General features: G+C 34.9%; 196 protein-coding genes, 1 tRNA gene and 6 pseudogenes (2 of these 203 only partly in view). 51 read left to right on the top strand and 152 right to left on the bottom strand.

Annotation, left to right across the window (positions count from 1 at the left end):
* A protein-coding gene (locus NSS71_RS01275; protein ID WP_047941420.1) for a carbohydrate ABC transporter permease crosses the window boundary here: on the bottom strand, positions 1–277 show its 5' end (the start). 617 nt of this gene lie to the left of the window's left edge; the window shows 277 of its 894 coding nt (coding positions 1–277); the start codon lies at positions 275–277; its stop codon lies off the left edge, out of view.
* Positions 278–352: 75 nt separating this feature from the next.
* Positions 353–1,633 carry a sugar ABC transporter substrate-binding protein gene (locus tag NSS71_RS01270; RefSeq protein ID WP_328283155.1) on the bottom strand — a complete coding sequence of 427 codons (1,281 nt, stop codon included), beginning with the start codon at positions 1,631–1,633 and terminating at the stop codon, positions 353–355.
* Between the two features lie 211 nt (positions 1,634–1,844).
* Here NSS71_RS01270 and NSS71_RS01265 point away from each other — a divergent pair, with 211 nt between their 5' ends.
* The 3 genes from NSS71_RS01265 (at position 1,845) to NSS71_RS01255 (ending at position 5,931) form a co-directional block, all read left to right on the top strand.
* Positions 1,845–3,683 (top strand): sensor histidine kinase, encoded by a 1,839-nt coding sequence (locus NSS71_RS01265; protein ID WP_061800265.1) that lies wholly within the window; start codon positions 1,845–1,847, stop codon positions 3,681–3,683.
* Position 3,684: 1 nt separating this feature from the next.
* Positions 3,685–5,274: a response regulator gene (locus NSS71_RS01260; RefSeq protein WP_341151233.1), complete on the top strand. Its 1,590-nt coding sequence runs from the start codon at positions 3,685–3,687 to the stop codon at positions 5,272–5,274.
* Positions 5,275–5,388: 114 nt separating this feature from the next.
* Positions 5,389–5,931: a flavodoxin family protein gene (locus NSS71_RS01255; protein ID WP_341151232.1), complete on the top strand. Its 543-nt coding sequence runs from the start codon at positions 5,389–5,391 to the stop codon at positions 5,929–5,931.
* Positions 5,932–6,035: 104 nt separating this feature from the next.
* Here NSS71_RS01255 and NSS71_RS01250 read toward each other — a convergent pair whose 3' ends face one another.
* Both NSS71_RS01250 and NSS71_RS01245 read right to left on the bottom strand, forming a co-directional pair.
* Positions 6,036–6,503 carry a hypothetical protein gene (locus NSS71_RS01250; RefSeq protein ID WP_047941416.1) on the bottom strand — a complete coding sequence of 156 codons (468 nt, stop codon included), beginning with the start codon at positions 6,501–6,503 and terminating at the stop codon, positions 6,036–6,038.
* Position 6,504: 1 nt separating this feature from the next.
* A pseudogene (locus tag NSS71_RS01245) lies at positions 6,505–7,294 on the bottom strand (hypothetical protein).
* 189 nt (positions 7,295–7,483) lie between these two features.
* Between NSS71_RS01245 and NSS71_RS01240 the strand changes: the two are divergent.
* Positions 7,484–8,188: pseudogene (locus NSS71_RS01240) on the top strand (HAD family hydrolase); the annotation flags it as partial.
* A 215-nt stretch (positions 8,189–8,403) separates the two neighbouring features.
* Here NSS71_RS01240 and NSS71_RS01235 read toward each other — a convergent pair.
* The 4 genes from NSS71_RS01235 to NSS71_RS01220 all read right to left on the bottom strand — a co-directional run bounded on the left by NSS71_RS01235 (position 8,404) and on the right by NSS71_RS01220 (position 10,614).
* Positions 8,404–8,703: a hypothetical protein gene (locus NSS71_RS01235; protein ID WP_341151231.1), complete on the bottom strand. Its 300-nt coding sequence runs from the start codon at positions 8,701–8,703 to the stop codon at positions 8,404–8,406.
* A 93-nt stretch (positions 8,704–8,796) separates the two neighbouring features.
* On the bottom strand, positions 8,797–9,699 hold the full coding sequence (locus NSS71_RS01230; protein ID WP_047941413.1) for an ABC transporter ATP-binding protein: 903 nt from the start codon (positions 9,697–9,699) through the stop codon (positions 8,797–8,799).
* On the bottom strand, positions 9,699–10,388 hold the full coding sequence (locus NSS71_RS01225; protein ID WP_047941412.1) for an ABC transporter permease: 690 nt from the start codon (positions 10,386–10,388) through the stop codon (positions 9,699–9,701). Before NSS71_RS01225 ends, NSS71_RS01230 begins: the two co-directional genes overlap by 1 nt.
* A gap of 55 nt (positions 10,389–10,443) precedes the next feature.
* On the bottom strand, positions 10,444–10,614 hold the full coding sequence (locus NSS71_RS01220) for a hypothetical protein (RefSeq protein WP_156485452.1): 171 nt from the start codon (positions 10,612–10,614) through the stop codon (positions 10,444–10,446).
* A 149-nt stretch (positions 10,615–10,763) separates the two neighbouring features.
* Here NSS71_RS01220 and NSS71_RS01215 point away from each other — a divergent pair, with 149 nt between their 5' ends.
* Together NSS71_RS01215 and NSS71_RS01210 are read left to right on the top strand one after the other, a co-directional pair.
* Positions 10,764–11,465: a response regulator transcription factor gene (locus NSS71_RS01215; protein WP_061800271.1), complete on the top strand. Its 702-nt coding sequence runs from the start codon at positions 10,764–10,766 to the stop codon at positions 11,463–11,465.
* 1 nt (position 11,466) lies between these two features.
* Entirely contained in the window at positions 11,467–13,188 is a 1,722-nt protein-coding gene (locus tag NSS71_RS01210; protein ID WP_341151230.1) for a sensor histidine kinase, read from the top strand.
* Positions 13,189–13,565: 377 nt separating this feature from the next.
* Here the strand turns inward: NSS71_RS01210 and NSS71_RS01205 are convergent, their stop codons facing one another.
* The 3 genes and pseudogenes from NSS71_RS01205 to NSS71_RS01195 all read right to left on the bottom strand — a co-directional run bounded on the left by NSS71_RS01205 (position 13,566) and on the right by NSS71_RS01195 (position 14,914).
* On the bottom strand, positions 13,566–13,979 hold the full coding sequence (locus NSS71_RS01205; RefSeq protein ID WP_061800274.1) for a DUF6678 family protein: 414 nt from the start codon (positions 13,977–13,979) through the stop codon (positions 13,566–13,568).
* A 16-nt stretch (positions 13,980–13,995) separates the two neighbouring features.
* Positions 13,996–14,518 (bottom strand): annotated as a pseudogene (locus tag NSS71_RS01200) (IS1595 family transposase); the annotation flags it as partial.
* Positions 14,519–14,707: 189 nt separating this feature from the next.
* On the bottom strand, positions 14,708–14,914 hold the full coding sequence (locus tag NSS71_RS01195) for a hypothetical protein (protein WP_047941409.1): 207 nt from the start codon (positions 14,912–14,914) through the stop codon (positions 14,708–14,710).
* A 177-nt stretch (positions 14,915–15,091) separates the two neighbouring features.
* Between NSS71_RS01195 and NSS71_RS01190 the strand changes: the two genes are divergently transcribed.
* Both NSS71_RS01190 and NSS71_RS01185 read left to right on the top strand, forming a co-directional pair.
* Positions 15,092–15,766: a response regulator transcription factor gene (locus NSS71_RS01190; protein WP_047941408.1), complete on the top strand. Its 675-nt coding sequence runs from the start codon at positions 15,092–15,094 to the stop codon at positions 15,764–15,766.
* Positions 15,763–16,794, top strand: a complete 1,032-nt coding sequence (locus tag NSS71_RS01185; protein ID WP_095257875.1) for a HAMP domain-containing sensor histidine kinase — start codon at positions 15,763–15,765, stop codon at positions 16,792–16,794. The genes NSS71_RS01190 and NSS71_RS01185 overlap by 4 nt, the downstream gene beginning before the upstream one ends.
* A 54-nt stretch (positions 16,795–16,848) precedes the next feature.
* Here NSS71_RS01185 and NSS71_RS25630 read toward each other — a convergent pair.
* From NSS71_RS25630 to NSS71_RS01175, 3 genes and pseudogenes are all read right to left on the bottom strand, one after another.
* Positions 16,849–17,103 (bottom strand): annotated as a pseudogene (locus NSS71_RS25630) (SF0329 family protein); the annotation flags it as partial.
* Positions 17,104–17,256: 153 nt separating this feature from the next.
* Positions 17,257–18,360: a 5-methyltetrahydropteroyltriglutamate--homocysteine S-methyltransferase gene (locus tag NSS71_RS01180; RefSeq protein ID WP_061800280.1), complete on the bottom strand. Its 1,104-nt coding sequence runs from the start codon at positions 18,358–18,360 to the stop codon at positions 17,257–17,259.
* 308 nt (positions 18,361–18,668) lie between these two features.
* Positions 18,669–19,496 carry a manganese catalase family protein gene (locus tag NSS71_RS01175; RefSeq protein ID WP_341151229.1) on the bottom strand — a complete coding sequence of 276 codons (828 nt, stop codon included), beginning with the start codon at positions 19,494–19,496 and terminating at the stop codon, positions 18,669–18,671.
* Between the two features lie 298 nt (positions 19,497–19,794).
* On the opposite strand from NSS71_RS01175, the gene NSS71_RS01170 reads away from it, so the two are divergent.
* Complete coding sequence (locus tag NSS71_RS01170; protein ID WP_341151228.1) at positions 19,795–20,145, top strand: DUF485 domain-containing protein; 351 nt, start codon at positions 19,795–19,797, stop codon at positions 20,143–20,145.
* Positions 20,142–21,668, top strand: a complete 1,527-nt coding sequence (locus tag NSS71_RS01165; protein ID WP_047941403.1) for a solute symporter family protein — start codon at positions 20,142–20,144, stop codon at positions 21,666–21,668. The genes NSS71_RS01170 and NSS71_RS01165 overlap by 4 nt, the downstream gene beginning before the upstream one ends.
* A 121-nt stretch (positions 21,669–21,789) precedes the next feature.
* On the opposite strand, the gene NSS71_RS01160 is transcribed toward NSS71_RS01165, so the two are convergent.
* Both NSS71_RS01160 and NSS71_RS01155 read right to left on the bottom strand, forming a co-directional pair.
* On the bottom strand, positions 21,790–22,521 hold the full coding sequence (locus NSS71_RS01160) for a polysaccharide deacetylase family protein (protein WP_341151227.1): 732 nt from the start codon (positions 22,519–22,521) through the stop codon (positions 21,790–21,792).
* A 71-nt stretch (positions 22,522–22,592) separates the two neighbouring features.
* A complete protein-coding gene (locus NSS71_RS01155) occupies positions 22,593–23,183 on the bottom strand; it encodes a spore coat protein (protein ID WP_095320305.1) in 591 nt (196 codons plus the stop codon).
* Positions 23,184–23,448: 265 nt separating this feature from the next.
* Between NSS71_RS01155 and NSS71_RS01150 the strand changes: the two genes are divergently transcribed.
* Together NSS71_RS01150 and NSS71_RS01145 are read left to right on the top strand one after the other, a co-directional pair.
* Complete coding sequence (locus tag NSS71_RS01150; protein WP_095257878.1) at positions 23,449–23,643, top strand: hypothetical protein; 195 nt, start codon at positions 23,449–23,451, stop codon at positions 23,641–23,643.
* 37 nt (positions 23,644–23,680) lie between these two features.
* Entirely contained in the window at positions 23,681–24,034 is a 354-nt protein-coding gene (locus tag NSS71_RS01145; protein ID WP_172865439.1) for a hypothetical protein, read from the top strand.
* Between the two features lie 53 nt (positions 24,035–24,087).
* On the opposite strand, the gene NSS71_RS01140 is transcribed toward NSS71_RS01145, so the two are convergent.
* From NSS71_RS01140 to NSS71_RS01100, 9 genes and pseudogenes are all read right to left on the bottom strand, one after another.
* Positions 24,088–24,384, bottom strand: a complete 297-nt coding sequence (locus tag NSS71_RS01140; RefSeq protein WP_047941401.1) for a rhodanese-like domain-containing protein — start codon at positions 24,382–24,384, stop codon at positions 24,088–24,090.
* Between the two features lie 31 nt (positions 24,385–24,415).
* On the bottom strand, positions 24,416–24,889 hold the full coding sequence (locus NSS71_RS01135; RefSeq protein WP_341151226.1) for a DsrE/DsrF/DrsH-like family protein: 474 nt from the start codon (positions 24,887–24,889) through the stop codon (positions 24,416–24,418).
* 95 nt (positions 24,890–24,984) lie between these two features.
* Entirely contained in the window at positions 24,985–25,245 is a 261-nt protein-coding gene (locus tag NSS71_RS01130; protein WP_047941399.1) for a metal-sensitive transcriptional regulator, read from the bottom strand.
* Positions 25,246–25,390: 145 nt separating this feature from the next.
* Positions 25,391–27,331: an FAD-dependent oxidoreductase gene (locus NSS71_RS01125; protein WP_341151225.1), complete on the bottom strand. Its 1,941-nt coding sequence runs from the start codon at positions 27,329–27,331 to the stop codon at positions 25,391–25,393.
* 294 nt (positions 27,332–27,625) lie between these two features.
* Positions 27,626–28,642 carry a threonine aldolase family protein gene (locus NSS71_RS01120; RefSeq protein ID WP_061800301.1) on the bottom strand — a complete coding sequence of 339 codons (1,017 nt, stop codon included), beginning with the start codon at positions 28,640–28,642 and terminating at the stop codon, positions 27,626–27,628.
* Positions 28,643–28,898: 256 nt separating this feature from the next.
* Positions 28,899–29,479: pseudogene (gene safA / locus NSS71_RS01115) on the bottom strand (SafA/ExsA family spore coat assembly protein).
* A gap of 155 nt (positions 29,480–29,634) precedes the next feature.
* The gene (locus tag NSS71_RS01110; protein WP_341151224.1) at positions 29,635–33,048 is read right to left on the bottom strand and encodes a pullulanase; all 3,414 of its coding nucleotides are present in this window, start codon (positions 33,046–33,048) and stop codon (positions 29,635–29,637) included.
* Positions 33,049–33,551: 503 nt separating this feature from the next.
* The gene (locus NSS71_RS01105; protein ID WP_341151223.1) at positions 33,552–34,700 is read right to left on the bottom strand and encodes a PstS family phosphate ABC transporter substrate-binding protein; all 1,149 of its coding nucleotides are present in this window, start codon (positions 34,698–34,700) and stop codon (positions 33,552–33,554) included.
* Positions 34,701–34,879: 179 nt separating this feature from the next.
* Positions 34,880–35,731 (bottom strand): TetR/AcrR family transcriptional regulator, encoded by an 852-nt coding sequence (locus tag NSS71_RS01100; protein ID WP_341151222.1) that lies wholly within the window; start codon positions 35,729–35,731, stop codon positions 34,880–34,882.
* Between the two features lie 96 nt (positions 35,732–35,827).
* Between NSS71_RS01100 and NSS71_RS01095 the strand changes: the two genes are divergently transcribed.
* Together NSS71_RS01095 and NSS71_RS01090 are read left to right on the top strand one after the other, a co-directional pair.
* A complete protein-coding gene (locus NSS71_RS01095; protein WP_095257887.1) occupies positions 35,828–38,911 on the top strand; it encodes an efflux RND transporter permease subunit in 3,084 nt (1,027 codons plus the stop codon).
* Positions 38,912–39,406: 495 nt separating this feature from the next.
* Positions 39,407–40,237: a dimethylarginine dimethylaminohydrolase family protein gene (locus tag NSS71_RS01090; protein WP_341151221.1), complete on the top strand. Its 831-nt coding sequence runs from the start codon at positions 39,407–39,409 to the stop codon at positions 40,235–40,237.
* A 56-nt stretch (positions 40,238–40,293) separates the two neighbouring features.
* Here the strand turns inward: NSS71_RS01090 and NSS71_RS01085 are convergent, their stop codons facing one another.
* Positions 40,294–41,061: a sugar phosphate isomerase/epimerase family protein gene (locus NSS71_RS01085; RefSeq protein ID WP_341151220.1), complete on the bottom strand. Its 768-nt coding sequence runs from the start codon at positions 41,059–41,061 to the stop codon at positions 40,294–40,296.
* Between the two features lie 175 nt (positions 41,062–41,236).
* Between NSS71_RS01085 and NSS71_RS01080 the strand changes: the two genes are divergently transcribed.
* Positions 41,237–42,034, top strand: a complete 798-nt coding sequence (locus NSS71_RS01080; protein ID WP_047941391.1) for a nucleotidyltransferase domain-containing protein — start codon at positions 41,237–41,239, stop codon at positions 42,032–42,034.
* 146 nt (positions 42,035–42,180) lie between these two features.
* Here the strand turns inward: NSS71_RS01080 and NSS71_RS01075 are convergent, their stop codons facing one another.
* The 3 genes from NSS71_RS01075 to NSS71_RS01065 all read right to left on the bottom strand — a co-directional run bounded on the left by NSS71_RS01075 (position 42,181) and on the right by NSS71_RS01065 (position 45,742).
* Entirely contained in the window at positions 42,181–43,071 is an 891-nt protein-coding gene (locus NSS71_RS01075; protein WP_251686648.1) for a cation diffusion facilitator family transporter, read from the bottom strand.
* Between the two features lie 644 nt (positions 43,072–43,715).
* The gene (locus tag NSS71_RS01070; protein ID WP_341151219.1) at positions 43,716–44,651 is read right to left on the bottom strand and encodes a glycosyltransferase family 2 protein; all 936 of its coding nucleotides are present in this window, start codon (positions 44,649–44,651) and stop codon (positions 43,716–43,718) included.
* Positions 44,633–45,742: a polysaccharide pyruvyl transferase family protein gene (locus tag NSS71_RS01065; RefSeq protein ID WP_341151218.1), complete on the bottom strand. Its 1,110-nt coding sequence runs from the start codon at positions 45,740–45,742 to the stop codon at positions 44,633–44,635. The genes NSS71_RS01070 and NSS71_RS01065 overlap by 19 nt, the downstream gene beginning before the upstream one ends.
* A gap of 150 nt (positions 45,743–45,892) precedes the next feature.
* Between NSS71_RS01065 and NSS71_RS01060 the strand changes: the two genes are divergently transcribed.
* Together NSS71_RS01060 and NSS71_RS01055 are read left to right on the top strand one after the other, a co-directional pair.
* Entirely contained in the window at positions 45,893–46,855 is a 963-nt protein-coding gene (locus NSS71_RS01060; protein ID WP_341151217.1) for a glycosyltransferase, read from the top strand.
* Positions 46,852–47,943, top strand: coding sequence for a polysaccharide pyruvyl transferase family protein (locus NSS71_RS01055; protein ID WP_341151216.1), 1,092 nt, complete (start codon positions 46,852–46,854; stop codon positions 47,941–47,943). Before NSS71_RS01060 ends, NSS71_RS01055 begins: the two co-directional genes overlap by 4 nt.
* Positions 47,944–48,108: 165 nt before the next feature.
* Here NSS71_RS01055 and rfbG read toward each other — a convergent pair whose 3' ends face one another.
* The 6 genes from rfbG to treC all read right to left on the bottom strand — a co-directional run bounded on the left by rfbG (position 48,109) and on the right by treC (position 56,551).
* Positions 48,109–49,179, bottom strand: a complete 1,071-nt coding sequence (rfbG, locus tag NSS71_RS01050; RefSeq protein ID WP_341151215.1) for a CDP-glucose 4,6-dehydratase — start codon at positions 49,177–49,179, stop codon at positions 48,109–48,111.
* Positions 49,180–49,199: 20 nt separating this feature from the next.
* Positions 49,200–50,144: an NAD-dependent epimerase/dehydratase family protein gene (locus NSS71_RS01045; RefSeq protein ID WP_341151214.1), complete on the bottom strand. Its 945-nt coding sequence runs from the start codon at positions 50,142–50,144 to the stop codon at positions 49,200–49,202.
* A gap of 12 nt (positions 50,145–50,156) precedes the next feature.
* Complete coding sequence (locus tag NSS71_RS01040) at positions 50,157–53,147, bottom strand: hypothetical protein (protein ID WP_341151213.1); 2,991 nt, start codon at positions 53,145–53,147, stop codon at positions 50,157–50,159.
* Between the two features lie 24 nt (positions 53,148–53,171).
* Complete coding sequence (locus tag NSS71_RS01035; protein ID WP_047942366.1) at positions 53,172–53,918, bottom strand: sugar phosphate nucleotidyltransferase; 747 nt, start codon at positions 53,916–53,918, stop codon at positions 53,172–53,174.
* 365 nt (positions 53,919–54,283) lie between these two features.
* Positions 54,284–54,757 (bottom strand): PTS sugar transporter subunit IIA, encoded by a 474-nt coding sequence (locus NSS71_RS01030; protein ID WP_341151212.1) that lies wholly within the window; start codon positions 54,755–54,757, stop codon positions 54,284–54,286.
* Between the two features lie 111 nt (positions 54,758–54,868).
* A complete protein-coding gene (treC, locus tag NSS71_RS01025; protein WP_341151211.1) occupies positions 54,869–56,551 on the bottom strand; it encodes an alpha,alpha-phosphotrehalase in 1,683 nt (560 codons plus the stop codon).
* Between the two features lie 696 nt (positions 56,552–57,247).
* On the opposite strand from treC, the gene NSS71_RS01020 reads away from it, so the two are divergent.
* Complete coding sequence (locus NSS71_RS01020; RefSeq protein WP_412973366.1) at positions 57,248–58,099, top strand: STAS domain-containing protein; 852 nt, start codon at positions 57,248–57,250, stop codon at positions 58,097–58,099.
* Positions 58,100–58,151: 52 nt separating this feature from the next.
* On the opposite strand, the gene NSS71_RS01015 is transcribed toward NSS71_RS01020, so the two are convergent.
* The 20 genes from NSS71_RS01015 to NSS71_RS00920 all read right to left on the bottom strand — a co-directional run bounded on the left by NSS71_RS01015 (position 58,152) and on the right by NSS71_RS00920 (position 84,827).
* On the bottom strand, positions 58,152–59,426 hold the full coding sequence (locus tag NSS71_RS01015; protein ID WP_095258884.1) for an MFS transporter: 1,275 nt from the start codon (positions 59,424–59,426) through the stop codon (positions 58,152–58,154).
* Positions 59,427–59,441: 15 nt separating this feature from the next.
* On the bottom strand, positions 59,442–59,765 hold the full coding sequence (gene rhaM, locus NSS71_RS01010) for an L-rhamnose mutarotase (protein ID WP_341151210.1): 324 nt from the start codon (positions 59,763–59,765) through the stop codon (positions 59,442–59,444).
* 268 nt (positions 59,766–60,033) lie between these two features.
* Positions 60,034–61,668, bottom strand: a complete 1,635-nt coding sequence (locus NSS71_RS01005; protein ID WP_341151209.1) for a helix-turn-helix domain-containing protein — start codon at positions 61,666–61,668, stop codon at positions 60,034–60,036.
* Entirely contained in the window at positions 61,655–63,493 is a 1,839-nt protein-coding gene (locus NSS71_RS01000) for a cache domain-containing sensor histidine kinase (protein ID WP_341151208.1), read from the bottom strand. The genes NSS71_RS01005 and NSS71_RS01000 overlap by 14 nt, the downstream gene beginning before the upstream one ends.
* On the bottom strand, positions 63,483–64,526 hold the full coding sequence (locus NSS71_RS00995; protein ID WP_341151207.1) for an autoinducer 2 ABC transporter substrate-binding protein: 1,044 nt from the start codon (positions 64,524–64,526) through the stop codon (positions 63,483–63,485). Before NSS71_RS00995 ends, NSS71_RS01000 begins: the two co-directional genes overlap by 11 nt.
* A 377-nt stretch (positions 64,527–64,903) precedes the next feature.
* Positions 64,904–66,055 (bottom strand): iron-containing alcohol dehydrogenase, encoded by a 1,152-nt coding sequence (locus tag NSS71_RS00990; RefSeq protein ID WP_095321688.1) that lies wholly within the window; start codon positions 66,053–66,055, stop codon positions 64,904–64,906.
* Between the two features lie 75 nt (positions 66,056–66,130).
* Complete coding sequence (rhaD, locus tag NSS71_RS00985; protein ID WP_341151206.1) at positions 66,131–66,967, bottom strand: rhamnulose-1-phosphate aldolase; 837 nt, start codon at positions 66,965–66,967, stop codon at positions 66,131–66,133.
* A gap of 251 nt (positions 66,968–67,218) precedes the next feature.
* Positions 67,219–67,983 (bottom strand): DeoR/GlpR family DNA-binding transcription regulator, encoded by a 765-nt coding sequence (locus tag NSS71_RS00980; RefSeq protein WP_047942371.1) that lies wholly within the window; start codon positions 67,981–67,983, stop codon positions 67,219–67,221.
* A 145-nt stretch (positions 67,984–68,128) separates the two neighbouring features.
* The gene (gene mmsB, locus NSS71_RS00975) at positions 68,129–69,241 is read right to left on the bottom strand and encodes a multiple monosaccharide ABC transporter permease (RefSeq protein WP_235850120.1); all 1,113 of its coding nucleotides are present in this window, start codon (positions 69,239–69,241) and stop codon (positions 68,129–68,131) included.
* An 88-nt stretch (positions 69,242–69,329) separates the two neighbouring features.
* Positions 69,330–70,865 carry a multiple monosaccharide ABC transporter ATP-binding protein gene (mmsA, locus tag NSS71_RS00970; RefSeq protein WP_341151205.1) on the bottom strand — a complete coding sequence of 512 codons (1,536 nt, stop codon included), beginning with the start codon at positions 70,863–70,865 and terminating at the stop codon, positions 69,330–69,332.
* Positions 70,866–70,894: 29 nt separating this feature from the next.
* Positions 70,895–71,944 carry a multiple monosaccharide ABC transporter substrate-binding protein gene (gene chvE / locus NSS71_RS00965; RefSeq protein ID WP_235850119.1) on the bottom strand — a complete coding sequence of 350 codons (1,050 nt, stop codon included), beginning with the start codon at positions 71,942–71,944 and terminating at the stop codon, positions 70,895–70,897.
* A gap of 330 nt (positions 71,945–72,274) precedes the next feature.
* On the bottom strand, positions 72,275–73,501 hold the full coding sequence (locus NSS71_RS00960; protein WP_047942375.1) for a response regulator transcription factor: 1,227 nt from the start codon (positions 73,499–73,501) through the stop codon (positions 72,275–72,277).
* A 6-nt stretch (positions 73,502–73,507) separates the two neighbouring features.
* Positions 73,508–75,310: a cache domain-containing sensor histidine kinase gene (locus NSS71_RS00955; protein ID WP_061797330.1), complete on the bottom strand. Its 1,803-nt coding sequence runs from the start codon at positions 75,308–75,310 to the stop codon at positions 73,508–73,510.
* A 19-nt stretch (positions 75,311–75,329) separates the two neighbouring features.
* Positions 75,330–76,331, bottom strand: coding sequence for a substrate-binding domain-containing protein (locus tag NSS71_RS00950; protein WP_061797334.1), 1,002 nt, complete (start codon positions 76,329–76,331; stop codon positions 75,330–75,332).
* A gap of 147 nt (positions 76,332–76,478) precedes the next feature.
* The gene (rhaA, locus tag NSS71_RS00945) at positions 76,479–77,732 is read right to left on the bottom strand and encodes an L-rhamnose isomerase (protein WP_341151204.1); all 1,254 of its coding nucleotides are present in this window, start codon (positions 77,730–77,732) and stop codon (positions 76,479–76,481) included.
* Between the two features lie 15 nt (positions 77,733–77,747).
* Complete coding sequence (gene rhaB, locus NSS71_RS00940) at positions 77,748–79,166, bottom strand: rhamnulokinase (RefSeq protein WP_341151203.1); 1,419 nt, start codon at positions 79,164–79,166, stop codon at positions 77,748–77,750.
* A 170-nt stretch (positions 79,167–79,336) separates the two neighbouring features.
* The gene (locus tag NSS71_RS00935) at positions 79,337–80,302 is read right to left on the bottom strand and encodes an AraC family transcriptional regulator (protein ID WP_061797339.1); all 966 of its coding nucleotides are present in this window, start codon (positions 80,300–80,302) and stop codon (positions 79,337–79,339) included.
* A gap of 255 nt (positions 80,303–80,557) precedes the next feature.
* Positions 80,558–81,160 (bottom strand): NDxxF motif lipoprotein, encoded by a 603-nt coding sequence (locus NSS71_RS00930; protein ID WP_341151202.1) that lies wholly within the window; start codon positions 81,158–81,160, stop codon positions 80,558–80,560.
* Between the two features lie 374 nt (positions 81,161–81,534).
* Positions 81,535–83,604 (bottom strand): bifunctional aldolase/short-chain dehydrogenase, encoded by a 2,070-nt coding sequence (locus NSS71_RS00925; RefSeq protein WP_341151201.1) that lies wholly within the window; start codon positions 83,602–83,604, stop codon positions 81,535–81,537.
* A gap of 617 nt (positions 83,605–84,221) precedes the next feature.
* Entirely contained in the window at positions 84,222–84,827 is a 606-nt protein-coding gene (locus NSS71_RS00920; RefSeq protein ID WP_341151200.1) for a thioredoxin fold domain-containing protein, read from the bottom strand.
* 214 nt (positions 84,828–85,041) lie between these two features.
* Here NSS71_RS00920 and pepT point away from each other — a divergent pair, with 214 nt between their 5' ends.
* The 3 genes from pepT to rpe all read left to right on the top strand — a co-directional run bounded on the left by pepT (position 85,042) and on the right by rpe (position 87,710).
* Entirely contained in the window at positions 85,042–86,274 is a 1,233-nt protein-coding gene (pepT, locus tag NSS71_RS00915; RefSeq protein WP_341151199.1) for a peptidase T, read from the top strand.
* Positions 86,275–86,452: 178 nt separating this feature from the next.
* Positions 86,453–86,875, top strand: a complete 423-nt coding sequence (locus tag NSS71_RS00910; RefSeq protein WP_047942385.1) for a hypothetical protein — start codon at positions 86,453–86,455, stop codon at positions 86,873–86,875.
* A gap of 190 nt (positions 86,876–87,065) precedes the next feature.
* Positions 87,066–87,710 carry a ribulose-phosphate 3-epimerase gene (gene rpe, locus NSS71_RS00905; RefSeq protein WP_341151198.1) on the top strand — a complete coding sequence of 215 codons (645 nt, stop codon included), beginning with the start codon at positions 87,066–87,068 and terminating at the stop codon, positions 87,708–87,710.
* 37 nt (positions 87,711–87,747) lie between these two features.
* Here the strand turns inward: rpe and NSS71_RS00900 are convergent, their stop codons facing one another.
* Both NSS71_RS00900 and NSS71_RS00895 read right to left on the bottom strand, forming a co-directional pair.
* Positions 87,748–88,191, bottom strand: a complete 444-nt coding sequence (locus tag NSS71_RS00900) for a hypothetical protein (protein ID WP_047942388.1) — start codon at positions 88,189–88,191, stop codon at positions 87,748–87,750.
* Positions 88,188–88,976, bottom strand: a complete 789-nt coding sequence (locus NSS71_RS00895) for a hypothetical protein (RefSeq protein ID WP_341151197.1) — start codon at positions 88,974–88,976, stop codon at positions 88,188–88,190. Before NSS71_RS00895 ends, NSS71_RS00900 begins: the two co-directional genes overlap by 4 nt.
* Positions 88,977–89,240: 264 nt before the next feature.
* Between NSS71_RS00895 and NSS71_RS00890 the strand changes: the two genes are divergently transcribed.
* The gene (locus NSS71_RS00890; RefSeq protein ID WP_061797367.1) at positions 89,241–90,734 is read left to right on the top strand and encodes a peptide MFS transporter; all 1,494 of its coding nucleotides are present in this window, start codon (positions 89,241–89,243) and stop codon (positions 90,732–90,734) included.
* Between the two features lie 95 nt (positions 90,735–90,829).
* On the opposite strand, the gene NSS71_RS00885 is transcribed toward NSS71_RS00890, so the two are convergent.
* From NSS71_RS00885 to NSS71_RS00850, 8 genes are all read right to left on the bottom strand, one after another.
* Complete coding sequence (locus NSS71_RS00885) at positions 90,830–91,321, bottom strand: RNA polymerase sigma factor (protein WP_095258868.1); 492 nt, start codon at positions 91,319–91,321, stop codon at positions 90,830–90,832.
* A gap of 378 nt (positions 91,322–91,699) precedes the next feature.
* The gene (locus NSS71_RS00880; protein WP_095258867.1) at positions 91,700–92,464 is read right to left on the bottom strand and encodes a LamB/YcsF family protein; all 765 of its coding nucleotides are present in this window, start codon (positions 92,462–92,464) and stop codon (positions 91,700–91,702) included.
* A 202-nt stretch (positions 92,465–92,666) separates the two neighbouring features.
* On the bottom strand, positions 92,667–94,877 hold the full coding sequence (locus NSS71_RS00875; RefSeq protein WP_341151196.1) for an MMPL family transporter: 2,211 nt from the start codon (positions 94,875–94,877) through the stop codon (positions 92,667–92,669).
* 119 nt (positions 94,878–94,996) lie between these two features.
* Positions 94,997–95,638, bottom strand: coding sequence for a response regulator transcription factor (locus NSS71_RS00870; RefSeq protein ID WP_186440737.1), 642 nt, complete (start codon positions 95,636–95,638; stop codon positions 94,997–94,999).
* Between the two features lie 22 nt (positions 95,639–95,660).
* A complete protein-coding gene (locus NSS71_RS00865; RefSeq protein ID WP_341151194.1) occupies positions 95,661–96,851 on the bottom strand; it encodes a sensor histidine kinase in 1,191 nt (396 codons plus the stop codon).
* A gap of 183 nt (positions 96,852–97,034) precedes the next feature.
* A complete protein-coding gene (locus NSS71_RS00860) occupies positions 97,035–98,027 on the bottom strand; it encodes an alpha/beta hydrolase (RefSeq protein WP_341151193.1) in 993 nt (330 codons plus the stop codon).
* Between the two features lie 110 nt (positions 98,028–98,137).
* Positions 98,138–99,571, bottom strand: coding sequence for an MFS transporter (locus NSS71_RS00855; protein WP_341151192.1), 1,434 nt, complete (start codon positions 99,569–99,571; stop codon positions 98,138–98,140).
* A gap of 234 nt (positions 99,572–99,805) precedes the next feature.
* Positions 99,806–102,553, bottom strand: a complete 2,748-nt coding sequence (locus NSS71_RS00850; protein WP_341151191.1) for a family 78 glycoside hydrolase catalytic domain — start codon at positions 102,551–102,553, stop codon at positions 99,806–99,808.
* A gap of 186 nt (positions 102,554–102,739) precedes the next feature.
* Here NSS71_RS00850 and NSS71_RS00845 point away from each other — a divergent pair, with 186 nt between their 5' ends.
* The gene (locus NSS71_RS00845) at positions 102,740–103,990 is read left to right on the top strand and encodes a helix-turn-helix domain-containing protein (protein ID WP_341151190.1); all 1,251 of its coding nucleotides are present in this window, start codon (positions 102,740–102,742) and stop codon (positions 103,988–103,990) included.
* A gap of 87 nt (positions 103,991–104,077) precedes the next feature.
* Here the strand turns inward: NSS71_RS00845 and NSS71_RS00840 are convergent, their stop codons facing one another.
* From NSS71_RS00840 to NSS71_RS00825, 4 genes are all read right to left on the bottom strand, one after another.
* Entirely contained in the window at positions 104,078–106,336 is a 2,259-nt protein-coding gene (locus tag NSS71_RS00840) for a glycoside hydrolase family 3 C-terminal domain-containing protein (protein WP_341151189.1), read from the bottom strand.
* A gap of 189 nt (positions 106,337–106,525) precedes the next feature.
* Complete coding sequence (locus NSS71_RS00835; RefSeq protein WP_341151188.1) at positions 106,526–109,105, bottom strand: alpha-L-rhamnosidase; 2,580 nt, start codon at positions 109,103–109,105, stop codon at positions 106,526–106,528.
* 289 nt (positions 109,106–109,394) lie between these two features.
* The gene (locus tag NSS71_RS00830; RefSeq protein ID WP_172866576.1) at positions 109,395–110,915 is read right to left on the bottom strand and encodes an NAD-dependent epimerase/dehydratase family protein; all 1,521 of its coding nucleotides are present in this window, start codon (positions 110,913–110,915) and stop codon (positions 109,395–109,397) included.
* Positions 110,916–110,971: 56 nt separating this feature from the next.
* Entirely contained in the window at positions 110,972–113,425 is a 2,454-nt protein-coding gene (locus tag NSS71_RS00825) for a glycoside hydrolase family 3 C-terminal domain-containing protein (protein ID WP_341151187.1), read from the bottom strand.
* Positions 113,426–113,621: 196 nt separating this feature from the next.
* Here NSS71_RS00825 and NSS71_RS00820 point away from each other — a divergent pair, with 196 nt between their 5' ends.
* Positions 113,622–114,815 carry a helix-turn-helix domain-containing protein gene (locus NSS71_RS00820; protein ID WP_172865657.1) on the top strand — a complete coding sequence of 398 codons (1,194 nt, stop codon included), beginning with the start codon at positions 113,622–113,624 and terminating at the stop codon, positions 114,813–114,815.
* Between the two features lie 561 nt (positions 114,816–115,376).
* Here the strand turns inward: NSS71_RS00820 and NSS71_RS00815 are convergent.
* From NSS71_RS00815 to NSS71_RS00800, 4 genes are all read right to left on the bottom strand, one after another.
* A complete protein-coding gene (locus NSS71_RS00815; protein WP_061797382.1) occupies positions 115,377–116,096 on the bottom strand; it encodes a GntR family transcriptional regulator in 720 nt (239 codons plus the stop codon).
* Positions 116,093–116,845 (bottom strand): glucosamine-6-phosphate deaminase, encoded by a 753-nt coding sequence (gene nagB / locus NSS71_RS00810; protein WP_047942393.1) that lies wholly within the window; start codon positions 116,843–116,845, stop codon positions 116,093–116,095. The genes NSS71_RS00815 and nagB overlap by 4 nt, the downstream gene beginning before the upstream one ends.
* The gene (gene nagA, locus NSS71_RS00805; protein ID WP_047942394.1) at positions 116,842–118,050 is read right to left on the bottom strand and encodes an N-acetylglucosamine-6-phosphate deacetylase; all 1,209 of its coding nucleotides are present in this window, start codon (positions 118,048–118,050) and stop codon (positions 116,842–116,844) included. The genes nagB and nagA overlap by 4 nt, the downstream gene beginning before the upstream one ends.
* Positions 118,051–118,332: 282 nt before the next feature.
* Positions 118,333–119,313, bottom strand: coding sequence for a LacI family DNA-binding transcriptional regulator (locus NSS71_RS00800; RefSeq protein WP_047942395.1), 981 nt, complete (start codon positions 119,311–119,313; stop codon positions 118,333–118,335).
* A 273-nt stretch (positions 119,314–119,586) separates the two neighbouring features.
* Between NSS71_RS00800 and NSS71_RS00795 the strand changes: the two genes are divergently transcribed.
* Entirely contained in the window at positions 119,587–121,134 is a 1,548-nt protein-coding gene (locus NSS71_RS00795; RefSeq protein ID WP_341132272.1) for a glycosyltransferase family 2 protein, read from the top strand.
* A 129-nt stretch (positions 121,135–121,263) separates the two neighbouring features.
* On the opposite strand, the gene galT is transcribed toward NSS71_RS00795, so the two are convergent.
* Genes galT through NSS71_RS00780 form a run of 3 tightly spaced genes read right to left on the bottom strand, consistent with a single transcriptional unit; the run spans position 121,264 to position 125,008 of the window.
* Entirely contained in the window at positions 121,264–122,781 is a 1,518-nt protein-coding gene (gene galT / locus NSS71_RS00790) for a UDP-glucose--hexose-1-phosphate uridylyltransferase (RefSeq protein WP_341151186.1), read from the bottom strand.
* Positions 122,782–122,816: 35 nt separating this feature from the next.
* Entirely contained in the window at positions 122,817–123,806 is a 990-nt protein-coding gene (galE, locus tag NSS71_RS00785; protein ID WP_341151185.1) for a UDP-glucose 4-epimerase GalE, read from the bottom strand.
* A gap of 29 nt (positions 123,807–123,835) precedes the next feature.
* Complete coding sequence (locus tag NSS71_RS00780) at positions 123,836–125,008, bottom strand: galactokinase (RefSeq protein WP_095258860.1); 1,173 nt, start codon at positions 125,006–125,008, stop codon at positions 123,836–123,838.
* Between the two features lie 248 nt (positions 125,009–125,256).
* Here NSS71_RS00780 and NSS71_RS00775 point away from each other — a divergent pair, with 248 nt between their 5' ends.
* On the top strand, positions 125,257–126,126 hold the full coding sequence (locus tag NSS71_RS00775; protein ID WP_095258859.1) for an AraC family transcriptional regulator: 870 nt from the start codon (positions 125,257–125,259) through the stop codon (positions 126,124–126,126).
* 3 nt (positions 126,127–126,129) lie between these two features.
* Here the strand turns inward: NSS71_RS00775 and NSS71_RS00770 are convergent, their stop codons facing one another.
* Positions 126,130–126,378 (bottom strand): hypothetical protein, encoded by a 249-nt coding sequence (locus NSS71_RS00770; protein WP_341151184.1) that lies wholly within the window; start codon positions 126,376–126,378, stop codon positions 126,130–126,132.
* 273 nt (positions 126,379–126,651) lie between these two features.
* Here NSS71_RS00770 and gntK point away from each other — a divergent pair, with 273 nt between their 5' ends.
* Positions 126,652–128,196: a gluconokinase gene (gene gntK / locus NSS71_RS00765; RefSeq protein ID WP_341151183.1), complete on the top strand. Its 1,545-nt coding sequence runs from the start codon at positions 126,652–126,654 to the stop codon at positions 128,194–128,196.
* Positions 128,197–128,426: 230 nt separating this feature from the next.
* Here the strand turns inward: gntK and NSS71_RS25625 are convergent, their stop codons facing one another.
* Both NSS71_RS25625 and gnd read right to left on the bottom strand, forming a co-directional pair.
* On the bottom strand, positions 128,427–128,723 hold the full coding sequence (locus NSS71_RS25625) for a TIGR04104 family putative zinc finger protein (protein WP_445668923.1): 297 nt from the start codon (positions 128,721–128,723) through the stop codon (positions 128,427–128,429).
* Between the two features lie 122 nt (positions 128,724–128,845).
* On the bottom strand, positions 128,846–129,742 hold the full coding sequence (gene gnd, locus NSS71_RS00760) for a phosphogluconate dehydrogenase (NAD(+)-dependent, decarboxylating) (protein ID WP_341151182.1): 897 nt from the start codon (positions 129,740–129,742) through the stop codon (positions 128,846–128,848).
* Positions 129,743–129,921: 179 nt separating this feature from the next.
* Here gnd and NSS71_RS00755 point away from each other — a divergent pair, with 179 nt between their 5' ends.
* Positions 129,922–130,767, top strand: a complete 846-nt coding sequence (locus tag NSS71_RS00755) for a MurR/RpiR family transcriptional regulator (RefSeq protein ID WP_047942406.1) — start codon at positions 129,922–129,924, stop codon at positions 130,765–130,767.
* A 101-nt stretch (positions 130,768–130,868) separates the two neighbouring features.
* On the opposite strand, the gene NSS71_RS00750 is transcribed toward NSS71_RS00755, so the two are convergent.
* From NSS71_RS00750 to NSS71_RS00735, 4 genes are all read right to left on the bottom strand, one after another.
* A complete protein-coding gene (locus NSS71_RS00750) occupies positions 130,869–131,918 on the bottom strand; it encodes a C45 family autoproteolytic acyltransferase/hydolase (RefSeq protein ID WP_144544531.1) in 1,050 nt (349 codons plus the stop codon).
* A gap of 664 nt (positions 131,919–132,582) precedes the next feature.
* Positions 132,583–135,054, bottom strand: coding sequence for an FtsX-like permease family protein (locus NSS71_RS00745; RefSeq protein WP_341151181.1), 2,472 nt, complete (start codon positions 135,052–135,054; stop codon positions 132,583–132,585).
* Entirely contained in the window at positions 135,051–135,809 is a 759-nt protein-coding gene (locus tag NSS71_RS00740; protein ID WP_235844450.1) for an ABC transporter ATP-binding protein, read from the bottom strand. The genes NSS71_RS00745 and NSS71_RS00740 overlap by 4 nt, the downstream gene beginning before the upstream one ends.
* 393 nt (positions 135,810–136,202) lie before the next feature.
* Positions 136,203–137,534, bottom strand: coding sequence for a GntT/GntP/DsdX family permease (locus tag NSS71_RS00735; RefSeq protein ID WP_061797417.1), 1,332 nt, complete (start codon positions 137,532–137,534; stop codon positions 136,203–136,205).
* Positions 137,535–137,799: 265 nt separating this feature from the next.
* Here NSS71_RS00735 and NSS71_RS00730 point away from each other — a divergent pair, with 265 nt between their 5' ends.
* Together NSS71_RS00730 and NSS71_RS00725 are read left to right on the top strand one after the other, a co-directional pair.
* Positions 137,800–139,218 carry a polysaccharide deacetylase family protein gene (locus NSS71_RS00730; RefSeq protein WP_061797419.1) on the top strand — a complete coding sequence of 473 codons (1,419 nt, stop codon included), beginning with the start codon at positions 137,800–137,802 and terminating at the stop codon, positions 139,216–139,218.
* A gap of 144 nt (positions 139,219–139,362) precedes the next feature.
* Positions 139,363–139,584, top strand: coding sequence for a hypothetical protein (locus NSS71_RS00725; protein WP_047942409.1), 222 nt, complete (start codon positions 139,363–139,365; stop codon positions 139,582–139,584).
* A gap of 374 nt (positions 139,585–139,958) precedes the next feature.
* On the opposite strand, the gene NSS71_RS00720 is transcribed toward NSS71_RS00725, so the two are convergent.
* Together NSS71_RS00720 and ssuE are read right to left on the bottom strand one after the other, a co-directional pair.
* A tRNA-Val gene (locus NSS71_RS00720) sits at positions 139,959–140,030 on the bottom strand.
* 125 nt (positions 140,031–140,155) lie between these two features.
* The gene (ssuE, locus tag NSS71_RS00715) at positions 140,156–140,683 is read right to left on the bottom strand and encodes an NADPH-dependent FMN reductase (protein ID WP_047942410.1); all 528 of its coding nucleotides are present in this window, start codon (positions 140,681–140,683) and stop codon (positions 140,156–140,158) included.
* A 268-nt stretch (positions 140,684–140,951) separates the two neighbouring features.
* Between ssuE and NSS71_RS00710 the strand changes: the two genes are divergently transcribed.
* Complete coding sequence (locus tag NSS71_RS00710; RefSeq protein WP_047942411.1) at positions 140,952–141,482, top strand: DoxX family protein; 531 nt, start codon at positions 140,952–140,954, stop codon at positions 141,480–141,482.
* 143 nt (positions 141,483–141,625) lie between these two features.
* Here the strand turns inward: NSS71_RS00710 and nrdG are convergent, their stop codons facing one another.
* Both nrdG and NSS71_RS00700 read right to left on the bottom strand, forming a co-directional pair.
* Complete coding sequence (gene nrdG / locus NSS71_RS00705; RefSeq protein ID WP_047942412.1) at positions 141,626–142,114, bottom strand: anaerobic ribonucleoside-triphosphate reductase activating protein; 489 nt, start codon at positions 142,112–142,114, stop codon at positions 141,626–141,628.
* The gene (locus tag NSS71_RS00700) at positions 142,111–143,955 is read right to left on the bottom strand and encodes an anaerobic ribonucleoside triphosphate reductase (RefSeq protein WP_061797421.1); all 1,845 of its coding nucleotides are present in this window, start codon (positions 143,953–143,955) and stop codon (positions 142,111–142,113) included. Before NSS71_RS00700 ends, nrdG begins: the two co-directional genes overlap by 4 nt.
* Positions 143,956–144,164: 209 nt before the next feature.
* Here NSS71_RS00700 and NSS71_RS00695 point away from each other — a divergent pair, with 209 nt between their 5' ends.
* From NSS71_RS00695 to NSS71_RS00680, 4 genes are all read left to right on the top strand, one after another.
* Positions 144,165–144,890 (top strand): alpha/beta hydrolase, encoded by a 726-nt coding sequence (locus NSS71_RS00695; RefSeq protein WP_047942415.1) that lies wholly within the window; start codon positions 144,165–144,167, stop codon positions 144,888–144,890.
* Positions 144,891–145,087: 197 nt separating this feature from the next.
* Positions 145,088–145,597: a YjcG family protein gene (locus tag NSS71_RS00690; RefSeq protein ID WP_047942416.1), complete on the top strand. Its 510-nt coding sequence runs from the start codon at positions 145,088–145,090 to the stop codon at positions 145,595–145,597.
* A 6-nt stretch (positions 145,598–145,603) separates the two neighbouring features.
* The gene (locus NSS71_RS00685) at positions 145,604–146,029 is read left to right on the top strand and encodes a GNAT family N-acetyltransferase (protein ID WP_047942417.1); all 426 of its coding nucleotides are present in this window, start codon (positions 145,604–145,606) and stop codon (positions 146,027–146,029) included.
* Between the two features lie 163 nt (positions 146,030–146,192).
* Complete coding sequence (locus NSS71_RS00680) at positions 146,193–146,876, top strand: YetF domain-containing protein (RefSeq protein WP_047942418.1); 684 nt, start codon at positions 146,193–146,195, stop codon at positions 146,874–146,876.
* A gap of 6 nt (positions 146,877–146,882) precedes the next feature.
* On the opposite strand, the gene NSS71_RS00675 is transcribed toward NSS71_RS00680, so the two are convergent.
* A complete protein-coding gene (locus NSS71_RS00675; RefSeq protein WP_047942419.1) occupies positions 146,883–147,140 on the bottom strand; it encodes a hypothetical protein in 258 nt (85 codons plus the stop codon).
* Positions 147,141–147,301: 161 nt separating this feature from the next.
* Between NSS71_RS00675 and NSS71_RS00670 the strand changes: the two genes are divergently transcribed.
* Complete coding sequence (locus NSS71_RS00670) at positions 147,302–149,632, top strand: UvrD-helicase domain-containing protein (protein WP_061797424.1); 2,331 nt, start codon at positions 147,302–147,304, stop codon at positions 149,630–149,632.
* Positions 149,633–149,741: 109 nt separating this feature from the next.
* Here the strand turns inward: NSS71_RS00670 and NSS71_RS00665 are convergent, their stop codons facing one another.
* From NSS71_RS00665 to NSS71_RS00630, 8 genes and pseudogenes are all read right to left on the bottom strand, one after another.
* Positions 149,742–149,996 carry a stage VI sporulation protein F gene (locus NSS71_RS00665; RefSeq protein WP_047942421.1) on the bottom strand — a complete coding sequence of 85 codons (255 nt, stop codon included), beginning with the start codon at positions 149,994–149,996 and terminating at the stop codon, positions 149,742–149,744.
* Positions 149,997–150,179: 183 nt separating this feature from the next.
* On the bottom strand, positions 150,180–151,442 hold the full coding sequence (gene ltrA, locus NSS71_RS00660) for a group II intron reverse transcriptase/maturase (RefSeq protein WP_061797426.1): 1,263 nt from the start codon (positions 151,440–151,442) through the stop codon (positions 150,180–150,182).
* A 602-nt stretch (positions 151,443–152,044) separates the two neighbouring features.
* Positions 152,045–152,128, bottom strand: a pseudogene (locus NSS71_RS00655) (YjcZ family sporulation protein); the annotation flags it as partial.
* Between the two features lie 219 nt (positions 152,129–152,347).
* Positions 152,348–152,704: a stage V sporulation protein AE gene (gene spoVAE / locus NSS71_RS00650; RefSeq protein WP_095258848.1), complete on the bottom strand. Its 357-nt coding sequence runs from the start codon at positions 152,702–152,704 to the stop codon at positions 152,348–152,350.
* 57 nt (positions 152,705–152,761) lie between these two features.
* A complete protein-coding gene (spoVAD, locus tag NSS71_RS00645; RefSeq protein WP_144545286.1) occupies positions 152,762–153,772 on the bottom strand; it encodes a stage V sporulation protein AD in 1,011 nt (336 codons plus the stop codon).
* Positions 153,772–154,254 carry a stage V sporulation protein AC gene (gene spoVAC / locus NSS71_RS00640; RefSeq protein WP_047942425.1) on the bottom strand — a complete coding sequence of 161 codons (483 nt, stop codon included), beginning with the start codon at positions 154,252–154,254 and terminating at the stop codon, positions 153,772–153,774. The genes spoVAD and spoVAC overlap by 1 nt, the downstream gene beginning before the upstream one ends.
* A 12-nt stretch (positions 154,255–154,266) precedes the next feature.
* Positions 154,267–154,746, bottom strand: a complete 480-nt coding sequence (locus NSS71_RS00635) for a hypothetical protein (protein ID WP_047942426.1) — start codon at positions 154,744–154,746, stop codon at positions 154,267–154,269.
* Between the two features lie 382 nt (positions 154,747–155,128).
* Complete coding sequence (locus NSS71_RS00630) at positions 155,129–155,491, bottom strand: DUF1360 domain-containing protein (RefSeq protein ID WP_309325346.1); 363 nt, start codon at positions 155,489–155,491, stop codon at positions 155,129–155,131.
* Positions 155,492–155,645: 154 nt separating this feature from the next.
* Here NSS71_RS00630 and NSS71_RS00625 point away from each other — a divergent pair, with 154 nt between their 5' ends.
* Positions 155,646–156,134 carry a CotY/CotZ family spore coat protein gene (locus tag NSS71_RS00625; RefSeq protein WP_047942428.1) on the top strand — a complete coding sequence of 163 codons (489 nt, stop codon included), beginning with the start codon at positions 155,646–155,648 and terminating at the stop codon, positions 156,132–156,134.
* A gap of 392 nt (positions 156,135–156,526) precedes the next feature.
* Here the strand turns inward: NSS71_RS00625 and NSS71_RS00620 are convergent, their stop codons facing one another.
* The 4 genes from NSS71_RS00620 to mgtE form a co-directional block, all read right to left on the bottom strand.
* On the bottom strand, positions 156,527–157,033 hold the full coding sequence (locus NSS71_RS00620) for a CotO family spore coat protein (RefSeq protein WP_047942429.1): 507 nt from the start codon (positions 157,031–157,033) through the stop codon (positions 156,527–156,529).
* A gap of 183 nt (positions 157,034–157,216) precedes the next feature.
* Positions 157,217–157,990 carry an enoyl-ACP reductase FabI gene (fabI, locus tag NSS71_RS00615; RefSeq protein WP_047942430.1) on the bottom strand — a complete coding sequence of 258 codons (774 nt, stop codon included), beginning with the start codon at positions 157,988–157,990 and terminating at the stop codon, positions 157,217–157,219.
* 263 nt (positions 157,991–158,253) lie between these two features.
* A complete protein-coding gene (locus NSS71_RS00610; protein ID WP_047942431.1) occupies positions 158,254–160,107 on the bottom strand; it encodes a monovalent cation:proton antiporter family protein in 1,854 nt (617 codons plus the stop codon).
* 20 nt (positions 160,108–160,127) lie between these two features.
* Positions 160,128–161,498, bottom strand: a complete 1,371-nt coding sequence (gene mgtE, locus NSS71_RS00605) for a magnesium transporter (RefSeq protein WP_341151180.1) — start codon at positions 161,496–161,498, stop codon at positions 160,128–160,130.
* Between the two features lie 181 nt (positions 161,499–161,679).
* On the opposite strand from mgtE, the gene prpE reads away from it, so the two are divergent.
* A complete protein-coding gene (gene prpE, locus NSS71_RS00600; protein WP_047942433.1) occupies positions 161,680–162,438 on the top strand; it encodes a bis(5'-nucleosyl)-tetraphosphatase PrpE in 759 nt (252 codons plus the stop codon).
* 40 nt (positions 162,439–162,478) lie between these two features.
* Here prpE and NSS71_RS00595 read toward each other — a convergent pair whose 3' ends face one another.
* From NSS71_RS00595 to NSS71_RS00580, 4 genes are all read right to left on the bottom strand, one after another.
* Entirely contained in the window at positions 162,479–163,363 is an 885-nt protein-coding gene (locus tag NSS71_RS00595) for an RluA family pseudouridine synthase (protein ID WP_061797851.1), read from the bottom strand.
* Positions 163,364–163,408: 45 nt separating this feature from the next.
* On the bottom strand, positions 163,409–164,203 hold the full coding sequence (locus NSS71_RS00590; RefSeq protein ID WP_047942434.1) for an NAD kinase: 795 nt from the start codon (positions 164,201–164,203) through the stop codon (positions 163,409–163,411).
* Positions 164,204–164,281: 78 nt separating this feature from the next.
* Positions 164,282–164,914: a GTP pyrophosphokinase gene (locus tag NSS71_RS00585; RefSeq protein ID WP_047942435.1), complete on the bottom strand. Its 633-nt coding sequence runs from the start codon at positions 164,912–164,914 to the stop codon at positions 164,282–164,284.
* 149 nt (positions 164,915–165,063) lie between these two features.
* Entirely contained in the window at positions 165,064–165,432 is a 369-nt protein-coding gene (locus tag NSS71_RS00580) for a UPF0738 family protein (protein WP_061797435.1), read from the bottom strand.
* Between the two features lie 491 nt (positions 165,433–165,923).
* On the opposite strand from NSS71_RS00580, the gene NSS71_RS00575 reads away from it, so the two are divergent.
* From NSS71_RS00575 to NSS71_RS00560, 4 genes are all read left to right on the top strand, one after another.
* Positions 165,924–166,511 carry a CYTH domain-containing protein gene (locus tag NSS71_RS00575; RefSeq protein WP_047942437.1) on the top strand — a complete coding sequence of 196 codons (588 nt, stop codon included), beginning with the start codon at positions 165,924–165,926 and terminating at the stop codon, positions 166,509–166,511.
* A gap of 159 nt (positions 166,512–166,670) precedes the next feature.
* Positions 166,671–167,297 carry a lytic transglycosylase domain-containing protein gene (locus NSS71_RS00570; RefSeq protein ID WP_047942438.1) on the top strand — a complete coding sequence of 209 codons (627 nt, stop codon included), beginning with the start codon at positions 166,671–166,673 and terminating at the stop codon, positions 167,295–167,297.
* A 106-nt stretch (positions 167,298–167,403) separates the two neighbouring features.
* A complete protein-coding gene (locus NSS71_RS00565; RefSeq protein WP_047942439.1) occupies positions 167,404–167,811 on the top strand; it encodes a globin domain-containing protein in 408 nt (135 codons plus the stop codon).
* Entirely contained in the window at positions 167,811–168,683 is an 873-nt protein-coding gene (locus tag NSS71_RS00560) for a ClpXP adapter SpxH family protein (RefSeq protein ID WP_047942441.1), read from the top strand. Before NSS71_RS00565 ends, NSS71_RS00560 begins: the two co-directional genes overlap by 1 nt.
* A gap of 332 nt (positions 168,684–169,015) precedes the next feature.
* Here NSS71_RS00560 and pepF read toward each other — a convergent pair whose 3' ends face one another.
* From pepF to NSS71_RS00500, 12 genes are all read right to left on the bottom strand, one after another.
* Positions 169,016–170,839, bottom strand: a complete 1,824-nt coding sequence (pepF, locus tag NSS71_RS00555; RefSeq protein WP_047942535.1) for an oligoendopeptidase F — start codon at positions 170,837–170,839, stop codon at positions 169,016–169,018.
* A 179-nt stretch (positions 170,840–171,018) separates the two neighbouring features.
* Positions 171,019–172,188, bottom strand: a complete 1,170-nt coding sequence (locus NSS71_RS00550; protein WP_341151179.1) for a competence protein CoiA — start codon at positions 172,186–172,188, stop codon at positions 171,019–171,021.
* 199 nt (positions 172,189–172,387) lie between these two features.
* Positions 172,388–173,905 (bottom strand): cardiolipin synthase, encoded by a 1,518-nt coding sequence (gene cls / locus NSS71_RS00545; RefSeq protein ID WP_047942536.1) that lies wholly within the window; start codon positions 173,903–173,905, stop codon positions 172,388–172,390.
* A 294-nt stretch (positions 173,906–174,199) separates the two neighbouring features.
* Positions 174,200–174,862, bottom strand: coding sequence for an adaptor protein MecA (mecA, locus tag NSS71_RS00540; protein ID WP_047942445.1), 663 nt, complete (start codon positions 174,860–174,862; stop codon positions 174,200–174,202).
* 518 nt (positions 174,863–175,380) lie between these two features.
* Positions 175,381–175,776: a transcriptional regulator SpxA gene (gene spxA, locus NSS71_RS00535; RefSeq protein ID WP_016204317.1), complete on the bottom strand. Its 396-nt coding sequence runs from the start codon at positions 175,774–175,776 to the stop codon at positions 175,381–175,383.
* Positions 175,777–176,360: 584 nt separating this feature from the next.
* Positions 176,361–176,936 (bottom strand): GNAT family N-acetyltransferase, encoded by a 576-nt coding sequence (locus NSS71_RS00530; RefSeq protein ID WP_061797445.1) that lies wholly within the window; start codon positions 176,934–176,936, stop codon positions 176,361–176,363.
* A gap of 5 nt (positions 176,937–176,941) precedes the next feature.
* A complete protein-coding gene (locus NSS71_RS00525) occupies positions 176,942–178,147 on the bottom strand; it encodes a putative glycoside hydrolase (protein WP_047942447.1) in 1,206 nt (401 codons plus the stop codon).
* 175 nt (positions 178,148–178,322) lie between these two features.
* Positions 178,323–179,249, bottom strand: coding sequence for an ABC transporter ATP-binding protein (locus tag NSS71_RS00520; protein ID WP_047942448.1), 927 nt, complete (start codon positions 179,247–179,249; stop codon positions 178,323–178,325).
* A 1-nt stretch (position 179,250) separates the two neighbouring features.
* Positions 179,251–180,318, bottom strand: coding sequence for an ABC transporter ATP-binding protein (locus tag NSS71_RS00515; RefSeq protein WP_061797449.1), 1,068 nt, complete (start codon positions 180,316–180,318; stop codon positions 179,251–179,253).
* Between the two features lie 12 nt (positions 180,319–180,330).
* Entirely contained in the window at positions 180,331–181,248 is a 918-nt protein-coding gene (locus NSS71_RS00510) for an ABC transporter permease (protein ID WP_047942451.1), read from the bottom strand.
* A 2-nt stretch (positions 181,249–181,250) separates the two neighbouring features.
* Positions 181,251–182,186 (bottom strand): ABC transporter permease, encoded by a 936-nt coding sequence (locus NSS71_RS00505; protein ID WP_047942453.1) that lies wholly within the window; start codon positions 182,184–182,186, stop codon positions 181,251–181,253.
* A 191-nt stretch (positions 182,187–182,377) separates the two neighbouring features.
* Positions 182,378–183,991, bottom strand: coding sequence for a peptide ABC transporter substrate-binding protein (locus NSS71_RS00500; RefSeq protein WP_341151178.1), 1,614 nt, complete (start codon positions 183,989–183,991; stop codon positions 182,378–182,380).
* Positions 183,992–184,663: 672 nt separating this feature from the next.
* Here NSS71_RS00500 and trpS point away from each other — a divergent pair.
* Positions 184,664–185,653, top strand: coding sequence for a tryptophan--tRNA ligase (gene trpS / locus NSS71_RS00495; RefSeq protein WP_341151177.1), 990 nt, complete (start codon positions 184,664–184,666; stop codon positions 185,651–185,653).
* A gap of 515 nt (positions 185,654–186,168) precedes the next feature.
* Here trpS and NSS71_RS00490 read toward each other — a convergent pair.
* The 5 genes from NSS71_RS00490 to NSS71_RS00470 all read right to left on the bottom strand — a co-directional run bounded on the left by NSS71_RS00490 (position 186,169) and on the right by NSS71_RS00470 (position 191,328).
* On the bottom strand, positions 186,169–186,915 hold the full coding sequence (locus tag NSS71_RS00490) for a YjbA family protein (protein WP_047942457.1): 747 nt from the start codon (positions 186,913–186,915) through the stop codon (positions 186,169–186,171).
* A gap of 379 nt (positions 186,916–187,294) precedes the next feature.
* Complete coding sequence (locus NSS71_RS00485) at positions 187,295–188,050, bottom strand: DUF2268 domain-containing protein (protein WP_095258840.1); 756 nt, start codon at positions 188,048–188,050, stop codon at positions 187,295–187,297.
* A 336-nt stretch (positions 188,051–188,386) separates the two neighbouring features.
* The gene (locus NSS71_RS00480) at positions 188,387–188,809 is read right to left on the bottom strand and encodes a Fur family transcriptional regulator (RefSeq protein WP_047942461.1); all 423 of its coding nucleotides are present in this window, start codon (positions 188,807–188,809) and stop codon (positions 188,387–188,389) included.
* A 268-nt stretch (positions 188,810–189,077) separates the two neighbouring features.
* The gene (gene fabF, locus NSS71_RS00475) at positions 189,078–190,319 is read right to left on the bottom strand and encodes a beta-ketoacyl-ACP synthase II (RefSeq protein ID WP_047942462.1); all 1,242 of its coding nucleotides are present in this window, start codon (positions 190,317–190,319) and stop codon (positions 189,078–189,080) included.
* 70 nt (positions 190,320–190,389) lie between these two features.
* A complete protein-coding gene (locus tag NSS71_RS00470) occupies positions 190,390–191,328 on the bottom strand; it encodes a beta-ketoacyl-ACP synthase III (RefSeq protein ID WP_047942464.1) in 939 nt (312 codons plus the stop codon).
* A gap of 390 nt (positions 191,329–191,718) precedes the next feature.
* Here NSS71_RS00470 and NSS71_RS00465 point away from each other — a divergent pair, with 390 nt between their 5' ends.
* Positions 191,719–192,117, top strand: a complete 399-nt coding sequence (locus NSS71_RS00465; RefSeq protein ID WP_053215681.1) for a hypothetical protein — start codon at positions 191,719–191,721, stop codon at positions 192,115–192,117.
* 64 nt (positions 192,118–192,181) lie between these two features.
* Here NSS71_RS00465 and NSS71_RS00460 read toward each other — a convergent pair whose 3' ends face one another.
* The 11 genes from NSS71_RS00460 to NSS71_RS00410 form a co-directional block, all read right to left on the bottom strand.
* Positions 192,182–192,958, bottom strand: a complete 777-nt coding sequence (locus NSS71_RS00460; RefSeq protein WP_047942465.1) for a Cof-type HAD-IIB family hydrolase — start codon at positions 192,956–192,958, stop codon at positions 192,182–192,184.
* A 20-nt stretch (positions 192,959–192,978) separates the two neighbouring features.
* Positions 192,979–193,656 (bottom strand): transaldolase family protein, encoded by a 678-nt coding sequence (locus NSS71_RS00455; protein ID WP_341132259.1) that lies wholly within the window; start codon positions 193,654–193,656, stop codon positions 192,979–192,981.
* A gap of 148 nt (positions 193,657–193,804) precedes the next feature.
* Complete coding sequence (locus NSS71_RS00450; RefSeq protein ID WP_285850738.1) at positions 193,805–194,248, bottom strand: PTS glucitol/sorbitol transporter subunit IIA; 444 nt, start codon at positions 194,246–194,248, stop codon at positions 193,805–193,807.
* Positions 194,229–195,251: a PTS glucitol/sorbitol transporter subunit IIB gene (gene srlE / locus NSS71_RS00445; protein WP_047942467.1), complete on the bottom strand. Its 1,023-nt coding sequence runs from the start codon at positions 195,249–195,251 to the stop codon at positions 194,229–194,231. The genes NSS71_RS00450 and srlE overlap by 20 nt, the downstream gene beginning before the upstream one ends.
* A 16-nt stretch (positions 195,252–195,267) precedes the next feature.
* Positions 195,268–195,819 carry a PTS glucitol/sorbitol transporter subunit IIC gene (gene srlA / locus NSS71_RS00440; RefSeq protein ID WP_047942468.1) on the bottom strand — a complete coding sequence of 184 codons (552 nt, stop codon included), beginning with the start codon at positions 195,817–195,819 and terminating at the stop codon, positions 195,268–195,270.
* 15 nt (positions 195,820–195,834) lie between these two features.
* Entirely contained in the window at positions 195,835–196,284 is a 450-nt protein-coding gene (locus NSS71_RS00435) for a transcriptional regulator GutM (protein ID WP_341151176.1), read from the bottom strand.
* A gap of 11 nt (positions 196,285–196,295) precedes the next feature.
* Positions 196,296–198,230 carry a BglG family transcription antiterminator gene (locus NSS71_RS00430; protein ID WP_341151175.1) on the bottom strand — a complete coding sequence of 645 codons (1,935 nt, stop codon included), beginning with the start codon at positions 198,228–198,230 and terminating at the stop codon, positions 196,296–196,298.
* Positions 198,231–198,349: 119 nt separating this feature from the next.
* Positions 198,350–199,150, bottom strand: coding sequence for an SDR family oxidoreductase (locus NSS71_RS00425; protein WP_061797462.1), 801 nt, complete (start codon positions 199,148–199,150; stop codon positions 198,350–198,352).
* Positions 199,151–199,412: 262 nt separating this feature from the next.
* Positions 199,413–200,423 carry a BMP family ABC transporter substrate-binding protein gene (locus NSS71_RS00420; protein WP_235850576.1) on the bottom strand — a complete coding sequence of 337 codons (1,011 nt, stop codon included), beginning with the start codon at positions 200,421–200,423 and terminating at the stop codon, positions 199,413–199,415.
* A 22-nt stretch (positions 200,424–200,445) separates the two neighbouring features.
* Positions 200,446–201,231 carry a hypothetical protein gene (locus tag NSS71_RS00415; RefSeq protein ID WP_047942473.1) on the bottom strand — a complete coding sequence of 262 codons (786 nt, stop codon included), beginning with the start codon at positions 201,229–201,231 and terminating at the stop codon, positions 200,446–200,448.
* 164 nt (positions 201,232–201,395) lie between these two features.
* A complete protein-coding gene (locus tag NSS71_RS00410) occupies positions 201,396–202,133 on the bottom strand; it encodes a hydrolase (protein WP_047942475.1) in 738 nt (245 codons plus the stop codon).
* Between the two features lie 296 nt (positions 202,134–202,429).
* Between NSS71_RS00410 and NSS71_RS00405 the strand changes: the two genes are divergently transcribed.
* Positions 202,430–202,609 (top strand): YjzD family protein, encoded by a 180-nt coding sequence (locus NSS71_RS00405; RefSeq protein ID WP_341132256.1) that lies wholly within the window; start codon positions 202,430–202,432, stop codon positions 202,607–202,609.
* Between the two features lie 177 nt (positions 202,610–202,786).
* Here the strand turns inward: NSS71_RS00405 and clpB are convergent, their stop codons facing one another.
* From clpB to NSS71_RS00340, 13 genes are all read right to left on the bottom strand, one after another.
* Positions 202,787–205,387, bottom strand: coding sequence for an ATP-dependent chaperone ClpB (gene clpB / locus NSS71_RS00400; protein WP_095320256.1), 2,601 nt, complete (start codon positions 205,385–205,387; stop codon positions 202,787–202,789).
* 216 nt (positions 205,388–205,603) lie between these two features.
* The gene (locus tag NSS71_RS00395; protein ID WP_047942478.1) at positions 205,604–205,783 is read right to left on the bottom strand and encodes a YjzC family protein; all 180 of its coding nucleotides are present in this window, start codon (positions 205,781–205,783) and stop codon (positions 205,604–205,606) included.
* Between the two features lie 244 nt (positions 205,784–206,027).
* On the bottom strand, positions 206,028–206,975 hold the full coding sequence (gene argF / locus NSS71_RS00390) for an ornithine carbamoyltransferase (protein WP_095258834.1): 948 nt from the start codon (positions 206,973–206,975) through the stop codon (positions 206,028–206,030).
* Positions 206,972–210,094 carry a carbamoyl phosphate synthase large subunit gene (locus NSS71_RS00385; RefSeq protein WP_341151174.1) on the bottom strand — a complete coding sequence of 1,041 codons (3,123 nt, stop codon included), beginning with the start codon at positions 210,092–210,094 and terminating at the stop codon, positions 206,972–206,974. The genes argF and NSS71_RS00385 overlap by 4 nt, the downstream gene beginning before the upstream one ends.
* Complete coding sequence (locus NSS71_RS00380; protein WP_144581030.1) at positions 210,087–211,169, bottom strand: carbamoyl phosphate synthase small subunit; 1,083 nt, start codon at positions 211,167–211,169, stop codon at positions 210,087–210,089. The genes NSS71_RS00385 and NSS71_RS00380 overlap by 8 nt, the downstream gene beginning before the upstream one ends.
* Before the next feature lie 78 nt (positions 211,170–211,247).
* Positions 211,248–212,405: an acetylornithine transaminase gene (locus NSS71_RS00375; protein ID WP_095321650.1), complete on the bottom strand. Its 1,158-nt coding sequence runs from the start codon at positions 212,403–212,405 to the stop codon at positions 211,248–211,250.
* Positions 212,402–213,175: an acetylglutamate kinase gene (gene argB, locus NSS71_RS00370; protein ID WP_047942484.1), complete on the bottom strand. Its 774-nt coding sequence runs from the start codon at positions 213,173–213,175 to the stop codon at positions 212,402–212,404. Before argB ends, NSS71_RS00375 begins: the two co-directional genes overlap by 4 nt.
* Before the next feature lie 11 nt (positions 213,176–213,186).
* Positions 213,187–214,413, bottom strand: coding sequence for a bifunctional ornithine acetyltransferase/N-acetylglutamate synthase (argJ, locus tag NSS71_RS00365; RefSeq protein ID WP_445668940.1), 1,227 nt, complete (start codon positions 214,411–214,413; stop codon positions 213,187–213,189).
* A gap of 21 nt (positions 214,414–214,434) precedes the next feature.
* The gene (gene argC / locus NSS71_RS00360) at positions 214,435–215,469 is read right to left on the bottom strand and encodes an N-acetyl-gamma-glutamyl-phosphate reductase (protein ID WP_095321648.1); all 1,035 of its coding nucleotides are present in this window, start codon (positions 215,467–215,469) and stop codon (positions 214,435–214,437) included.
* Positions 215,470–216,017: 548 nt separating this feature from the next.
* Entirely contained in the window at positions 216,018–216,734 is a 717-nt protein-coding gene (locus NSS71_RS00355) for a LutC/YkgG family protein (RefSeq protein ID WP_047942488.1), read from the bottom strand.
* Positions 216,734–218,161, bottom strand: coding sequence for a LutB/LldF family L-lactate oxidation iron-sulfur protein (locus NSS71_RS00350; protein WP_047942489.1), 1,428 nt, complete (start codon positions 218,159–218,161; stop codon positions 216,734–216,736). Before NSS71_RS00350 ends, NSS71_RS00355 begins: the two co-directional genes overlap by 1 nt.
* 18 nt (positions 218,162–218,179) lie before the next feature.
* Positions 218,180–218,899, bottom strand: coding sequence for a heterodisulfide reductase-related iron-sulfur binding cluster (locus NSS71_RS00345; RefSeq protein ID WP_144581034.1), 720 nt, complete (start codon positions 218,897–218,899; stop codon positions 218,180–218,182).
* A gap of 433 nt (positions 218,900–219,332) precedes the next feature.
* Positions 219,333–220,061: a FadR/GntR family transcriptional regulator gene (locus tag NSS71_RS00340; RefSeq protein ID WP_047942493.1), complete on the bottom strand. Its 729-nt coding sequence runs from the start codon at positions 220,059–220,061 to the stop codon at positions 219,333–219,335.
* Positions 220,062–220,315: 254 nt separating this feature from the next.
* On the opposite strand from NSS71_RS00340, the gene NSS71_RS00335 reads away from it, so the two are divergent.
* A complete protein-coding gene (locus NSS71_RS00335) occupies positions 220,316–222,001 on the top strand; it encodes an L-lactate permease (protein WP_095320255.1) in 1,686 nt (561 codons plus the stop codon).
* Positions 222,002–222,055: 54 nt separating this feature from the next.
* Here the strand turns inward: NSS71_RS00335 and NSS71_RS00330 are convergent, their stop codons facing one another.
* The 4 genes from NSS71_RS00330 to NSS71_RS00315 all read right to left on the bottom strand — a co-directional run bounded on the left by NSS71_RS00330 (position 222,056) and on the right by NSS71_RS00315 (position 225,777).
* Positions 222,056–223,321, bottom strand: a complete 1,266-nt coding sequence (locus NSS71_RS00330; RefSeq protein ID WP_095258826.1) for a molybdopterin molybdotransferase MoeA — start codon at positions 223,319–223,321, stop codon at positions 222,056–222,058.
* A gap of 103 nt (positions 223,322–223,424) precedes the next feature.
* Entirely contained in the window at positions 223,425–224,426 is a 1,002-nt protein-coding gene (gene moaA / locus NSS71_RS00325) for a GTP 3',8-cyclase MoaA (RefSeq protein ID WP_095258825.1), read from the bottom strand.
* A gap of 133 nt (positions 224,427–224,559) precedes the next feature.
* A complete protein-coding gene (locus NSS71_RS00320) occupies positions 224,560–224,868 on the bottom strand; it encodes a metal-sulfur cluster assembly factor (protein WP_047942498.1) in 309 nt (102 codons plus the stop codon).
* A 120-nt stretch (positions 224,869–224,988) separates the two neighbouring features.
* Positions 224,989–225,777, bottom strand: a complete 789-nt coding sequence (locus NSS71_RS00315; RefSeq protein WP_047942499.1) for an alpha/beta fold hydrolase — start codon at positions 225,775–225,777, stop codon at positions 224,989–224,991.
* Positions 225,778–226,101: 324 nt separating this feature from the next.
* Between NSS71_RS00315 and NSS71_RS00310 the strand changes: the two genes are divergently transcribed.
* The 3 genes from NSS71_RS00310 (at position 226,102) to NSS71_RS00300 (ending at position 227,394) form a co-directional block, all read left to right on the top strand.
* Positions 226,102–226,920, top strand: coding sequence for a Cof-type HAD-IIB family hydrolase (locus tag NSS71_RS00310; protein WP_047942500.1), 819 nt, complete (start codon positions 226,102–226,104; stop codon positions 226,918–226,920).
* 135 nt (positions 226,921–227,055) lie between these two features.
* The gene (locus tag NSS71_RS00305) at positions 227,056–227,208 is read left to right on the top strand and encodes a hypothetical protein (protein WP_162837581.1); all 153 of its coding nucleotides are present in this window, start codon (positions 227,056–227,058) and stop codon (positions 227,206–227,208) included.
* Positions 227,209–227,394: a DUF3813 domain-containing protein gene (locus NSS71_RS00300; RefSeq protein ID WP_095258823.1), complete on the top strand. Its 186-nt coding sequence runs from the start codon at positions 227,209–227,211 to the stop codon at positions 227,392–227,394.
* 129 nt (positions 227,395–227,523) lie between these two features.
* On the opposite strand, the gene NSS71_RS00295 is transcribed toward NSS71_RS00300, so the two are convergent.
* A complete protein-coding gene (locus tag NSS71_RS00295; protein WP_095258822.1) occupies positions 227,524–227,886 on the bottom strand; it encodes a hypothetical protein in 363 nt (120 codons plus the stop codon).
* A 13-nt stretch (positions 227,887–227,899) separates the two neighbouring features.
* Entirely contained in the window at positions 227,900–228,724 is an 825-nt protein-coding gene (locus NSS71_RS00290) for a YitT family protein (RefSeq protein WP_047942503.1), read from the bottom strand.
* A gap of 207 nt (positions 228,725–228,931) precedes the next feature.
* Between NSS71_RS00290 and NSS71_RS00285 the strand changes: the two genes are divergently transcribed.
* Both NSS71_RS00285 and NSS71_RS00280 read left to right on the top strand, forming a co-directional pair.
* On the top strand, positions 228,932–229,792 hold the full coding sequence (locus tag NSS71_RS00285; RefSeq protein ID WP_047942504.1) for a DegV family protein: 861 nt from the start codon (positions 228,932–228,934) through the stop codon (positions 229,790–229,792).
* Between the two features lie 90 nt (positions 229,793–229,882).
* Positions 229,883–230,014, top strand: coding sequence for a DUF3941 domain-containing protein (locus tag NSS71_RS00280; RefSeq protein ID WP_082138337.1), 132 nt, complete (start codon positions 229,883–229,885; stop codon positions 230,012–230,014).
* A gap of 258 nt (positions 230,015–230,272) precedes the next feature.
* Here NSS71_RS00280 and NSS71_RS00275 read toward each other — a convergent pair whose 3' ends face one another.
* Positions 230,273–230,686 carry the end of a CvfB family protein gene (locus NSS71_RS00275; protein ID WP_047942505.1) on the bottom strand. It continues 468 nt past the right edge of the window, so the window shows 414 of its 882 coding nt (coding positions 469–882); the start codon falls outside the window, past its right edge; it ends in the stop codon at positions 230,273–230,275.

Here is a 230,686-nt window from a genome sequence, read left to right as displayed (position 1 = left end):
CGAAGATCACATGAAAGATCATGGATATGATGGTAAAAATCAATGTAAATTCCAAAGAGGTGATAATCTTATCATCTTTAAAAATAGCAAAAAAGTTTTGAAAACCAATAAATGTTGCAACCCCGCCTTTAAACATATTAATTTCAAACATACTATTAATAAAAGTAACTATGATTGGATAAATAATCGTAAATCCTCTAATAATTAATACCGGTAGTATCAAAATCCAAGCAATAACTAACCTGTTTTGAAAGGATTTATTTAGAAAAGTCTTCATTTGATAGCTCCTTTCCATAAAGAGGATCAAAATTATCTATAAATTTAATCCTCTTTATTTATTTCAAGATTGTACTTACTTGGCCAAACGAGCGATTTCCTTTTGAGCCTGCTCTACCGCTTCATCTAAACTTATTTCATCAGAAATATACTTTTGGAATATCGCTCCAATTCCATTAACAAACTCCATAGCCTGTGGAACTAAAGGTCTACCTCTTAACGTACTATTGCTGATATATTCTTTGACACTCTCTAATCCTTTTGCAGTAAATTTAGGATCATTAATTACATCCAGACGGGCAGGAAGTCTCCCAGACATTTCGCTATATGCTAATTGTCCATCTGGGCTAGCAATATATTGCAGCACTTTTTTTGATGCAGCTTTCTTCTCAGAAGATTTATTTAATACATAATGCCAGGAAGCAATAAAGGCATCGTTTGTCTCAAAAGTTGGCATCGGCTCTATATTCAATTGTTCAGGACTAAATTTCCCAGCTTCTTCAAATGTAGGAATTGCACCTGTATACATAAATAACATTCCATATTTCCCATCAATAAATTTTTGATTCATAGGGTCATAGATATCAGCAAGCTGGGATATCGGGGTCACTTTTTCTTTGTGTGCTAAATCATACATAAACTGCAATGCTTCTTTTGTTTTGGGATTGGTCCAATCAAAATAATCGCCGCCAAAGAGATTAACAAAAGTACCAATTTCATTAAAAACATAACTTTTTTCCCATGAGCCTCCATAACCATATACGCCGTCTTTTGTTACCGCTTTAGCGTATTCAAGAAATTCTTCTTTTGACTTTGGAGCCTCCATACCTGTTTTTTTCAATAATTCATTATTCACCCAAAATGCTAAGATTTCTAAGTAGCTAGGCACGGAAAAGATGCTCCCATTATATGTTGGTATATCCTTTATATATTGCTCAGAAAAATTTTTCACGATTTCAGGAGTCATAACCTCTTTCTCTAAGGGCTCTAAATAGTCTGCTCTTGAAAAAGCTGTAATTAATTCATCATTAACATGCATTAAATCAATTGTATTATCACCTGAAGAAAGAATAGTCGTCATTTTAGCTACCATATCATCAGGGTTAGTAGGTGTAACAATAATATTTAACTTCACTCCAGTTGCCTCTTCTATTTTCTTCTGATAGGCAGACCATCCTGCCTTTGTTGAATCATTTGTCATTAAAGTAATGGTTTCTCCTTCAACCTTACCTTCGCCTCCGGAATCTTGATCAGCATTAGAACTTGTGTTATTTACTCCTACACAGCCAGTTAGGAAAATTGCTGTTACAATCATTATGCATAAAGCTATGCTGTGCCACTTTCTTGATTTTTGCATTCTCTTAACCTCCCTTTTTATAAAGCGCTTTCAAATATGCAAATTCATTATATAAAAGAAAAAAAAACACTTAAATATAAATTCTCATCTAAAAAATATAATATTTGTTGATTGATTATATTTTTTTAAATCTATTGCTTTAATAAACTTTTCTAGATAAACTTATGGATAAAAAGTAAGCGGTTTCTGAATGGAGGAGGAGAAATATTGTATGCGTCTATACTTCTATTTAAAGAAACTTTGTCAAAGATACTTTATTAGTTTTCAAAAGAAGCTTTTATGGAGTTTTCTTCTTACTTCCATTATTCCGTTAATCTCTTTAAGCGTTCTCTCTTATTTCCTGTCTTACAATATTGCAAAAAATAAAATATTTGATTCCATCTCTTATTCAAGTAATCAATTAAATGTAATTCTTTCTAATCGTTTTGAGCAGATGAAAAATGCTTCCAGTTTAATTCAGAATTATTTATATCCTTTAGTAATTCAACCACCACAAAAGTTATCGGACCAATTAGAATCATATAGCTCTGTTAGGAATAATATTATTTACTTAAAAGAAGCTTACTTGTTGGATAATATCACCATTTATATAAAACCACAATTTCTTTTTAGTGATGAAGGAATTACCTTCTTTTCTACAAATGATTTATATAAACGTGGAATAATAAATGACCAGCAACTATCTATTAGTACGAACAAGCTAGAATGGATTCTATCTGAGAATATTAATGAGCCCTTTGTTGTCAATCAGTCTTATCAAAATAAAAGGTATTTAAGTTGTTTTATCACTTACCAAAAGAAGGACACGAAAACAATAGATTATGCCATTTTTCTTGATTTAGATGTAAAGGAAGTAAATCAATTACTTGATGAAAGTACTACTGACTCTTCTATTAATAGCTTTTTAATTGATCAAAACGGGATTATTTTAGCACATAATAATAGCAGGCTTATCGGCCAGCCAATTGAAAAAAAGATATTTAACAAAATAGCAACAATGAATGAACAGCCCTTTAAAATCAAGGATAACCAGTATGTTTTTAAACGTAACGAAATAACTGGCTGGTATATTGTTACAGAAGTTCCAACAAGCTATATTGTTAAAAATACTATAGTCCTTATAAGTATCTTAATTTCTGCGGTCATACTAGTTATTATCATTAGTATTGTCAGCAGTTTATTCATCTCCAAAGAATTAAGTAAAAAAATAAGAACAATAGCTAAAACGATTAAGTCAATCTCTTTAGATAATAATAATCTTATTTCTGTTAAGTTGCCTATAGATAAAAAAAAGGACTTTAAAGATGAATTTGATTCATTGGCAATAACATTTAATAATATGACAGAATCGATAAATACCAATTTTACTGCTATTTTAAATTTCAAAATACAGGAAGAAAAAATGAAATATCAGTTAGAACAATCTAAAATAAACCCTCACTTTCTATATAACATGCTTGATTCTATTAAAACTTGTCAAACCCTTGGTCGAATAGATGATGCAAATAAAATGATATCCCAATTGGCACAGTTCTACCGAATGATTTTAAAGAAAGGCGATGAACTTATCCTAATAAAGGATGAACTAGAAATTGCTCAAGTTTATCTCCAGTTAGAAAAATTAAACAAAAGTATGGAATTTCATTGGATGATAGAGAAAGAGGAAGGAATTGAAAATTTTCTTATTCCAAAATTTGTTCTGCAGCCTATTTTGGAAAATTGTATCCACCATGGAATTAAAAATGTTAACACACCATTATCCATTCAAATTTCTATTACCTATAAAAATGATGCTATTCAATTTACGATCCAAGATAATGGGCGAGGAATTACGGATGAAAAGATAGAAACAATAAATCAGGTTCTAAACAATACTGCATTACGTACAAATCATTTTGGTCTAAGCAACGTAAATTCTCGATTATCTTTATATTCATCCGAAAACCCGACAATACAAATAAGTAGATTACATCCACAGGGTACTCTAGTTTCCTTCACTATCCACCAAATGATATCGGAAGAATTATTTTTTGAAGAATTAGGAGGATAAAATGAAAAAAATTATAATGATTGACGACAACACCGTTTGTTTAGAAGGTATTTTCAAAAACATAAAGTGGGAAGAGATGGGAGCAACCGTTTGTGGGATATATGCTAGTGGGATAGAAGCACTAAAAGAAATAGAAAAAATTCAGCCAGATATAGTTATTTCCGATATTCAAATGCCAGAAATAACTGGAATCGATTTGGCTAAAACCTTATTAACAAAATTTCCTTTTATAAAAATTATATTTATCAGTTCATATGATGACTTTATTTATGCACAGGAAGCAATTAGACTTAATATTTGTGACTATGTCGAAAAGCCAATTGACTATGATTATCTCACTACTGTCATTCAAAAAGTACTCCGGAATATTCAACAAGAAAAAGAAACGATGGAACAGTTAAAACATGGTCAACCAATATTGAAAGAGAAATTCTTTTTAAACCTTATTAATGCTGGTCCAACTTATGCAGAATACATGCTTCAAAATCAAGCTAGTTATCTAAATTTGCAATTTACAAAGAAGCAATACATTTGTGTATATTTAGAGATAAGTAAACATATAGACTGCATGAACAGCCTCGGAGTAGAGCGATATCATCTCAATACTTTTCAACTAATTCATGCTGTAGAAGACTACTTCTCCTCTGAGGATGTCTATACTATAAATCAAGGTGGAAGAATAATTTTTATTGTTGGTCATAAACAATATCCCTATAAATTAAGTACTTTTGTTATGAAAGCTTTCGAGACGATAAAGAAACAGTTTGATTTTTTTACGATTACAATAGGAATTGGTCATGGCGTACAATCTATATGGGAAATTTCAAATTCTTATCGAAATGCAAAAAAAGCAACGGAATATAAATTTATTTTTGGAGACGATAATATATATTCAACAGAAGAAATACATCAAGCTGCTCCTACTCCTCTTTTTCTATCGAGACAAGATGAAGAATTGCTCATTAATTTAATCTCTAAAAAGGACAAACAGGGAATAAAAGAATTTCTAGCTTATATAGAAAAAAACTGGTCTAGTGTATATTATAATAAAAATGGCATTCTCTCATATATTTCATCCATTCTGTCAAAAATTTTGCGTTTTCTCTATGAAGTAGAAATTAAAGATACGGAAATTGTGGAGAAAATAACGCATACCTTTTCTATCTTGGATACATTTAACACGGTAGAAGAAGTTTGTGAAAATCTAGAAAAAATTTGTCTTCTTACTAGCGAGAAAATTCAACAATCTATTCATTCTAAACATAATCAGATCGCTGAACAGATCATACAATTTATTGAGAATCATTATAATGATATGACTCTGAACTTAAATACAATCAGTAACCATATTAATATGAGCCCATCCTATGTTGGATCTATTTTTAAGAAAATTAAAAATACCAGTATATCTAAATATATTACATTTCTAAGAATAAATAAGGCAAAAGAATTCTTATCTTTTACAAGCATACCAATTATGGAGATCAGTGAAAAAGTAGGTTATTCCAATCAATATTATTTTAGTGCATCCTTTAAAAAAGTAACCGGACTAACACCAACTGAATATCGTACTCATTCCACTATTGTTTAAATATTTTTATTCTACTATCAATTTTCTCGATGACACCTATCTGAATATTCATCTTTATTATTCATCCCATCCAATATAAGATTAATATAAATGAACAGGAAAGGGTGTAAATCCATGAAAAAAATTGCTGTTATTGATGGAGGAACTCGTTCAAATGGGAATACAGCACTCCTGACAGAGAAAGTAATCGACGGTGTTCCGGTAGATAATATTCTGCTTAGAGAGTATACTATCCTTCCTATAATGGACATGCGCCACACTTTAGAAGGATTTCAAAAAAGAGAGGATGACTACAATTCAATAGTGGATCGCATACTTCCTCATGATATATTAATCTTCTCTACTCCTATATATTGGTACAGCATGTCTGGTTTAATGAAGAATTTTATTGATCGGTGGTCTCACTCACTTAGAGATTTAAGCTATCCTGATTTCAAAGCGAAGATGGCGACAAAAAAAGCTTATGTCCTGGCTGTTGGTGGAGATAATCCCACTATAAAAGGCATACCTATGATCCAGCAATTTCAACATATTTTTGATTTTATGGGGATTGAGTTTGGAGGATATATTTTAGGTAATGGTAATAAACCTGGGGATATTTTGGAGGATAAAAATGCCATTTTTGCGGCTGCTCAGTTAAATAAGGAATTTTTATAAGGGGTTGGGACATAAATATCTCAATCAAATATAACCCCAAACAATTATACGTAAAAACATTCGTATAATTGTTTGGGGTAACCACCAATAAATGTGATGCTGCTCTACTTTTTTGCTTTTATCTTCGCTACCCCTAAAGCATAATGGCTGAATAAAACATTCTCTATCATCTCTCCTTGCGACTCTTCGCAATCAACAATAACAATTATTTCCGATTGGAATCCCTTCAGTAATCTTCTCTTCTTTTTTACTATAAGTTCTGTAAAAAGACGAATAACAAATCCAAGTAAAAAGCCAGCTGCCGCACCAATTAGGCCCCAGTATATCGGTCCCCATGCAAGCTTAAATCCTATACTTGCAAAAACAACTGATAATGCCGTTGCTAATGCAATACCTATATCAATAAGAGAAGTTCCGTCTGACCGGTGCAAGTCATCAAAAATCTTTCGTTGCTCGGTTCTATTATCAAGTGGAACAACAAATATATTTTCTTTTTTTATCCCCTTTTTTTCTAACGTGCTGAGAGCCATTTCTATAAAAATGGAGTGTTCAAATGTCGAAAATAATTGCATCTTAATTCACCTTTTGTCCTTTTAATACTTGGAAAGACGAAGATTGATATTTTTCCCTAAAATAGGAACGTTGTTCTTTATCATATAACTTATTGTTTTCTACTGTATTTATATAAGAATCAAATATTGCAAACCCATAAATAGATGGAAAAAACAAAAGCCACTCTGGATTAATCACATCTGTCGCTTGTTTGATTTCTCCCAAAAATAAAAGAGACAAAGCTTCCAGACCATGCGATAAATAAAAAAAACACAACTCCCCAAATGATAACAAAAAATGCAGTTATTACTCTATGAATGTATAATTGACCTAAACCAGGCATAAATAGGGACCAAATAATGGCCATAATAGGATTTCTTTTATCAAGATAATTGATTTCCATTATACCAATACTAAAAGAATTAAAGCGATGCTCCTCTCTTTCTACCAGCACAAAGATTTTGTTTAAATCTACCGTCGTTCGATAGCTATCCCAAATAGCGAAAATATAAACTGGGATATAAATGAGTAACCACCTTGTATCCAAGATTTCTTTAGCCTTTTCAATCTCTCCCTGAAATGAATAAATCATCGACAAATTTAAATTGCAGTTTACATTTACTACTACTTCCCAAATAAATAAAACGAATCCCCTCAGGTATTTGGATAAGAGAAGATGACCAAATCCAGGGAAAGCAGCACTCCACCATGCAATGATATAAGGATTTCGCAGGTGAATTTGTGTTGTCCCAAGAGTACTTACATGCGCTCTATATCTTCTTGCTGTATTGTCATTGGTAAAGTTATCCATACTTATATTCACCTTTTCCATATATATATAACTGAGGATAAATAATCACTCCAAGTTATTTTTAACAAAATCATGTAATTCTATCCATCTGCCGATTTTTAAGTACAATAAAACTAGGAGGAAATAAAAAAGATAAGAATCTTTGGGCTATTACGTTTATGTTAAAATGTACATAAATACAAAAATTTTTCAAAAGGGGGAAATGAGTTGTCTCAAGCACTAATATTTGATATGGATGGTACACTCTTTCAAACAGACAAAATTTTAGAACTATCTTTAAATGATACTTTTCATTACTTGCGCTCGATTCATCAATGGGATGGAGACACGCCAATAGATAAATACCGCGAAATTATGGGTGTTCCATTGCCGATTGTGTGGGAAACATTATTGCCTCATCATTCCCTTCGTTTAAGAGAAGAAATAGATGCTTACTTTCTCGAACGATTAGTGACAAATATAAAAAAAGGCAAAGGGGCCTTATATCCAAATGTAAAAGAAGTTTTCTCCTATTTAAAAGAAAATGATTTCTCTATTTATATCGCTAGTAATGGTTTAACAGCATACTTACAAGCGATTGTTGAATATTATCAATTGGATAAATGGGTGACAGAGACATGCAGTATTCAGGATATTGAATCACTGAATAAGTCTGACCTCGTTTGTAGGATTATTAAGAAACATGGAATTACTCGAGCAGCTGTTGTGGGAGACCGCCTATCTGATATAAAAGCTGCAAAAGAAAATGACCTTCTATCTATCGGTTGTAATTTTGATTTTGCTAAAGATGACGAATTGAAGCAAGCAGATATAATTATTGATGACCTTATCGAATTAACTTCTATTCTAGCAGCATCATCTTCATTTCAAATAAAAAATAGTACGATTAAATAATAACTTTCCTATACGGAAGGGAAAAAGTGAATATGCAGGGATAATTTCAGCGCTTCTTGCCATATATTTTCATGGTCATTAACATTAATGCGAACCAAGTTTTGTTTGCTATTTTTAGATTGCCGAAAACTGAAAATGTTGTGATGTAAAACTTAAATCAGCTAAAATGGTTGAAATGTATAAGTCCTTTAGAAATAGACGAGCTCACTTTCTGTCTATTTCTTGGACTGCTTATTTTTATCAACTTCATCCTCATTATTAATATGACCTGTTATAACGTCTATTGAATTATCAAAAAATTTGCTGACTTTCCCTAGTTTCCCATTATCCGTATCTGTATTTTTTGAATTTGGTTTATAATACTTAATAACTACTCCAAATATTGCACTTACAAACACAATCCAACTCCAATATGGCATTAATTCTAACCCTTTTGGTTGCAAATAAAACCAATTTATTCCCAGTACTATATAACTTATAAGTATAAATGCTGATCCAATTATATTTCTGATCATGCTTTAATATCTACCTCCATTTTTTAATCCTTATGCCTACCCGAATAAGAGTTCACTAAGTGCCTAAAGGTCTAAGACCCCTAATTTAAGGGGTCAGTCTAAAAATATCTCTTCTAAAGTCGGTTCCTCAACATTGACTCGGTAAACGTTAGTATTACATGCCGTTAGGGCCCTTGTTATTTCAGAAATTCTATTTTCTTCATCAACTGTAATAGTCAGCGAATCCTCTTTACAGTGAATTTCCGTACCTTTATCTTTAATCCATTGTTGAAACTTTGATAATTCTGAAACAGGGATTGGACTATGTTTAATGTTCACGATAATATTGGAACGGTAAAATGCTCTGAGTTCATCCATTGTTCCGATTTTTACAATCTTGCCTTCTTTCATGATAGCAATTCTTGTACATAATTTCTCGACCTCATCCAAATTATGAGAAGTTAAAAAAATAGTCTTGCCTTCTCCATGCAGTCTTTTAATCAGCTTTTGAATTTGGATTGCTGATTCTGGATCCATTCCCGATGTTGGTTCATCCAAAAATAACAGGTCAGGATCATGGATTATAGCCTGAGCGACACCAAGTTTCTTTTTCATTCCAAAAGAGAACTTTCCTAATTTTTTATTAGCATGATCAGCTAATCCGACTGCATCCAATACCTCTAGACACACACTTTTTTGCGCAGGATTACCAGATAGTGCAGAGAAGAACCGCAAATGCTCCAGTGCTGTAGTGGATTCGTAGAAACTTGAATAATCAGGCAGGACACCAACTTTTCTTTTAAGCACTATGTCATCTATCTTTCCTCCCAACAAAGAAAATGAACCTGAAGTAGGTTTCGCAATCCCTGTCAGCATATTGATAAAGGTTGATTTCCCGGCGCCATTTCTACCAAGAAATCCAAATAATTCCCCTTTCTCAATTGTTAAATCAATTCCGTTAACTACCGTTATTCCGTTATACTTCTTTGATACCTTTACTGCTTTAATAGCTGACATCAGCATTCCCTCCTCTTGAAAAATAAATTAGTAAGATAAATTAAGATGCCTGCAAATACAAGAAGAACTAAGAAACTATAATCATTTAAGTCTAGATAATAAAAAGGTGATATATATTTTAGCCAGCTAATAGCTGGATTAGCACTGAGCGCAAACCAACCTCCTAGTATTGGTAACAATATCCCTCCAAGAATCCCAAGGAACATAGTTACTCCTGGCTTAATGATGAGTACAGACATTAAGAGAACAAATGATATCTGCAATGTAAGTAAGCTCATCGTCTGAGCAAAAACTAAAAGATCTATTTTTTCTGTTGTTAAAGCAATTATTAAGAATGATAAAAACAGGCAGACAAACCAAAACATCCAAATACCCAAAAACTTACCAATTATAATGGAAAACCTAGTTGTTTTAGTAACTAAAAATCGCATGGTTCTCTCATGGATTTCTCTATTTATACTGTCATGAGATAAACTCGCCACAAATAAATGTCCAAAAAACATCACTAAAAACAATAATCCAACTAAATGAACTTCACTAGCCTCTTTCGGTGTCAGTTCCATTGCTGTAGCTAAAATATCAGCAAACTTAGCCGTATAATAGGATGTGACTAAAAATACCAAGATTAACAGAATAGATTTAACCCCTTTGAATAATTGGAGAAATTCTCTTTTCCCTATAGTAAGCATAATATTAAACTCTCTCTTTCCTCAAAATTTATATACAAATTCTCTTAACTACCGCTTAATCTCTAACTCTTTGCTCCCGAAAATGGAGGAGAATTTGACCAATTATTCCAATCATCAGGATGATCGCTAAGCTAGAGTAATTCTGAGCTGCAAATTCATTTCCAATATGTCTTGAAAGCATAATTACGGCAGCTACGGTTGCTATAGCACTAAATACTTTTTTCATTTTACACCTCATTTCTTTAATCTATAAGGATTATATCTATCGTACCTTAACCCATTAAAATCGGAACCTTAATTCTTCCTTAATTTCTAATAATGAGGAAAAAAAATGATATGATATCTTTATATTTGGACATTAGGGAGACGAGTTATATGGAAAAGATAAGATTATTAATAGTGGATGATGAAAAGGCTATCCATCAGATGTTGAAGATTATTTTACAGAAGGAAGGATTTGAGCGAATTGATACTGCAGAAACAGCAGAGGAAGCATTACAACTATGCGCAGTTAATGATTACGGCTTAATTTTTCTAGATGTCATGCTTCCAGATCGAAGTGGTTTTGATATTTGCCCTTTCATTCGAGAAAAGACAAATGCCACCATCTTTTTCTTAACAGCGCGGTCCACTGACCTTGATAAACTTTCGGGGTTTGCATTAGGTGCTGATGATTATATCACCAAACCATTTAATCCATTGGAAGTAGTAGCGAGAGTGAAAGCTCATCTAAGAAGATATACAGCCAATACAGTAAAGGAATCAACTACATATCAATATGGTGACTTATTTGTAAATAGTTCATCTGGAGAAGTCGTGGTAAGAGGAGTTAAAGTTTCCTTGCCTGCACAGGTATATCAGTTACTACTATATTTCTGCAAGCATCCTAATCAACTTTTCAGTAAAGCTCAACTTTATGAAAATGTGTGGGGGGAGAATTTTCTTGGAGAAGATAACACGATTATGGTTCATATACGCAAACTTAGAGAAAAAATTGAAGTAAATCCCAGCCAGCCGCAGTATATCGTGACAGTGAGAGGGCTCGGCTATAAATTATCCGTAGAAGGTTTCAAATAAAATGAATATGACCAAACGATTCATCCTGCAATTCTTTTTTCAGCTTTTGTTTGTTTTCTTTCTCTTATCCATTATTTTTTTATTATTTTGGGCAATAATTGGATTCACTGCCATGAAAAACGCACTAAATACTGACTTGACTCAAGCTGACTCATCTAATATAGAAGATTGGATAACAGTTAAAGATGAGAAGATTTCTATATCTAATGATTTAAAGGATTTAGTCAGGAAACAGAATGGTTGGCTTGCCATCTTATCGGAGAACGGTAATCCCTTAGAAACATATAATCTGCCAGAGGGTAACTCATTCTCCAAAGCCGACTTTTCCCTGCTACTTTCAGAAAGTGAAGATTATCCATACCAATACTCTATGTGGCCAATTCAACAGGATACCGCAATGCCCCTCATAGTCCTTTATGGAAAAGAAGTTGGCAGCAAGTCCATTCTAAATACTATTAAAGTCGGAGTAAACTGGCAGAAAAATCAACTAAATATTCCAGATACTATTAGAAAAACTATTACAGATAAACACGGTTGGGTTCAGCTTGTTAGCAAAGATGGTGTAGTTCAGGACAATTATAAAGCTGTCAATCAAAAGGATAGGTACTCTTTTCAAGAACTATTTCAGCTTACTAATAACGAACAAAAGGATGTATCTGCCTACTTTAATAGAGAGACAGGACAGGTTCTTCTAACAGGTACAGACCAAACAAACAGCTTGCACTCCGATACAGAAATAATGCAAGATACTGGGAACAAAATTCTTTTCCTGTTTTTGCTTGCACTTTTATTGTTAATTACACTTAATATTTGGTTTGGCTATAAATTCGGTGCTCCACTTGTTACCATCATGAAATGGATTGGAGATTTGGGTAAAGAAAATTATGAAGAAGGGCATAATAAGCACTCCATGATGCTTACTAAAAAAGGAAAGCTACAACGGAAATATAAAATATACAAGGAATTGATTACCACTCTTACCCAATTGACAACATCGCTGGAGCAAAATAAACAATTAAGAATAAAGGCCAACAAAGCTCGCGATGAATGGATTAGCGGACTATCCCATGATTTAAAAACTCCGCTTGCCTCTATAGGAGGGTATGCTGAGATGCTACAGTCAGATCAATATTCATGGACCGAAGAAGAAGTTCGGACTTTTTCTAGCACAATCAAGGAAAAGGCGCACTACATGAAACAGCTCCTGGAAGATTTGACTTTAACGTATCAGCTTAGAAGTGAGGGCTTCCCTATCGCCAAGGAAAGAGTAGAAATAAATGAACAAATCAGACGAACTGTCATCCACTATGTGAATGGACCTGCAGGACAGCAATATGAATTTGTATTTCACCCTTACCCCAAGGAGCTGATTGCAGCAGTAGATCCGAAATGGTTCCAACGCATTATGGAAAATTTAATTGAAAATGCAATAAAGTATAATCCACCAAAAACGACTGTCACAATAACGATCGGAAAGCTCGACCATCATTTGCTGATAATTACGATTAGCGATAATGGTGTGGGCATGGATAATGAAACACTAAATAGATTATTCGAACGCTATTACAGAGGAACAAACACAAGCAGCTCAAAGAACGGAACAGGACTCGGTATGACGATAACCAAAAAGCTAATTGAACTCCATGGCGGTTCCATTAAAGTAAGAACAGAGCTCGAGAATGGAACAACGATCAGAATACTCCTCCCGTTACTTGATGACTAAATTTATCTTTATTGAAAAAACGAGAAAGTCCCTTTTTATAAAAAAAATTTTCAAACAAGTATACTGCGTTATCCACTGGTGAGTCTAATCGATTCTGTCCCAAAATCTGATTGGTTTTGGGAGTAGAACTTGAAGTTTAACCAAGCTATAAAACAGTAATAGCAAAAAGGTAGCTACTATAACATTGGCAATTCTCTTATATTTTTTTACGGTATTTGATGGATAAAAAAATTGCGCCCGATTTGTTGAATATGATTATGTTTTTACTAGCTAGTTTTATTTATTAAAAACAAAGGCTCTGTTAAATTTTAATGTAGAAATATGGATAGTAAGTAGGGGGAACCTTTTTTGGCTCCCCTCTCATTTTCATTCAGGGCTTAATAATTGAATGTTTCTGTACTTTTAACATAACCATAAATACAAATTATGCTATCTTCTTTAACAAACGGAATATTTAGCTTTTGTAATAATTCTATGAATTCATCAGTAATATCAAATCTTTCAGGTTCAATAAGTCTACCTCTACTTTTTACATACCTTGGTCTGATTCGCAACCATTCTATGGAATAGAACGGACGTAGCCCCTGTTCCCAATCCCCCCAATACCATACATCTTCTATAAAAGTTTCTGGGTAAGGAGCATCTTCTAATACATACTTAACTTGATAAGGTGGGGTGAACGGCAATGTATCAATTACACATTTCTGCAACTGCTCCCATTTCGTGTTGTTCATAACCGAAGCTAATTGTTTTTTATTTACAACTGTAACAACCTTTTGCTTTTCGTCCATATTCCCCTCCTAAAATCTAAACACTAAACTTTGATAGGCGTAAACTATCATAAGTGTCGGTCATCTCAAATACAAATGATATTAACAGAATTTCTTTAATTTTGTGTTTTGTGCTTTCGTTACTATGGTTATCTACAAACAAAAACCACGCAAGGTAGTGGTCGAGATACTTTGTAGCTACACCTTTAAAACGGTCTATCCATCGTTTGATTTAATTCGATAATGTTCTAATCCTTTTTCTTTTACATAGGTTTTCTAGGTTTTCCAAGCATCAGTAACGAGTACATTATCAGTTGTCAGTTTAGAGACAATCATAATCTCCACTATGATTTTAACGACATGCCCCATACAAGCTACTTTTGAGACAGTTACTTTGGTACGGTCTCTTGCAACAAGAACACAAACTTGTTCGTGGCTAATGCCTCTAAGTTTGGATTTCCAACACGTTTACGAGGTTTGCGTGCCGAAATCCTCCGTTGACCTTTTTGAGAGTATAGGAAATGGTTCTCGTCAACTTCAACAATCCCCTCAATGTTAAACTCCAACTCCTCCGCTTATTTTTCAACATAATTATCTAAAGTGAAATTTAAAGCTTTATCCAAGAATACAGCATGTTTGCGAATAAGAAATATCTTAACTATCTACACAGGAATTTAATCAAACTTTTTTTATAAATGATCGTACCTGATTAAAAGACGACATTTATGTATCTTATCCAGCTATTTGCTTCAGTTTTTTACTATCTCAGCAATATTCATATATTTACTTGTATGAAATCCCCATAAATCAACATTTCCAATAAATTTGTAGTTCTGCTCTATTAATAAGGTTTCCAAGCTCTCTTTTCGCTCATTAAAAGGAAGTTTATATTCATCTATCAATTGTGCTTCTTCTCCTACTATTTCATAATAACTAAATAAAATGGTGTAACCCATTAAAACGATCTCCTCTCTACTACCTATACAAATGTCTACTTAATGATTTTCCGGTTTCTTCTTTATGTTTCTTAGTATACCGTGGTAAAGTAAACTGAATATAAACTTCTCTAAATTAATTTTCAGTTTACATTTTCATAATAAAATAGGGATAACTTAAATTAATGGAGGTATTAGATGTTTAAAATACTCGTGGTAGAAGATGATACAAATACTAGGAAATTAATGTGTGCTGTTTTAAAGCAGCATGGATTTCAGACTTATGCTGCTAAAGATGGGATCGAAGCCCTTCAGATAATGGAAAAAGAGCATGTTGATTTAGCTGTACTCGATTTAATGATGCCCAAAATGAACGGTTATGAATTAACACAGCATTTAAGACAGACATGGGAGAATCTCCCTATTTTAATGGTTACCGCCAAGCAGGAGGCAGCAGATAAACGAAAAGGATTTCTTGTTGGTACGGATGATTATATGACCAAACCTGTAGATGAAGAAGAAATGATTTTACGTATTAAGGCTCTGCTGCGGAGAGCGAAGATTGTAAACGAGCATCGCTTAACGATCGGTAAGACTGTACTAGACTATGATGCCCTTACTGTTTCTCGTGAGAATCACGTTATTACCTTACCACCTAAAGAGTTTTTCTTATTGTTTAAACTATTATCGTATCCAAATATGATTTTCACTCGAATTCAGCTTATGGATGAAATTTGGGGAATGGAGTCTGAAACAGATGATCGTACACTCAATGTCCACATAAATCGATTAAGAGACAAGCTTCGTGATTTTCCAGAGTTTGAAATTTTGACAGTCAGAGGACTTGGTTATAAGGCAGTGAAAAAAGGATGAGAGAATTTTTTACAAAACGTTTAAGCCTTGCCATTACGCTAGTCATGTTTGTTTTTGGTGTCATGATGGCAACAGTCCTAGTTGTTGCTGTTATAACTTTTGCTTTACAGCATTTAGGGATTATTTCAGACAATAGTCAGCTTCCCGTATTCCCGCTCATTGCCTTTTTAGGTTTTTGCATTTTACTTGGGACTTCCCTAACAGCCTTTCTCAGTAAGAAAGCATTAAATCCTATTCGGACGGTAATTGATGCAACCCATAAAGTAGCCAGCGGGGATTTCTCTGTACAAGTTAACATAAAGGGAATAGGCGAATTAGAAGAATTATCTCATAGCTTTAATAAAATGACCCAAGAGCTTTCTGGAATTGAAACATTACGAAGTGATTTTGTTAATAATTTTTCTCATGAATTCAAAACACCTATTGTTTCATTACGCGGTTTCGCAAAATTACTAAAAGAAAATAACTTAACGGAAGAGGAAAGACAAGAATACCTTGATATAATCATTACCGAGTCTGAGCGCTTAGCTGCACTCTCTACAAATGTACTCATCCTATCAAAGTATGAAAATCTCGAGATTATTACCGAAAAAACTCCATTTCGATTAGATGAGCAAATTCGAAAAACGATTGTATTGATGGAACCAAAATGGTCCGCAAAAGATATAGTCATAGATGTCGAGCTTGATGAAGTTACTTTTCACGGAAATGAAGATTTAACTCAGCAAATTTGGCTAAATCTTTTAGATAACGCTATTAAGTTTTCCGAAATAGGCGGAAACATAACAATACATCTTACTAAGTTCAAAGAAGAAATTTGTTTTTCGATTCAAGATAATGGTCCTGGAATGGATGACCAAACAAAAAAACGTCTTTTTGATAAATTTTATCAAGGCGATACCTCTCATTCCCAATCGGGAAATGGTTTAGGATTAGCACTTGTAAAGAGAATCGTCGAACTATGTAACGGGAAAATTTATGTGGAGAGTGAAAAAGGAAAAGGAAGTATTTTTATGGTGAGGCTCTAAGCTTGTTTGAAGATGGCAAAAAGATAACCAAATTAGACAACAGTAGCTAATCCGTTATCTTTTTACCATTTTTTCTACCTGACATCGTATTTGATAAAATTTACTAATTAATGGATGATTCAGTGTCTTTCTATCTATACTACTTAATCTCCTTTTTCCAATCCTCCTATCAAACATAGCAAAAGCTCTAATAAATTCATTCTCAGAATGTAAAGCATGATCTATAGAAAGAGCGCAATAATCAAGAAAGGATTGATAGACATATCCACTATCCATTATATTTGCAGTAAAGAGGCTTTGTTCCGCCTCTTCAGACCATTCTGGCTTTTAACTTACTCCATTGCATCTGCTATTCCTCTCTTTTAAAAACTATCTTAATAACCTTATTATAGTTGCAGCTAAAAATAAAAGAGGCACATTTAATATGAGTATGTGCCTCTTATATCCGACTATAAAACTATTTTATCCCCAAATCTCTTTCGCTACATCTACAATATATTTTAATTTATTCCATTGTTCTTCTTCTGTTAAGATGTTTCCATGATGGGTTGAAGCAAATCCACATTGCGGGCTGATACAAAGCTGTTCAAGAGCAACGTATTTAGAAGCCTCTTCTACACGTGCTTTGATTGCTGCTTTATCTTCTAATTCACCCGTTTTGGAAGTGAATACACCTAAAACTACTTGTGGTCCTCCATTTGGCACAAATTCAAGTGGGTTGAAACCACCAGAACGCTCATCATCGTACTCCAAGAAGAAGCCATCTACTTTTTCCTTCGCAAAGAAGCTAGGGGCAATTTTATCATATGGACCTTCAAACGCCCAAGTAGATTGATAGTTTCCACGGCAAAGATGTGTTGTTACGATTAAATCTTCTGGCTTTCCTTCTAGAACACCATTCACAACGTGTAATGCTAAGTCGATTAATTCTTGTCTTTCTAACTCACTTTTTGCAAATGGCAGCTTTGGAGCACAAAGTCCTGCAATATATACATCATCAAATTGTAGATAACGGCAGCCTGCCTCATAGAATGCTTGAACAGCATCACGATAAGCTTGGATAATATCATTTGCATAATCTTCAATATCCGGATAGATTTCTTCATTACGGATACCGGCATTGAAAAATTGGTTTGGACTTGGAATGGTCATTTTTGCAACGGCACGATCGCCCACAATCTCATAGAATTCCTTAAAATCTTTTAAATGAGGATGATCAGGATTAAATGATACTTTTCCTGTTACTCGCACATCGTAAGCTTCCGTTTCAACCCCATTAAATTTATAACCATGGTCAGGTACATAGCCTTCTACTCCTGTTAAATGCTCCATGAAATCAGTATGCCAGAATCTGCGGCGGAACTCTCCATCTGTAACTGCTTGAAGACCCACCTCAATCTGCTTGTCCACAATACGTTTAATTTCTTCTGTTTCTACTGCACGTAGCTCTTCTGCTGAAATAACTCCATCTGCAAAATTCTTTCTAGCATCATGAATAGATTGAGGACGCAGTAAACTTCCTACGTGATCTGCTCTAAATGGTGCTTTAATAATCGTTTTTGTCATGTGAATCCCTACCTCCGTAAATTTCTTCTCTCTTTTTAATATTAGACTTTTCAGAAAAGTATATATATTATTATGTATAGAAAAATCTCGGTTGCGACTTTCGTCATGCTAGAATCTATAACTTGTTTAAATGTAACATGAAAACAAGTCGATGGAAATACGAAAAATTTAAACTCTTGTGATTATTTAAACTTTTTTAAGTTATTCTACACTATTTCCCACAAGATTACTAGCCAATAAAAAGGAAAAAATAGACACAAACTATTATCGGACTCAATAATTTGTGTCTATTTACTTTATATTTTTTACTATTTAATATTCAAATCATGATGCAATGACTCAGATGGAATAGAATTAAGAGGAACCTGCCCCTTTGGTACTGGCTCTTTCACATACACAAAGTCTCCTGTTCCATCTTGAGCGCTGCCTGTTGCCCATAGACCTTCTGAAGAAGCATCTCCTTCTGATAGATTCCAAAATTCATACGCTTCTGGCTGAGATTCTTTTTCTGCTTCCGGAGGGAAGCTAGCTGGAACAACTACACCATTTTTAGCTTCTAATTCCTCGATTGCTGCTAGCCATTGATATTGATGGTAACGGTCACGAGCTAACATTTTTCTAAATGTGGCTCTAACTCCTTCATCAGTTGTCATATGATACAATCTTGCTACCTGTAAGCGTCCTTGGCTTTCTGCATGTAAATTTGAACGCATATCCGCTAAAAGATTTCCACTTGCGACAATATACGATCCGTTCCATGGTACCCCATTAGAATTAGTTGGCATGCCACCCAATCCACTTACAAGCAGATGTTGTGGATTAATTCCCCCCATAATGGCTGCAACTGCTGGATCTTTCGCTGCTTCAGCCTGATCCTCAGGTGATGCACCATCTAGTAGCTGACTGATTAAAGAGCAAAGCATTTCAACGTGACCAATCTCTTCTGTTCCTATATCCATGAGCATATCCTTATATTTTTCTTCTCCGCGACAATTAAAACCTTGGAAAAGATATTGCATCATTACGGTCATTTCACCGAATTGTCCTCCAAGCACCTCTTGAATTTGACGTGCTAACATTGGATCTGGTCTGTCCACTTTCACTTCAAACTGTAATTCTTTTTGATGACGAAACATGACGCTATCTCCTCCTTGACTTTTCATATTGCTGTTCGCTTAAAATGTACCCCGTCTCAAAACATAATAAACAAAAGAAAAAATTTTAATATAGTAAATACTCCTTTACAACACTATCAAATAACTCCATTTTCTATTATTCTTCTATTCGCATAAGTTTAAGTTATTTTCAACAAAAATAAGCCATTTCGCTCAAATAAAACGCTTACATTTAAGAAAAAAGAACCATTGCGATTCTTCTTTGAAGTTTTTACACTATTGTTATATTGGAAAATATTATTTACAAGGGGGAAAGTGAATGAGTAATTTGGCCAAAGATGCAAAAAAGCAATCTCCGCCTTACGATTTCGTACAAATTGCCAATAGTTCTAAGTTCAAGCAATTAATGTCCCAAAAGAAAAAATTTCTAATTCCTCTCACCGTCTTCTTTTTACTCTTTTATTTTATGTTACCAATTTTGACTTCTTACACAACTATTTTAAACAAGCCTGCTATCGGATCGATTACATGGACGTGGGTGTATGCATTTGCACAGTTTATCATGACTTGGGTGTTATCCATGATTTATGTTCGAAAGGCAATGAAATTTGATGAATTAGCTACTGACATTGTGGAAGAAAACCAGATGGAAGGGGCTAAAAATAAATGAGTCCAATCGCATTAATGTTGTTTGTCATTATCGTCCTCATCACTCTTATCATTACATATTGGGCAGCTAAAAGAACCAATACAACAAGTGAATTTTATACAGCTGGCGGGGGATTAACAGGCTGGCAAAATGGCTTAGCCATTGCAGGGGACTATTTATCAGCCGCCTCCTTCCTCGGAATAGCAGGTGCCATCGCGTTAACTGGGTTTGATGGATTTTTCTATTCGATTGGATACTTAGTTGCTTATTTAGTCGTTCTTTATATTGTTGCAGAACCACTAAGAAATTTAGGAAAGTATACGATTGCTGATATGATAAATGCCCGCTTTGATCAGAAAAAAGTGCGAGGTGCAGCCGCATTAAGTACGATTACCATTGTAATTTTTTATATGATTGCTCAATTAGTTGGAGCTGGCGCCCTTATCCAGCTATTATTGGGAATCGATTATTGGCTTGCAGTTTTAATTGTTGGCATCATGATGACTATTTATGTATTATTTGGCGGTATGACTGCTACAAGCTGGGTTCAAATTATTAAAGCTGTCCTTTTAATGCTTGGAACAGTTGTTATCTCCTTTCTTGTTCTTGCAAAATTCAACTTTAATATCCTTACAATGTTCGACGAAATCAAAACACTTACACCATTAGGAGAAAGTTATATCAATCCTGGCGTGAAGTATACCAACTCTCTCGATACTATTTCTATGATGGCAGCACTCGTTCTAGGAACGGCAGGTCTGCCGCATATACTAATGCGCTTCTTCACAGTAAAAGATGCGAAAACAGCTAGAAGCTCTGTTGTAACAGCAACTTGGGTTATAGGCATTTTTTATATCTTAACCATCTTTTTAGGCTTTGGAGCTGCTGCTTTTGTAGGGGCTGCCGACATTGTGGAAGCAAATGCCGCGGGCAATATGGCAGCACCATTGCTTGCTCACGCTCTTGGCGGTGACTTTTTAATGAGTTTTGTTTCTGCAGTAGCATTTGCGACCATTCTAGCAGTTGTTGCAGGACTTGTATTATCAGGCGCCTCAGCCTTTGCCCATGATATATATGGTCAAATAATAAAAAAAGGAAAGGTTACCGAAAAACAGCAAATGAATGCAGCTCGTTATGCCTCGGTTGCAGTAGCCTTTCTATCCATTATCCTTGCCCTATTTGCTCAAAAAATGAATGTAGCCTTTCTCGTATCCCTTGCATTCTGTGTAGCAGCCAGTGCTAATTTACCAGTTATTATTTTTACAATCTACTGGAAAAGATTTAATACAGCCGGCGCTATATCCGGCGTAGTAACAGGACTACTTACGGCGTTAGTGTTGGTTGCCATCAGCCCGAGTGTACTTAACCCTGAACCTGGTGCTGCTATTTTAACTGGAACTGCTATATTCCCACTAACAAATCCTGCTATCATTTCAATTCCTGCAGGTTTTCTCGGTGCATTTATTGGGACCATCCTCTCCAATAAACGAGATGAAAAGAAATACGCCGAGGTTATTGTGAAAGCAAATACGGGTATGAAGTGATGAAAAAGACACTGACTTTCTGTAACTTAAAAGTTAGAGTAGAGTCAGTTCTTTTCATTTTCCGGGAAATAAAATGACAAAAAGCGCCAAAAGTCGATTACTTCTCAAAGTAATCAACCCTTCACTGTCCCTCGACTATATCAGCAAACTCCTCTAATGTGGTAGAGTACTTAATATACTTACGCGGTAACAGATAGAGTTCATTTTTTATTCCCTTTTCACTATAGAATTCTGGTGTTGTGGTTAGCCCGAAAGAATAATACTTCTTGACTTCCTCCATTGCCTTAGAATCAATATTTCCATAAGGATAAGACAGTGCAATAACTTCCTTTCCTGTAATTGCTTCGATTTTGTCTTTCGATTCTTTTAACTCATGTTTATAGTCTGTTGTTTTCACCAAATCAGGATGTGTTGCTGTATGGGATTGAATTGAAATAAAACCAGAACTAGCTAATTCTTTCAACTCTTGATTAGATAACCTATTGGCATTTCCGATAAAATCTGCTATAACAAACATCGTTGCTGTTGGGGTAAAATCGTCGGTTTTTATCTTTTGAAAAATTTCAAACACTCTTAAATTATTTTTATAACCATCGTCTAACGTAATAAAAATTGGCTTTTTAACTTTATTTATATCTTGCCATCTTTCAAAAGTTAACGGAGTAAAACCATGATCTCGTAAATAAATCATTTGCTTTTCAAAATTTGCTGGAGTCACATATAAATCTTTTGAACCTTGTCCATGAAACTCTTCAATGGAATGGTACACCAAAATCGGAATCTTTGTTTGTGCAATGCCCATAGAAGGTAGAAAAGGAAATAAAAAAAATAACAGCATTACAGTTTTTTTCATCACTCATTCCTCATTTTGACAAAGATTTATAAGGGAAGTTACCTCAAAGATAGAGATAACTCCCCTTTAAATTAATGCATATTGTTATTCATATTCATTTGCTGCTGCATCATTGGAGCTCCTTGTGCAGGTGCAAATCCGTTTAAGATATTTTGCATATCTTGAGCAGCTAGCTGAGGAACTTGATAATAATGATGCTTGTTTTGGTATAAAGATACTTCATAAGCCATTTCCAAACAGTTCGGAATAGAAGCTGCAATAACTCGACGTACAACCGGATTAGTTGTTTCAGCTGCTGCCATTGTTTTCATGGAAGCAGAAGCTTTTAATGCACTAAGCATTGCAACTGCAGCTTGCTGATCACTCATTTCCGTCACATTTTGAATTGGCTTTGCAGGAGGCATCTGGGTCATTCCAAAGATGAAATCATTATTTTCTTTCATCATATATGGTTCAGTTCTCTTTGCAGGAGGTTGTCCAGTTTGAAAACACTCTAATGTTAAATTGTACTCTTCTTGAATAAATTGATATTGTCTGTTTTGAATATCTCGTAATTCTGGATCCTGAATATGGTTTCCTAACAATTTATACAAATTCATTGTATTTATTGCTCCAACTAGTACTTCATGAACATCAAACATTTCATGTCCGCCATGATTCATCGCTTGTGGAACTTGACCTGTTTGTAGATTTTGGTGTACTTGCTGTCCGTTTTGCAACAATATAATCTCCTCCTGTAAATGGATTTTAAACAACAGGATTAGTATGGTGAACGTTCTGGAAACTATACGCTTAAAAATTGTTAATAATCGACAATGATAGAACTATTGCTTTGTTAATTTTTACTAGAGACTAAAGGTTTTAAAAACACTAAACCATGGATTTTTTTCTTTCTTTTTATCCATCCTATCACTAGGAGGTGTCAAGATGCCTAGAAATCAAGTTCAAGTAAATGTTGATCCAAATATGGATGGTCCACGTGAAGGGGTAATTGCGGACGCTGATGGAGATCAGTTAGGAATAAGTAGAGATACAGAAGTTGAAACCACAGCATTTCATGTCAAGCAATTAAAAAAAGATCCTGAATTAACAAAATTTAATCAGACTTTTAAAGATAAATGAAAGTAACACGAAAATTAGCAATTGTATGGAGGAAAAAATGAATAATTATTTGGATACGATGGTCACTAAAGTGAAAGATTCCATTATTCAGGCAGCTGATTCGGTTCGAAAAGGTCTTTTCACCTTAACGGGTGAAACTTCTCTGTCCGTAAATGAACTGGCAAAATATATAAAAGAAAATAAGGAAACAAAAACAGAAAGCAAATATTTATTAGGCAATTATTATTACTTCAGTCATTTACAAGAGAATGGCATTCGTTATTATTTAGAAACAAATGGAGATTTCATCCTACAGTTGGATGCGAGTTCAAAAGACCAGGTATTGATCGCCTATCGTTCATACAAGGACAAGCTTTCTATAAATACTCCCGTGAAATTTCCAAAGATGTGATAAAAAAGGGTAAAAACAGGAAGGAGTTAACTTTCCTGTTTTTACCAATCTTTTCATTCGACTTTTCCTTCCCAGTTTTGCATACCACCAATGACATTTACTACCCTATATCCATATTTATTTAATATTTGAGCAGCCTGATTACTTCTTCCTCCCGATTGACATATAATAAAATATTCTTTTTGTTTATCTAATTCATGCAATCTAAATTCAATAAGACGCAAAGAAATATTTATTGCTTCAGGAATTTTCCCTGTCGCTACTTCCGCTGGTTCCCGAACATCAATAATCGAGACTTTCTCTCCACTCCGTAATTTGCTATTTAATTCCGTTGTTGTTATTTCTTTCATTTCATTTACCCCTTCCCTCGAAAAACTAATTTTAGATAAATAAATTCACATGGCCATCCTCTGCTTCAGCCAAATAGGCAGCAACACCAGCATAATCAATCCCTTTTAACAGCTCTTCTTCTTTTAATCCAAGTAAATCCATTGTCATCGTACATGCGACAAGATTTACCTTCTGTTCCTGCGCCATTGCTATTAATTGCGGAAGTGTCATTGCCTGATGCTGTTTGATAACATGTTTAATCATCTTAGGACCAAATCCTAAAAAGTTCATTTTGGATAAACCCATTCTATCTGCTCCCTTCGGCATCATTTTTCCAAAGAGCTTTTCTAACAATCCCTTATTTACTTGTATATTCTCTTTTTTTCTTAAAGCATTTAATCCCCAAAAAGTATGAAAGATAGTGACTTCATGATCATAAGCAGCTGCACCATTAGCAATTATATAGGCAGCCATCGCTTTATCATATTCACCACTGAATAACACAATCGTCGTTTTCGTTGTCATTTTATCTCCCTCTCCCAATTAACTTTACCCCTATAGGTATATAATCATCTAAAATTATAAGCTCTATAGGTTCTAGAGCTTTTTATCTTTGTTCATTATCTGCTTTTGACTAACAGATTTACTGCTTCCTTAATTACATCATCCATTCTTTCTCCGTTTTCCTGGGCTTCTACCACACAGTCAACTAAGTTAGTGCTCACAATAACACCCATTGTTCGGTCTACTGCTGAACGAACAGCTGATAACTGTGTAATCACTTCCTTACAATCTTTATTCTCCTCCATCATTTTCAGAATTCCTCTTAATTGTCCTTCCATCCGCTTAACTCTATTTTTTAATTGATCATTATATTCCAAAGAAAATACCCCTTCCATTTGCCATATTTTCAGTTAGTCACTATTATCCTACATTATACATGATTTATTGATCATTATTATAGCCTGTCAAACTAGCTGAAGCGAATATATAGCATGCCTAACTAAAGAGCATTCTTTTTTTCTTTTATTTTTTCTTAATCCAAAATTTAATGGTAGAGCCTACTTGTTCCGTCTTTAAAATTTGATGTCCTACTTTTTTTGTCCATGCTGGCAAATCACTTAATACCCCTCTATCTGTCGCTTGCAACTCTAACACTTGCTTGCTCTCTAATTGATCCATCCCTTGTTTTAATTTCACAATTGGCATTGGACAAGTTAATCCGGAAACATCCAGTACTGTATCAATTTGAAAGCTTTCGTCTTCTCTTATTTCTTCATTTGTTTGGCTGCTTCCTTCCGTTCTTTCTGCCATTTCTGTATCCGCAAAAGCTGAAGAATAGGTTTTCCATCCACCATCAACGTTTTTTACATTAAAACCGTTATTTTTTAATATTCTACTAGCTAAATATCCTCTTAAACCAACTTGACAGCTCACATAAATCGGTTGATTTTTTGGTAATTCAGCCATTCTCTCTCTTATTTCACCTAACGACATATTAAGTGACCCTTCTATATATCCAAACTCTCGCTCAACACTTTCTCTTACATCCAGTAAATAGCCACCGTTTTGCACTATCTGATCTACCTCATGCCATTGGATTTGCTCTAATTCTCCATCTACAATATTTACTGCCACATATCCTGCCATATTTACAGGATCCTTGGCAGATGAATATGGCGGTGCATACGATAGTTCTAAATTAGTTAGATCTTCTACGGTTAGATTACCTTTAATTGCAGTTGCAATGACATCAATTCGTTTATCGACACCTCCCCTTCCAATTGCTTGTGCCCCATATATTTGTCCTGATTCTTTATCAAATATCAATTTGAAAGCAATAGAAGAACTTTCAGGATAGTAACCAGCATGTGAATTTGGGTGAATATGAACCACCTCATAAGGAATCCCCCATTTTTGGAGTGTTTTTTCATTATTTCCAGTAGTAGCTACTGTTAAGTCAAACACTTTAACAATTGAAGTACCTAATGTTCCTTCGTACTTCTCTTTTTTTCCCATCATATTATTAGCAGCAATTCTACCTTGGCGATTTGCTGGCCCTGCAAGTGGTATCATTGTTTTCTTTCTATTGATATAGTCACGAACTTCAATAGCATCCCCAACAGCATAAATATCTTGATTAGAAGTTTGTAACAAGTGATTTACAACAATACCACCTTGTTCTCCAATTTCTAGTCCCGCTTGTTTGGCTAACTCATTTTCTGGCCTTACTCCAATAGATAGAATGGTCATATCTGTTTGAACTTCCGTCCCATCTTCCAGTACTATGATATCTCCATTGCCTTTAAATTCTTTTACTCCATTTCCTAAAATAAGCGTTATTCCATTTTGCTTAAGATGTGTTTGAACAGGACCTGCCATTTCCACATCCAGTGGACCTAAAACTTGATGCCCCTTCTCCACAATCATTACCTTTATTCCACGGGCAGCTAGGTTTTCTGCCATTTCTACACCAATAAATCCGCCACCTATAATTACAGCACTTTCTGGTGCGTTTTGATCAACAAAGGCTTTTATGCGATCTGTATCTGGTATATTTCTTAGTGTAAATAGTGATTGATGGTTTTCTATACCTAATATAGGGGGAATAATTGGTCTTGCTCCTGGTGAAAGCAACAGCTTATCATAAGTTTCTTCGTATATCTCTTCTGTTTGTAAATTTTTAATCGTGACTTTTTTATTATTCGAATCAATCGATATTGCTTCACTCTGTACTCTAATATCCAATAAAAACTTTTTTGACATTCCTTCCACTGTCTGTACAAGCAACTTACTTCTGTCTTTAATCGTTTCTCCAATATAATAAGGCAGCCCACAATTAGCAAAAGAAATGTGCTCTCCTTTTTCAATCAAGATAATTTCTACTTCTTCACTTATCCTTCTTAATCGTGCAGCAGCTGTTGCTCCACCTGCCACACCACCAATAATAATTACTTTCTTACTCATAAAAAGCTCCTCCTTTATACCGTACGGGGTATTATTTTCGATAAAAAATATACCCCGTGGGGTTTATATGAATATTATAGAGAGCAAACAAAAATAAGTAAAGAAAAAAATGCTAGGTATTATAAAAGACTATTGTTTTTTCGTATAATAGTTCATTAGTAAATATAGCGGTCTAGCTATAACGCTTTACTGTAACAATACTTAAAATTCTTTTCTACGGAACATTTCCTATGGAATAACGAATAATGGCATACCTAATTATTTCTGGTATGCCATTGATAATTTTATCTATTCTTATTTTAAATCGTTAATAAATTGCTCCACTTCCTCTTCTCTTGTTGCCCAAGAGGTAACAAGCCGAATCGCAGAATGTTCCTTATCAATTTTTTCCCATATGTTGAATTGATAATTCTTCTGTAATTCTATAATCTTATCGTTAGAAACAATCGGAAAAACCTGATTAGTCGAAGATTGGGTTAAAAAACGATAACCTTTCTCGGCTAATGCTGTCGTTAGTCTTTCTGCCAGCTTATTAGCGTGTTCAGCCAATTCGAAGAAAAGAGTATCCTTAAATAACTCATAAAATTGGATTCCTAGCACTCTGCCTTTTGCCAGCATAGCCCCTTTTTGCTTCATATGATAACGAAAATCCTCCTTTAAGGAATCTTTCTTTATCACAAGCGCTTCCCCCATCAATGCTCCATTTTTGGTACCGCCAATATAAAAAGCATCCAGAAGTTGAGGTAAATCACTTAACGTAAGATCATTGTCTTTGGCACAAAGTGCTGACCCTAAACGTGCTCCATCCATATAGAAAAGCAATTGATTCTTCTGACAAAACTCACTTAACTGTTTAAGCTCGCTTTTGGAATAAATCGTTCCAATTTCAGTTGAATTGGATATGTATACGAGTTTTGGCTTTACCATATGTTCATCTGTATGCTCATCAAGTACATGTTGAATTAGACTTGGTGTTAACTTGCCATTTTCCGTATCAACAGTAAGAACTTTATGACCAGTTGCTTCGATAGCTCCTGTTTCATGAACAAAAATATGTCCAGACGCTGCGGCAATTGCTGCTTCATGTGGTCTTAAAAAGGCAGAGATGGCAATTAAATTAGTTTGCGTTCCGCCAACTAAAAGATGAACATCTACCTCCTCACAATTCAGTTTTTCTTTCAATATTTCAACTGCTTTGTGTGTAAAGGAATCTTGCCCATATCCTATTTCTTGCTGCAAATTGGATTCTAGCAATGCTTGTAAAATTCGTGGATGTGCTCCTTCACTATAATCATTATTAAAACTATACATGGACATAGCCTCCTTTTTAAAAATATTTTCTCACAAAAAGATTCGTCTTGTCACTAAATGTTTTGGCAATTGTCCACTTTATCGCGGTTGTCGAATAACTATATGAAAATGGTTGGCAAGGCTTCACTGAGAACTGTGTGGATTTTCAAGAGGAAGCATTAATAGCCAGCTAGCTACCAAAATTAGAAGTATTATCTCATCACAACAAATAAAGGGATTATCACTTAATTTTAAGTAGTAATCCCTTGCTAAAATATTATTTTGATATAAACATTTGCGTCCAATAGTTACCATTTTGGTAATATCCTACACCGATTTGTGTAAAGTTTTCACTTAGTATATTGGCTCTATGACCGCTCGAATTCATCCACGCTTGAACTACTGCTTGTGCGCTTGTTTGGCCTTGGGCAATATTTTCCCCGGCTGCTTTATAACCAATTCCGTAGGCTTTCATCATATCAAATGGCGATCCGTATGTTGGACTTGTAGGACTAAAGTATTTTTTTGAGCCATATCCATCGATTTATCTCTAGCAACTCTTGATAATTCCCAGTTTTCCGTTATAGCAGGAAGTCCCTTTTTTTGACGTTCTATATTGCAAAGTCGGATTACTTCCCGATCTACAGTTTTAATGGAATCAATATTGGGGATAGTCAATTTTTGATTTGGATAAATTAAACTAGGATTTGAAATCTGTGTGTTCGCAGCAATAATCTCTTTTAAGCCAATTTGATATTTCACCGCAATTTTCCACATTGAATCTCCATTTTTAACGGTATATGTATCAGCAAATACCATCGTAGGGAGTGCTATTAAACATAAAAACAAACTAACCATTGCTATTATTTTCTTCATTTTACCACTCCTTCTGAATAATAAGGTGCACACAAAATTTCGTTTTATCCTTCGTCCATTATTTTTTGCTTTCTTTCCCTTTTTTAAATACAAAAAGCAGAAGTTAGCTATACTCCTAACTTCTGCTATCTATTTATTTATTCTGCATCTGCTTTTTTTCTGCGAATGATGATAGAAAGACAAACACCTGCTGCTAAAATAACTATCCCAATCAGTAGATATGTGCCATTATTAGTTGCTGTATTTGGCAAGGAATTTTTTGATTTTCCGTTATTGTCAGCCTTCTCACCGTTATCTCCCTTGTCTCCCTTATTATCATTGGGATTCTTATCTGCATTAACTGGGTCTTCTTTATCTGGTTTTTCTGGAGCTTTAGGATCTGTTGAATCCACTGGTTTTTCTGGATCATTTGGCTCTTTGTCGCCATCATCCGGATTTCCGCCTGTCTCTTTTTCATTTTTTATGACAATAGTAGTAAGTGGCTCAAGTGTTATTTTTTCTGCTGTTAAAGTGAAACCACTTTTCTCTTCAACAGAATCTTTACCTGCTTCATCATTATCCACTACTACTTTAAATTCGGTTAAATCTTCACTTAATGTCAGCTCCCTAGCTTTTGTATCACCATTTATAAATACATAATAGCTGCCTGTATCGTCTGTTGACTCATTTTTATAGGCAATAACAACATCCTCTTCCTGAATCTCTTGTGCAGCAATCATGGTTACATTAGAATCGACTAAACTCTTTTCTCCTAGTCGAAAAGCATTGCTTGATTTTCTTAATTCAATTAATCCTTTTGTATATTCCACCGTTTCATTATTTACTGGATATGCTTCCTTATTGGTGGCTTTGGACCAATCAAACATATTAATGGCATCAGATGAATCATAGGAATCATGAACAAAGTAACCAAACACATTGCCATTTTCATCTGTAAAAGCATCATATTTTTGTTCTGGAATTCCCTCTCCTAGCCATTGCTTGGTTCTTCCATATTCTTGTCCTGCATGTAAAAATGCCGTGCCTTGTGAAGTCAGAATCAATGAGTTTCCAAGGCGAATACGTTTATGAATTTCTAGATCATTTTCTGGAATGGCTGGATCTTTTTTCAAAGCTTTCGCAATAATATCGTAGAGCGGCAGATTATCATGTGCTTCAATATATTGCACCATGTCTCCTGGATTATCTGCTGGCGTATTGGATGGCTGTGCTTTTATATTATTAAATATCGTCTGAATATTACGAGCTCCGCCAGTGATAAAGCGCGGCTCTCCTTCTGAACCATAACCCGATTTTAACTCATTTCTTATTTCATCAGAGAAAACACCGACATCATCGGTTTTATCCATCCAGTCTTGGTCTGCACCTTTTCCTGCCAAAGATGGGTCTGCTAAATGCCCCGAGAACGTCCTCCACCCTTCTCCAATAAATAATGCATTTGGATTGATGGCTGCCGCTTCATCATAAGCTTTTTGAACAGCTTCATAGGTTGCATCCCCCATCATATCCCATCTCATGCCATCGATTTTAAATTCACGAAACCAATATTTCACTGAATCTATCATTAGCTTTTCCGCCATTTTATGATTTGTAGCTAAGTTATTTCCAAATCCCCCCACAAATTTACCATTACTGTCTTGGAAAAAATAATAATCTGGAACAATATCATTTAATAGACTAGCATTGGACATATGTGTATATACAACATCTAGAACCACTCCCATGCCAGCAGCATGAATCGCATTAATTAGCTCCTTTAATTCTTTAATGCGCAGCTCTGGATCTTTTGGATTTTCCGAATAGGCACCATCTGGTGAGAAATAGTTATGAGGATCATACCCCCAATTATATTCATTTCCTGCTGCCGAATACTCTAATTCCCTTTCTCCCATTCTCGTTTCATCTCCCCAATACCAAGCATTAACTGGCAGGAGTTGGACATGTGTAACACCCAAGGATTTTATATAATCCAGTTTATCAATAAATGCTTTATAAGTTCCAAAGCGACCATTTAAATCTGTCTGAATGGTTGGATCAGAAGTAAAGTCACGAATATGAGCTTCCCATATAATTGCATCCTCTCGTTTTTCATAGCCATCAATCTTCACACTAGTTAAGTTAGCGGGATTGGTTTGACTTAAATCAACAATGGCTGCTTTTCCTACTGTATCGCCATCACTGCCAACCTGTCCCTTTGTGTTAACAGTAAAAGCTGCCATCGATTTAGCATAAGGATCTAAAACTTTAGATACTTTTCCATCATTGGTTACTTCATATTGATAATAATATCCTCTTGTATCTTTGATGCCGAGATCATCTGCTTTTGCTTCGACACTCCATACCCCTTGATCCCCTTGTACTAAATCTAAACTGCCAATTTTCCTTGCTGCATCATTTTTATCATAAAAAACGGCGGTTACCTTTGATGCTTTCGGTGCCCATAATTTTAATGTTGCATCCTTATTATGATATGTGGCCCCTAAATCATTGCCCTCATAAAAGTAATTTTCATCTAACATTTTCCATCCAGATTTGGCTGTAACAGATCTTCCTTGATAAGAGATTGTAAAAGGCCCCTTTTCCGCATCATAAACACCTGTTATTTCCACTGTGGTTTCATTAATAATTTTCACTGCACTAAAATCTATTACTTCTTGGTCCTTATCCACAATAGATAATGCTTGCGCTATATCCTCTTTCACAAGTCCTTTTGTACTGGAAAAAGTTAATTGGATGGTTGTGTCAGACAATAGTTCTCCTGAAACTAAATCAGTTGGTGATTCCCAGTATGGTGAAATATAAACTTGATCATCTTCATTTTTAATCCATAAATGATTATACTCTTCCAATAAAGCGAACCCTTTGTCACCACCAATCTTTTCACCATTTTCACGGTTTACAATAAGAAAGCCAATTTTTTTAGCATTCTCTTTCACTTTTATATCAACATAAGCACCATAGCGATCATTTTTTTCTAATGCTACAGCATCAGTCGGCCAATTAACAGTAGGTGATTCTACATCGTCCCATAACCACAACCCTAACTTATCATAGTTTTGGTCATCTCTTTGATAATGAATTCTAACAGTATTTTCAGCCAGTTCTACTGGCTCAAATAGATGAACACTATCTGAACCTTCTTTAATCCATACTTCATTTAATGATGGATTGTTTATCGTAACGGACTTATCTCCGCTCTCTTTCTCTCCATTCGTTCTGTTTACAACAAGAAAGCTAACCTTTCTAGCATCTGCTTTCAAAGGAATATCAATATATGTACCATACTCATCTTGCTTCTTTTCTTCAAACGCTGCAGCACCTTGTGGCCAATTAGCAGTAGGTGATTCTACATCGTCCCACAGCCATAACCCTAGATTCTGATACTTATTTCCCTCATTTTGATAATGAATTCTTAATGTGTTTTCAGGTATATCTTTTCCATCTGTGTTCTCTGCTTTTACGTTCATCTGATTGAACGAGAAGCCTCGTGTCGTGAACACAAGAACAAATATCGTTAGTATAATGAGTGATTTCCTTAACCAGTGATTCATTCCTGTTCCTCCTGTTCTAAATGTTTTAAGCAACTTGAGCCTTTTACTAAACCTAACTAGTTATAAAAAAATAAGCGTTTACTTCTTCTAGTGATGTAAAAGTAAACGCTTTCTTTCTATGTGAGATTATAAATATACTAGATTATGAGTGTCAATATTTCTTTTGATTGTTCACGGTAACAGAATTCCAAACTAGATAGTTACAGGCATTCCGCCCTATAAAATAGACAAAAAAAGGGATTAGAAAAGTTGAGTAGAAAAAATCCATTAATAAAGCGTTTTGGTTTTCATCTTTATGAGGAGTGGATGCGTTTGGCTGATTTTTTCCTACTTTGGCTGATTTCTCCCCTTTTTACAGCTATCTATCAATCTAATTAATTAGTTTTCTCCATTATAAGCAAAAAATAAAGATTCTTTTGTTGCTGTTTACCATATAAACAGGTAACTCGGCCAGTAATAAATACTGCCGGTTATCCAAACAAAGATCTTCCACATATTAGTATCTATTCAACTGCCACATAGCCAGTTTCCGAAACAATCCGTTGGCCTTGCTCTGACACCATCCATTTTAAAAATCCATCAACTTGGGGAGATTTATTATCCTCCAGCGTAATGGCATAAAATTCATTAATGAAAGGGTAGCTTCCATCTTTAATTGTTTCTACTGTAGGAGGTATTCCATCAACAGCAATATTTCTTATTTTTCCATTACGCACCATATCTTCTGAAAAATGCCGGAAAGAGAACCCAATCGCATTTCTTTTATTCTGATAGTCTGCAGTTTCACTTATTATGCCTTCCATTGCATTGACAATATCCTTTGTGGGAGGATCCATTAACGGTTTTCCATCCATAACCCTCAACAATGCAGATTGACTGCCACTTTCTTCTGGTCTTTGAAATGCTCTAATTTTTTCATGTTTTCCACCGACTTCCTTCCAGTTTCTTATTTTCCCAGAATAAATATCCTGTATTTGTTCCACGCTTAGTGTTTCCACTGGATTTTTCGCATGAACAAAAAAGATAAATGCCTCTCTCCCAATTGGTGTAAGCTTTAATTTTACTCCAAGGCTTTCAGCCAATTTATATTGTTTCTCTGAAGGCTTTGGCACAAATATGATGTCTGCTTCACGATTTAATAAGCGATTAAATGCCTCACTTGTTTGACTTGAAACTACCTCACTTTCCTCTAATGGATACATTTTTTGTGGATAGACTGCTTGAACAAACCCTGCGTATACAGGATAAAGAGCGGTAGAGCCGTCTAATCTTGGAAGATCCCCTTCTATTTTAAATGTTGATTCTTCTTTCAACGACACAGCTTTTGTTCCCTCTAAAAATGGCATATATTCTGTTAAATCCGTATCTTGACTACTAACAACCTCTAAATTTTTATCAAAATGTTCATAAATTATATAACCCGCTATCCCGCAGATACTCATGACTAAAATTACTATCCTTGCCCTTTTGACTGCTTTTTTCTTCCCCCATTCAAAGATTAATAGATAAACAGTTACCATATAAAATACAGTAATAATCGGTAAAAACCATAGATAAAATGTACTAGCTGTGAATAAAGTGGTTACCATTGTTGCAATAAATCCAATAAATACGATAAACACCGTCATTATAATTGCTTGTAATACTTTCATTTTTTTCTCCTTTATAATTACAATCTCTCATTTATTCGCCTTAACAAATGATTTATTTCAATTTTAGTGTATATTTTCACTTTAATCAATAATTATTTTATTTGCTACAATTCCTTGATTGCTTTGAAATCCTATAAAAAAAAAGATGAATCCTGTAAAGAACTCATCTTAAAATATATCTATTGTTTATGACTCGGATAAAGCTTAAAATATTGGAATAATAAATAGGATAACCAAATGCAGTCACGATGATGTCGAATGTTTTCAAGCAATCCTTTTAGTAAAACCGGGTTCAATGTTTTCTTTTCCAACTGCTCTACAAGTAAAGAAAGCGATTCTTTCACATAATGATCATCTACTTCTTCCATTTTCCCTTTTATAAGTTGCAGCAAATCCTCTTTTGTCGCACTTTCTTCAATAACGGACTGGTGCAGCAACTGATAGATACTTTCTGTAAAATATGGTGATTCTGTATATGAAGCTATAATGTCTGTTTTCTCTACAAGCGATTTTGCAAGCCTGTGTAAATCAAAATCAATATAGTTATTATGGTTTAATACAATATGCGTATAAGTATTAAGAAACCCTTTAATACTAAATACTAAATCATACTTGATTGCTTGTTTGGATGAATCATATACTTTTCCAATCATATGCTCGATTGTTTTTTCCAGTAAATGATCATAATAAGTAAACTTTCGAATAAATTCATCATTAAACGAAAGCGCTTGCTCTTTAATAAACAATGTCGCAAAACTAGAATTTTCCTTAAATGTATATAATATTTCGTAATAAAAATGATAAAGAATATCATCTACATGATTGACTGCGTAGTCAAGTTTCGCGATGAACTGTTCCATAAAATAATCAACTAAAGCCATAATTAATTCATCCTTTGACTTAAAGGATAAATAGAAGGCCCCTTTAGAAATCCCACAATGTTCCGTTATTTGTTGAACGGAAGTAGCCGCAAATCCTTGTTTTGCAAATAACTCTATCGATTTTTCCATAATCAGCTGTTTTTTTGTCATCTCATTCTCTCCTATGTACTATTGATTGACATATGACTACTTAGTCATTTATTATAAGTAAATGAGTTAGATTAGTCAATAAAGGGAAGGTGTATTATGAAAGGTTTAGTAAATTTTGTGTTAGGTAACAAGCTTGCGGTTTGGTTACTAACCATTATTATTACTGTATCAGGTATCTATTCTGGTACAAGGATGAATATGGAAACCATACCAAATATCTCTATTCCATACTTAACCGTAATGGATGTTTACCCGGGAGCTACTCCGGAGAAGGTGATGGAGGAAGTATCCATGCCGATAGAAAAAGTAGTAGAAAATCTGGAAGATGTTAAAGCTGTCTATTCAAATTCTTATTCGAACATGGCAAATGTTCAATTAGAATATGAATATGGTACGGATATGGATGAAGCAAAACGAGCTTTACAATCCGCTCTGGATAATGTCACCTTACCTGAAGATGCAGAGGAACCTACAATTACAGCAATCAGTATGAATATGATGCCAGTTGTAGCGTTAAGTGTCAGCAGTACAGAAGAAGACATTACCGAATTAACATCAACTGTGGAAGATATCATTCTTCCAAAAATCGAAAAGATTGATGGTGTCGCTTCTGCAACTATCACAGGTCAGCATATTGAAGAAGTCGATTTAACATACGATAAAGAAAAAATGGCGCAATTAGATTTAACGGAAGATACTGTTAAAGATATGATTCAAGCGAGTAACTTAGCAGTTTCTTTAGGACTTTACGAGTTTGAAGAAGGCGAACAAGCAGTTGCAATTGACGGGAAATTTATGACAGAAAAAGAACTAAAGAATATGCTTATTCCTGTCACTCCATCTGAACAAAATCCTGCCCCATTCGTAAAACTTAGCGATATTGCAAAAATTGAAGTAGTTGGGAAAGTGGAATCAGTTTCTCGTACAAATGGTAAAGATGCAATCGCCATCCAAATTGTCAAAGGTCAACAAGCAAACACTGTTGATGTTGTTAACAGTGTAAAAGATTTAATTAAAGATGAGCAAAAAAATATTGATGGCTTAGTAATTGATGTTTCTCTCGACCAGGGAGATCCGATTGAAAAATCTGTGTTTACCATGGTTGAAAAAGCAGTATTTGGTTGTTTAATCGCCGTATTAATTATTTTACTATTCTTACGTGATTTTAAATCAACGATTATCTCGATTATTTCCATTCCAGTATCTATTTTCATGGCATTACTGCTATTAAACTGGATGGATATCACGTTAAATATTATGACGCTAGGTGCTATTACCGTGGCAATCGGGCGGGTAATTGATGACTCCATTGTTGTCGTGGAAAATATTTATCGACGCTTGCACCTGAAAGAAGAAAAATTAACTGGCCGCGCGCTTATTAGAGAAGCAACGATTGAAATGTTCAAACCAATCCTGTCTTCTACTTTAGTAACAGTTGCGGTATTTGCTCCATTAATGTTTGTTGGAGGCATGGTTGGAGAATTATTCCGTCCTTTCGCCTTAACAATGGCGTTCTCTCTTGGCGCATCATTACTTGTTGCCATTACAATCGTTCCAGCACTTTCTCATTTCTTATTTAAGAAAAAATTATATAGTGAGAAAACAGAAAGTAATCATAAAGAAGCTGGTAAATTGGCAACTTGGTATAAAGGTATTCTCGAAAAAGCACTTAATCATAAAATCATCACTTCCCTTATCGCTGTTATTTTATTAGTTGGAAGTGTTGCCCTCACTCCTTTAATCGGCTTTAGCTTCCTAGGAAGTGAAGAAGAAAAAACGATGTATATCACCTACACTCCAGAAACTGGTGAACTAAAGGATGAGACATTAAAGAACGTTACAGAAGTAGAAGAAAAAATGCTTGACCGCAAAGATATCGATATCGTTCAATTATCGATTAATGATACAGCTGATGCACAAAGCGCAATGATGGGCATGGGAGCTGGCGGTGCACTTATGTACCTAATCTTTGATGAAGATATGAAAAACTTCCCTGAAGTTCGTGATGAAATTGAGGAATATATTACAAATCTCGATCAATCTGGCGAATGGAAATCCCAAGACTTCTCATCAACCGGGATGTCAACGAATGAAGTCAGCTATACATTCTATAGTGAAGATTTAGATAAGCTGAATGAATCAGTGAAAAAAGTAGAATCTGTGTTAAAAAAGAATGATGGTTTAGAAGATGTTACTACAACAGCTGAAGATGCTTATGTAGAATATACATTTAAAGTAAATCAGGAAGAATTATTACAATATGGGTTAACAGCTGGTCAGCTCCTTGCGACACTAAGCCCTAACAATTCAAAAGATGTATTAACAACGATTGAAAAAGACGGTGAGGAGCTTGATGTTATTGTCCAACAAGAAAAATCAGCACAGCCGAAATCAATCGACGATATGCTAGACACTGAAATTCCAACTGCTACAGGGCAAACAATGCCACTTTCAGAGCTTGTGGATGTAGAAGAAGGAACTACTCTAAATACGCTTTCTCGTAGTAAAGGTGAATACTATGCAACTGTATCAGGAAAAATCCTTGGTGATGATGTTTCGAAAGTAACAAATGAAGTAGATAAAGAAATCGATAAAATCGACTTACCAAAAGGCGTTACAATGGGAGTTGCGGGTGTAACTGCAGATATGAATGAAACATTCACACAGTTAGGTATTGCTATGATTGCTGCTGTTGCGATCGTGTACTTTATCCTTGTTGTTACATTCCGTGAAGGGGTTGCCCCATTCTCGATTCTATTCAGTTTACCATTCGCTGTTATCGGTTCGTTTGTCGGATTGTACCTATCAGGTCAAACCATTTCTGTTTCGGTAATGATGGGGCTCTTAATGTTAATTGGTATTGTTGTAACGAATGCCATTGTATTAGTAGACCGAATCATTCATATGGAACGAGATGGAATGAATATGCGTGAAGCGATTCTTGAAGCAGGATCAACACGTCTTCGTCCGATTCTAATGACAGCTATTGCAACAATTGGTGCATTAATTCCATTAGCAGTTGGTTCTGGTGGTAGTGGATTAATCTCTAAAGACCTTGGTATTACTGTTATTGGTGGTTTAATCAGTTCTACTTTGTTAACACTTGTTATCGTCCCTATTGTTTATGAAGTTCTTTCCAAACTATTTAAGAAAAATCGTAAAGATATTGACGAAAGCTAATGCTATATGACAAAAGCCAGTGAAGGTTTCTTCACTGGCTTTTGTCTGTCTTCTTTTCCTCTGATTTAGCTATTATAGTGGGATGAATGCTGCTTCTACTGGCTGTTTTTGTAGTTATGGCTTGTATCTCCTTCATGAACGCTACTTCCACTGTTTTTCCTTGCATTTCTGGTTTTCATTTCCCTGATGAACACCACTTCCTTCAGGGTTTCTTGCCAATATGGTTTTCATCCCCTCTATGAACGCCACTTCCACTGTTTTTCCTTGCAATTATGACTTTCATTTCCCTGATGAACACCACTTCCTTCAGGGTTTCTTGCCAATATGGTTTTCATCCCCTCTATGAATGCCATTTCTACCGCTTTTCCTTACAATTGTAGTTTTCATTTCCTTCATGAACATCATCATCCCCAAAAAATGATTGCACAAGTTCTTTCATAAAATAAGCCATTCAGGAAAAACTATTTTCTATACTATAATGGAAAGGGTTTTATCATGAAAATAAATTGTTCCAATGAATATGATCCATTAAAAACAGTAGTCTTAGTTTCTCCTGAATATATGGCTATTAAAGTCCCTATAAATGATATTCAAAAAAAACATGCAAAGAAAAATATTGATAAAAAACTTGCTGTAAAACAGCATGAAATGTTTATAGAAACTCTGCAAAAAAATGGAGTGGAAATAATCCTTCTTCCAGCAGAAGAAAAATACCATGAACAGGTTTTTACAAGAGATATCGGATTCACCTTAGGAAGTCAGATCTTTGTGGCAGAAATGGCACGAGATGCTAGACACGGAGAAGAAAGAGTTTTAATAGATTATTTAAAGAAAAAAGAAATCACTTATACAGATATTAAAGGCAATTTTATTGAAGGCGGTGATGTAATTATTGACGGGAAAACAATTTTTGCAGGCATCAGTCAGCGTACAAATGAAGCAGCTATCCGCCATTTACAGAACTTGATGCCTTCTTATGATGTCATAGCTGTCCCTTTTACGGATACATATCTCCATCTAGATTGTGTCTTTAATATTCTTTCTCCTACAGAGGGATTAATTTTTCCAGGAGAATTTCATAAAGAAAAAGAAAAATTACTGCGAGAACGATATGATTTCATTCACGTAAGCGCTAAAGAGCAAGAAACATTAGGTACAAATGTATTATCCATTGGCAACAAAAAGGTAATTAGTTTACCTATGAATGAAGGGGTTAATAAAGAATTGCAAAAAAGAGGGTATGAAGTTCTCGAGGTTGATTTTTCCGAAATCATTAAATCTGGTGGGTCCTTTCGTTGTTGTTCCATGCCCTTACTTAGAGAATAGGTAAAGGTAAATTTCATCAGTGGGGAAAAATCCCCGCTGATTTATTCTAGTTAAGTTTATATCTTCCGGTCCGTTAACATTTCCTTTAGATTTCGCAAACTAATTTCAATGCTTTCCAATGGAGTTCTTCTAGTTGCATCCTGTTCAATAATCCACCATTGGATATCTGCGTCCTCTCCTTTTTCAAGAATTGCTTGAAAATCAATACTTCCTGTACCTACCTCAGCAAAGAATTGTTCTTCATCTGTTGTCATATCCTTTAAATGAATAAGCTTCATTCTATCTTTATATGTATCAATCCATTTTGCTGGGTCATAGTCTCGCTTCGAAAGCCAGTATACATCCGGTTCTGCAAAAACTAATGTAGGATCTGTATCTTCCATTATCGTGGCTAATGCCGTTCTTCCATCACGCAATGTATCTAATTCAAAATCATGATTATGATAACAAAGAGATATCCCTGCTTTTCGACATTCTGCTCCTGCCATATTCAAGAAAGCAATTAGTGATTGATAATCCGCTTCTGTTCTTTTGTCTGGTAAAAGATAGGGACATACTAAAAATTTACTCCCTAATACTAATTGATCTTGAATAACCTGAGAAAGATCGCTCTCCAAATCAACTAATGGTACATGGCATGCTGCTACTCGTAAATTTAGTTCATCCAATAATTCCTTTAATTCTGCTACAGGAATTCCCCCATATCCAGCAAGCTCTACTCCTTGAAATCCAATATCCGCCACTTTACGGAGGGTTCCGCGAAAATCCTTCTCACACTCATTTCTTAACGTATACATTTGGATGGCAATCGGTATATTCCTCACTTGTACTTCCTCCTCCTTGTTATTCCTTTACCCCAACTACTCCCTAAAGGGATAGTCAGACAAAATAAGCACTCCCTATCATTGTACATGAGAACGTTATCATTTTGCAGATTAATATGGTAAATCGCTGATTTTTTTGGTAAAATGAGCAAAAATCAATTGGAGGTATATGCCTTTGGAAAACCATATCAGAAAAGTGATTGACCAAACGGAAAAGGAATTTAACATAAAGGTGCTTTATGCATGTGAATCCGGAAGTCGGGCATGGGGCTTTCCATCCAAGGATAGTGATTATGATGTTCGGTTTATTTATATTCACCAGCCAAACTGGTACTTATCGATTGATCGCGGCCGAGATGTAATCGAGATTCCAAACCATGATTCATTATCAATCCCTGTTGATCCCTTATTAGATATGAGCGGCTGGGAACTAACTAAAACGCTTAAGCTTTTTCGCAAGTCCAATCCCCCGTTATTAGAATGGTTACGCTCTAATATGGTATATTATCAGCGTTTTTCAACCATCGATAAAATGAAAGAACTAGAAAAAGAAATATTCTCGCCTGCTTCCATTATCTATCATTATTTAAATATGGCAAAAGGAAATTTTCGAGAATACCTACAAGGAGATACAGTTAAAATCAAAAAATATTTTTATGTATTGAGGCCAATTTTAGCAGCAAAGTGGACTCAAATATACCAAACGGTTCCGCCAATGGAATTCGAAACATTAGTACAAGAACTTATCCCTGCTGGTGACCTTCTTACAAGTATTATAACTTTATTAGAAAGAAAAAAATCTGGCGAAGAATTATCACTCGAACCACGAATCAATCTTATTAATACATTCTTAGAAAGTGAGATTTACCAGCTAGAAGCGTACGCAAAAGGGTTGCAAAAAAATTCGGAAGATCCAACCGAACAATTAAATGAACTATTTCGATTTTCATTAAAAGAAGTCTGGAATTATTAAAAGAGGTCATTGAAAAAGCGTTTATGTGAGAACAACACTTTTTCATGACCTTGTTTAGTTATTACCTAGTTCTATTTAAAAAATGATTACTTTTGCATACGAAAGTGGTTAACATGAATAAGCTAAATATAAGGAACAACAGAATGCTAATCCTTAAAATATGGATTCAAATGAATTAGCACTTCATTAATATTATCGTGCTTTGCCATTAATTTCTTTTTTATTTTTCTAGATAAATCATGACCTTCCTTAATGGTTTTATCGTAATCGATTGAGATACGTAAATCGACTAATATATAGTGACCATGTTCTCTAGCACGGAGTCGGTCAATTCGCTTTACTTCAGCAAATGAAGAAATTATGTCATGATATTCTGCTAAAATTGCCAAATCTATATTCCGCTCCAGTAAAATATCAAAAGCTTCACTTACCATTTCCTTCGCAATTTTAAAAATCAAATAAGCAACAATGATCGTTGCAATCTTATCTCCATAAAGAAATAAATGTATATTCAACTTTTCTCCAAGGATAGAGAAAAGAACACCTATTGCTGCTGCAATGGATGCCACAATATCAGCCTTATGATCATAAGCAATTGCTTCAATTGCTTTACTGCTTTGTTCCTTCGCAATCCTCTTACTATATCGATATAATAGCACTTTCGAAATATAAGAAATAACAGCAACCCACATTGCAATCATACTTGGTGTTGTGATGGGATGGAATAACCCAATTATTACTTCATATACCAAGTAGATAGAGACACATAAAAGAATCATACCAACAATACCAGATACAATTATTTCTGCCTTACCATGTCCATATGGGTGTTCCTGATCTGCCGGTTTATTCGCAATTTTAATAACGACTAAAACAAGAACAGAGGCAAACACATCTGCAGCTGAGTGAATCCCATCGGCAAAAACCGCATCACTATTCCCTATCCAACCCACTATTATTTTCCCAATTGTTAAAATAATATTACTAATTACACTAATCCAAGCTACTCGTTTGGCTAGCAATTCTCTCGATCCCAAATCTCATCAACCTCTTTTATTTTCCAAAAATTTCAATACACTTAAAAAGTCAACTTAAACATATTAGCAGAAAAGAAAGCAGTGGGTCTAGAGAAAAAAAGTTGCCTTCTTACAAATTAATCATTTACTTTTCTTTACGAATGTATTCGTTTGTGGGATAAATCAAAGTAAGAAAATAAGTTATATTCTTTATGGATGATTATTTTTGGATAGTTATGTTGCGAGGAATGAAGCTAACATTTAAATTCAAGTTGGTTTAAATACGGTCAATAAACCAAAATATAATATTATATCAGTCAAAGTGAGGAATTTATCAGCCGCTTTGGATTTAATAGCTAATGTGAGACGGATTTCAGCCTCTGCGAGCAGCTTTTCAGCCAAACTATGGAATTTATCAGCCAAAGCGCAGGGAGAATCAGCCAAACTTGAAAAATATCAGCTAAAACTGCAGAGATATCAGCCAAACTAAGATAATTTCAGCCAAAACTGCAGATGTATCAGCCAAACTTGAAAAATATCAGCCAATACTGCAGGGATATCAGCCAAACTAAGATAATTTCAGCCAAACTCCCAATTTTTCAGCAATTACCATAAATAACTACTAGCCCCTGCTTATTTTAGCATGGGGCTTCTCTTTCCTAAGATTACAACTTACGGGCATTTTTTATTATACTTTTTTGGGTAAAACTATATTTATTGCTGATTTTTTTCCAATAGTAGAATAACCAAAGTTTTATTTTTTGCCATTTATATATATTTGCTTTTGTATACTGCAATTCTTGCCAAGCAGAATCTAATTTATTTGCCTCTAGTAATCTTTTACTATAGTCCAATTTTAATTTTGACAAATACAAATCGATATAAGGAAATTCTTCTTTATGAAGCAAATTCTCTAATGAATAAATGATTGGATAGCGATTTAATATGGTCAAATCCATACATACACTGTTTTCTAACCCGCGATAATAAATGGCATAGCTTTCATTGATATAGGCAATCGAATAGTTCATCCCAATTCTTAACCACATATCTTGATCTTCTCCAAGAGGCTCTCCTTCTTTAAATAAACCTATTTTATCAAAAACTTGCTTTCGGACTGCGATTGCAGAAGAAATGATTGGTAAATCCTTTAATGTTTTTTCAACATAGTTTGTAAATATCCCTTCCCACTTTTCAGGCGTTTGATAAATAGATGGGATTATTTTCTTTTTTGTCGGCAGAACGATTTCATAGCTTGTTGCATAAGCACCACATTCAGGATATTTATCTTTTAAATATATAATTTTCTCAAGAAAACCAGGTTTCCACTCATCATCTGCATCAATAAACGTAATTAATTCAGCGGTAGCGGCAAGTATCCCCTTGTTTCTAGCTGCTGAGGCACCTTTGTGTTCCATCTTAAGTACCTTAATCCGATCGTCGGCCCAAGTTTCCGCTCTTTCAACACTGCCATCTGTTGAACCATCATCTACAATAATAATCTCAAAATCTTGAAATGTTTGCGAAAGAATGGACATAATTGTTCGTTCAATATATTGTTCTTTATTATATAGCGGAATAACTACTGAGACAGCGACCATCTTGCACCCTCCCAATTTTTCATCGCTAGTGATTGTGCAGCCTTTATCGATAGTTTTGGATACCTATATTGGCCAGCTATAATTTGTTCAAGAGCATGCCATATACTTTCCTCTTCAAAGGAATGGGATGGAATAATATACTCTTTATCTGCTTGAATTTGCTTGGCCCATCCATCACATTTAGGATGATAAGAAAGAATGATCGTCGGTGTATTTGTAATATAGCCAAATACAGAGCTATGAAGTCTCATCCCAATCAATCCTTTTAAGGAGGCAATGGTTCGAAGAGTGTTTATTGGATCCTTATCATAAGACAGATGCTTAATAGGAATTTTTGTGTGTAATTGGTCGATGACTTCACGGTGAATGTCTTGATCTCCAAAAAGAGGATGGCCATTAAAATCAATAAAGACTAACTCTTCTATTTCCTCCTGGTTAAGTCCATTTAAAACATTGACTATTTTTTTCATTCTCGTCTTTTCAATACTTGTATCTCCACCAATATATCTCTCATAGTGACATAAGGAAATTCCTAAACCTTTTCTAGCATGCAACCCATTAAAATTTTCACCAACAACAAGTGGTAAAAGGACTGCTAAATCAAATGTTAATTCTACCTTTATATCGGAAGAGAAAGAACGAATTAATTCATAGCTTTCTTCATCTCTACAGCCAATATAATTAAATTTTTCGATAAGCTTTTTACATGCACCTTCAGCAGCCGAATCTCTAAATGGTCCAAAGGATACCCCAATTGCAGCTGCTCCTTTCCCTCTATTTAAATCGATTAAATCGCTATCTCTTGTCATTTTATCTGTCGAATGAAAAACAGAGCCGCCGCCAAATAAAATAAAATCACTCTCATAACAATGCCTGTACAAACGAAGTAAGTTTTCATTACGTTCTTGTTCTTCTTGAACAAAAAGTGCTTCCATTTCTGCATTCAATGGCAGAACAGGCTTTTGTATACATGTCCCATAGATTTTATCCCCAGATAGAAATTTCCGGCTTCCCCAAGAGGATACTAGTAACAATGCATCATCTCCGACATTCTGTTCTCCATAATAACCTGAAAGAATAATCTTACTCATCTAAGTGCTCCTCCTACCTCTCATATCTCTTAATAGTATATGGACAATCCATAAAATGGTGACTAGCAGTTAACATTTGGACCATTTGCTATGGTCCGATTTATGGGGGACAAGAATAGTATATATAGTAAACATTAGGGAAAGGACATGATGCTGATGACATTAAAGAAGAAAAAAAAGATACTTTTTATTACAAAAAATTGGGAAAATGGGATAGAAAGAAATACGTATTATTTAACAAAAGAATTAAAAAAATACGTTGATATAAGAACCTGGGAGGAAGACGGTAATATAAGTGAAACATTACAGAAAATGAACTTTCAGCCTGACTTTATCCTAGTAAATGATTTACGACCTACCCGATCACCAAAAGTAACTGGACTAAAGGACTGCAATATTCCGTTCGGGATTATCATGCATGATTTAAAATACCAAATGGATCAAAGAAGAGCATTCATTAAAGAAAATAATGTGAAATATATTTTTACCCATTATAGAGATTCTTTTTTGGAATGGTATCCAGAATTTAAAGATAAAATGATATGGTTTCCCCATTATGTAAATATTGATGTATTTAGTGACTTCAAGCAACCGAAAACAATTGATTATTTAATGATGGGTGCTGTCCATCCTACTATTTATCCATTACGTCAAAAAATTCTTGATCAAATGAAAAGTTTATCAAATTTCACCTATCATGAGCATCCTGGCTATTTACACCAACAGTATGATGAGAAATCGTTCAAAGTAGCGAGCAGCTTTGCACAAGAACTGAACAAAGCAAAGATTTTTTTTACTTGTGATTCCATTTATCATTATCCTGTAATGAAATATTATGAGACTTTAGCTTGTAATACTTTATTACTAGCTTCTTGCACAAAAGAGATTAAAGATTTAGGATTCATTCCTGGTGTTCATTTCATTGAAATCGATGAGGAGAATTTTATGCGAAAGGCACAATATCATTTAAAAAATTATGAAACATTAGGGAAAAAAATTGCTTTAAATGGCTATAAAATGGTAAGAAAAAAACATTCTGTACAAGTTCGAGCGCAGCAGCTCCTTGATCATATTGAAGAGATTCTTGCTAAGGAAGGGGGCAATGAACAATGAGAATATTATATCTTGGTTATTTGGGCGTTAATAACATTGGAGATGAAGTTTGTTATGAAGCATTCGCTCAAGCTTGCAAAAGATGGCTTCACGAAGACTATACTTTATTTTCCTACCCAATTAATTCTTCTAAAACCCTAAAAGAATTATATGGAGAAAAACCATTTGATATCGTTATTCTAGGAGGAGGCTCTTTATTTCAAGGCAATTTCTTTATCGATTTGGCATTAGAGGCAATCGAAATGAAACTTCCTCTATATTGCTATGGAACAGGCATTGATTATATGACGGAAGAAACAGTTGAATCCTTTAAAAGGGGTGAATTTCAGTTATCCTCCACCACCTTCAATAATAAAGAGATTAATAGAGATAAAATAAAAAAAGTGATTGAATACTCCACATTCGCAGGTCTTAGAGGACCACTTACACAGAAGTATATAAAGACTTTAAATCCTTCGCCAACGAGTAATTACCAGATAATTGGTGACTCTGGGATGCTATTTACACCCCAAGAAGACGACTATATAAAAAGTAAATACTTGCAGGATCAGGATAAAAAAATAATTGCGGTCAATTGGGGAACCACCCAAAACATCCTTTTTGGCTACGATGAATATAAACTTAAAAATCAAATTATTAAAGCATGTACCAATCTTTTAAAAAAAGGATATCAAATTGTTATTTTTCCAATGTGGGATTTAGATGTCCCTCACTGCAAGGAACTATATGAGAGCATAAAGAAGAAAGGAAAAGTCACATTCATTCCAGAAGTTTGCACAGCTTCACAAATTTATTCTTTCTTATCGCTTTGCCACTTTTCTCTTAACTTAAAGCTGCATGCAAATGTACTTTCTGCATCAAGCGGTACCCCGTTCTTCCAATTAGCTTATCGCTCAAAGGGTGTAGATTTCGCCGCCTCTGTCCATCAATTACCTTATACGTTACTAACCAATACGGAGAAACTAGCTGAAACGATTGAAAACAAAGAATTTTATTTAACAAGCAATAAGAACCGAAAAAAGCTTAAATTAGCAAAAGAGAGAATTGTCGCAAGACATAAAGACTTTATCTTGTCATTAAAAAAGTAATTTAAAAGGGATGTTCCTTTTCTGCGGAACATCCCTTTTATATATATAAAAAGTGGCGTATAACCGATGATTTACAAAAAATAAAATAGAAGCTCTTTAAACCTCTCCCTTTTATGGAACCATTCTCTAATAAAGGGAAGGAAGGCTTCTATTAATCGGCTGATTTTATTTTTCATAATCATTTATCTGTTTTAAGCATAGCTCGTAAACGTCCACTTTTTGATACAATCTATACCATTCCACTGTATAATAAACAGTCTGATCAATATTCCATTTGGGATGCCAATCTAAATAATACTTTGCTTTATTTATATCTAAACTAAGAAGCTTTGCTTCATGTTCTGCGGAATAAGAAGGTTCTGCTTCCCATGTGCCACCATTCCAGTGTTCCACAATTTTTTCGGCTAGCTGTTGTACGGTTATCACACTATCTGATTCTGGTCCAAAATTCCAGCTTTCCGCATATTGTGTTTTTCCCTCGTATAGATAGGCACCTATTTTTAAATAACCTGAAAGCGGCTCTAATACATGCTGCCACGGACGAACAGAATGAGGAGAGCGTAATTTAATCGCTTGATCAGACATTAAGGAACGAACGCTATCAGGAATAATGCGATTTTCCGACCAATCCCCCCCTCCTATTACATTTCCTGCTCGTACAGAAGCAATTAACTTACCATGCTTAGAATATGACTCAATTGGAAAGAAGGAATGCTGATAAGAAGAGATTAATAGTTCGCAGCATCCTTTACTGGAACTATACGGATCATATCCTCCCATCGGGTCTGTTTCGCGATAGCCCCATACCCATTCTTTATTATCATAACACTTATCACTCGTTACCATTACACCTGCTTTTACAGAAGGTGACTTTCTGATTGCTTCTAACACTTGCATTGTCCCCATTACATTCACTTCATACGTATAGACAGGGTCTCGATAAGATTGCTTTACTAATGGCTGTGCTGCCAAATGAAAGACGATTTCAGGTTGATATTCTTCAAAAACTGCTTGTAGTTTAGCTGCATCACGAATATCTCCCCTAATATCCTTCACTTTATTGTTCAGTTTTGCTAATTTAAATAAACTCTCTTCTCCAATTGGATCTAAAGAATAACCAATTACATTCGCGCCATACTTCATTAACCAAATAGCCAGCCAGGAGCCTTTAAAACCAGTATGACCAGTTATTAGAACCGTTTTATTTTTATAAATTTTTCGCCAATCAGTTGTCATAACTAACACCTCCACTCCCATTAATGAAAATGATAATAACTTTTATACCAGGCAATGGTTTTCTTTATCCCCTCTTCTACGGAAACAGCTGGAGTCCATCCAAGCACTTTTTGAATCTTTGCAATATCAGGGATAGGCGCATTTCTTTCATTCTCTCTTTTGGGAATGGCGCCATATAATGGTACTTGCTTTGTACCTAAATGCAGATAAATCAAATCAACAAAATATCGTAAAGGAAAGGCATTTCCAGAAGCTATATTTAAAATTGTATTATTACTTCCTTCATATGTGGCTGCAAGGATTAAACCGTCAACAATATTGCCGACATAAGTATAATCACGGTATTGATCACATGACGTTAATTTCACCTCGTCACCACGCAGTACTTTATCAATAATATGAGAGAATAATTTATGATTATCTTCTGCTTCCCCGAAAATATTAAATGCCCGTAAGGTGATAATGGGAAGCTTATATTCCTGTGCTAACTGATGGGAAATAATAGTAGATGCTGCTTTTGTACTTCCATAGATATCAACTGGTTCTAATAACATATCTTCATGAATCTTTTCCTTTTTATCTCCATATTCAGAACTACTGCCAAGACAAATAATTTTTTTACAATTGGTATCTTTGGCTGCAAATAAAATATTCATCGTTCCAACAATATTAGTTTCATATGCAAGTAAGTCATTTCTGTTACTTGGGTTTGTTCCATAAGCTGCTAAATGAAAAATATAATCTGGTTTAAATTCATGGATAATTCGACATATGTCTGAGCGATTTTGAATATTTGCCTCATATTTTTTTAAATGAGGCAAATATTCCTGTACTCTCCAAGGATTGGAATGTTCCCGAACAATGACAGCGATAGACGCATTTTCTTTCACAAGCTGTTTAATAAGATGGGATCCAATAAAACCATAAGCACCTGTGACTAACACTTTTTTATTTTTCAACTTCATGTCACCCACCTCTTATAATGAGGCAATGGAATAAGGATTTTTGGCTATATATCCGCTAGGAAGATTAGCAAAGAATTGAGTGTTATTAGATAAGCTGCTCAATATCTCCTTTACTTTCGTTAAATACGGATTATAAATATACATTAAAGTGGAGGATGAAATGTCTACTTTTTCCAGCTTCCACAGATCAAATTCATTCTCATTTAAGATCAGCAGGCTTCCAAAATGAAAAAATATCAATGGGTTATTGTCAATATATACATTATTCTCCCTCGTGGTTACTTCTTGTTCTGTATTGTTCAAAATAAGATTCCATGGAGCAGCGTTAATTCCTGGGTTTTGATTCACTTTAATATTTTCAAATAATTCAGGAATACGATCTAAATACAATTGATCTCCCCATGATTTACGTTCATCGTTATAAACCTCTGAACATTCTTCTAAACACTTCTTCTTCCACCAATTTAGAATTTTTCGGCTATTTCGTTCGTTTTTGAAGCCGATAAATCCCGCTTGATATTGTCCATGGAAATGTTCCAGCACCTCCGTTCCGCGTTGACGACATAAATAAACAGAAAATCTACCAAAGTCATCAATTACAGAAAGTGGGTTGGAGAAGAAATATAAATCACTGTCACAATAGAAGAGATGGTCAATATCTGCGTGGGTGGATAGTAAGTGTTCCAGTAACGTCGCTTTTATTGTCCAACAATATTCTTGCAGCGTTCGTTGTTGTTTTATCTCTTTTAATTGTGAAGTTTCAAAGGACTCTACTGGTATTAGCGTGACATTTTTTAAGTTTAGATTGGATAAGACATCATAAGTTTCGGAATCCATTGTACAAATCCACATATGAAAATTATCTATTTGTCTGCTAAGCGAGTGATACATTGCAAGTCCTTTAACTAAATATTCTTTACTAAATATGGAGGTTAATAATAAATAGTTATTATATTTAATCATTCTTTTTTTCAATTTTGTTGATTGGTATTTTGTCTTCGCTTGAAGAAAGTCTTTTGTTGATAATGTTGCCTTAATAATGCCAGGATAACTATTTTGATAGTTTTTGATTAGTTTTTCTAAAAGATCAAGGTATGGAACATAAATATAATTCATAATTTCCTTTTGAATATTTAATTGATGCATACTCCATAAATCATATTTATCACTATCATATATGGTTATACAGGAAAAATGATAAGCAACAAGTGGATCGTTATTGATAAAAACATTATCCCCTTGTAAAGAAACGTTGAAATCATTATTGTAGATTATATTCCAAGGCGCAGCATTTACTCCTAAATTAGAGGATATTCGCACGTTATCATACATTTTCGGCAATTGATCTAAATACTTTTGATCTCCAAAACGTCCATTGTTCTCAACGACTCCACACCATTCAATGCAGCGATCCTTCCACCATTGAACAGCTGACAATCCAATTTCATCTTTTCTAAATCCAATAATACCTGCTTGATACTTTCCATATTTTTGTTCTACCCAATCTAGATCTCTTTGTGGAGTCAAAAAGATGGAAGCAGAACCCCACTCATTAAAAATACTTGCTGGATTAGAGAAGAAATAAATATCTCCGTCGCAGTATAATACTTGCTCAATATCATTATTTTTTAAGATATATTCAATTAAGAAAGATTTTAATGTCCAGCAATATTCATTAATCATTCGTTCTTGTTTAACTGCTCTTAATTGATCATTCTCTATTTCTTCTACTCTAATAAGATGCATATTTTTTAAATTTTTTTCATTTAAAAATTTGTGCGTAATAGCATCCGTACAACACACCCATAAGTTGAAGTTATCACTATTTTTAGCAAGAGACTCATAAACCGCCATAATCTTAATGCAATATTCTTTGCCGGCAATCACACAAAAGTTTTGATTGGTTGATGCGATTGGCTCTGTTGGCGATAATTTAGTTTGCTCTTTTGTCTTTACTAATACTATTTGTTGATTTTCTTCTTTTAACGTTTCTTGCTTTGCTTTTTCTTTTGCTGCTGCCTTTTGTCTTGCTTTTTCTTTTGCTGCTGCCTCTTGTCTTGCTTTTTCTTTTGCCGCTGCCTCTTGTCTTGCTTTTTCTTTTGCTGCTGCCTCTTGTCTCGCTTTTTCTTTTGCTGCTGCCTCTTGTCTCGCTTTTTCTTTTGCCGCCGCTTCTTGTCTTGCTTTTTCTTTTGCTGCTGCCTCTTGTCTTGCTTTTTCTTTTGCTGCTGCCTCTTGTTTTGCTTTTTCTTTTGCTGCTCCCTCTTGTCTTGCTTTTTCTTTTGCTGCTGCCTCTTGTCTCGCTTTTTCTTTTGCCGCTGCCTCTTGTTTTGCTTTTTCTTTTGCTGCTGCCTCTTGTTTTGCTTTTTCTTTTGCTGCTGCCTCTTGTTTTGCTTTTTCTTTTGCTGCTGCCTCTTGTTTTGCTTTTTCTTTTGCTGCTGCCTCTTGTTTTGCTTTTTCTTTTGCTGCTGCCTCTTGTTTTGCTTTTTCTTTTGCTGCTGCCTCTTGTTTTGCTTTTTCTTTTGCTGCTGCCTCTTGTTTTGCTTTTTCTTTTGCTGCTGCCTCTTGTTTTGCTTTTTCTTTTGCTGCTGCCTCTTGTTTTGCTTTTTCTTTTGCTGCTGCCTCTTGTTTTGCTTTTTCTTTTGCTGCTGCCTCTTGTTTTGCTTTTTCTTTTGCTGCTGCCTCTTGTCTCGCTTTTTCTTGATCGACTACTTCTGCATTTTGTGTAATAGCCCCTATTGTTTCCTGGGCATTTTCATAAACCACTGGAGTTTGTGCAGCTATATTCTCCGATGTGGAAGTTTCTTCTTGTGGTGAAGGTAATTCCAGTACCCTATTATTTTTCCTGGCCCCATTTATAATATCAACTAAATTATCTACATGGAATTTCACTGAAATCTCTTTTGAAAATAGTTGAATATTTAACGTGGCTGACTTTTCTTGTTTCTCATTACTCGACAATGCTTTTAAAAAGTCTGATATGATATTTTTTTTTAGCCATTTCATGGCAATCCTCTCTCTCCCTTATATCTATTGTTCTTTTTTCCAAATCTTTCTTGCGTCTTCCAAATCCTTTGGCGTATCAATAGATATCCATGTTCCTTCATGCAAATAGACAGCAAGTTCTCTCTTTTCAATTAACTTTCTTAATGGCTCTTCCTCTAACACACAATCTGGCTGGGCTGATAGATACTGAAAGAACTCCTTATTACAAACAAAAAATCCCCCATTAATCCAGTCATCTAAAATCGGCTTTTCAGAAAAGCGATTAGCAATTCCATCTTCTATATCAAGTACTCCATATTGATTATTTTTTTTGATGCCTGTAAGTGTAACTGCTTTTCCTTTTTCTTTGTGAAAGGCAATAAGTTTATCTAAATCAATATCAGACAAACCATCCCCGTAGGTTAATAGAAAGATATCATCATCCATATAGGGCTCTAACTGTTTAATTCGTGCTCCAGTCATTGTATCTTGACCAGTATCTATACAAGTTATTGTCCATGGCTCTGTTTTTTCTAGAATGGTATATTGATTGTTTGCTAAATCAATTTGTATATTATTGTTTCTCCAGGCTGAATTAACAAAGTAATCTTTTATCTGGTCTCCTTTATAGCCCACTGGCAAAATGAACTCTTGATGACCATATTCACTATAATGCTTCATAATATGCCATATAATCGGCTTCCCATTAACATCAGCTAAGGCTTTTGGTATATTCTCTGTTAAGCCTCTCATTCTCATTCCTTTGCCCCCACATAAAATTACAACTTTCATTCTTTCACCTCTTCTCTTAGTATTTTCATGCCATTATATGTACAGGCTACTAATGATGCATAGGTTGTTTCCTTAGGTTTAGTAAGATATAGGCGCATTTTTGAGTAATTTGGAGGAGAAACTTATCAGACTGTCCCTTTTTTGGAGGATATTATTGTTCTTTACGCTTATTACTGTAGCGAAGACAAAAAAACACTTTTTATAAATTTATATCTAAAGAAAGAGGAGAAATTATAATTTTTTCTGGATAAGGGGGAATTTCAAACACATATAAAAAATCCTACAGTTTTACCTGTAGGCTGTGTTTATCCCTTTTCTGAATAAAAAAGCTATAAGGCAAATTTACCTCATAGCTTTTTATTATCTTATCCTATTCTAATCTCATTACCTTCTACTATCACTTTTTCATTCTCTTCAAGGTTAGTAAATACCATTGGTGTAATGATGGAAGGAACCTTTGTTTTAATTGCATCAAAATCAATTTCCATTAATTTTTGTCCTTGTTTTACTTTATCTCCATCTTTAACAAAAGAAGTAAACCCTTCCCCTTTTAAACTAACTGTATCTAATCCAACATGAATTAAGATTTCTTTTCCATTGTTATCAGTCATGCTTACTGCATGCTTTGTTGGAAACACATTCATAATTTGTCCGTCTGCTGGAGCAACTAATACGCCATTGGATGGATCAACCGCTATGCCGTCTCCCATCATTTTTTGCGCAAATACTGGATCTGGAACTTCTGTAATGCTTAATAGCTTTCCTTCTAATGGTTGAATATAAGTTTGAGCCGTATTCGTTTTTTCTTCCTTATTTCTCTTAAATAGATTTTTAAACAAGGTAGCACCCTCCAATAAAAGATTCACTTCCTATTTTAACTTAATAACAAAAATTTTCCCATAAATCTAATAAATAATATTTCTAAAAGCCTATATCTGCACGAAATATTATTACTTTATATAATAGACAATAGACTCATATGCTCTTAGCTTTATACTTTCTCTCATGGAATCGGAATCAGGATAATTAGATAGAAGAATGGTACCTGTTAATCCTGTCCAATCAATGTGCTCTGGTAAAGTAAATGTCACTTCTTCTTCATAGAAATTATTAACGACTAATAATTTCTCTTTGTCTGTACTGCGTAAATAGGCAAATATTTTATCATCTTCAGGAGCAAGTAGTTCATAATCTCCGTCTGTAATGATATTGTATTCTTTCCGCAGCTGGATAAGTTTTTGATAGTGATAGAAAATAGACTCTTTATCCTTTAATGCATTTTCTGCATTTAGCTCTCGATAATTTCGAGCCGTTTCAATCCATGGCGTTCCATCCGTAAATCCAGCATTTTTCTCACCGTTCCACTGAACAGGTGTACGAGAGTTATCACGAGATTTTCTGCGCAAAATTTCGAGAATTTCTTCTTCTGATTTACCATTTGCTTGTAAAATATTATACATATTCAAAGATTCCACATCTCTATACTGATCAATCGAAGTAAATTTAGGATCTGTCATGCCAAATTCTTCTCCTTGGTAAATATAAGGAGTGCCTTGCATCATGTGGATGGTAGTAGCAAGCATTTTTGCAGATTCCTTATGGAATTCCCCATCATTCCCATAACGGGAAACAATACGTGGCTGATCATGGTTACACCAGAAAAGGGCATTCCATCCTCCCCCTTCATTCATACCAACTTGCCATTTAGATAAAATTTGTTTCAGAGCCTGAAAATCCATTTCGCCAATTTCCCACTTCTCTCCGTCGGGATAATCAACCTTTAGATGGTGGAAATTAAAAGTCATACTTAACTCATTTCGCTCAGGCTTTGTATATTTAACGCAATGCTCTAGTGTTGTAGAAGACATTTCTCCAACTGTCATACTGTCATATTTGGAAAATACTTCTTGATTCATTTCATGGATAAACTCATGCACACGAGGTCCATCTGTATAAAATTTCCTTCCATCTCCAGGCGCTGCGGAACCGTCATCATCTGGGAAATCTTGATTTTTTGAAATCAAATTAATGACATCAAGACGGAAACCATCTACCCCTTTTTCAAACCAAAATTGCATCATTTTATACACTTCATTACGAAGCTTCTCATTTTCCCAATTTAAATCAGCTTGCGTTACATCAAAAAGGTGTAAATAATACTGGCCTGTTTTTTCATCATACTGCCATGCATTTCCGCCAAATTTAGATTGCCAATTCGTTGGTTCACTGCCATCTTCTTTTCCATCTTTCCAAATATAAAAATCACGATATGGGTTATCTTTAGAAGATGCTGCTTGTTTAAACCATTCATGTTCCGTTGAAGTATGGTTAACAACGATATCCATAATAACTTTCAGACCTTTTTGATGGGCTTCCTTTAATAGCTGATCAAAATCTTCCATCGTTCCATATTCATGATGAATGGAATAATAATCACTAATATCATAGCCATTATCCTTTTGAGGAGAAGCATAAATAGGTGTTAACCACAATACATCTACCCCTAATTCTTTTAAATAATCTAATCTTTTAATAATCCCTTGAATATCTCCTACTCCGTTTCCTGTTGTATCTTGAAAACTCTTCGGATAAATTTGATACACAACTGCCTTTTGCCACCATTCTTGTTTCATCTATATACACCACCGATGTGAAAATTATATTCTTTTTCCTGTCTGTAAAAAAAACAATACAGTTAATATTTACGTTTTTTTACTTCCTATTTAATTACTAGTACTTCCTCAAAAGGCATACGAATCGGTTTGACATTATAGCAAATGTTACTTCGATATGATTCGGCATTTGAACAAGACTAATGATTTTTATTCTCTTTCATCATAACATGTATATACAAGTTGTCAACTGATTAGTAATGCGTTTTCAAAACCTCTTTGTCCTAAACCAAATTAGTTCCTACCCCTAACTTGTCCGTATAAACTTCCTTACATTTTCCGCTCTTTTTTCTGTATTCCATTAAAAGAAGGATTTTTGTCAATTCCTTAAAAACCATTGGTCATTTACTGCTTTTTTTGATAAGATATCCCTATAATTTTTAGAATTTAATTTAATTAATCAATAATATTCTCTTTCTTGTATAGATAAAAAACATTGATATAGATAATGCTAAATAGAAATGTAAAACGGTTGATCATTATCTTTACAGAAAGAACAGAAAAAATTAAGTAGAAGGAAAGGGCTGATTAAGACATAGAAAGCTTAAACTCCATTCTTTTTTTCTGAGAAATTATTAATTTATCACTGGTGGAAAAGCTCATTTACTCCACATATAATGTAGGAACATGTATACTATTAATAGAATTAAACTAGGAGTGAGCATTTTGAAGGATGAATTAGCTTATATTGGGAACAAAATCATAGAAAACAAGAACATCCTTGCTGAAAATACAAATAGGCTGCTTTCACAATTTTTACAACAGCAGACATCTAATTTTTCTCTCCCATATGCTGAAGAAGATATGCATAAATGGAATGCTAAGCTTTTCTTTATCTTAGCTGAAGCGTTAAAAGATAAGAAAGATTCGGAAGGAATAGAGTATTGGTCGGATAAAACTGGGAAAGCCTTTGTAAAGAACCATATTCCCTTACAATCTGCTCTGCGTTCCTTATCGATTTACCGAAATGTAATCTGGGACGTATTCACAGAGGAATTAGAACAGAAATCTTTCGCGCCGATTACCATGTTGGATGTTGGCAAGATTATTGATCCTATACTCGATGAAATTAGTGCTTACATAGGGCATATTTATGAAGAGCATAACACGCAGATTATGAAACTTGCTTATACCGCTTTAGAAGAGCTGTCTGTTCCAGTTGTTCCAATAGCAAAAGAAACGGCCATCATTCCTCTTATTGGGGAAATTGATACACAGCGGTCTCAATTAATTTTAGAAGTTGCGTTGCAGGAATCTGCCAATTTAAAAATCGAATATCTCATTTTGGATATTTCAGGGGTGCCAATCGTCGATACAATGGTGGCAGACAATTTATTTAAAGTCGTTCATGCCTTAGACCTAATTGGTGTTAAATCCATCGTTTCTGGTATTAGACCAGAAATTGCTCAAACAATTATTTCATTAGGAATCGACTTTAGCAAAATTACCACATGTGCCAATTTACACACGGCATTAGCTAGCATTGGCTTGAAGCGGGTCGTAGAATAAGATAAGGATGTCTTAAATAGTTAGTTAAACTCTTTAAGACATCCTTTATTATTTATGCTGTATATCTCTCTTTTTCTATTTCCTTTAATGATTTGCCCCGCGTTTCTGGTGCCATAACAAATCCCACGATTGCGGCAATTAACAAAAATCCAATCATAATTAAACCAGAAGTTTTAAATCCTAAAGTAGTAATCATTAATGGTACTACTAGGGAAATTAAGCCCACAGAAATACGTGCCGTTGCAAATAAGAAGCCTTGTGCTTTAGCTCTATATTTTGTATGAAACAACTCACTGGACCACAAGCCGTAAAATGCCTGCGCTCCAAAACCAGCTGCAACACCCCATAAAATTACAAATGTAAATAATTCAAACATTCCCATAGATCCTAAAGATAATACTAACCAAGCAACAATTCCTAACACTGCTCCAATTGTATAAAGTAGTTTTCTATTTACCTTATCTCCTAATTTAATAAAGACAAAATAAGTGGATGCAACAGTTAATATCCATAGGAAGGCTTGTAATAAATTAGCATGCGCAGCTGTTAATCCACCAACAGTTTCGTAGATATATGGCATAAAGTAACCCATCACTCCTGCCACTAAATTCCAGAACACATAAATTCCGATTAAAAGAACGATTGCTTGACGATTTGCTTTAATAGAGAAAAGTTCTTTAATAGGATTGGCGATTTTTTCCCCATTTTGTATTTGCGCTTTTTCTTTCTGTTTCTCTTCTTCCCAAATAACAGATTCATTGATTTGCTGTTGCATAACCCACGTTATTAAAGCGATTACAAAAAGTTGGGCAAATATTATTCTACTCCCTAATAAACCTAATGGTGCTAATAATACAGATAATAATAATGATATTGCTGGTCCTACTGACCATGCTAACTGACCATAGCCTATTCTAGCTGCCCTCTCCTTATCAGGTGCTTCTTCTGCAATATATGTCCAAGCAGCTGGAATCGCAGCACCTACAGCAATACCTGTAACAACATAACCAACTAATAGCATTGGAAAGTTAAAAGATAAAGTAATTAATAAAACACCAATCATATAAACAAGAAGGTCATATTTATAGATAAATTTTCTTCCATATTTATCTACCAAAATACCGCCTATTAAAGCACCTATTGCGGAGCCAAACCCATTAGCACTTAATGCACCCAATAAACCAAGCTTAAAATCATCTAAATGCAGGTATTCCATCCAAAGCGTCAATCCACCAGCACCAGCAACAATGGAACCCGCCTCAAGATAATTGGACATAGCTACTGTAATCGTAGCCTTTTTATTATTTTTTTTTATAGCAGTAGTCATCCCAGATCTTCCTTTCTATTCAAGATAAAATACACTTTTTAGTGGCTTACTAACAGGACTTTTGTCTGAATTCGTTTTCATTAAAGGCTCCATATAGTTCCACCATTTCTTGCAAATGTCTGTTTCCGATACTTTCTCCCAAGTGTCTACATCCTCAACTTCTAAATAAGCAAATAATTGGCCTGATTCTTCTTCTAAGAAAATAGAATAATGATGCACTCCATGTGACTTTAACATCTTCTCCATCTCTGGCCAAAGTTCATTATGTCTCTTCTCATATTCTTCATAATGATTCTTGTACACTTGCATCATGCTTGCTATTCTGGTTCGATTTTGCATCTTCTAATAACTCCCTTCTATATTTTGAAAGCAATTACATCACTGTTATCTACATATTAACGCAGGGAATTTTAGCATAATAGGAGACAATATTAAGAATAGGGGGATAAAAAAATGTTTTTTAATAAGGTTCTCATTTTATATAAAGGAAATATTAGAAGGTGAAAAAAAGGAATGAAAAACAACCCTATTCTTTCTATCAAAAAAGGCTACCAGAAATCCTTTTTAACTTGATTTCGATAGCCAAAACTTTATCTATTGTTATTATTCATCCTTCTCTTCTTCGATGTGCATCTCTATATTGAGAAGGAGTGTATCCATACCATTGCCTAAACAATCTACTAAAATATTTTGTATCCTGGTAGCCTATTTGAACAGCAATATCTGCTATTTTGTGATTTGTTGTTTCCAATAATTCCGTTGCTCTTTTCAATCTTGTTTTGGTAATATAATCTAGGATTGTTTCTCCTGTCTGTTCCTTAAAATAAGCACTGAAATAAGTTGGACTCATGTATACCTGTTGAGCAATTAATTTAATTGTTATCGCTTCTCCTAGATGTGCTTGAATATACTCTTTCGCTTTTTGAACAGAATTTTTATTTTTTCTTTTTGCTGCTTGAATTTTATCCATTACAGAAAACACCCAAAACTTGATTTTATCCTGTAATTGATAAAAATCAGCTGTATTTTTGGTTAAGGAAATGACCTCCTGAAAAAGTACTCTTTCTTCTCCGAACCCTTCTAATTCAACCCATCTATTCACAATTCTAATTCCAAGTAAATGAACTGCTTCTTCTAAAACATTTGCAGCTTTGATTAGTCGTAACTTTTTAAAATAATCTTGGAGAGCTGCAATTACTTCCTCCTTTCCCTCATTTTCTAGACTAAATAAAACTTGCTGAATGGATTTGATAATTTCTGAACTTTCTTTTTTATTCTCCTCCTTATATACAGACAAATGTTCTAGCCAAAACACTTTATTACAGCCGTAAATCATTCTATTCATCATCATATTTTCTAAGTTCCTTTGATTTGTGACGAATTCTTCCAAGCTTGTAAACGGGGAGCTAACAGCAATTGTAACAGTATTTTTAGTGACACTTTTAATTCTTTCTTTCCATAGTCTCAAAAATGCTTCTACATCACTATCTAATTGTTCAGAATCTCGATATTCTATTAGCATCCATATTGAAAATAAATCATCTCTCCATATCCAATTTCGAATAATGAGAGAAGGAGACCATTCTTCTAGCGTAACCTGTAAAGAGGACAAAATATGATTGTTCGCATGCTTCAACCAAGCCGTATACTCATCAGACCAAGCCTGTTTTATATTTTGATCCAAGCAAATGTATAATAACTGAAATGATCCCTTTCCTAATAACTCTCGCCACTTCTTTTTTTCTTCTTCCGAATGATCCTCTCCTTGTAATTGACTTAAATAATATAATTGCTTAGTATAATCTAACTCCTTTGCTTTTCTTAAAAGCTGTTCCTTTTCTTCTTCTCCTTTTCTTTTTGCTATAATTTTTTTTTGCGCTTGCAGCAAAACATCTTTTAACTGATCTCGATGAATAGGTTTTAATAAGTAATTGGAAACACCTTCTTCTAAAGCAGTTTGTAAATAGACAAAATCATCAAATCCACTAATAATAATAGACTCAAAGGAAAATTTTTCTTTTAATCTATTTATAAGCTGAAGGCCTGAAATTTCTGGCATTTGAACATCTGTTAGAAGTAAATCAAAGATAAGTTTCTTCTGTTCTATTTTTTCGATAGCTTCTATTCCATCAGAAAAGGCACCAATAATATCCCATATTTCTCCCTGGGCTTCAACCATCCGTACGATTCGTTTTAATATTTTCGGTTCATCATCTACAATAATAATTTTAATTCTCTCCATATTCTTCCCTACCTTCTACCCTTTTATCGAAAGTCATACAGGGATTCGTAATCAGAGGTAGTACAATCGTTACTGTCGTTCCAAAGGACTCCGAGCTCTCAATTGTTATTCCATTATGCTGAGCAAATAGCATTTTAATTCTTGTATGAACATTTGCCAATCCCAGCCCTGATTCTCTTGTGAAATAATCTTTCTTATTTAGATTATTTTGTATGCTCTGAAGCATTTCATTGTTAATACCAGGACCATTATCCTTTACGATAATCTTTAAGTTTTTTTCCTCAACAAGAAGATTAATAGAGATTATTAATCTTTTCCTCTTCTTCATCCCATATTTAAAGGCGTTTTCGATAATTGGTTGAATAATAAATTTAGGTGAATAGCATAGAGGAAGCTGATTTTCCCCTATAATTTCATAGCTGACTCTTTCCTCAAAACGAATTTTCTGCAATGTTAAATAGTTTTTAATATGAGTAAGTTCCATATGAATAGGCACTAGGCTTTCACTGCCACTTAATGAATACCTCAACATTTGACCAAGGATTTCCACCATAACGATAGCTGTTTCCTTGTCTTCTTCCTCAATAACTGCCCCTATTGTTTCTAATGTATTGTACATAAAATGCGGATTTATTTGTGATTGTAGTGCATAAATCTGTGCGTTTCGCTGCTGTAACTCAATTTCATAGTTTTTCTGAATTAGTATTCTCAACTGCTCCAACATGGACCGGAAGATTTCAGCTAACTCCCCAACTTCATCTTTATTCATTGGAGGGATTGTAACATGTAAATTGCCACCTTCCACTTCCTTCATTACTTTACCAAGTTGCTTAATTGGTTTAGTTACAGACCAAGCGATAAAAATCGAAATCACTGTTGTAATAATGGTTAAAATCAAAAAAATAGTTAGGGTATAATTCTTCACAGTATCTGTTCTTTCTGTTAAATATTTCATTGGGATACTATGAACAAGAATCCAATGTTTATTCACTGATTGATTCATACTATACAAGATATTTTCCTTTTTATGATTAACTGTACGAAAACTACCATTTAATAGAGGATATTCCGCAGCCCCACTATCGGTTTGGCCAATTTGTGTTTTATCAGGATGATATATAATATATCCATTCTCATCCATTAACCACATTGTAGCCTTATTGTCTTTATCAATATCATTTATTATTCTTCCAATAAAATTCACATCTATTGCAATAATTAATGCACCTAAACTTTCCCTGTTTTCGAAATCTGTAAGTTCCTTTACTAATAAAATAAATGGGATATCCTTTTCAAAAGTTAAATTTGTTTTATTTGGCAAAATTATTGGCGTTTCACCAGCTAAGTCATGCAATTCTCCAAAAGGAAGAATAGAGTTTTCAACATCCATTCCATTAAATTTAACTTTTGTACTTATGTAATTCCCATTATTCGTTATCAAAAATGCTGCTAAAATATCGGATCGATTACTGTTTAAATAATTGTTTGATAAAAAACTTTCTACTATATATCGTTCTTGTAAAAAAACTGACTTTTCTTTGTAGGGAGTACTTCTAAGAATGGACATTATTTCTTTAGAATTGTAAATGGCATTTGGTAAATCATTTAACAGGTTTAACTCATTTTCAATATTTTTATTCGCTTGATTTAATAATCTAGGAATATATTCTCCTACTTGTTCCTCTATTGCTTTTGTATTTTGGTTATATGTAATATATCCTAATATCCCCATAGGAATAACTGTCATTATTATATAAATAATGATTAACTTACGCTTTAAAGGGGCTTGTTCTAGCTTAAAGAGATATACTCGGTTAGAAATCATATTGATCGATATTCTCCTTTGTAAAATCAATTGGCTGCCCCATAATAATCGTATCGTCCTTTACTCTAACAACACCAACATTTTCAAATGACATATTATCTGCCACTTTATTCCCCAATAAAATCTCCTTTGTTACACTGACGGTTAAATATCCTAATTTTTGGGGGCTCCATAGGGTACCAACCTGTATCGCGTTCTTCTTTATATAGGAACGTACTAAATTAGGACTCGACAAACCCACGACTGCAACCTCTCCAACCTTATTCGCATCTATTACGGCTTGTGCTGCTGCGGGAGGTCCTACGGAGGAGCTTCCAATGATCCCTTTTAAATCCGGATAATACTCCAATAATTTTTTAGCAATCATATACGCTTTTTGCGGGTTATCATTTGATTCACTTACTTCTAGAAGCTCCATATCTGGATAATTTTCTTCTTGGTGAATAACCATCCATTTTCTCCACTCCTTTAAAGTAGCAGCATGATCGGAACCAGTAATAATTACATAGGAACCCTTTTCTTTTATATTTAAAGATAGAGTATCCATCACATGTCTCCCTAGTGTCTCCGGATCAACAGAACTAACAAAATATTTCCGATACTTTTCATTTGTATCTGAGTCCCATGTTATCACTACAATTCCTTTTCGCTTTGCTTCCATTAATATAGGACCTAATTTTTCTGGATCATTTGCTGAAATCGCAATAGCATCAACCCCTTTTTCTATATATTCCTTTACAAGCTGCTCTTGCTGCTGCCAATCAGCTATTAATGGTCCTGAATATAACACATGTACATTTAAATCTTTCCCAGCTTCAATTACTCCTTCTTCTACTGCATTAAAGTAAGGAATTCCGCTTACTTTTGGTATGACAGCAATTGTATACTTCTTTTCCGCAGAAAAATCGCCTACTTCCTTTGCAGAAAGATTATCCTCTTGATAAATAATTTCATATTTTTGATTAGATAAATCAACTGTGCATCCGCTTACAATAATCAAAACTATTAAAATTATTATTGGATTTCTCCGCATCCCTTCTTCACCTAACCCTTTTTCTTTGCTTGATGAGCAAAAAACTGCTTTCTTTACATTATATAAAAAATAAACAAAAAAATATATGTTTGTTTATTTTTGTATTATAGTTTTTCACTTGGATTAATACATATTTTATCCTTCTTTCAACAAATATGAAAAGCCATGTACTTGCTTGTGAAAGATAGTTCTAGTATAGAATTGCCTGTAATGGCCAACTATTTGCAACTAATCAACATGTAAGTGGAGTAATCTCTACTAATGGGAGTTTGATAGATTATATAAATAAAAATAGAAGAGAGAAGTCTAGTCTTGTAACTACAAACTACTCCCTTCTATTAGAAATATACAAAATTTTCTAATTCACTATATATCCTTTACAAAATTTCTTTATACATAGAAATTACTTCTTCCTTCGTAGGCTGAAATGGATTTCCAGGAGCACATGCATCCACTAATGCAAAACTTGCTAGTTTTTCCAAATCAACCTCTTCCACCCCAAGTTCTGATAATTTAGCAGGAATGCCCACTATTTTACAAAGCTCTTTAATTGCTGCAATTACTTCCTCTGCACATTGACTGTCTGTTTTTCCTTCTACAGAGATACCGATTGCTTTTGCGATTGCAGGAAACTTATGTGGATCTCTTTTTGCATTTTCTCTTTCCACAATAGGCAAGAGTAATGCATTACATACACCATGCGGTAAGTCATATACACCTCCTAATTGATGGGCCATCGCATGGACAAATCCGAGACCAGCATTATTAAATGCCATACCAGTTAAAAACATAACATATGTCATTTGTTCCCGGGCTTCTATATCATGACCGTCTTTTACTGCCCTCGGTAAGTAGGTAAATATTTTCTCGACTGCCGCTAATGCAGTTGCATCTGTTACTGCATATGCTCCTGGAGTAACGATTGCTTCAATCGCATGAGTCAGTGCATCTATTCCGGTTGCTGCTGTTAATGCTGCGGGCTTATCTAGCATTAACTCAGGATCATTGACTGATATCGTTACTAAACTATTTTTATCCACCATGACCATTTTTACTTGGCGCTCTTCGTCTGTAATTACATAGTTAATGGTAAATTCACTGGAAGTCCCCGCAGTTGTATTTATCGCAACAATTGGTACTGATTTATTTTTCGTTTTTCCTACTCCTTCATAATCTCTAATATCTCCACCGTTTGTTACAAAAAGGCCGATTGCTTTGGCGGTGTCTTGAGGAGAGCCTCCACCAACAGATACGATAAAATCACATTCGTTTTCTTTATATACCTCTACTCCTTTGTATACATTTACTGTAGTTGGATTCGGCTTTACCTCTGCATAAATGCAATACTCTATTTTCTGATCCTCTAAGACTTTTTCTACTCTAGCAACAATTCCATTAGCATTGAGAAAAGCATCTGTTACCACTAATGCCTTTTGCAATCCTAATTCTGCTATTTGGGATCCAACTTCCTGCAGGCAGCCTCTTCCCATTAAATTTGTACTTGGAACATAAAATACATGTGCACACATTTGATTTGCCTCCTTTTGTTTGTTCAATAATTCACATAATTATTTATAAAGAAAGAGCGATTTGCCCTGACTCTTTTATAGATGTAATATGCCTTCTCTAGGTACTACTTGAAAAGCATCTGCTAAGTCTTGTAACTGCTGGTCCGTAATGGTTTGCTTAATCTTTGAAGCATCCCCAATAATCGTATAAATTTGTGCTGCTTTTTCTGCTGTTTCAATCAGCCCGAATGTTTCATCCATTGTGGATCCGGCACCAAATATTCCATGATGTGGCCAAACAACTAAACGATGCTCTCTCATTTTCGCTGCTGTTTTTTCTCCAATTTCATCTGTTCCAGGAACCATCCAAGGCAGAATCCCGATTGCATCCGGAAAAACAACAATACATTCGGTACACATTTGCCATAGTGTTTTTGTAAAACTTGCTTCATCTAAATCATGCATAAATGTCATTGCAAGTATATTTGTGGCATGGTTATGCATGATAATCCGATGATTAGGGTCTACTCGTAAACGTGCAATATGGCTCATAAAATGGGAGGGTAACTCACTTGTAGGATTCGACCCATCTGCAAATCCCCATAGTATATGCACTTTTTCTCCACTCTTATCTATTTTTAAAACACCAAGTGTATTTGCAGGATCTTTTTTCACATTTTTAAAATACTTCCCAGAGCCTGTTACAATAAAATACTTCCCTGCCAATTCTGACACTTGAAACTTTTGAGGGATAGACCGAATAATTTTGCCAGTATCCAAATATTGTTCCACTAACTCTTCTTCTAAAAGATAACTGATATTTCCTCCATTCCGTTCATCCCAGCCCATATTCCACATATTAAATGTTGCTTCACACATTTCTTTAATAAATGGAGCATCTAAAATATTTTGCTTTTGCATAATCGCAACCATTTCTCTTCACTCCCTTAATCTGCTAATCTTGATTTTCACATCCTTATTTTACGACTTAAACAAAAATAAGTCAATATATTCAAAAGTAAAAACAGTTTAACTATGCGTATTTACTGTGAAACATTTTTGTTTTCTTTTGTTTTTTTAAAAATCACTTTCTCTCCAAATAAAAAAAGATAGCACCAATATATTTTCAAAAATATTGGTGCTATCTTTCTTCATTTTCCGCCCGTAAGCTTGAACAGATTATTTTATGATGGAACGACCTGAAAAGAGATATTTTTTTCTTGAAACCAATTTTCATATTCTTCCGGAATACGTTCATCTGTAATAACATATTGTATTTGATCTAGATTGGCAATATGAGCAAATGTCTTTACTCCGAATTTGCTTGAATCAACAAGAAGAGTAACCTCTGATGTTATATTCATCATCTGCTTCTTTAATAATGCCTGCCATTCATTAGCATCACTTAGACCACTTTGCACATCTACTCCTTTGCATGATAGAAACAACTTACTAACATAATATTGTTCAAGGGAACGTTCAGCCAGTGGTCCTACATAAGATAATGATTTCGACAAAAGCATTCCACCTGTTGATATTACTTTAATTTGTTCCTTCTTACTTAATTCCAAAGCTACTTTAATAGAATTAGTAATCACAGTTAAAGGCATATCAGGTAATTGTGACGCCATATACCAGGCAGTGGTACTACCATCCAAGATGATTTGTTCTCCAGGCTGTATGCGCTTTACCGCTTCTCGGGCTATTGCTCTCTTTTGCTCTGCGTTCGTAACCTCTCTCTCCATGAAAGGAGTATCGCTAGGTTCTTTTTCAATACTCACTGCCCCTCCATGACTTCTCATCAAAAGCTTATCCTGCTCTAATTTTTCTAAATCTCTTCTAATCGTTTCCTCCGTTACCGAAAAAATTTCACTTAATTCGGATACGCGTATACTTAATCTTTCATTCACAAGCTCCACAATTTTTCTACGTCTTTCTGCTACAAGCACTTTCGAAGTTCTCCCTCCATTTTTGTTTTCTTGGGATTAAGTTGATATATGTTTATTACTATAGCATATTTTTCGTTTTAATAAGAAGCCCTTCCATAAAAAAAGGATGAAATAAGATAATCCTTACTCCATCCCTTCCATCAAACTATTGTGCTTTGTTTTTATTATAAATATCAAAGGCTACAGCTGCTAAAAGTACAAGCCCTTTAATTCCTTGCTGCCAGTCAATACCAAGTCCCATTAGTGACATTCCATTATTCATGATTCCCATTACCAAACCACCAATAATTGCTCCAGGTATGGTTCCAATGCCCCCATATGCAGAAGCTCCACCGATGAAACAAGCTGCAATGGCATCAAGTTCAAAAAGATTACCAGCTTTTGGAGTAGCCGCATTCAAACGTGCAGCGAATAAGAGACCAGACAATGCAGAAAGTACTCCCATATTAACAAACACCATAAATGTCATCTTTTTCGTTTTAATCCCAGAAAGCAAAGCCGCCTTCTCATTTCCTCCAATTGCATAAATATGTCTTCCTGCTTTTGTTTTGTTTGTTACAAATGTATAGATAACAATCAGAATACCTAATACAATTAAAATATTGGGGATGCCCTCATAGGTTGCGAGAACAAAGGTAAAGATATTCAAAATTAAAATCATTCCTACTAACTTCGATACAAACAGCCCAAATGGTTGAACATCAAATTGATGTTTTAATTGATTCCTTCTGTTTTTTAATTGAAGGAAAATGATGATGATAGATAAAACAGCACCAATTAAAATCGTTAATAGATGCAATGATCCTCCACCTATATCAGGAATAAATCCAGAGCTGATTTTCTGAAAGGATTCAGGAAAAGGAGCAATCGATTTCCCTTCTAATACAATCATCGTCAACCCTCTAAATAGGAGCATTCCTGCTAGTGTGACTATAAATGCTGGAATACGGACATACGCAATCCAAAAACCTTGCCATGCTCCGATAACAGCACCTAATACTAAAGAAATGACGATTGCTAGAAATGGAGACATTTCATAATTTACCATCATAATGGCAGAGATGGCACCAACAAATGCGGCAATCGATCCTACCGATAAATCAATATGTCCCGTGACGATAACAAGTAACATTCCAACTGCCAGAACTAATATATAGCTATTTTGTAAGATTAAGTTTGTAATATTTAAGGGTTTTAGTAATAAACCATCCGTAATAATTTGAAACAATACCATAATGAATACTAAAGCGATAATCATACTATATTGACGGAAATTAACATGAAAAAGTGATTTGTTTTTTTGTGAACCTACTGGATTTGGTTTTATTTGTGGCTGCATTGTTCGCTTACCCCCTTACTTTACTTTTGGTCATATATTTCATTAATTTCTCTTGATTTGCTTCTTCTTTAAGAACTTCTCCTGTTATGCGCCCTTCATTCATTACATAAATACGGTCACACATCCCTAATAGCTCTGGTAATTCAGACGAAATCATCAGAATACTTTTTCCCTCATTGACAAGATCATTAATGATTGTATAAATTTCATATTTAGAACCAACGTCTATTCCTCTAGTAGGTTCATCTAAAATTAAGATATCTGGCTCTGAAAATACCCATTTACTTAATACGATTTTCTGTTGATTACCGCCGCTCAGATTTCCAGCTTTTTGAAAGATACTTGGTGTTTTTATTCTGAATTTCTGCCGATATTCTTCTGCAACCTTTATCTCTTGATTCTTATCTAACACAGCATGTTTAGAAATACGGTCAAGCGTTGCAAGAGTAATATTCTGTTTAATATCTTCCATTAAAATTAAACCATTACCTTTTCTATCTTCCGAAACATAGGCTAGTCCATTATTTATTGCTGCAGTTACATCTTTGAATTGCACTTCTGTCCCATTTTTTATTATTTTTCCATTGATATTCTTTCCATATGCTCTTCCAAATAAGCTCATTGCTAATTCGGTACGTCCAGCTCCCATTAATCCAGCAATCCCGACAATCTCTCCCCTTCTAATCGTTAAGGAGACATTATCGATTACTTTCCTATCCATATGCTTTGGATGGTAAACATTCCAGTCTTTTACCTCAAAAACAACCTCTCCAATATGGGGAATTCGCTCTGGATAACGATTGGTAAGATCTCTTCCTACCATTCCTTTGATAATTCTGTTTTCATCCACCTGATCATTCTTTACATCCAATGTCTCAATCGTTTTTCCATCTCTTAAAATGGTGATAGAATCGGCAACCTTTTCAATTTCGTTCAGTTTATGAGATATAATGATGGCAGACATTCCTTGTTTTTTAAGTTCTAATAATAAATTTAGTAAGTTTTCGCTGTCATTCTCATTTAAAGAAGCTGTTGGTTCATCTAAAATAAGCAGCTTAACGTCCTTTGATAAAGCTTTTGCGATTTCTACTAATTGTTGTTTACCTACTCCAATATCACTTACCTTTGTATTTGGTGATTCACTTAATCCGACTTTTTTAAGCAATTCCCTTGTACGCAAAATTGTTTTATTCCAATCAATCACGCCTTTGTTAACGATTTCATTTCCTAAAAAGAGGTTTTCTGCTATCGTCAATTCCGACACTAATGCAAGCTCTTGATGGATAATTACGATTCCTAGCTCTTCACTTTGTTTGATGTCTTTAAATGTGCAAACCTCATTATGAAAGAAAATATCTCCAGAATAAGTACCATGTGGATAAACTCCGCTCAATACCTTCATTAAAGTTGATTTACCAGCACCATTTTCCCCACAAAGGGCGTGTATTTCTCCTTGCTTAACCTTTAAATTAACATCATCTAAAGCTTTAACCCCTGGGAACTCCTTCGTAATATTTTGCATTTCAAGAATTATATTTGCCATGTCCTTCACCACCTCTATTTTTTTTACTATTACTGCCCCAGCTGCTCTTTCGTATAATAATTCGTATCGACTAATTCAGCTTCATAATTTTCTATATCCACAGAAACCGGTTTCAAAAGATAAGCAGGAACTACTTTTTTTCCGTTGTTATATGTTTCCGTATCATTTACTTCTGCTTCCTCTCCATTGAGTAAAGCCCTTGCCATTTCCACTGCTTTCTTAGCTAATTCTCGTGTATCTTTGAAAATGGTTTGCGTTTGTCTTCCATTTATAATTGCTTTAATAGAAGCAAGCTCTGCATCTTGTCCTGTTATAATCGGCATCGGTTTATCTTTGCTTCCATAGCCAACACCCCTTAATGACGAGATAACCCCAATACTAATCCCATCATAGGGAGACAAGACGGCATCTATCCGTTCAGAGGAATAATGAGCACTTAATAAATTATCCATTCTGGCTTGAGCTAATGCTCCATCCCAGCGGAGTGTCGCTCCTTGACTAAATTTTGTCTGCTTACTTCTTACGACTAGTTTGCCAGAATCTATATATGGCTGAAGGACTGACATTGCTCCATCGAAGAAAAAGTATGCATTGTTATCATCTGGAGATCCGGCAAAAATCTCTATATTAAATGGCCCTTCAGAATCTTTTAATCCTAACTTCTCCTCAATATATTGACCCTGCAGCTCTCCTACTTTAAAATTATCGAATGTTGCATAATAATCTACATATTCACTGTGCTGTATTAAACGGTCATACGAAATAATTTTTATGCCATCCTTATGTGCTCTCTCTAGAACGCCTGTTAATCCGGATCGGTCATCGATGGGGGCAATGACAAGAATATCTACACCTTTTGTAATCATATTTTCAATTTGTGCTGTTTGATTCTCAATCACATCCTCTGCATATTGTAAATCTGTTTTAAAGCCAAGTTCTTCAAACAGTTTTTTCATATTTTCTCCATCATTTACCCATCTTTCTGATGATTTGGTAGGCATGGAAATACCAATAAACCCTTTTGACTCTCCAGAAGTTTTTTCAACTCCACATGCAGCAGTAATAAATGTTAGTACAATGACAGCAATAAATGTAAACACTTTTTTACACAAACAAACTTCCCCCTTTCTACATTTGTCTTAAGCTTTTATTTTGACTAAACTTACTATAGCATCTGCCTCAAGTATGGTCTTTTCAAATAATTTACTATTTTTATACTTTTTTAACTTAAATTAAAACGCTTTCATTTCAATTAAGAAAATAATATCTGTGTTGTCTTCTCCAGCCCTCTACTGATCATTAGTTGAATAATTGGCTATACGGACAGTTGATCTCCCACCTATTTTCCCGAGCTGCGTTTAGTCTTATTTCATAAAAAAAGAAGCCCCTTTTTCATGGCCTCTACTCCTTCACTGTATATTATTTGTTTCCTCCATAATATTTCTGCGATATTTATTAGGGGAAACACCCATAATCTTTTTAAATGCTGTACTAAAATAATGCTGCGTTTCATATCCGACTAGCTGAGATATTGTGATAATTGGATAATCTGTTGATTGAAGTAAATATATTGCCTGTTTCATTCGTTTCGTTGTAAGGAGCTGGACGAAACTTACTTTTAATTCCTGCTTCATTAGTCTGCTTAAATAAACAGGAGATACCTGTAAAGTGATCGCAACTTTTTCAAGTGAAAGGGAAGAATCCGCATATTGATGGTCAATAATACTCTTTGCTCTTCTCACAATAGGTGAAATATTCATTTCCTGTTGGATCATTTCTTTACAGATTTTATATAAGGAAAAGAGATGTTTGTAATCCACTTCATTGTTATTTATATAGGTGGCAATAGACATTTTTAGTTCTTTTCTGATAGATTCCTCCAACTGTAAAGCCACCTCATTAGTGATAGTTTGCCAGATAATTAGGACAATCAGTCCTGATTCATCATGAAAATAACCTATTTCCTTGTGTTGTAAGAATAAGAGAATATGATATTTTAACGATTCTTGAATCTCTCCTTTTTCCTTTTCACTTAAAATAGGCTTGTTTTCGAGAAATTCTAAACAAGAAATAACTACTAGTTGTTTAGGTATACTTGTATTTAAATAGTAAAAAGCTAATTGTTCCTTTATTTCCTCATTCGTTAATTTGCCCCCTAACCATTCACGGAAGAAATTATGTTGTAAGGTCGGCAGATTTTTAGTGAATTGTTCGGATGTTCTGTCCAGTAAAGCCCTTTTTTTATTTACTTCTACTAACTCCATTTTAATCTTATTTAACAATCCCATTAGATGATCTGGATCGATAGGTTTTAATAAATAATCGAATACATTTAATCGAACGGCTTCTTGGGCATACTTAAATTCATCATAACCCGTTATAATAATAATTTGGCAGTCTGGCAGCTTTGCTTTTACCTGTTTAATCACCATTAGTCCATTTACAATTGGCATATTTATATCTATAAGGAGGATGTCGACAGAATGCATCAGCGAAAGCTCTATCGCCTCTTCCCCATCCTCCGCTTCCGCTATAACATTCATCTGAAGTGCAGACCAATCAATGGCATTCCGTATCCCTTCCCGAATAATAGGTTCATCATCAGCAATTAACACATTCCATATTTGTTTATCCATCCATTCTCACTCCTTCTTTTCCTCTAGATTCATGGGAAGTTTTATCGTTACTGTTGTTCCTTTATCATGCTCACTATCAATTGCTAGACCATACGCGTCTCCATATGTAAGTTTAATTCTTGCTTGTACATTCATCATGCCATAGCCAAAATTTATCTGTTCCTTCCTTTCCTTTTTTAAGATCACAAGCGTATTTAGTTTTTCTCTTAGTGCATGTAACTCCTCCTCTTCCATGCCTTTTCCATCATCCGTTACTTTTAAAAGTAAGCACGCATTTTCTTGAATAGCAGAGATGTTTATGTTTCCAGGTCCTCTTCTTTCTTTTATTCCGTGATAAATGGCATTCTCCACTATAGGCTGAAGGACCAACTTAAGGATTGTTACTTCTGTCAAATTAGAATCATATATAATTTCATAACTTAATTTCTCCTGATATCTTGCCTTTTGAATCATAAGATAACTTTGAATATGCTTCATTTCGTCTTTTAAGGGAATCATATCATTGCCCTTACTTAAACCAATTCTGAAAAAGGAAGATAATGATGCAACTACCTCTGCAACATCTTTTGCCCCATGCTTTCTTGCCATCCAATTAATGGTATCTAATGTATTATATAGAAAATGTGGCTTTATATGTGCTTGCAGGCTTCTTAATTCTGCTTCTCTCTTTTGTTTTTCTTGCATTTCTGTTAATGTTATTAAACTATTAATCTTTGTAATCATATGATTAAATGTTTTTCCAAGTCTGCCAATCTCATCTTTTCGTTTCCCCTTATAACGGATTTCCATCTGGCCATCTTCAATTTTTCTCATCATCGTCATTAATTCAATGATCGGATTGGAAATTGAATGAGAAAAATAATAAGACACCGTTATACCGGCAAAACACAGAAAAAATACAAAAAAGAACAAATACAATTGAATTTCTTTTACTTCTGCTACTGATTCATCCGAATGAAATATCCCAACTGTTGTCCAATTGGAAAAAGGGGTTCTTTGATAAATAAACTCCATCTTCTCTCCATCTACTACCTTTTTATAAGCCCCCCAATCGTCTTCTAATAAAATCGTTTCTGGAATCTCGAGTGCTTCACTATTAGAAGTAGAATAAATCTCTTTGCCATTTTCATCTATTACAGTTAAAAATCCCGATAATCCAATATGGACATTATTCATCGCTTCTCCAATGACTCTTAACTTTAAATCGATTAATAAGACACCGGTTATTTCTTGTGTATCTCTATCGACAATTGCCCTCACTACAGTCACCACATCTTCATCCTTGTAATTAATTTGACTGATAATATGACGCTTTTCAGGCTTCCCAATAATTTTAAAGATCCCCTTATTCCGGACTGCCTCTTTATACCATTCCTCCTTTGTCAAATCCACTCTATCCTCTGCATAAAGTTCATTACTAATATATTTTCCTTCCTTATTGATTAATAGGATTCCTGCAATTTCTGGATATAAGGATGTAAACCCTTGCATTTTTTGGCGAATGGAATAACTTTGATCCGTCTCGTTTCCTTCCTTTCGATCTGAGGAAAAAAACGTCTTAATTTGTGCATCCATCGAAATGAGATAACTTACATTTTGTACATTCGTTATGGACGACTCTAATGTCGTATTTACTTGATTGATTAATTGCAAGGTATTTTTTGTTGCCTGTTCTCCTAAAATTTTTTCCACTGTTACACCGACTAATAAGCCTAGACCAATGGCTGGGATAATACTAATTAGTAAAAACAAAGCAATCAATTTATCTCTTAGTGAAAAATCATTAACTTTCCCTAATTTCGCGAACATTTATCTAAACCTTTCTTCCTTACTTTGTATATTCGGCATAATATTCTTTCACATTATCCTTTGTAACAATGGTAATTCCTGTATCCACATAAGGAGGCAGGCCATGAGGGTCGCTAATGATGTCCTTCTGATGCAGTTTAAAGAGAAACTGCATGGACCAATAGCCCATATTCCATGTCCCCTGAGCAATGGTTGCAGATATAGTTCCATTTTCTATGTTATCTAATGTCTTTCTGTCTACATCAAAGCTGATAATCTTTACATTTATCTCCTTGTTATCTTTTGCTGCATCTGCTACCCCGACTCCCCCATTCGCTTCTGTTACAAATATCCCTTTAATATCTGGATATTTTTTTATTATCTCTTTTGCTATTTTTTCCGATTTCAGTTGATCGCCTTCTCCGTTTCGGACTTGCACCACTTCTATATTCGGATAGTTTGATTTAATGGTTTCCACAAACCCTTTTGTTCTTTCTTGATGGTTTAACTGATCTGGCAGCGTAATAACGGCTACTTTTCCCTTTTTATTTATAAGAGATGCCAGCTTACCTGCTGCCTTTACACCCGCTTCATAATTGTTAGTGCCTAAAAAGGCTGATGCTTTGCTTAATGGTGCATCAGAATCGAACAAAACAACTGGAATCCCCATCTCCACAGCTTTATCAATGGTAGTATTTAGATTATTTGGATTTATGGCAGAAAGAGCAATCCCTGCAGGCTTCTTGGCAATTACTTGCTCTAATATAGTAATTTGCTCATGCAGGTCATATTGTGTTCCCCCTCTATAAGCAACAGACACATTCCATTCATTAGCTGCGTCCTCAAATCCCTTTAATGCCGACTTCCAGTAATCCATCCCTGCCAGAAAGGTTACCATCACATACTCGTCATTAACTGCACCTTGTAAGCGCTCTCTTTTCATACCGTTATTATCATCTAAAGCATTATACAAATGAGAATAATAAAAATAAATACCAAATAATATAAAAACAAACATATATACATACAGTAACCGCTTCAAAAACCACACCTCCAAAGGAAAAAACTGTATGTATCATTATACATGGAAACATTTACAGTGAAAAGAAAAAAACAAGTATCCAACATGCAATTCCATCTTTAAACCATAAAAAAACCACTCTCACGGTGAGAGCGATTCCTTTATATTTTATCTTTTGGAAAGAACTTCTTCCTCATACACTTTCACTTCACTCAGCCAAGATTCACGCACTGGTACATCCATTTGTTCACAATAGTAATCCCATATTGCCCCAAATGGATATGTTTTAAATTCTTCCATTAATGCCAATCTCTCTGTGAAATTTCCTTCCTCTTGTAATTGTTTTAATTTATCATTTGGAAGCAATAATGCATTTAAAAGAGCTTTAATCATATTTCTTGTACCAATTGTCCATGCTGCTACTCGGTTAATGCTTGCATCAAAGAAATCAAGACCTATAATTACTTTATCCAATGCATCATTACGTACTATTTCAACAGCAATTTCTTTCAGTTCATCATCTAAAATAACAACATGGTCACTGTCCCATCTTACTGGCCGCGATACATGTAATGCCAATTTATCGCTAAATAAAAGCATGGAAGAAATTTTATTCGAAACAGTCTCGGTTGGATGATAATGGCCTGTATCCATGAGGCATAATTTATTATTTTTCAAGGCATAGCCTAAGTAAAATTCATGGGAACCTACTACATAAGATTCCGAACCAATTCCAAAAACCTTGCTTTCTACTGCATCTAAGTTATAGCGTTCATCTGTTTCTACAGCATAAATTTTATCTAAGGAATCCTTTAATCTTTTTCTTGGGGTTAAACGGTCGCTTGGAATGTCTTTGTAGCCATCCGGTATCCATATATTCGTTAATGCCGGTGTTCCGAGCTCTTTCCCGAAATATTCAGCAATTTTCCGACTAGCAATACAATGCTGAATCCAAAAATCACGAATTTCTTGATTTGGATGAGCTAACGTTAATCCATCAGCTGCTTTTTCATGGGAGAATAAAGTCGGATTAAAATCCAGCCCTAAACCATTTTCTTTTGCCCATTGCACCCAATTTTCAAAATGCTTTGGCTCTAACTCATCTCTTTCTACGGCTAGCCCATTGGTTTCTGCATAAATAGCATGGAGATTCACGCGATGTCTACCAGGAATAAGCGAGAGCGCCTTCTCTAAATCGCTTCTTAATTCCTCAGGATTCGTTGCTTTCCCAGGATAATTCCCAGTTACATCAATACCACCAGATAATTCTCTTTGATTTACTTCAAATCCAGCAATGTCATCCCCTTGCCAGCAGTGGATGGAAATCGGAATATTCTTTAGCTTTTCTAATGCTTCTTCTACATTTACTCCCCATTGCTCATATTGTTTTTTTGCTAGATCAAAATTTTCTTTAACCGACATGATTGTATCCTCCTTTTATTTGATTACATCTTCCGCAGCTTTATATGCTTTCATCTCAAATGATTGCTTTATCATTTGTCTAGCCTCTGATAAACTATCTATTTCTCCTAATGCGATGAATTGAGAAACAATATTCCCAATTGCTGTCGCTTCTATCGGTCCAGCATATACATCCTTCTGAGACGCTTCTGCAAGTAGCTGGTTTAGCATTTCATTCTGACAGCCGCCGCCAATAATATTAATACTCGGAAAAGTTTTTTCAAAAATTTCTTCTATCTCATTTATCGCTGTAACATAGCTATCTACTAAACTATCATAAACACATTTCGCTATTTCTCCAGGTGTTGTCGGAACTTGCTGTCCTGTTTCTAGACAATAGTTCTGAATTTCTTCTACCATATTGTCAGGCTTTAGAAAACGATTATCATTTACATTTACAATACTTGAAAAACCTTGTGCCTCTTTTGCTAATTCAACAAACTTGGCAAAAGAGTATTGGTTATTATAATTGCGTCTGACTTCCTGTATCATCCATAGTCCCATAATATTTTTTAAGAAACGATAGCGATAATCAATTCCTCCTTCATTAGTAAAGTTATAATCTAAAGCCTTTGTCACACAAATTGGAAATCTATTTTCCACCCCAATCAATGACCATGTCCCTGAACTGATATAGATTGTATCGTTAAAAGCTGGAACTGAAATTACTGCTGAACCTGTATCATGAGTCGCTGGCAAAATCACTTTCATATCAAAGCCAAACTCTTTCACTAATTCTGGTCTTAAATTCCCAAGAATCGTATTTGGCTTTTTAATTTCTTGGAATATTTCTTTATTGATCTCTAATGTATCAAGTATCGTTTTATCCCATTTTTTGGTGAAAGCATTTAATAACTGTGTCGAAGTAGCATTGGTGTATTCATTCACTGCAATACCTGATAATAAATAGTGTAAATAATCAGGTATCATTAAAAAGGTTTTCGCTTGTGCGAATACTTCTGGCTGTGTCTTTTTTAACGAATATAACTGATAAATAGTATTAAATTTTTGGAATTGAATTCCCGTTTCTAAATACAATCTTTCTTTCATTATTTTCTGGAATACTTCTTCCATCATGCCATCCGTTCGATCGTCCCTATAAGCAACAGCATCTGTTAAAAGTTCCCCCTTTTCATCTAGTAATACAAAATCTACTGCCCATGTATCGATACCAATACTTTCAGGAGTAATTCCTATGTCATTACATTTTTTAATTCCTTTTTTTATTTCCGAAAATATCATATCTATATCCCAACAATAATGCTGTCCTTTTTTGATCATCTTATTGTCGAACCGGTGAATTTCTTTCAGTTCTAATTTTTCTAATTGAACAGACCCGAGAATAAGCCTACCACTTGAGGCCCCAATATCTACTGCCAGTGTATATCTAATCATTTACACCTCTCCTTGAAAAGGAATTAGAAAACGTTTTCTTAAAGATATTGTAACGGGTTTCATTTTTAAATAAAATAACGCACTTTTCTTTTTTTATTGTCCTTATTTTCCATATCTCGTTCATTGTTTTATAAAAGGAATCAGATTACAAAGAAAAAACTAGCAAATTACTATTTTGCTAGTTTCAATCGAAACGCTTTTGGCGTCATGCCATATTTTTCTTTAAATATCCGATAGAAATAACTTATATTATCATACCCTACTTCTTCTACAATTCTCTTAATCGGAAGATCAGTTGTCTCTAAGAGATTCTTTGCTTCGCTCAGTCGCTTTTCCTGCAGCAATTCCTTAAAAGTATAGCCTGTTGCTTTCTTAATATTTTTACTTAATGAAGACGTTGATTGGTGAAGGTGTCCAGCAAGTTCATTCAGTGTCCCTAGCTGATAGTGCTCTTCAATGTAAGTCAAAGCCTCTATGACTACATACTGATCTTGTGTTACTCCTTCATTTTGTTGAATCTTATCAGTATTTTTTATCAATTCAATCATTAATAATCCCATATAAAGCTTCATCGTCGATTCAGATAAAATGGAATTATTACTTTCTTCTTTTAATAGTTTCCCAATTATATCCTGGATTTCTATGACCTCTGAAACCTTGTAATATAAATACTGACCACTCTCTTTATGTTTAAATAAACTACTAATTAAAAAATCTGTCAGCTTATTTTCTTCATGTAAATATTGAAATATAAATTGAAAAAATGGCGGCTGAATGATGAAATTAACGACGATATCTTCCTTATCACATGCCTCTATTTCATGTTCTATGTGCTGATTTAAAAATAGGAGTTCTCCTCTTTTCAGCACGATTTCATCATTCCCGACTTTCTGCTTCAACTGACCATTTACGACATAATTAATCTCAATATAATTATGCTTATGTTTAGGAAAATCAATAAAACGTGTATGCTTTCTAACCGCTATCATTTTATCATTACGCAAAAACTTTTCACTTTCTATTATAAAATTACTTTGACTGGTATAGATGTCTTTCATTACCCCTTGTTTTTGCTGAACAATGCTTATTTCTTCCTCTGTTAACTTCCTTAATTGTTCCATTAAAACATGATCCAAGAAGGTCAGCCTCCTAATTTAACTATCTTTGATTATTATGAGAGGTACAGAATGGTTTAGCAACTATTCCGAGGAATAGTACATATTTTTTGATAAATAAGGTGGGGAGGAATTAACGCTAGCACACAGAAAGTTCAACTGTAAACCGTGCATACATAAAGCAGCTCTCCCTATAAAAGAAGCTAAGCTGCTTTATCTGTATTGCCATTCTATTTTAAAGGATAGCCCTCTTTCCATTTCTAATCTGCTGTTTTCTTATTGCTCCTGTCTAAATGCTTTAGTCTTGATATTTTTATTTTCCAAAAACTCTTCTATTTTTTTCTGTTCTCTTCCGTTTAATACATTACTTCTTTTATTTAAAGAGGCCATGTTTACTGTAGGAATGACATCTTCATTCAGGTCGTCTGTAAGTTGGTCGAGCACTGTATCTAATTCATTTAGCATCTCATTTAAACTTATAATATATCTACTTATTCTTTCGGATTCTTCTTGATAACCTTGGGGTAATGTATTTTGTGAGATATAGTTTAAAAAGTTTTCATCATTTTCTCTTGTAAGCCTGTTAATTTGCTTTAACTTCTCTAAATCACTTTTCGTTAATTCTTTTTCTTCATCTATTATCTCTTGAAAAGGGGAACTAGCAAGATATAATTCTTCATGGGTGTCTAAGTATGTTTTTATGCTTGATTTCATTTCTTCTTCATCAATTACACTATTTTGTTTGTCAGAATAAAAAATGGCACTAGGAATCTTCACATTATTTGTATCGACTATTTCCTCTTCCGTTTTCATTCCCCCTCCTTTTGAACATGCACTTAATAGAAAAAGAATTAGGATACTATAAAATATTCTTTTCATAAACGCCTACTCCCCTTTGTAAATATAATATTCCCTGGCTTTAAAGGACTAATAGGAGAAACATCACAAATGGTATGTCCACTTAATCAAATTGACCTTCCATTAATTGTTGGTATTAGCTAGAAAAATATTTTAGTCATTCGTTAGTTACTATTTCAAAGAGATGTCCTCATTTCCCTCGTCTTAATACAAAACAACTTTTAAGCAATTTTTATCTGTTAGTTTAATAAACATCCATGAATATTTTAACATATATTACCTTATTTAACATTAAAAAGAAGTGTGATTTTCATGGAAATCACACTTCTTTTATGCTTATCTTTATCTCTTTGAGCCTCTCAAAAGAACAAATTAGGATAATAATCCAACCAATATTATCTAGTAAAGGCTGCTGGAACTCCTCCATCTACTGTCAGCATGCATCCAGTAGTTTTCTCCGCTTTGGAGGAAGAGAAATAACAAATCGCTTCCGCTATATCCTTTGGAAAAATATTTACCAATAAAGTGGTCCGTTTTTTATAATGATCTTCTAATTGTTCTGGTTCAATTCCATAGTTAGCTGCTCGCTCTTCACGCCACTTAGAGCCCCAAATAGCGGATCCTTGTAATACGGCATCAGGTAAGACAGTATTAACACGTATACCGAATTCTCCTCCCTCTGCTGCAATACATCGTGCAAGATGCGCTTCCATTGCTTTTACCGAACTATAGGCCGTAACATTCTTCCCTGCGTAGACAGAGTTTTTAGAACCAATGAAGACCATACTTCCACCTAGTCCTTGTTCCTTCATTTGTTTGAACGCTTCTCTTGCAACTAGAAAATACCCTGTACCAAGAACATTTAAGTTTAAATTCCATTCTTGTAGAGACGTTTCGTCAAATGGGCTAGAGGTAGCAAGACCAGCATTATTGACGATGATATCCACCCCTCCAAAGGTAAGAGCTGTTTTCTTGTATGCTTCTTTCACCGCATCTTCTTTCGTGACATCCATCTTAACGGCTAATGCTCTCACGGAACCATACTTCTCATTTATTTCTGCTGCAACCTTTTCGGCACCTTCTATATTAAGATCTGCAATAACAACATGTGCCCCTTGCTCTGCAAATAGTCGACATGTTTCACTGCCTATCCCGCCAGCTCCACCTGTAACAAATGCGACTTTACGAGAGAATTCAGCTTCTTTCGGGGCAAGGGATAATTTATACAATTCTAGTGGCCAATACTCTATTTTAAATGATTCATTTTCATTCAACGAGACGAAATTACCTAAGGCTGTAGCTCCCTTCATAACAGAAATTGCACGGCGGTATAAAGCACCGCTTACTTCTGCCATAGCTAGTGTCTTCCCAGTATTAACCATCCCAATGCCAGGTATTAGAATAACACGCGGAGCAGTTTCAGAAATTTGATCTCCAGTCTCTTTGTTTCTATCAAAATACGATGTATATTCTTTTTTAAATTCTGCTACACCTGATTTAATTTTTTCTTTTAAACTAGCAATATCTTTCGTTGTCGGATTCCATTCAATATATAAAGGCTGTCTTTTCGTATGTACAAGATGATCTGGGCATGCTGCACCAATTTGTGATAAGGTTTGGGCATCCTTACTATTTACAAATTGAAGCACATCAGCCCCTCTATCGTAGGTTAACAGCATTTGTTTTTCTCCACTAACCGCACCGCGGATTACTGGCATTACTTGGCTTAAAATTTCTTCTGCCTCTTCTTCATTTAAAGCAGGATATTGTTCTCCGCCAAATACTTGCTCCTCTTCTATTTTATTATGAATATAGTTTTCCGCTTCGTTAATAATCGCAATTGTTTTGTTATAGCTTTCTTCGGCAGTTTCTCCCCAAACAACAAGACCATGTTTCTCCATTAATACTAATTCTGCATTTGGATTATTCTTCACCCCTTCTGCAATCATTTTAGATAAGGTGAATCCAGGACGAATATACGGAACCCAAACGAAACGATTCCCATATATTTCTTCGGCAATTTGTTTTCCATTATCAGCACAGCAAATACTAATAATGGCATCGGGATGTGTATGATCTACATGTTTATACGGTAAAAATGCGTGTAATAAAGTTTCAATAGATGCCCTTGGATGAGAACTATCAATCATACAATGAGATAGATAAGCAACCATTTCCTCATCTGACATTTCTTCTCTTTCCATTAACGGTTTTATATCCTCTAGCTTTAGACCAGTAAAATTATGCGCTTTCATTGTTGCTAAATCTGAACCACTTCCTTTTACCCACATTACTTCTATGTCTCTTCCACGGAAATCCTTTTCGGTTGTTTTCATAGAAGTATTACCGCCACCCCAATTACATACTGCTCGATCTGTCCCAATTAAGTTGGAACGATATACAAGTTCTTCTAATCCCTTATTTAACTGAGAAGCCTTTTCATTATTCCATAAATTCTGTACCATTAATATTTCTCCCTTCACAAATTGTTTTTTTATACCCCAAATACATTATATAATATGTTTGTTTATTTTTGAAATAGTTTATTTGTTTTTATTTATTTTTTTTTAAAGACTATTCCTATCAAAAGAGAAAGAATATGATGTATATCTCTGTTACGCTTACGTTTATTTTTGTTTTTTAGTGAGTAATGAGGTTGTTTTCGCTTTCTTTTGCTTGATGAACACCACCTTCCCCGGATGCTTCTGTTTTTTGCTTTCATTCTTTTGATGATCGCCACTTTTCTCTTTTACCTTCTTCTTTCTGACTTTCATTACCTTTATGATCACTACTTTTCCGAATGTTTTTGTTTTTTTGCTTTCATCCTCTTAATGAACGCCACTTTTCTTTTTCCCGCCCTACTTTTTGGCTTTCATTCCCTTTATGAACACTGCTTTTCTGAATGTTTTTGTTTTTTGGGCTTTCATCCTTTTAATGAATGCCACTTTTCTTTTTCCCGCTCTACTTTTTGGCTTTCATTCCTTTTATGAACACCACTTCCCGCCGAATGCTGCAATTTATCGCTCTTCATCAAAAAAGAAGCTTAAGACAGGTTCACCCTATCTTAAAGCTTCTTTACTGTTTATTTCCCTAGCAGTTCTACAGTTTCTTCTACACCGACTGCATATGCTGCAAATTTCCCATCTTTGATTTTTATCATCGTTGGTGTTCCTGTAATCTCAATTTCTTCCGCGTTTTCTGGTACTTCGTTTCCGAAAGCAGTATTATGTGTTGCAATGATTTGGTTTTCTTCGTTCGCGACAATTCCCCAAGCAGTATTTTTATCATTTTGGAAATTCTCTATGTTTATGCCCTCATTCCATACTTCTTTCCCGTCTTCGATTTTCCCAATTACTTGGTCATACTTTTTATGATGCTCTTCCCAGTCATACCAGCTCGATTCATTTTTTTCGTCCTGCATATCTACAACATAAATAGGTATGTCACTGTTATTGCTAAAAGAAAGAACATCTTTTTCTATTTGTTTACAGTATGTACAAGTGGCTTGCCAGAAATAAACGATATATTCTTCCTCTTGTTGATTAAAAGTAGCTGATGCATTTATTTTCTGTATGTCTTCAATCGCGTCATTATCCTTACTCTTTAGTGTCCATATAGATGCGATACCAATAATAATAATTAACACAATTACACTAAATATAATAACCGGTCTATTTTTTCTTTTCATTCTCAATCTCCTTTTTCAAACCTATTAACTATATTCTATCTAAAAAGCTCTGTAAATAAAGCATCAATCCTCCACTAAATTCAACATAATTGTGAACATACCTATTTACCAACGACAACTGAAATGGGAGACTTTTTAGCATAAATTCACAATATTCGTCTTATTCATTCCTCCTATGATAAAATCAAACTATCTGATAAAGGAGTTGGATCGCATGAAAGAAAATATAATAAATCGTTTTGTATCGTATGCAGTTGTCGATACCCAATCAAATGAAAATAATTTAGACTGTCCGTCTACACCAGGACAATTAACATTAGCCAATTTATTGGTGGAAGAGCTGAAAGAAATTGGTATGGAAGAAGTAACGATTGATGAAAACGGATATGTGATGGCAACTTTGCCAGCAAATACTGAGAAAAAAGTGCCGACAATCGGCTTCCTTGCACACTTAGATACCGCTACTGATTTTACAGGTAAAAATGTTCGTCCACAAAAAGTGGAAATTTATGATGGGGAGGATATTATCTTAAACGAAGATTTACATATCGTTTTATCTCCGAAAGATTTTCCAGAATTAAAAAATTACGTAGGACATACTTTGTTAACAACGGATGGCACAACCTTACTAGGAGCAGATAACAAAGCAGGTATTGCTGAAATTGTAACAGCTCTTATTTACTTAAAAGAAAACCCAGTAATTAAACATGGTAAAATTAGAGTGGCATTTACACCAGATGAGGAAATCGGCAGAGGTCCACATAAATTTAATGTAAAAGCCTTTAATGCTGATTTTGCTTACACTGTTGATGGCGGGCCATTAGGCGAATTGCAATATGAAAGCTTCAATGCTGCTGGCGCAAAAATCACAGTGAAGGGAACGAATGTTCATCCTGGTACAGCAAAAGGAAAAATGGTCAATAGTATGAAAATAGCGATGGAATTACAAAACCGCTTACCAGCAAATGAGGCACCTGAATATACGGAGGGCTATGAAGGTTTTTATCATTTACTATCCTTTGAGGGAGACGTGGAAGAAACAAAGCTTGCTTATATTATCCGCGATTTTGATCGTACTTCTTTTGAAGAGAGAAAAAGAATCCTGCAGACAATTGTAGCGGAGTTAAATGAAAAGTATGGTGCCGAAACAGTAAAACTGGAACTAAACGACCAATACTACAATATGCGGGAAAAAATTGAACCCGTAAAAGAAATTGTGGATGTAGCCTATCAAGCAATGGTAAATCTCGGTATTACACCAATTGTTCAACCAATTCGCGGTGGTACAGATGGTTCACAGTTATCTTATATGGGACTGCCAACTCCTAATATTTTTACAGGTGGAGAGAACTTCCATGGTAAATATGAGTTCATTTCTGTCGATAACATGGTAAAAGCGACAAATGTAATCGTAGAAATTGTCCGCCTATTTGAAGAACGTGGATAAAGGAAAGAAGGCTTTTGATGCCTTCTTTTCTAAATTTGCAACCTAATTTTTATAGATTTTTATTTCGTTAACCGAAGTAAATTTTGTACTTTTAACAGTTTAGTATATAATGATTCAGTGCCAAATCCCTATTTTCTATGGATTTAGTGGTGAAAGAAAAGATTAGAGGAGTTTTGCAATGGATACAATGAGTAAGATGCAAGAAGAAGTAACACAAAATACAGAATTACATCACTATATATTAGAAACTTTTGGACTTCAATCGAAGAAAAAAAGAGTTCGTAAAAAACTTTTGAAACAAGTAATCTCACAAGAAAAAGTTCTTAAAAAATTGGTGAGCGAATTTAAGAATACAGACCAAGAACAGCCTGTAGTTGCTAAAAAAGAAGAAATAAGCACTGTTTCCTTTGAGAAACTACCCGTTACTACTCTATTAAAAATCGGGAAAGAATTTTTTAAAGAAGAAGAAAGTGTTCGTTTTTATTATAATAAAAACAAAGAACCTTTCTACAAGAATAAAGAAATGCTTATTACATGTATTTCAACAAATTACGCTGCAGCACCAGCTGATATTCAAAAAGAAATCATAACTAAACTATAATTATTCTCCATGATGAGATTCACTTATGGATAGCCACTTCTATTTATCCTCTTATACAAACGAAGTGGCTACAATTTTTCATTCTCACCTTTCATAAAAACAAGCAAGCGCATCCAATCCGCTTGTTCGATATCTCACAATCTGCTATAATTTTGATGTAATACATAGATTAAGAAAGGGAGGCATACAAATGATTAAGGTTGCACCCTCCATTCTCTCCGCTGATTTTGCTAAGCTAGGGGATGAAGTGAAAGATGTAGAACGAGGTGGCGCTGATTACATTCATGTGGATGTAATGGATGGTCATTTTGTACCAAATATAACTATTGGCCCACTTATTGTGGAAGCAATTCGTCCTGTGACAACTTTGCCGTTAGATGTTCATTTAATGATTGAAAATCCAGATGCTTATATTCCAGCATTCGCGAAGGCTGGTGCTGATATCATCACCGTACATGTAGAGGCCTCTCGCCACTTGCATAGTACTATTCAATTAATAAAAGAACAGGGCGTAAAGGCTGGAGTAGTATTAAATCCAAGTACGCCAGTAGAAATGATTAAGCATATTATCGAAGATATTGACATGGTTCTATTAATGACAGTTAATCCTGGTTTTGGCGGACAGGCTTTTATTCCTAATGTCCTTCCTAAAATTAAAGAAGTACGTCAGTTAGCAGATCTTTTAAATCCAACACTTGATATTGAAGTAGATGGTGGTATTAATACTGAAACTGCTGTATTAGTCAAAGAGGCAGGCGCGAATGTTCTTGTTGCTGGATCATTTATTTATAACAATCCTAACCGTGAGGAAGCAATTAAAGCAATACGTGGATAAATAGTAACAAGGAGTCTATAAATTTAGATTCCTTTTTTTATATTTTAACTAACCCAATTGTATGATATTGGTACAATAGACTTTCTATTAAAGCTGCTTTAGACTCCTCACAATGAATAACGATAATTAACTCCGCTTTACTTGGTTTTATCTTTTCTTTATTTCTCCACCGCTTATACAAGTAATCTACCGGAATGGTAATACAAATTCCCACTATTAAACCAATTAATCCCCAGAGAATTGGACCTAAATAAAGAACAAATCCATAGATGGTACCCAAAAGCATCATAATCATACTCACACTAGCAACAAAGAACATATTAAAACCATCTGCATTGAAAGGATCCATATATTTTTTCTCTACCCCTTTTTTATTAAGAGATGATACAAATATATCTTCCTTGCGAATATGATGCTTTTCTAATTCATGTAGTACCAATTCGACTTTTAAGGAATGATCAAAGACGGAGATAATATTCATGGATTATTGTCCTTTATTTTAAAGTTTCTTTTAAGATAAAAAGAATATTTTTGTTCAAGATAATGGCTCTGCTCTAGTTTAAACAGTTGATTCATTTCAATGGCATGGTAATATGTATCACATGCAGCAAATAGATAAATGGACGGCAGAAACAGAAGCCATTCTACGTTTAAGGTGGAGGAAACTAAACCGTATAATCCTCTGCAAGTGAAATAAATTCCTTCTAATGCTCTTGAGTGGTAGAGTATGATTAAATGACTAACTAATAAAAATAAACCAGTTAAAAAGTTTCTAAGAATTAAATGACCAAGACCTGGAGTAATGATGGACCAAAACACTGGAACCCATTTATTTACTCGCTGCAAATAATTGATTTCCAATGGATGGATAACAAATGGCATTAGTGGATGTCTTTCCTCTTTAGCTAACAGCGAAATTTGATTAATATCCGTAGTTATTCTGTATGCATCCCATACATTAAAAATATAAATTCCTACATAGAAAAAAAACCATCTTATATCCAGCGATTCAGCAGCTAATTGAAATTTACCAATACAGGAGTACAAAATAGCTAAATTTAAATGCGCCTGTGTATTAATCAAAAATTCCCATATAAATAAAAGCATTCCTATCAGAAACTTCCCAACCATAATATGACCAGTACCTGGCATGGCAAGAGCCCACCATAGTGGCATCAAAGGATTGTTTACTCTTAAATAATTTGTTCTAATAATAGACATATTCATCTTTTTATATCTATATGATTGCTCATTGAATTGTTGCACCCGTGCTCACCAACTCGTTTTTTTTAGTATGCTTCCTTCTGCTTATTTTTTATGCATATACTTCGTATCTAATTAAAACTCCTTACTTAAAGTTAAAAAATAATTATATTAAAAACATTAATATTTTTCATAATAAAATGATTATTATGAACTCAGACTCTAAAAAGCCACAATTTATTCCAATTTTATGTTCTAACAAAAATTTTTTTGACAAATCTAGTATCTTTTCAGTATTATATTAAAATAATAGAGGAGGTTTCTTTAATGTCAGATTTAAATAAACAGAAAATTGTGGACAGTGTTCCCCAAAAGGGATTTTTTGGTCACCCTAAAGGGTTGTTCACACTTTTCTTTACAGAATTTTGGGAAAGATTTTCCTACTATGGGATGAGAGCCATCCTGGTTTATTATATGTACTATGAAGTATCTAAAGGCGGATTAGGTATTTCCGAGGGTACGGCGATTGCCATTGTATCTATCTACGGTTCTCTTGTTTATATGTCTGGGATAATCGGTGGATGGTTTGCAGATAGGATATTTGGGACAAGTAAGGCCGTTTTCTATGGCGGTATTTTCATTATGCTTGGTCATATTGTATTAGCTGTGCCGGGTAGTATTACCATGTTCTTTATTTCCATGATTTTAATTGTAATCGGAACAGGATTATTAAAACCAAATGTATCAAGTATTGTTGGGGAAATGTACAGTCCTGAGGATGCGCGCCGTGACGCTGGTTTTAGTATCTTCTACATGGGAATTAATCTGGGTGGATTCCTATCACCAATTATTGTTGGAGAAATCGGAATGAATTATAGTTTCCATCTTGGTTTCGGACTAGCAGCAATTGGTATGTTATGTGGATTAATAGTATTCATGATGACAAAGAAGAAGAATTTAGGACTTGCTGGTACAATTGTGCCAAATCCATTATCTAAAAACGAAAAGAAAAAAGTATATTCTTCTATCGGTATTAGCATAGTGGTCCTTGCCATCATTCTAGCTATTTTAATTCCATTGAAAATCTTAACTTTCGAATCATTTGTCACAATTGTCGGAATTCTCGGCTTCTTAATTCCAGCTATTTATTTCATTGTTATGTATCGCAGTCCAAAAACTACTCGTGATGAACGATCAAGACTGATTGCCTATATCCCACTCTTTTTAGCTGCCGTTATGTTCTGGGCGATTCAAGAACAAGGATCAACCATTCTTGCCGCCTATGCTGATAAACGAACACAATTAGAGTTTGGCGGATTTAGTCTTTCACCAACTATTTTCCAATCCATCAATCCATTGTTCATTATTATATTTGCACCAGTATTTGCATGGATTTGGGTTAAGCTTGGAAATCGTCAACCTTCTGTATCTAAGAAGTTTTCAATTGCTTTATTGTTTGCCGGTTTATCCTTTATCATTATGATGTTACCAGCCTATTTAGGCGGAGTAAATACATTAGTTAGCCCATTATGGTTAGTATTAAGCTATTTCCTTGTAGTAGTTGGGGAGCTATGTATATCTCCAGTCGGCCTGTCTGCAACAACTAAACTGGCACCAGCTGCTTTCTCTGCACAGACAATGAGCCTTTGGTTCTTATCCAGTGCAGCTGCACAAGCACTAAATGCACAAATCGCTCCATTATTCACAAAAATATCTGAAGTTGCATATTTCGGTATTCTTGGTGGAGTAGCTATTATCTTAAGTATTATCCTTTTCTTGTTATCACCTATGATTCAAAACAAGATGAAAGGAATAAAATAAACAAAAAAAGTGGAGGAAATCCTCCACTTTTTTAATGTAAGGAAAAGTTAAATTTCTCCCTAAGTCATTTAGTTCCTTCTGTTACCGTGCAAATTTCATATGCTTACTAAACTCTTTTTCAGCAGCTTTAAAGCCCGATGCTGTGTCGTTTTCACTTTACTTTCAGACCAGCCCAAATTCAAAGCTGTTTCTCCTATAGACATTTCTTTTAAATATCTACAATAAATTACCTTTTTTTGATCTTCTGTACAACAACAAAGTAAATGATTAATCCAATCAAGCTGTTCTTTCTTCATCGCAACTTCATCAGGAAGTGCCTGTTCATCCTTTATATGACTAGGTATTTCACAATCAAAGGTATAGGAATTTTTTTGTTTTCGAAAATGATCAATGGCAATATTTTTCGCAATCGTATATAGCCAGGTTCGTTCACTACTTTCTCCTTTAAAGAGACACTTTGTTTTTAACAGTCTTATAAAAACTTCTTGTACTAAATCTTCTGCCTCTTCCTTTTTCACCCCTAAATAGATCAGAAAATGAATTAATTCTTGACTATATGTTTCATAGAGCTCTTCAATCGAACCCATTTCCCCCACCCCTAACAAAACCAGTGAATCAACGGACAGATAACAATCAAAAAACTCCTATTACTAAAATTCCAGAGAGCATTTTTTATTCCATTATTAAATAGTAAGTATGTATTTCTTGCGAGTTCTTCATTTAATTATTATTATCCTAAAGTATTTATCTTTTTTGTTACAAAGCAATTACAAAACTTATTTATTGTAACACCAATGAAATACATTATACATCTTAACGTAATAAAAATTCCAGTTTTTTCTTTAAAAATTGATTAATTTTCTATTCATTTCATTAAATCATTAATTGTAACTAAATTCTTTTATTGTAGTTAGTTTCCAACATCCTAGTTGAGGGGGTTTTTTAGCAATACTAAATTCAAATACTTATATTTTCTCCATAAAATTGCGGATGGTTATTGTCGATTGAAGTAACGTAGATGTTACTTCTTTTACAATGGATATACCATGGGTAGAATCACCATGAATACATATGGTATCTGCTTGAATAGGTATCTCTTCACCTTGTACAGAGGTAACCTTTTTATTCTTAACCATATCAATTATCTGTTTAGCTGCCTGTTTAGGGCAGTCGATAAGAGCTTGTTTATGTGTACGTGGTGTTAAACTTCCATCTGATTGATAAGTTCGATCTGCAAATACCTCGTTAGCAGTTTTTAAGCCATAGCGCTTCCCCGCTCTAATCAATTCACTGTTCGCTAAACCGAATAGAATATACGCAGGATTTATCTTGTAAATAGCCTTGGCAATTGCATCAGCTAATCGTCCATCTTTTACAGCCATATTATATAACGCCCCATGTGGCTTTACATGCTGCAAGGTTCCGCCCTCTGCTTTCACAAATGCTTCTAATGCTCCTATTTGATAAATGACTATATCATATACTTCATTGGGGGATATATTTATTTCTCTCCTCCCGAAGCCAAGAACATCATTAAAGCCTGGATGGGCACCAATCGCCACTTTATTCTCCAGTGCAAGATTCACCGTTTTCCTCATGGTAGTTGGATCACCGGCATGAAAACCACAAGCAATATTTACACTAGTTACATAGGGGATAATTGTTTCATCATTCCCAATTCGATAAGCACCATAGCTTTCACCTAAATCACAATTTATATCAATAGACATATAAGTACTCCTTTGCAGTATTTAATATAACCATATTCAATTTAGTAAATATAAACATCAGCTACTTTCTCCCTGCTAAGCTTTATTACTATTTAGATAATTCAAATTACATAACGATGATTTTATTTTACTTTTGAATAAAGAAGGAAGCAAAAAAGATGGAGCAATTCCTCCATCTCTTCTTATAAATGTTTATTACTCTTTACTTATCTGTCACTAAATTACTTTCAACATCTTTTTCTTCCGTCTCTTGCATAATGGATTCCCCTTCTATATCTATTCTTGGAAGAATCTTATCAAGCCATTTTGGTAAATACCAAGCTGTTTTCCCCATTAAAATCATAATAGCTGGTACGATTGTCATTCTGACGATAAAAGCATCAAAGAGAACTCCAAAGGTAAGGGCAAATCCCATTGACTTAATAATAGGGTCAGGGGCAAGCATGAAGCCAGCAAATACTGCCATCATTATGAACCCAGCTGCAATAACAACTCTTCCGCTATCTTGTAAACCTACTAATACTGCTTTTTTTGCATCACCGGAATGGGAATATTCCTCACGAATTCTACTTACTAAGAAAACTTCATAATCCATCGCTAATCCAAATAAAATTCCAATTACAATGACGGGTAAGAAACATAACACTGGATTCGCAGCATTAAATCCAAATAATTGTAGAAAGTTTCCATCTTGAACTACAAATACCACAAAACCAAGAGTAGCTCCCAACGATAATATAAAACCAAGAACTGCCTTTAGTGGTACTAGAATTGATCGAAAAACAACTACTAGTAATATAAAAGCTAATCCAACTATCAGTATAGAGAAGATTGGCAATGCTTCATTTAACTTATCAGAGATATCAATATTAACAGCCGTTGCTCCTGTTACGAATAGTTCTGTAGAATATTCCTTTTCCATTTCACTAGAATGATTTCGAATAGAATGAACTAAATCCTTCGTTTTGACGTCATTCGGCCCTGTCTCTGGTGTTACATTAATCATAAAGATTTTTCCAGACGGACTAGGTATTGCCGGACTAATGGCTTTCACGTTTTCTAGCTCACTTATTTTATTTGTCACATCTGTTAATGCTTGTTCAGCATTCTCTGTTTTTTCACTTACTTTAGCAATAACAATTAAAGATGCATGATAACCAGGTCCATATGCTTCCGATAACAAATCGTATGCTCGTCTTTCCGTTGTTTTCTCTGATTTTGTTTCATTATCAGGCAATCCTAATTCCATATGAAAAAATGGAATAGTAACAGAAAGAAGAAAAGCGATGCTTAAAATAGAGATAATCATCGGATGTACAGAAAGCAGCTTCCCCCACTTACTTGTTAAGGAACTTTCCTTATTCTCTTTCGAAAATTTTCCTATTAATTTATTTTTCTTAGAAGGATGGAGTTTATCACCATATATTGCTAATAACGCCGGAACCAAAACTGTTGCAATTATAATTGCGATTAACACACAAACTGCGGCTGCTATTCCCATTGCAGTAAGAAAGGGAATTTTCGCTACTGCTAAGCCCAATAAACCAATGATAACAGTCAGCCCTGCAAACACGACTGCACTTCCAGCCGTAGCTGTTGCAATTGCTATCGCCTTCTTAACTGAATTACCTTTTTGCAATTGTTGTCTAAAGCGAGAAATGATAAATAACGCATAATCAATTCCAACAGCAAGTCCAAGCATAGCAGCTAATGATAAAGAAAAGGAGGTAATCTCAAAAAACTTCGTCCCAATCATAATCATCATTAACCCAATACCTAATCCAATAGCTGCAGTAATAATTGGCAGTCCAGCTACCAAGAATGAGACAAATGTGATGGCTAGTACTAGAAATGCAATTGCAACCCCAATAACTTCAGTAATTCCACCAATTTCCATTTCCGAAAAGGCAACATTACCTGCAATTTCTGTTTCTATCCCTTCTCCACGTGTCTGCTCTATTTTTTCTAAGATATTCTCCTTAGATTCCTCTGATACTTCATCGGCAGGAATATTAAATGTTACTGTAGCGTAACCAATTTCTTTTGATTCATTAAGGTTTCCAAGCTCTGAAGGTGTAGCTATTTCTGTTACTTTCTTGTCTTTTTTAATATCGTTGAGTGTTTCTTTAATTTGTTCATTTACTTCGTCTGTTTCTAAAGTTTTCCCTTTTGGTGCCTTCATGACTAATTGAACTTGGCCATTTTCAGGAGATTCACCAGTCTGAAATTCCTCCTTCAATAATTCACCTGCAGCTTCTGATTTAGTACCTGGAATAGTGATTTCATTCTGAAATGATGGTTTGACACTTAAAGCTATAATCACCATGCTAACTAGGATAATCAGTGAACCACTTAATACTTTTTTTCTATGCTTAAAGGCCCATTCGCCAATACTATAAAGAAATTTTGCCATATAAATCCCCTTTCGTCTATTAGTTCCATATGTTCTGCCTTTATACTACAGAAAAAGAAAATAAAAAAAATCGTACATTTGGGCAATTGCCGAATGTACGATTGGGCATAGTTTGGGATTTATAGATGAATATAACCTTTCTCAATAGATATTGCTACAGCTTCTGTCCTAGTATTTACTCCTAATTTATTATAAATATTTGTTAAATGCGCCTTCACTGTTCTTTCTGCAATTCCCATATCAAAAGCAACATCTTTTGTTCGAAATCCTTTTGCTATGGCTTGTAAAATAAAAGTTTCTTTATCAGTAAGGATAGATTGGCTAGATTTCTGATTATTCTTTTGAGTATCCTTAAAATTTAAGATTGTATTCAATATATTAGGCTGCAAAAGGGTTTCCCCTTTCACAGCAGCTTCAATAGTCCTGAATAGATTTTCTCTAGTAGTATCTTTCAGTAAATAACCTTTTGCCCCTAAATTGATTCCTTCTAGAATTAAATTATCTTCATTATATGTAGTTAAAATGATCACAGGAATGAAAATATTTCTTTCGTTTAATTTTTTTATCGTGTCTAATCCACTCAGGATAGGCATATTTAAATCCATTAAGATTACGTCAGGTGATAGTTCTTCTATTAAATGAAGTGCTATTTCTCCATTTTCTGCTTCTCCTATCACACGAAACATATCATTTGTTTCTATCATTAATTTTAATCCTTCTCTTACCACTAAATGATCATCAACAATTAGTACATTATACAGGACGTTTCCTCTCACTTTCCATTTAGATAGGGACTTCTACCAAAATAGTCGTCCCTTTTCCTTTTATACTTTTGACATCCACTTTTCCACCTAATAATCTAACTCTTTCCGTTATACCTAACAACCCATATTTCCCAGTGTGTTTGCCAACCATATTTGCCGCAAAACCAACACCGTTATCTTCTACTTTAATAACCATTTGCTTTTCCACTTTGTTAATATGTATTTTCACTTGTGTAGCTTGGGAATGCTTTATAACATTTGTCAAACATTCACTTACTATATGGACACTGTGTTCCAGTATAAATGTTGATAATGGAGGAAAGCGATCTATTGTGTAAGTAATCTCTGCAGAAGCTGCTTCCTTATACTTTTGAATTTTCCCCAATATGACACTATTAAAATTCCCTTGGCTAGTATTGGAATTATATCGTAAATTATCAATAACAATTCTTGCTTCTTTTAATGTTTCTCGTGCTTGCTGCATAGATTTTAGAACAATTTCCTGTGACTTTTCCTTATTTCCATTGTCTATATAAACTTGGATTGCTTCTAATTGCATAATAAAGCCCGCAATTCCTTGAGCTAATGTATCGTGTAAATCTCTAGCCATTCGCTGTCTCTCATTAGCAAGTGTTAGTTTTTCCACTTCCTTATGAGCAGTTTCTAGCTCTTTTAAATAGTATTCCATCCGCAGTCTCGCATTGACCTGCCTATTATAAATAACCGTATAAAAAACTACAATGGTCAATATGATGAATAAAATAGGGATAAATATCGGTAATTCTTCTGATCCATAACTTAAAACTATCTCTATACAGAACAGGCCATAAAAAATAATAAAAAATATAAAAATCTTTAGTTTGCTTTCAAAAACTGTTATGCTCTGTGCAATAATTATTGGCAGTAAACCAATTAAAATAGCTGGGGATCCTGCTGGTATCCAAAATGCGGATAAGAAGATTAAAAATCCTTGGCTTATTACATAAAGCCAGGGATAAATTCGACTCCATGTTTTTGAATGCCAATAAGCAAGACAATGTCCTATCATAGCACAAGTAAAAATAATATTATTTATTATGGACAAATGATCAAACGATTGAAGTAATAGAGCTGCAATATAAACAAGACTAATCCATAATAAAATAGGGATTTTAGTTGAATCTTGTAAAATAATCGTGATATTCTCATATGACTTTTGAAATTTACTCATTTTTAATTCACCTTATCTTTAATATAGACCAAATTATACCTTTAAATTGAAAAATCAACAAATTAGAGTCGCACATAACCATTCATATTTGATTGATGGCCTTTAAAACAAAAACAAAGCATCCTTAGTAAAAAATGATTACGAAAGATACTTTGTTATATGACTTCTATCTAATTACAAAAATTATTCCGTTACTTTTATTTTCTTTAATTGGTCATTTAATTCATTCAATTGATTTTCAGATAGGGCGTTAGGTAAACCTTGATTCACTATTTTTATCGAATAATCCTTCGCACTTTCTTGAGCCTCGACTTCTAATAAAATAGGAAGATGAGTTTGCAGCAATTCTCGACATTCTGGATTATTTAACAGGGATTCGATTCGAACTTCAATAGAATACTCATTAACATCTCTTGCATTAGGAATAATACTGTCTTTATCTGCTGGAAAATCACCAATTATATTTTTCAACCAAGATACACTTAAAGCAAACCATTTCGAAAAATCATTATTAACCAATTTCTTCAATCCTGAAGACGTTTGCCCTTTGGCAAGTGAAAGTCCATGAACTCCCTTTTGAAAAATATGTGATTCAAAAGCAATTTTGTGTTCATTTAATGCTTGCATAAAGCTGATAGTATTTTCAACCGGAACTAATTCATCTTCAAAAGTAGCAAATAAAAATGCAGGCGGTGTTTGATTATCCACTTCTTTTTCTAAAGATGGTACAGAGAATGCTAAACCTCTATTCCATTTTTCTAAAATACACGGATACCCTAATAACATTGCGCTGGGTCTAAGCTTACCCATTGTTCCTAATGATGCAGCCAAATGCCCACCTGCTGAAAACCCAATAACAGCAACCTTTTTCGTTTCAATATTCCATTCATCGGCATTTTCATGTATAAGGGAAAGAGCTTTCTCTGCATCACTAAACGCATTAGTAAAGTTAGATTCTTTCCCTACAGAATAATGGAGGATAAATGCGTTATATCCCTCCGCCAAATATGCCATGGCAATCGGTTCTGCCTCACGATCAGAAATACCATAATAACCTCCGCCTGGGAAAATTAAAATAGCTGGCCTTTTGCTTATGTTTGCAAATTCCGCTGAATTATCCAATATATAAGCTTTTAATAAACTTCCAGAATTAACGTTAACTTGTTTGATTAGCAATTCTTCTCTTCCTCTCCTTAAAAGTCAATTCCATTTATACCATATTTCAAAGTACCCACTAGATGCTTCTATTCCTATTATTAATTATACTCCCAAATATTATTAAGCGCTTACTTTTTATTTCTACGTGCTTCTAATTCTTTAATAATCTGAGGGTATTTTCCATCCAAATCATATTTACGCAAAAATAGATAGGTAAGAACAAATAGAATTAATGGAAGATAAACAGTTACAACCAAAATACTGAAAATTGCTGAGTCCGGCTGTGTTTCGAGCGTTCCATCATAATTACCAAATGCTAGTATCCAACCAATTAAAGCACCTGCTAGACCGCTTCCAACTCTCACCCCAAAGCTATTTGCACTATTTACCATCCCGACTAACCTTTTGCCAAACTTCCATTCACCATATTCAACTGTATTATTAACTAAAACTCCACCTACTGCCATCATCGGTATCGTTGCAAATGTACCAATTCCTCCTAAAATTAATGCAGCGGAAAAACTATAAGGCATAAAACAACGAATGAAACTAGCAAAGATCCCTAAGACAATTCCAATTCTTGCTGTTTTGGCAAGACCGAATTTTTTTATCATTGGTCCAACTGCAGCAAATCCAAGAATCACTGGAATTAACCCCACAGCTCCCATAATTCCAACTAAATTTTCATTTCCAAGTATATACTTTGTATAATAGACTCCAGTTGATCCTGATAAAATATATGTCATATTTATAAATAATTGCGCAAACAACATCATAACCCAATATTTATTTTTAAATAAAAGTTTTATGCTTTCAAAAAAAGGAACATTATCATCCACTTCACCTTTGATTGCTTCTACTGCCTCTTCTTTAGACGATGCAAATGTAACTAATAATGAAATACATGAAATTATCCCTATAACTACAGCTACTTTTATCCAAGCAGATTGGTCTCCACCAAGCATATTGGTTATTGGAATCAATCCAATAGCTATAATCATACCCATTATATATCCATAAATAGAACGAGTAATTCCTATCTTTCCTCGTTCCTCCGAACTTTTTGTTCGCATTGCCATCAAACTATTGTATGGAATAGCAACTGCGGCATAAACGATAGCAGTTGCTATTATTAGGGTAATTAGAGCATAAATTGTCTTGGTTGTTGAGGAGGCCTCAGCTGGTACTGTAAAAAGCAATATAATGGATACTAGAGCTGGAATTGCCATCCATAACATCCAAGGACGCGCTTTTCCATATTTAGACTTGGTACCATCAACGATTTTTCCCATCACTAAATCTGCAACCGCATCCAAAATTCTTGTTACCAACATAAGTGTACCTACTGTTGCAGCAGCTATCCCAACCTTATCAGTATAAAAATAGGTTAATATCCCAACAAGGCCATTTATACTATTTAATGTAACTGTAGCTGCGCCATCTCCAAGATAATGATAAAATCTCATCGTTTTTTTTATTCCTTGTGAATCATATCCTAAATCAATTTTCTTTTTTTCGCTCGATGCGGGAGTATTTTCTACTATTTCCTGTTCTATTTTCATACCTTTTCTTTCCTCCTTCATTCATTTTTGATACCGCTTACTTTCTTTATTTTATTGCACTTTCTGATATAATTATGGTACTTTATTTCTTTTTTTAGTAATTTAAATTCTAAATTAATCAGTATTAACAATATAATTTAATAATTCCTCTAATTTATCGATAAGATTATTAAGCTTTCTCTTATAAAAAAAAAAAAAGGAAGATTTTTTGTATCTCCCTTTTCCAAAAATTTATTATTGAGCAATAGTAACTTCTTCTTTATTCAATTCATCAATCACCATTTTAAATAAGGTATAAGATTCCTTAGGAGCTGTGGCAATAATTTCACTAATTGATAATTGGTATGCATATTGTATCATCGGATGATTCAATAATTCTGGAGAATAAGTATTGAATATTTCCACAGCCAAAGGCTCCTCCATAATTTCCTTTAAGGTTGAATCCATTGTAAAACGCTCTCTATCTAAATTTATTTCTGTTGCATATTCATAAGAATAGGAGCCTGAACCTACTTCGATTGGTTGTTCTTTTTCTGGTAAATAAATAACTGCCGTTGTATTTGCTGGTATCTCTATATCAACTTTAATCTTATTGTCCCTACAAGACCAAGAACTTTTAATGGTACCATACATACTATCAAAGGATGCTTCTACAAATGTAATTCCTTTTATAAATTGTGGCTTAATGAGTATCTTCTTATATCCAGGCTCCAGTTGATTGATCCCGGCTAACTTTCGATACATCCATTCTCCTATTGCTCCGTAAGCATAATGATTTAATGAATTCATTCCAGATTCATCAAAATCCCCATTTGGCAATATCGAATTCCATCGTTCCCAAATGGTCGTAGCTCCCTTTTTCACAGCATATAACCAGGATGGATAATCTTCTTTTAAAAATAATGTACCTGCCAATTCATGAAGATTATTTTCTGATAAAGCATGACATAAATACGGTGTTCCAACAAATCCCGTCGTTAAATGATTTTTATGATTTAATATATTTTTTTCCAATGATTCTTGTATTCTTTTACGGTATTTTTCTTCTACCAAATCAAAGTGTAGTGCCAGTACACAACCTGTTTGGGTTTCAGAAACTAACCTTCCATTTGGTGTTATATATTCCTCATTGAATGACTTTTTAATAGACTCATATAATGATTGATAAGTTTGGGCATCGTTTGTTTTACCTAACACTTCAGCTGTCTCTTTTAATAAATGTGTAGAATAAGCATAATAAGCATTCGCTACGAAATAGGGATCAGTTGCTCCCGTTCTTTCTGTACTACATTCCTCTTTATCCAACCCAAGCCAGTCTCCATATTGAAAGCCAGCTTGCCATAATCCATTGCTTCCACAGCGGGAAGAAATGTAATCAACCCATCCTTTCATACTTTCGTATTGGTCTTCTAATATCCTTTTATCACCATAGGTCTGATATATTACCCAAGGAATAATAACTGCAGCATCACTCCAAGCTGCTGCCCCGTCTTGATTTCCTAATATATTTGGGACAACATGCGGAACTCCGTATTCCTCTGTTTGCTCTGAAGCTAAATCTCTCAGCCATTTAGTAAAGAAAGAAGCAACATTCATATTATAGGCAGCAGTCCCAGCAAAGACTTGTGCATCTCCTGTCCATCCCAACCTTTCGTCTCTTTGAGGACAATCTGTTGGAATGTCTAAAAAATTCCCTCGCTGACTCCATTGAATATTACTTTGTAACTGGTTCACAAGTGGATTAGACGTAATAAAAGTCCCCGTTTCCTCCATATCAGTATGCAATACACAAGCTACAAAATTAGGGAGATGAATAGCTTCTAATCCTTCTATTGCTATATAGCGAAATCCATGGAAAGTGAAATGTGGACGGAAAATTTGCTCTTCTCCATTGCAAATAAAATGATCTACTGATATTGCTTGACGAAGAGTTTCTGCATAAAAGTTCCCATTTTTATCTAATGTTTCCGCATGACGAATAGTAATCTTTTGCCCTTTCTGTCCAACAATTTTCAATTCTATAAATCCTGTAAGATTTTGACCAAAGTCTATTACCTTTTCTCCTTTAGGAGTAGTTAATAATTCTTTAGCTTCTAGTCTCTTTACTATTCTTACCGGTTCATTTTCCTGTCCCACTAGTAGACTCTTCTCAAATGGCATAGTAACGGCTTGGGAAGTGATTGACTCTGTGAAAGTTGTATCGATTGTTTCCCCCATATAAATTTCACTTGTTCGAATACTTCCTGTAGCCACTTTCCAACTATCATCTGTCTTAATGATCTCTTCTGATCCATCCTTATAAGTAATATGAATTTCTGCTAGTGCAGCCACCTTATCTCCATAGTGATTAGGAGTACATGTAAAACCAAATATGCCTTTATACCAGCCATTTCCCACTATTATTTCCACTTTATTGTTCTCTTGTAGCATGTTATCAGCGTTATATGTTTGATATTGAAGACGCTTATGATAGTTCGTCCATCCTGGTGCAAAATAGGTATCTCCGAGTTTTCTACTATTAATTTTCACTTCGTAAACTCCAAGTGCTGTTGCATACACTCTTACTTTTTCAATACGCTTATTCACAGTGAACTCTTTCACAAAAACAGGACATGCTGTTTCTTCTGGAGGTAACTGATGTGTAATAAAGTCTCCACTAAAGTTAGCGCCAGAGAGTAATCCGGTTTCAAAAGAACCATTCGCTATAGCGTGGTTCCCTTTATTATCCCAAACCTCTATTTTCACATCATATAAAGTACGGGCTTGTAATTCCAAACCTTCATAATCTACTAAAATCGATTTACTGCTTTCCTGTATGCCAGTATCCCAGCAAATTTTTCTATCATTTTGTACAATGATTCGGTAGCTTTCTTGCCATACATTTTGTTCATTTGAAGCGATTTTCCATGAAAATCTTGGCTTCTTAGTATCTAATCCTAAAGGATTCTTCTTGTATTCAATAGTTAAATTTTCTATTATCATCTTTCACCTCTCCTTTTTTAGTAAAAAAATACACTTACAGATGATTAGATAATCTCATTCCCCATTCATTTTGTTACCGCTTTCTTATTTTAAGATAAATTTTTATATTTTTATGGTAATATGCTCCTGAATTTAGTAATTTATTTTTATAAGTTGTTTTATTCAAAACGGAAAGGCGGTACTTCCATGTCTGATAAAGCTAATGGCACTTTAAAAAATCTTTGTAGAATTCTCTCTGGATCTTTTCATTTACCTATCTTTTTTGTACTACCAAATGGCGATATTTCATTTGAAGTGATTGGTGATAGAATCCTCAATCCGCTTTACAAAAATGATAAACAGTTACTTTTTACCTTACTAGATTTTAATCCTAAAGAGTATTACAACTTCCCAGTGATAAAAAAAACACATCTTTATGAAAACTATCTATTAATTAGTGTTATCGACAATAAGCAATTTGTGGGAACCATCATTATTGGACCTTCTCTCCCTTATGCTTTATTTGAACATACAATAACTGGACTAATTAATGATTTTCACGTTTTTGCAAAAAAGGAACAAGTATTTCATTATTTTAAGTCACTTCCCATTATTGAGAGTGAAAGGCTACTAAACATAAGTGCCATAGCATACCACTTAATTAATAACATTTTATTACCAATAAAATGGATTGAAGAAGAAAACAAACAATTTTTCCATAAAACAATTGACTATGATATTAATCTAGTGAAAAGCACTGCTAACAATCCCGTAGATCCTGCAGCAATGCATCATAACCCTTTACTAGAAAAGCAGTTACTCTCCATAATTAAAGAAGGACATATAGAGGAATTAAAAAATTTCACAAAATTAGGAGTAGAAAATACAGGTGTTCTTTCTAAATCAAGTTATATACGTTCACGGAAAAACATAGGAATTGCAGGGATTACCTTAGCCACTAGAGCTGCCATAGAAGGTGGCGTTCATCCTGAAGTTGCCTTTACTTTAAGCGATTTATTTATTCAACGATTAGAAGACATGAACTCTATCCAAGACCTTGAAAAAGTGCAATTGGAGGCTTTTTTTGCCTTCACCAATAACGTATTAAAGATTAAAACAAGTCAAAATTCAAAAACTATTACTAAATGTAAAAATTATATCTATAATAATCGTTACGAAAAAATTAGTCATGAGGATGTAGCAAATATTGCAGAACTAAGTCCTAGTTATTTTTCTGTATTATTTAAAAAAGAAATTGGTCTTTCAGTAAGCGAGTATATTCAGAAAGTTAAAATTGATGAAGCGAAGAATCTGCTTGAATATACTAATACCCCACTATCTGAGATTTGTTCTTTATTAAACTTTTCTGATCAGAGCTATTTTACAAAGGTGTTTAAAAAGCACACAAAAATGACACCAAAACAATACAAAGAAAATTATCATTTAGATAATAAATAGAGGGAGAACCAAAAACCCCTCTAAGGGAGAAAACCGGTTATTTCTGTTTCATCCCTAGAGGGTATTTCATTATTCTACTTCATATAATTAGTTATCATTTGTCCCATTTACAGCAGCAAGAATCTGATCAAGCATTTCTTCTGTAAATAGTCCATTACTCATTACTGCTGCATTGTGCATGGAGGTTCCCATAAACATCTCTTGCATACCTGCGCCTAAGCCGGCTGTTTCATCAAGGTCCACTTGCCCCATAGATTTCATAATTTCCGCTCCAATTGGATGTTCCAATAATTCTCCAAATGTGGAATGTCGATTTAACGTTTTCTTAATACTAACAGTTGATTCAACATAGATCTCTTCTTTTAGCAAAATTTCACGTGAAGATTTACCAACTAATATTTCAAAAGCTCCTGTCTCTACATGCCAATCTTTTATTGTAACATTGTAATAAGCAAATGCTCTCTTATCTAATTCAAATTCAACAGTAGTAGACTCTCCAGATTTTAATAAAACCTTTTTAAATCCTTTTAATTCTTTTTCTGGGCGAGGAATAGTTGCATCTACATCCTTCACATAAAGCTGAACAACTTCTTTCCCTTCCATGTCTCCCGTATTTGTCACTTTAACAGATACAGTAAGGAATTCATCATCTTTCATTTGTTTCTTATTTACTTGTAAATCGCTATATTTGAAAGTTGTATAACTTAAGCCATAACCAAACGGAAATAATGGCTCTACATCTCTTGTATCATAATGTCTATATCCTACAAAAACTCCTTCACGGTATTCTACCGTTTCTCCATTCCCTGGAAAATTTAAATAGGATGGATTGTGCACAAGCTTTTGTGGAAAAGTTTCAGCAAGTTTTCCACTTGGACTTATAACTCCAAACAAGATATCTGCAATAGCTCCTCCAATTGCTTGACCACCTAAATACCCTTCTAAAACCGCCTTCACCTTATTAAGCCATGGCATTTCAACCGGGGCACCGTTACTTAATACAACTATTACATTTTCTTGAACTGCCGCTACGGCCTCAATCAATACTCGATGATTTTCAGGAATTCTCATATGTTTGCGGTCAAACCCTTCTGATTCATATCTTTCAGGTAAACCGGCAAAAATTACCGCAATCTCAGCTTCTTTTGCATGTTTAACCGCATCCTGAATTAATTGTTCATCTATCTCATCACTATCCAGTAAATAGCCATCAGAGTAATCAAGCTTGATAGAGCTACCAGTAATTTTTTCTATTTCATCGTAAGCATTATCTACTTTTGTAGGATTAATATGTGAACTCCCGCCACCTTGAAATCTTGGACTTTTAGCGAAAGCACCAATAACCGAGATAGATGTAGGTTTTTTAATCGGTAAAATATGATCTTCATTTTTTAAAAGCACCATACATTCTCTTGCAACTTCTCTAGCCAATAGATGATGCTCCTCTTTGCTATATGTTATATCCTTTTTATTATCGATTGCTTTAAATATAATAGACAATATTCTTTCTACTGCTTCATCCAGTTTGTCTTCCGATAATTCCCCTGACTTAATCGCTTCTAGTATTTTCTTTTCGCCTAGTCCTCCACTTGAGGGCATTTCAAGATCTAACCCAGCATCCAATCCATCAGCTCTTTCATTCACTGCACCCCAATCAGAAACAACAATTCCTTCAAAGCCCCATTCTTCTTTTAAAATGTCAGTTAGAAGTTTTTTATTTTCTGAACAATAATCTCCGTTCACTTTATTATATGCTGACATTACTGACCAAGGTTTCCCTTCTTTTACTGCACCTTCAAAGCTAGCAAGATATATTTCCCTTAATGTTCGTTCATCAACAATCGCATCTATTCCCATTCGCTTATATTCTTGATTGTTAACAGCAAAATGTTTTAGCGAAGTTCCAATTCCATTATCTTGAACCCCTTTAATAAAGCTAGTTGATAGTTTACTTGATAAATAAGGATCCTCTGAAAAGTATTCAAAGTTTCGCCCGCATAATGGTGAACGTTTAATATTAACACCTGGCCCAAGAATAATAGACACATTTTCAGCTTGACACTCTTCTGCAAGTGCCTCCCCAACTTTATTGACCATTTCGTTGTCCCAAGAACAGGCTAATCCTGCAGCAGACGGAAAACAGGTTGAAGCAATACTTTTATTGATTCCTAAATGATCGGAAGCTCCTTCTTGTTTTCTCAGACCATGTGGGCCATCTGTCATCATAATCGATGGGATATTTAGTCTTTCAATTGCTTCTGTGTTCCAAAAGTCCTTACCAGAGCACAAACTCACTTTTTCTTCTAGAGTTAATTCCTTTATAATTTCTTGCACATTTCTTGTCATTTTATTTCCCTCCATTAATAATGCTCTCTATATAAGAATAAAGAAAAACTTACTTATTTTATGGTATTTTCATATTTTTTCTATAACTATTCTTATATACTATGGAAAATTTCACCCTGTTGAATCTTCAGGGATCAATCCGTTTAATGGCTACCTCTACTTAATAATAATTTATCCTCTTACACATTCTTAATTTATTTGCAGCACTTCTCCATCCTCAGATTGAGCAGTACAAGAATAAGTATATTTACCGCTAGCTAAGGAATATTCTTCCCCATTTGGTAGAATAAGCTGACAAGTAGTAGATACAGGCACCTCAATATTTATGGAAAATACTCCTGCTTTCAGCTCCCATTCTGACCTAGCAAGGCCATATGGTGTTTTAATACTTCCTTTGGCAAACGTTATATTTCCTCCAATAACTGGAGCAATTTTAAATTCTTTATACCCTCCACTAATTGGCTCAAGACCTACCATCCGCTTATATAGCCAGTCTCCCACAGCTCCATTTGCATAATGGTTAAATGAAACCATTCCACCATTTGATTCGTCATCTGATTTATTACCAGATAAATCACTAATATTAACGGTACCATCTGGTCGCAATGCATCCCATCTCTCCCATATTGTAGTACCTCCAGCTTTCACTTCATATAACCAGGAAGGACATCCTTCTTGTAATAATAAGTCATAAGCAACATCCACATATCCATTATCAGAAAGTGCAAAAAGTAAATATGGGGTACCTGTAAACCCAGTTGTAAGATGATTCCCTGCTTCTCGAATCAGACGAACTAAATTTTCTACCATTTTGTTTCTCTCTTTTCCTTCCACCATTTTAAAGTGCAGCGGCAAAACATAGGCAGTTTGAAATTCTTTTTTCAAAGTTCCATTTCCGTCTGTAAATACTTTTCGATATGCTTTAATGATGGATTCCTGCAAATCACGATAATGTTTCGCGTCATCAGAATAATTCAGTATCTCAGCAATTTGTGCAGCAAGATTACATGAATTAGCAAAATAAGCAGTTGCAACCCATTTTCCTTTCTTCATCCATTGCTGAACCGTTTCATCTGGTGCACACCAATCTCCAAAATGGAATGGAAATCGCCAGATATGACGTCCATGTGGCGTTACTGACATAAAGGACGACCACCATTTTGCTGCCTTTAGGAATTTTTTTATTGTTGGATACTGCCGAATAAGTAATTGTTTATCTCCTCTAGCCAAGTATTCGGCCCATGGAACTAAAATACAGCTATCACCCCAACAAGAATTAGCCATAATTGGCCAACTATCACCTGCCTGTGGAATAACCATGGGAATTCCACCACCTTGCCCTTGTTCTGCACGCATATCCATTAGCCATTTATCAAAAAAGCGACTAAGATCAAAATGATAGCAAGCTGTTGAAGCAAATACAGCAATATCCCCTGTCCAGCCTTGCCGTTCATCCCTTTGTGGACAATCGGTTGGAATGTCAATAAAATTCGAACGTCCTCCCCAACGAATATTACTATGTAATTGATTAATTAATTCATTGGAACATTCAAAACTACCGATTTCCTCAAAGTCTGAATGAAGTACGTAAGCAGTCAATTCTATATCGTCAGGTTCTATTCCGCTTACCCCCACATATCGAAAGCCCATATACGTTAATTTAGGGGAATAACTTTGCTCTCCTGTTTTACACACATACGTTGCAGATGCTTTTGCAGTACGTAATGATTTAACAAATAATTCGCCATCCACTAATACTTCAGCATGGCGGAATAGGATAGTCTGACCTTTCTTTCCCCGTATTTTTGCTGCTATAACCCCTGCAAAATTCTGTCCAAAATCATAGATAATTTCCCCGCTTGGTGATATATTATAATCTAATGGATACATTACTTCTTTCACTCGAACTGGCAGTCCATATTGAGCCAACAATTTAGGGTTTTTCCGAGGAGCTGTTATCGTTGCTTGGTTCCAAATTACAGAATTTAAATCTACCGTTGCATCATAATGCTCTCCATCGTACCATTCTGCCATTTGATAATTCCCATCTTCTGTTACTTGCCATGACTCATCTGTACATATAATTTCGGAAGTTCCATCCATATACTCTATATGCAGCTCACAAATTAACGCCTGACGATCTGCACTAATTTTATTTTTTCGCTTGTAATTGAATGAACCTGCAGCCCAACCACCACCGACTACTGCAATCAAGGTATTATTACTTTGAAGCTGTTTTTCCACCGGATAAGTTTGATACTGGATTTGATGATAATAAGAAGTTAGTCCTGGAGCAAAGTAATCTTCTCCTACCTTTTCTCCGTTAAGCATTAATTCATAGATTCCTAATGCAGTAGAATTTATCCAAGCTCTTCGAATCTGTTTTTTTATAGAAAAACGATAGCGAAATGTCATTGGTTTTGGTGAAACTTTTTTAGGAAAATCATAATCTCCATCTGTAATCCACTTCGCTCTCCACGGTGTATCCATTCTTCCCGTTGTAAAATAAGTGACAGCTTCTGCTTGTTCACCACTTGTTCCAATAGCCAAAATATGAACTTTATATTCAGTAAACGGTCTCATTTCTCCATCATATAAATTATTCAATTGATCTGTAGTTTCAATTTTCCAATTCCCCACTGTAATTGTTGCATTTTGAAGTGACTCTCCTAGATTATTTGATTCTAAAGAAAATGAAATATTTGGCTTTCTATCTGTAACACATCCTTTTGTTACACCCTCCACTTTAACAGACGCTATTTTTAGCATGATTTTCCTCCCGTCTAGCTGGAATTTCAGCCTGTTTCTTTTTAATATCCTTTTCCACCTTAAGCCTGGATAAGATAATAAGTAATAACACATTAGTAATTACTTCTAAACCTACAAATCCAAAGTAATAGCATTTTGGACAGTGGGGATTGAACCGCAATCAATTCTGCTAATTGCTTTTGATATGGTGCCACCTAACCAGAATAGATAGCACCCCATTAAAAATTTTTATTATTCCCTATTTATATACTTCTGTATTCAATCATGAAATTACTTATCTGCTATTCTTTTAAATATCTAATTCTGATACTATTTTCTTATATTCTCTCGTTTCTGTCGGAGCGTGTAATGGTTTCCAAACTTGAGCAAAAAACGGATCTACTTTTGCTCTTTCTCCATAATTCCAGCTCTTGCGCTCACATTCTGGGCACCAATGCCCACCTTCTAGCACTAAGCGTGGACTAGCATCAAAAGTATGTGAAAATGCACATTTAAAGGTTAATTTTGATTTCCAATCACCCATTTCCATTGTTTCAGATAAGCACTCACCACCACGAAATTTAGCTGCTCCTTTTACATCCTTTAAATCCAATTGACTCTCCGGTTTGTCCTCGTCATATCCATGATCGATAGGTATCACCTTGTCCCAATCTCGAAAGTGTTGAAAATCACTGTGCTTTTCAGGGATTTCTTCCCACGCTTCTCTGCTTCCCCAATATGCATCAATATGTTCTTCCACATTCTCCTCTATAAAGCGAACTGTACCATGTTCCGTTCTTGCTGGTTTTATAAGCATCTTTTTCATCATTTTCCCCATTAGTTTTTCACCAAATGGCAATTTACAGATGATTTTTGAAGCAGTTGCTTGCATTCCAAGATTTTCTAAATAGGCACGGTAAAAGTAATCCATTCCATCTCTACGGAAGTGAAGGTAGTTTTCCAATTTATCCGAATCTAAATAATATTGACCATGAAAATTTCTTGTTGCATACCATTTTGGATTAATGACATTATCTAAATTTTTAAAACCAATGGCTCCATATAATACTTGATACATTTCATAAGTGCTAACTCGACAGCTTTCCCCACCACCGATATTATAGATATGACCCCAAAATTCAGCTGGTAGTTTCCCCGTAAATTCATAATTACATAAATTACTCATTAACCTTCCCGAATCTCGATCAGAAACATATTCTAAAACATTATCTAAGCAGTTATGGAACATAATAGCATCCATAATCTTACTCATTGCAGGACCCATAATACCAGTTTGACGTAAACTTACCCAGTATTTTAATCCAGATTCAATCACCAAGCGCTCTGCAGCTACTTTAGACACAGCATAATAATCAAACATACTTGTTTTTATCGGATCACCAACACGCCCCCAATGAATTGGCGGCATTCTGTCTCCTGTTTCAGCAATAGTACCTATAAACACTAATTTAGTCACATCTTGTTGGCCATGAGCATAGATTGCATTTACTATATTTTTTACAGAACCATAATTAATTTCCATTGCTTTTTTAGGGTAGTAATCTGCGGCTGGTGATACAAAGGCTGCGATATGGAGAATAATATCCACATCCTTCACACACTCATTCACTAAATCTTCATTCAGAAGATCTCCATACTTGATTGTTACCTCGCTATATGCCTGATATGGTTTCAAAATAGTACGACTTTCTTCTGTATCTAGAGCAAGGATAACAATTTCATATAAATCAATATCTTTTATCATTCGCTTCAAACTCTCTTGTCCCATGCCCCCTGTTCCACCAGTAATAAAAACTCTTTTTTTAGTCATGTTCATTTTCCTTTCTATTTTGATTGTCTACATCTCTAAAATGCAATACTTGTCGTTTATTTATTATCTTTAGGCAGTGGAGGCAATTTATCTTTCTTTAACATGTGCATTAGACCTCTGAATAGGTTACCGTTAATTATTTCAATTAACCCTTCTGCAAGCCGATAATTAAACCGCCCTGAGCTTGAAACAGTCATAGAGCGAATACTGTTATTAGGCAACATTTTCATTAAGAACATGCCGTTTTTCCGTTCCATATCTCTTTCTGGTCCTTCTTCCATCCTTTTTGAGCGATTAAACTGCTTTTTTCCAACTCCTACAACGGATTTATAAAAAATTCGCCCAATAAATGAATTTTGCAGCTCATCCAATCGTGAATCCAGCGAATACTTTTGGCTCCCATTATTCAGTGATGGAATTTGCCTACCTAAAAGCTGTTCAAATTCTTCTATTTTAACTTCTCTTAATCGTTCTACATTATAGTAGCAAGGAAGTATTTCACTAGAATAAGGACTTGAAATAGGCTCAACACCCTCAATGATATATGAGCTTTGCAATCGAATATCTTCGGAAGAAGCCGCCACTAACAACGAATATTCACCATTTTCTAAAACCCACTTTTTTTCCTTGATATGGTAATAAGCAAGATCTTGTTTAGTAAAACTCATTTCTATAGGTTTGGTCTCACCTGGTTTCAAATAGACTTTTGCAAATGCACGAAGCTCCTTATCCGGTTTAAATACATCCGAAGTTGGATTAGCTACGTATAATTGGACTATTTCTGCCCCTTCATGTACTCCTATATTAGCGATAGTACAGCTGACATATATTGTGTTGTCTTTTTCATAATGTGCAATATCTGAATAGTGAAACTGTGTATAACTTAGACCATAACCGAAAGGATACTTGACACCTTTTCCTTTAAGTTTGTCAAAATAGCGATAACCAACATATATAGATTCTTTATATAGCTCTACTTTATTACGAATAAATTCATCGCCAAATGGAACATCCTTATATGTCTTCATCCACGTTTCTGCTAATTTTCCTGAAGGTGAGACTTCTCCAAAAAGTAACTTCGCTGTTGCTTCTCCTCCTGCTTGACCAGGAAGATACATATTTAATATCGCATCCATGTCTTTTTCAAATGGCATCTCTACTGGTGAACCACTAAACATAATAAATATGATTTTCTTCTGCATTTTTCTTAATTTAGTTAAGAGTGAAAGTTGATTACTAGGAAGGGCTAAATTATCTCGATCGTATCCTTCACTTTCTGTATAATCTGTTTGTCCTCCGAAGAAAAGAATCGTATCATAATTCTTTGCCATGTTGATTGCCTCATTCTCATAAGCTTCCTCAGGATCTATTTCTGATTCCCGATATCCAAGGACAAACTCATAATTAATCTGCCTTGCATCAAACGCAGTCTTTGAGCTAATTAACTTGGTTGGATTGACTAAAGAGCTGCCTGCACCTTGAAATCGCATTTTATCGAATAATTCTCCGATGATAAGATACTTCTGATTTTTGGCCAGTGGTAGACTACCTTCGTTTTTCAATAGTACAGCTCCATCTGTTGCAATTTCGCATGAGAGATTGTGATGTTCTTCTTTATTGAATTCCGCACCTTTTTTAATTGGAGAAGTTCGTTGGATAAGCTGTAGTATATTTGACACAGCTTTATCTAAATCTTTCATCGATAGCTCTCCACTATTGGCTGCGTCAATAATTTGTTTTCTAAAAAAAGTGCAATCACCGGGCATTTCTAAGTCCATTCCAGCTTTTATGCCTTCTACACGATTAGATACTGCACCCCAGTCACTTACAACTGCTCCATTAAATCCCCATTCTTCCCTCAATATTTCTGTCAGTAATTCTTTATTCTCAGCACAATAAGTACCATTAACCTTGTTATATGCACACATAACCGTGGCTGGTTGACTTCGCTTCACAACCATTTCAAACGCTTTCAAATATATTTCTCTTAAAGCCCGCTCGTCAACAACAGAATCCCCCATAAATCGATAGTTTTCATTATTGTTTACTGCAAAATGTTTAACAGAAACACCGACACCTTCTTTTTGTACTCCATTTACAAATGCAGTACCAAATTCACCTGAAATGAGGGGATCTTCTGAATAATATTCAAAATTCCTGCCACATCTTGGATTTCTTTTTATATTAATAGATGGACCAAGTAATAGGTTAACACCAAAATGCTGACTTTCTTTTGCTATCGCTCTTCCCATTTCCTGGGCATTATTTAAATTCCAACTTGATGCTACTGTTGCTCCAGTTGGAAAAGAAGTAGTTTCTTCACTTTGATTTAGTCCTAAATGATCTGCTTTTTCCCCTTGTTTCCTTAAACCACAAGGTCCATCTGTCATATATATAGAAGGAATAGATAGCCTTGGAATATCATTTGTTTTCCAAAATTCCGTTCCGGCTAATATTGCTGCTTTTTCCTCAACTGTCATGTTAAGAAGTAAATCATTAATTGTCTTCACAAAGTTCTATCTCCCTTCTCTATTTACAGCTATTTTATCCAAATTAATCAGATTTTTATTTTATATTTGTTAGCTAAATTATAAATATGTTTGAAATTCAGCTTGTATTTTTTCAACTATGATGCTATTTTGATAAATAGAAAACACTTTCATTTATTTTTACAAACTAAATCTTTTTTAAGGGGGATAATTAGAAATGAAAAAAATGACAACTATTTTAAAACTCCTTTATCAATCTACATTAATCCCTTCCTATATCTACAAATCAAATGAAAAGATACACTCATTTCCTGAGCAAGAAAGCTATATATTACCACCAGTTGAATATACAAAAAAAATGATGCAATCAAGCAAAAAAATTTCTTACTTATCCACTTCTTTTTTTGCCTATTATGGTGTTATAAAAATAAAGAATATGACGGACTCTTCGATTATTGTTGGACCAGTTAGCCAAATCCATTATTCCAAAGATACCTTACGAACGATGAAAAAGGAATTTGTCATTTCTGAACATAATTCCATGCAATTTGATGATTTTTTCAAAGCTATTCCACCAATGCAGTTACAGCAATTTCTCAACCATTTAGTTACCATTCACTTTTTAATTAATGAAGAAGAAATCAAATACATAGATTTAATAGAGCTGGGATCGGAAAACATTTCAATCAAAACGAAACAAACAAAAAATATATATGAAAAGAAAGAAATAAGTTATTTCAACAATTCATATGATGTAGAAACTAGAATGCTAAAATATGTGGAGTTAGGAAATAAAGAAGGGCTAGATCAATTTATTGAACAACCATTTATTACACATGAAGGAGTCATGGCAAGAGATAATTTACGCCAGGCAAAGAACACATCTATTGTAACAATTACATTAATCACACGTGCAGCTATAAGAGGAGGATTAGATACAGAGGCTGCCTTCCAATTGTCCGATCTTTATATTCAACAGGTCGAACAGCTCACTTCGCTTGAATCCATTCAAAACTTGAGCCAAGAAGTCTTATACCATTTTACAAAAAAAGTAGCAGAAGTAAAATTTAGCCTAACTGACAATCCGGATCTAAAAAAAATAACCCAATATATTATGAAAAATACAAATCAAATGATTACCGTGAACAATATAGCTGAACATTTTGGATATAGTAGGACCCATTTATCTTCCAAGTTCAAAAAAGAAATGGGCATAAAATTAAGTAGCTTTATCACTGTCTGCAAATTGGAAGAAGCCAAGAATTTATTATTATATACCAATAAATCAATCAGTAATATTAGTAATTATCTATGCTTTTCCAGTCAGAGCCATTTTCAAACTGTCTTTAAAAAAAATTATGGGATTACTCCAGTCTCATTTAGGAAAAAAATGAGGATAGAACTAAATTAAATAATGAACTGTAAAGGTGAATACTTCTAATTCCGCTATTATGTACGGTAAGCGTTCTCGTATAAAAAATGAAATTAGTGGAGCCTAAGACCATATAGTAAAGCAAAAAGTTCCGTGCGAGCCCACAGGACACGATTGTATTTTTAACTTGCAGGCAATAATATTAATTTTAAAGTGTAAGGGGGAATTTTGGATAGGGTTTCTCCTGGAAGAACTGGCTCTTTAACGATAAATTATGAGAGCCATGTTTAAACTTAGAGCTTAATACAATTGTCCGAGGCTTTCGTAAGATTCGCTTAATCGAACGACAAGCCCCGTCTCTACCACAGAAAAAATTAGTTTTTCCCTATAAAATTTAAGTGGTAGTTAAAATTATATTATTACATTTACTAATAATAAGAGAACTAGATACCTTATATTTTACGGACGCTCTCCTTTTATGAACTTACAGTTTTTCACTCGTTTTTTTGAAAATGGTTTTCTTTACAAAACTGCCTTAAAAATAGAAAAGTACTTCTCCTTAAGAATTCTTCGATGTTCAACTTCTTTTACTCTTTCTTATTAAGATCTCTTCATATCAATAATAAATTTATACCGGTCTCCGCGATAAATAGATTTCACATATTCAAAAGGAGTTCCATTGGCCAAATAACTAAAACGCTCCATCAGCAGCACTGGTGCCCCCTCTTTAATCCCAAGAGATGCACTTTCATTTTTATGGGATAAAGTTGATTCAATTGTTTGGGTAGCGTGACTAATCTTTTGATGTAAAGTTTGCTCCACATATTCATATATAGAACCATGTAAAGTCTCTTCCTGCAGCTCCTTAATCAAGAGCGACGGAAGGTAGGAAGTTTCGAGGGCCATTGGGATATCATCCGCAATCCGTAATCGGCTAACCTCATAAACCTGGTCTCCCTCTTCTATCTTCAACTTACTGGCGATGCCTCTTGGACAAGGAATCGTTTTAAAATCAAGAATTTTTGTTTTTGGTGTTAACCCTCTTGAATGCATATCCTCCGAAAAACTTGTTAATCCAGAAAGCTCTTGCTCTACCTTTTGTGCAGCAACAAAAGTCCCTTTCCCTCTTTGTCGAACAAGTACGCCTTCAGCTACTAAGTTATTAATAGCTTGACGAACCGTCATCCTGCTAATACCGTATTTCTCGGAAAACTCTCGTTCAGAGCTAATTGGATCACCAGGTTTTAGCTCTTTAATGATTTCTTTTATCTCCATTTCTAATTGATAATAGATAGGAATATGTGAATCTTTAATGATCAACTATACACACTTCCTTTATTTTCTTTCAAAATGGATAAAGCCTCCTGATCAGCGATGATTGTAACATCCGGATGCTTTTTCAAAATAGAAGCAGGAAGATCCTCTTTTATATCGGAGTGAAATAACTGATTAAGCACAGGGGCCTTCTTCACTCCAGACACAAGCAATATGATTTTCCGACTTTTCATAATAGTGGAAATCCCCATTGAAATAGCATGTGTTGGTACCTCATCCATACTAGTAAAATAGCGAGCATTTGCCTCTCTCGTCGAGTCAGCTAATTGAACCACATCGGTCGTGGAAGAGAATGAAGTACCTGGTTCATTAAAACCAATATGTCCATTTTCGCCAATTCCTAAAACTTGCAGATCCATTCCACCAAAGGAATCAATCAGTTTCTCATAATTTTCACCAGCATCTTTATCATTTACATTTTTGGCAAAAGGCAAATGAGTTTGATTTTCCGGAATATTTATATGATTAAATAAGTGTTCTTTCATATAATAGCTATAACTTTGCGGGTTATCCTCTTCTAAACCAACATATTCATCTAAATTAACGGTAATAACTTTTTCATAGGATGTATGGTTCTCCGTAAAATCCTTTATTAAATACTGATAGGTTCCTACTGGGGTTCCTCCAGTAGCAAGTCCTAGCACACTATTTGGCTTCGTTTGTATTTGCTCTATTATTTTTTGGGCTGCTACTTTACTCATTTCATCATAATTTTGTACTTCAATTAATTTCATGCTGAAAATCCTCCATTCGAATATACAATTTTCCCTTTACATATTGTTAGTGCTACTTGATTATTTTCATCTAATACGACTAAATCTGCATCTTTACCTTTTGCAATACTTCCCTTTTTATCCAAGACACCAATTTGCTTGGCGGGATTATAAGATGCCATCTTTACAACATCCTGTAAAGAGCAGCCTGTAAAGTTCATCATATTATTGATAGCATCCTTCATTTTTAATGTGCTCCCAGCAAGAGCACCATTTTCTAATAACGCTTTGCCATCACGAACAATTACCTTTTGTCCACCTAAGGATGAAATACCATCCTCAAGCCATTTTGCCCGCATGCTATCTGTAATGAGAATGATATGATCAGCCCCCTTTTGTAAAAAAGCAAGTTTAACTATTTCTGGATGAATATGAACACCATCGACAATCATTTCAGCCATTAACTCCGAATGAAGCAAGGCTGCGCCTGCAACTCCTGGATCACGATGATGCAGACCTCTCATTCCATTAAACAGATGAGTAACATGATTGACACCAGCTTGAATGCTTGATAATACTTGCTCATAAACTGCATCTGAGTGCCCTATTGATGGAACGATATTCTCTGCCTTTAAATAGCGAACAAGCTCAAAGTTTTCATCTTCCTCAGGTGCCATCGTCACAAGTTTGATTTGATTATTGGATAATGTCTGCCATTTTTTAAATAACTCTACATTCGGCTTTTTAACAGATTGGACTGGCTGTGCTCCAACTCTCTTTTCGGAGATAAAGGGACCTTCTAAATGAATCCCGATGATTTCTGCTTTTCCTGATTGATCAGCAGTCTCGACATACTGGGCAATAGATGTGAGTGCATTTTCAATACTTTCTACCTCTTGTGTCATGGTGGTGGCTAAAAAGCTTGTTGTTCCTTCTTTTGGCAATGTCTCAGCCATAATTTCTAAGGCTTGCTGTGACGCATCCATTGCGTCAGCATTATTTGCTCCATGGATATGAATATCAATAAACCCTGGTATTAAATTCATGCCCTTTGGAAAATCTAGTATATGTGCATTTTCCCATTCTTTTTCAAGGAAGGAATCCATTAACCCAATCGCATCGATTTTCCCTTCCTTCACTACTACATACCCATTTGAATGAATTTCCGTTTCTGTGTAAATACATACATTTTTTAATATTAATGCCTTTGTTTCTTCCGTCAGCATGATTCTAAATGCTCCTTTTCTTAAAAATATGCGCGTCTATATATCTAGATGTCTATACCAGTTGGTTTATATCAATGCTTCTTCAATCCATTAAATATTAACCTATCAGATATCCACTATTTTTTTATTTCCCCAAACTAAATAGAGATAACCGGTTTCACATCAAATTATAGTTATTTCCTTTTCTTTCGTCAAGTTCCTATTGTCCTTCTTGCTTTTTCTAAAAATATGAATAAATGATATCGGCTAAAACCGCTTTTAGCTGATATCATTTATTTGAACTTACATTTTCCTAACACTTTCGCGATAAATAATTTCATACCCAGAAACTGTTTTCATGGGAGTATCGTCTCCTTTAATGAGACTTAGCATCTTTCTGGCTGCTAGATTGCCAGCATCTTTATAAAAAAACTTTGCAGTGGTTAAACCTGGATGTATCATCTCAGTCATTTCATACCCGCCAAATCCGGTAATGGAAAGATCACAAGGAATAGAAATCCCCTTTGAATAGATTGCTTTCATTGTTCCCATGGCAATATTATCTGTAGCACATACAATGATGCTAGGGTGAAATCGATCGATTATTTCAGAAACAATCGAAAATGTTTGTGCTTGATCCATCTTCACCTCAAAAAATTGGACATCAATATTTGCTGTTTCCTCGATACTTTTCTTAAACCCTTCTTTTCGATCAATTCCTATTGCAACATTTTTCTCATGGAGACCAAGGAAGGCGATTCTTTGATGACCTTGAGATAGTATATATTTCCCTAATTCATATGCTGCATCATAATCATTATGAATTAAACTTGGAATCTCCTCATGCTGCTGCCCTACAATAAGTACAGGGATTCCTAGTTGTTTGATGATCATTAAATGACGATTCGTAATTTCTGTTGCCAATAAAATTATCCCAGCAACCTTCTGTCTTACTAAAGAATGAATATTTTCTATTTCCCGCTCCAAATCCAGATTTGAATGAGAAATTAACATTTGATAATTCCTTGCCTTCAACTCTTCATCTATTCCTATTAAAGTCCGTGAAAAAGCGTACGAATCTAATTGAGGCACAATCGTTCCGATAATATTTGTTTTCTTTGCTTTTAAGCTTTGAGCAAATGCATTAGGCGTATAGCCGGTTTCTTTGATAATATGCTGTATTTTTCTTTTCGTGGCTTCGCTGACAGAGCCTTCATTTAAGTATCGAGAAACAGTACTTTTTGCCACGCCCGCAAGTTTAGCGATATCACTAATAGTTGTCACCTATAAACCTCCTTATACATTGCTTTCTTCCGGAAAAATCAGTTACAGAGCAGGCACACTTTGAAACCCGTTAATTAAGAAAGCCTTTTCATTTTTCTTAATGTAAAGCTAGATTCCCTTATTTATTCTTATCTCTCTATATTATACAGGATAAAAACCAATAACGTCTGAACTATTTTTTCTATTTATGGAAGTATACCTTTTAGCTTGTTGATTCATAATGATTGCTATAAAGAGTTTCTTTTAGTGTTAATTATGAAGGTAGGGAATGCAATGAAAAATATATCATCTCTTCGACAAAAACATAAATATAGGTATGAACTATTTCAGAGTGCGAACTATTTAAAACAACCGATTATTTCCGTTATCACACCCGTATTTAACAATGAAAAAACAATCCAGAAGACGATTGAATCAGTTTTACAGCAATCCATAATGCCCCAGATTGAATACATAATTGTTGATGATGGCTCTAAAGATCAAACTCGTTCTATCTTAAAAAAATTTGTTAACGAGCATCCTAATATTAAACTCGCTCTTCTTGCGAAAAACACAGGCACCCCTGGCTATCCGAGAAATTTAGGCATTGAACTTTCATCGGCCCCTTACTTAACTTTTTTAGATGCAGATGATTGGTTTGAAAAGACTGGCTTGGAAAAACTCTATAGTGTACTAAATGAAACAGATGATGATTATATAGTGGGAAAAACAATTAAAGTCACGTCTAAAAAAAATGCCATAGTAGGCGAACATGAATCATGGAAAGAAAGGAGAAGTATCCCCCCGGCGAGTATCCCACATATTTTTCATCATTTAGGACCTAGAGCAAGATTGATGAAATCTAGCATTATCAAGCAGAACCAAATTCAATTTCCTGAGATGAAGTATGGAGAAGATAAGCAATTTTTCATGGAAGTATTGACTAATTGTAAAAAAATCTCAACAACAGAAGCTGTTATCTACTATTTAAATCGCTTAGATGAAAATGACGAATCCTTGACGAAGCAGACGAATGTATTAAATAAAATGCACTGTAATCGAAAAGTAATCAACTACTTTAAAGAGAAAGAAATGGATTCAGAGTTAAAGCGAATGGTCCTTAATCGCTTGTATGAGTTTGATTGCTTTAATCGGTTTATAAATCGGTATCATACGCTAAGAACGGAAAATATTCAAACGTTTAAAGGAAGATTAGATGCGTTTTTAAAAAGGAAAGCATATATATCCACCATGAAAAAAATGTTACGGACGACTTCTTCGTTGGATTATGAGATCAGTGACCATTTTTACCATCCTTATAATAAGGTTTGTTATCAGTTATTTTCACAAAAACGCTATAAGGATATCGAAACATTATTTCGATGGATGAATCAAGAAAAAATAAAAAAACATGTAGTTAAAGACGATACTGCTTACTGGGTTTCTCCACTAAGCCCGCCTTATAACTTTATTAGAGTCCCTATGTATGCTGAATTAATAAATTGTGAATATACGAATGGTTTCTTCCGTTTCGATATTCGTATTGCAGGTGATCACCCAAAAGAGGTTGAACATCTCCTGTTCCGCGATCGAAACAACATCCATAACCAGTTTATGTTTCCGATTGAACCATATGAAGGGGTTTTAAAGAGAATTATGATACCAGAAGCATTCCTTACCCCTCTAGGAAAATCAGTTTATACTATTTATTTATCTTATAGAGATTATCATAAAGTCCAATTACATATCCCAAACCCTAAGCTACGGTTAAAAAAGCAGCAAACAGATAAGCAGCATTTTTATAAAACCATTCACAATCACTTGGCGCTAAAGGTTCTTTAATATTAGGTATAAGAGTTGATTTCATAGAGACCACCTGTTTTCCTATAAAACGAGTGGCCTCTATGAAACCTTTTTCTTCTCCCATTTGTATTCAAGCATCAGCCAGTCTAATCTTTTTCCTTAGCCTTTTTAAAGTGTCTCAATAAATCGATAAAAAGCTTTTGTTCCATTGTCATTTCTTTTAAATACACCTGCATGATGTAAGATTGTTTCAAACACAATTCCTATTTCTGTTTGTAAGATAGTACTTACATTTTCTTTTGTCATCTGTGGATTTTTCTCTTTTACTGTTTTTGCCCACGCTAAGTGTTTTACAATAGCAGGCTCTTGTTGAATGCGTTCTTCAAAATCAACTTTGACGATATTCTCTGCAAGGATGCTCATTTCTTCTTTCAATCTTCCTGGCAAAACGGCTAACCCCATCACTTCAATCAAGCCAATATTCTCTTGTTTAATCGCATGAACTTCCTCATGTGGGTGGAAGATCCCGAATGGGTATTCTTCACTTGTACGATTATTGCGGAGCACTAAATCCATTTCATATTGGCCATTACGCATTCTTGCAATTGGTGTGATGGTATTATGGCGAACACCGCTTGTATATGCAAGAATATCAACACTTTCATCACTATAATCCAGCCATTTTTTTAATATATAATCAGCTGCTTCCACTAATTGTTGTTTGTCTGTTCCATTTAGACGTAAAACAGACATCGGCCATTTAACAATTCCGGCATGGATAACAGGAAACCGCTCCAACGTAAATCCAGCTTCTATTTCAGCCTTTGCCATCGGAAATTCATGATATCCCCCTTGAAAATGCTCATGGGCAAGAATGGACCCTCCAACTATTGGCAGATCAGCATTAGACCCCATAAAGTAATGAGGATATTGGTGAACAAATTCTAGTAATCTAGTAAATGTTCTTTTCGAAATGGTCATTGGCTCGTGCCTTTCTGAAAAACAAATGGCATGCTCATTATAGTAAACATATGGGGAAAACTGCAGGAACCATTGTTCCCCTTCTAGAGTCACTGGTATAATACGATGATTTTGTCTAGCCGGATGATTAACTCGTCCGGCATAACCGGCATTTTCTTTACATAATAAACATTTAGGATAAAAGCCTTGTTTTACTTTTTTTAGAGCAGCTATTTCTTGCGGATTTTTTTCTGGCTTAGACAAGTTAATCGTAATCTCTAAGTCTCCATAACTCGTATGTGCCAGCCACTCTTCATTTTTAGCAATTCGATCCGTGCGAATGTAATCAATCTTTTTAGAAAAGTCATAAAACCAACTAGTTGCACTCTTTGCCCCCTTATCCTTGTAGAGCATGGCGAATCTATTATTTATTTCAGATGGCAATGGAACAAAGCAAGCCATTAATTTAGTATCTAATAAATCTCGATAGGTTATTGTATTTTCTACCAAGAGATTATGTTCTGCAGCCCAATCTAAAATAGTATCTAATAGTTCACGCAACTCTATTTCCGCTGGATCGCTAACCTCAGATGGGACAAAATCATCCAATTCCAAGATTTCGAGTAATTTATTCCGCACTACATCTATATCCCATTTCGTAATTAGGTTTGATTCTATTCCATAATGAAGCAATTGTTCAACATGATGATAAATAGTGGTTGTCATCTAACATTGCTCCTTTCCTCTTAGTACATTCTCATTTATTCTTTATAGCCATTCGGATTTGCTTGGAACCAGCTCCAGGCACTTCCTATCATTGTCTCTGGTGAAGTGTACTGTGGATTCCACCCTAACTCTACTTGCGCTTTCTCTGATGAAGCAACTAATCGCGCCGGGTCACCTGCTCTTCTTGGAGCAATTTCTGCTGGAATAGGTTGCCCTGTTACCTTTCTCGCTGCCTCAATTACTTCTTTGACCGTGAAACCTGTTCCACTCCCTAGATTGTAAATACCGCTTGTTTCTTCTTTCTGCAATTTTTTTAAAGCAAGGATATGGGCATTGGCCAAATCAGTAACATGAATATAATCCCTTATACATGACCCATCATGTGTCTCATAATCATCTCCAAAAATACTAATTATCTCTCTCTTTCCTAACGCTACTTGCAGTATAATGGGAATTAAATGCGTTTCTGGAAAATGATCTTCCCCTAATCTCCCATCTATATGCGCACCTGCTACATTAAAATAACGAAGAGCTACATAATGAATCCCATATGCTGCTTCACACCACTTTAGCATTTTTTCGATGGCTAGTTTAGTTTCTCCATAGGGATTTGTTGGAATTGTGTCATCACTCTCCTGAATCGGAAAATTCTTTGCCTCTCCATAAGTTGCTGCAGTTGACGAGAAAACAATTCTCTTCACACCATTTGCATGCATTACTTTTAATAAAGTCATCGCACCATTTACATTATTATCATAGTATTTCAACGGATTTGTTACACTTTCACCTACTAAAGAGTCAGCAGCGAAATGGACTACTGCTTCAATCGTATGTTTCTTAAAGACCTCTTCTAAGAAGCTTTCATTCCGCAAATCCCCAATATATAGGGTTGCTTCAGCTCTTACAGCAGCTTTATGCCCAGTTTGAAGATTATCAACAACAATTACTTCTTCACCTAGGTCTAATAATTCAGAAACCATATGACTTCCGATATAACCGGCACCACCACATACTAATATCGTCATATTTTCTCTCTCCTTTTTTTTAACTGTTCCTATTCAACAATTTCCTTCGCTCCATCTCCAACCTGAACAACATAAAAGTCTGCCTTTAATCCTGTTTGCTCCGCATATTTCGCTCCGACCTTCTCGATAAAAGATTCAATATGTTCATTGTTGACAATGCTGATCGTACAACCTCCAAAGCCTGCACCTGTCATCCGAGATCCAATAACGCCCGCTTGTTCCCAGGCAGCTTCCACTAATGCATCTAATTCCTTTCCGGTCACTTCATAATCATCACGTAAGGAGATATGTGATGCATTCATTAATTGTCCAAATCCTGCAATATCTCCTGCTTGAAGTTTTTTTACAGCTTCTAATGTTCGAGCATTTTCATACACAGCATGCTTTGCTCTCATTCTATCGACATCTTGCTTAATCAAATGAGCATGCGAATCGAATTCCTCTGGCGTTAATTCACCTAATGCTCGAATCTCTAATTCTCCCTGCAAGTCTCTTAATGCTCTTTCACACTCTCCTCGTCTCTCATTATATTTAGAATCAGCTAACCCCCTGCGTTTATTTGTATTGGCAATAATTAAGGAAGCAGCATCTAAATCTAGTGGACTATACACATAGTCAAGTGTGTCGCAATCTAGTAATATAGCATGTTTTTCTTTGCCCATTCCGATTGCAAATTGATCCATAATTCCACAGTTCACGCCAATATATTCATTTTCTGCTTTTTGACACATTTTTACTAAACTGACTTGATCAATTGCAAAGGAATACAACACATTTAGCATAATGGCTGTCACTACTTCAATGGATGCAGATGAAGATAAGCCAGCACCATTGGGAATTTCTCCTTCATATAAAACATCGAATCCAGCATCGAGTTGATATCCATATTGCGCAAGTGTTACTATTACTCCCTTTGGATAATTCGCCCAATCATCTGCTTGATTAAAGGATAGATCGTCTAAAGAAACTTTAATAATACCTAAATCCGCAAAATTTGTAGAATAGAATTGAATCACTCGATCTGATCTTTTTCTTACAAGTGCTGTCGTACCAATAGATAAGGCACAAGGAAAAACATGTCCTCCATTATAATCAGTATGTTCACCTATTAAATTCACACGTCCTGGTGCAAAAAAAGTACGTATGCTTGTTTCTGCTTCATTAAAAATATTTGTAAAAGTTGCCAATAGATTTTTTGCCATTTCTATCTCTCCTTTTTATATGAACATTTATGCTACTCTTAATTCCAGACTTCCATTAAACCGTTTACAATTTTATTTTATGCTTCAAACCTTTCTCTCTCAATGGTAAAATAAGAAAGGGAAAAGGGTAATAATTTGCTAATAAATTTCAAATTTTTCTGCCAAACACTTAATTTCTATCTATTACTCCTATCTTATCCAAGGCAAGTTTCTACCAATGCCAGCTCTACTAAGAAAGGAGCATTCTATTGTCCAAAAAAGATAATAATGTATTTGCTTACAGATTTACGGAAAAAATTACAAAAGAGGTAGCCCAAATTTGGTCAATCGGATGGGAAAATCAAACTTCCCATCTATATAATTGGAAAGGAAAAAAGCGTAAAGAGGATAGTATGTATATTTTTCAATATACCATATCTGGAATTGGTGCTATTGAACTCGGAGGTAAAAATCATAAATTGACAGCTGGAAAGGCATTTTTAATCGATATTTCAGAGGAATACAGATATTATCTGCCTCCAACTAGTGAGCATTGGGAATTTATTTTTATTACACTATATGGTGAAACGGTAAAAAAATGCTGGCACTCTTTTACGGAAAACGAGCAGCCGATTATTCAATTGGCTTCGGACTCGAGACCCATTCAGCACCTTCTGCGTATTTATCAGCTAGCAAAAGATAAACAGATAAATAACGCTTTTCAAGCTTCAAGTCTCGCTTATTCCTTTATAATGGAATTGTATCAATATAAGAAGAATATTGGAGACATTCAGCTTCCTGAAAGTATACTAAATGCGACATTATTTGCTCAAAATCACTATCATAAACCAATCGGACCAGAAGATATGGCAGAAGCTGCTGCGCTTTCCCGCTTCCACTTCACTCGTTTATTTAAAAAGGTACTTGGAATTACACCGATTCAGTATTTAACGAATATCCGTATCATGAAGGGAGCAGAGTTATTATATCAAACCAAATATTCCATTGAAGACATTTCAGTCCAGGTAGGTTTTGCAAATGCCAACTATTTTACAAAAGTATTTCGGAAATCTACTGGTATCACTCCTGGAGAATTTCGAAAGAAGAATATTCGACCAAGCGAGGATATTCTTCTTTAATGCTTATTTTTCATCAAACATTTCCAAGCTGAACATTCCTTTTTCATATATAAAGTTCAGCTTTTTCCCTGGTGTAAGCATATTCTCCAAAATATCTTTTGAGGCTTGAAGGGCAATAGACATTCTAATTAGCTGCTCATGATCCTCTTCTTGATATGTACCTGCTTGTTTACTCAACGCTTCCACATGCTGTTGAAAATAGAGTATTTGGTTATAAATAGCCTCATATGTCGTTTCAATCTCATTATTCATTCAAAAAACTCCTTACCCATAAGATAAATTAAGTTTAGCATATTTTTGCTTTATTTTTATGTTCGCCAGGGCAAAAATTTATTACTAATCAAGAGATCAACAATAATTTTATCTTTTGAGGGAGAATAAGGGGAAATTAATTTAAAATAATGAATGAAAACACTTTCAAAATTATTTTGTTTCATTTAAAATATAAATAAAGAATTTTTTTTCTATGATAATGTAATTTTATGAAATATTTTTTACACTTTTCTTATTAAAGGAGTTTTTAATATGCAATTATCATCCCTATATTTAGGTGTAGACATTGGTACAACGAGTACAAAATCTGTCTTATTTGCTGAAGCTGGCAAAGTATTAAGCATGCATCATGTCGAATATCCGCTGTATAGCCCTGCACCAGCCATCGCAGAGCAAGATCCAGAGCAAATTTTTCAGGCTGTATTGGAAACAATGAAAACAGCTATAAAAAAAGCGAACGTGGATGCTAGTAAAATAAAATTAGTCTCCTTTAGTTCAGCGATGCACAGTGTTATTGCATTAGACGAAAAGGGAAAACCAATAACACGCTGTATTACTTGGGCCGACAGCCGTGCTTCCTCTTGGGCAAAAAAAATCAAAGAAGAATACAATGGCTTGGAAATATACCGCAGAACAGGAACGCCAATTCACCCTATGACTCCTTTATCTAAATTAACTTGGCTAAGAAATGATCAACCAGCTATTTTTACAAAGGCAGCTAAATTTATTGGCATTAAAGAATATATTTTCTATCGCTTATTTAACGAATTTGTAATTGATTATTCAATTGCTTCTGCAACAGGAATGTTTAATCTTGAGCACTTAACTTGGGATCAAGAAGCGTTAAAAGTTGCCGGCGTAACATCTGAGCAGTTGGCAAAGCCAGTTCCGACTACCCATTATTTAACAGGACTGAAGGATAAATATGCAGCGGAACTTGGAATTCCTGCTGAAACTCCATTTGTGGTTGGCGCAAGTGATGGCGTACTATCTAATCTTGGGGTAAATGCTATTGACCCTGGAGTTGTCGCTGTGACAATCGGTACAAGCGGGGCGATTCGTACTGTAACAGATAAACCAGTAACCGATCCTAAAGGAAGAATCTTTTGTTATTGCTTAACAGAAGATCTGTGGGTAGTTGGTGGATCTGTAAATAATGGTGGAATGACATTCCGCTGGGTTCGTGATGAATTAGCTTCCTCGGAAGTGGAAACGGCAAAGAGACTCGGAATTGATCCTTATGAAGTTTTAACAAAGATTGCTACTAGAGTTACACCTGGTGCGGACGGTTTATTATTCCATCCATATCTTGCTGGGGAAAGAGCACCTTTATGGAATGCCAATGCAAGAGGATCCTTCTTTGGACTAGGATTACATCATAAAAAAGAACATATGGTGAGAGCCGTATTAGAGGGAGTTATCTTAAATCTTTATACGGTGATGTTAGCCTTACAAGAAGTGATTGGAGCACCAAAGCAAATTCAAGCAACAGGTGGTTTTGCTCGTTCTGAACTTTGGAGACAAATGATGGCAGACATTTTTGATCAAGAAGTAGTCGTTCCAGAAAGCTTTGAAAGCTCTTGTCTTGGTGCCATCGTTTTAGGTATGTATGCACTTGGAGAAATTGATGATTTTTCGATTATGAAACAATTAGTTGGCAGTACATATTCCCATCAGCCAATCCAAGAAAATGTTGATATCTATCAGGATTTAACCGCTATTTATATCCGTATCTCTCGAGTATTGGAGAAAGAATATGATGCCATAGCATCCTTTCAGAATAAATGGGTTAAATAAGCACCACAAACATCTTGAGAAAATTACTTGCATATAAAGTTTTTCAGTCGTATTCAAACCAAACAATTATACGGTGCTGCCAATATCTCGTATAATTGTTTGGATTTTTTATGCCATTTCAGAAAGAAGGTTTGTGGATCATCTGCAATCTGTAATGTAACAAATTGGGCTTCGCTGCTAAATGAGAGATTTAATCTTTGCACCTTTTATTAGTTAGCCTGCTGCTATTGCTATGACCCAGTTTTTTTATTGGAAAGTTCAACCCAGAAAGGATATAGTCCGAGAACTAATAAGATAAAACCTATCAGAATAAATACAAGGACAAAGGAAGGTCCAAAAAGAAGATTGCTAAGCAGCGTAAATATGATTATTAAAATAGTTGCCATAAATGTTATCCTTCTTGTTCGAGAGGTAACATATTGCTTTTCCCCACAATGTGGGCAAATCAGTTTATTATCTAATGTAAAGGAGTTTTTTAAAGTTTTCTTATAAGTCCATTTTCGATTACACTTCTGACAAGTTCTCATGTAGTTTCTCCTTCTTTTTCTGTAAGCTTACCATAGCCAAAAAACATTCCGATCCGTTTACATTGATTTTATAAAAAAAATCCTTTAGCATTTTTTAGCTGCTAAAGGATTTTCTTGTCATTCTATTTTGATTCTACACTATGTCCACCAAACTCATTTCGTAAGGACGCAACCACTTTTCCAGAGAAGGTATCTTCCTCTAACGAACGATAACGCATCATTAAAGATAAGGCTGTAACTGGCATAGCAGTTTGTAAATCTAAGGCTGTTTCTAGCGTCCATTTTCCTTCACCAGAGGAATGCATTACTCCTTTAATCCCTTCCAGCTTTGGATCCTTAGAAAAAGCACTTTGTGTTAATTCCATTAACCACGAACGAATGACAGAGCCGTTATTCCAAACCTTTGCTACTCCTTCATTATCAAAATCATACTCGCTTTTCTCCAACAGCTCAAATCCTTCTGCAATGGATTGCATCATGCCATACTCAATTCCATTATGAACCATTTTCAGAAAATGGCCGCTTCCAGATACTCCAGTATACATATAACCATTTTCCACACATAAATCCTTAAACAATCCTTCTACCTCATCAAATATTTCTTTATTGCCGCCAATCATCATACATGCACCATTTCGAGCTCCATCTACTCCGCCGCTTGTGCCAACATCTAAATAGAAAACTCCTAGCTCTTCTAAATCTATTCCTCTTCTTTTGGAATCTTTATAATGGGAATTCCCGCCATCGATAATAATATCCCCCGCTTCGACATACTTCTTTACTTCCTGTAAGACATTTTCCGTTACTTCTCCTGCTGGAACCATTAGCCAAATTACTCTTGGAGCTGGCAAATTTCTTACTAATTTTTCAATTGTATTAACTCCTGTTACATTTTTATTAGAAATTTCTTTTACAGCGCTTTCATTTATATCAAAAGCTGTTACACTATACTTATGGTCCACCATATTTAAAGCCAAGCTATAGCCCATTTTTCCTAAACCTATAAGACCGATGTTCATTCGTTACCTCTCCTTTTGAAAAAATATTTCTTTCTATATACAATTATATAGAAATTTTTTTCGAAAATATACCCCTTTGCAAATATTTTTTGAAAAAAATTATTTTAATAAGAAATTTTTTTTCAAGAGACTAATTGTGTTATACTACAACTATATTAATTTGGAAAGGATAGAAGTCAATGGCGCAAAATTGTCTTGGGAAAATTCGTTCCTATTACGCTAGACTAAGTGAAAAAGAAAAAAAAATCGCTGATTATATTCTTGTTAATCCAGAAAAAATCATTCATTCCACCATTAACGAATTAGCAGAGGATTTAGGAGTAGCAGATGCTACTGTTTTTCGTTTCTGTAAACGAATTGGGTTTAAAGGCTATCAAGCGATGAAAATAGCATTAGCATCAGAAGTAATTGAACCTATTCAGCAAATACATGAAGAAATTAATGAAAATGACAGTGTAAAAACCGTTACTGAAAAAGTATTTAAGTCGAATGTACGTACACTAGAAAATACATTAGAAATATTAAATGGTCATTCGATTCAAAAAGCAGTAGAATTTCTCTTACAGGCAAATCGGGTTGAATTTTATGGTACAGGTGGTTCAGCAGTTATCGCGATGGATGCTTTTCATAAATTTGTTCGAACCGGAATTAAAGCGTTTTCATTTGTAGACTCTCATTTTCAACTGATGTCCTCTTCTCAGCTTTCAGAGAAGGATGTTGCTGTAATCATTTCGCACTCTGGCACTAATAAAGATACTATTAACATAATGAAAACAGCCAAAAACAATGGTGCCAAAACAATCGGCATCACTGGGTATCCTAAATCACCAATCGGCCAGAATACAGATGTAGCACTGTTCACAAGCTCTGAGGAAACAGAATATCGTTCGGAAGCTTTATCATCAAGAATTGGTCAGCTTAGTTTAATAGATGCATTGTATGTTAATGTAATGATTTTAAATAAAAATGTTGCTAATCAGTCATTAGAAAGAATAAGGAATGCCATTTCTGATACACGAATTTAACGGCAGACAAACAATATTCCCTACTTCAGAGTTTCAGCAAACGCAACAAAGGAAGTTAATAATGGTTGTTCTTACCATCACTAACTTCCTTTATATATACGCTATAATAACTCCATATTAATAAAGGGAGTATCATAATCAAGCTTTCCTTTAATTTTTTTCAAGTTCAGCTTTTCTCCCTTTAAGAAAGATTCTAAATCGATGATAACAGGCATTCGATCACTCCCAAGCGCAAACCACGCTTTTCTTTCATTAGGCAGGTATGCTGCGGTGTGCAGTGTTCCAGACCAGGCATTATACTTGGTTGAAAATATCTCTTTATCTCTATCATTCAATATTCGAAAGGCCTCATACACATTTGAATGATTTCCCTGCTGCTTCTCAATATTCTGCTTTCTTTGTATAGATTCATCCATCTGATAGCGGTTTTCTTCTTTTAATATTTCAAAGTGATTCGTACTAATATTAGATTTTCTGGCAATAACCGAACGTGGTGTTGCTTCTACAACAAATGCCTCTCCACTAGGATCTAATAACACATAGCTAAAGGATGTTCGATGTGGTATTTCTTTTAATAAATCAATGGCCTCTTCTACATTTGCACAAGTTTCTAAAATCATTCGACCAATCATATTACAAATAAAACCATCCCCTGAACCAACTCGATTAATAAAGTTATAGCCCATTGCGAGACCTTTTTCATTTATCCCATCTATTCTTCCTGTTATTTGCATAGATGGACCGATTACTGCATATCCAGTATCAGTTGGCTGATAAATCATATAACGACCCTCATAGGAACCTGGATGACTATCATAGTTTCTAATTAAATACTGGGAGTCTGCTAAAATAGAACATCCACTTCTTCCATACTCTACATAATGACCGCCAAATTCTCGTAATGCATCCTCTGTTCTCCACTGAAGAGCGTCTGCTAATCCATTGATTTCTGCTAGCATTCCAGGAATAAATTTGTTTAAGAGCTGGATGGATTCTTTTTCATTTATGGTAAAATAACGTTTCCGCTTAGATGTCCAGTGCTTTATCCGATTAGGGAGAATGGGTGAATCCTTTAATAATTCTCCTTGCATATATCCAAAATCATAATGATTTCCGCGAAACTGGATGAAATCACTATATACTTGTTTCATTAACATTTCCCCTTTAATTGCTTCCCTATGGAGAGTTGAAGTATGCTCTATCTCAGTGAAAGGAAAAGACTTCTAGCAGTTCAACTGAATAGTTGAACTATTCGAGTTTTACAGATGTCCACCTTCCGCGCATTCACCATAAAAGGTGAGAGCTTTACTGTACATGAAGCAAAGGGGAATGACAAATAAATTGCTCGTGTAAATTTTTCTAAATTAAATAATATCACTTTGCTTTCCATAAACTCAGATTACTAAATAGTTGACAATGATTGATTTAATACAAAGTTGGGATAATGTACTCCAACCAAAAATAAACCTGAACAATTACACAGAAGTGCTAATAAATTACGCATAATTGTTCAGGTCTTAATTATTTTAGGAAAGAAGTTAGTGGTAATCACTCGTAGACGGATACACTTCGCTTGCTATGGGGTGAGCGCCAAGCCTCCTCGTCACTCGGTCTCAGACTTTCCTGCAACTCCTATAAGAGTCTTCGTATTAATCTCTTTTGAAAAAAACAACGCAACTAAGGGCTCTTAAAAAATCCCTTGGAACGGATTGGTTCACTACTAAATTAGAGAGTAACTTATCTATATTTAGTTTTTTCTCCTCCTCTTACTAACCGTTTTCAGCTGTCTTATTTCTAACACTCTTCTTCTTCCAATTATTTATTATCTTCTGTAAGTTCTAAAGATATCTTTTTTCTACTCAATTTTGTCGCAATAGGTATAAATATACTATTACCTACAAGAAACATGGTTACTCCTATTCCTAATATTAGCGAATAATAGATCGAAATTTGACCTGAATCTATTAATAGAATAACTGTGGTAAAAATTAGTCCTGCTACTATCCCCAGCACTAAACCTATCACTAGATAGAGATTGATTTGAGTTAATATGACCTTTTTAATCCCCTTTCGATCGATAGAAATTGTCCTTAAGATTGCGAACTCTTTTCTTTTAGAATAAATGTTGTTTCCTAGTGTACTAAAAACTCCTAGCATCACACATATTAGAATCACAACCATAACACCAATAAAAATAGACCATCTTTGCAGGAACATCTTATTCGCTTTTTCAACAGACTGTTGATATACATTGATCTGGAGTTCAGGATACTGCCGTTTGAGTGTTTCTAATGCTTGAACAGTTTGTTTCTCATTGTCAGAGCTAATGTACATCGCACTGAATTTTGTAAAATCATTTTTAAATTTTTTATTTTTCCAGTCAATATAAGCATCTGCATCAGTTAGATTAGTTATTACCGCTCCTATAGTAAGTGTATCTACAAAATCGGTCCTCTGCTTTTGATTCGAAAAGAGTCCCATGTCAATAGAATCTCCTACTTTTAAACCATTCTCTTTTAAAAATCTTTCTGATACCACTATCAGGTTCTCACTATCGTCCTCCATTTTTGGAATAATTCCTTGTTGTTCCATCTTAATAAAATCCACCAAGGAATAATCAATAGCTTTTGTTCCCTCTTCATCCATTATCTCTGCTGAATTATTCGTACTTCGACTACTAACCTCGATGACACCACTTATTGTCTGAACCTTCTTTTTCAAATCTTCCTGCTCTATATCGGAGTCATACCCTAATCGACTCGTCAACACAATAGAGGTTGGATATTGTTCCTTTAAATAATTCTCTTCATTTTGTTGGATTGTTTTTAACATAACCGAGCCAAATACTGCTATAGTCATCATAGCACTGACCGTCAATATCACAAAAGTATTTTTTCTTACTTGTGGTACTAGATTTTTAATTGCAATATAAGAGACATTTCCAAGCGTCTTTTTAATTACTGGTAAGAACCATGTTAAGATAGTTCCAATATAAATAGGAAATAGGAGATAAATACTAATTAACAAAATTATGGCTCCTAGTAACACACTCGCTACTCCCATCATTGCTTTACCAATACATATTAATAAAAGGGCAATAAATAGAAGGGCAAAGCCAATAATTTTACGAATTTTTTTATAGCCGAAATCACGATTTTCATTTTGTTGCATTATTAAAATTGGCAATAATCTCGAACACTTATAAGCTGGAATTAGCATAAAAACCTGAATGATCATTCCACTTACGAATGCAACGATTAAACTTTCTATGTAGTTAAAACTCACCTTAGGTACATCAAATAAAAATATTGCCTCCAACCACGGCTTCATGTATTGGTGACTAATTAAAGCCAGTAAAAAACCTCCAATTGTTCCTGCTGCCGTAATAATGCTGCTTTGAATTAATATAATTTTAGATAGCTGTTTTGTTGTTGCCCCCATGGAGCGAAGAATCGCAAATTGGTTTTTATATTTATATAAAAATAATTCGAAATTAGAAATAATTAGCAGTGCTGTAATGATTAACATTAAAAAGGTTAAAGAGAAAATAAAAACCTTGAGGGATTGCACATTACTTTTTAAAAATTCATCTTCTTCTGCAATATCAATTCTTAAACCATTATCATATTTCCTTAATTCACTAGCAAGCAATAAAGTATCAGCTTGCTCATTCGCTTTGATTAAAACATAAGTTGCTTCTTTCGCTTCACCTGTCTCTTGTTTGACTAATTTTTGCACTGTTTGTTTAGTAAAAAGAAGTATATCTGGTGTAAGTCCACTTGCATTTAGGTCTTCTATAATTTCCGATACTATAAATTCATTATCCTCAATAGATACTTTTTGACCAATTCCTAGTCGCAATGCTTCAGCTAAGCTCTTATTCATGATAACTGAGTTTTCTTGAAGATTCTGTTTGAAGTGATATCTACTCTTTGCTAAATTATCATTTTCTACACCAACAGAATAAATTTCCCCTTGTAATGCATCTACTTTTAAGTGAGTAATAATTACTGGAGATAGCATATCAATATCCTTATTCGATCGGAAGGAATTAATAAGTTCTTGATTTACACTTTTATTTAGCTTGGCTTCATATCCAACCGATAGATCCATCTCACCGTACATTTTCTGAACTTCTTCTCTTAACGAACGTTCTGCATTTGTTGCATAGGAGACCATAACAATTACTAAACAGACCGATAGAATAGTACTAAAGACAGAGGTCCATGTAATGAACTTATTGGTTTTAAAGAAACGCAAAGCTATTCCTCGCAATGTTTTCGTCATACTCTTGTCTCCAATAGTTTTCCGAACTTTTCTAATATATCATCTATCTTCTGATCTCCAGCCGATTTATATTCATTCACAATCTGTCCATCATGAAAAAAAAGAACACGGTCAGCATATGCTGCAACGTGCGGATCATGCGTAACAACTACTATGCTTTGTTTCAAAGTCTCTTTCATATTTACTAAGACCTGAAGTATCTCTTTTGAAGTGTTATAATCTAAATTTCCTGTTAGTTCATCTGCTAACACTATAGGTGGTGCTGTTATTAAGGCTCTTCCAATAGCAACACGTTGCTGTTGTCCACCTGACAATTGAACCGGCCGATGACTCTTCCAATTCGTAAGGCCAATAAACTGTAACATCTCTTTCACTTTTTCATCAATATGAGTCTTCTTATCTCCCTTTAAAACAAGTGGTAAAGCAATATTTTCTTCCACTGTTAAATCCTTCAAAAGGTGGAAAGATTGAAAGATAAATCCAATATTATCCCGACGATAAAAAGTTGCATTAGGTTCTTTGTAAATTTCTTTTTGGCTTTGTCCATATAATTGAATTTCTCCTTGATCAGGTATATCTAGAGCAGCCAATACATTTAACAAAGTACTTTTACCAGATCCACTTGTTCCCATAATAACAATCATTTCACCTTCATATAGTTTAAAAGAAACATTTTTTAATGCTTGTACCGCATAACCTGTACCTTTATAGATTTTTGAAAGATTACTAACAACTAGAACTGGATTAGTTACCAATCTGTTCCACCTCCACCGCTTTATTTTCCTCATTATACCAATTTGACTAAGATATGTACATTTTTAATAGAGTCCTTTTTTACTATTTAATTCTTCAAATGTACCTCTCCTCTATAATCTTCCCTTTTATCAATACCTATAATTCTATCAGAATATTTAGTAGGTTCTAATCTAAGTGATATTTTATTAGTATGCTGATGAAAAAATGACTTTATCTAAAATGGACTATTAAAAGTTAGTTATAATTTACACCTTTATTACAATCATAGAAGACTCCACCAGTACCTTCTCGATTACTTATACACAAAATTTGGTCTGTTTAAATACGGGCTTAAAGTTTTCTAGAGGCGAATAGAGCTTCTTTACTCCTACATAAAAATAGTAGGTGAACTTTTAAACAATTAAATCTAAAATCAAGACGCCTGCAAATGCAATGAATGATAATATCGTTTCTAATACTGTCCATGTTTTGAAGGTTTCTTCGACTGTTAGTCCTAAATATTCCTTTACCATCCAGAACCCGGCATCATTTACATGGGAGAACATCAAGGAACCAGCACCAGTTGCAATCACTAATAGTTCCACATTTACGCCAGACATCCCTGCGATGATTGGTGACACTATTCCTGCTGCTGTCGTTAAGGCTACTGTTGCAGAACCAGTTGCTATCCGGATCAATCCTGCAATCATAAAAGCTAATACAAGTGGGGATAATGATAAACTCTCTGACATTGTTCCAATTGTATCGCCTACTCCACTATCAATTAACACTTGTTTGAATGCACCGCCAGCACCGATAATTAGTAAAATGGAACCGACTGGCAAGAAACAATCTTCTGTAAACTTTTTGATACTCTCTTTATCCATTCCTTGACGCATACCAAGGAAATAAAAAGCGAAAAATACAGCAATTAATAACGATAATAACGGACTTCCAACAAAGGCAAGTACATTTCTTACGCCTTCTGAGAAAATCGTCAAGTAAGGGGCAGCGGTTCCAATGATCATTAAAATAACAGGTAATAAGATAGATAGGAAGGATACGCCTGTACTTGGCAATTTCTCTTCTGCTATAGGCTCTGCCGTAATAAGTGTTGAATCTCCTTTAGGAAAAACACGGCTATTGATCCACTTTGCAAATAATGGTCCCCCGATAATCCCTGCAGGTAATGCAATAATCAAGGAGTATAATAAGACCCTGCCTAAATTAGCATCAAAAATACCGATAGCAGCAATTGCTCCAGGATGTGGCGGAACCAGTCCATGTACAATGGATAATCCCGCAATACCAGGTAATGCAATCAATAAAATATTTTTCTTTGTTGCCTTTTGAATGGAAATAACCAACGGCAATAATATTAAAATACCAACCTCAAAAAATACTGGAATTCCAATGATAAACCCCGAGAAAAACATGGCCCAAGGTAATTTCTTTTCTCCAAAAACGTTTACAAAAAAATTTGCAATTCTTAAGCCTGCTCCTGATTCAGAGAGCATTTTTCCTAAAATTGTACCTAATGCCAATATACCAACTAAGTGACCTAATACGCCACCTACCCCTGTCTCATAAGCGCTTACAATCTTATCAAAAGATAGTCCTGAAAAAACTGCTAAAAATAAACTCGCCACTGTTAAACTAATAAAAGCGTGCCACTTAAAAAGGGAAACTCCAACAATAACAATGACAATGGAAAGTAATGCAATAATCAATAAATAGGCATCCATATTATTACCACCTTTTCTCTTAGGTTTGAAAGTGTTTTCATTTGATAGGAATATTATACGAAAAAATTTTTCTTTTATCAATATTATATTAAAGAAAATTTTTTATTCATTGAGTTAAAGAAAAATATAATTCAATACATAACTTTAATATATATTGCCATTAATCTTTTTTGAAGAATTTAATTAAATGTAAAACCATTTCCCCTTCTATTACGTCTATATTAATAAAGCATTATCTTTTATTTTCAAGTAAGGAGTTAACAACATGAAACGCTTAAAATGGAGAAATATTTTCATACTTTTTATTTGCCTCACTCTTTTAGTATTTATTTTCAAATTTTTCGATAGTGACAAAAAACAGGCTGCTGAACCCTCAGAAAAACAGCCAGAGGTCAAAATACAATATGATCAAAATTATAAGACAATTGAAATAAACTCATATACTAAAGATGAAAAGCATGGAGGCTACTGGACCAGCTATCCAATCCTTCCAGATGAAGAAATCACTGCTGCATTGAAAAAATATATTACAAGCAAAATTACTGAATATGATAAACGAATTCAGAAATCAAATGTTCCGGTTACACAGGAAACTTCCTTACATATTTCCTACACGATTACGCATTACAGCAAACAAACAATCTCGATTCTTTTTGAGACGTTTGAATATATTACAGGACCTAAAGGGAATTTGACAACAGAAAGTTTAACATTTGATTTACAGACACATAAACAGCTTTCATTAAAAGACATTTTCCAAGAAAAAAGCAATTATCTATTTCTCCTTTCAAAAATCAGTTATGGCGAATTAATAAAGGATAAAGACCTAGCAACAGACAAAGCGTTAGTAAAACAAGGAACTTCACCAAATGAAAATAACTTTCAACACTTTGCGATTCTAAATGATTCTATCCTTTTTTATTTTCCTTCTAACCAAATTGCTGCAGAAAAACTAGGTGTTCAAGAACTTGCCATCAAAAAAGATATCTTACAAGATAAATTACTAGCAATCTATCAAGAGGAAGAGAAAAATAAAAATTTACTTGCAGAAGCAAAACCGAAAAAATTGGCTACCGAATTACCAGAAGGAGCGAAAATTGATCCATCAAAAAAAGTCATTGCTTTAACATTCGATGATGGTCCAAGTAATAAACCAACAAAAAAAATTCTCAAAGCATTAAAGAAATATAATGGCCATGCTACGTTTTTTGTTCTTGGTGAGCGGGTTCAATATTATCCAAACATCCTTCAGGAAACGATTGAGAACGGGCATGAAATAGGGAATCACTCATGGAATCATCCGCTTCTCACTAAAATGAATAAGAAGAGAGCCTTAAAGGAATTTCAAGATACAGATAATTTAATAAAAAAAGTAACAGGAATGGAACCTACCCTTATTCGCCCGCCCTATGGAGCCATTCAGCCTGAACTAAAAAAAGAACTAGATAAAGAGATTGTGCTTTGGACCATTGATCCAGAAGACTGGAAACATCCATCGAAAAAGAAAATTGTTGATAAAGTTATGAAAGCAGCGAGTGATGAAAGCATTATTCTTATGCATGATATATATGAAAAAAGCGCTGATGCAGCAGTGGAAATTATTGAAAAGCTAACGAAAGAAGGGTATCAACTTGTAACTATTTCTCAATTAAGGGCCGTACAGGAGGAGAGAAATAGTAAATAAAAATGTAATAGATTTTTTGTTTTATAATAAAATCAATCTTTGTAAGCACCAAAATTTTTGGTGCTTTTTTCTTTATAACCAGGAAACAACTATCTATTTATCAAACTTCACATAAGATAAATTAAAAATAAAGGAGGCAAACATATGCAGCCAACCATTATCACTGGGCTAGATGGCGTAATTTATCAAAACTTCCCCCAGCCGACATATGGAGCATGGAACCAACAACTTCTTGGAAAGGAAAACTCTTATTACTATTTGATTGGTGGACAAATGTATTATATTGCTCCAAGGCCACAAGGAACTCAAGCTTATTACCCTTACTTAGGTCCAAATGTACCGTTAAATAGAGGACCATGGTATTGATATTTTCCGCATCTACCAAGTGCTTAAAAAATGCTGTTTATTATGTATTTGGTTAGCAGGACTATTCAAATTAATAAAATTTTGAAGTACGTTTACAAAGAAAAAGCTTCTCTAATGAGAAGCTTTTGAGAAGCTTTCAGACCGTCGACAAACTCCTAATTCAGTAATTAGGAGTTTGTCTTAGTTTATAAATATACATCTTTTAAATAAGAGTTGATTTCCGTGGCAGGGTCTCAGACTGTCTCGCAGATCCCACAGGAGTCTCACCCCTTCCCCTCCAATCAATGCATAATAATTCCATTTACATTTGCTAAATTTTGTCAACAAGCTGAAAGCTTCTCTAATGAGAAGCTTTTTTCTACGTTCCTTTATAATGACCTGTACTGGGTTCGAACCAGTGACCCCTTGCCTGTCAAGCAAGTGCTCTCCCACTGAGCTAACAAGTCATGATTATAGATTATTATTACCTGCATCTTTTAAAATTCTGCTTCTGTCCTTATCATACCATGTCCTCTCTCCACATTCTAGGAAAATATAGAAAAAGTGATGGTCTGCCATCACTTTTCCACAATTATTGAATTCCCTCCAGTAACTGGTCTAATTGATTCGTAATCCTTGCTTCTGAATCGATATCTAAAACATAGTTTTGATTGTCTTGCTTCGCAATTTGATTATCTGTTACATAAGCTCCAGTTAATAAATTCGTAGCACCTAGGTTTGCTAATACAGGCTTTAAAGCATAATCCATTACTAATAGATGGGCAATAGTTCCTCCTAGCATCAGCGGAAGAATTGCCTTATTTCGAAGACTCTTTTGTGGCAATAAATCAAGAAAAGTCTTAATAATTCCGGAATAAGACGCCTGAAATACAGGTGATAATACAATGACACCATTACTTTGTTCTACTTTCTGTCTTGCCTCTATTATATCCTTGTTCATAAAATCTGCTGTAATTAAGGCCTCACTTGGTAATTGATGAACTTGAATAATATGAACACCCACATTCTTCTTTCCTAAATAATCTACCGCAAATTGTAAAATACCTGTTAATCGTGAGTCTATTTTATGTCCACCAGCTATGATGGTTACCGTTGTCATGAAAGCCTCTCCTTTATAATAAATTCCCATTATAAAAACGATGTTTTTTATTTATCCATTATTCTAACACGAAAAAGAAGAACCGTGCTGAAATGGTGATTTCTAAATTAAATGCAATATTTATTACTTTCCATATAAATATGTTCACAATTCCGTCATATTCTTTTGTACATATTGTGAATTAAATCACAATCTCACTTTTTTCTTAAGAGTATTTGATATATTTAACTTGTAAATAATAAAAACAAAAAAAGAAGGGATGATTTTTATGTTTATGAGTTTTTTAAGAGAAAATAAAGTCGCAGCTGGGCTTTTAACCATTATACGTTTGGTGCTAGGTTATTCTTGGTTTACTTCTGGATTTGGTAAATTAACTGGCGGAGGATTTGACGCTTCTGGATTTTTAACAAATGCCGTTACTAATCCAGTTACAGGACCAGACGGAACCGCGGTTTATGGATGGTATACAAGTTTTGTCGAAGGATTTGCTTTACCAAATGTTGGACTATTTAATGTGCTCGTACCAATTGGGGAGGTATTAGTTGGTCTTGGGTTAATTTTAGGTTGTTTAACAACGGCAGCAGCATTCTTTGGTGTCATTATGAATTTCTGTTTCTTGCTTGCAGGCACCATCTCTCATAACCCAACAGATATCTTAATGGGCATGATCATTATGTTTGCTGGAGCAAATGCAGGTTACTACGGATTAGATCGATGGGTATTACCATATATCAGAAAAACAATCTTTAAAAAAGAAGATCATAATGCAGAATTTACAAAAAAACCTCGTTTAACATAAATAGAAAGTTGCTAGGAAATTTAAGCGGATGACCTGTAAGAAAAAAACCGAACAATTATACGATTTCCCTTAACATTTACGTATAATTGTTCGGTTTTATATTTAGTGAAAATAATTATCTCACGGCCTCTTCCTCTCTCTTATCATTCATTAATTAAACAAACCCTATCCTCTTTTAGACTTTTTTGACAGTCAATAATCCGTTGATTGCAGCTTCCTTTAAATAATAAACTTAAATCTTTTTGTTCTAGCACAAACCGACCATCTACTAAAACATCTACATACATACTTAGTTGGGTAAATTCATCAGATTGGGCTGCTCTCAATTCTTCCCAAAGAAATCCAGTATAACACCAAATATTTTTATTTAATTGTTTACATTCCTTAGCTAATTGCTTAAGCTCTGTTATTTGTAGCATGGGCTCGCCGCCACTAAAGGTAATATCGTTTAAGGGATTTTGCTTTACTTTCCTCATTATTTCGTCAATCGACATTTCTGTTCCGCCATTTATTTTCCAACTTTCTGGATTATGGCATCCTCTACAATAATGCGTACACCCTGCAAAAAAGATAGTAGTTCGCAAACCTGGACCATCTACTATGCTGTCTTCCACAATCGATAACACTCTCATCGATGTTTGACCCTTTCCCGTTCTTCTGCCCGTTTTGCATTATTCCACCGATTAAGTGATCCAACAAGATAACCAGTTATTCTCCGAATCCTTTCAATCTGGTTCTCATTTTCCTCCCCACAATTTGGGCATTCATTATCGATTATTCCTTTATGTCCACAAGTCATGCATCGATCCACTGGATGATTAATGCTTCCGTAGCCAATCCCTGCCTCTTTCATCGTCCGTACGATTATTTCTATAGCGTCTACATTCTTACTGGCATCGCCGTCCAATTCTACATACGTAATATGACCAGCATTTGTTAACGCATGAAACGGTGCTTCGCGCTGAATTTTTTCATGAATAGAAATGGGAAAATAAACGGGAATATGAAAACTATTCGTAAAGTATTCTCTATCTGTCACCCCTTTAATAATCCCAAATTTCTTTCGAGCAGCTCTTAATGCTTTTCCAGCGAAGGATTCTGCTGGAGTTGCAAGAAGAGAGAAGTTTAGCTGATATTTTTCCAAGGCTTTGTCTGCCTTTTGGCGCATAAACTGAACAATACGTAAACCAATTTCATACGCCTTTTCACTTTCTCCATGATGGACACCAAGCAAGGATACTAGGCATTCCGCTAAACCAACAAACCCAATCGATAATGTACCTTGCTTCAGAAGTTCTTCTAGTGGATCATCCACATTCAGTTCTTCTCCGCCTTGCCAAACACCTTGTCCATATAAAAACTTGAAATTCGCTACTTTTTTCTTTCCTTGATAATAAAATCTTTCAAGGAGTTGATCAATAACCAAGTCGATCGTTTCATCCAGTTTGCGGAAAAATGATTCTACCGTCGTTGACTCTAAAGCCAATAAAGGAAGATTAACACTTGTGAAAGATAAATTCCCTCTTCCTATTGTTTGTTCACTTCCATGGATATTTCCCATCACTCTAGTGCGACACCCCATTGTGGCGACTTCTGATTGAGGAGTGCCATTATAATAAGCTAAATTAAATGGGGCATCTATAAAAACAAAATTGGGAAATAATCGTTTACTTGTCGTCTCCATCGCTAATCGGAATAAATCATAATTGGGGTCATTCTTTTGATAATTAATTCCGTCTTTTACTTTAAATACGATAATTGGAAAAATGGGCGTTTCTCCTGCCCCAAGTCCTGCTTGGGTTGCCAATAATAAATTCTTTGTCACCATTCTTCCTTCTACTGATTGATCTGTTCCTAAATTTACAGAAACAAATGGCGTCTGTCCACCGCCGCGGGAGTGCATGCTGTTGCAATTATGTATAAATGCCTCACAAGCTTGATAGGTTTCTCTTTCTGTCCATTCCCAGGCCTTTTTCTCTAGTTCCTCCTTTTTTTGAATTACCTCCTTTAATCGTTCTTTATTTTTTCTATATGTTTTCTGTATATATGGCGCAAGATCATAGTCTAACATAGGGATGGATTGTCCGCCATGCTGCTGATTTTGATTAGCTTGCAAAATAATTGAAGTAAGAGCCATTGCACTCATAATTGATTTTGGTTCTCTCATATATCCATGACCAGTATTAAAACCGTTTTTTAAGATTTTGGCCAACGGGATTTGACAGCATGTTGTAGTACCAGAAGAATAAAAGTCTAGATCATGAATATGAATATATCCTTCTTCATGTGATTGTTTTACCTTTTCCGATAATAAATGTTCCATTGTATAATATTTAGAAGCTGTCGCAGCAAATTGCATCATATGACTCATCGGCGACATTCCATCTACATTTGCATTTTCTTGGATAAAGTCTTGATTGTTGCTGTTAATTATTTCTACAAATTGATTTAATAGTTGAACTTCATTACTCATTTAATTCACTCCATTCTAAAGGAATCCTTATCCATTATAATAGAACGAATCATCATTTCACTATATATTGTGTTTATTTCACAAAAAATACACAATATATAGAAATACAAACATAGAAAAATTCCTATCGCTCTAGCTTTATACTATTCACAAAGTGCTTTTATTGATAAACTAATTGTAAAATCATCCGTAATAAAGGAAGGATAACTATGACAACAAAAGGGACAATTAAAGAGGAAACTATCTTTAGTAAAGAATTAGGAGAAGAAGTGACTTTATTAATCTATCTCCCACCAGCATTTTCTCCTCTTTATAAATATCATTTACTTATTGCACAAGATGGGAAAGATTATTTTCAATTTGGCCGAATCGGCAGAGTAGCTGATGAATTACATGGCAATCATCAAATTGCGGATACCATTATTGTTGGAATCCCCTATTCCTCTGTTCATGATCGTCGCAGGAAATATCATCCTGATGGCGCACAGAATAAAGCATATATTCGTTTCTTAGCGCATGAACTTGTTCCCTATTTAGATAAACAGTTTCCCACCTTCCAAATGGGAATGGGACGTGGACTCATTGGCGATTCATTAGGTGCAACTGTATCATTCATGACCGCTTTAAAATATCCGCATACTTTTGGAAAAATTATGTTGCAATCCCCTTTAGTAAATGATGGCGTCTTTGATGCTGTTCATAAATTCGATTCTTTTCATTTACTAGAAATAGATCATATTATCGGTATAGGGGAAACAGCTGTAAAAACAACCATCAACACAACAGAGGATTTTCTGACTCCTAACCGAGAATTATCTCATGTTTTGCAAACAACAAATGCTGATTATTCATATGAAGAATTTAATGGGGATCATACATGGAAATATTGGCAGCCTTATATTGCAAAAATGCTCCTGAAAATGTTTCCTTCTTAAAAAAGGGCATTCGATTGACTGTTTTTATTACCTAACGGAGTATCTCGTTAACCATTAGGATTTTTTCTGAAATCTTTGAACTTAAATGACTAATTTTGTTATAATATCTTACATATAGAACATTGAAATCGTAATAATAGATAGTCTATCTTCTATATCTTTGTACACTCTTTTATTTTGAAATGGAGGTTCGTCGAATGAAATACGGTATTGCTATTTTCCCTGGTAAGGATTTGCAGGATTTAGCTAATTCACTTCGAAAAAGATATGACCCGAAATACGCTTTAATTCCCCCACATATCACGTTAATTGGTGATTTTGAAGCTAATAATGAGGAAATTGAAGAAGTAAGTAAAAAACTAGCAACGATTGCAAGTCATTATCATTCTATTCCCATTAAAGTGACAAAGGTCAGTTCTTTTAAACCCGTAAGCAATGTTGTTTATTTAAAGATTGAACCAAGTACAGACTTAGAACATCTTCACCAAGAACTAATCAGTACATTGGGTGTTAGTCCAGAGCATCCATTTGTGCCGCATATTACACTTGGGCAGGATTTATCGAGTGATGAACATTTAGACTTATACAGTAATTTACGCATGCAAAACTATCATTTTGAAGAAACAGCGGATCGTTTCCATTTGCTATATGAATTGGAAAATGGCTCTTGGACAGTCTATGAAACATTCCGTTTAGGAAAGGAATAGTGGAAAGTGGAAGTAGTTATCGTTAAAACAGATAAAGAGTTAAAAGATGCCTTTTATGTTCGTCAAACTGTTTTTGTACAGGAGCAGAATGTACCAATAGAAGAAGAAATAGATGCATATGAAGAGGATAGCGTTCATTTTGTCCTCTATGATGACGACAAAAAACCTATTGGTGCTGGACGTTACCGGACATTTGATGAATACGGAAAGGTAGAAAGAATCTGCATCCTCTCCACTAATCGAAAAGGTGGAGCTGGAAAAGCCGTTATGAATAAAATCGAGGAATATGCCTTAAATAATGGGGCTCCTGCCTTAAAACTGAATGCCCAAACACAGGCAATTCCCTTTTATAGCAAACTAGGATATGAAGTCATCTCGGATGAATTCCTAGATGCTGGTATTCCACATAAAACGATGATTAAGCATTTATAAAATTTTAAGGCTGCCCAATGGTTGAAAGCACAGCTTACCTTTAAAGCTTGTGATTATCCGCCATAGAGCTGCCTTTTTTGTTTCCGCAATTATCGAAAACAGAGGTTTGAGGTTTAATTTTCCTCCATCTGCCTACAATAGATGGAGGAAAGGGTGAGTTGAATTGGAATTCACACATATATTTAGCGAACTAATTATCGGCTATATTTTATTGCTGCTTTTAACAAAAGTATTAGGAAAAACACAAATCACGCAAATTACTACCTTTGACTTTGTTTCTGTTTTAGTACTAGGAGAGCTTGTCGGAAATGCTATGTATGATACAGAGACAGGAATAAAAGAAATAATGTACTCTATTCTTGTTTGGGGAGGATTAATTTACATAACAGAATTCATCACCCAAAAGTTTCGGAAAACCAGACAACTTTTAGAAGGAAAACCATCCATTGTTATCAATAAAGGCAAGATTGATTTTAAGGAATTACAGAAAAATCATTTGGATATTAACCAATTACAACATTTACTTCGTGCAAAAGATGTTTTTTCAATAGCAGAATGTGCTTATGCGATTTTAGAAACAGATGGGACGATAAGTGTACTCAAGAAATCAGCATACAGGAATCCCACAAAGCAAGATATGAATTTATCGTTGGAAATCACAGCTCTTCCAATAAGTGTTATTCTTGATGGCGAAATCATCAAAGAAAATTTACCTCGAATCGGTTGGAATGAAGAGCAATTAATGCAAGAATTGAAAAAACAAAATGTTCAATCTCCAAAAGATATCCTCTATGCCGAATGGCAGGAAGGATCGCCTTTATATGTGCAAAGCTACCAAATGAATTAAAGCAATTTAGATTTGTGCATGAAAATAAGTGCCTTTTCCAGTTAGTTCTGCAATTAACTTCTCATTGGCTACTTGTTCTTCATGCCTTTGTTTCTTCTGGTAAGACGTCTGAGAAGGATACTTTAACTCTAGATTGTTAGAAAAATTAACGATTTTAGCCGCTGGATAAATCTCTTCTTTCTTATAATTCCGTGTTTTGCTTACAATGTCTCTGACCGCGTACTGCTCGGCTTGATAATGAGAAATTGGCAGAATATATCCCATCAGAATCTGTCCCTTCTAGTTTATTATTTTATCCTTTTCCCTTCTTTTCCAAAAAGCAAACCCCTTTTCTACTCTTTAAACAATCATCTGTTTTTGATATGATAGATATTATTTCAAACTTATGTACAGCTACAGATTTATTAATAGATTCGAGGTTTCCTATGTTAACAGCTTTTTATTATGATAGACTTATTTCCTTAAATACCATTGACAGACAAGAATTACAGAAAATTTATGAAGCTGGCAAAAATGGATTTCTCGCATGCTCTGTATGTGGAGAAGCAGTAAAACTTTATTTAGGGTTAAAAAGTACTCCCTATTTTTATCACTATTCAGCTAAACAGCCCTGTATGACAGAAGCATCTGCTGTTGCACAGGAACAAGCTGCTATGACTGAAACCGATTATGAAGAAAGAAATGGGTTCCGGATTCCTAAGAGTAGAAATATTTCCAAAGACCATACAGAAATTACTCCTTTTAAACCGCCTATGTCTATAAAGGCGATTACCCATACATCTGATGTCGCTGCTAGTCAACCAGTTACTTTTCCAAAAGAATCTTATTTAAATACACTGAAACAAAACGGCTATTCTCTTGATATTACACAAAGTGAGGCTGTCGCAATAGATGATGGCCCCATTCTAGTTCTTGCAGGGGCCGGAAGTGGGAAAACCCGAGTGTTAACAATGAGAGCAGCTTATCTCATACAGGAGAAAAAGGTAGATCCGTCAACCATCATGCTCGTTACCTTCACAAATAAAGCCGCAAATGAAATGAAGGAAAGACTCTTGCACTATCCAATGATGAATAAAGGGATTGTGCAAAAAATTGTTTCTGGGACTTTTCATAGCATTCTCTACCAAATTTTAATTTTTCATGAACGGGAGAAATGGCAGCGAAATAAATTATTAAGCAGTAATTGGCAGCGAGAGCTTTTGTTAAAGGAAATTGCCCGTGAAAGGCAAATAGATGAAAAAGACTTCCCTTTCGATGCAGCTCTTCAATTAATCGGTGCATGGAAAAATAGTATGCTTCTTCCCCATGAAATAGAGCCTCTTAATGACTGGGAAAAGAAAGTTGCCCAGCTATATAGTGGATATGAAACAAAAAAAATACAGCGAAATTTATATGACTTTGATGATATGCTTCTGGGCGGCTATCATTTCTTTCTTGAAAATCCAGCTATTTTAGAAACCTATCAAAAGCGTTTTACTCATTTCTTATTAGATGAATTTCAAGACATCAATAAAGTTCAGTACGAATGGATGAAGCTAATGGCAAGGTCAGCTCATTCTATCTATGCAGTAGGAGATGATGATCAATCTATCTATTCTTTTCGTGGTAGTGATCCAAAATACCTTTTAGATTTTGAAAAAGATTATCCAAATGCTAAAACGATTATTCTTGATTATAATTACCGCTCTTCCCAAGAAATTGTATCCATCGCTAAATCTACAATCAGTAAAAATACGAAGAGACGAGCAAAAAAAATGATAACTGGCTATTCTGGCCAAACTCCCATTGCCTTTTATCCTTATGATGAGGAAGAAGAAGCTACGATGATTTTGACCGATATTCAGGAGAAAATAAAGACAGGCTATGAACCGAAGGATTTTGCGATTCTCTTTCGAACTAATACAAATAGCCGTGCCATGTTTGAGCGATTAGCTTCTTCCAGTCTGCCATTTCGTTTAGAACAAGAGTCAGGTTCTTTCTATCAAAGGTTTATTGTGAAAAGTATGATGGCTTATTTAAAGCTCATTCATGATCCAGATGACCAGCAAGCAGTTGCTGATATTCTCCCAACCCTATTCTTAAAAAAAACGGTATTACAAGATATTAAAGCAATAAGTATATTAGAAGATTGCAGCTTTTTAGATTGCCTAGTTTTTATTAAAACAGGATTCGCTTTTCAAGAAAGCAGATTGAAAAAGATTCCAGAAATAGTAAAACGATTAATTCGTTATTCTCCTCTAGATGCTATTAATTATATTGAAAAGGAATTAGGCTTTCAGGAATTTATAAAAAAACGGGGAAACGAAGGAAATCAATGGGATAAAGGCTCTGATGATATTCGCGATTTAAAGGTTGTTGCACGTAAGTTCCAATCGATTAAAGAATTTGTTCAATATACAGACCATATGACTGCCATGAATGAAGAATTACGAAAGCAATATCGAAACGAAGATAATGTAATCACATTAAGCACGATTCATCGCGCCAAAGGTTTAGAATATAAAACAGTCTACATTGTTGGTACGGTTGATGGTTCCATTCCCCATGACTTTGCATTAGAATCGTTCCGCAATAATAACTTCATGCCGATAGAAGAAGAACGTCGCCTTCTCTATGTTGCGATGACAAGGGCCCAACAAGAACTATATTTATCGATTCCTATGTATTTAAGAGGGAAAAAAGCAAAGGCTTCGCGTTTATTATCACCCTTGACTATGGTTGCTATTAATGCAGCTGAAAAGAATCGACTATTATAAAAGAATCAGTAATTCAAGCCTTACTGAGATACATTCTTACAAGAATCATTTAACAGGAAAAAAATAGGGTAACTATATCGTCAATTCGAGTAGCTACCCTTTTTCATTTTTACTTCTTGTTAATCATTTTAGATAATGTATTAAAATCAAGCTGTTTGCCATCTTTAATAATTGATTCAACAATCTTATCTTCTGTTTGCTTAGGAACAGATTTTCCAGCAATTTGTGATACTCTGCGAATGACACTTCTTACTGTTTTTTCATCTTTAAAATTAGCATTTTGTAAGGAATTCGCTAGTTCTAAAATATCCTTCATATTAACGCCAGTTTTAGACTCAATGTTTTTAAAGAAATTATTGTTCATACCTGTGTTTCCTCCTTCGATGAGCTACTTTATATTCTATGAAGGAAAGAATAAAAGGTGAAAACTCAAGAAAAAGAAAACAAAAAATGAACAAAGTGCTTAAATAAAAATCGAGTAGGAGGGAGTGGTTAACTCCCGACCTCTCACACCACCGTACGTACGGTTCCGTATACGGCGGTTCAATTAAGATAAATGACGCAAGAATTTATAACGAGTTTGTAGACTTTTAAACCCTTGATTATTCCAATAGGAGATATCGAGGGTTTTATCTAATATAGGACTGTTCGAGACGCGCCAATAGCCCTTCCGGCTATTTCCCCATTCATAAGCCTTCCCTTTTGGGACACCTAGATGTATAAGGTTGCGAATCCTTGTCTTTGGTTTCTTCCAGTCTTTCCATTGGCACATGCGAAGTCTTCTTCGTATCCAACCATCTAATTTTATAAACAGTGATTTAGTATCCGCTAATGCAAAATATCCACACCAACCCATTAGATATTGGTTTAATTTCTCCATCCGATATCTCATAGAATAGGGCATCTTTCTGGAAGTGATTTCTCGTATTTTCATCTTCATTCGTTTTAAGCTTTCTTTTGCGATACGAATCTTTGGTTCTTTAGAAGACGTGAAGCTAAACCCTAGAAACTTCCGTTTCCATGGTCGGTCTACTGCTGACTTCTTCTCATTCACTTTTAATCGAAGCTTCTTTTCGATGAATCGTTGAATGCTTGCCCTTGTTCGTTCTCCTGCCCGCTTCGATTTTACGTAAACATTACAGTCATCTGCGTAACGAACGAATTTATGCCCTCGACTTTCTAGCTCTTTATCTAGTTCATCCAGAACTATGTTAGAGAGTAATGGACTTAATGGTCCGCCTTGTGGCGTTCCTTTTTCTGTACTTGAAATAACTCCATCCATCATAACGCCCGCCTGTAAATATTTGCGGATTAGCTTTAATAGTGGTTTGTCATTGATTCTTTTCGCAAGTGTACCCATGAGTCTATCATGGTTGACCTTATCAAAGAACTTCTCTAAATCCATGTCTACAACCCATCTATATCCTTCTTTGATATATCCCTTTGCTTTCCTTACCGCATCATGGGCGCTTCGGTTTGGTCGAAAGCCATAGCTATGTTCGGAGAACATCGGGTCATATATCTTTGATAATACTTGGGCAATGGCTTGTTGAATCAAACGATCTTTCACGGTTGGAATACCTAGTAGCCGAACACCTCCATCAGATTTCGGGATTTCGACTCTTCGGACAGGCATTGGCTCATAAGTACCCTTGAAAATAGCCTCTCTGATAGAATGCCAGTTTTCGACTATGTGCTGTCGTAGGATTTGTACGGGCATCCAATCTACTCCATGACTTCCTTTATTCTGTTCTACTCGTTTTAATGCTTGAAGCATATTTTCCCGTGACAGGATTTGATTTAAAAGCATCGTTATTCTTCCTTCCGTGAATAGCTTATCTTCTTATGCCAGTGGTCACTCCACCCTCCAAGAGATCCCCCACGGAATTCACCGTTTCCTTCCTCAAGTGAGGTACTATGTTTTCTGTGTTCCTCATGACCTACTGAAAGCCAAGGGCTATTCTCTCTTAATTGTTCCGTCCTTCCAAATCGTTCTAGACCGATTTGTACTATGACATCGGCTGACTTCTGATGGTTCAGCTACTTATCGCTAAGTAGGTTAGGAAGAGTACTTCACGTATCCATCAGACCTCCCCGGGTAAGAGTGCAATCTTTCCTTCCATCTATCTGCTTCATTTACTTTGTATCACCTTCGGCAGAAAGGACTTTGTTTTGTTTGGCAAACTCATCCAATGATACCTAGCCTTCTATGAAGTTCGTGTCCCTCAGACCGGAAGTTTGCCGCCCGCTTCCTTCAGATTCCGCGTCACCACGGACACCCTTGCGTTAAGCTAACTGCTACTTCTGCCTTCGCAGTTCGGGACTTTCACCCTTAAGATTGCACCCATGCCGGGCACACCAAGAAAGGAGCTCTCTTTGCAAGAGAACTCCTTTTCCCAATGACTAAATGAATTAGCTGTAGAAGCTAGCTCCTACGATAATTAAAAGGATAAATAAAACAACGATTAATGCAAAAGAAGAAATTCCATATCCTCCTCCGCCATAGCCGCCGCCATAGCCATATCCGCCATAACACATTCCTGCATCACCTCGCTTCTCCTTGTACTCCTTAACAGAATATGGGGAATTGAAGTTTATGTGTAGGCAAGCTACTATTAACGAATAGAATGTACGATTGTCACAGAGTTAATCATTTATTTCTCCGTTTAAGCAACACTTTTCCGTGTCTGCTTTTCTTTTATAAGATATACTGCATTATCCTTTAGGTTTAAACAGTAGTGCTCCTATAAAGCCAAATACGATTGCTGCTGATATTCCAGAGCTTGTCACTTCAAACATACCTGTTAATACACCGATAATGCCATGCTTTTCAGCTTCTTGCATCGCCCCATGTACTAAGGCATTCCCAAAGCTTGAAATTGGTATTGTCGCACCTGCTCCTGCAAAGTCAGCAAACGGCTCGTATAGTCCAAATCCATCTAAAACTGCACCAGCCACAACTAATGTTGTTAATGTATGTGCAGGCGTGAGCTTTGCAACATCAAACATAAGCTGACCAATGACACAAATTATACCACCAATCACAAAGGCCCAAAAAAACATTGGAAGCATAATAGATTCCTCCTTCTTTCTTTTATAAATAAGCATTCTACAGAGAAAAAGCACTGCTTAAATTTCGATTGATACAGCATGCGCGATACAAGGTATTGTTTCCCCTTGTTGAACGGTAAGCGGTGAGAGAAGCGCACCAGTGGCGACACAAAGGATTCTTTTATACATACCTTTCTTCATTCCATTTAATAAATGCCCGTACATTACTGTTGCGGAACAACCTGCACCGCTGCCTCCAGATTGTACAGGCTGGTCATTTGTATATATTAACAAGCCACAATCTTTCATTATCTTTTCATCAATTGTTAACCCTTTTTCCTTTAAAAGGGCTATTACCGTTTCTCTGCCGATTTTTCCTAAATCGCCTGTTACAATTAAATCATAATAAGAAGGATCTAATTGTAAATCTTGGAAGTGAGCAAGGATAGTATCAGCAGCTGCTGGAGCCATTGCCCCACCCATATTAAAAGGATCTGCTAATCCCATATCTACGACTTTCCCTATTGTTGCAGAGGTTGTGTAGGGAAGTCGCTCATCTGACTGATTCTTCGTAATTAAAGCAACACCGGCACCTGTTACGGTCCATTGAGCAGTCGGCGGTTTTTGGCCACCATATTCTGTTGGATAACGAAACTGTTTTTCGACTGCTGCGTTATGACTAGAAGCACCTGTTAATACATTATTAGCTCCTTGATAATTCACCATAAAGGAAGCAAGTGCTAAACCCTCCATAGACGTGGAGCAAGCACCAAATAATCCGAAATAAGGGATTTGCAAATCTCTTGCAGCAAAACTGGAAGGTGTAATTTGGTTGATTAAATCACCTGCTAAAAAGAACTGGATATCTTCTCGCTTGAGTTCTCCTTTTTTCATGGCTGTTTGTGCTGCTTCTTCCAATAAAATGCGATGAGCCTGTTCATACGAGGTTTTTCCCATCCATAAATCATCATGTAATACGTCAAAATCAGCAGCTAATCTTCCATTTGCTTCAAAAGGACCGCCTGATACTCCGGTAGATTTTATTACTGGATGATTTTGAAATACCCAGGACTGTTTTCCCTGAAGCATTAGAATCCCCCCGTCATCATAATAAATAGTGTTTTTATAAGAGCAACTACAAATGCCGAAAAAACACCGAACAATATAACCGAACCAGCTAGCTTAAAAATATTTCCTCCGACTCCTAGCACAAATCCCTCTGTGCGATGTTCAATTGCGGCAGAAATAATGCTATTACCAAATCCTGATACTGGAACTGCGCTCCCAGCACCAGCAAACTGGCCTAACCGGTCATAAACTCCAAATCCAGTCAATAACATCGAAAGAAATATAATGGTAGCAGAAGTTGGATTTCCCGATGTTTGTTCCGTAAAATGAAAGAAATATATATAGAAGTAAGAAATAAATTGACCAATCATACAAATAAATCCACCTACAAAAAATGCTTTAATGCAGTTCTTAAGAACAGGTCGTTTCGTTTCAAATTTTTGCTCGAATTTTTCATATTGCTGCTGCTGTGGTGTCTTGTTTTTTTTCTTACTATCCGCCACCTTTTTCCCTCCTTACGTTAATTCATTATTCAATTGAATAATCTCTTTCAAACGTTTATCTGCTTTTTCTTTACTATAGTCCGGCTTCTGGATATTATCCCATAAGCGGATGGTCTCTAAGAATATCTTAAAATCACTAGAGACAGTGAATCTTTCATCTGGATATTTTGCTTCAAGCTTCTTCGTTAATTCCTTTTCAATACTTTTCATTTTAAACCTGGCCATTTGCTTTACCTTATATGCAACTAATGTATCTTTCTTCCCCTTGATTACTGCAACATCATAAATGGACGAAATGGTATTCGTTTCTTCTTTTATTCCTTCTACTAATTTTTCTTGGTTTCCATCAGTCTCTGTATAAAGAGCAATTGGCGCTGGATTAATCCTTTTAAGCATTGACCATCGGCTATTCGGTGTTTCCTTCGCACAACCAGCTAAGAATACACATATGCTAAAAATCAATAGATAAGATGCATGCCTTCTATTTGTCATATTCTTCCCTTCCTATGTAAAGATGAATTAATGTATCTTTATTTTTTTCGATTTAGGCAATAATTATTAGATGTTTCTACAACAAAAAATATCCAATTTTTACAAACTGGGTTTAAGTCATAAAAAATACCCGCACAAAGTCGGGTATTTTTTGTTATTTTGCTAATTTTTTTCCACAGTTACATCCAGATTTTTTTCTCTTTGCTTTAGTCGGTTGCGCCTTTACTGGCTCAGTCACTTTAGGTACTTTTTTTCCCAGCAACTCCAATCCCTCCAATAATGATGATTTATACATGTATAAAAACATTAATTTTTAATGTTCTTATCACATTGTATGTCAGGAAAAAATGTATGTGTAAACAACTAGCCTAGCATTTGGTAACTATTCAACAAACACTCGTTGTAAAATAGCTTCTAACAAAGACGCTCCTCCAGCTATCGCAAAGACAAGAACAAATGGTTCACAAATAACTGGAAAGAAATAATATAAAATGGTAAGAAAGATTGCAACCCATACTCCGGTACACCAATAACAACTAATTAATTCACCAATAAAGCCGCGAATTTTTCCTGACTTAGGGATAATATAAACTTCTGTTTGCCCGTCTTTATTTTGTTCCTCTATTTCTTCTAAGAATATTTTCCGGAAAAATTCAGTAATCTGATCAAACACAATCAATCTTGTTACACGAAAGCTTGCCAAAATGAGTAAAAAAAACTCCATCCAATGGATTTCCATCTCCATTCTCCTCTCCGATTGTCCAAAATATTCTAAACGAATGGTCATATGCCCAAATTTCAAGAAAAAAGGCGTTTGTCCGTAACCCATAAGGCTCTTCGGCAATATGTTAGTAATGTAAGAAACATAAAGAAAGAAACAAACAAGGAGGAAAACAATTATGGGTTGTGGAAAAAAAGAAGATATTCACGGTACATCCAGCTGCGTTTGCGAAGTGGTTCGTGCCATTAAAGATATCCAGGATAGCGCTGAAGACAATTGCGAATGTGAAACTAACTGTTTCTCAGAGCCTTTAGGATCTCTTGTATCTCCAACAAAACGTAAAAAAGCAGATACACGTGTATTCGTATTAAGTAGTGCAGATGGCTCTCCATTCCATGCATTCTTTACAGGTCATGACTGCAACTGTGTTTCCATCTTTTTCAGAGTTGAAGATATTTTTGATAACTGCTGTGCAGTATTGAGAGTTCTTGCTCCTATTGGTAAAGATGGGGAAACTCTAGATATCGTTGGACACAAAGGAATCGACTTAAGCAAAATTTGTGAATTAGAAGGATTCCAACGCACTTCAAGCTGTATAACTGTTGACTTAAACTGCTTCTGTGCTGTTCAATGTATCGCTGACGTTGACTTAAATGTTTGTGACTAATGAATTACTAACTTTGTAAATGCTATACACTCGGAGGTCGTCTTTAAGACGCCTCCGTTTTTATGGTCACTCCTTTCTCTCCGCCTTATATTTTATGCATAGGAAGAAGCAGGCATGTTATCAGACGAGTTTGATTCTATATGTTCACAAATTTGTTGAATATTGTATCGTGAAGTTTATTACTCCTTAAATCCTCCCTAATTCTTAAGCATTTTTTATGCTTGTACAATATTCAGCTTTTATAACTTCGATAAATAAAAAAAGATTATTCCAAATGGATAAATAGTGACAAATATATCCTAGCGAGTAATATAGTGAATAATGCCGCTATTATATTGATGACACCATAATATCCAATTTGAAATAACCGTCTATTAACCGGGAAAGAATGTTTAAATACCAATCATTTTAATCTCTTCAATCGATGCTATATTTAAAGTAACGATTGTCTGATCCATTAATTTTATATCGACTTTATCTGCATTTAAATCAACAACAAATCCACGAACTTTCTCCTTAGCAGTTACAACCAAACATGGGACTGGAGGTAACTGTTTTGGAAAATGAAGTAAGTACTCTAATTTCTCGACAATTCCCATTTCTTTAAAGCTTTTTAATCGTTTAAAGGCGGGTTTTCTTGGTACTTTTTCCACTTGCTGTTCCTGATAGGTTTGAATTTGTTCTTGCACATTTGTAGTGCCTTGTTTTTCGACTCCTTCTTTCACAGAATCTTTTTTCGCTTTTACTTCTTGGAGCGCCTCTTCCTTCTGCTTTTTTTCCATCAGCTCTTTGTATTGTTTCTGTTTAGAAATATTTGCTGAATAGCTCACTTGCATATTGCCCTTCATCGTTTTTGTGCCTGACTGAGAAAGATAAGGTTTACTATTCTCACTATACATCTTTATCACCTCCTAAAACAGATAACACAAAATTTATAGGATTCATCCTAATGTATGCATGATTCGCCTAATATGTAACTTGAAATAACAAAAAAAGAAAGGTAGTACAAAGAGTAGAATTGGCGCAAAGAAAAAGAACAAAAAAAAGACAGTCAATCAACTGATCGGCTGTCTTGCATGAAATTAACCAACAATATGGAAACCTGAGTCAACATGAATGTTTTCTCCTGTTATCCCTCTTGCTAAATCACTGAATAAGAATAATGCTGTATCGCCTACTTCTTCTGGAGTAGTTGTTCTTCTAAGTGGAGAACGTTCTTCAATTTCTTTAAGAATGGAATTGAAATCACTGATTCCTTTTGCTGATAATGTACGAATTGGACCTGCAGAAATAGAGTTAACTCGAATCCCTTCTTTTCCTAGGTCAGCAGCTAAGTAACGAACACTAGCATCTAATGAAGCTTTAGCAACACCCATTACATTATAATTTCTAATAGCGCGCTCTCCGCCTAAATAAGTAAGTGTAACAATGCTTCCCCCTTCTGTCATTAACCCTTTAGCTTCTTTTGCTACAGCAGTTAAAGAATAAGAGCTAATATTATGGGCAAGCAAGAATCCGTCTCTTGTTGTATTCATATAGTCACCTTGCAGCTCTTCTTTATGAGCAAAAGCAATACAATGAGCAATGCCATGAATAGTTCCTACTTCTTTTTTTATTGTTTCAAAACAAGTAGCAATCTCTTGGTCATTAGTAACATCGCATGGTAAAACAATACTATCTGTTGAGTCTAAAGTTGCAACAAGGTCACGAACGCTTTTTTCTAATCTTTCCCCTGCATAAGTAAAAATTAAACGAGCACCTGCTTTATGCAAGGAAGTCGCAATTCCCCATGCAATACTTCTTTTATTCGCAACACCCATAACTACATAGGTTTTGCCTTTTAACGAAAAAGTCATTCTTATTCCTCCTATATACTATTACAAGTTATTAGTACCTAGTACTAATTTTACTACAAAAACGCAAAAAAAGAAAGCACTGTTGTAATAGGCGATTTAATCATTTTCTTCTATTTAAAAAACTCTATCATTTCTTTCAGCAAAAACTATTCATTAGCCCCCTCTTCCCTTTATCTACTTTCATTCCCATTAAAAGGAACCAAACTCTGAAAAAAGCTTTCTCTTCCTTTTATCAAAAGAAAGAGAAAGCTTGGTTTACTTGCTTACTTATAATTAAACTCTAGTTGGCGTTTTAATTCTGTTACATACGAGTGTGATCCTGTAACAAGAAGATGATCATTAAGCTGTAATTCTGTATCTCCATGTGGAATAACAAAATCAGAGCCTCTGAAAATGCGAACGAAAATAACGTCTCCCGTAAATGGGAATGAGCGCAAGGACATCCCTTCAAATTCTTTGTTTCTTAAAGTAATCTCATGTAATGCTGTTTCCGTATTACCAAGTAAGGCAAATATATTTGGTGATTGAATTAATGCCGTTAATAATGCCTTCGTTGAAGTAAGCATAGAGAAAACTTCGATATCTTCTCTGCGCAGCACTTCTTCTTTCTCCATGTTCTCGACACGACAAATAACTCGGTCTACCCCTGCCCTTTTTATCATCAAGCTCATCTCAGCATTTAAGTAAGAATCTCCTGTGGAAACAACAACAATATCAGCTCCATAAATATCTGTTTGTTGCAGTATATCCTCTGAATAATTTTCCAACTCAATGATTTCAAATAGGGAGTCCGCAATTTGAAAATCATGTTTTTCTTGTTTTTTATGATAAAAAGTAACATCATACAATGTGGACTTTAACTCTTGATAAACCTGCATGGTTACCTGATTAACCCCAATAATAGAAACATTTATCACTTTTTCACGTGCAGCCTCTTTAGGGAATAGCTTTTTAAAGACAACTGGCGTAATGATACAAGAAATAATCGCTACCAGAATAAAAGTACCACTCATTTGGGTAGTAATAATATTCAATCGTTCCCCAATTGTCGCTGCTGCAATTACAAGGGATAAGGTTGAAGTTAATAAAAATCCAGATGCAACAATTGTTTTAGTATCATACCATTTTTTTAAATAATAGATTGGCAGCAACTTACTTACTAATAATGCCACTAATAGTAATGGGATAAATAGCAATAGTTTAAGATCAGTAAATAATGACCATATATCCATCTCCACACCAATCATCACAAAGAATATAGGAATTAGAAATCCATAACCAAAGGAATCAAGCTGATGAACCAATTCCTCATTTGGCGATAATAATGACACTAGGACCCCTGCCAAGAAAGCCCCCAAGATATGCTCAGCTCCAACAGATTCGGAAAGTGCAACAAGAAAAATGATTAGTGCAAATACTGCTCTCGTACCAATTTGCACGGTTCCTCGGGAAAGAGTATCCATAAATTTTTTATTTTTTATTCTTCTACCAACAAAGTAAAGAATTAACCCTGCTCCAAAAAGAATTAATAGCAGCCAAGTATTTCCTCCTGATTCATGGATAGAAGCAAAAACAGCAAGCAAAATCATCGTGACTAAGTCTGCAATTACAGCCACTAGCAAAATAATTTGCCCAATAACTGATTTCATTATATTTGCTTCTTTTAAAGTAGGTACTACAACTCCTAAAGAGATAGTTGCAATAATTATTGTCATTAAGAAAGTACTATCAACAAAACCAGCGAATACAAACAAGAAACTTAATCCAATGGAAAGAACGAGAATTGCTGCAAAAATAATAATTGCCGTTTGAAAGGATTTTGGCTCCAATTCTCCATTAGGCAGAGTCTCTCTTTTTTTCTTACTAGAGAAAGCAGAAAAGTCTATCTCTAACCCACTTAAAAACATTAAAAAGATAAATCCTAATGTTGATAGCGTTTCTAGCCACATATCCTGTTCGACTAGATTAAATCCGCTTTTTCCTATAATTAATCCCATCAAAATTTCGGCAACTACTACCGGAATGACATTCAATTTAAGTCGCTGCAAAATAATGGGGGTTAATAGAGCTACCGTCACCACGATAACTAGTGATGCGAAAGAAGCACCATGTGCCATCACTATCCCTCCTCTTTTTTCTAACTTGTTAAATAACTCATAAACATTGTTGCCATACCAAAATAAATCAAAATACTGATGATATCATTTATTGTCGTAATAAACGGCCCTGAGGCAACGGCTGGATCGATTTTAAATTTATGCATAATAAGAGGAATGATTGCTCCAGCTATTGTAGCAACAATTAGTGTTCCAAGAATCGAAATGCCCACTAGCATTCCTAAAAAGAAATCACCCTTCCATATATACACCACAACCATAACAAGCAACCCACAGATTGTTCCGGTAATAAGCCCTGTCCCCGCTTCTCTTCCTATTAACTTCCAACTGCTTTCTTTGCCAATATTCCCAGTAGCTATCCCACGAACGGCTACAGCTAAGGCTTGTGTTCCGGTATTTCCAGCCATTCCTGCAATAAGCGGAATAAATACAGCAAGGATAGCAACTTGGTCTAATGTTTTTTCAAATCGACCAATTAAGCTTGCAGTAAACATGCCAAGAAATAATAAGATAATTAGCCATGGCAATCTCTTTTTAGCAGCAGAAAAGGGATGCTGGTCAACGAAATCCATGTTTGAAACAGCAGCAAATTTAGAATAATCCTCCGAAGCCTCTTCTTGCATGACGTCTACAATATCATCAATGGTAATAATCCCAAGCAGCCTTTTTTGAAAATCAACCACAGGCAATGCCAAGAAATCATAGTCTTGCATTTTTCTTGCTACTTCCTCTTGGTCTTCACTTACAGAAACAGAATAAATGCGATCATTCATAATTTCCTTTATGAGCGTCTGATTATCACTAACAATTAAACTTCGCAACGAGACAACGCCTACTAATTGCTTTTGTTCATTAACAACATATATATAGTAGATTGTTTCCGCATTAGGAGCTTCTCTTTTCAGGATCTCCATAGCAGATGCTACCGTTTGTTCTGCAGATAAACTAATGTAGTCAACTGTCATAATACTCCCGGCTGTAGACTCTTCATAGTGCATAAGTGCTTTAAGACGTGCCGTAGTCGGCTGGTCCATTATTGCCAAATAGCTTTCTACTTGCTCTTTATCCAACACATTTAAAATATCGACAGCATCATCAACGGACATATTCGCTAATGTCTCTGCAACGTAATCGGGTAATAGTTTAGCAAACAACGCTTGATATTCCCAATTATCCATTTGTAAGTTCTCGAACATCTCTGCAATTTCACTTGGAGCTAAATATTCAAAAACTTGAGCTCTTTCTTCGATCTCCATTTCCTTAAAAAATGAAGCTTGATCATATGGATGTAAATCAAGGAAATTTTTTCGGAATTCTTGTAAGTTTTCATTTTGTAAAGAATGGAGAATTACAGCATGCTGTGCTTCATTTGTTAATATTTTCTCTACCATCTAGTTCTTCCTCCTCTCATAAAAAAATAATATGATTTTTATAGTAACAAAAGATAAACGATTTGTCTTTTATTTATACATAAACAAATTACTCTCTTTATAATTCCCCAAATAGAGAAACAATTAACAAAAATGCACATTATAGCAATTGGGTATAGTAAAAGGTAAAGGAGTGATTTTAATGAAGCTTGATATCATTGGAGATATCCATGGATGTTACGAGGAATTTACGCTTTTAACTGAAAAATTAGGCTATAGTTGGGACCAAGGTTATCCTTTGCATCCAGCAGGAAGAAAGCTTGCCTTTGTTGGTGATTTAACAGATCGAGGTCCCGCTTCCTTAGCGGTTATCGAAACGGTTTATTTATTAGTTAAGAAAGAGTTAGCTTATTATGTACCTGGAAACCATTGTGATAAACTATACCGTTTCTTCTTAGGAAGAAAGGTAAAAATTGCCCATGGCTTGGAAACAACTGTTGCCGAATGGGAGCAATTAAATAAAAAGGAACAACAAAGAATAAGAAGGATGTTTAAAGAGTTATACGAAAATGCACCATTATACCATATCTTAGACAATCAAAAAATTGTCATTGCCCATGCAGGTATTCGTGAAGATTATATTGGACAGTACCATAATAAAGTAAAAACCTTTGTGCTTTATGGCGATATCACCGGAGAGGTTCATGGGAACGGTTCTCCTGTAAGAAGAGATTGGGCCAAAAAGTATAAAGGAAAACCGATTGTTGTATATGGACACACCCCTGTGCGCAATGTAAGAGAAATGAATCGAACATACAACATAGATACCGGCGCGGTCTTCGGAGGGAAATTAACGGCACTTCAATATCCAGAACTAACTGTTGAATCTGTGTGTTCCAGTATGCCTCTTATAGATGAAAAATTTCGCACATTCGATACAGAAACAGCAAAGAATCATTAATTCAGTTTAGCAAAATAAGTAAAAAGAGTGAAGGTTCCTTTTAAATGGATTCTTCACTCTTTTTTAATTTCTGTTCGAGCCTTTTCATATCATCAGGGAGATCAACTGTAAAAGTAATCGATTGTTTCGTCACAGGATGCGTAAACTTAAGATAAAAACAATGTAGAGCTTGCCGATTTATCCAATCTCGTTTTCCTCCATATAAATCGTCACCTAAAAGCGGATGTCCCTGATAAGCTAGATGAACACGAATCTGGTGCGTTCTTCCAGTCTCTAAAGACAATTCCACAAGAGATAAATGCTTATCCTGTGCTAATACACGATATTGTGTAATGGCTGATTGGCCATCTTTCCTTACTTCTCTTTTAATAATACTGTCCGAGCATCTGCCAATTGGCTCATTAATGGTAGCAGCTAACGGAGAAATTTGCCCTTCAGCAAAAGCGAGATATTTTCTTTTTACATCACCGCCTTTTTGCTGTTCACTAAGTAAATGGTGAATGTGACGATGTTTCGCAATCAGCACTAATCCAGATGTATCCCGATCTAATCTCGTGACAATATGGGTTGTTGCTTCAATTCCTTGCTTTTGATAGTAGCCTACTAAAGCATTAGCCAAACTACCACTAGGATGCTCTCTTGATGGTATCGTATTCATCCCATATTCTTTTTGTACAATTAATAGATACTCATCCTCAAAGACAATGTTTAACAAGATCTGTTCTGGAATTAAGCCGCTACTAGGCAGCTCCGGTGGAAAAGAAACCACTAATTGATCGCCTTCCTTTAACGTATAGCGAACATTTTCTTCTTTTTCGTTAACAAGAATCTTCCCACCCTTAAACTTTATATCTGTTATAGCTGCCTTAGAGATTTGTTGAGTCTTCAAAAATTCCTTAATGGTCATGCCTTTTTCCTGCTGCATAACCCACTCTAACGTAAAGCTCAAGCTATCGCTCCTGTCTCTTTCTTATTCAGAAATGAAAGAATCATGTACTCGTTTCCAAAACGGAAACGGTCGAAACCTTGCAAACCGTACTTTTTCTTCTGCTACTCGATATTGAATCGAATGTACTTTTTTATGTAATAGATTCAAATGATCAATAGAGATTTGAAAATTAGGTTCATTTACTGGCTTTAATACACATGTATGATGTTTCGGTAAAATTAATGGGGAGCCAACCGTTCGAAAGACTCTATTATTTATGGAAGCCATTTCTGCCAACTGTATTGCTTCAATGGAAGGATGCACAATCGCTCCGCCTAAAGCTTTATTATAAGCAGTACTTCCAGAAGGGGTAGATACACAAAGACCATCCCCTCTAAATCGTTCGAAATGTTTGCCGCTCATTTCTACGTCCATGACAAAGGTTCCTTCCATACTTTTCACCGTTGATTCATTTAATGCTAAATATCTCGTTTCTTTCTCCTCATTTTGATAACGAACTATCACTTCTAAAATTGGATATTCAATAATGTTATATGGCGTTTTTGCTATCGCAATGACGAGTTTTTCTAACTCAGCTGGCGTCCAGTCTGCATAAAAACCTAAATGACCAGTATGCATCCCAACAAAGGCTGTTTTATCTAAACGATTGCTGTATCGATGAAATGCATAAAGAAGTGTCCCATCTCCCCCTACGGAGACAACAATATCCGGCTCTTCTTCATCATATTCCAATTCAAAATCAAGCAAATATTGTTTTATTATTTGGACTAAGTTTTCTGATTTCGAATCACCCTTTGAGGTAACGGCAAATTTCATAAGTTTGGTAGCTCCTCTTCTCAGTTTTTAGAAATGCAGAATATCTTTGAATTTTCTTTTGTGATTTATAACTAAAAACTACTTATTCTTATCATTTTCTTTCTTGCGGTTAAAGAAAGCCTGTGCTTCTTGAATTTCGCCCCGGATTAAAGACATTTCTTTATCTAATCGAAAGGCAGCTTCTGCAGCTCCTTGCAATCTCATTTTAATATCTTCGGGAAATTGGCCTTTATACTTATAATTTAGCGAATGTTCAATCGTCGCCCAAAAATTCATTGCAAGCGTACGAATTTGAATTTCGACTAATAGTTTCTTTTCCCCATTTATGGTTTGTACTGGATAGACAATTACCACGTGGTAAGAACGATAGCCGCTTTCTTTCCTATGTAAGATGTAATCTCTCTCTTCTACAATCTCAAAATCATTTCTTTGTCTTAATAGTTCAACAACTCTTATAATATCGTCAACAAATGGACACATCATCCGAAGTCCCGCGATATCTTGCATTTCTGTTTCTAGTTTATCTAAAGATATGCCCTTTTCATTTGCCTTATCCAATATACTTGCTATTGGTTTTACACGTCCTGTTACAAATTCTATTGGAGAATGATCATCTTCATGATCAAATTGACGTCTCATTCCTTTGAGTTTAACCTTTAGCTCATCTACCGCTTGTTTATATGGCGCCAAAAATTGATCCCACTGTTTCATATATATAACACCTCAATTCCAAGGTTCTTTTCAGACGAGGCATTTCTTTTATAGAAGATTTGTCGATTACTATCTATTTTTTTTCAAAACAGGCAGAGTTACACCATTAAAACATGTATAAATCTGCTTCTATTCAATCTAACAAATCATTATAGAAAAACGGATGAAACTCCTTTTTCCATATCCTCTCCATAATTTCCATTTCCTCGAATATTCTCAATTAAATATTCTAATTCCTCTTTGAAGTTTTCAAGCAATAAATGCCCCTTCTCATCTTTTACAAAAAATGAACTATTTGACTCTAACGCCTGTTTACAATCCTTCCATACGCTTTCCGGAATTTCTAGATAAACATATTCATTTTCCTTTTCAAGTAAATATATAAACGCAAGAGCATCAGAATCAACAAGTATTTGACCACATGCCTTCGCATTTTCTAAATTGACATCCTCTTGCAGTTGAAATACTAGTTCATTTTCCTTTTTAATCGTCTCTTTAATCTGCCATTTTTGTTTCATTATTCACCCTCCAACTATGCATATTTTACCACAACCACAAGAATTATCATAGAAAAGCGGAAGCGCCTTGTCAGCGGTGTACAAACTGGAGGACTAGCGACTGAGATAATGGAAACACGATAAGCGTCAGCGAATCGATGTTGACTTATCGTAGGGAGGTAGTCTGAAGTTTGCTAACCGCTAAGCGCTGCAGCTAGACAGATAGAAAAGCGGAAGCGCCTTGTCAGCGGTGTACAAACTAGAGGACTAGCGACTGAGATAATGGAAACACGATAAGCGTCAGCGAATCGATGTTGACTTATCGTAGGGAGGTAGTCTGAAATTTGCTAACCGCTAGGCGCTGCAGCTAGACAGATAGAAAAGCGGAAGCGCCTTGTCAGCAGTGTACAAACTGGAGGACTAACGACTGAGATAATGGAAACACGAACATAGCTTGTTTCTCTATCTCCTATTATAATAATAGACAAGAAGGTTTAAGAAAGGATCTATATATGTCTAAAAATCAAAACATTGAAATCGAATTTAAAAATATGTTAACAAAAGAAGAATATGAACTGCTCCTAACCCATTTTCAAGTGGGAAAGGAAGATTTATTTGAACAAGAAAATCATTATTTTGATACAAGTGATTTTGCTTTAAAAGCTAATCACTCCGCACTTAGAATTCGTAAAAAAAAGGCAGAATATGAATTAACATTAAAGCAACCTCATCCAGACGGGCTTCTAGAAACAAATAAAACTCTTTCCAAAGCGGAAAGCGATGATATTTTCTCTACTGGGAAAATAAATGATGAGCAAATTTCTAGTTTGTTAAGAAACATGAACATTGATCCTGCATCTATTATATATTTTGGAAGCCTACGAACAATTAGGGCAGAAAAACAAATTGGAAATGGTTTACTAGTTTTGGACCATAGTTTCTATTTAAAAAAAGAAGATTATGAGTTAGAATATGAAGTAAGCAATCGGGAAGAAGGAGAAATTTACTTTCAGGAGCTATTAGCCACCTTAAAAATTCCCGTTCGAAAAACCAAAAACAAAGTACGTAGATTTTATGAAGAAAAATATAAACAGAAGTAATTTAGTATATTAAAAAATACGATTAATTTGCTAGATTATTCTACACCATTGTACCCAGCAATAAAGTTTCTCCCCCACTTTATTGCTTCTATTTTGTTCACTGCAAAAGTGTTGTTACTTAATTGCAAATGTCTTATTTTTCGTAAATGGAGGAAAGCAATGAAAATTGATCAGTTTAAGGTAATGCTTGAACTCCAAGCTTTACAAGGTTTAAATTCACAAAACACCGGTAGTTCATCTACCCTCTTCCAAGATTTTCTGAGTAATATGTTATCATCCGAAACAAAATTAACGGATTCAATTGAAAATAATACACTAGGAGCAGCCTCCATACCATTAGGCTTAGCAAGTACTGGTTCTCTTATGCCATTAAGTTTAACAAAGCTGTCTTCTTCATCGGCAACTACCACTTCTGATTTCGATGAAATGATTAAAGCAGCAGCTGAAAAATATAACTTACCGGAAAAATTAATCAGCTCTGTTATCAAAGTGGAATCCAATTTCAATCCTAATGCAACAAGCTATGCCGGGGCATCTGGATTAATGCAGCTAATGCCGAGCACAGCAACATCATTAGGTGTGCAAAATGTTTTTAACCCATTAGACAATATTATGGGTGGCAGCAAATACTTAAAACAAATGTTAGATAAATATAACGGAAATGTTGAACTTGCTTTAGCAGCCTACAATGCTGGACCTGGTAATGTGGATAAATATGGTGGCATTCCGCCCTTTAAGGAAACACAGAATTATGTAGCTAAAGTAACGCAGCATTATACGGCATAATTTCCCTCTCGACCTGTTTACAAGCTATTTATTTGTACAATGAAATATCGATTGTTACAATATAGTTAAAGTACTGCTATAAAAGAACGCTAAAGGAGTTTTAAATATGGTCGAGAAAATGTCGACACCTTATGAAAAAATTGGTGAAGCCACATTAAATAAACTTGTAGATGCATTCTACAATCGTGTTGGTCAACATCCTGACCTAGCTCCTATCTTCCCAAAAGATTTAACAGAAACTGCTCGTAAGCAAAAACAATTTCTTACACAATTTTTAGGTGGTCCACCTCTTTACTCTAATGAACATGGACATCCAATGCTGAGAGCGAGACATTTACCTTTTCCAATAACAGAAAAGCGCGCCTTGGCATGGTTATCTTGTATGGATGAAGCCATGGAAGAAGTAGACTTAGATAGCGAAATACGAGAAGAGATTTTTTCAAGACTCGTGCTGACAGCAAAACATATGGTTAATTCGGAGGAAATTGAAACTAAAAAAGGTGATAACACGTGATGGAAAAAGACATTTCTATATCCAAGCCGAAAACAGCTGATGACAATTGCCAAGATAGAAAACCACTCGAAATATATATGTTTATCGACCCACTCTGTCCTGAATGCTGGGCGCTTGAGCCTATTATGAAAAAATTGCAGATTGAATATGGACGGTATTTCTCCCTTAAACATGTATTAAGCGGTAGACTATCTTCCTTAAATTGCAGTAAGAAGAGCAAGCATGCGAATATTGCCGAGTTTTGGGAAAAAACCGCTAGCCGTTCAGGAATGTCATGTGATGGTTCTTTATGGTTTGATAACCCTATCGTTTCCCCACACCTACCTTCCATTGCACTTAAAGCAGCAGAATTGCAGGGTCGGAAATCTGGGATGAAATTCTTGCGAAAATTACAAGAACTATTATTTCTAGAGAAAAAGAATATTGCTACCTTTGAAGTTCTTAAGTCCTGTGCTAAAAGTGTAGGAATCGATGTAATAGAATTTATATCAGATATTCATTCAAATAGTGCAGCTAAAGCTTTTCAATGTGATTTAAAAATTACACGGGAAATGGAAGTAAATGAAATACCAACATTAGTCTTCTTTAATGAGAATATTGAAGACGAAGGCATAAAAGTTACTGGTTACTATCCATATGAGGTATATGTACAAATTATCGAGGAAATGCTGCAGATTCAGCCAGAAAAAGCAGCTCCACCTCCACTAGAAAACTTTTTAGAATGCTTTAAACTTGTTGCATCAAAGGAATTATCTGTTGTTTATAATAAATCCATTCAAGAAATTGAAAAAGAAATGAAGAAATTGCAATTACGACAACTAGTAGAACAAATACCAGCTAAATATGGGGTATTTTGGAAATATATCGGTTAAAACTGGGGGATGTGGTAATCTATAAAGATGCCATGTCTATTTTTTTATTATTGAAAAGACGAAAAAAATAAAAAAGGACTTGCTGTCTCAAGGCAAGGCCTTTTTTACTTTTACGAACAAAGGGGATGGGAGAAATTTTTCACGGTCAAACAAAGGGGTATAAGTTTGTTTGTGATTAACTTCACAACTAAATAGTATCATAATTTAATTATATTCTGCAATACAACTGGGATGATGTTCACAAAATCTTCATAAATTCAGACTGATCGCAAACGAAAAAAAGCGTGTAATAGAGTTTTCCTCTAACACACGCTTTACTATTCTTAAGTCAATTAAATTTCGTTTAATAAGCTTTCCATCTCATTCAATTTTTCTTCAAAAACTTGGCATGCCTCTTCGATTGGCGTTTTGCTTGTCATATCCACTCCAGCTTTTTTAAGTACTTCAATTGGATAATCAGAACTTCCAGCCTTTAAGAACTCAATATATCGTTCCACTGCCGGTGTCCCCTCTTCTAATATTTGTTTACTTAATGCTGTTGCAGCACTATAGCCAGTTGCATATTGATATACATAGAAATTATAGTAGAAATGCGGAATTCTTGACCACTCTAAGCCAATTTCCTCATCAATAATAATATCTTCTTCCCCAAAATACTTCTGATTTAAAGCATAGTATTCCTTTGTCAGTAAATCAGCAGTTAATGGCTCATTATTACTTGCTTTTTCATGAATTAATTGTTCAAATTCAGCAAACATCGTTTGACGGAATACCGTACCACGGAAGCCCTCTAAGAAATGATTCAATAAATATAGACGCTTTTGTTTGTCAGTTATTGTTTTTAGCAAGTAATCGTTCAATAAGGATTCATTGCAAGTAGAGGCTACCTCTGCAACAAAGATGGAATAATTACCATAAGGATATGGCTGTGATTTTCTTGTATAATAGCTGTGCACAGAATGCCCGAATTCATGTGCTAACGTAAATAGATTGTTTACATTATCCTGCCAGTTCATTAAAATATATGGATTGGTTCCATAGGATCCAGAAGAATAAGCACCACTTCTTTTCCCTTTATTCTCATGTACATCCACCCAGCGGTTTTCAAAGCCTTCTTTTAAGATAGACGCATATTCCTCACCAAGTGGAGCCAAGCCCTTTATTACTAATTCTTTCGCTTCTTCATAAGGAATTTCCATTTTTACGTCTTTTACTAGTGGTGTATATAAGTCATACATATGCAGTTTTTCTAGGCCAAGGACTTTTTTACGCAATTTCACATAACGATGTAATAATGGTAAATTCTTATTAATCGTTTCCACTAGATTTTCATACACTTGTTCTGGAATATTATTAGCAGCCAGTGCAGCATGTCGTGGCGAATTATAGTTTCTTATTTTCGCATTAAATGTATGACTTTTTACTTCTCCACTCAATGTGGAAGCAAATGTATTTCTAAATTTGCCATAAGTATCATAGACAGCCATAAATGCATCGCGGCGTACACGTTGATCTGCACTTTCCAGAAAGCGAGAATAACGACCATGTGTAACTTCTACTTCTTCTCCGTTTTCATCCTTAATGCTTGGAAACTCCAAATCGGCATTATTCAGCATCCCAAATGTATTGCTAGAAGAATCTAATACCTCTGATGCTTGTGCAAGCAGAGCTTCCTGTTCAGCATTTAACACATGTGGTCTTTGTAAATTGATTTCTTCTAAAGCCTTCTTATACAGCTTCAATTCATTATTTTCTTCTAAATAAGCATTGATAACTTTTTCATCAATGGATAATAATTCCGGAACCATATAAGCTAACGCACTTGCAGCATGTGCATATAAACTTTTAATACGTCCGTCTACGCCTTGATAGAAGCTATTAGTCGTATCTTGATCATAACGCATATGTGCATATGTATATAATTTCCCAAGTCTTGATAAAAGCTCATCTTGATATTGCAAAGCTTCATAAAGAACATCTGCACTTTCGGAAAGCTTCCCTTGATACTCTGTTGCTTTTTGAGATAATTTCTTTACTTCTTCAAATTCTTTATCCCATTCTTCATCACTTGCAAATATATCCTCTAATCTCCAAGTATCTTCTACTGGAACTTCATTACGCAGTGGTAATTTTTTTACTCCTGTTTCTGCTGACATATTCCATCCTCCACTCTTTTTATTTCGGAATTCGAAAATAAACATTATTAAATATTCTCCGATTTCCAAACCAATTCCTTCTTATTCTACCAAATTTTCGATCTATTTCCGATTTTAATGCATGAACAATTTTTCTACATATACATTAGCATATGTATTTTATGTTATTTCATTTATCTTTATTGCTTATTAACCAATTTTTTTAATTGTTTATAGAACATTGCTTCTTCTTGTTCCTGTATTTCATAATTTCTGATTTTCTTCTTATAAAGCATCCGATAAAAATGAGGTTTTACTTCCTCTATAACCTTCAGTTCCACCAGAATGTGTAAATATTGTTTAACCGCTTTTCTCCAGTCTGCCTCGCTTATAAAAGGAAAATCTCTTATTTTAATTTGTCTACTATCGATTCTCTTATGGAAATTCACATAAATCTTTTGAAGGGGGTATATTTTCATCTCTTCTTTAAAGCTATCAAGAAAAATAGTAGCCTGCCAATATAATGGTGCTGTTTCGAGGAGAAACCCTTCCTTTAAAGGGATTCCAATAAATGGAGGTAAGAAATGAGGATGCAGATCATGAACATACAACTCTTTTAAAAATTGATCATTTGTTTGGTAATGTATATCCTTTGTTTTTTGCCGATGAATAATCTCTCGCCAATAAGTAAAATGCCATTTTTTTCTGGGAATTAGAGGCGGCTTTCCCTCTATTTTTACTAAAGGATAGCAAAAAGTAGTCACAAAGAATTGGGAGATGGATATTGGTATTGGGTTTTGAATCAAATAAAATGCCCGGTCATATGGACAATAAGATGGCAGAAGATATTGTTTGTGGTATAAGATGAAAAACTGATAAATAAATGTAGAAAGTTTCAATTTGACTGGATTCCACTTCTTTAAATGACAAAAGCCGATAATCCAAATAGGATGAATATTTACTTTTCGATAACCTTCTGTACGTTTCTTTATTAACTGTGGAGAAATCTTAGCACATTGATATTCAATCACATACTGCTTCTTATGAAAGACAAAACTAATATCTGCCCGCTGCTTTATTTCTGGATAATAAGGCTCTACTTGGGGGTGAAGATTCAATTCAGCTAATTTTTGATATAATTGCAACTTTCCTTGTAAATGATAAGTAGACTCCGCCTCTCCATTACTTGAACAACATGCTTTCCTTTCATGGGCAAAATGTGTTATCTTTTTTTCTCCCATTTTTAAGAGAACACGTCCTTTACATTCTGGACAATATAATGGAGTTTGCCGTAAGCATTTTAAATCATCTTTCTCCTTCCTAGTGAACAAGTTGATTATTTCGCCAGCTTCTGTTATGGCTGTAAACAAAATAAATTTCCTCCTTTTCGATTTATTCTATACTTATTCTTGTTTATTCTTAGAATCCCTTCTTAAACTTTCTTCTTATTTGAATTTTCCTTCTTTTTTATAGAACATGTAACCATACGAAAAAAGAGCTCGTTTTTGCCCATTACCTTCAAATAAGTAATGAATAAATACGTGCTCTTTATATAAAATCAAAACCACTTTATAATAAAGGTGATAATAATCTTGAAGTCGATTCAAGCATTCTATAGCCATAATGTCTCTTATTAAAGGTCTCTTCTTCTAATTCGATTGATTGATTTATATCTTCCAGAAAGTCTTTTACAAGCTTTTCCGTACTTCTTGTTTTATATAAAAATGCGCTAACTTCAAAATTTAAATGAAAGCTTCTCATATCCATATTGCATGTCCCGATGGAGGCAATTTCTCCATCTACAATAATAATTTTACTATGCATAAATCCGCGGTTATATTCAAAGACCCTGACGCCGGATTCTAGTAACTCTGGGAAATAAGAGCGGGAAGCATGGAAAACAATTCTTTTATCCGGTTTACTAGGAACGAGAATACGCACATCTACACCACTTAATGAAGCAATTTTAATAGCAGAAAATATATCTTCATCTGGAATAAAGTAAGGGGTAGCAATCCAAATCGATTCTTTTGCCGTAGTAATCATACTAAAAAAGATACTTTTGATGACGCTCCATTCATTGTCAGGTCCCCCCGCAATCAACTGTACCCCACCATGCGAGTTTTCCTCAGAAATAGGCGTTAAATATTCCTCTGTCAAAAAGCTATGGTTTGTCATATAGAACCAATCTTGCAGAAAAATTAATTGTAAGGATCTAACAGCATTTCCTTTTACCAATAAATGAGTATCCCTCCAGTACCCGATCGAAGGATTTCTTCCCAAATATTCGTCGCCAATATTAAGACCGCCGACAAAACCAATATTGCCATCAATTATGATAATTTTACGATGGTTTCTGAAATTAAATTTACTATTAAAAAAAGGCATTTTAACTGGACCAAAAGCGATAACTTCAATCCCTGCCTCTTTCATCTCTACACAAAATTTTTTTGACAGCTTCCAAGAACCAACTGCATCATATAAAAATCGCACCTGGACCCCAGCTCTTGCTTTTTCGACTAATATATCCTTTATCTCCTGACCAATGGCATCATCTCTTACAATGTAATATTCTAAGTGAATATGATGTTTTGCTTTCTTCAGTTCTTTCAAAATAGCTGAAAATGTTTCCTCTCCATCAGTTAATACCTCTGTTGAGGTACCGAAGGAAATAGGTGTATTTCCAAGTTTCTCAGCTAGGTGAAATAAGTTGCGTTGATGTCCATCGAGTATCTTTCTCTTTTCTTCTCTTCTAGAACCAATTTCTTGTTCAATCTTCAGAAATGCTTCTTTATCTAGAAAATATTTTTTACGGTAAATTCTTTCTTTTCGATAGTTTCTGCCAAAGAATAGATAAAAGACAAACCCGATAATTGGAAAACTCCCCAAGACTATTAACCAGGTTAATGTTTGTGTGGGATGTCGATTTTCAAAGAAAATAACCAAACCGATAAAAACAACTGATAAACTGATCACTAAACTTAATTGTCCGTAAATTCCTCCCTGTATAGAGAAAAATATATTAAACACATAAACAAAAAGAGCTGCTACGATAAAAAATAAGCCTAACCTAGCAGTATGATTCATAATAGACACCGCCATTCTCCCAATTTACTTACATTAAGCTTAGAGTTATCTCTTTATTCCTATATATATACCCATAATTACCATAAATTACTCCACAGATGCTCCATGATCAATTTATTAGGGAAGAAACTATTCTATTTATATTAAAAATTTGTCCTTTCTTAAAGAGGTTTCTATTAATTCTGAAGGATTATTTTTCTCATAATATGCAAAGAAACTCTACAATGAATGGACACGGCCAAACATTGTAGAGCTTCTTTAATTTTTTTGTATATGATTAGAACTGCTAATAATTTAGTGAAAGTACTTTCTTAATTCCATAAAGACTTCATTCTCAATAATAACTTTACCATATTCTTGAAGAACATGAATGGTCATTTTAGAATCTTCTTGAGCATATTCAAGTAAAATACTTAATGCATTTTCTACTTCCTCTTCTGCAATTTCTTCATCAAGAAATTGGACAAATAAGTAATATTTCCCATTGTAGTTATAAAGTTTTGTATCGATTCCTTCCAGCCCTTGCATCTTGGATAAAGAAATAATATCCTCAAAGTCATTAAACGTTAAGAGGAACTCGAGACTTTCATCGAACTCTTCTTCTCCCTCTTTAATCGTAAAGTGCTGATCCATTAAATCTTCAAAACGTTCATCAATTGGTAAATCCTTTAGCTTATCCTCTGGAATAGAAATTTCAAATTTCTGTCCGTCTTTCGAAAGCTGTGCTTTTGTAACCAAGATTTCCAACCCTTTTTCTAGAGCTTGAACTTGAATCCATAATGGTCCATCAAATATGAAGTCTTCCTCTTGATGTACTTCATCCATCATTTCCCAAAACAATTCTTCACTGCGTTCCCGATTATACCAAATCTCCTCACGCTTAAATCCACGTTCTTCTATATCAATATACGAAATATAAAACTTTACTGTATGATCATTAATTCTTTCAATTTCCATACGCTAACACTCCCTTCAGACTATGATGGAAGGGACAAGAGACCCCCATACAGATTGTTTTATTTCTTACAAGTAAATTTTCTGAAATAAAATTTTTATTTTTCCTTGTATTGTACCTTGTACTTTATATTTTATGACAAAAGCAGTATAAATGGAATTAAAATATCTTGGGAATGGAAAAAACCATTAAATGCCTATTCAAAAGCATTCACAATTTTCAATTATCTAAATAAATGAAGCCTTATTTAAACTCAGTAATTAGTTCTTTTAATACCATATTCCTGTACCGTTATATTTAGTAGTATTACCTCATAGAAATTATTTCAAACTAAAAAGTCCAGGCAATTACTAACACTTTAACCAGACTATCTAATCAAGTTAGATTGGTTTCTACCTTAAGCAATAGGAATGCCTCTGTTTTTTCTTAATTACTATATAAAAAAGAAAAACCTGACTGAACGGTACTAAATTTTCATTTAGTGCCGCCTTATGTCAGATTTTTTATACTTTGTTCCTAATTAGTTAACTAATCTTTGTGCTTCTCTTAACTGGAAAGTACGAACTTTTCTTGGTAAGAATCTGCGAATTTCATCTTCATTGTATCCTACTTGTAGTCTTTTTTCGTCAATGATTATAGGACGTCTTAATAGACCTGGATTATTTTGAATAATACCAAACAAATCTTGTAATGGCATTGTTTCTAAATTCACATTTAACTTTTGAAAAGTTTTACTTCTTGTTGAAATAATTTCATCTGTTCCATCTTCCGTCATACGAAGAATTTCTTTAATTTCCTCAATAGAAAGCGGTTCAGAAAATATATTTCTTTCTTTATAAGCAATTTCATGTTCCTCTAACCATGCTTTTGCTTTTCTGCAGGATGTACAACTTGGTGAAGTGTATAATGTTACCATTTTACAAATTCACGCTCCCTTTATTTAGACATGTAATTAACTACATTCATTATGATTATAAATAACTTGAGTTATCTTCTTGATAATTCTTAAATTATAATTAATTCAATCAAGTAATTTATATTAATTATTATACACTAATTGTTTGCTTTATGGTATATGTTTTAAAAAATTTATCCACAAGTATCATTAATTTCTGTATATAAGCTGCTACTAATTAAGGTAATTGCTGTGATTCTCCTCCTTTATGTAAGAAAAACTCGTTATGAAAGTACGAATCCTTCAGTTATTTTGTTACTTATCCTTATAGACGTTTGAAAACCAAAAAAGTTTCAAAAAATTATCTCATCTGTTAAAATATTTGTTCTAAATATATATTTTCTGATTATATACCCATTATTTCTTTCTATTAAACCCCTATATATTCTCAATTAAGCAGATTTTAATGAAAATATAAAAAAATTTTAATAAAACTCTTCTTTATATATGGCAGCTTATCGTCAGCAGTTATCTTCGTTACAAGGTGACCGCTCATTTTGTAGGAGGGCTGTCACCTTGAGGGTAGCTGTTTTATTACACTTTAATCAAATTTCATCGAATAAATTTTTTCGTTTTTGTTCCATATTTAATTGAACTACTTCATCGACTGGTTCATACGATTCTCCGTAAAATTGGAAATCTTTATAGGTGTGAATTTTATTATACGTTCTTACCAATGCTTGATAAACAACCTCTTCTCCTTCATTATTAGGAGCCCAGTAGAGAATTTCCATTGCATTCACTTCCCTAGTTGCTAACGATAAACGTTTATAACCAATAGAAGTTGCATGCTTAAACCCTTCACGCTGATAAAATTTCAGTCTTTTTTGAGTATCACTATCTTTATAATTTATCGGTTCCACTTCCAAAATAATAGGTTTTCCCTTTTCTTTCAGCTTTTCCACTAATTGATGACCAAGCCCCTGTCCTCTTGCTTTGTCAGAGACAAATAAATAATCGACAAAAACAAAATCCTCTGCTTCCACATACATTAACACATGATACTTTCCTTCATCCTTATGATAATATTCTGGAAAGTCCTTGAGTAATGCTTCCATATGTTCTTGTGATTTCATTTCTTCCACAGGGAAATATTGATTTAACTTATCATACCAATGCATCTAATTTAATCTCCTTTATTCTCTTTATTTTTCGGTGTATAATCGACATTCTTTGTATAATTATTCCCAGCATTCCATAATAAAAACTCATTAACTCCTTGATCATTCAAAGCTTCAATTTGTTTTTGAACCTCTTCTTTTCCATATACTTGATAATTATCTTTGCCCAGCCAGGCAGCTGTAAAATCCTGTAGCCATGGTCTTGAAATAGGTGGATTCTCTAATTGATTTAATTTTTGCTTTTCTACTTTAATATACTCCCTTACAAGTTCATAGGGGAATAAATCTGGCTTTTCAATCCCAAAATAATTTGTCCAGTGACTTGGATAAATCATAGAAGAAATAACATCGACATGTTTGCTTATTTTTGAAAAATTCTGGCCAATTCCAGGAGCTTCTTCTAAGGTTGCTGTATATCCAAATATATCAACAGAAACCTTCACATTATATGGCTCTAATTTTTCTTTTGCATATTGAACAAAGTCCGTAACTGCTTCTACTCGTTTCTCCCCTTCACTCTTATCTAATTTACGATAATCTCCTTTCGTATAGTTTAGTATATCTCCTTTATTTTCAAATCCTTCTGGAAAACGCACATAATCAAACTGTATCTCTTGAAACCCCATTTTTGCTGCCTCGATAGCAATATTAATGTTATAATCCCAGACCTTTTTTTCAAACGGGTTAACAAACGCTTCCCCTCTCCCATTCGTCCAAACCTTCTCTCCTTGGACAAAAGACCATTCGGGCTTTTCCTTAGCCAATACAGAATCTTTAAAGACAACAATTCGCGCAATCGGATAAATTTTCTCCTTTTCAAGCTCCTCTAAAAGCTTTGTCATATTTTTTATCGATTGGCTGCCAATTTCTCTATAAGGTGAATCCGCTTCCGGCATAAAAGTCAAATTACCATGATCTTCTTTATAATCAATAACCATAGCATTCAAATCTGTTGTTTTCACTAATTCCATTAATTGACTCCATTTGTTTCCTTCAATGGAATGACTGTTTACATAAATCCCCCTCACAGCATCCGGGTAAGTAAAATCGAAATTAGTCTTCATTCTAGGTAAAGAAGCTGGTAAATGCTTTACCATAATTTTCACTTGTTTAGTTGGATGTTTAGGAATTATCTTTTCCCCTTTTGCAAATGCGATATTGGGAATCAACAAATATATGCTTAATCCAATGGATAATATTTTCTTTTTCATCGTGAAAACTCCCATCTACATACAGTATCTATTATCTATTGAGACTCTATCCATGATGTATCCCTTTTATTGTAACAAACACAAACAAGCATAATCTAGCAATTTCCAACTGTACGTAGGCATCCATTCTAAAAAGCCGACAATCAAGGATTGTCGGCTTGGAATTTACTTATTCTCATTGTGCTTTATATTTTTTATATTCACTTTCAGAGCAATAAACAAAATGTCCTGGTTTAATTTCTCTCATTTTAAGCTCTTCACCCTCTTGATATTGATGAACTGCTGGATCATAAACCGTCCTTTTTCTTGTTCGCTCTGTTTCTGGATCTGGCAGAGGAATCGCTGATAATAACGACTGTGTATATGGGTGAATCGGATTATTGTATAATTCATCTGCAGGCGCTATTTCCACTAATTTTCCGAAATACATCACACCAATACGATCACTAATATATTTCACCATGGATAAATCATGGGCAATAAATAGATAGGTAAGCCCCTTTTCCTTTTGAAGCCTCTTCATCAAGTTTACAACCTGTGCTTGAATGGAAACATCTAATGCAGAGATTGGTTCATCTGCAATGATAAAGTCTGGATCTACAGCTAATGCACGTGCAATTCCAATTCTTTGTCTTTGTCCGCCTGAGAACTCATGCGGATAACGATTGGCATGCTCTTTATTTAAACCAACTGTATGAAGCAGCTCATATACTTTTTCCATTCTCTCTTTTTTGTTTTTCGCTAAACCGTGAATATCAATGCCTTCTGCAATTATATCAGCAACGGTCATTCGAGGATTTAAAGAAGCATATGGATCTTGGAATATCATTTGCATTTTACGATTAAATCTCTTTAATTCTGCCCTTGATTTTCTTCCATGAACATCTTCTCCATTAAATAAAACTTGACCGCCTGTTGCATCATAGAGGCGGATAATCGTTCTGCCAGTTGTCGATTTTCCACAACCAGATTCGCCTACCAAACCTAATGTCTCTCCTTTGAAAATATCAAAGGTAATATCATCTACTGCTTTGACAACATTAGGAGTATCAACATTGAAATATTGCTTCAGATTTTTTATTTCTAATAACTTTTCTTTCAATTTATTTATCCCCCTTTACTAATACTGGTGTTTCAAAGTTAGAGGGTAACGTTCTTATTCTTTCTTTAACTGAAGCTGGTGGTTCTACTGCCGGCGCATTCGGATGCAGTAACCATGATTTCACAAAATGTGTTTCAGACACTTGATACACTGGCGGCTCTTGTTCAAAATCAATTGCTAATGCGTATGGATTTCTCGCAGCAAATGCATCTCCTATAGGAGGATTCGTTAAATCTGGAGGTGTTCCCGGAATAGCAGCAAGCTCATCTTCATTATCATTGTCTAAACTTGGCATAGATGCAAGAAGCCCCCATGTATAAGGATGTCTTGGATCGTAGAATATTTCATCAACTGTTCCCATTTCAACAATTTGACCAGCATACATTACAGCAACACGATCAGCCACATTTGCGACTACCCCTAAATCATGGGTAATGAAGATAATACTCGTATTCATTTTCTCTTGCAAATCTTTCATTAAATCTAAAATTTGCGCTTGAATCGTAACATCTAAAGCTGTTGTTGGTTCATCTGCAATTAATAGATGTGGGTTAGCAGCTAAAGCAATGGCAATCATCGCACGTTGTCTCATCCCACCAGAAAATTCATGCGGATATTGATCCACCCTTTTCTCTGGTTTAGGAATTCCAACTAAGCTTAACAATTCAACAGCTTTCTTTTTTGCCTTTTCCTTGTTCATTTGCTGATGTTTTATCAGTACTTCCATGATTTGTGTACCAATACGCATAGTCGGATTCAAAGATGTCATAGGATCTTGGAAGATCATACTCATTTCCTTCCCACGGATACTTTCCATCTCTTTATCCGTTTTTTGAACAATATCTTCTCCATTAAATAAAATTTGTCCTGCTTTAATATGGCCAGGAGGCATCGGGATTAATTTCATTAATGTTTGGGACGTAACACTTTTACCTGATCCGGATTCACCAACAATAGCTAATGTTTCCCCTTTGTATAAATCAAAGGATACTCCACGAACTGCCTGCACTTCTCCTCCATACGTATGGAATGAGACTTGTAAATCCTTTACTTCTAATAATTTTTCCATGTATCTCACTCCTTACTTACGTAGTCTTGGATCAAGAGCATCTCGGATTCCATCGCCAATAACATTAAAGGCAAATATTGTTAAACATATAAACAGTGCAGGGAAAAATAATCGCCATGGATAATATTGCAGTGCTCCGATTCCATCATTGGCCATCGTTCCCCAGCTGGCTAATGGAGGAGTTAATCCTAAACCAAGATAGCTTAAAAATGCCTCTGTAAAAATAGCATTAGGTACAGTTAAAGTTAATGTCACAAGAATTGGCCCCATTGCATTTGGGACTAAATGTTTGCTCATAATTCTTGATACACTTGCTCCTAACGTTCTGGAAGCAAGAATATATTCTTGGCTCTTTAAGGATAATACTTGTCCACGGACCATTCTCGCCATATTAATCCAACCAGTTATACTCATTGCCAGAATCATCGTCCATATTCCCTGGCCAAGAACAACCATTAAAAGAATTACTAGTAAAAGGTAAGGAATACCATATAATACATCCGCTATACGCATCATTACTTCATCGGTTTTTCCACCTTTATAACCTGCAATCCCTCCCCAGATTACGCCGATAACTAAATCAATCAAGGCTGCCGCTACCCCAATAAATAACGATATTTTCGCACCATACCAAATTCGAGCAAACATATCTCGGCCAAGGTCATCTGTGCCAAAATAATGTTCAGCACTTGGAGGCTGATTCGTTTTTGTATAATCATTCTCATAATAATTGTACGGAGTTAATAACGGCCCTATTAAAGACATAACAATTAAAAGAATTAAAAGAACAAGTCCAAAAACCGCAAGCTTATTTTTCTTAAAACGAGTAAAAACATCTTTCCAAAACGACAAACTTGCTTTGGATATTTTCTCTGACTCTATGCTGCTATTGCCAACTATTTCAAATTTATCTTTCGAAATTTCTTGCATCTTTACGCTCCTTTCTTCCCGCCCGATAGTTTAATTCGAGGATCTATTAATCCGTACAATAAGTCGACAAGAAGAACAGATACTAACAGGATAATACTATAGAAAACAGTTACTCCCATAATCGCTGTATAATCACGGTTATTTATACTTTTGACAAACTGTGATCCGAGACCTGGAATACCGAAGATTTTCTCAATAACAAAACTACCTGTAACAATTCCCGCCGATAAGGGCCCCATGTATGAAACAACGGGAAGAATCGCATTGCGGATGGCGTGCTTTACAGTAATATTAAAGCCGCTTATTCCTTTTGCTTTTGCCGTTTTAATATAATCATTGCTTAACACTTCTAACATTGAAGATCTAGTTAAACGAGCAATAAATGCTGTTGGTCCAGCTGCTAATGCGATTGCAGGCAGGACACTTTGCATAAATGTTCCCCATCTTGCTACAGGGAATATCCCCAGCTTCATCGCGAAAATATATTGCAGAAAAGCTGCCATAATAAACGAAGGTACTGATATTCCTAATACTGCGACAATCATCGCCAGATAATCTTGCCATTTATTATGTCTTAAAGCAGCAATTACCCCTAATGTAACACCAATGGCTAAAGCGATAAAAATTGCTTCTACGCCCAAGACTAATGATACCGGGAATCCTTCATTGATTAATTGATTCACCGTTTGGCTCTTATATTTAAAAGATGGACCAAAATCCCATTGAACAACTCTTAGCAAATACTCTCCATATTGGACATACCAAGGCTGATCAAGTCCATAATGGGCGTTTAAATTTGCTTCGATTGCAGGCGGCATTTTCTTTTCCGATGTAAATGGGTTACCTGGTGCCATCCTCATGAAGAAAAACGTAGCTGTTATGATTAACCATAAGGATAGCGCCATAAACAGCAAACGTTTTGTTAAGTACTTTATCATGGTTTTACCTCCATTTTTTCTAAACCAATGCCAATTAGCAAGGAAGAGGATGCCCTAGGAAACGAGCTTACTTAGAAAGTATCACTCGTTAAATAAGGCAGCCTCTTTTTTCTCTTTAGCTTTGTACTTTCATAAAAAATTAAAGTTCGAATTTCCTATAGTATGATGAATGAACAAAGCCAACTATTGTATTATTCAAAATGTGCCCATTTTAACTGTGCTTCCCCTAAACCTGAAATGACTACATCTTTTAGATTATCTTTTTGTACCCATGTATTTGTATAGAAATAAACAGGTGCAATTGGAAGTTCGTTCATTAAAATAGTTTCTGCATCTTGTAATAATTGTTTGCGTTTTGCCTCATCTGTTTCTTTTTGTGAAGCATCAAGAAGTTTTTTGTATTCAGGATTTTCCCACCCAGTATCATTATTTCCTCCGTTTGCATCACGGTATAATTCTAGGAAATTAAATGCATCATTATAGTCACCAGACCATGACATACGTCCAACCTGGTAGTCACCAGAATCAATTTTCTCTAGATAAACTTGCCATTCTTCATTATCTAGCTCAACATTAATTCCAAGATTTTTCTTCCACATATCTTGAACCGCTTGTGCAATCTTAGCATGTGCTTCACCGGTATTATATGATAATGTGATTTTTGGTAAGTCTTTTACACTAGCATAGCCTTCCTCTTTTAAACCTTTTTCCAGAGCTGCTTTTGCTACTTTGATATCATTATCTTTAAAATAACCTTTTTCGTTTTCTGAAAACATGGTTGGAGGAACAACTGCCGTTGCTGGAATTTGTCCACCTTGAGTAATTTGCTCAACAATTGCTTTACGATCTATCGCATATGTTAAAGCTTTACGAATATTTTCATTGTTAAATGGCTTTTCTTTTGTATTAAATTTATACCAATAAGTACCTGCTATCGCTTTGATATTTAGGTCACCTTTATCGTTTAAAGCTTTAATAGAATCAGTAGGTAATGCACCAAAAGGTAAGCCAGCCCAATCTAATTCATCGTTATCAAACATGCTTAATTCTGTTGTTGGATCTTCTACCATTGTCATTTCTACTGTTTCTAATTTAACCTTGTCTGCATCCCAATAGTCTTCGTTCTTTTCTAAAAGGATAGACTCACTATGATTCCATTCCGTCATTTTGAAAGGACCATTCGTTACATAATCATCTCCAGCATTTTTATACCAATCTGGATTTGCTTCTGCAACGTTTTTATTAACTGGGAAATAAGTATAGAAAGCTAGCAATTGTAAGAAATATGGCGTTGGGTTTACCAAGGTTACTTCTAACGTTTTTTCATTTACTGTTTTAATAGCAACATCATCAAGACTACCTTTACCATTATTTGCTGCTTCAGCACCTTTAATGGCATATAGTTGATAAGCATACTGTGATTGGTTTTGAGGATCAATTGCCCATTTCCAGGCATATTCAAAGTCTGCTGCTGTTACTGGATCACCGTTTGTCCATTTTGCATCTTCGCGGATTTTGAACGTGTAAGTTAACTGATCATCTGATATATCGACTTTATCTGCCATAGCTGGCTGCGGAACTCCATCTTTATCAATTCGAGTTAACCCTTCAAAAGTTTGAATTAACACTCCACCAGATGTTGAATCTGTAGCTAATGCTGGATGTAATGTTGGTGGTTCTGAAACAATATTTAAACGAAGATTTTGTGATGATTTATCACTACCACCTTTGTTATTACCACATGCAGCAAGAAAAGCACTGATTATAAGCACTAAGCTCATTAGTACAAGCATTCTTTTTCTCATGTAATTACCCCCTTAATAATTTCCTCAAATGGAACTTCGAAAATAGCTTTCCCACTCTAAACCTCAGAATACACAAGCAGTCATTTCCTAAATAGTCAGTCAATTAGAATAAATGACCGTTTCCAATTAAAATAGCAGCACGGTAAAACGCACAAAATATTATATAGGAATAATTTTTCATTCATTACAAATTATTTATGTATTCTTACATGTTTTTAAATAGTCTGAAATATTACTATCTAATCCATTCGCAATGACAATTATATAGTTGGATTATTCAACACGCAAGAATTTTGTAGAATTTTGTAGAATAAAAACAAATCTGAAATATATAAATCTACAGAATAATTATATTAATATAAATTTATCAGAATTCAAAATTATTCCTTGCATCATTAGTTGCATCCATTCTTTTTTCTTAAAATTTGTCAAACTTTAAGAAAACAGCCTTTGCATCTCAACTAATCATGCTAAAATGGTTATAATAATGATATTGATAATTAAGTTTCTAGATTCTATTTTTAACAGTACTAACGTATTTGCTTGAAGAAAACTGTTTCTCTTGCAGATAAACATGGCTCTAAAATAAACTATTAAATAGAATAAACCGCTTGATTAGAAACATCCATAAACTAATCAGGGGTCTAGAATACATATTGGAGGAAGTATTTGATGAAAACTATCTTTTCTGGGATTCAACCAAGCGGCACCATTACATTAGGGAATTATATAGGTGCATTAAGTCAATTCGTGGAGCTGCAAGATGAATACAATTGTTTCTTCTGTATTGTGGATCAACATGCCATTACAGTGCCTCAAGATCGCATGGTACTTCGAAACAATATTCGCAGCTTAGCAGCTCTGTACTTAGCTGTAGGAATCGACCCTAATAAAGCGACTTTATTTATTCAATCAGAAGTACCAGCCCATGCCCAAGGAGCTTGGTTGATGCAGTGTATTTCTTATATTGGCGAATTAGAAAGAATGACACAATTCAAAGACAAATCAACTGGTAAAGATGCTGTTTCTGCTGCATTATTAACCTATCCACCATTAATGGCTGCAGACATCCTTCTATATAGTACAGATATTGTTCCAGTTGGAGAAGATCAAAAACAACATCTAGAATTAACTCGTGATCTAGCCGAGCGTTTTAATAAAAAATATAATGATATTCTTACAATTCCTGAAGTACGCATTCCAAAAGTAGGAGCTCGCATTATGTCCTTACAGGATCCTACAAAGAAAATGAGTAAATCTGATACAAATAATAAGGCAACCATCACTTTATTGGACGAGCAAGCACAGATTACGAAGAAGATTAAAAGTGCGGTAACAGACTCTGAAGGTATCGTTAAATTCGATAGAGAGAATAAACCAGGGGTTTCCAACCTTTTATCTATTTATTCTATTCTTTCAGGGGAAAGTATCCAAAGCCTTGAAGAGAAGTACGAAGGAAAAGGATATGGAGATTTCAAGTCTGACTTAGCCAACGTTGTAGTGGATGCATTAAAACCAATTCAGGAAAAATACAATGAGCTAATGAATTCAACGGAATTAGATGACATTTTAGACGAAGGTGCGGCAAAAGCAAATAAAGTGGCAGGGAAAATGATTAAAAAAATGGAAAATGCAATGGGATTAGGACGGAAACGACGTTAAGCTCCTCCCTTATCAAAACGATGGCTAACTCCATCGTTTTTTTATGCTTCAAATCAAGCAGGGTGAAGATTTCAGATGGGGAATTACAGTTTACACGGGGTTATGAGAGGTGTGAGAAAAATTAATATCGAGGTGAATTTATCTTTATAACAGAGCAGCCCTCTCTGTTACCTTATCCTGATAAAAATTCGCAGAAGAGAGTAGGACATAACAAAATAATTAATGAATAATGACGAACAATCTCTAAATTAGTAGGGAAACCAATTCGTTCCATTACGCTACAGACACTCTATGCGCCGGGGAGCAACCTAAGCCTGTAGGGTCTTAGGCTTTGCTCTACTTCCCGCAGGAGTTGAGTGTCCTCCTAACGATCCCCCTTCTAAAAAGGGAATAAAACCCAAACAATCACAGGAAATATACTTGGTATCTCCTCAAATTGTTTGGGTTTAACTTAGTGCTAGGATACTTGAGACTCTGGCTTTTTTATCCTATTCATTTTATTTAATTGGTTACTATTAATTTACTTTCGGGCCATGCTCCATTTCCCAGAGTTTTTCAAAAAAAGGCTGACCTTTTATAATATTCTCACAAAACTGTTCATGCTTTTTAGACCATCCGTATTTTGTACACTCATATAGTTCATTCCACGCATGTTCAAAATCTAAATGCTGAATCTCAAAATAGCGTTCTGGGCTCCATTCTGTGTACCAATAACGAACTTCTGCTACATTTTCAGAAGAATGTAATTGATCTAATGCCATAAACAATAATTGCTTTAATTGTCTTTCTTTTCTCGTTAATCCATTCATCACATGAGGATCAGGTGATAGAATATGGAACTCTTTTTTCTCTTCGGTGTTTTGAAAGTTATAATAAATCGTTTCTTGATTTTCAAGCAATTCATAAGCCAATTGTTCTTGTCTAGGTATCATTCGGCTTTTTCGAATTGGAACAGAGTATCCGATTGTATCTACTACTAACAGACCAATCCCATCAGAAACAACAAAACAATAATCCAATTGAATTCGTTCATGATTCTTTCGTAGATATGCCTTCTGATAAATCTCTTCTAATAATTGTCGCGGTATTTCTGCCAAGTCATTTTCTATGTAATTATATAAGCATGAATCTACTTTCAAAAGTGGGACTTGGTCCAATAATTCAACACCATCATCTTTTCTCCATTCATGAAAGTGACATACATTATATCCGTTTTCTTCCCCTTCAAACCAATTTACCCAAACATCATGAAGATACTGCATATTTTATCCCTCACTTCAACAACTGTTTGTCCATAAGTATTGTCAGAGCTTAGTAAATTTATTCCTATTTTCAAAGGATTATTTTTTTCATACGATTTTCTCTTTGCCTTCCAGTTTTCTAGTAATAGACATATAAATAGCGGAATATCATTTTTCTCTTTAAATATATTGCCAAAGTTCATCCTTAAATGGAACGATTCTTTTTTTACTAGGTTAGTTTCGGATTCATCCATGTCATTTTTTATAACCTATTAACATAATATGTACAAACTTTCGTTAACATGTCTTTTTCTTTTTGTTAAGAGGAGATTCCCTTTCGTGTTTCCATAAAAATAGCGAGCCATTTTGCTAAACTCGCCATTCAAATAGTAGTGTGATTTTACAAAAAAGCTTCACTTTTAATTGTGAAATAATCTTTTTCTAAGATTTTGTGCTTGGAATGTAATGAATTAACAAGATAAAAACCTGTATTATAGCCAATAAGGCGTGGATAGCGTCTATAACCGTACAATAAATCATCATGTTTCTCTTCTGTTTTTTTTACATGTAAATATTCCTTAAGCTCCGTCTCCCAAAATTGCTTTATTTCTTCTTCATCATATAAGTGACACCAAGTGGCATTATAGGCTTCTCCGCAGTTTTCTTTCACCGCAAGCTCTGCTAACCCTTCCATTATGATGGAATCTAATAAAGTATAATCTTCTATAGCTTTTTTTTGGTAATGAATTCGGCATACATGATGATATTCATGAATAAAAAGGGCTTCTAGCTCTTTTTCATTTTCTACATCACCAATAAATAAGAAAAGCTGATCAGGAAATGATACACCCGATTTATTTTCTTCTCCTCTCCATGAAGACTGAAAGGGAAATACATATATGGGTATATCTGGTCCCTTCCATTTTTTTTTATACTTTGAAAAAATCCGCTCTAATTTATTCCATGTATCTTGTTCCTTCATCTTCTCAAATGCTTGTCTCGAATGTCTTGATGGCTTATACATTCCAAATCTCATTAAATATCGATATATATTTTGAGGCTTATCTCCATCAAATGCTGATTGAAAATGTGCACATATTGTAGTTGGTTCATAAAAATTATCTTCTAACCATTTATTTGTTTTGATTACCCCCACCGCTATTTCCCCTCTTCACTCATTTTTTCCTATTCATTTAAACAGTATATGGATTTCAAAATTAGAGGTTCCATAGCTGGCAGTGTATGATACTATTTAACCTTGATAACAGCCAGTCTTTTCAAAACTACCTATACAAAAAGGGATAGACAATAAAGAACTCCACTCCCAGTTCTTCTTGTCTATCCCTTTTCTCTGTAATCGAAATAAATTTATATATCTAGCTTTTATTTCTGTAAATCTTTCAATATTCTACTTCCACATCCACATCGGATGGAATGCTTCAATTTTTTTATTGGTTGTTTACATTCTAAACAAATATTCTCTTTTTTTCGTTCACGCATTTGAACACTGCTCACAGGTTCCATAAAATTGGAGGCTGTGGGAACTGATATGGAACTTAGATATGGATTTCGCAAATGCCTCTACCTCCCTTAAAGTAGGATACCAAATATCCACTATTTCTCCACAATTGCTACAGACAATATGATAATGATCCTCTTTCTTCCATTCATATTTACTTAATCCTTCTCCGAATTGTATCTCTTTTAATAACTGTAATTCCGTAAATAGATGGACATTATTATAAACAGTTGTAATACTTACCGAAGGCATATTCTCATTTAGGACATGGTAAATTTCATCTACTGTCCAATGCTTGTTGTCTTTAGAAAGTATGTTAATTAATTCTAGCCGTTGTGGTGTTAAACGTATATTTTTTTCTTTTAAGAGGTTTTTAGCTCTTTCTATACTAAGCATAGAATTCTTCCTTTCTACGTAATATGCTAGTTCACCTTCTAAAGAAAGCGTTTTCTTTCTAAGCTGATTCACTCCGAATTTTCTATGTTAAATAATAGAATTATAGTTTTAATTATATACACTTTATAATAATAGTCAATATTAATTTAAAATTATTATAAATAAAGAGTCGATGTTTTATTTTTGTAATAAAAAAACTGCTAAGCCTCGATTTATAAATGAAGCTTAGCAGTTTTTTATTAAATGCTCTTTCAAACAAAACCATTAATTATTGATATTTTTTAAACACAATTGTAGCGTTATGACCACCGAATCCTAGGGAATTACTCATTGCTACATTTACTTCTTGTTTTCTATGTGTGTTGATAACATAGTCTAGATCACAATCTGGATCTGCTGTTTCAAAATTAATCGTTGGTGGCACGATGCTATCTTTTATGGCTAATACGCTAAAAATAGCTTCTATTCCCCCTGCTGCACCTAGTAAGTGACCTGTCATTGATTTGGTTGAGCTCATTGGTACTTTATAAGCATAGTCTCCAAATACTTCTTTGACAGCCATTGTTTCAAACTTATCATTATAAGCAGTACTTGTACCATGGGCATTAATATATGAAACATCTTCTGGAGTAAGTCCTGCATCATTGATTGCCATTTTCATTGCTCTTGCTCCACCTTCGCCTCCTGGTGCAGGGGAAGTAATATGATAAGCATCTCCAGTTGAACCATATCCAACTATTTCTGCATAGATTTTAGCTCCTCTTGCTAATGCATGCTCTAATTCTTCTAGAACAACAATTCCTGCTCCTTCTCCAATAACAAAGCCATCACGATTTGCATCAAATGGTCGGCTTGCTGTTTTCGGATCTGGGTTAAAGGATAAGGCCGTATTTGCACAGAAGCCTGCTACTGACATTTTAGTAATCGGCGCTTCAGCTCCACCAGTAATCATCGCATCTGCATCGCCACGCTGAATTACTTTAAAGGCATCTCCGATTGAGTTTGTTCCCGTTGCACAAGCAGTAACTGTACAAGAATTCACGCCTCTTGCTCCTAATGTAATAGATACCTGTCCTGATGCCATATCTGGAATTAACATTGGTACGAAGAAAGGACTTACTCGTTTATATCCTCTTTTTTGGAAAGTTTCATATTGATTTTCGAATGTCTCCATTCCGCCAATACCTGACCCAATCCAAACCCCAACACGCGGTGCGTTTTCATCAGTGATTTGCAATTCAGCATCCTTTACAGCCATCAGGGAAGCTGCGACTGCATATTGTGTAAAGCGATCCATTTTTCTAGCATCTTTTTTATCCATAAAATCCTCTGGATTAAAGTCCTTCACTTCTGCTGCAACTTTAGCTGGATATTCATCTGCATTTATTCTAGTTAATGGGCCAATTCCAGAAACTCCCGCAACAATATTTTTCCAGGTAGTTATTGCATCATTACCAAGCGGTGTTACAGCACCAATACCAGTAACAACTACTCTTTTATTTGTACTCATGACTTTTTCTCCTTTTTTGTAATTATCATCAACTTAAAAAGTATATTCTATTTATATAGGAAGAAATTTATTATCTGCCCCAGCGCATTGCAATCGCGCCCCATGTCAAACCTCCACCAAAACCAACCATTACAAGTACATCATCATCTTTGATTTTACCAGCTTCTAGTTCCTCCACCAATGAAATCGGAATAGATGCTGCACTTGTATTTCCATATTTATGAACCGTTTTCGATAGTTTTTCTTCTGGTAAGTTTAATCTTTGTCTGGATGCTTCCATTATGCGAATATTAGCTTGGTGGGGAATAAGAAAGTCTACGTCTTCTTTAGATAATCCAGCTTTCACCAAAACATTCTCACTGCTTTCTCCCATTTGGCGAACAGCAAATTTAAAAACTTCTCTACCATTCATGTAAATATAGTCTTCCTCATCTAAATAAAGATGTTTTCCACCTGAACCATCTGCCCCTAGCTCAAAAGAAAGAATGCCTCTTCCTTCAGAAACCTTCCCTAATACAGCAGCTCCTGCACCATCACCAAAGAGAACAGCAGTATTGCGATCTTCCCAGTTCGTAATTTTAGAAAGCTTTTCTACCCCAACAACAAGTATATATTTATAAACACCTGTATCAATAAATTGTTGGGCAGTTATCATCCCATACATAAAACCTGCACATGCAGCACTTAAATCCATCGCTGCTGCTTTTTTAGCTCCTAGTTTTTCTTGAATCATACAGGCAACAGAAGGGAATGATTGATCTGGCGTAACAGTTGCCACCATAATCATATCAATATCTTCTGGGTGAATACCTGCATCATCAATTGCTTTCTTTGCTGCAGCTAATGCAATATCAGATGTATCTGTATTGTCGTCTGCAATTCTTCGTTCTTCTATCCCAGTTCTTGTTCTAATCCATTCATCATTCGTATCAACCATTTTTTCTAAATCAAAGTTTGTTAAAATTTTCTCTGGAAGTTCACGGCCAATACCAATTATTCCTGTTCCCAAAGCTTTCAGCTCCTTTATAGTCACCGGTTATCCGGTATATGTTTCGTTTATGACTGTTAATTAGTATAAACAGTCTTTTCATTAAATCCTATTAGAATGATTGCTTAAATGATGCCAGTCTGTTGAGTTTAAATCGGTGCCTTTGGTAATTCACAGACAAAGAAGCTTATACCGTTTTCTTCGTTTATTCTCACTGTTATTCCAAAGAAAACATTATTCATACAGTATTATATTATTATCAATTATTATGACTTGGTACTAATTTTATCAAATTCCTCTACCCTTTTGCAACATATTTTACTTTCTATTACATTGGTCTAAGCATTCCTTGATATTTATCATAGCATATTAAGAGCATCATTCCATAATCGTGAAATAGGAGGAAATAGTGTGGAGGATCTTAAAGAGGAATTCTATGATGAAAAAGATAATGAAAAAATAGAAGAGGAAGAGACAGCAATTGATCACTTTTCCATGTTTATGTTTGGTACAAACCGTCAATCTGTTAGAAAAAAGCAGCAGGTTGAACATTTCCAGCATAACGACAAACAACCATCCTACAGCAGAAGAGAGAAAGGGGATGATTGGATTCTTGGAAGAAGTGGCGGAAAAACACAGCAAGTAGAAGAAAAAGATGAAAATGTAAATATTGATGCGGTTGCAAATTTTTTAAATCAAATTGACTTGGAACTTCTGATAAAAAACGTTGATTTGTTAATGACATCAGCAAATGACTTAAAACCTATTTTTAAGAAAATTACCCCATTTATAAAAAAATGGATGGATTAACTTTGCAAAATATCATTACTTGTTAATCCATCCTCTTTTATGATTTTTAATTTTTACTAACGGATCAAATGATTCCACATAAGTGTAATCCATTTACGATACCATCCTCGTCGTTACTAGTTGTAACATAGCTGGCTGATTTTTTTACAATATCAAATGCGTTTCCCATTGCAACTGGATATTTAACGAGTTCAAACATTTCTAAATCATTTAATCCGTCTCCAAATGCATACGTATTCTCAACAGAACAATTTAAATGAGTTAACAAATACTTTATGCCTGTTGCCTTTGACTTTCCTTTGGGGTAGATATCACATCCATAAGGTGAATTTCTTATAAACTGAAAATGTGGGAACTTCTCCTGATAATAGACTTCTTCATCTGGTTCACAAAAAATTAACATTAAATGAATGGGTTCTTGATTGTACAAGCCTTCATTTATAGGAGGATATTTCCCACCTACTCTTTCATAATTCTTCCTAATTAAAGTAGACCCCTCATTTGTAACGCAAATCTTTTCCGCATTATAGAACGCCATTTCATGCCTATTTTTCATTGCATCCAGATGAAGTTCTTTTACTACACTTACTTCTAATGGATTTTCATAAATCGTTGTTCCTTTATACACTACATACTGTCCATTCATAGCAACTACTGAATTAATACCTGTAGCTTCTAATATATATCCTATTTCCATTAATGTTCTACCTGTAGCTATAATAGGCTCAACACCGTTTTCCTTTAATTTTTTTATTGCCGCAATGGAACTATCTGACACAGTAAGCTTACTAGTCAGAAGTGTTCCATCTAAATCAAAAAATACAATTTTGTTCGTTTCCATATTTGTTTCGCTCCATTTATTTACTTAAGAAGGGGATTCCCAGCCTTTCCAAACGTATCCTCCCACTGACTCTGAAAGACTCTAACATCTCTAGTAGTTGCTGGAAAATCAATTAATTTTTCAATTATTTCAGGAGCTACAGTTATGGTATGAGCTCCAGTTAAACATGCTTCATAGACCTGTTGTACGTTTTTAAAACTTGCCGCTAATACTTCGGTACTAATTTTATGTGTGGTAAACATAGTAACTATTTCACTCACTACACGAATGCCATCTCCTAATAAATCATCAATCCGATTAACATAAGGAGCAACATACTTTGCTCCTGCTTTTGCCGCGATTAACGCTTGAAATGGAGTATATATGGTTGTGGCTAACGTTGGTATTTTTTTTGCAGTTAACGCTTTTATTGCTTTTATTCCTTCTTCCGTAACAGGAATTTTTATAATTATCTTCCCTGAAATCCTTGTTTGGAAATACTCAGCTTCCTTTACTATTTCACTTGCATTATCTGCAATAACTTGAATAAAAAGCTCTTTATCTTCTCCTAGAATTTTCCGAATATCTTGAAGAACTTGAATATAGGGCTTTTTTTCCTTTACGAGAATAGAAGGATTAGTAGTCACACCAGAAATAGGATAATATTCATTTATTCTTTCAATTTGCTCAAGATTTGCTGAATCAATATATAGTCTCACGGAAAGATTCTCCTCTTTTCTTTTTAAAAAAATTTGGCAAAAAATTAAAAATAGAAGATTCCCAATTCATTATCTACTTGCACCTTATTTTTACTTAACTCATTGCAATGATTATAATTTCTAATTGGAAATCTCCTATCGAATCTTTTTACTCGGAAACAATTCGTATTTTCGTACCAATTTCTAAAACTGGCATGTCTTTATCCTCTATATAAAGAGTACCAGGAAGTTCAGGAGTTGTAGCCCCATTAAAGCGTAATGTAATATGTCCCATAGATGTTAAATTTTGTTCTACAATCTCACCAACAGATGTTATTTCATATGATTCATTATTTATCATTACTTTTTGACCTGTTTTTATCTTATCCTTGACACCAACCACTTCAATTCCGTAGCAAAATTCTGCTAATTCTTTAGGTGCTCCTTCTCCAAAGAGAATGATCATCTTTTCTTCTAGAAAGCTTGTGGCTAATGGCCCTATACTATTAATTGTGTTTTCGTAAATTGTTTTCATCTTAACCGGCATATTGATATGCCATTCGCCTCCATTAGTTGTTTTATTATCCTCTTTCTTAATTACTATATAATCCAAAGCTTGCTAACCAAGCAACGAATACTCGTGGTACCCCTATTAAAAATCTTGAATATAATACGGACGGTACCCCTACTTCCACTGTTTCCGCTTCTGCCTCTGCTAGACCTAACCCGACAGGAATAAAATCTGCTGCACATTGTGTATTTATAGCAAAAACTGCAGGTAACGCTAAGTTTGGTGGGATATTACCCTTACCAATTTCAACACCTATTAAAGTTCCGATAATTTGGGCAATTACCGCCCCAGGTCCCAATAACGGTGATAGAAATGGTAAAGAGCATATTAAACCAATTAATAAGAGACCAATAATGTTTCCTGCTAATGGAGACATTAAATTAGCGAATACGTTTCCAATTCCGGAACCTTGAATGATACCAATTAATAATGATACAAATGCCATAAATGGAATAATTGTATTAATTAATGTTTGAACTGCTTCACGACCAGCTTGATAAAAAGTACTGATTACTTTCCCTGCTCCAAGCCCTATTTTTGTTAGAAGTCCTTGTTTATGATTTTCAGCCAAAGTTTGAGAGATTTTTTTGTCTGTACTATATTTATACTCTTTCTTAGGTATATTATCTTCTTTATCTACTGAACTCGCATTCTCCAAGACAGCTTCGTTTTCCATAAGTTCAATTTGATTTAATCCTACCGCAGACACATAAATGTCTTCTGTGATAAATTTTGCTAAAGGGCCGCTTTTTCCTGTAGGCATTATATTAATCGTTGGTATTCTTTTTTGTGGATAAATCCCACATCTTAATGTCCCACCACAATCTATAATTGCAATGGCAATTTGCTCATCAGGTACAGATGTTTTAAATCCATTTACCGGCTCCGCTCCAGTTAATTCCACAATTTTATCAACTATATCTGGTTTTGCTCCTCCACCAGTAATATACACAATTTTATTTCTTTGCTCCGTTGGAGTAACTATCAGCGGACCACCAAATCCACCATTTCCTTTTTTTATTTTTATCGTTCGATAATGTGCCATATCGGAATCCTCCATCTTAATGATTTAATTTCACTTCGGAATTTAATTTTATTCCTTGCTGTTTTTCTACCATTTTCGTTGTAAAATCCGTAATCCAACCTGCGAAGAAATTCATAACTAATCCCACTAGGAAGTACCTAACCGCTAAATCAGCCGTGCTAAAGCCTAATTGTTCTATTCCTGCGGCAATTCCTAGGAAAATAAATAGCTCTCCTGGGTTAATATGAGGAAATAGCCCATTACTTGTATGACAGAAATAAGATGCAGATGCATAATAACTAGGTTTATATTTCTCTGGTAAAAATCTTCCTAACGATAACCCCATTGGATTACCTAACATAAATGTCCCTAATAATGGTAAAACTAAATATCTTAATAAGGGATTTTTGGAAGAAGCCGACGCTAAACGATTAATACGATTTTCACCTATTAATTGAATGATAGTATTCATCGCTACCAGTAGTAATAACACTACTGGAACTATACCTGTCATCCAGGAAATGAACGTCTCTGCTCCTGTATCAAATAAATTTCTAAATCCTTCAGCAAACTTTATGATATAATCCATGAATTACACCTCTTCTTATTTTTTAAATGAAACGGCATTTTCTGCTCGTATCATCATTCTTTTAAAGAAACTATCTTTTTCTGGCACGACTCCACCATTCATAATTATCTTGTAATTATTTGAGGCATCTAAAATTGCATCTCTTAGTAATTTATTGCAATGCTTTAAATCTTCATCTTTTAAATTTCTAATATTCTTATCAAGAAAACCTGGCAAATCTCGAAATTTCGCCATTACGGTGACTCCTTGCATTTTTTTTGCGGCAAGGATTCTGCCATTATTATTGATTGCAAACAAAACAATGGTGCCTGCTTTAATCCGGCCAGGTTTCTTCCCAATCGCTACTTTTCCCATTCTTCTAAGTTCCGTATAGCCTTTAGTAAAATATTTAATCTGTAAAAATCCCAATCCCATTTGAATAACAAATGCTCCTGCTATTAAAAGCATAATTATAATTAGTTCCATTCATTCACATCCTAAATATCCTTCTCTATTCCATCCTCGAGATAAAGACATAAATCTTCATATTTTTTAACTTGAATCAATTTATTCACCAATTTTGTATTAGAAGATATATTAATAATTTCATCATAAATTTTCACTAATAAACCAGCATCATATTCTGTATGTTCTGGTAAGGCTAACAAAAATACTAACTTTAACGCATGATTATCCTGCCAGACTGTTTCTGGAAAAATCCCTACCGCCAGCTCTATTTTGTCTGACTGATAATTGAGGGTATGTGGAAGTGCAATATATTTATCAAATATCATCGACCCTTTTTCTTCTCTTATTTGCAAGCGCTGTTTGAAGCCATCATCCACATAACCATTTAAAGTTAGCTGATCAACCATCCAATTTAGATTTTCTGAGTAACTTAACGATTTATCTAAAATAAAGAATTTTTGTTTATTTAGCAGTAGTTTAATAACAGAATGGAAACTTGTACTACTATTTTCTTTAATTTTAAATTTATCTAAGTAACTAATATGTTCGATTTGTTGCAGAACCTTTTTCTCATCAAAGATTTCACTAATGATAACTAACGGCGTTTGAATGGCATAGGGGATATTAACTGTCGAAAAGACAATATCATACTTATCTAATGTATTCTTACTTAATTCATTTTCAGAAAAGATATCTATTTTAGTATGGGGGTCGAGTATTTTTTTCAGCTGCATTGCTACAATTTTTGCTGTCCCTCTACCAGTTCCACATACAACTACTACCTGTTCTAATTTCTTAAGATTGTCCTTGTTATTCTCAATGAAAACACCAAAATATAATGCGATATATCCAAGTTCTTCTGCTGAAACTTTCATTCCATATTCTTTGAAAATACTTTCTCCAACTATTTCTGACATTTGATATGCCAAGGGGTACTTTCCTTTGATATCATCTAATAAAGGATTTTTCAATTGGATATTAAACATTAATCGATTTATCATAAAAGTAAGATGATATTGTAAATCCTTATAAAAATCTCCACTTTCTTTTACCTTATTTAAATTAAAGCCTAAATTAGCGATACTATTATCCAAAAGATTCGTGATTTCCTTTGTTACTATAACACCTTCAATGGAATGGCTATTAATTGGTGTCCTTCTCCCGACAATTGGCAATGCAATAAAAAGAATCTCACATCTAGGTAGGCTTATAGATAATTTCCTTTCAAGAACTTTGCTTATTTCTAAGGCTATATTGAAATCAGGTGAATTTACTATCTTATGGTAGTTATCATCCATTTCTTTTATGGGGTGACCTTTTAAAAAACGATCAAGCATAATAATAATAGAATGAAGCAATCTATCTTTCGTACTTATCTCAAAGTCATAATGATTGGCGACTTCTATAATTGCTTCTTTAATATCTTTATCCAATGAATCTTCGGTGAAAAGATATGGAAATAAATTATCCAATATAAAAAATCGCAAATCTATTTCTCTACCTTTTAAGTACATCCCCTTGTTCTGTTTTCCTTTGATGGCAAGATTATACGTTTCGAGAGCCACTGATGCTTTTTTTAATTCATTCACTAATGTTGTTCTTCCTAAATTTAACTCAAAGGCCATTTCATCCATAGTTATTATTCCATCTTCATTCAATAACATATCGATAACAGTTGCGATTCTTCTTTGAGGTGAATCAACCATTTGAGAGAGATTATTAAACTGCTCTATAACCCTATTAAGCTTTTCCTGATTGTGAATTTTCAAAAAAAAACCTTTCCCTCTTTCATTAATCAATTCAGCTATTCCTTCTAATTCTTTATTAAATTGCTTAATTACTAGCCGAACAGTTCTTGCACTTATCCCCATTTGCTGCGCAAGATAATCTAAAGGACAATACATTTTTTTAGCAGTTAATTCTATAATTTTCCCTATGCGACTACTGGAATTTAAATCAGTCATTTAATTACCACACCCTTATATCCTGTTGTTCATATATGAACTATGCTTATATTCAATTCACTAAATATATCATAAAGCATTGGTATATTAACTGATTTATTCATTAAATGGCTAGTTTATTAGCCACGTGATTTTCCACCTGATATATTAAAGGTCGTCCCTGTAATATAACTAGCTCTATCTGAAGCAAGATAGGACACTAAATCACCAACCTCTTTTAATTTACCCTCCCTGCCAATCGGAATTGATTTACTGTAATCAGTTGATAAATCGTCTACAGTAACACCTCGAGTATAAGCTAAAGCTTCATTGTAAGCACTCGTGCGCAAACCTGTTTTCTCTAATATTCCTGGAGCAATAGCAACTACGCGAATATTATATGCTCCTAACTCTTTTGCCCATGCGCGAGAAAATGAGATTAGCGCTCCTTTGGTAGCAGAATAACAACTCTGACCTGCCGATCCTTCTTGACCCGCTTCAGAAGCAACATTAATAATTACCCCTTTACCTTGCTTCAGCATTTCCTTCGCTGCCGCTTGTGCACAAAGATATGGACCTTTTTGATTAACCGCAACCATAAAGTCAAAATCTTTTTCATTTAATTCATATTGTGGTTTCTCTCCTTTTATATCAACTAGCAATCTTGGTAAGTTCACCCCAGCATTATTAACTAAAATATCAAGCTTTCCATATTGTTCAATAACTTTATTAATCATTCGATCAACACTTTCTTTATTGGTGACATCACATTTTATAAGAAAAGAACCATCTGCTTGCTGCCCCTCTTCTCCTACTAAATCAGAGATAATCACCTTCGCACCATTATTAACTAACTCTTTTGCAATAGCAAAACCAATCCCAGAAGATCCACCTGTTACAATGGCAACTTTCCCTTCCAGGTCTAACCATGAATTATTCATTTATATTTCCCTCCTCATTATTAAGCGTTTTCATCACTATGTTTTTAGTATAAAGCTCATTCTTTATTACATTAATACCTTTATTTGCACATAATTGTGCAGACTCCTGTATTAATTTAAAAATGCATGATTTCCTTCCATTTCAGCCAAAGCAGTGAGTATTTCTGGTCACTTTTTAAATTTTTTGGTTCAAAAAAAAAACAATTTTTCAAAAGATATCAAGCTTTCTTTTGAAAAATTGTTTTTGATTTTCTATTTTAATTTAAATTTCATTCGGCAATTTGCCTGTGTTCTTATAGCGTTCTAAGTCTTTCTCCAACCGTTCTATAAACTCTTTATCAACATTGGGACTATATTTCCCTAGAAAAATGGTATCGTCTCTAATTCCACATGCACGATTTCCAGACTTTAGTTTCCCCTCATTAAATGCTTGAGCGATTTGCCCATACAGCTTGGGTATATCTTGAATGGTGCTTGTTAAGACCGCATATTTTCCTATAGAAGACTGATCTGAAATATATCCAATCGCGTATAAACCATTTTCTTTCATTCTTTCAATGATCCCCACATGAAAACCATCACCGACTGGATAAACCACGTCTACCTTTTGACTGATCTCCTTATCTAACAGACTCATCGCTTTTTCACGGTTATCCCAATCATTAACGAATTCTTTCAAGACCTTTACATCCTTATTGATGTAGTGGACCCCTGCTTCAAAACCATTGGCCTCCTCTTGCCAATCGTATGCACCAATAACGCCTACCATATTTGTTCTTGTCATATGACCGGCAACCATCCCGCTAAAAAAACCCATCGGATAATTCTCTAGTTTAATATTACTTGTATTCGATTGTGTTGCAGGTTCTCTTCCATTTAAACTAACAAAATGGATGGAGGGAAATTTTTGAGAAAGAATGTTAAAATACTGCACAAAGTTTCCGCCGTGGCCAAAAATTAAATTAACCCCTTTTCCCTGTAATTCCTTCACTGCTCTTTCTGCAATTGTGTAAGAATCAATAGACTCTTTATAAAACACATCTACCCCAAGTTTCGTATGTATATTTAATAATCCTTTATATCCTTGCGTCCCCCATGCCTGATCATTTACTGTTCCAACTACAAGAAGACCAACTTTTTCTAATTTTCCTTGTTTCTCCAGTGAAGTATGAAAGAATAGAAAAAGGAAAAGAACACACGCCATTAGAGGAAGGATAAAAAAAATCTTTCCCCTAATTATTGATTTACGAATGTTCATCCATGCACTTTTCATTGTATTTACTCCTATAATACTACTAAATTCTATTAAATACGTAATGCTTCTTTTGCTTTTCTATGTTATCCTCTATTGTCCCTTTGTTTTCAATGATTACTTCTTGTAAATTTCGAGATAATTGCAGAACCCTTTTTGTTTTTGGTATATCCCATTGTAATTGTTCTAAGCATCTTTGCCAATGGTTTATTTCCTTACTCTTTAATAGAATATCATTATTTTGTCCTTTCGTTGTCATTTTTACTACTTCCCTTACCGCATCTTCAATAAAAATTGCATCCATTGTATACTCGCGGACATTTAACTGAATATCGTTCTTCTCTTTTCCCTCTACAATCTGTTGAAATAAAAAATCACTTGGCTGCCATGGACCATAAAGTGTTGGTAAATGGATTACTTGTATATCATGGTCAACTAAATTATCTTTTAAAAAGGTTGTAAAATCTCTTTCTGCCTCTCTAGAAGTAATATTCACTAAAAATGTCAACTTTTTACCGCAGCTCGTTTCTTTGTCTCGAAAATTTGAAAACAGATTTTGGATCTTTTCGTATATTGATATTTGTTTTATTGTATAGAGGTCAAAGTATATATGTTGTACATTTGGATCTTGGAGAATAAAAGGGAGCTTATCCAAGCTTTTCTCACTAAAATTCGCATTGCGCCCAATTTCCATTCTCTTATCTTCTAAATCTTCTATCGAAATTTCCGGATAGGAGATGCCGATTATTTCCTCTCCTTCTTCTAGTAAGGTGGAGCATATATGAAAGCCCACAAACTGATAAACGCCAAATATTACAGCTTTCTTCATGAAGAAGCCTCCCCTTAAAATTACTTAATGTATCATATGCAGTAAAAAAGACAATTATTTCATCTGCTTAATAAAAGCTTTCTTCAGAAGCCATTTTCATATGAAAAGTTCAAAAAAGATGGTGTTCTAATATAGCCTTTGCTACTTGAACACCATCTTTTCTTTCAAAGTGTCTTCTCATATTTCTTAAAAAACGTTGCAATTTGTTTCGGAATGGCACTCCTTTTCTCTGGTAATACATAAGATACAAAAATAGGCAGGTCTTTTTCTTCCCAAATTACAGAAGCTTTTTTTAATCCATTTGATTGGTAATAAGATCTACCATTATGCAAAATATGAATTATTTTAGTTGGGATTTCAGCCTCATCTAACTGATACTCCTTTTTCTCCTTTACTACTTCGAATAACTCCTGCTTATTGGTATTAAAAGCGATACTTATCTCATTCGTTAACTTTTTTATAAAAAACTTATGCTCTTTCTCTCTATCTAAATGTTCTTTTAAAGATAAAATTGGGTTTAACAAAACAACAGATCGAATATTGTCTTTCATCTCCATCATTAATTGAATCGCTGTCAGTGCCCCCATTCCTTCGGCAATTATATGAATTCTCTGGTTCAATATTTCTGTTCGAATAATATGTTCATATAATCTTTTCGCCAATTGCAAAGCTTTTTCACTGCCCCAGTTCTTTCCATATAGATTGGAATAAAATATCGTATATCCATTATCCCGTAACGATTCAATTAAATTCCGCTTTCCTTCATTTTGGTTCCAAAAACTATTAGTGTCAGTTACATAATTTCTTTCGTCTCCAATTATTAAGATACCGAAACCATTAGGTCGATGAGGATAATGTATCATGTTCCATTCGGTATCTAACAGGAAGTTCCGGTTCTCCATCTTAAAAACTCCTTTTTAGCATTTTCCTTTTAATAATGTATGTCTCTTTAATTAAAACGTAAGGGAGTTTGCCTATATTTCAAGAAGAAATGCGGAATCATCTCAGAAAACAATCAGATTTTTTATCTATTTCTGTTATAGGAATGACATATTAACATAATCGGAAATATTATTTATAATGGAAAAAGTGAAGAATTTAAGAAAGCTCTATCATTCACATTTATTATTTAGCTTCTATGTGGTAAGATGGTTATGATAAGCAAGCTATAAAGAGGTGATTTCGGTTGCGTTACATAATGACAATTTTTTGGACATTTTTACTTGCTCAAATGTTAGTTTATGTTGTTGGTTCAATGAATGGGGTTCCTTTTAATTTTTCAATGGGACTAATTCTGACAGCTGTCTTTTCCATACTAGTTTTCATTTTATCAGCAATTATTCCAGATGAACCTGCTCATGAAAAAGGTTCTCATTAAAAGTCTGTATACTGTAAGGTTTGGGTGATTAAATATATGCACTAATAGGGGAATTCTATTCGTGTATTTTGTTTAATCACCTTTTTTTATTGCAGCCATAAAAAATGGCCTGAATACAAATATTTACTAGTTTGTCCAATTGTATTCAGGCTGTTACATCCTATCAATAGCCGAAAATTACAACTTATGTTTTAAAATAATATGTTCCTTTTCTTCATCAATTAAAACATGATCATTTTCTTTTACTTTACCAGCAATTATATCTTTTGCCAGCAGTGTTTCAATTGTTTTCTGCAAATATCTACGAAGTGGTCTTGCTCCAAATTTTGGATCAAACCCATTTCTTGCAACAAATTCTTTCGCCTTTTCCGTCATATCAATAGTGATATGCTGATCTGTAAGGCGAGCTTGCAATTGAACAACAAGCTTGGATACTATCTCTTTAATATTTCCGAGTGATAGAGGCTTGAATAAAATAACTTCATCAATTCTGTTTAAAAATTCTGGTCTAAAATGCCCATTTAATTGATTCATAACCCCTTCTCTTATTACTTCGGGGATTTCCTCTGCTTCTCCCGTGTCCAGTAAAAGATGGGAACCAATATTGGATGTCATGATGATGACTGTGTTTTTAAAATCCACTGTTCGACCTCTAGAATCTGTAATCCTGCCATCATCTAGAACTTGAAGCAGAATATTGAATACTTCTGGATGAGCTTTCTCTACTTCATCCAATAGGACAACAGAATATGGTTTTCTTCTGATTGCTTCTGTTAATTGGCCCCCTTCTTCATAACCTATATATCCTGGAGGAGCACCGATTAAACGAGACACTGCATGCTTTTCCATATACTCGGACATATCGATACGAATCATTTGTTCTTCACTATCAAAAAGCGTTGCCGCTAAGGTTTTGGCAAGTTCCGTTTTCCCAACACCAGTAGGTCCCAAAAATAAGAAGGAGCCAATTGGTCTGTTCGGATCTTTTATTCCTGCTCGCGCTCTTAGTACTGCATCACTTACTAACTGCACTGCCTCTGCTTGACCAACCACTCTTTCCTGCAGAATTGCTTCTAAGCGTAATAACTTTTCTCGCTCTTTCTCCACTAGCTTGGATACAGGTATACCAGTCCACCTTGCAACAATATTGGCAATTTCCTCTTCTGTCACTTCTTCTCGAAGGAGACGGTTCTCCTGTCCTTCTTTTGTCTTTTCTTCCATCTCCTTAATTTCTTTTTCTAATTTTGGAATGCTGCCATGTCTTAATTCAGCTGCTTTGTTCAAATCATAATTATTTTCCGCATCCTCCAGCTCTCTCTTTTTTCGTTCAAGCAGTTCTTTTTTCTCATGGATGGATTGTAAAGCATCCTTTTCCTGCTGCCATTTTGCTTTTAAGACATTAGAACGTTCTCTGAGATTAGCTAATTCCTTTGCAATAACCGCAAGTCTCGCTTTACTTTGCTCATCCTCTTCTCCATGCAATGCCGCTTCCTCAATTTCAAGCTGCATAATTTTTCTTGTTAGTTCATCTATTTCAATTGGCATCGAATCGATTTCTGTACGAATCATCGCGCAAGCTTCGTCTATTAAATCGATCGCTTTATCCGGCAAGAAGCGTTCTGTTATATACCTGTCCGATAAAGTTGCAGCTGCAATAATAGAACGATCTTGAATATTTACACCATGATGAATTTCAAATCTTTCTTTTAGTCCTCTTAAAATAGCAATCGTATCTTCCACTGTCGGCTCCGAGACTATAACCTGCTGAAAACGGCGCTCAAGTGCAGGATCTTTTTCAATATATTGACGATGCTCATCTAATGTTGTCGCACCAATACAGTGAAGTTCTCCTCTTGCCAGCATCGGTTTAAGCATATTTCCTGCATCCATTGCACCATCTGTTTTTCCTGCGCCAACAATTGTATGCAATTCATCAATAAATAAGATGATTCTCCCATCACTATTTTTCACTTCCTGTAAAACAGCTTTTAAACGTTCTTCAAATTCGCCTCTAAATTTAGCTCCTGCCACTAATGCACCCATATCTAAAGAAAAAATAGTTTTATCTTTTAAACCTTCTGGGACATCTTTTCGAACAATCCTTTGTGCTAAGCCTTCTACAATAGCCGTTTTCCCTACCCCAGGTTCTCCAATTAAAACAGGATTATTTTTGGTCTTTCTTGATAGTATACGGATTACATTACGAATTTCATTATCACGGCCAATCACTGGGTCAAGCTTGCCCAACTTTACTTCTTCTACTAAGTCTCGTCCATATTTACTAAGTACTTCATATGTCGCTTCGGGATTTTTGCTTGTCACTCTCTGTGTCCCCCTTATCTCTTTTATTGCTTTCTTTATTTCCGCTAATGAAATGTCTTCTTCTTTCAATGTTCTTCCTACTGTAGAAGATTCTACTTTATAGGATGCCAGTATAAGATGCTCTACAGATAAGTATTCATCTTCCCATTCCCGCATCTCTTCTTCTGCCTTCATTAAAAGCTGCTGCAAACCAGCAGTTATATATACCGTACCTTGTTGAGAACCACTATATGATACTTGTGGCTTTTTCTTTAATTCTTCCGCTAATTTATCGCTCACTCTATTTGGATCTTTTTTTAACTTGTTTAAAATGGCCGTCATTAAATTATCCTGTTGATGAAGAATTGCCATAAATAAATGAATATCATCTATTTCTTGATGACTTTCTTTTTTTGCAAGGGATTGTGCTTCGGTTATGGCCGATTGGACTCTTTCTGTCATCTGCTCTACATTCATTTTACAAGACTCCTTTTTTGACCTTTTTTGACCTTTGATTTTATTATAGTATAATTTATCCATATGTAAAGGGATCTCTCTTGGACAAAGAGTAAATTCAAAACAATGATCTCAAGGAGATAATCATCATGAAGCAGACTCTTTAGAGAAATCCCTTTTTTAAACGATTATACGAGCCTTTTATTGGTATCATCGTATAATATTGGGGTTATCTTATTATGGTTTTCTTTGATATGTCCATAATCGATTATGATTCGATGTTTCTGGAAAGCGGTCTCCAGCTTTCAGTTTTAGCATTTGAGGATTATTTACGTTACTTCCGGTTTCACCAATTTCTATATACAATCCATTATTTGGTGCCTTTTGCCCTGGACGAAACTGTCTATTTTGACCCAAAATAAACTCCTCCTTTATCCATTACCAATTCAAAAGCTAAGTAAACACGAAGCAAATATGTGTTACTTAACTGCTTATTAGTATTACCTTTTTTCAAAGTGAACATTACGGAAAATAATGACTGGCTTTTTATTGGAATAAATACATTTTCATTCGAGCATGCTATAAGTCCATATCTATTTTAAAAAAATAACCTAAAAAGACTGTTAACAAACAATATATCTGTTAACAGTCTTCATACAAATTATTTTAAAATTTCCACCAATAATGCTTTTTGGGCATGTAATCTATTGCCGGCCTGCTGAAAGACGTAGGAATGACTTCCATCGATAATTTCTGATGTTACTTCTTCTTCACGATGGGCTGGTAAACAGTGTAAAAAAATATAATCCGATTTTGCATGGTTCACTAATTCTGCATTAATTTGAAAGCCTTGGAAATCTTTTAAACGCTGCTCATTCTCCGCTTCTTGCCCCATACTGGTCCATACATCTGAATAGATGGCATCGGCATCCCGAACAGCTTCTATAGGATTATGAGTAAGGACAATTTTACTGCCACTTATTTTTGCAAAAGAATAGGCTAGTTCCGCCACTTTTTTATCGACTTCATAATTTGGTGGTGTCGCAATGGAAATATCTGCCCCTACTTTCGAGCAAGCGATAAGTAAAGAATGAGCCACATTATTTCCATCACCAATATACGCAAGCTTTAGACCTTCCAAACTCCCTTTTACTTCCAATAAAGTAAGTAAATCTGCTAATGCTTGACATGGATGATATAAGTCCGTTAATCCATTAATAATAGGAATGGTTGCATGCTCTGCTAATTCTTCGACAATATCGTGAGAAAAAGTACGAATCATAATGGCATCTACATATTGGGATAACACTTTTGCGGTGTCTGAAATAGTCTCCCCTCTGCCAATTTGCAGATCTCGACTATTTAAATATAGAGCATGCCCTCCCAGCTGAAGCATCCCAGCTTCAAAGGAGACTCTTGTTCGCGTTGATGATTTCTCAAAAATCATTCCTAATGTTTTTCCTTTTAGAGGGGCAATTATTTCTCCCTTTAAGTGGGATTCTTTTATTGCCTTCGCCTTATCTAATAATTCAAGGATTGTTTCTTTTGAATAGTCAGCCAATGTTAATAAATCTTTTCCCTTTAAATCTAGATTAGATGTAATCATCATACTGTACTCACTCCTTTTCTTATATTTGTATGCCATTCCTGAATCGAATGAACGGTTATGTCTTTTCCTTTAAAAGAGGAAATAAATGCTTCGAGACTTTCTTTTTGCGTGAAGGTAATAATACGATTTCTCGTAGCTAATTCGCGAGATTGTCGATCTTCTTGTAAGTTTGTTGGATTATAAAAGGCAACCGTACTCTTATCTGCTAGTAACGATTCTACTGACTGGTTATCAGCGATTTCAACTGATAATTGGACTTGGTCTGCTTTATCATAAAGATCTGCTAGATCTTCTGTTGTTTTTAAAACAATTTTCATCTCCTGCTTTGGCAGTTTCTTTAAAGTAGGGTGAAATACTTTTTTCAACGCATCTTCTAGCGTTTCTGCAAGTGCAATTCCTTCTCCTGTAGAACGCATTTCTGGTCCCAATTTAGAATCTAGCCCTTTTAAAGCATAATTGGAATAAACAGGATACTTAATACAAGTAAATTCTATATCATCCGAATATGTTTTTTCTTTTTCGGTCAATGTATATGTCCCAAGCAATATTTTTGTCGCAATTTGTACTAATGGTACACCAGTTACTTTGCTTACAATCGGTACTGTTCGACTAGCGCGAGGATTTACTTCCAATACATATACCTCTTCCTTATTGATGATATACTGGATGTTCATTAGTCCTTTATAGCCTGTATGCTGAACAATCTTTTTAGCGTAAGTGATCATTTTTTCTTTTACGCTTACTGATAAATTTTTAGCAGGCAATATAGATAGACTATCTCCTGAATGTACTCCCGTTTTCTCGATGTGTTCCATAATCGTTGGAACACAAATATCGACTCCATCTGTTGCTAAGTCCAGCTCTGCTTCTGAAGCTTCCATAAACTGATCAACAAGGACAGGGTAAGGTACCTCTGTTTGTAAATAGGATTGTAATTCTGCTTCATTATTTATCCGTTCCATTCCCTTACCGCCAATCACATAAGATGGACGGATAAGAACTGGATAGCCTATCTTCTGGACTGAAGCAATAATCTGCTGCTCATTTTCTGCGATATCTCCTTGGATATGAGGAATATCTTCTTCTTCCAATAGCTTATAAAATAAATCTCTATCTTCTAAAACATCGATTGTGTCACTGTTTGTTCCAAGAATATGGACACCATAGGATTCCAGTTCTTTTGCTACATTAAGAGCAGTTTGACCCCCTAATTGGACAATGACATCTTCTATCCCTTCTGATTCGATAACATTCATAATATCTTCCACGCTTAATGGTTCAAAATATAGACGATCTGCCGTGGCAAAATCTGTACTCACGGTCTCTGGATTATTATTAATAATGATTGTTTCCAGACCTTCATCTTTTAAGGCAAATACGCCATGAACCGAGCAATAGTCGAACTCTATCCCTTGACCAATTCTGATGGGACCACTGCCGATAACAAGTACTTTTCGTTTAGTACTTTTATTTTGCTCATTTTCACCATAATAGCTGGAATAGTAGTAATTAGTTTTTGCTTCAAATTCTGCTGCACAAGTATCAACCATTTTATAAATAGGCATCACTTGTAATTGTTTGCGTTTTTCTCTTACCTCTTTTTCAAAGCAATTCCACGCATTTGCTAAGAAAGCATCACTAAACCCCTTTTCTTTCCATTTCAGTAAACTCTCTTTTGTTACTGTTTGGAGGGAAGTATGGAATATTTCTTTCTCCATCTCAATCAATCTTTTAAATCGATGAAGGAAGAATAAATCGATTTTTGTTAAATCATGTATTTTAGCAAGTGGCTCCTCTTTCCTAATTAGTTCTAAAATAATAAAAAATCTTTCATCCGTTTGTTCCAGCATTTTCTCGTATAACACTTCCACTGGCATATGCTTTAATTCTGGAAGGGTTAAATCATTTCCCTTTATCTCAAGAGAATGGATTGCTTTTAGCAAGGCCCGCTCCATATTGCGGTCTATTCCCATTACTTCTCCTGTCGCCTTCATTTGCGTGCCGAGTTTTCTTGATACAGTAGGAAATTTATCAAATGGCCACTTTGGTATTTTTACTACGACATAATCTAATGCCGGTTCAAAGCTTGCAAATGTATCTCCTGTTACTGGATTTATTAGCTCATTGAGACAATAACCAACTGCCAATTTTGCAGCCATTCTAGCAATCGGATACCCAGTAGCTTTTGATGCAAGGGCGGATGATCTACTCACCCTTGGATTTACTTCAATTAAATAATATTTCTTACTGTTCGGATCTAGTGCAAATTGGATATTGCATCCACCTATAATTCCTAGGGCAGAAATGATTTTAATAGAAGCAGAACGAAGCATTTGATATTCTACATCTGTTAATGTTTGGGACGGAGCAATAACAATACTATCGCCCGTGTGAATTCCGACTGGATCGATGTTTTCCATATTGCAAATGGTAATACATGTATTCATACTATCACGCATTACCTCATATTCTACTTCCTTAAAGCCAGCAATACTTCTTTCCACTAAGCATTGACCAATGGCACTTTCCTTCAAACCGCCAGATACTAGACTAATGAATTCTTCCATATCCAAAGCGATACCACCGCCTGTTCCACCTAAGGTATAGGCAGGGCGAACAATGATAGGAAAGCCAATTTCATTTGCAAAGTCTATCGCTTCTTCGACTTTATGCACAATTTTACTTTCTGGTACTGGTTCATTTAATTGATACATTAATTCTCTAAATGCTTCTCTATCTTCTCCCTTTTTGATTGATTCAATAGAGCTTCCCAGCAATTTTACTTGATACTTTTCTAAGATGCCTTGTTCACTCAATTGAAATGCCAGATTTAATCCCGTTTGCCCTCCTAAAGTAGCAAGAATTCCATCAGGCTTTTCTTTTTGAATAATCTTTTCTAAAACATCTACTGTCAATGGTTCAAAATAAATCGAATCAGCAAAAGTTTCATCTGTCATTATCGTTGCCGGATTATTATTTACAAGGATGACTTTATATCCTTCTTCTTTCAAAGCCATGCATGCTTGTGTGCCAGCATAATCAAATTCAGCTGCCTGACCAATTACAATTGGTCCTGAGCCTATTACAAGTATGGTTTTTATCGTCGTGTCTTTAGGCATATGCAAAAACTCTCCCATTATTTGCTTTAACATTTTCTATAAATTCATCAAATATATAACATCCTTCTGAAGGACCTGGATTTGCCTCTGGATGAAACTGTACCGTCTGCAGTGGATAAATACTGTGAGACAGCCCTTCTACTGATCCATCGTGAAGATTATAAAATCTTGCTTCACAACCTGTAGCAGATAGACTTTCTTCTTTTACTACATAGCTATGATTTTGAGAGGACATAATCACTTTCTTTTTCTTCCGATCCATTACAGGATGATTGGCTCCTCTATGTCCAAATGATAGTTTGGTAGTTTCTGCCCCTAAAGCTAATGCTGCAAGCTGATGTCCTAAACAAATACCAAGAGTTGGGTAATGCTTAATCACTGCTTTAATCGTTGGTAAAATACTGATTAACTCCTTTGGATTCCCAGGTCCATTTGATAAGAGAATGCCGTCAGGCTGCAGTGATTTAATACTAGTAAATGGTGTATTATAGGGAACGACCGTTACTTTACACTCACGCTCTAATAATGCTGTTAACATACTTTCCTTTTTTCCAAAATCAACAAGGACAATATGATATTCACCCTGCCCATACGTTTGAAAGTTCATTTCCGAAACCTTTGCTACTTTAACATCCTCCTTTAAAGAAAATGTTGGTACAGAAACTTCTTTCTCTTCTGTTATAATGGCTGGCATAGAACCAGATTTTCTTATATTTTTTACAATAGAACGGGTATCAACATGTGCTAGCATTGGGATATTCCATTTATTTAAATATTGCTGTAAGGAATATTCAGCTTGATAATGAAATGCGTCACTATTCGATTCATATACAATAACACCTGCTACATGCGGCTTTTTACTTTCAAAATCTTCTTTGTTTATGCCATAGTTTCCAATTAACGGGTACGTAAAAACAATAATTTGGTCTTTATAGGAAGGATCTGTTAGTACTTCCTGATATCCTGTCATTCCAGTGAAAAATACGATTTCTCCCTTTATCTCTTTGGCATCGCTATTTGTAACGAAATCGCCTTTATATTTCACACCATTGCTTAAGTGAAGATAACCTTCCATTTGTTAACACCTCTATAATGAATGTATAGTTACTCTTTATTTCTTATAATTATACATTATCATGCAAAAAAATACATATTAGATTGTTACTTTTGCATGAATATTTAAACTTTTTTGCATTATTTCCATTCCCTTAATAAAATCTTCCGGTGAAGTATTAAGACTTGGCAATAAACGTATAACCTTTTCCCCAGCATTTAAAACGATTAAGCCTTCTTTTCTTAATTCTCCTAATATAGAAGCAACGGGTATATCCAATTCAATTCCAATCATCAATCCTAAACCTCGAATGTCCTTTACATGTTGATTTCCGGCTAATTTTTCTTTTAAAAGGCTGAATACCCATTCACTTTTTTTCTCGACTGCTTCTAAGAAAGCTGGTTCAAAGATTATTTCCATTGTTTTAATAGCTGCTGCCATCGCTAAAGGATTTCCTCCAAATGTGGTGCCATGGCTGCCTGGACCAAAGAATTCCTTTAGCTTTCCATCTGCCACAATAGCTCCTGTTGGAATTCCATTTGCCATTCCTTTTGCCACACTAATAATATCTGGTTTAATACCAAAGTGTTGAAAGGCAAATGCTTTTCCTGTTCTGCCCATTCCTGTTTGAATTTCATCAATTAGCAGCAAGACATCCTTTTCTTTGCAAAGTGCTTCAACACCTTGTAAAAATTCTTGAGAAGCTACATATATACCGCCTTCTCCTTGCACTACTTCAAGCATCACGGCAGCTACGTCTTCTGTTAATTGTTCTTTTAATGCATTTAAATCGTTAAATGGAACATACTCAAATGTCTCCAGCATCGGCCCATAGCCTTGCTTTATTTTATCCTGTCCAGTTGCTGACATTGTTGCAAAGGTTCTTCCATGAAAGGATTGCTTAAAAGTAAGAATTTTTGTTTTTCCCGTTGCTTTTCTTGCCAGTTTAATGGCTGCCTCATTTGCCTCTGCCCCACTATTCGCAAAGAAAACAAGATCCAATCCAGATGCATTCGTTAATATTTCTGCTGCCTTTTCCTGCACAGCTAATGGAAAAAGATTGGAAACATGCCAAAATTTATTTAATTGTTGCTCAACAGCAGCTTTTACTTCTGGATGGCAATGTCCTAAATTGCATACCCCTATTCCTGAAGTAAAATCTAAATAAACGCCACCATTCTTACTATACAAATAACTCCCCTGCGCAGATTCTGGCTCTATTTCCCACTTTGAGTAGGTTGGGAATAAATGACTCATTCTACAATCCCTTCTTTCACAACAATTTTTGTTCCGATTAATTCTTCGCCATCAAAAAACTGTTTTTTTCCTGATATAATCATAACACTATTTAATCCACTCTCCAGTGCTGCGATAGCAGAGGTAACCTTCGGAATCATGCCCCCATTGATCTGTCCAGTGTTGATGTAATGAGTGATTTCCTCTTGTGCCATTCTTGCTTGAAGTTCTCCATCTATTAAAATTCCTGCTACATCTGTTACAAAAAGGCATTGTTCGGCATGTAAATACTTCGCAACTGCTGATGCTACATAATCTGCATTAATATTTAATTTTCTTCCGTCTTCTGTAATCCCTAATGGTGTTAGGACGGGAATCAAATTTTCCTCTAAAAGGGAGGAAATCAACCTGATATTAACTTCGGATACCTCCCCGACGAGTCCAAGCTTTTCTTCATCAATAAGAGAAGCTTTTATGCAATTATTATCTGTTCCATTAAGGCCAATCCCATTCAAGTCATGTTCTCTTAATAACTGAACAAGCTTACGGTTTGTTTTGCCTGACAGGACCATCTCGACTATTTCTAACGCCTCTTTCGTCGTTTTACGGAGTCCATTATGAAAGGCAGCTTTCACTTGAAAATAATCAAGCATTTCATTGATATCGGGACCGCCTCCATGGACGAAAACTAGTTGATAGCCTTTATTCTTTAACCTTTTTAAACTAGTAAAAAATTCTGAAGTTAGTTGATCGATTACACTTCCGCCACATTTTATAACAATGGTTTTCACTAGGTATCACCTCAAGTTCTGTAGCTGGCATTTATCTTGACATAATCATAAGATAAATCGCAGCCCCAGGCTTTTCCTTCGCCTTTGCCATTATGCAAATCTACAAATATCTGAATAAAATCTTGGTTTAAATACTCGATTGCCGTTTGTTCTGAAAACGACTGTGGTTCACTTTCCTTAAGCATAAGGATATCGCCAATCGCTATGTCTACTCTTGATGGATTAACGGCTGTTTTTGTTTGACCGATAGCGGTGATAATTCTTCCCCAGTTAGCATCTGATCCATAAATTGCAGTTTTCACTAAATTAGATCCTACTATTTGTTTAGCAATAACGCGTGCTTCTTCGTCATTATTGCTTCCTGAAACCTTTACTTCAATTAGCTTTGTTGCCCCTTCACCATCTTTAGCAATCTGTTTAGCCAGACTCTCACATGTTGTAGATAAAAGCTCCAAAAAGACCGGATAATCAGGATGTTCTTCGGTAAGAGGTTCGTTTTTTGCCATGCCATTTGCCAGTACAAGGACTGTATCATTTGTAGAAGTATCTCCGTCTACTGTAATTTGATTAAAGGTAGTAGGAATCACCTTACTTAACGCAGCTTGAAGAACTTCCGATGGGATGGCTGCATCTGTCGTAATAAATCCAAGCATTGTTGCCATATTAGGATGAATCATACCAGATCCCTTTGCTGTTCCTCCCATCGTAACAGTTACCCCCGCAATAGTTGCAGAAAAGCAGCATTTTTTCATTACTGTATCAGTTGTCAAAATGGCTTCTTGAAATGCTTCTGCATTTTGTGGAGTGGAATGAAAGATTAATTGATTAATTCCTTCTTTTATTTTATCCATTTGCAGATATTCACCAATTACACCTGTTGAAGAAACTGCCACATATTCTTCCTTTATTTGAAGATAAGTTGCCATAATTTTTCTCATTTCGTAGGCATCCTTTAAGCCTTTTTCTCCTGTACAGGCATTTGCACAAGCACTATTTACGACAATTGCTTGAATTCGTTTTTCTTTGGCAATAGATTCCTGCGTTACTTTTAATGGTGCAGCTTGAAAGTGACTTGCTGTGTATACAGCGGCACAATTTGCTGGAACGGCACTTATTATTGCGCCAATATCTTTCTTGTTGTACCGTAGTCCAGCATGAACACCTGCAGCTTTATAGCCAATTGGTGTTACTATACTCCCATCCTTTATTTCTTCTATATGGGATTGAATATTATTCATAATCTGCACGTCGGCTCCTCCTTATGGGTAAAGCGGCAGAAACTGCAAACCAGCTGTTTCCTCATAGCCATTCATAATATTTGCGTTTTGAACGGCCTGACCCGCAGCCCCTTTCATTAAATTATCAATAACCGATACAATCGTTATCCTACCAGTACGTTCATCCACATTTATTCCAATATCACAAAAATTAGAGCCTGTAACTTCTTTTATCGAAGGATAGGTATGAAGTGGTCTCACTCGTACAAAAGGACTGTTTGTATAAATTTCTGTATATAAACCATGGATTTGCTCATTTGTGACACTTTTACTTAAAGTAGCATATATAGTTGCCATTATTCCTCTGCTTGCCGGCAAAAGATGGGTAGAAAAAGTAATAGCTTTCGACTCAGAATTCCAATCAGCTAACTGCTGCTCTATTTCTGGAATATGCTGATGTTCATTCACTTTATAAATTTTTAAATTTTCGCTCATCTCAGCATACATATTAGCCCTTGAAGGACTCCTTCCCGCTCCAGAAATACCAGATTTAGCATCCACTATAATACTATTTGGCAATATCATGTTTTCTTTTACTAGGGGTGCTAATCCTAAGAGCGTAGCAGTCGGATAACATCCTGGATTAGATATTCTCGTACTGGAAGCAATGTTTTCTTTATTCCATTCAGAAAGCCCATAAACAAAGCTATTAATAAGGTCTATGGAAACAGGCTCCTTTTTATACCATTTCTGATAATCGTCTGTATTCCTTAAGCGAAGATCTCCAGATAAATCAACCATTTGAATCTCTTTATCTGCGAATTCTTGAACCAGCTTTCCAGATACACCTGTAGGAGTAGCAAAAAAAACAATATCGCATTCTTTTGCTATTTTTTCTGGATTAATTGGTTCTAGTTTGTTTTCCATTATATTAAATAAATGAGGATATTCATTCCATACTGGGACTTCATCTCTTGTTGTATGTACAGACTTAATTGTGAATGAAGGATGACTATGCAAAATTCTGATTAATTCTGCACCACCATATCCTGTTGTACCGATTATAGATACTTTCATAACTTCCTCCTTTCGACTATAAATGTATATTTAATCATTTTTATTTATATTTATTAATCTAAGATTCTCTTATTATAAAAACTACTGCATATAAAATCAACACTTTTTCATAAAAGTGATAGTTTTCTTATTTTTCTGATAATTAATAAGGTATATGGGGATAATATTTTCTATGATTGGTGAAGAATAATTAAGAAACAAAGCGGATTTGAATTAGACAAAAATATTAACATCAGAAATTGCAAATTTTTTTAGCTTGCATACATGCCATTTTATAAAGCAATTTATCAAAAACAAAGCAGCCAAAATACACTTAGACTCCTATGTAAGCTTGAGAAACATTCTAGTCTTCGAAAATACTCGAGTGACTACCGAAAGGGAAGTGTATTCAGACTGCTAGCACTAAACAGCAAACTTTATAAAAACATGCTAATCAAAAATTCATCTCTCATTTTCTTCCTAAAATTACGTCAATAGAAATTCATTTAACAACATCATCATATGAGGGTTTTATCTCATGGTGTCAGAAATTTTCACAAAATGCTTATCTATAGATCTTCTACCACAATATAGGCAGCTTTTACAGGGCCATGGACACCAACCACTAAATCCATTTCAATATCTGCCGAGTTACTTGGCCCTGTAATATAATTAATACAAGACGGGAGTACTTCTCCGTTTTGTACTTTTTCCCGTAAAACTTTTGCTGCTTGCGTCATTCTTGGCACAATTGTACTTTTTGGAACGATTACAATACTATTTATAGGTAAAAAACTGACTGTTCTGCCACGATCTTTTCCACTATACACAACAACTGTACCTGATTCCGCTAACGTAAGTTCACTTATGGTAATCCCTATATTCGCCTGTTCTGCTTTGGAAATATTTTCTTTTCCTAAAGAGGCATCCCATTCAAATACATCGATATTTTCATCAGGCAGTTTCTCTTTAAATAGTGATTCTAATCCATATTGCTGATAACGTGGATCCTTCCAAGTAACAACCTTTCCTCCGCCAAACTCTTTTATTAAATGATGAAGTGTATGCTTCAATTCCTTTTGTGAAGTAATGACTAAATCTGTATGAATAAGTGTGCATTGGGATTTTAATACTTCAACTAACTCATCCTTTGTCGCATCTTTAAGCACTTCTTCTTGTGGGTAATAATTCCATTTCGGCCTTTCAAGTTTTGTTTTTCTTTGTCTGCCTAATCTCGAGGCAATGGTTTCAAGAAAAGCATCTCTATTGTGAATTGTTCCTGTCATTATTGTCCTTCCCCCTTCTCTCGATTCTTGAACCAATCACGAAATCTCTCTTTATTTGGGGCAGGAAGATCACGAATATCTGTCCATTCTTTTAACATTCCGATCCCTTTTGTAATTTTGTCTCCTTTTACTAATGGTTTCGTCACAGCTGGTGCTATTTTCGAGCCTATATTATACAGCTTTGGCGAAGAAGCACCGATGCCAAATGCTTTGAATATCATTTTTTCAGAAATGGGGGCTTTCCCTTCCTTTTCCACAATTACTTGTCGATGCTTATGGAGCAGCTCATGAAGCGGAATTTTAACTGGGCATGCATCTGTACATGCTGCACAAAGAGTAGAAGCATAGGGAAGCTCTTTATATTCTTCGTATCCGCCTAACAGTGGAGAAAGTACTGCTCCAATTGGTCCAGAGTAAATAGAGCCATAGGAATGTCCACCAACCTGTCTATATACAGGGCAAACATTTACACAGGCTGCACAGCGAATACATTGGAGAACAGATTGAAACTCTCCACCTAAAATATCTGAACGTCCATTATCTACAATCACTAGATGAAAGTCCTCTGGTCCGTCCACATCCCCAGCTTCTTTTGGACCCGTTAATGTTGTTACATAACTTGTAAGCTTTTGGCCAACGGCACTTCTTGTCAACATTCCCACTAATACTTCCATTTCATTAAAAGTGGGAACAATGCGCTCCATTCCCATTACGACAACTTGTGTTTTTGGAAGAGCTGCAACTAAATCGGCATTACCTTCATTTGTTACGAGTGTAATCGAACCTGTTTCTGCTACAGCAAAATTGCAGCCTGTAATTCCCATATCTGCAGTTAGATATTCATTTCGAAGTACTTGTCTTGCATGCCATGCTAATTCTTCTGGTTTTTCTGTATTTGTATAGTTTAATTTTTTTGTGAATACATCCCGGATTTGTTCTTTATTTTTATGCAATGCCGGAACAACAATATGAGATGGAGGATCATGGTCATCTACTTGCAGAATATATTCCCCTAAATCGGTTTCAATTACTTCACACCCTGCCTCTTCTAACTTTTGATTTAACGAAATTTCCTCTGTTACCATTGACTTTGCTTTTACTACTTTTTTCACGTTTTTATCTATTGCCACTTGTTCAATATAGGCACTTGCCTCTGCTGCAGTTTTTGCAAAATAGACATGACCGCCACGTTTTGCCACCTGTTCGCTTAATTCATATAAATAATAATCCAGATTTTCTAAAACATGCTGGCGAATTTCTTCCCCGTGCGAACGCCATTCCTCCCAGTTTCCCATCGCCTCTGTCACATTATTTTTTCTCGTTTGAATCGTTTGCTGTGCTTTGGAGACAGCCCCACGCATAAAGTCATTTTCTAGTTCTGTCGACACTCTATCTTTAAATTTTTGTGAACTTGTTTTCATCGACATAGCTTATCATCCCCTCTGTTATGCTCGACTATTTAAAATTTCTGCTATATGTAATGCTTTAATTGGTTTACCCTTTCGATCAATTCTTCCCCCAATATTCATCAAGCAGCCTGCATCTGCACTAACTACATACTCGGCATTCGTTGATTCTACACAGGCTACTTTTTCGTCCACCATCTGCTCAGATATTTGCCCCATTTTCACAGAAAAAGTTCCTCCAAAACCACAGCAATTTTCCTTTAATGGTAATTCCGTATACTCTACTCCTCTCACATTTTTTAATAGCTTAATAGGAGCCTCTTTAACCCCTAGTAATCTCGTCATATGACAGGATGTATGGTAGGTAACCTTCCCCTTGAAAGTTGCACCTACATCTTCTACTTTTAAGACATCTACAATAAACTGTGTTAGTTCAAAAGTTTTAGCGGCAAGTTCTTTTGCAATCGGCTCCCATACTGGATCCCCTTTAAAAATATGCTGATACTCATGGAACATATAGGCACAAGAACCAGAGGGGCAGACAATATACTCTGCATCTTGGAAGGATTTCATCATTGTTTTCATCACTTCCTTTGTTTCCTTTACATACCCACTATTATAAGATGGCTGCCCACAACATATTTGTGTCGTAGGAAAATCGATTTCACATCCCAGTCTTTCTAACAATTCAACCGTTGCTTTCCCCACATCACTTTGAAACATATCAACTAGACATGTAGCAAATAATGTCACTTTCATCCTAAATATCCCCCTTTTTAAGAATAAATGTACTATCCATTTGATGTTTATATTCCTATGAACAGGTCATCAGATGACTTGTTTACAATAAGACTGACTCACGATAAATAGATAAAAAGAGTTACATACTTCCCCCCTATTGATTTTGCTTATTTAGACTACTTCCCAAAAATTAGTAGATTTTAGAAAAATGAATTAGTTGGAAGGTTAGAACAACCAGAACACAAGCATACTCAGCTGGGATTAGTGAGACATTTGAGATTATGTATGTCTAAATAAACAGCGGTTTAAACCAAATCCTATATATTTTATGTTCCATCCTCATTACAGTAATTTTAAATAAATATTTCCATGAAGCGTTTTCATTAATATAGACGTTGTCGCTAAAATTTGCAAGAATAAAAAATGCAAATATCAATTTTCCAATAGCGGATCATACCTTCTGTTCTTTTTCAGCAAAATACTTTTGAAGCACTGCTTCTACCTTTTGTAAATGATAAAGCATCGCCTCACTCGCTTTTTCCGCGTTTCTTTCTAAAATAGACTCATAAATAGTAAGATGTTCCTCATAAAGTCGTTCCGTTGTTGTTTGTTTAGAAAACAGCCATAAACGTCTTGTTTCTTTCATTGCTTCCTGCATAATATCCGAAACGTTGAGCAATAAATTTACCAGCAAAGGATTTTGTGAAGCTGCTGCTACGCCTAAATGGAAGTTTAAATCTGACTTTTCACCTAATTCTTCTACTCCATTTGCCTGTTTCATTTCTTCTAGCGCCTGTTTCATTTTTTGCAAATCTTCGTTTGTACGTTTATTCGCTGCTGCAGCTGCAGCACCTACCTCCATAATCCTTCTTACTTCAAGGAGGTGATTTAGATCTTTTTCCTTCATCAAAATTGCTGTAGGAAAAGAAAAAGAAATTTGATCGGCTTCAAACCTTTTCACATAAGTACCTTCCCCTTGCTTCATTTCAATTAAACCTTTAGCTTTTAATGCGGAAAGTGCTTCCCTAACGGCTGAACGGCTTACTTGGAAGTTTTCGGCAAGCTGCTGTACAGATGCCAACTTTTCTCCAGGCTTTAAAGCTCCTGAGCGAATTCCTTCATGCAAGGCTTCTGCAATTTCTTCATAAATTTTTTTTGGGCGGATCTGCTTAAATTCCATCGTTCTACCTCCAACGCGTTCATCCTTTTTATTGTTATTATACTGCTAAAAGTTACATTTTGCATAAAAAAAGACATAATATTGTCAATTTTATGTTGTTTTTTAAAAAATCTCATTTTATAATAGGTTCATCGAGTCATCAGATGACCTAATATTTTACAATTTATTTATGATAACGATTACTTCATCTGATAATTTAGATCAAACATTCATTAGAAAGAAATCGTAAGTAGAAAATTAAGGAGGCTGAAATAATGACGTTTACTCAAGACTTCACCGCTGTTGGCGACAATTTAGCATTATCCGCGATAGTTGCCGTAATTCCAATCTTATATTTTTTTTGGGCACTTGCCATCAAACGCATGAAGGGACATATGGCTGGAATTACAACCCTGCTTCTTGCTTTACTCCTTTCCGTAACCGCTTTCAATATGCCTATTGGAATGAGTATTATGTCTGCGAGCCAAGGCATTGTTTATGGCTTATTACCTATTGGCTGGATTATTGTCACGTCAGTGCTTTTATATAAATTAACAGTGAAAAGCGGACAATTTTCTATCATACGAAATTTTATTTTGTCAATTACAGAGGATCGTAGACTTCAAGCATTGCTTGTAGCTTTCTCATTTGGGGCATTTTTAGAAGGCGCTGCTGGCTTTGGAGCACCTGTTGCTATTTCTGCTGCTCTTTTAGCTGGATTAGGCTTTAATCCATTATATGCTGCAGGCATCTGTTTATTAGCTAACACGGCACCTGTTGCATTCGGAGCGATAGGTATCCCAATTACTGCTGTTGAGGGACCAACTGGTATTCCGGCTTTTGAAATATCAAAAATGGTTGGTCGACAATTGCCTTTTATTTCCGTATTCATTCCGTTTTATCTTGTAATTATTATGGCGGGTTTTAAACGTGTATGGGAAGTACTTCCCGCTATTTTAGTATCAGGTATATCATTTGCACTTACACAATATTTATCATCTAACTTCCTCGGACCTGAGTTGCCTGATATTTTATCTGCGTTAGTTTCCTTATTTGCATTAGTTATTTTACTAAAATTCTGGAAACCAAAAACAATTTTCCGATTTAAAGGTGAAATAGAAACAGCCGCTTCAGCTGAGATAAAAAAAGCTCCAGATCCTACATACTCTCCTGGTCAGATTTTTCATGCATGGTCTCCTTTTTTAGTATTAACTGCTTTCATTTCCCTTTGGGGGATACCTGTTATAAAAAATGCACTAACTGGCCATTATGAAGGGACAAATTTTATTTTAAAAGGTATTAATGGGTTGGGGGAACGATTGACTTTTCTGCCAGAAGTTCCATTACTTAACAATAAAATTATAAATGATACTGGTGAAGCAGTTGCAGCTATTTTCAAATTAGAAGTGTTAGGAGCTGCCGGAACTGCCATTTTATTTTCTTGTATTGTAACAAAATATATTGCCCGCCTTTCTTGGAAAGATGTGTATGCTACAGCAAAGGAAACCCTTCACGAGTTAAAATTTCCAATTTTAACCATTTCGTCTGTAGTCGGTTTTGCCTATGTAACAAATGCCTCTGGTATGTCGACAACACTTGGAATGACCTTAGCTAAGACAGGAGCTTTATTTCCATTCTTTTCTCCCGTATTGGGTTGGCTTGGTGTATTTATTACTGGTTCTGATACATCTGCCAACTTAATGTTTGGAAATCTGCAAAAAGTAACTTCATTGTCTGTTGGTATGGATCCTGTCCTTGCTATTGCAGCTAACTCAAGTGGAGGAGTTACAGGAAAAATGATATCTCCACAATCTATCGCAGTAGCTTGTGCAGCTGTTGGTCTTGCTGGTAAAGAATCCGAGCTACTACGCTTTACCTTAAAACATAGTGTATTCCTACTATTAATAGTATGTCTCATTACTTTCCTGCAACACAATGTACTTTCTTGGATGATCCCTTAAAAAAATTAAAAAGAAGAGCAGTCTCTTAGATGAAAATGCTCTTCTTTTTCCGATCTACAATAATAATTGATTCTGAACCTCTTCCACCAGTATTACCTTTACTATATCCCCACATTTGTATCCAGATTCCCCTCCTGGCAAAATTGTAAGCCCATTGGCAGATGCCAAACTACTAACAATATTTGATTTGTCCATACCGCTAGTCCGAGTTTCTATCTTTCCATTTACAATAGATACCTTACTTCTAATAAGTCGAGTAAAGGAATTGGCATCTGGGAAATTCTCTTTTAATACCGCGTCCACAATAGGTAAGCGCGGGTTTTCTATAAATAAAAGGCTTTTTATGATCGGATTTGTAAATAACTCAAAACCAACATAGCAAGCAGATGGGTTCCCTGAAAGTCCAAATAATAATTTACCATTTAAATTCGCTACCGTAGTGACACTGCCAGGCCTCATTGCAATTTTATTAAAAAGAACTTCTGCTCCAAGCTTACGGTAAATTTCTGGCAATAAATCATAATCGCCAACTGAAACACCACCTGTTGTTATCAACATATCAACCGAATCTATTTTTTGGCGAATAGCTTCAAAACTTGTTTCCATGACATCTGGCAACTTGCCGAAATAGCGAGGAACCGCTCCTGCTCGTTCAATTTGTGCTAGTATCATATAGGCATTGCTGTTCCTTATTTTTCCTTCCTCCAGTTCCTCATGCACTTCCAATAATTCCGTTCCAGTTGCAAATAAACCTATAGTTGGTTTTTTGGCAACTGGAACTTGTTCTATACCAAATGTTGCTAAAACCGCCACTACTCCTGGATTGATTTTAGTTCCTTTTTTTAATAAGACTTCCCCCTTTTTTACATCCTCTCCTTGAAAAGAGATATTTTCTCCTTTATGTAACATATGATCTATTTTTATATATGTTTGGCCATTTTTTTTCCGCTCTACCGTCTTCTCAAGCATGATTACTGCATCGGCATCACGTGGTAACATGGCTCCTGTCATAATCCTGATTGCTTGGTACTCACCTATTTTTTTGGTCGAAACTTGCCCAGCACCAATTTCATCAATTATTTCAAACTCAACAGGCATTTCATATGATGCTCCATTTGTATCCTTTGCTCGTAATGCAAATCCATCATAGCTGGAACGATTAAATTTAGGCACATCATGTATTGCTTTTATATCTTCACTTAAATAACGGCCATTGCAATGATAGATTGAAACATATTCCTTTTCTCCTTCTCTCTTGTGTTCCATCACTCTGCTTATTGCCTCTTCTATTAGGATAGGAACTCTATTTTCCACTGTCATCGACTTTCACTCCTTATTTCCATGAACCAAAAAGAATGATGTATATCCTTCCACCATTCCTCCAAATCTCTTCTGTTCATTTTGTCATTTAATCTGCGGCATTCTATCCGCCTATATAAGACATTTCGACTTTTTTTCGCTGTTTTACTGTTTCTTCCGTTCTTTCATCGGAATAACGATCCCTTCTTTGTTCCCAAATGTTTTTTATAAAGCCTTCTAAAGCTGAATCATCTGCTCCTTCTCTAAGAAAATCACGAATATTATGGCCATTCCCATTAAAAAGACAGGTATATAGTTGGCCATTTGCAGAGAGCCGCGCTCTTGTACAGCTAGAGCAAAACGATTCGGAAACGGAGGTAATGAAGCCGACCAGCACATTTGCATCCTTATATTTATACTTTTTAGCTACTTCCCCAAAATAATCAGCCTCTACAGGCTCCAATTCAAAAGCCTCTTGTAATTTCGCATATATTTCTTTTTTGGTAATAACATCTTTCATTTTCCATCCGTTAGTACTGCCAACATCCATATATTCAATAAACCGAAGTTCTAGCTCATTTTCTTTACAGTAGGTTGCCATTGGAATTATTTCAGAATCGTTCATTCCTTTTTTGATTACCATATTGATTTTTATACCTAAGCCAGCATTCTGGGCTGCCTCTATCCCTTTTTTTACGGGAGCAGCTCCTACATTGCGCCCATTCATCTGACCAAACAATTCATCATTTATACTATCTAAACTAATATTTACGCGCTTAAGACCAGCCTCCTTTAAATCATGGGCATATTTAGGAAGAAAGATCCCATTTGTTGTCAATGCAATATCCTCTAGACCTTCCAGTCGAATAAGCCTGTCAACTAGCACTGGCAAATCCTTGCGTAACAATGGTTCTCCACCAGTTAAGCGAATCTTCTCGACTCCCAATTCTACAAATATCTTGGCAATTCTTTCTATCTCATCATAAGTTAATAATTCACTTGGAGGAAGAAAGGAATAATCTGGACCAAATATTTCTTTCGGCATGCAGTATTGACACCTTAAATTGCAGCGGTCAATCACACTAATGCGCAAATCTCTCAATGGACGATTTAAAAGATCCTTCATATCATTCTCACTTCCTTTTCCTATACATTCACCAAAATTCCACTTTTATATTTTTATCATACCATTTTTCATAATATACAGTATATTAAAAACAAAGAAAAAAAGAAGGTTTCCCTTCTTCTTCACTTCCTGTTTATCGTACACCTAAGGCAATTTTTGCATATCTGGACATTCTATCTTTTGTCCAAGCTGGCGACCAAACGATATTTACTTCTGTGTCTTTAACTTCTGGAATATCTGTTAAAGCTGCTTTTACTTGATCCACAATAACGCCTGCAAGTGGACATCCCATTGCTGTTAGCGTCATGGTTACAACCAATAATCCATCTTCATTCAGCTCTAAGTCATAAACTAATCCTAAGTTTACAATATCAATTCCAAGCTCTGGATCGATAACAAGCTCTAGTGCACCCATTATACTGTCTTTTAATTCTTCATTCATTCAAAGGCACCCCTTATTTTTATTTATGGTAAAACGTATTTAAATATCTTCTAAAAAAGGAAGCTTTATCTTTATAGTTACACTATAACAAATAATTATGATTTGAAAAAAGGATTTGAATCACGCTTTAATTAATCCTTCTGCTAAATGTTTCTCAAACCATTCCACCGTTTTCAGCATGGCTCTTCTGCTTACTTTATGGCCAGTATTATCTTCAGAAAGATATGTTAGGCGATCTGGCGCATCTTTATATAAAGGTTTTATATGCTCATAAAATTGGTGGGAATAAGCATAAGGTACAACTTCATCTTTTTTGCCATGCCAGAACATAAGAGGACGTTTTTGTAATTTTTCTGGTGCCTTACTAAGGTCCAATTCCTCTAACTGTTTAATTAAATCTTCTATTTCATGATCACTTAGCGGCAACTCATAGCCCCTTTTCTTCACTTCTGAAATGGTATAATGGGCAAATTTCTCATAATATGGCATTCCCATTAAGCTTACTGCCGTATTAATCCAAGGATACTTTCTTAATGCACCTAATGTAACGATTCCCCCCATACTTGTTCCTACGATCCCAATATATTGATCATCGATTAGCTCTTTGTCGCTGAAATAATCTTTTATCACTTCTATTTCCTCAATCGTCTTCATCACGATATTCCAAAAATGCATGTTTAATTCCATCGCTGATAATCCTTGGTCTCGCTCTCCATGATACAAACAATCAGGCAATACAACACGAAATCCCTTCTCTGCTAAATGATAAGCAAAATGAAGATTGTGTTCCTTTGCACTAGTGAAGCCATGGGTAAATTGAATATATGGTCGTTTTTGATCATAGTGGTCTTTTTTTACAATATGCAGTACAGGTATTTCCTCTATATGTAATTTTTCAACCAAAATCATCGCTCGCCCCTCCTTTTTGGAAAAAATAAATGATTCATGTAAAATAAAGTATAACTTCCTCTTTGATGATTTGTGAAACCAATCGGACTTTAAGGACAGTTATTTCCCTCTAATCAAGCCATAAGCGTAAAGAATAGAAAGGAAATTTATCTCTATCATTGATTTTACATAACTTAACATAAGTGAAAGTAGAATTAACGAATAAAGTGTAATAATATTTTATATGTATAAGTAAGTGTAACATGAAGTGGCTTTTTTTTCGAAAATTACGCCCCTTAAAGCTAGAATAAAATAAATTACTATATTGACACTAAAGGAGACACTATGACAGAAAAACATCTAATTGCCTTAGACCTTGACGGAACGTTATTAAAAGACGATAAAACCATTTCTCCTCTTACCAAAAAAGTTATCCAAAAAGCAATGGAGGATGGTCATGAAGTAATGATTGCAACAGGGAGACCCTTCCGCGCAAGTGAAGCGATCTATCATGAATTAAATTTACATACTCCTATCGTTAACTTTAATGGAGCTTTTATTCATCATCCTAAGGATACCAAATGGGGCTTTTATCATTCTCCCCTTGATATACAAACAGCAAGGGATATTGTCGCTGCATGCAATGATTACTCTTTTCACAATATTATTGCGGAAGTAATGGATGAGGTTTATTATCATTATCATGATGAGAAATTGATTGACATTTTTTCATTAGGGAATCCCAAAGTAACTGTCGGAAATTTATTGGAATTTTTAGAAGCAGCACCTACTTCTATCCTTATTCATGCGGAGGAAGAACATGTTGCAGCCATTCGCAAGCATTTATCTGAGGTTCATGCCGATCTAATTGAACATCGCCGTTGGGCAGATCCCTTTCATGTGATCGAAATTGTTAAGTTAGGAATAAATAAAGCGATTGGCTTACAAAAAGTTTCTGATTACTATCAAATCCCACAAAGAAATATTATCGCATTCGGCGATGAAGACAATGATTTTGAAATGATTGAGTATGCTGGAAAAGGTGTCGCTATGGGAAATGCGATTGAGGAACTAAAGACCCTTGCTAAGGATGTTACTTTATCCAATGAAGAAGACGGAATTGCTGTATATTTAAACGAAGTTTTAAATCTTCGTGTTCTCTAAAGCTGGTTATCATTACCGTCTTTAAAGACTAAAATTACGTCCATACTATAAGCGAAACGGTCACTACTGTTTCCGGGAAAATCAATGCTTCTTTTGTCTTTCCAATTATACTCTAACACTCGGAGGGATCATTCAATGGGAAAACGAAATAAATCGAAACGCTTCGTACAACAAGGAGTAGATTCTGTATCCAAGCATTCCGAACGTATCCCTTATCATATGACATATGCTGAAGCCGAGAGCTATAAAATGTCAAATGAAAGACAGTCTCATGGAGGATTAGAATAAATGGGAAATAGACTTTTTCAAGAAGCCAGACAAGCAGTTGAGGCAGCTAAATATGGGAATGGGAATGATGGCTTAGTGGATAAAGCAAAGAATGCGATAAGCTCTGCTTACGCAAATACCACATCAGCCGAACAACACCAATTAGCTGCATTACAAAAAGAGCTAGAACAAATTCAGACACACTAATAAAAAAAGCAGTCCAAGAAGGAAGCCTCCATAAGCGCTAGAAAAGCAAATGCTTGGGAGAAGGGCCTTTTATGGGCTGCTTTTTATTACGGAAAGTATAAACCGGAGTACCATTTGTTTTTATTCCCCTTACGAAAATGTTTCTAACACTACGGAATATGGCTCTTTTCCCTCTTCAGAAAAAAATAAAATGATTGTTCCATTCGTCGGTAAATCTTTTTCCTCTAAATGAATTTTCAGCGAGAATTGCTTATTACTAACTTGTAATTTCTGGTTTGCGATGAATTCATTGTGACCATCTTCGACAGAATAAAAAATAGTCCCTGTCGTAATTGCTTTTCCTTTCACAAGATAATTCCCTTTTGTACCACTAACAGTTACATCTTCTATCTTGACTTGCTCTTTCCCTGAGTTTGCTGCTGCTGTTATGGTTAGAAACGGCAGGAAGCTGCTAATTAACATGCATAAGAATACGACAGTCGCTTTTTTCAATATAGTTCCTCCTTTAAGCTTTTCTAAAGAAACCGAGTACGGCTGTTGTTTGCACAACATTTGTAAATGCTTGTGGATCCACTTCTTTAATGATCCGTTCGATATCAAATAACTCATAACGAGTCACGACAATCATTAGCATTTCCTTTGGCTCATTGGAAAATGCTCCTCTTGCTGGCAAAATCGTAATTCCTCTTACTAATTTTTCATGGATTGCTACTTTTAGCTCAGCTGTTTTCTTCGTAATAATCATCACCGTTAATTTTTGATGGGCTGTATGTATCGTATCAATCACTTTGGTTGCTGCATATAGATTCACAAGCGTATATAACGCTTTTTCCCATCCGAACATAGCACCAGCTGTGATAATAATAGCTCCATTTAGAATAAAGAAATACGTACCGACAGGCTTATCCTGCATACGTGAAAGAATCATGGCGATGATGTCCATGCCACCCGTTGACGCCCCCCACTTTAACGTTAATCCAACCCCCACAGCCGCAATGACACCGCCAAAAACTGCATTTAACAAAATATCATGAGAATAGCTTGTTTCCGGAATGATTTCCATAAACAAAGACATAAATGCAACACTTAAAAAACTAAAAAAGGTAAATGATTTTCCGACTTTAATCCAACCAACTATTGCGATTGGAACATTAAGGATAAATAGTAAAACCCCTGTAGAAATAGGCGTTATTTTGGATATAAGCTGAGCCACTCCTGCAAAACCACTGGCATATACATCAGCAGGTATCAAGAAAAAATTCATAGCAATCGCATTTAATAGTGCCCCAAAGATAACAACGATTAATTTTTTTGTTAATAACCAATACATAAGTGTCCTCCAATACGATATATAGTAATTTTTACTATTTTTACTTTAACTATTCAATTGTTTTTTCTCTAAAAGTTTTATAAACTACAAATAAGTATGCCTTGTTTTCAAAAAACAAGGCATTTTCAAAGAGATTATCGTTATTTATCATAACCGTACTCCAATAACCATATGTTTTTATAAAAAAAAGAAAGAAGTGGAATGAATATGACTTTTAAAATCCTAGCAGATAGTGCGAGTGATTTACCTCTATCCTATTATGAGAAGAACGAGGTTACACTATTACCGCTAAAGGTTAACTTAGACGGTAAAGAATACGAGGATTTAAAAACGATTGAACCAGCCACTGTTTATAATGCCATACGCAGTGGACAAGTTCCAAAAACATCACAAGTGTCGCCAGCTTTATTTAAAGATGTTTTTACAACATTGGCTCAAAATAAAGAAAAAGGTATTTATATTGCTTTTTCTTCGCAATTATCTGGAACATACCAAACAGCAGTAATGATTTCAGAACAAGTAAAGGAGGAATATCCCGACTTTGCTTTAACCATTATTGATAGCAAATGTGCATCATTAGGTGCTGGTTTAGTTGTTCAAGAAGCAGTGAAACTCCGCGATCAAGGTAAAGACGTAAGTGAAATTATACCACGACTCCAATTCATATGCGAGCATATGGAGCACTTATTTACTGTCGAAGATCTAGAATATTTAGCAAAAGGCGGACGTGTTTCGAAGGCCTCTGCGTTCCTTGGTGGATTACTAAATATAAAACCTTTATTACATGTTGAAGACGGGAAATTGGTTCCTCTTGAAAAAATTCGCGGCAAAAAGAAACTCCTGCGCAGAATGATTGACCTAATAGCAGAACGAGGAGATAAGCTGGATCAACAAGTGTTCGCGATCAGTCACGCAGATGATGAAGCAACAGCTGCGGAAGTAAAAGAAATGATTATGGAAAAATTCCAGCCAAAAGAAGTATTCATTTCCTCTATCGGTGCATCTGTAGGCTCGCACACTGGTGCTGGAACAATCGCTATTTTCTTCTTAAATAAGCTACCTGAATAAGCACGATAAAAAGTATAAAATTTACTCCTTTCACTCATACTAACAATGTTCTAATTGAACAAAAGCTGACGTTGAAAGGAGTATTTTTTAATGCCACATACTTCTGATAATGATAAAAAGGCAAAAGACAATAATGCATTGCGTCATGAAAAGAACATGATGCGTGAAAAAAACCGCAAAAAAGGCAAACATCAATATAGTAAAAAGACAGACCATCTGTAAGAAGATGGTTGCTAGATGAATACGAAAAAAGAGCTGCCAGATTTTAAGGCAGTTCTTTTTGATTGAGACTCTAGTTCAGTTTTTGTATATCTCTATCTTCTGTAAAGTGATGGAAATTAGTTTTTTGTTCCCTTTTGACTTCTTCTACTGTCGAAACAGGCTCTAAGACGAGCACCTCCTGAATTCCTAGATCTTTTCTAAAGAAAAAGGGCATCCCAAAGCTATAACCACTTTGAAATCCCCTATTTAACCTACATTTTAATTTTTTTGATTATCTTCCTTTAAATATGTCCAGCCTTCTTCTTGGTATACTTTATTTTCTTTCATTAGTCTCCCAAGTGCTCGTTTAAACGAACCTTTGCTTAAATTAAAGCGTTCCTTTATATCCTCTGGCATACTCTTGTCTCCATAAGGCATTGCGCCTTTTCGAGTTATTAAATAATCCAAAATTAGTTGGGAATCTTTATCAAGCGCTTCTTCTTTTCTTGGCAATAACGATACATTTACTGTTCCATCAAGCTTAACATCTATGATGCGCCCATTTACTTTTTCCCCTAATCTTGGTTCCTTGCCTCGCTCAGATTCATGGATAAATCCTTTATAGCCTTCTGCTGTATAAATCCAGCTTCCTACTTTTGCTGTTCGATAAATGTACCCATGAATATTTTTATT

Source organism: Niallia sp. FSL W8-0951 (assembly GCF_038006525.1).
Taxonomy (GTDB): Bacteria; Bacillota; Bacilli; order Bacillales; family Cytobacillaceae; genus Niallia; species Niallia circulans.
The sequence above is the reverse complement of the archived record's forward strand: the minus strand, read 5'-3'. Positions and strand labels throughout refer to the sequence as shown.

What these genes read in the sequence shown, in the direction of transcription:
- NSS71_RS00335 (WP_095320255.1), top strand. Translation starts at nt 220,316, where the DNA reads ATGACGTTTACTCAAGACTTCACCGCTGTTGGCGACAATTTAGCATTA.
- rpe (WP_341151198.1), top strand. Translation starts at nt 87,066, where the DNA reads ATGATTAAGGTTGCACCCTCCATTCTCTCCGCTGATTTTGCTAAGCTA.
- NSS71_RS01230 (WP_047941413.1), bottom strand. Translation starts at nt 9,699, where the DNA reads ATGTCAGCTATTAAAGCAGTAAAGGTATCAAAGAAGTATAACGGAATA.
- NSS71_RS00505 (WP_047942453.1), bottom strand. Translation starts at nt 182,186, where the DNA reads ATGATAAAGTACTTAACAAAACGTTTGCTGTTTATGGCGCTATCCTTA.
- ltrA (WP_061797426.1), bottom strand. Translation starts at nt 151,442, where the DNA reads ATGCTTTTAAATCAAATCCTGTCACGGGAAAATATGCTTCAAGCATTA.
- NSS71_RS00880 (WP_095258867.1), bottom strand. Translation starts at nt 92,464, where the DNA reads ATGTCTATTGATATAAATTGTGATTTAGGTGAAAGCTATGGTGCTTAT.
- NSS71_RS01225 (WP_047941412.1), bottom strand. Translation starts at nt 10,388, where the DNA reads ATGCTTACTATAGGGAAAAGAGAATTTCTCCAATTATTCAAAGGGGTT.
- NSS71_RS00830 (WP_172866576.1), bottom strand. Translation starts at nt 110,915, where the DNA reads ATGACTAAAAAAAGAGTTTTTATTACTGGTGGAACAGGGGGCATGGGA.
- NSS71_RS00480 (WP_047942461.1), bottom strand. Translation starts at nt 188,809, where the DNA reads ATGCTTAGTATAGAAAGAGCTAAAAACCTCTTAAAAGAAAAAAATATA.
- NSS71_RS00430 (WP_341151175.1), bottom strand. Translation starts at nt 198,230, where the DNA reads ATGACTGATTTAAATTCCAGTAGTCGCATAGGGAAAATTATAGAATTA.
- spxA (WP_016204317.1), bottom strand. Translation starts at nt 175,776, where the DNA reads ATGGTAACATTATACACTTCACCAAGTTGTACATCCTGCAGAAAAGCA.
- NSS71_RS00460 (WP_047942465.1), bottom strand. Translation starts at nt 192,958, where the DNA reads ATGGAAACGAACAAAATTGTATTTTTTGATTTAGATGGAACACTTCTG.
- NSS71_RS00585 (WP_047942435.1), bottom strand. Translation starts at nt 164,914, where the DNA reads ATGAAACAGTGGGATCAATTTTTGGCGCCATATAAACAAGCGGTAGAT.
- galT (WP_341151186.1), bottom strand. Translation starts at nt 122,781, where the DNA reads ATGACAACCACTATTTATCATCATGTTGAACAATTGCTTCATTATGGA.
- mgtE (WP_341151180.1), bottom strand. Translation starts at nt 161,498, where the DNA reads ATGGTAGAGAAAATATTAACAAATGAAGCACAGCATGCTGTAATTCTC.
- NSS71_RS01140 (WP_047941401.1), bottom strand. Translation starts at nt 24,384, where the DNA reads ATGAAAGAAATAACAACAACGGAATTAAATAGCAAATTACGGAGTGGA.
- NSS71_RS00795 (WP_341132272.1), top strand. Translation starts at nt 119,587, where the DNA reads ATGAAAAATATATCATCTCTTCGACAAAAACATAAATATAGGTATGAA.
- NSS71_RS00710 (WP_047942411.1), top strand. Translation starts at nt 140,952, where the DNA reads ATGTTTATGAGTTTTTTAAGAGAAAATAAAGTCGCAGCTGGGCTTTTA.
- NSS71_RS00570 (WP_047942438.1), top strand. Translation starts at nt 166,671, where the DNA reads ATGAAAATTGATCAGTTTAAGGTAATGCTTGAACTCCAAGCTTTACAA.
- NSS71_RS00350 (WP_047942489.1), bottom strand. Translation starts at nt 218,161, where the DNA reads ATGTCGATGAAAACAAGTTCACAAAAATTTAAAGATAGAGTGTCGACA.
- NSS71_RS00500 (WP_341151178.1), bottom strand. Translation starts at nt 183,991, where the DNA reads ATGAGAAAAAGAATGCTTGTACTAATGAGCTTAGTGCTTATAATCAGT.
- NSS71_RS00885 (WP_095258868.1), bottom strand. Translation starts at nt 91,321, where the DNA reads ATGGGTTCGATTGAAGAGCTCTATGAAACATATAGTCAAGAATTAATT.
- NSS71_RS01195 (WP_047941409.1), bottom strand. Translation starts at nt 14,914, where the DNA reads ATGGGTTACACCATTTTATTTAGTTATTATGAAATAGTAGGAGAAGAA.
- NSS71_RS00340 (WP_047942493.1), bottom strand. Translation starts at nt 220,061, where the DNA reads ATGGAATTTAAGCAGATCCGCCCAAAAAAAATTTATGAAGAAATTGCA.
- NSS71_RS00435 (WP_341151176.1), bottom strand. Translation starts at nt 196,284, where the DNA reads ATGGAACTAATTATAATTATGCTTTTAATAGCAGGAGCATTTGTTATT.
- srlA (WP_047942468.1), bottom strand. Translation starts at nt 195,819, where the DNA reads ATGGATTATATCATAAAGTTTGCTGAAGGATTTAGAAATTTATTTGAT.
- NSS71_RS25625 (WP_445668923.1), bottom strand. Translation starts at nt 128,723, where the DNA reads ATGAGAACTTGTCAGAAGTGTAATCGAAAATGGACTTATAAGAAAACT.
- rhaA (WP_341151204.1), bottom strand. Translation starts at nt 77,732, where the DNA reads ATGTCGGTTAAAGAAAATTTTGATCTAGCAAAAAAACAATATGAGCAA.
- NSS71_RS00770 (WP_341151184.1), bottom strand. Translation starts at nt 126,378, where the DNA reads ATGAATAATGAGATTGAAACGACATATGAGGCTATTTATAACCAAATA.
- mmsB (WP_235850120.1), bottom strand. Translation starts at nt 69,241, where the DNA reads ATGATTATCGCTTTAGTATTCATTATGGTATTGTTTCAAATTATTACG.
- NSS71_RS01260 (WP_341151233.1), top strand. Translation starts at nt 3,685, where the DNA reads ATGAAAAAAATTATAATGATTGACGACAACACCGTTTGTTTAGAAGGT.
- NSS71_RS00910 (WP_047942385.1), top strand. Translation starts at nt 86,453, where the DNA reads ATGGATACAATGAGTAAGATGCAAGAAGAAGTAACACAAAATACAGAA.
- NSS71_RS00900 (WP_047942388.1), bottom strand. Translation starts at nt 88,191, where the DNA reads ATGAATATTATCTCCGTCTTTGATCATTCCTTAAAAGTCGAATTGGTA.
- argC (WP_095321648.1), bottom strand. Translation starts at nt 215,469, where the DNA reads ATGAAAGTATCTATAATCGGTACAACAGGATATGGTGGTGCAGAATTA.
- fabF (WP_047942462.1), bottom strand. Translation starts at nt 190,319, where the DNA reads ATGAGTACAAATAAAAGAGTAGTTGTTACTGGTATTGGTGCTGTAACA.
- fabI (WP_047942430.1), bottom strand. Translation starts at nt 157,990, where the DNA reads ATGACTTTTTCGTTAAAAGGCAAAACCTATGTAGTTATGGGTGTTGCG.
- NSS71_RS00835 (WP_341151188.1), bottom strand. Translation starts at nt 109,105, where the DNA reads ATGCTAAAAATAGCGTCTGTTAAAGTGGAGGGTGTAACAAAAGGATGT.
- mecA (WP_047942445.1), bottom strand. Translation starts at nt 174,862, where the DNA reads ATGGAAATTGAAAGAATTAATGATCATACAGTAAAGTTTTATATTTCG.
- argF (WP_095258834.1), bottom strand. Translation starts at nt 206,975, where the DNA reads ATGATGATTACATCTAATCTAGATTTAAAGGGAAAAGATTTATTAACA.
- rhaD (WP_341151206.1), bottom strand. Translation starts at nt 66,967, where the DNA reads ATGGTTGCGATTATGCAAAAGCAAAATATTTTAGATGCTCCATTTATT.
- gntK (WP_341151183.1), top strand. Translation starts at nt 126,652, where the DNA reads ATGCAATTATCATCCCTATATTTAGGTGTAGACATTGGTACAACGAGT.
- NSS71_RS00670 (WP_061797424.1), top strand. Translation starts at nt 147,302, where the DNA reads ATGTTAACAGCTTTTTATTATGATAGACTTATTTCCTTAAATACCATT.
- NSS71_RS00620 (WP_047942429.1), bottom strand. Translation starts at nt 157,033, where the DNA reads ATGTATAGTGAGAATAGTAAACCTTATCTTTCTCAGTCAGGCACAAAA.
- NSS71_RS01040 (WP_341151213.1), bottom strand. Translation starts at nt 53,147, where the DNA reads ATGAAATGGCTAAAAAAAAATATCATATCAGACTTTTTAAAAGCATTG.
- NSS71_RS00305 (WP_162837581.1), top strand. Translation starts at nt 227,056, where the DNA reads ATGGGAAAACGAAATAAATCGAAACGCTTCGTACAACAAGGAGTAGAT.
- srlE (WP_047942467.1), bottom strand. Translation starts at nt 195,251, where the DNA reads ATGGCACATTATCGAACGATAAAAATAAAAAAAGGAAATGGTGGATTT.
- NSS71_RS00405 (WP_341132256.1), top strand. Translation starts at nt 202,430, where the DNA reads ATGACAATTTTTTGGACATTTTTACTTGCTCAAATGTTAGTTTATGTT.
- NSS71_RS00415 (WP_047942473.1), bottom strand. Translation starts at nt 201,231, where the DNA reads ATGAAGAAAGCTGTAATATTTGGCGTTTATCAGTTTGTGGGCTTTCAT.
- NSS71_RS01045 (WP_341151214.1), bottom strand. Translation starts at nt 50,144, where the DNA reads ATGAAGTTGAAAAATAAAAAAGTGTTAGTCACAGGTGCTTATGGTTTT.
- NSS71_RS01145 (WP_172865439.1), top strand. Translation starts at nt 23,681, where the DNA reads ATGAATAATTATTTGGATACGATGGTCACTAAAGTGAAAGATTCCATT.
- NSS71_RS00690 (WP_047942416.1), top strand. Translation starts at nt 145,088, where the DNA reads ATGAAATACGGTATTGCTATTTTCCCTGGTAAGGATTTGCAGGATTTA.
- NSS71_RS00410 (WP_047942475.1), bottom strand. Translation starts at nt 202,133, where the DNA reads ATGGAGAACCGGAACTTCCTGTTAGATACCGAATGGAACATGATACAT.
- rhaM (WP_341151210.1), bottom strand. Translation starts at nt 59,765, where the DNA reads ATGCAAAATCGAACCAGAATAGCAAGCATGATGCAAGTGTACAAGAAT.
- NSS71_RS00700 (WP_061797421.1), bottom strand. Translation starts at nt 143,955, where the DNA reads ATGAGTAATGAAGTTCAACTATTAAATCAATTTGTAGAAATAATTAAC.
- NSS71_RS00920 (WP_341151200.1), bottom strand. Translation starts at nt 84,827, where the DNA reads ATGAAAAGAAAAAATAGACCGGTTATTATATTTAGTGTAATTGTGTTA.
- NSS71_RS01270 (WP_328283155.1), bottom strand. Translation starts at nt 1,633, where the DNA reads ATGCAAAAATCAAGAAAGTGGCACAGCATAGCTTTATGCATAATGATT.
- NSS71_RS01150 (WP_095257878.1), top strand. Translation starts at nt 23,449, where the DNA reads ATGCCTAGAAATCAAGTTCAAGTAAATGTTGATCCAAATATGGATGGT.
- NSS71_RS01205 (WP_061800274.1), bottom strand. Translation starts at nt 13,979, where the DNA reads ATGGACGAAAAGCAAAAGGTTGTTACAGTTGTAAATAAAAAACAATTA.
- NSS71_RS00635 (WP_047942426.1), bottom strand. Translation starts at nt 154,746, where the DNA reads ATGACAAATAGAAGGCATGCATCTTATCTATTGATTTTTAGCATATGT.
- NSS71_RS00890 (WP_061797367.1), top strand. Translation starts at nt 89,241, where the DNA reads ATGTCAGATTTAAATAAACAGAAAATTGTGGACAGTGTTCCCCAAAAG.
- nrdG (WP_047942412.1), bottom strand. Translation starts at nt 142,114, where the DNA reads ATGAGAGTGTTATCGATTGTGGAAGACAGCATAGTAGATGGTCCAGGT.
- treC (WP_341151211.1), bottom strand. Translation starts at nt 56,551, where the DNA reads ATGAAACAAGAATGGTGGCAAAAGGCAGTTGTGTATCAAATTTATCCG.
- NSS71_RS00855 (WP_341151192.1), bottom strand. Translation starts at nt 99,571, where the DNA reads ATGAAAATAGAACAGGAAATAGTAGAAAATACTCCCGCATCGAGCGAA.
- NSS71_RS01220 (WP_156485452.1), bottom strand. Translation starts at nt 10,614, where the DNA reads ATGAAAAAAGTATTTAGTGCTATAGCAACCGTAGCTGCCGTAATTATG.
- NSS71_RS00285 (WP_047942504.1), top strand. Translation starts at nt 228,932, where the DNA reads ATGACTTTTAAAATCCTAGCAGATAGTGCGAGTGATTTACCTCTATCC.
- NSS71_RS01015 (WP_095258884.1), bottom strand. Translation starts at nt 59,426, where the DNA reads ATGACTACTGCTATAAAAAAAAATAATAAAAAGGCTACGATTACAGTA.
- prpE (WP_047942433.1), top strand. Translation starts at nt 161,680, where the DNA reads ATGAAGCTTGATATCATTGGAGATATCCATGGATGTTACGAGGAATTT.
- NSS71_RS00575 (WP_047942437.1), top strand. Translation starts at nt 165,924, where the DNA reads ATGTCTAAAAATCAAAACATTGAAATCGAATTTAAAAATATGTTAACA.
- NSS71_RS00625 (WP_047942428.1), top strand. Translation starts at nt 155,646, where the DNA reads ATGGGTTGTGGAAAAAAAGAAGATATTCACGGTACATCCAGCTGCGTT.
- NSS71_RS01175 (WP_341151229.1), bottom strand. Translation starts at nt 19,496, where the DNA reads ATGTTTCGTCATCAAAAAGAATTACAGTTTGAAGTGAAAGTGGACAGA.
- NSS71_RS01000 (WP_341151208.1), bottom strand. Translation starts at nt 63,493, where the DNA reads ATGATTTCTAACCGAGTATATCTCTTTAAGCTAGAACAAGCCCCTTTA.
- NSS71_RS01060 (WP_341151217.1), top strand. Translation starts at nt 45,893, where the DNA reads ATGCTGATGACATTAAAGAAGAAAAAAAAGATACTTTTTATTACAAAA.
- NSS71_RS00840 (WP_341151189.1), bottom strand. Translation starts at nt 106,336, where the DNA reads ATGACAAGAAATGTGCAAGAAATTATAAAGGAATTAACTCTAGAAGAA.
- NSS71_RS00820 (WP_172865657.1), top strand. Translation starts at nt 113,622, where the DNA reads ATGAAAAAAATGACAACTATTTTAAAACTCCTTTATCAATCTACATTA.
- NSS71_RS00995 (WP_341151207.1), bottom strand. Translation starts at nt 64,526, where the DNA reads ATGCGGAGAAATCCAATAATAATTTTAATAGTTTTGATTATTGTAAGC.
- NSS71_RS01155 (WP_095320305.1), bottom strand. Translation starts at nt 23,183, where the DNA reads ATGAATCATGGCGGACATGAAATGTTTGATGTTCATGAAGTACTAGTT.
- NSS71_RS01215 (WP_061800271.1), top strand. Translation starts at nt 10,764, where the DNA reads ATGGAAAAGATAAGATTATTAATAGTGGATGATGAAAAGGCTATCCAT.
- NSS71_RS01090 (WP_341151221.1), top strand. Translation starts at nt 39,407, where the DNA reads ATGAAAATAAATTGTTCCAATGAATATGATCCATTAAAAACAGTAGTC.
- NSS71_RS01125 (WP_341151225.1), bottom strand. Translation starts at nt 27,331, where the DNA reads ATGAGTAAGAAAGTAATTATTATTGGTGGTGTGGCAGGTGGAGCAACA.
- NSS71_RS01185 (WP_095257875.1), top strand. Translation starts at nt 15,763, where the DNA reads ATGAGAGAATTTTTTACAAAACGTTTAAGCCTTGCCATTACGCTAGTC.
- NSS71_RS01135 (WP_341151226.1), bottom strand. Translation starts at nt 24,889, where the DNA reads ATGACAACGAAAACGACGATTGTGTTATTCAGTGGTGAATATGATAAA.
- NSS71_RS01120 (WP_061800301.1), bottom strand. Translation starts at nt 28,642, where the DNA reads ATGTATAGTTTTAATAATGATTATAGTGAAGGAGCACATCCACGAATT.
- pepF (WP_047942535.1), bottom strand. Translation starts at nt 170,839, where the DNA reads ATGTCAGCAGAAACAGGAGTAAAAAAATTACCACTGCGTAATGAAGTT.
- argJ (WP_445668940.1), bottom strand. Translation starts at nt 214,413, where the DNA reads ATGAATAATATTCAATCCCATATAGAAGAAATAAAGGATGGGAGTATA.
- gnd (WP_341151182.1), bottom strand. Translation starts at nt 129,742, where the DNA reads ATGAACATCGGTCTTATAGGTTTAGGAAAAATGGGCTATAGCTTGGCT.
- NSS71_RS00865 (WP_341151194.1), bottom strand. Translation starts at nt 96,851, where the DNA reads ATGAGTAAATTTCAAAAGTCATATGAGAATATCACGATTATTTTACAA.
- NSS71_RS00725 (WP_047942409.1), top strand. Translation starts at nt 139,363, where the DNA reads ATGCAGCCAACCATTATCACTGGGCTAGATGGCGTAATTTATCAAAAC.
- nagB (WP_047942393.1), bottom strand. Translation starts at nt 116,845, where the DNA reads ATGAAATTAATTGAAGTACAAAATTATGATGAAATGAGTAAAGTAGCA.
- NSS71_RS00990 (WP_095321688.1), bottom strand. Translation starts at nt 66,055, where the DNA reads ATGTGTGCACATGTATTTTATGTTCCAAGTACAAATTTAATGGGAAGA.
- NSS71_RS01255 (WP_341151232.1), top strand. Translation starts at nt 5,389, where the DNA reads ATGAAAAAAATTGCTGTTATTGATGGAGGAACTCGTTCAAATGGGAAT.
- NSS71_RS00675 (WP_047942419.1), bottom strand. Translation starts at nt 147,140, where the DNA reads ATGGGATATATTCTGCCAATTTCTCATTATCAAGCCGAGCAGTACGCG.
- NSS71_RS00960 (WP_047942375.1), bottom strand. Translation starts at nt 73,501, where the DNA reads ATGGATAAACAAATATGGAATGTGTTAATTGCTGATGATGAACCTATT.
- NSS71_RS01110 (WP_341151224.1), bottom strand. Translation starts at nt 33,048, where the DNA reads ATGAATCACTGGTTAAGGAAATCACTCATTATACTAACGATATTTGTT.
- NSS71_RS00925 (WP_341151201.1), bottom strand. Translation starts at nt 83,604, where the DNA reads ATGGTACAGAATTTATGGAATAATGAAAAGGCTTCTCAGTTAAATAAG.
- mmsA (WP_341151205.1), bottom strand. Translation starts at nt 70,865, where the DNA reads ATGGCAAATATAATTCTTGAAATGCAAAATATTACGAAGGAGTTCCCA.
- galE (WP_341151185.1), bottom strand. Translation starts at nt 123,806, where the DNA reads ATGACGATATTAGTATGTGGTGGTGCCGGTTATATCGGAAGTCATATG.
- NSS71_RS00525 (WP_047942447.1), bottom strand. Translation starts at nt 178,147, where the DNA reads ATGAAAAAGAAAATATTATCCATTGGATTAAGCATATATTTGTTGATT.
- NSS71_RS01160 (WP_341151227.1), bottom strand. Translation starts at nt 22,521, where the DNA reads ATGAAAAAAACTGTAATGCTGTTATTTTTTTTATTTCCTTTTCTACCT.
- NSS71_RS00320 (WP_047942498.1), bottom strand. Translation starts at nt 224,868, where the DNA reads ATGAATGAAGAATTAAAAGACAGTATAATGGGTGCACTAGAGCTTGTT.
- NSS71_RS00850 (WP_341151191.1), bottom strand. Translation starts at nt 102,553, where the DNA reads ATGATAATAGAAAATTTAACTATTGAATACAAGAAGAATCCTTTAGGA.
- NSS71_RS01180 (WP_061800280.1), bottom strand. Translation starts at nt 18,360, where the DNA reads ATGACAAAAACGATTATTAAAGCACCATTTAGAGCAGATCACGTAGGA.
- NSS71_RS01005 (WP_341151209.1), bottom strand. Translation starts at nt 61,668, where the DNA reads ATGGAGAGAATTAAAATTATTATTGTAGATGATGAACCGAAAATATTA.
- NSS71_RS00630 (WP_309325346.1), bottom strand. Translation starts at nt 155,491, where the DNA reads ATGGAGATGGAAATCCATTGGATGGAGTTTTTTTTACTCATTTTGGCA.
- NSS71_RS00310 (WP_047942500.1), top strand. Translation starts at nt 226,102, where the DNA reads ATGACAGAAAAACATCTAATTGCCTTAGACCTTGACGGAACGTTATTA.
- NSS71_RS00290 (WP_047942503.1), bottom strand. Translation starts at nt 228,724, where the DNA reads ATGTATTGGTTATTAACAAAAAAATTAATCGTTGTTATCTTTGGGGCA.
- NSS71_RS00735 (WP_061797417.1), bottom strand. Translation starts at nt 137,534, where the DNA reads ATGGATGCCTATTTATTGATTATTGCATTACTTTCCATTGTCATTGTT.
- clpB (WP_095320256.1), bottom strand. Translation starts at nt 205,387, where the DNA reads ATGAATGTAGAGCAGATGACAGAAAGAGTCCAATCGGCCATAACCGAA.
- NSS71_RS01235 (WP_341151231.1), bottom strand. Translation starts at nt 8,703, where the DNA reads ATGATCAGAAATATAATTGGATCAGCATTTATACTTATAAGTTATATA.
- trpS (WP_341151177.1), top strand. Translation starts at nt 184,664, where the DNA reads ATGAAAACTATCTTTTCTGGGATTCAACCAAGCGGCACCATTACATTA.
- NSS71_RS00560 (WP_047942441.1), top strand. Translation starts at nt 167,811, where the DNA reads ATGGAAAAAGACATTTCTATATCCAAGCCGAAAACAGCTGATGACAAT.
- NSS71_RS01190 (WP_047941408.1), top strand. Translation starts at nt 15,092, where the DNA reads ATGTTTAAAATACTCGTGGTAGAAGATGATACAAATACTAGGAAATTA.
- rfbG (WP_341151215.1), bottom strand. Translation starts at nt 49,179, where the DNA reads ATGACAACTGATTGGCGAAAAATTTATAAAAATAAAACGGTTCTAATA.
- NSS71_RS00610 (WP_047942431.1), bottom strand. Translation starts at nt 160,107, where the DNA reads ATGGCACATGGTGCTTCTTTCGCATCACTAGTTATCGTGGTGACGGTA.
- NSS71_RS00280 (WP_082138337.1), top strand. Translation starts at nt 229,883, where the DNA reads ATGCCACATACTTCTGATAATGATAAAAAGGCAAAAGACAATAATGCA.
- ssuE (WP_047942410.1), bottom strand. Translation starts at nt 140,683, where the DNA reads ATGACAACGGTAACCATCATAGCTGGTGGACATAAAATAGACTCACGA.
- NSS71_RS00780 (WP_095258860.1), bottom strand. Translation starts at nt 125,008, where the DNA reads ATGGCAAAAAATCTATTGGCAACTTTTACAAATATTTTTAATGAAGCA.
- NSS71_RS00565 (WP_047942439.1), top strand. Translation starts at nt 167,404, where the DNA reads ATGGTCGAGAAAATGTCGACACCTTATGAAAAAATTGGTGAAGCCACA.
- NSS71_RS00930 (WP_341151202.1), bottom strand. Translation starts at nt 81,160, where the DNA reads ATGAAAAGAATATTTTATAGTATCCTAATTCTTTTTCTATTAAGTGCA.
- NSS71_RS00530 (WP_061797445.1), bottom strand. Translation starts at nt 176,936, where the DNA reads ATGCATTGGTATGATAAGTTAAATCAATATTTCCCTGTGGAAGAAATG.
- NSS71_RS00380 (WP_144581030.1), bottom strand. Translation starts at nt 211,169, where the DNA reads ATGGAAGGTTATCTTCACTTAAGCAATGGTGTGAAATATAAAGGCGAT.
- NSS71_RS01105 (WP_341151223.1), bottom strand. Translation starts at nt 34,700, where the DNA reads ATGAAAGTATTACAAGCAATTATAATGACGGTGTTTATCGTATTTATT.
- NSS71_RS00355 (WP_047942488.1), bottom strand. Translation starts at nt 216,734, where the DNA reads ATGACAGGAACAATTCACAATAGAGATGCTTTTCTTGAAACCATTGCC.
- NSS71_RS01095 (WP_095257887.1), top strand. Translation starts at nt 35,828, where the DNA reads ATGAAAGGTTTAGTAAATTTTGTGTTAGGTAACAAGCTTGCGGTTTGG.
- cls (WP_047942536.1), bottom strand. Translation starts at nt 173,905, where the DNA reads ATGAATCATACTGCTAGGTTAGGCTTATTTTTTATCGTAGCAGCTCTT.
- pepT (WP_341151199.1), top strand. Translation starts at nt 85,042, where the DNA reads ATGAAAGAAAATATAATAAATCGTTTTGTATCGTATGCAGTTGTCGAT.
- NSS71_RS01210 (WP_341151230.1), top strand. Translation starts at nt 11,467, where the DNA reads ATGAATATGACCAAACGATTCATCCTGCAATTCTTTTTTCAGCTTTTG.
- NSS71_RS01165 (WP_047941403.1), top strand. Translation starts at nt 20,142, where the DNA reads ATGAGTCCAATCGCATTAATGTTGTTTGTCATTATCGTCCTCATCACT.
- NSS71_RS00385 (WP_341151174.1), bottom strand. Translation starts at nt 210,094, where the DNA reads ATGCCTAAAGACACGACGATAAAAACCATACTTGTAATAGGCTCAGGA.
- spoVAE (WP_095258848.1), bottom strand. Translation starts at nt 152,704, where the DNA reads ATGCTTCCAATGTTTTTTTGGGCCTTTGTGATTGGTGGTATAATTTGT.
- NSS71_RS00425 (WP_061797462.1), bottom strand. Translation starts at nt 199,150, where the DNA reads ATGAATAATTCATGGTTAGACCTGGAAGGGAAAGTTGCCATTGTAACA.
- NSS71_RS01100 (WP_341151222.1), bottom strand. Translation starts at nt 35,731, where the DNA reads ATGACAAAAAAACAGCTGATTATGGAAAAATCGATAGAGTTATTTGCA.
- moaA (WP_095258825.1), bottom strand. Translation starts at nt 224,426, where the DNA reads ATGAAGGATCTTTTAAATCGTCCATTGAGAGATTTGCGCATTAGTGTG.
- NSS71_RS00315 (WP_047942499.1), bottom strand. Translation starts at nt 225,777, where the DNA reads ATGATTTTGGTTGAAAAATTACATATAGAGGAAATACCTGTACTGCAT.
- NSS71_RS00730 (WP_061797419.1), top strand. Translation starts at nt 137,800, where the DNA reads ATGAAACGCTTAAAATGGAGAAATATTTTCATACTTTTTATTTGCCTC.
- nagA (WP_047942394.1), bottom strand. Translation starts at nt 118,050, where the DNA reads ATGCTGACGGAAGAAACAAAGGCATTAATATTAAAAAATGTATGTATT.
- NSS71_RS00345 (WP_144581034.1), bottom strand. Translation starts at nt 218,899, where the DNA reads ATGAAAGTGACATTATTTGCTACATGTCTAGTTGATATGTTTCAAAGT.
- NSS71_RS00955 (WP_061797330.1), bottom strand. Translation starts at nt 75,310, where the DNA reads ATGTTCGCGAAATTAGGGAAAGTTAATGATTTTTCACTAAGAGATAAA.
- NSS71_RS00745 (WP_341151181.1), bottom strand. Translation starts at nt 135,054, where the DNA reads ATGACGAAAACATTGCGAGGAATAGCTTTGCGTTTCTTTAAAACCAAT.
- NSS71_RS00510 (WP_047942451.1), bottom strand. Translation starts at nt 181,248, where the DNA reads ATGCAAGAAATTTCGAAAGATAAATTTGAAATAGTTGGCAATAGCAGC.
- NSS71_RS01055 (WP_341151216.1), top strand. Translation starts at nt 46,852, where the DNA reads ATGAGAATATTATATCTTGGTTATTTGGGCGTTAATAACATTGGAGAT.
- NSS71_RS00330 (WP_095258826.1), bottom strand. Translation starts at nt 223,321, where the DNA reads ATGACAGTGGAAAATAGAGTTCCTATCCTAATAGAAGAGGCAATAAGC.
- NSS71_RS00665 (WP_047942421.1), bottom strand. Translation starts at nt 149,996, where the DNA reads ATGAACAATAATTTCTTTAAAAACATTGAGTCTAAAACTGGCGTTAAT.
- NSS71_RS00595 (WP_061797851.1), bottom strand. Translation starts at nt 163,363, where the DNA reads ATGCAGCAGGAAAAAGGCATGACCATTAAGGAATTTTTGAAGACTCAA.
- spoVAD (WP_144545286.1), bottom strand. Translation starts at nt 153,772, where the DNA reads ATGCTTCAGGGAAAACAGTCCTGGGTATTTCAAAATCATCCAGTAATA.
- NSS71_RS00755 (WP_047942406.1), top strand. Translation starts at nt 129,922, where the DNA reads ATGGCGCAAAATTGTCTTGGGAAAATTCGTTCCTATTACGCTAGACTA.
- NSS71_RS00490 (WP_047942457.1), bottom strand. Translation starts at nt 186,915, where the DNA reads ATGCAGTATCTTCATGATGTTTGGGTAAATTGGTTTGAAGGGGAAGAA.
- NSS71_RS00580 (WP_061797435.1), bottom strand. Translation starts at nt 165,432, where the DNA reads ATGAAACAAAAATGGCAGATTAAAGAGACGATTAAAAAGGAAAATGAA.
- NSS71_RS01035 (WP_047942366.1), bottom strand. Translation starts at nt 53,918, where the DNA reads ATGAAAGTTGTAATTTTATGTGGGGGCAAAGGAATGAGAATGAGAGGC.
- rhaB (WP_341151203.1), bottom strand. Translation starts at nt 79,166, where the DNA reads ATGATTAGATATACACTGGCAGTAGATATTGGGGCCTCAAGTGGTAGG.
- NSS71_RS00515 (WP_061797449.1), bottom strand. Translation starts at nt 180,318, where the DNA reads ATGGAAAAATTATTAGAAGTAAAGGATTTACAAGTCTCATTCCATACG.
- NSS71_RS00845 (WP_341151190.1), top strand. Translation starts at nt 102,740, where the DNA reads ATGTCTGATAAAGCTAATGGCACTTTAAAAAATCTTTGTAGAATTCTC.
- NSS71_RS00750 (WP_144544531.1), bottom strand. Translation starts at nt 131,918, where the DNA reads ATGAAACAAGTATATAGTGATTTCATCCAGTTTCGCGGAAATCATTAT.
- NSS71_RS00300 (WP_095258823.1), top strand. Translation starts at nt 227,209, where the DNA reads ATGGGAAATAGACTTTTTCAAGAAGCCAGACAAGCAGTTGAGGCAGCT.
- NSS71_RS00695 (WP_047942415.1), top strand. Translation starts at nt 144,165, where the DNA reads ATGACAACAAAAGGGACAATTAAAGAGGAAACTATCTTTAGTAAAGAA.
- NSS71_RS00420 (WP_235850576.1), bottom strand. Translation starts at nt 200,423, where the DNA reads ATGAAAAGTGCATGGATGAACATTCGTAAATCAATAATTAGGGGAAAG.
- NSS71_RS01070 (WP_341151219.1), bottom strand. Translation starts at nt 44,651, where the DNA reads ATGGTCGCTGTCTCAGTAGTTATTCCGCTATATAATAAAGAACAATAT.
- NSS71_RS01250 (WP_047941416.1), bottom strand. Translation starts at nt 6,503, where the DNA reads ATGCAATTATTTTCGACATTTGAACACTCCATTTTTATAGAAATGGCT.
- NSS71_RS00875 (WP_341151196.1), bottom strand. Translation starts at nt 94,877, where the DNA reads ATGGCAAAATTTCTTTATAGTATTGGCGAATGGGCCTTTAAGCATAGA.
- NSS71_RS01065 (WP_341151218.1), bottom strand. Translation starts at nt 45,742, where the DNA reads ATGAGTAAGATTATTCTTTCAGGTTATTATGGAGAACAGAATGTCGGA.
- NSS71_RS00375 (WP_095321650.1), bottom strand. Translation starts at nt 212,405, where the DNA reads ATGAGTCATTTATTCCCAACCTACTCAAAGTGGGAAATAGAGCCAGAA.
- NSS71_RS01170 (WP_341151228.1), top strand. Translation starts at nt 19,795, where the DNA reads ATGAGTAATTTGGCCAAAGATGCAAAAAAGCAATCTCCGCCTTACGAT.
- NSS71_RS00590 (WP_047942434.1), bottom strand. Translation starts at nt 164,203, where the DNA reads ATGAAATTTGCCGTTACCTCAAAGGGTGATTCGAAATCAGAAAACTTA.
- NSS71_RS01265 (WP_061800265.1), top strand. Translation starts at nt 1,845, where the DNA reads ATGCGTCTATACTTCTATTTAAAGAAACTTTGTCAAAGATACTTTATT.